This window comes from Streptomyces sp. NBC_01016, from assembly GCF_026341035.1.
Lineage (GTDB): Bacteria > Actinomycetota > Actinomycetes > Streptomycetales > Streptomycetaceae > Streptomyces.
Genome location: NZ_JAPEOQ010000001.1, coordinates 5,536,084 through 5,761,133, shown reverse-complemented (window position 1 = coordinate 5,761,133; position 225,050 = coordinate 5,536,084). Strand labels below are relative to the sequence as shown.

The 225,050-nt window shown below is 71.2% G+C and carries 215 protein-coding genes and 6 pseudogenes (2 of these 221 only partly in view); 118 read left to right on the top strand and 103 right to left on the bottom strand.

All coding sequences use genetic code 11. From position 1 onward, the window contains the following. From OG746_RS25995 to OG746_RS25975, 5 genes are all read left to right on the top strand, one after another. Positions 1-494: the 3' portion of a Dps family protein gene (locus OG746_RS25995; protein WP_266718398.1), read on the top strand. It extends 64 nt beyond the left edge of the window; the window shows 494 of its 558 coding nt (coding positions 65-558); its start codon lies beyond the left edge, outside the window; its stop codon occupies positions 492-494. Positions 495-625: 131 nt separating this feature from the next. After that, a complete protein-coding gene (locus tag OG746_RS25990; protein WP_266718396.1) occupies positions 626-805 on the top strand; it encodes a hypothetical protein in 180 nt (59 codons plus the stop codon). A gap of 124 nt (positions 806-929) precedes the next feature. Further along, positions 930-1,418, top strand: coding sequence for an HPP family protein (locus tag OG746_RS25985; protein ID WP_266718395.1), 489 nt, complete (start codon positions 930-932; stop codon positions 1,416-1,418). Positions 1,419-1,632: 214 nt separating this feature from the next. After that, complete coding sequence (gene abc-f / locus OG746_RS25980; protein ID WP_266718394.1) at positions 1,633-3,267, top strand: ribosomal protection-like ABC-F family protein; 1,635 nt, start codon at positions 1,633-1,635, stop codon at positions 3,265-3,267. Positions 3,268-3,350: 83 nt separating this feature from the next. Next, positions 3,351-4,994 carry an ABC-F family ATP-binding cassette domain-containing protein gene (locus OG746_RS25975; protein WP_266719202.1) on the top strand — a complete coding sequence of 548 codons (1,644 nt, stop codon included), beginning with the start codon at positions 3,351-3,353 and terminating at the stop codon, positions 4,992-4,994. 9 nt (positions 4,995-5,003) lie between these two features. Here the strand turns inward: OG746_RS25975 and OG746_RS25970 are convergent, their stop codons facing one another. Next, a complete protein-coding gene (locus OG746_RS25970; protein WP_266718392.1) occupies positions 5,004-5,738 on the bottom strand; it encodes a nitroreductase family protein in 735 nt (244 codons plus the stop codon). Between the two features lie 203 nt (positions 5,739-5,941). On the opposite strand from OG746_RS25970, the gene OG746_RS25965 reads away from it, so the two are divergent. From OG746_RS25965 to OG746_RS25955, 3 genes are all read left to right on the top strand, one after another. Beyond that, positions 5,942-6,271, top strand: coding sequence for a hypothetical protein (locus tag OG746_RS25965; RefSeq protein WP_266718390.1), 330 nt, complete (start codon positions 5,942-5,944; stop codon positions 6,269-6,271). A gap of 77 nt (positions 6,272-6,348) precedes the next feature. After that, positions 6,349-6,930 carry a carbonic anhydrase gene (locus OG746_RS25960; protein ID WP_266718388.1) on the top strand — a complete coding sequence of 194 codons (582 nt, stop codon included), beginning with the start codon at positions 6,349-6,351 and terminating at the stop codon, positions 6,928-6,930. An 8-nt stretch (positions 6,931-6,938) separates the two neighbouring features. Then, on the top strand, positions 6,939-8,420 hold the full coding sequence (locus OG746_RS25955; protein ID WP_266718386.1) for a SulP family inorganic anion transporter: 1,482 nt from the start codon (positions 6,939-6,941) through the stop codon (positions 8,418-8,420). Between the two features lie 64 nt (positions 8,421-8,484). Here the strand turns inward: OG746_RS25955 and OG746_RS25950 are convergent, their stop codons facing one another. The 3 genes from OG746_RS25950 to OG746_RS25940 form a co-directional block, all read right to left on the bottom strand. Beyond that, a complete protein-coding gene (locus tag OG746_RS25950) occupies positions 8,485-8,892 on the bottom strand; it encodes a RidA family protein (RefSeq protein WP_266718384.1) in 408 nt (135 codons plus the stop codon). A gap of 59 nt (positions 8,893-8,951) precedes the next feature. Further along, positions 8,952-10,289: a lipase family protein gene (locus OG746_RS25945; protein WP_266718383.1), complete on the bottom strand. Its 1,338-nt coding sequence runs from the start codon at positions 10,287-10,289 to the stop codon at positions 8,952-8,954. A gap of 178 nt (positions 10,290-10,467) precedes the next feature. Continuing rightward, positions 10,468-11,322, bottom strand: a complete 855-nt coding sequence (locus tag OG746_RS25940) for a Cof-type HAD-IIB family hydrolase (RefSeq protein WP_266718382.1) — start codon at positions 11,320-11,322, stop codon at positions 10,468-10,470. A 177-nt stretch (positions 11,323-11,499) separates the two neighbouring features. Here OG746_RS25940 and OG746_RS25935 point away from each other — a divergent pair, with 177 nt between their 5' ends. From OG746_RS25935 to OG746_RS25915, 5 genes are all read left to right on the top strand, one after another. Then, positions 11,500-12,312 carry an alpha/beta fold hydrolase gene (locus OG746_RS25935; protein WP_266718380.1) on the top strand — a complete coding sequence of 271 codons (813 nt, stop codon included), beginning with the start codon at positions 11,500-11,502 and terminating at the stop codon, positions 12,310-12,312. Positions 12,313-12,318: 6 nt separating this feature from the next. Continuing rightward, positions 12,319-13,089 carry an IclR family transcriptional regulator gene (locus tag OG746_RS25930; protein ID WP_266719200.1) on the top strand — a complete coding sequence of 257 codons (771 nt, stop codon included), beginning with the start codon at positions 12,319-12,321 and terminating at the stop codon, positions 13,087-13,089. A gap of 93 nt (positions 13,090-13,182) precedes the next feature. Next, positions 13,183-14,196: an aromatic ring-hydroxylating dioxygenase subunit alpha gene (locus OG746_RS25925; protein WP_266718378.1), complete on the top strand. Its 1,014-nt coding sequence runs from the start codon at positions 13,183-13,185 to the stop codon at positions 14,194-14,196. Continuing rightward, entirely contained in the window at positions 14,193-14,363 is a 171-nt protein-coding gene (locus OG746_RS25920) for a hypothetical protein (RefSeq protein ID WP_266718376.1), read from the top strand. The genes OG746_RS25925 and OG746_RS25920 overlap by 4 nt, the downstream gene beginning before the upstream one ends. After that, positions 14,360-15,304: a PDR/VanB family oxidoreductase gene (locus OG746_RS25915; protein WP_266718374.1), complete on the top strand. Its 945-nt coding sequence runs from the start codon at positions 14,360-14,362 to the stop codon at positions 15,302-15,304. Before OG746_RS25920 ends, OG746_RS25915 begins: the two co-directional genes overlap by 4 nt. Here OG746_RS25915 and OG746_RS25910 read toward each other — a convergent pair. The 5 genes from OG746_RS25910 to mdlC form a co-directional block, all read right to left on the bottom strand. Beyond that, positions 15,288-16,844, bottom strand: a complete 1,557-nt coding sequence (locus tag OG746_RS25910; protein WP_266718372.1) for an MFS transporter — start codon at positions 16,842-16,844, stop codon at positions 15,288-15,290. The two genes, OG746_RS25915 and OG746_RS25910, sit on opposite strands and share 17 nt — an antisense overlap. A 100-nt stretch (positions 16,845-16,944) precedes the next feature. After that, positions 16,945-17,430: a GNAT family N-acetyltransferase gene (locus tag OG746_RS25905; RefSeq protein ID WP_266718370.1), complete on the bottom strand. Its 486-nt coding sequence runs from the start codon at positions 17,428-17,430 to the stop codon at positions 16,945-16,947. A gap of 67 nt (positions 17,431-17,497) precedes the next feature. Continuing rightward, on the bottom strand, positions 17,498-18,730 hold the full coding sequence (locus OG746_RS25900) for an MFS transporter (RefSeq protein ID WP_266718369.1): 1,233 nt from the start codon (positions 18,728-18,730) through the stop codon (positions 17,498-17,500). A 160-nt stretch (positions 18,731-18,890) separates the two neighbouring features. Next, on the bottom strand, positions 18,891-20,348 hold the full coding sequence (locus OG746_RS25895; protein WP_266718368.1) for an aldehyde dehydrogenase family protein: 1,458 nt from the start codon (positions 20,346-20,348) through the stop codon (positions 18,891-18,893). Between the two features lie 2 nt (positions 20,349-20,350). Beyond that, the gene (gene mdlC, locus OG746_RS25890) at positions 20,351-21,934 is read right to left on the bottom strand and encodes a benzoylformate decarboxylase (protein ID WP_266718367.1); all 1,584 of its coding nucleotides are present in this window, start codon (positions 21,932-21,934) and stop codon (positions 20,351-20,353) included. A 103-nt stretch (positions 21,935-22,037) separates the two neighbouring features. Between mdlC and OG746_RS25885 the strand changes: the two genes are divergently transcribed. Beyond that, on the top strand, positions 22,038-22,970 hold the full coding sequence (locus OG746_RS25885) for a LysR family transcriptional regulator (RefSeq protein WP_323179658.1): 933 nt from the start codon (positions 22,038-22,040) through the stop codon (positions 22,968-22,970). Between the two features lie 40 nt (positions 22,971-23,010). On the opposite strand, the gene OG746_RS25880 is transcribed toward OG746_RS25885, so the two are convergent. The 4 genes from OG746_RS25880 to OG746_RS25865 all read right to left on the bottom strand — a co-directional run bounded on the left by OG746_RS25880 (position 23,011) and on the right by OG746_RS25865 (position 27,197). Continuing rightward, a complete protein-coding gene (locus OG746_RS25880; RefSeq protein ID WP_266718366.1) occupies positions 23,011-25,296 on the bottom strand; it encodes an FtsX-like permease family protein in 2,286 nt (761 codons plus the stop codon). After that, on the bottom strand, positions 25,293-25,988 hold the full coding sequence (locus OG746_RS25875; RefSeq protein WP_266718365.1) for an ABC transporter ATP-binding protein: 696 nt from the start codon (positions 25,986-25,988) through the stop codon (positions 25,293-25,295). Before OG746_RS25875 ends, OG746_RS25880 begins: the two co-directional genes overlap by 4 nt. Further along, on the bottom strand, positions 25,985-26,509 hold the full coding sequence (locus tag OG746_RS25870) for a PadR family transcriptional regulator (protein ID WP_266718363.1): 525 nt from the start codon (positions 26,507-26,509) through the stop codon (positions 25,985-25,987). The genes OG746_RS25875 and OG746_RS25870 overlap by 4 nt, the downstream gene beginning before the upstream one ends. 100 nt (positions 26,510-26,609) lie before the next feature. Further along, positions 26,610-27,197 carry a TetR/AcrR family transcriptional regulator gene (locus tag OG746_RS25865; RefSeq protein WP_266718361.1) on the bottom strand — a complete coding sequence of 196 codons (588 nt, stop codon included), beginning with the start codon at positions 27,195-27,197 and terminating at the stop codon, positions 26,610-26,612. Positions 27,198-27,312: 115 nt separating this feature from the next. On the opposite strand from OG746_RS25865, the gene OG746_RS25860 reads away from it, so the two are divergent. Both OG746_RS25860 and OG746_RS25855 read left to right on the top strand, forming a co-directional pair. After that, complete coding sequence (locus OG746_RS25860; RefSeq protein WP_266718359.1) at positions 27,313-28,098, top strand: SDR family oxidoreductase; 786 nt, start codon at positions 27,313-27,315, stop codon at positions 28,096-28,098. Positions 28,099-28,306: 208 nt separating this feature from the next. Beyond that, positions 28,307-28,750 (top strand): hypothetical protein, encoded by a 444-nt coding sequence (locus OG746_RS25855; protein ID WP_266718357.1) that lies wholly within the window; start codon positions 28,307-28,309, stop codon positions 28,748-28,750. Positions 28,751-28,799: 49 nt separating this feature from the next. Here the strand turns inward: OG746_RS25855 and OG746_RS25850 are convergent, their stop codons facing one another. After that, positions 28,800-31,193, bottom strand: coding sequence for an ATP-binding cassette domain-containing protein (locus OG746_RS25850; RefSeq protein WP_266718355.1), 2,394 nt, complete (start codon positions 31,191-31,193; stop codon positions 28,800-28,802). A 348-nt stretch (positions 31,194-31,541) separates the two neighbouring features. On the opposite strand from OG746_RS25850, the gene OG746_RS25845 reads away from it, so the two are divergent. Continuing rightward, the gene (locus tag OG746_RS25845) at positions 31,542-32,417 is read left to right on the top strand and encodes an SGNH/GDSL hydrolase family protein (RefSeq protein WP_266718353.1); all 876 of its coding nucleotides are present in this window, start codon (positions 31,542-31,544) and stop codon (positions 32,415-32,417) included. 37 nt (positions 32,418-32,454) lie between these two features. On the opposite strand, the gene OG746_RS25840 is transcribed toward OG746_RS25845, so the two are convergent. After that, a complete protein-coding gene (locus OG746_RS25840; protein WP_266718351.1) occupies positions 32,455-33,690 on the bottom strand; it encodes an alpha/beta hydrolase in 1,236 nt (411 codons plus the stop codon). Between the two features lie 259 nt (positions 33,691-33,949). Here OG746_RS25840 and OG746_RS25835 point away from each other — a divergent pair, with 259 nt between their 5' ends. The 5 genes from OG746_RS25835 (at position 33,950) to OG746_RS25815 (ending at position 39,666) form a co-directional block, all read left to right on the top strand. Continuing rightward, entirely contained in the window at positions 33,950-36,151 is a 2,202-nt protein-coding gene (locus OG746_RS25835; RefSeq protein WP_266719196.1) for an FUSC family protein, read from the top strand. Positions 36,152-36,247: 96 nt separating this feature from the next. Beyond that, the gene (locus OG746_RS25830) at positions 36,248-37,015 is read left to right on the top strand and encodes a nucleoside phosphorylase (protein ID WP_266718349.1); all 768 of its coding nucleotides are present in this window, start codon (positions 36,248-36,250) and stop codon (positions 37,013-37,015) included. Continuing rightward, positions 37,012-38,304, top strand: coding sequence for an amidohydrolase (locus OG746_RS25825; protein WP_266718347.1), 1,293 nt, complete (start codon positions 37,012-37,014; stop codon positions 38,302-38,304). Before OG746_RS25830 ends, OG746_RS25825 begins: the two co-directional genes overlap by 4 nt. Then, positions 38,301-38,918, top strand: coding sequence for a sulfite oxidase-like oxidoreductase (locus OG746_RS25820; RefSeq protein ID WP_266718346.1), 618 nt, complete (start codon positions 38,301-38,303; stop codon positions 38,916-38,918). Before OG746_RS25825 ends, OG746_RS25820 begins: the two co-directional genes overlap by 4 nt. Beyond that, entirely contained in the window at positions 38,911-39,666 is a 756-nt protein-coding gene (locus OG746_RS25815; protein WP_266718344.1) for a ferredoxin reductase, read from the top strand. Before OG746_RS25820 ends, OG746_RS25815 begins: the two co-directional genes overlap by 8 nt. Before the next feature lie 3 nt (positions 39,667-39,669). Here the strand turns inward: OG746_RS25815 and OG746_RS25810 are convergent, their stop codons facing one another. The 3 genes from OG746_RS25810 to OG746_RS25800 form a co-directional block, all read right to left on the bottom strand. Further along, positions 39,670-40,992: a S28 family serine protease gene (locus OG746_RS25810; RefSeq protein WP_266718342.1), complete on the bottom strand. Its 1,323-nt coding sequence runs from the start codon at positions 40,990-40,992 to the stop codon at positions 39,670-39,672. A gap of 247 nt (positions 40,993-41,239) precedes the next feature. Next, positions 41,240-41,731 carry a peptidylprolyl isomerase gene (locus tag OG746_RS25805; protein WP_266718340.1) on the bottom strand — a complete coding sequence of 164 codons (492 nt, stop codon included), beginning with the start codon at positions 41,729-41,731 and terminating at the stop codon, positions 41,240-41,242. 112 nt (positions 41,732-41,843) lie between these two features. Further along, complete coding sequence (locus OG746_RS25800; RefSeq protein ID WP_524540478.1) at positions 41,844-42,305, bottom strand: monooxygenase family protein; 462 nt, start codon at positions 42,303-42,305, stop codon at positions 41,844-41,846. Positions 42,306-42,423: 118 nt separating this feature from the next. On the opposite strand from OG746_RS25800, the gene OG746_RS25795 reads away from it, so the two are divergent. Together OG746_RS25795 and OG746_RS25790 are read left to right on the top strand one after the other, a co-directional pair. Beyond that, positions 42,424-43,065 (top strand): MerR family transcriptional regulator, encoded by a 642-nt coding sequence (locus OG746_RS25795; protein ID WP_266718336.1) that lies wholly within the window; start codon positions 42,424-42,426, stop codon positions 43,063-43,065. A gap of 76 nt (positions 43,066-43,141) precedes the next feature. Next, a complete protein-coding gene (locus OG746_RS25790; RefSeq protein WP_266718334.1) occupies positions 43,142-43,426 on the top strand; it encodes a zinc-ribbon domain-containing protein in 285 nt (94 codons plus the stop codon). A 191-nt stretch (positions 43,427-43,617) separates the two neighbouring features. On the opposite strand, the gene trpS is transcribed toward OG746_RS25790, so the two are convergent. The 4 genes from trpS to OG746_RS25770 form a co-directional block, all read right to left on the bottom strand. Next, positions 43,618-44,688 carry a tryptophan--tRNA ligase gene (gene trpS, locus OG746_RS25785; RefSeq protein WP_266718332.1) on the bottom strand — a complete coding sequence of 357 codons (1,071 nt, stop codon included), beginning with the start codon at positions 44,686-44,688 and terminating at the stop codon, positions 43,618-43,620. Positions 44,689-44,816: 128 nt separating this feature from the next. Next, positions 44,817-45,634, bottom strand: a protein-coding gene (locus OG746_RS25780; RefSeq protein WP_443059774.1) for an IS5 family transposase whose coding sequence is annotated in 2 segments (ribosomal slippage) — positions 44,817-45,302 and positions 45,305-45,634 — 816 coding nt in all. Because the reading frame shifts where the segments join, the coding sequence is not laid out codon by codon here. A gap of 134 nt (positions 45,635-45,768) precedes the next feature. Next, positions 45,769-46,992: a cytochrome P450 gene (locus OG746_RS25775; RefSeq protein WP_266718330.1), complete on the bottom strand. Its 1,224-nt coding sequence runs from the start codon at positions 46,990-46,992 to the stop codon at positions 45,769-45,771. Between the two features lie 79 nt (positions 46,993-47,071). Next, positions 47,072-48,112, bottom strand: coding sequence for an NAD(P)-dependent alcohol dehydrogenase (locus OG746_RS25770; protein ID WP_266718328.1), 1,041 nt, complete (start codon positions 48,110-48,112; stop codon positions 47,072-47,074). A gap of 327 nt (positions 48,113-48,439) precedes the next feature. Here OG746_RS25770 and OG746_RS25765 point away from each other — a divergent pair, with 327 nt between their 5' ends. Beyond that, positions 48,440-49,435, top strand: a complete 996-nt coding sequence (locus OG746_RS25765) for a Dyp-type peroxidase (RefSeq protein WP_266718326.1) — start codon at positions 48,440-48,442, stop codon at positions 49,433-49,435. Between the two features lie 5 nt (positions 49,436-49,440). After that, positions 49,441-50,265, top strand: a complete 825-nt coding sequence (locus tag OG746_RS25760) for a family 1 encapsulin nanocompartment shell protein (protein WP_266718324.1) — start codon at positions 49,441-49,443, stop codon at positions 50,263-50,265. Positions 50,266-50,287: 22 nt separating this feature from the next. On the opposite strand, the gene OG746_RS25755 is transcribed toward OG746_RS25760, so the two are convergent. The 5 genes from OG746_RS25755 to OG746_RS25735 form a co-directional block, all read right to left on the bottom strand. Continuing rightward, positions 50,288-50,791 carry an FBP domain-containing protein gene (locus tag OG746_RS25755; RefSeq protein WP_266718322.1) on the bottom strand — a complete coding sequence of 168 codons (504 nt, stop codon included), beginning with the start codon at positions 50,789-50,791 and terminating at the stop codon, positions 50,288-50,290. Positions 50,792-50,847: 56 nt separating this feature from the next. Next, entirely contained in the window at positions 50,848-51,726 is an 879-nt protein-coding gene (locus tag OG746_RS25750) for a universal stress protein (RefSeq protein WP_266718320.1), read from the bottom strand. Between the two features lie 44 nt (positions 51,727-51,770). After that, entirely contained in the window at positions 51,771-53,129 is a 1,359-nt protein-coding gene (locus OG746_RS25745; protein WP_266718318.1) for a hypothetical protein, read from the bottom strand. A 160-nt stretch (positions 53,130-53,289) separates the two neighbouring features. After that, on the bottom strand, positions 53,290-54,675 hold the full coding sequence (locus tag OG746_RS25740) for an FAD-binding oxidoreductase (RefSeq protein WP_266718316.1): 1,386 nt from the start codon (positions 54,673-54,675) through the stop codon (positions 53,290-53,292). A 143-nt stretch (positions 54,676-54,818) separates the two neighbouring features. Further along, positions 54,819-55,268 carry an ATP-binding protein gene (locus OG746_RS25735; RefSeq protein WP_266718314.1) on the bottom strand — a complete coding sequence of 150 codons (450 nt, stop codon included), beginning with the start codon at positions 55,266-55,268 and terminating at the stop codon, positions 54,819-54,821. A gap of 166 nt (positions 55,269-55,434) precedes the next feature. Between OG746_RS25735 and OG746_RS25730 the strand changes: the two genes are divergently transcribed. From OG746_RS25730 to OG746_RS25720, 3 genes are all read left to right on the top strand, one after another. Then, positions 55,435-57,396: a hypothetical protein gene (locus OG746_RS25730; protein WP_266718312.1), complete on the top strand. Its 1,962-nt coding sequence runs from the start codon at positions 55,435-55,437 to the stop codon at positions 57,394-57,396. A 92-nt stretch (positions 57,397-57,488) separates the two neighbouring features. Further along, positions 57,489-58,988: an SDR family oxidoreductase gene (locus OG746_RS25725; RefSeq protein WP_266718310.1), complete on the top strand. Its 1,500-nt coding sequence runs from the start codon at positions 57,489-57,491 to the stop codon at positions 58,986-58,988. Positions 58,989-59,064: 76 nt separating this feature from the next. Next, the gene (locus tag OG746_RS25720; RefSeq protein ID WP_266718308.1) at positions 59,065-60,426 is read left to right on the top strand and encodes a cryptochrome/photolyase family protein; all 1,362 of its coding nucleotides are present in this window, start codon (positions 59,065-59,067) and stop codon (positions 60,424-60,426) included. Here the strand turns inward: OG746_RS25720 and OG746_RS25715 are convergent. After that, a complete protein-coding gene (locus OG746_RS25715) occupies positions 60,401-61,399 on the bottom strand; it encodes a MerR family transcriptional regulator (protein ID WP_266718306.1) in 999 nt (332 codons plus the stop codon). The two genes, OG746_RS25720 and OG746_RS25715, sit on opposite strands and share 26 nt — an antisense overlap. Before the next feature lie 167 nt (positions 61,400-61,566). Between OG746_RS25715 and OG746_RS25710 the strand changes: the two genes are divergently transcribed. Further along, positions 61,567-62,154 (top strand): RNA polymerase sigma factor, encoded by a 588-nt coding sequence (locus OG746_RS25710; protein WP_266718305.1) that lies wholly within the window; start codon positions 61,567-61,569, stop codon positions 62,152-62,154. Between the two features lie 175 nt (positions 62,155-62,329). After that, positions 62,330-63,562, top strand: coding sequence for a GNAT family N-acetyltransferase (locus OG746_RS25705; RefSeq protein ID WP_266718304.1), 1,233 nt, complete (start codon positions 62,330-62,332; stop codon positions 63,560-63,562). Between the two features lie 23 nt (positions 63,563-63,585). Here the strand turns inward: OG746_RS25705 and OG746_RS25700 are convergent, their stop codons facing one another. From OG746_RS25700 to OG746_RS25685, 4 genes are all read right to left on the bottom strand, one after another. Then, the gene (locus OG746_RS25700) at positions 63,586-63,954 is read right to left on the bottom strand and encodes a peptidase inhibitor family I36 protein (RefSeq protein ID WP_266718303.1); all 369 of its coding nucleotides are present in this window, start codon (positions 63,952-63,954) and stop codon (positions 63,586-63,588) included. A 22-nt stretch (positions 63,955-63,976) separates the two neighbouring features. Continuing rightward, positions 63,977-64,498 (bottom strand): hypothetical protein, encoded by a 522-nt coding sequence (locus OG746_RS25695; protein ID WP_266718301.1) that lies wholly within the window; start codon positions 64,496-64,498, stop codon positions 63,977-63,979. Between the two features lie 7 nt (positions 64,499-64,505). Then, a complete protein-coding gene (locus tag OG746_RS25690; RefSeq protein WP_266718299.1) occupies positions 64,506-64,877 on the bottom strand; it encodes a hypothetical protein in 372 nt (123 codons plus the stop codon). Positions 64,878-64,973: 96 nt separating this feature from the next. After that, positions 64,974-65,408, bottom strand: a complete 435-nt coding sequence (locus OG746_RS25685; RefSeq protein ID WP_266718297.1) for a hypothetical protein — start codon at positions 65,406-65,408, stop codon at positions 64,974-64,976. A 245-nt stretch (positions 65,409-65,653) separates the two neighbouring features. On the opposite strand from OG746_RS25685, the gene OG746_RS25680 reads away from it, so the two are divergent. Together OG746_RS25680 and OG746_RS25675 are read left to right on the top strand one after the other, a co-directional pair. Then, positions 65,654-66,154 carry a mycothiol transferase gene (locus tag OG746_RS25680; RefSeq protein WP_266718295.1) on the top strand — a complete coding sequence of 167 codons (501 nt, stop codon included), beginning with the start codon at positions 65,654-65,656 and terminating at the stop codon, positions 66,152-66,154. A gap of 169 nt (positions 66,155-66,323) precedes the next feature. Continuing rightward, on the top strand, positions 66,324-68,021 hold the full coding sequence (locus OG746_RS25675) for a chitinase (protein WP_266718293.1): 1,698 nt from the start codon (positions 66,324-66,326) through the stop codon (positions 68,019-68,021). Between the two features lie 54 nt (positions 68,022-68,075). Here OG746_RS25675 and OG746_RS25670 read toward each other — a convergent pair whose 3' ends face one another. Both OG746_RS25670 and OG746_RS25665 read right to left on the bottom strand, forming a co-directional pair. Next, positions 68,076-68,606: an OsmC family protein gene (locus tag OG746_RS25670; protein WP_266718291.1), complete on the bottom strand. Its 531-nt coding sequence runs from the start codon at positions 68,604-68,606 to the stop codon at positions 68,076-68,078. Between the two features lie 247 nt (positions 68,607-68,853). After that, on the bottom strand, positions 68,854-69,348 hold the full coding sequence (locus OG746_RS25665) for a cupin domain-containing protein (protein ID WP_266718289.1): 495 nt from the start codon (positions 69,346-69,348) through the stop codon (positions 68,854-68,856). A gap of 181 nt (positions 69,349-69,529) precedes the next feature. Between OG746_RS25665 and OG746_RS25660 the strand changes: the two are divergent. Beyond that, positions 69,530-71,827: pseudogene (locus tag OG746_RS25660) on the top strand (discoidin domain-containing protein); the annotation flags it as partial. On the opposite strand, the gene OG746_RS25655 reads toward OG746_RS25660, so the two are convergent. After that, positions 71,825-72,771 (bottom strand): IS5 family transposase gene (locus OG746_RS25655; RefSeq protein ID WP_443063169.1). Its coding sequence is split into 2 segments (ribosomal slippage): positions 71,825-72,372 and positions 72,372-72,771, totalling 948 coding nucleotides; the frame shifts between segments, so codons are not numbered across the junction. The pseudogene OG746_RS25660 and the gene OG746_RS25655 overlap by 3 nt on opposite strands. Positions 72,772-72,827: 56 nt before the next feature. On the opposite strand from OG746_RS25655, the pseudogene OG746_RS25650 reads away from it, so the two are divergent. The 5 genes and pseudogenes from OG746_RS25650 to pgm form a co-directional block, all read left to right on the top strand. Continuing rightward, positions 72,828-74,852: pseudogene (locus OG746_RS25650) on the top strand (discoidin domain-containing protein); the annotation flags it as partial. A gap of 325 nt (positions 74,853-75,177) precedes the next feature. After that, positions 75,178-75,711 (top strand): BUD32 family EKC/KEOPS complex subunit, encoded by a 534-nt coding sequence (locus tag OG746_RS25645; RefSeq protein ID WP_323179656.1) that lies wholly within the window; start codon positions 75,178-75,180, stop codon positions 75,709-75,711. A gap of 88 nt (positions 75,712-75,799) precedes the next feature. Then, on the top strand, positions 75,800-76,834 hold the full coding sequence (locus OG746_RS25640; RefSeq protein WP_266718287.1) for an aldo/keto reductase: 1,035 nt from the start codon (positions 75,800-75,802) through the stop codon (positions 76,832-76,834). A gap of 62 nt (positions 76,835-76,896) precedes the next feature. Then, the gene (locus OG746_RS25635) at positions 76,897-77,643 is read left to right on the top strand and encodes a Clp protease N-terminal domain-containing protein (RefSeq protein WP_266718286.1); all 747 of its coding nucleotides are present in this window, start codon (positions 76,897-76,899) and stop codon (positions 77,641-77,643) included. A gap of 85 nt (positions 77,644-77,728) precedes the next feature. After that, positions 77,729-79,363 (top strand): phosphoglucomutase (alpha-D-glucose-1,6-bisphosphate-dependent), encoded by a 1,635-nt coding sequence (gene pgm, locus OG746_RS25630; RefSeq protein ID WP_266718284.1) that lies wholly within the window; start codon positions 77,729-77,731, stop codon positions 79,361-79,363. 3 nt (positions 79,364-79,366) lie between these two features. Here the strand turns inward: pgm and OG746_RS25625 are convergent, their stop codons facing one another. Both OG746_RS25625 and OG746_RS25620 read right to left on the bottom strand, forming a co-directional pair. After that, a complete protein-coding gene (locus OG746_RS25625) occupies positions 79,367-80,053 on the bottom strand; it encodes a phosphonatase-like hydrolase (protein ID WP_266718282.1) in 687 nt (228 codons plus the stop codon). Continuing rightward, positions 80,050-80,838, bottom strand: coding sequence for a GntR family transcriptional regulator (locus OG746_RS25620; protein ID WP_266718280.1), 789 nt, complete (start codon positions 80,836-80,838; stop codon positions 80,050-80,052). The genes OG746_RS25625 and OG746_RS25620 overlap by 4 nt, the downstream gene beginning before the upstream one ends. Before the next feature lie 127 nt (positions 80,839-80,965). Here OG746_RS25620 and OG746_RS25615 point away from each other — a divergent pair, with 127 nt between their 5' ends. The 3 genes from OG746_RS25615 to OG746_RS25605 all read left to right on the top strand — a co-directional run bounded on the left by OG746_RS25615 (position 80,966) and on the right by OG746_RS25605 (position 84,777). Beyond that, entirely contained in the window at positions 80,966-82,153 is a 1,188-nt protein-coding gene (locus tag OG746_RS25615) for a TIGR03364 family FAD-dependent oxidoreductase (protein ID WP_266718278.1), read from the top strand. 261 nt (positions 82,154-82,414) lie between these two features. Continuing rightward, complete coding sequence (gene asnB / locus OG746_RS25610) at positions 82,415-84,253, top strand: asparagine synthase (glutamine-hydrolyzing) (RefSeq protein ID WP_266718276.1); 1,839 nt, start codon at positions 82,415-82,417, stop codon at positions 84,251-84,253. 134 nt (positions 84,254-84,387) lie between these two features. Further along, complete coding sequence (locus OG746_RS25605; protein ID WP_266718274.1) at positions 84,388-84,777, top strand: VOC family protein; 390 nt, start codon at positions 84,388-84,390, stop codon at positions 84,775-84,777. Between the two features lie 60 nt (positions 84,778-84,837). Here OG746_RS25605 and OG746_RS25600 read toward each other — a convergent pair whose 3' ends face one another. The 3 genes from OG746_RS25600 to OG746_RS25590 all read right to left on the bottom strand — a co-directional run bounded on the left by OG746_RS25600 (position 84,838) and on the right by OG746_RS25590 (position 86,136). Next, entirely contained in the window at positions 84,838-85,182 is a 345-nt protein-coding gene (locus OG746_RS25600; protein ID WP_266718272.1) for a VOC family protein, read from the bottom strand. A 106-nt stretch (positions 85,183-85,288) separates the two neighbouring features. Beyond that, a complete protein-coding gene (locus tag OG746_RS25595) occupies positions 85,289-85,525 on the bottom strand; it encodes a hypothetical protein (protein ID WP_266718270.1) in 237 nt (78 codons plus the stop codon). Positions 85,526-85,599: 74 nt separating this feature from the next. Continuing rightward, positions 85,600-86,136 carry an SRPBCC family protein gene (locus OG746_RS25590; RefSeq protein WP_266718268.1) on the bottom strand — a complete coding sequence of 179 codons (537 nt, stop codon included), beginning with the start codon at positions 86,134-86,136 and terminating at the stop codon, positions 85,600-85,602. A 147-nt stretch (positions 86,137-86,283) separates the two neighbouring features. Here OG746_RS25590 and OG746_RS25585 point away from each other — a divergent pair. Beyond that, positions 86,284-87,254 (top strand): annotated as a pseudogene (locus OG746_RS25585) (glutathione S-transferase family protein). Between the two features lie 37 nt (positions 87,255-87,291). After that, a complete protein-coding gene (locus OG746_RS25580) occupies positions 87,292-88,440 on the top strand; it encodes a dihydrofolate reductase family protein (protein WP_266718266.1) in 1,149 nt (382 codons plus the stop codon). Here OG746_RS25580 and OG746_RS25575 read toward each other — a convergent pair. Further along, positions 88,354-89,316, bottom strand: a complete 963-nt coding sequence (locus OG746_RS25575; RefSeq protein ID WP_266718265.1) for a DMT family transporter — start codon at positions 89,314-89,316, stop codon at positions 88,354-88,356. The two genes, OG746_RS25580 and OG746_RS25575, sit on opposite strands and share 87 nt — an antisense overlap. A gap of 95 nt (positions 89,317-89,411) precedes the next feature. Here OG746_RS25575 and OG746_RS25570 point away from each other — a divergent pair, with 95 nt between their 5' ends. The 3 genes from OG746_RS25570 to OG746_RS25560 are packed head-to-tail and all read left to right on the top strand — an operon-like array spanning position 89,412 to position 91,191. Further along, on the top strand, positions 89,412-90,032 hold the full coding sequence (locus tag OG746_RS25570) for a TetR/AcrR family transcriptional regulator (RefSeq protein ID WP_266718263.1): 621 nt from the start codon (positions 89,412-89,414) through the stop codon (positions 90,030-90,032). Then, positions 90,029-90,466 carry a protein-tyrosine phosphatase family protein gene (locus tag OG746_RS25565; protein ID WP_266718262.1) on the top strand — a complete coding sequence of 146 codons (438 nt, stop codon included), beginning with the start codon at positions 90,029-90,031 and terminating at the stop codon, positions 90,464-90,466. Before OG746_RS25570 ends, OG746_RS25565 begins: the two co-directional genes overlap by 4 nt. A gap of 56 nt (positions 90,467-90,522) precedes the next feature. After that, positions 90,523-91,191, top strand: coding sequence for a DUF4230 domain-containing protein (locus tag OG746_RS25560; RefSeq protein WP_266718261.1), 669 nt, complete (start codon positions 90,523-90,525; stop codon positions 91,189-91,191). A 41-nt stretch (positions 91,192-91,232) separates the two neighbouring features. On the opposite strand, the gene OG746_RS25555 is transcribed toward OG746_RS25560, so the two are convergent. From OG746_RS25555 to OG746_RS25540, 4 genes are all read right to left on the bottom strand, one after another. Then, a complete protein-coding gene (locus tag OG746_RS25555; protein WP_266718259.1) occupies positions 91,233-91,973 on the bottom strand; it encodes a dienelactone hydrolase family protein in 741 nt (246 codons plus the stop codon). Between the two features lie 139 nt (positions 91,974-92,112). After that, on the bottom strand, positions 92,113-92,988 hold the full coding sequence (locus tag OG746_RS25550; RefSeq protein ID WP_266718258.1) for a PhzF family protein: 876 nt from the start codon (positions 92,986-92,988) through the stop codon (positions 92,113-92,115). Between the two features lie 85 nt (positions 92,989-93,073). Continuing rightward, entirely contained in the window at positions 93,074-93,445 is a 372-nt protein-coding gene (locus tag OG746_RS25545; RefSeq protein WP_266718256.1) for a hypothetical protein, read from the bottom strand. Between the two features lie 74 nt (positions 93,446-93,519). After that, positions 93,520-94,323 (bottom strand): putative protein N(5)-glutamine methyltransferase, encoded by an 804-nt coding sequence (locus tag OG746_RS25540; RefSeq protein ID WP_266718254.1) that lies wholly within the window; start codon positions 94,321-94,323, stop codon positions 93,520-93,522. A gap of 273 nt (positions 94,324-94,596) precedes the next feature. On the opposite strand from OG746_RS25540, the gene OG746_RS25535 reads away from it, so the two are divergent. Further along, positions 94,597-95,322 (top strand): 2OG-Fe(II) oxygenase, encoded by a 726-nt coding sequence (locus tag OG746_RS25535; RefSeq protein WP_266718252.1) that lies wholly within the window; start codon positions 94,597-94,599, stop codon positions 95,320-95,322. 39 nt (positions 95,323-95,361) lie between these two features. Here the strand turns inward: OG746_RS25535 and OG746_RS25530 are convergent, their stop codons facing one another. The 4 genes from OG746_RS25530 to OG746_RS25515 form a co-directional block, all read right to left on the bottom strand. Then, the gene (locus tag OG746_RS25530) at positions 95,362-95,739 is read right to left on the bottom strand and encodes a nuclear transport factor 2 family protein (protein ID WP_266718250.1); all 378 of its coding nucleotides are present in this window, start codon (positions 95,737-95,739) and stop codon (positions 95,362-95,364) included. Between the two features lie 25 nt (positions 95,740-95,764). Next, complete coding sequence (locus tag OG746_RS25525; RefSeq protein WP_266718248.1) at positions 95,765-97,162, bottom strand: MFS transporter; 1,398 nt, start codon at positions 97,160-97,162, stop codon at positions 95,765-95,767. A gap of 8 nt (positions 97,163-97,170) precedes the next feature. Next, on the bottom strand, positions 97,171-97,626 hold the full coding sequence (locus OG746_RS25520) for a MarR family winged helix-turn-helix transcriptional regulator (RefSeq protein ID WP_266718246.1): 456 nt from the start codon (positions 97,624-97,626) through the stop codon (positions 97,171-97,173). 127 nt (positions 97,627-97,753) lie between these two features. Next, on the bottom strand, positions 97,754-98,380 hold the full coding sequence (locus OG746_RS25515; RefSeq protein ID WP_266718244.1) for a TetR/AcrR family transcriptional regulator: 627 nt from the start codon (positions 98,378-98,380) through the stop codon (positions 97,754-97,756). A gap of 142 nt (positions 98,381-98,522) precedes the next feature. On the opposite strand from OG746_RS25515, the gene OG746_RS25510 reads away from it, so the two are divergent. From OG746_RS25510 to OG746_RS25500, 3 genes are read left to right on the top strand one after another with little or no spacing between them, the layout of a single operon-like run. Continuing rightward, complete coding sequence (locus OG746_RS25510; RefSeq protein WP_266718242.1) at positions 98,523-99,977, top strand: cytochrome P450; 1,455 nt, start codon at positions 98,523-98,525, stop codon at positions 99,975-99,977. Between the two features lie 54 nt (positions 99,978-100,031). Further along, entirely contained in the window at positions 100,032-101,858 is a 1,827-nt protein-coding gene (locus OG746_RS25505; protein ID WP_266718240.1) for an ABC transporter transmembrane domain-containing protein, read from the top strand. Then, positions 101,855-103,612, top strand: a complete 1,758-nt coding sequence (locus tag OG746_RS25500) for an ABC transporter ATP-binding protein (RefSeq protein WP_266718239.1) — start codon at positions 101,855-101,857, stop codon at positions 103,610-103,612. The genes OG746_RS25505 and OG746_RS25500 overlap by 4 nt, the downstream gene beginning before the upstream one ends. A gap of 82 nt (positions 103,613-103,694) precedes the next feature. Here OG746_RS25500 and OG746_RS25495 read toward each other — a convergent pair whose 3' ends face one another. Beyond that, entirely contained in the window at positions 103,695-104,462 is a 768-nt protein-coding gene (locus tag OG746_RS25495) for an MgtC/SapB family protein (protein WP_266718238.1), read from the bottom strand. Positions 104,463-104,535: 73 nt separating this feature from the next. Between OG746_RS25495 and OG746_RS25490 the strand changes: the two genes are divergently transcribed. From OG746_RS25490 to OG746_RS25450, 9 genes are all read left to right on the top strand, one after another. Then, entirely contained in the window at positions 104,536-104,784 is a 249-nt protein-coding gene (locus OG746_RS25490; protein WP_323179654.1) for a hypothetical protein, read from the top strand. A gap of 91 nt (positions 104,785-104,875) precedes the next feature. Beyond that, the gene (locus tag OG746_RS25485; RefSeq protein ID WP_266718237.1) at positions 104,876-106,129 is read left to right on the top strand and encodes a cytochrome P450 family protein; all 1,254 of its coding nucleotides are present in this window, start codon (positions 104,876-104,878) and stop codon (positions 106,127-106,129) included. Between the two features lie 93 nt (positions 106,130-106,222). Beyond that, positions 106,223-107,065 carry an arylamine N-acetyltransferase family protein gene (locus OG746_RS25480; protein WP_266718235.1) on the top strand — a complete coding sequence of 281 codons (843 nt, stop codon included), beginning with the start codon at positions 106,223-106,225 and terminating at the stop codon, positions 107,063-107,065. 95 nt (positions 107,066-107,160) lie between these two features. Beyond that, a complete protein-coding gene (locus OG746_RS25475; protein ID WP_266718234.1) occupies positions 107,161-108,327 on the top strand; it encodes a substrate-binding domain-containing protein in 1,167 nt (388 codons plus the stop codon). Positions 108,328-108,430: 103 nt separating this feature from the next. Next, complete coding sequence (locus tag OG746_RS25470; RefSeq protein ID WP_266718233.1) at positions 108,431-109,774, top strand: ABC transporter substrate-binding protein; 1,344 nt, start codon at positions 108,431-108,433, stop codon at positions 109,772-109,774. Positions 109,775-109,803: 29 nt separating this feature from the next. Continuing rightward, positions 109,804-110,787, top strand: coding sequence for a carbohydrate ABC transporter permease (locus OG746_RS25465; protein ID WP_266718231.1), 984 nt, complete (start codon positions 109,804-109,806; stop codon positions 110,785-110,787). After that, positions 110,784-111,647, top strand: a complete 864-nt coding sequence (locus tag OG746_RS25460) for a carbohydrate ABC transporter permease (RefSeq protein ID WP_266718229.1) — start codon at positions 110,784-110,786, stop codon at positions 111,645-111,647. Before OG746_RS25465 ends, OG746_RS25460 begins: the two co-directional genes overlap by 4 nt. A 23-nt stretch (positions 111,648-111,670) precedes the next feature. After that, entirely contained in the window at positions 111,671-112,651 is a 981-nt protein-coding gene (locus OG746_RS25455) for a hydroxyacid dehydrogenase (RefSeq protein WP_266719192.1), read from the top strand. Then, complete coding sequence (locus OG746_RS25450; RefSeq protein WP_266718227.1) at positions 112,648-114,525, top strand: DUF2264 domain-containing protein; 1,878 nt, start codon at positions 112,648-112,650, stop codon at positions 114,523-114,525. The genes OG746_RS25455 and OG746_RS25450 overlap by 4 nt, the downstream gene beginning before the upstream one ends. 45 nt (positions 114,526-114,570) lie before the next feature. On the opposite strand, the gene OG746_RS25445 is transcribed toward OG746_RS25450, so the two are convergent. Further along, positions 114,571-116,025 carry an MFS transporter gene (locus OG746_RS25445; protein ID WP_266718225.1) on the bottom strand — a complete coding sequence of 485 codons (1,455 nt, stop codon included), beginning with the start codon at positions 116,023-116,025 and terminating at the stop codon, positions 114,571-114,573. Positions 116,026-116,140: 115 nt separating this feature from the next. Here OG746_RS25445 and OG746_RS25440 point away from each other — a divergent pair, with 115 nt between their 5' ends. From OG746_RS25440 to OG746_RS25410, 7 genes are all read left to right on the top strand, one after another. Then, positions 116,141-117,088 (top strand): Gfo/Idh/MocA family protein, encoded by a 948-nt coding sequence (locus OG746_RS25440; RefSeq protein WP_266718224.1) that lies wholly within the window; start codon positions 116,141-116,143, stop codon positions 117,086-117,088. 60 nt (positions 117,089-117,148) lie between these two features. Next, entirely contained in the window at positions 117,149-118,342 is a 1,194-nt protein-coding gene (locus tag OG746_RS25435) for a DUF4032 domain-containing protein (protein WP_266718222.1), read from the top strand. A 430-nt stretch (positions 118,343-118,772) separates the two neighbouring features. Beyond that, positions 118,773-119,594, top strand: a complete 822-nt coding sequence (locus tag OG746_RS25430; RefSeq protein WP_266718220.1) for an MmyB family transcriptional regulator — start codon at positions 118,773-118,775, stop codon at positions 119,592-119,594. An 87-nt stretch (positions 119,595-119,681) separates the two neighbouring features. Further along, positions 119,682-120,722: a beta-ketoacyl-[acyl-carrier-protein] synthase family protein gene (locus OG746_RS25425; RefSeq protein ID WP_266718218.1), complete on the top strand. Its 1,041-nt coding sequence runs from the start codon at positions 119,682-119,684 to the stop codon at positions 120,720-120,722. Between the two features lie 82 nt (positions 120,723-120,804). Beyond that, on the top strand, positions 120,805-121,473 hold the full coding sequence (locus OG746_RS25420) for a TetR/AcrR family transcriptional regulator (protein ID WP_266718216.1): 669 nt from the start codon (positions 120,805-120,807) through the stop codon (positions 121,471-121,473). Positions 121,474-121,481: 8 nt separating this feature from the next. After that, positions 121,482-122,273 carry an SDR family NAD(P)-dependent oxidoreductase gene (locus OG746_RS25415; protein WP_266718214.1) on the top strand — a complete coding sequence of 264 codons (792 nt, stop codon included), beginning with the start codon at positions 121,482-121,484 and terminating at the stop codon, positions 122,271-122,273. Positions 122,274-122,384: 111 nt separating this feature from the next. Beyond that, entirely contained in the window at positions 122,385-123,452 is a 1,068-nt protein-coding gene (locus OG746_RS25410) for an acyltransferase family protein (RefSeq protein ID WP_266718212.1), read from the top strand. Here OG746_RS25410 and OG746_RS25405 read toward each other — a convergent pair. Further along, positions 123,433-124,128: a DUF2470 domain-containing protein gene (locus OG746_RS25405; protein ID WP_266718210.1), complete on the bottom strand. Its 696-nt coding sequence runs from the start codon at positions 124,126-124,128 to the stop codon at positions 123,433-123,435. The two genes, OG746_RS25410 and OG746_RS25405, sit on opposite strands and share 20 nt — an antisense overlap. 239 nt (positions 124,129-124,367) lie before the next feature. Between OG746_RS25405 and OG746_RS25400 the strand changes: the two genes are divergently transcribed. After that, complete coding sequence (locus tag OG746_RS25400; RefSeq protein WP_266718208.1) at positions 124,368-124,664, top strand: hypothetical protein; 297 nt, start codon at positions 124,368-124,370, stop codon at positions 124,662-124,664. Between the two features lie 130 nt (positions 124,665-124,794). Next, positions 124,795-125,196 (top strand): ATP-binding protein, encoded by a 402-nt coding sequence (locus OG746_RS25395; RefSeq protein ID WP_266718206.1) that lies wholly within the window; start codon positions 124,795-124,797, stop codon positions 125,194-125,196. Between the two features lie 80 nt (positions 125,197-125,276). Here the strand turns inward: OG746_RS25395 and OG746_RS25390 are convergent, their stop codons facing one another. After that, positions 125,277-125,924 carry an MBL fold metallo-hydrolase gene (locus OG746_RS25390; protein ID WP_266718204.1) on the bottom strand — a complete coding sequence of 216 codons (648 nt, stop codon included), beginning with the start codon at positions 125,922-125,924 and terminating at the stop codon, positions 125,277-125,279. After that, entirely contained in the window at positions 125,924-127,009 is a 1,086-nt protein-coding gene (locus OG746_RS25385; RefSeq protein ID WP_266718202.1) for an S-(hydroxymethyl)mycothiol dehydrogenase, read from the bottom strand. The genes OG746_RS25390 and OG746_RS25385 overlap by 1 nt, the downstream gene beginning before the upstream one ends. Positions 127,010-127,129: 120 nt before the next feature. On the opposite strand from OG746_RS25385, the gene OG746_RS25380 reads away from it, so the two are divergent. Continuing rightward, positions 127,130-127,909: an ABC transporter permease gene (locus OG746_RS25380; protein WP_266718200.1), complete on the top strand. Its 780-nt coding sequence runs from the start codon at positions 127,130-127,132 to the stop codon at positions 127,907-127,909. 42 nt (positions 127,910-127,951) lie between these two features. On the opposite strand, the gene OG746_RS25375 is transcribed toward OG746_RS25380, so the two are convergent. Continuing rightward, a complete protein-coding gene (locus tag OG746_RS25375) occupies positions 127,952-128,416 on the bottom strand; it encodes a MarR family winged helix-turn-helix transcriptional regulator (protein WP_266718198.1) in 465 nt (154 codons plus the stop codon). Positions 128,417-128,485: 69 nt separating this feature from the next. On the opposite strand from OG746_RS25375, the gene OG746_RS25370 reads away from it, so the two are divergent. Further along, entirely contained in the window at positions 128,486-129,262 is a 777-nt protein-coding gene (locus OG746_RS25370; RefSeq protein ID WP_266718196.1) for an alpha/beta fold hydrolase, read from the top strand. Between the two features lie 5 nt (positions 129,263-129,267). Here the strand turns inward: OG746_RS25370 and OG746_RS25365 are convergent, their stop codons facing one another. The 3 genes from OG746_RS25365 to OG746_RS25355 all read right to left on the bottom strand — a co-directional run bounded on the left by OG746_RS25365 (position 129,268) and on the right by OG746_RS25355 (position 130,548). Then, positions 129,268-129,873: a DedA family protein gene (locus OG746_RS25365; protein WP_266718194.1), complete on the bottom strand. Its 606-nt coding sequence runs from the start codon at positions 129,871-129,873 to the stop codon at positions 129,268-129,270. Between the two features lie 210 nt (positions 129,874-130,083). Continuing rightward, positions 130,084-130,305: a hypothetical protein gene (locus OG746_RS25360; protein ID WP_266718193.1), complete on the bottom strand. Its 222-nt coding sequence runs from the start codon at positions 130,303-130,305 to the stop codon at positions 130,084-130,086. Between the two features lie 48 nt (positions 130,306-130,353). Continuing rightward, complete coding sequence (locus OG746_RS25355) at positions 130,354-130,548, bottom strand: hypothetical protein (RefSeq protein ID WP_266718192.1); 195 nt, start codon at positions 130,546-130,548, stop codon at positions 130,354-130,356. A 152-nt stretch (positions 130,549-130,700) separates the two neighbouring features. Between OG746_RS25355 and OG746_RS25350 the strand changes: the two genes are divergently transcribed. After that, entirely contained in the window at positions 130,701-131,495 is a 795-nt protein-coding gene (locus tag OG746_RS25350; RefSeq protein ID WP_266718191.1) for an alpha/beta fold hydrolase, read from the top strand. A gap of 47 nt (positions 131,496-131,542) precedes the next feature. Here OG746_RS25350 and OG746_RS25345 read toward each other — a convergent pair whose 3' ends face one another. Further along, positions 131,543-131,803, bottom strand: a complete 261-nt coding sequence (locus OG746_RS25345; protein ID WP_266718189.1) for a hypothetical protein — start codon at positions 131,801-131,803, stop codon at positions 131,543-131,545. Between the two features lie 100 nt (positions 131,804-131,903). Between OG746_RS25345 and OG746_RS25340 the strand changes: the two genes are divergently transcribed. The 11 genes and pseudogenes from OG746_RS25340 to OG746_RS25290 all read left to right on the top strand — a co-directional run bounded on the left by OG746_RS25340 (position 131,904) and on the right by OG746_RS25290 (position 142,779). After that, positions 131,904-132,401, top strand: coding sequence for a glutathione peroxidase (locus tag OG746_RS25340; protein ID WP_266718188.1), 498 nt, complete (start codon positions 131,904-131,906; stop codon positions 132,399-132,401). Positions 132,402-132,494: 93 nt separating this feature from the next. Continuing rightward, positions 132,495-134,051 (top strand): ATP-dependent DNA ligase, encoded by a 1,557-nt coding sequence (locus OG746_RS25335; RefSeq protein ID WP_266718186.1) that lies wholly within the window; start codon positions 132,495-132,497, stop codon positions 134,049-134,051. A gap of 170 nt (positions 134,052-134,221) precedes the next feature. Then, entirely contained in the window at positions 134,222-134,707 is a 486-nt protein-coding gene (locus OG746_RS25330; protein WP_266718184.1) for a cation:proton antiporter regulatory subunit, read from the top strand. Positions 134,708-134,711: 4 nt separating this feature from the next. Next, positions 134,712-136,055, top strand: coding sequence for a cation:proton antiporter (locus OG746_RS25325; RefSeq protein WP_266718183.1), 1,344 nt, complete (start codon positions 134,712-134,714; stop codon positions 136,053-136,055). A 166-nt stretch (positions 136,056-136,221) separates the two neighbouring features. After that, positions 136,222-137,754, top strand: a complete 1,533-nt coding sequence (locus OG746_RS25320) for an MFS transporter (protein WP_266718182.1) — start codon at positions 136,222-136,224, stop codon at positions 137,752-137,754. A gap of 225 nt (positions 137,755-137,979) precedes the next feature. Next, positions 137,980-138,507 (top strand): hypothetical protein, encoded by a 528-nt coding sequence (locus tag OG746_RS25315; protein WP_266718180.1) that lies wholly within the window; start codon positions 137,980-137,982, stop codon positions 138,505-138,507. Positions 138,508-138,743: 236 nt separating this feature from the next. Further along, positions 138,744-139,391, top strand: a pseudogene (locus OG746_RS25310) (ABC transporter ATP-binding protein); the annotation flags it as partial. Positions 139,392-139,483: 92 nt separating this feature from the next. After that, the gene (locus tag OG746_RS25305) at positions 139,484-140,281 is read left to right on the top strand and encodes an ABC transporter permease (protein WP_266718178.1); all 798 of its coding nucleotides are present in this window, start codon (positions 139,484-139,486) and stop codon (positions 140,279-140,281) included. Further along, positions 140,274-141,575, top strand: a complete 1,302-nt coding sequence (locus OG746_RS25300; RefSeq protein WP_266718176.1) for a sensor histidine kinase — start codon at positions 140,274-140,276, stop codon at positions 141,573-141,575. Before OG746_RS25305 ends, OG746_RS25300 begins: the two co-directional genes overlap by 8 nt. Before the next feature lie 72 nt (positions 141,576-141,647). Then, on the top strand, positions 141,648-142,307 hold the full coding sequence (locus OG746_RS25295) for a response regulator transcription factor (RefSeq protein WP_266718174.1): 660 nt from the start codon (positions 141,648-141,650) through the stop codon (positions 142,305-142,307). Then, positions 142,300-142,779 (top strand): NUDIX hydrolase, encoded by a 480-nt coding sequence (locus tag OG746_RS25290; RefSeq protein ID WP_266718173.1) that lies wholly within the window; start codon positions 142,300-142,302, stop codon positions 142,777-142,779. Before OG746_RS25295 ends, OG746_RS25290 begins: the two co-directional genes overlap by 8 nt. A gap of 79 nt (positions 142,780-142,858) precedes the next feature. On the opposite strand, the gene OG746_RS25285 is transcribed toward OG746_RS25290, so the two are convergent. The 3 genes from OG746_RS25285 to OG746_RS25275 are packed head-to-tail and all read right to left on the bottom strand — an operon-like array spanning position 142,859 to position 144,778. After that, on the bottom strand, positions 142,859-143,281 hold the full coding sequence (locus OG746_RS25285; protein ID WP_266718171.1) for an arsenate reductase ArsC: 423 nt from the start codon (positions 143,279-143,281) through the stop codon (positions 142,859-142,861). Continuing rightward, positions 143,274-144,368 carry an ACR3 family arsenite efflux transporter gene (gene arsB / locus OG746_RS25280; protein ID WP_266719190.1) on the bottom strand — a complete coding sequence of 365 codons (1,095 nt, stop codon included), beginning with the start codon at positions 144,366-144,368 and terminating at the stop codon, positions 143,274-143,276. Before arsB ends, OG746_RS25285 begins: the two co-directional genes overlap by 8 nt. A 2-nt stretch (positions 144,369-144,370) precedes the next feature. After that, positions 144,371-144,778 carry an ArsR/SmtB family transcription factor gene (locus OG746_RS25275; RefSeq protein ID WP_266718169.1) on the bottom strand — a complete coding sequence of 136 codons (408 nt, stop codon included), beginning with the start codon at positions 144,776-144,778 and terminating at the stop codon, positions 144,371-144,373. A gap of 106 nt (positions 144,779-144,884) precedes the next feature. On the opposite strand from OG746_RS25275, the gene OG746_RS25270 reads away from it, so the two are divergent. Both OG746_RS25270 and OG746_RS25265 read left to right on the top strand, forming a co-directional pair. After that, positions 144,885-145,361, top strand: coding sequence for an ArsI/CadI family heavy metal resistance metalloenzyme (locus OG746_RS25270; RefSeq protein ID WP_266718167.1), 477 nt, complete (start codon positions 144,885-144,887; stop codon positions 145,359-145,361). Between the two features lie 122 nt (positions 145,362-145,483). Further along, positions 145,484-146,878 carry an NADP-dependent succinic semialdehyde dehydrogenase gene (locus OG746_RS25265; protein ID WP_266718166.1) on the top strand — a complete coding sequence of 465 codons (1,395 nt, stop codon included), beginning with the start codon at positions 145,484-145,486 and terminating at the stop codon, positions 146,876-146,878. Here the strand turns inward: OG746_RS25265 and OG746_RS25260 are convergent. The 4 genes from OG746_RS25260 to OG746_RS25245 form a co-directional block, all read right to left on the bottom strand. Beyond that, positions 146,853-147,704, bottom strand: coding sequence for an oxamate carbamoyltransferase subunit AllH family protein (locus OG746_RS25260; RefSeq protein WP_266718164.1), 852 nt, complete (start codon positions 147,702-147,704; stop codon positions 146,853-146,855). The genes OG746_RS25265 and OG746_RS25260 overlap by 26 nt on opposite strands. Further along, the gene (locus OG746_RS25255) at positions 147,701-149,161 is read right to left on the bottom strand and encodes a YlbE family protein (RefSeq protein WP_266718162.1); all 1,461 of its coding nucleotides are present in this window, start codon (positions 149,159-149,161) and stop codon (positions 147,701-147,703) included. The genes OG746_RS25260 and OG746_RS25255 overlap by 4 nt, the downstream gene beginning before the upstream one ends. 103 nt (positions 149,162-149,264) lie before the next feature. Then, positions 149,265-150,869 carry an AllF/FdrA family protein gene (locus OG746_RS25250; RefSeq protein ID WP_266718161.1) on the bottom strand — a complete coding sequence of 535 codons (1,605 nt, stop codon included), beginning with the start codon at positions 150,867-150,869 and terminating at the stop codon, positions 149,265-149,267. 199 nt (positions 150,870-151,068) lie between these two features. Continuing rightward, positions 151,069-152,637, bottom strand: coding sequence for a PucR family transcriptional regulator (locus tag OG746_RS25245; protein WP_266718160.1), 1,569 nt, complete (start codon positions 152,635-152,637; stop codon positions 151,069-151,071). 202 nt (positions 152,638-152,839) lie between these two features. Between OG746_RS25245 and OG746_RS25240 the strand changes: the two genes are divergently transcribed. The 5 genes from OG746_RS25240 to OG746_RS25220 all read left to right on the top strand — a co-directional run bounded on the left by OG746_RS25240 (position 152,840) and on the right by OG746_RS25220 (position 158,558). Further along, positions 152,840-153,928 (top strand): carbamate kinase, encoded by a 1,089-nt coding sequence (locus OG746_RS25240; RefSeq protein WP_266718158.1) that lies wholly within the window; start codon positions 152,840-152,842, stop codon positions 153,926-153,928. Between the two features lie 89 nt (positions 153,929-154,017). Next, positions 154,018-155,151, top strand: a complete 1,134-nt coding sequence (locus tag OG746_RS25235; protein WP_266718156.1) for an acetamidase/formamidase family protein — start codon at positions 154,018-154,020, stop codon at positions 155,149-155,151. 110 nt (positions 155,152-155,261) lie between these two features. Continuing rightward, a complete protein-coding gene (locus tag OG746_RS25230) occupies positions 155,262-156,545 on the top strand; it encodes an amidohydrolase family protein (protein ID WP_266718154.1) in 1,284 nt (427 codons plus the stop codon). A 1-nt stretch (position 156,546) separates the two neighbouring features. Beyond that, positions 156,547-157,116, top strand: coding sequence for a DUF1097 domain-containing protein (locus tag OG746_RS25225; protein ID WP_266718152.1), 570 nt, complete (start codon positions 156,547-156,549; stop codon positions 157,114-157,116). Between the two features lie 89 nt (positions 157,117-157,205). Further along, the gene (locus OG746_RS25220; protein ID WP_266718150.1) at positions 157,206-158,558 is read left to right on the top strand and encodes an esterase-like activity of phytase family protein; all 1,353 of its coding nucleotides are present in this window, start codon (positions 157,206-157,208) and stop codon (positions 158,556-158,558) included. A gap of 93 nt (positions 158,559-158,651) precedes the next feature. Here OG746_RS25220 and OG746_RS25215 read toward each other — a convergent pair whose 3' ends face one another. Beyond that, positions 158,652-159,041 carry a hypothetical protein gene (locus OG746_RS25215; RefSeq protein ID WP_266718148.1) on the bottom strand — a complete coding sequence of 130 codons (390 nt, stop codon included), beginning with the start codon at positions 159,039-159,041 and terminating at the stop codon, positions 158,652-158,654. 126 nt (positions 159,042-159,167) lie between these two features. After that, complete coding sequence (gene xylA, locus OG746_RS25210) at positions 159,168-160,334, bottom strand: xylose isomerase (RefSeq protein ID WP_266718146.1); 1,167 nt, start codon at positions 160,332-160,334, stop codon at positions 159,168-159,170. A 153-nt stretch (positions 160,335-160,487) separates the two neighbouring features. On the opposite strand from xylA, the gene xylB reads away from it, so the two are divergent. The 9 genes and pseudogenes from xylB to OG746_RS25165 all read left to right on the top strand — a co-directional run bounded on the left by xylB (position 160,488) and on the right by OG746_RS25165 (position 171,254). After that, positions 160,488-161,924, top strand: coding sequence for a xylulokinase (gene xylB, locus OG746_RS25205; RefSeq protein WP_266718144.1), 1,437 nt, complete (start codon positions 160,488-160,490; stop codon positions 161,922-161,924). A gap of 221 nt (positions 161,925-162,145) precedes the next feature. Next, positions 162,146-163,336 carry an ROK family transcriptional regulator gene (locus OG746_RS25200; protein WP_266718142.1) on the top strand — a complete coding sequence of 397 codons (1,191 nt, stop codon included), beginning with the start codon at positions 162,146-162,148 and terminating at the stop codon, positions 163,334-163,336. A gap of 399 nt (positions 163,337-163,735) precedes the next feature. After that, positions 163,736-164,758 (top strand): acetamidase/formamidase family protein, encoded by a 1,023-nt coding sequence (locus OG746_RS25195; RefSeq protein ID WP_266718140.1) that lies wholly within the window; start codon positions 163,736-163,738, stop codon positions 164,756-164,758. A gap of 110 nt (positions 164,759-164,868) precedes the next feature. Continuing rightward, positions 164,869-165,474 carry an N-acetylmuramoyl-L-alanine amidase gene (locus OG746_RS25190; protein WP_266718138.1) on the top strand — a complete coding sequence of 202 codons (606 nt, stop codon included), beginning with the start codon at positions 164,869-164,871 and terminating at the stop codon, positions 165,472-165,474. A gap of 146 nt (positions 165,475-165,620) precedes the next feature. Continuing rightward, the gene (locus tag OG746_RS25185; RefSeq protein WP_266718136.1) at positions 165,621-166,889 is read left to right on the top strand and encodes a GAF domain-containing protein; all 1,269 of its coding nucleotides are present in this window, start codon (positions 165,621-165,623) and stop codon (positions 166,887-166,889) included. Between the two features lie 75 nt (positions 166,890-166,964). After that, positions 166,965-168,488, top strand: coding sequence for an acetaldehyde dehydrogenase ExaC (gene exaC / locus OG746_RS25180; RefSeq protein ID WP_266718134.1), 1,524 nt, complete (start codon positions 166,965-166,967; stop codon positions 168,486-168,488). Between the two features lie 488 nt (positions 168,489-168,976). Further along, a pseudogene (locus OG746_RS25175) lies at positions 168,977-169,068 on the top strand. A 54-nt stretch (positions 169,069-169,122) separates the two neighbouring features. Beyond that, positions 169,123-170,082, top strand: a complete 960-nt coding sequence (locus tag OG746_RS25170) for a diacylglycerol/lipid kinase family protein (RefSeq protein WP_266718132.1) — start codon at positions 169,123-169,125, stop codon at positions 170,080-170,082. A gap of 53 nt (positions 170,083-170,135) precedes the next feature. After that, the gene (locus tag OG746_RS25165) at positions 170,136-171,254 is read left to right on the top strand and encodes a ferritin-like domain-containing protein (protein WP_524540450.1); all 1,119 of its coding nucleotides are present in this window, start codon (positions 170,136-170,138) and stop codon (positions 171,252-171,254) included. Between the two features lie 83 nt (positions 171,255-171,337). Here OG746_RS25165 and OG746_RS25160 read toward each other — a convergent pair whose 3' ends face one another. Genes OG746_RS25160 through OG746_RS25110 form a run of 11 tightly spaced genes read right to left on the bottom strand, consistent with a single transcriptional unit; the run spans position 171,338 to position 181,710 of the window. Beyond that, entirely contained in the window at positions 171,338-172,585 is a 1,248-nt protein-coding gene (locus OG746_RS25160; RefSeq protein WP_266718130.1) for a beta-ketoacyl-[acyl-carrier-protein] synthase family protein, read from the bottom strand. Beyond that, a complete protein-coding gene (locus tag OG746_RS25155; protein WP_266718128.1) occupies positions 172,582-172,830 on the bottom strand; it encodes an acyl carrier protein in 249 nt (82 codons plus the stop codon). The genes OG746_RS25160 and OG746_RS25155 overlap by 4 nt, the downstream gene beginning before the upstream one ends. 51 nt (positions 172,831-172,881) lie before the next feature. Then, entirely contained in the window at positions 172,882-173,910 is a 1,029-nt protein-coding gene (locus OG746_RS25150) for a beta-ketoacyl-ACP synthase III (RefSeq protein WP_266718126.1), read from the bottom strand. Continuing rightward, entirely contained in the window at positions 173,907-174,986 is a 1,080-nt protein-coding gene (locus OG746_RS25145) for a fatty acid desaturase family protein (RefSeq protein ID WP_266718124.1), read from the bottom strand. The genes OG746_RS25150 and OG746_RS25145 overlap by 4 nt, the downstream gene beginning before the upstream one ends. Continuing rightward, positions 174,983-176,023 (bottom strand): VlmB-like protein, encoded by a 1,041-nt coding sequence (locus tag OG746_RS25140; RefSeq protein ID WP_266718123.1) that lies wholly within the window; start codon positions 176,021-176,023, stop codon positions 174,983-174,985. Before OG746_RS25140 ends, OG746_RS25145 begins: the two co-directional genes overlap by 4 nt. Next, a complete protein-coding gene (locus tag OG746_RS25135) occupies positions 176,020-176,604 on the bottom strand; it encodes a flavin reductase family protein (protein ID WP_266718122.1) in 585 nt (194 codons plus the stop codon). Before OG746_RS25135 ends, OG746_RS25140 begins: the two co-directional genes overlap by 4 nt. Next, positions 176,595-177,089, bottom strand: a complete 495-nt coding sequence (locus OG746_RS25130) for a hypothetical protein (RefSeq protein WP_266718120.1) — start codon at positions 177,087-177,089, stop codon at positions 176,595-176,597. Before OG746_RS25130 ends, OG746_RS25135 begins: the two co-directional genes overlap by 10 nt. Then, positions 177,089-177,607: a type II toxin-antitoxin system RatA family toxin gene (locus OG746_RS25125; RefSeq protein WP_266718118.1), complete on the bottom strand. Its 519-nt coding sequence runs from the start codon at positions 177,605-177,607 to the stop codon at positions 177,089-177,091. Before OG746_RS25125 ends, OG746_RS25130 begins: the two co-directional genes overlap by 1 nt. Continuing rightward, positions 177,594-178,904, bottom strand: coding sequence for an aspartate aminotransferase family protein (locus OG746_RS25120; RefSeq protein WP_266718116.1), 1,311 nt, complete (start codon positions 178,902-178,904; stop codon positions 177,594-177,596). The genes OG746_RS25125 and OG746_RS25120 overlap by 14 nt, the downstream gene beginning before the upstream one ends. An 8-nt stretch (positions 178,905-178,912) precedes the next feature. Continuing rightward, a complete protein-coding gene (locus OG746_RS25115; RefSeq protein ID WP_266718114.1) occupies positions 178,913-180,049 on the bottom strand; it encodes an acyl-CoA dehydrogenase family protein in 1,137 nt (378 codons plus the stop codon). After that, positions 180,037-181,710, bottom strand: coding sequence for an aldehyde dehydrogenase family protein (locus OG746_RS25110; protein WP_266718112.1), 1,674 nt, complete (start codon positions 181,708-181,710; stop codon positions 180,037-180,039). Before OG746_RS25110 ends, OG746_RS25115 begins: the two co-directional genes overlap by 13 nt. A 130-nt stretch (positions 181,711-181,840) precedes the next feature. On the opposite strand from OG746_RS25110, the gene OG746_RS25105 reads away from it, so the two are divergent. After that, positions 181,841-182,860 carry an MprF family protein gene (locus OG746_RS25105; RefSeq protein WP_266718110.1) on the top strand — a complete coding sequence of 340 codons (1,020 nt, stop codon included), beginning with the start codon at positions 181,841-181,843 and terminating at the stop codon, positions 182,858-182,860. A gap of 26 nt (positions 182,861-182,886) precedes the next feature. Here the strand turns inward: OG746_RS25105 and OG746_RS25100 are convergent, their stop codons facing one another. From OG746_RS25100 to OG746_RS25075, 6 genes are all read right to left on the bottom strand, one after another. Beyond that, a complete protein-coding gene (locus tag OG746_RS25100) occupies positions 182,887-183,627 on the bottom strand; it encodes an AfsR/SARP family transcriptional regulator (RefSeq protein WP_266718108.1) in 741 nt (246 codons plus the stop codon). Positions 183,628-183,822: 195 nt separating this feature from the next. Continuing rightward, positions 183,823-184,449: a GDSL-type esterase/lipase family protein gene (locus OG746_RS25095; RefSeq protein ID WP_266718106.1), complete on the bottom strand. Its 627-nt coding sequence runs from the start codon at positions 184,447-184,449 to the stop codon at positions 183,823-183,825. Beyond that, positions 184,446-185,903 (bottom strand): MFS transporter, encoded by a 1,458-nt coding sequence (locus OG746_RS25090; RefSeq protein ID WP_266718104.1) that lies wholly within the window; start codon positions 185,901-185,903, stop codon positions 184,446-184,448. Before OG746_RS25090 ends, OG746_RS25095 begins: the two co-directional genes overlap by 4 nt. Further along, a complete protein-coding gene (locus OG746_RS25085) occupies positions 185,900-186,661 on the bottom strand; it encodes an HAD family hydrolase (RefSeq protein ID WP_266718102.1) in 762 nt (253 codons plus the stop codon). Before OG746_RS25085 ends, OG746_RS25090 begins: the two co-directional genes overlap by 4 nt. 67 nt (positions 186,662-186,728) lie before the next feature. After that, positions 186,729-187,874: a cytochrome P450 gene (locus OG746_RS25080; RefSeq protein ID WP_266718100.1), complete on the bottom strand. Its 1,146-nt coding sequence runs from the start codon at positions 187,872-187,874 to the stop codon at positions 186,729-186,731. A gap of 157 nt (positions 187,875-188,031) precedes the next feature. After that, complete coding sequence (locus OG746_RS25075; protein ID WP_266718098.1) at positions 188,032-189,603, bottom strand: MmgE/PrpD family protein; 1,572 nt, start codon at positions 189,601-189,603, stop codon at positions 188,032-188,034. A gap of 381 nt (positions 189,604-189,984) precedes the next feature. Between OG746_RS25075 and OG746_RS25070 the strand changes: the two genes are divergently transcribed. The 3 genes from OG746_RS25070 (at position 189,985) to OG746_RS25060 (ending at position 192,670) form a co-directional block, all read left to right on the top strand. Then, complete coding sequence (locus OG746_RS25070) at positions 189,985-190,665, top strand: SGNH/GDSL hydrolase family protein (protein ID WP_266718096.1); 681 nt, start codon at positions 189,985-189,987, stop codon at positions 190,663-190,665. A 247-nt stretch (positions 190,666-190,912) separates the two neighbouring features. After that, positions 190,913-191,197 carry a hypothetical protein gene (locus OG746_RS25065; RefSeq protein ID WP_266718094.1) on the top strand — a complete coding sequence of 95 codons (285 nt, stop codon included), beginning with the start codon at positions 190,913-190,915 and terminating at the stop codon, positions 191,195-191,197. 153 nt (positions 191,198-191,350) lie between these two features. Further along, on the top strand, positions 191,351-192,670 hold the full coding sequence (locus OG746_RS25060; RefSeq protein WP_266718092.1) for an MATE family efflux transporter: 1,320 nt from the start codon (positions 191,351-191,353) through the stop codon (positions 192,668-192,670). 23 nt (positions 192,671-192,693) lie between these two features. Here OG746_RS25060 and OG746_RS25055 read toward each other — a convergent pair whose 3' ends face one another. Beyond that, positions 192,694-193,233 (bottom strand): zinc-binding dehydrogenase, encoded by a 540-nt coding sequence (locus OG746_RS25055; RefSeq protein ID WP_266718091.1) that lies wholly within the window; start codon positions 193,231-193,233, stop codon positions 192,694-192,696. Between the two features lie 223 nt (positions 193,234-193,456). On the opposite strand from OG746_RS25055, the gene OG746_RS25050 reads away from it, so the two are divergent. The 4 genes from OG746_RS25050 to recA all read left to right on the top strand — a co-directional run bounded on the left by OG746_RS25050 (position 193,457) and on the right by recA (position 196,768). Then, entirely contained in the window at positions 193,457-193,879 is a 423-nt protein-coding gene (locus OG746_RS25050; protein WP_266719186.1) for a LysR substrate-binding domain-containing protein, read from the top strand. A gap of 216 nt (positions 193,880-194,095) precedes the next feature. Further along, positions 194,096-194,806 (top strand): hypothetical protein, encoded by a 711-nt coding sequence (locus OG746_RS25045; RefSeq protein ID WP_266718089.1) that lies wholly within the window; start codon positions 194,096-194,098, stop codon positions 194,804-194,806. An 80-nt stretch (positions 194,807-194,886) separates the two neighbouring features. Continuing rightward, entirely contained in the window at positions 194,887-195,489 is a 603-nt protein-coding gene (locus OG746_RS25040; RefSeq protein WP_266719184.1) for a hypothetical protein, read from the top strand. A 202-nt stretch (positions 195,490-195,691) separates the two neighbouring features. Then, positions 195,692-196,768: a recombinase RecA gene (gene recA / locus OG746_RS25035; RefSeq protein WP_266718087.1), complete on the top strand. Its 1,077-nt coding sequence runs from the start codon at positions 195,692-195,694 to the stop codon at positions 196,766-196,768. Between the two features lie 83 nt (positions 196,769-196,851). On the opposite strand, the gene OG746_RS25030 is transcribed toward recA, so the two are convergent. Then, a complete protein-coding gene (locus OG746_RS25030) occupies positions 196,852-197,130 on the bottom strand; it encodes a hypothetical protein (protein ID WP_266718085.1) in 279 nt (92 codons plus the stop codon). A 715-nt stretch (positions 197,131-197,845) separates the two neighbouring features. Between OG746_RS25030 and OG746_RS25025 the strand changes: the two genes are divergently transcribed. The 3 genes from OG746_RS25025 to OG746_RS25015 all read left to right on the top strand — a co-directional run bounded on the left by OG746_RS25025 (position 197,846) and on the right by OG746_RS25015 (position 199,193). Beyond that, positions 197,846-198,025, top strand: coding sequence for a hydrophobic protein (locus OG746_RS25025; protein ID WP_266718083.1), 180 nt, complete (start codon positions 197,846-197,848; stop codon positions 198,023-198,025). Positions 198,026-198,150: 125 nt separating this feature from the next. Beyond that, on the top strand, positions 198,151-198,771 hold the full coding sequence (locus OG746_RS25020) for a hypothetical protein (RefSeq protein WP_266718081.1): 621 nt from the start codon (positions 198,151-198,153) through the stop codon (positions 198,769-198,771). Further along, on the top strand, positions 198,768-199,193 hold the full coding sequence (locus OG746_RS25015) for a hypothetical protein (protein ID WP_266718079.1): 426 nt from the start codon (positions 198,768-198,770) through the stop codon (positions 199,191-199,193). The genes OG746_RS25020 and OG746_RS25015 overlap by 4 nt, the downstream gene beginning before the upstream one ends. 107 nt (positions 199,194-199,300) lie before the next feature. On the opposite strand, the gene OG746_RS25010 is transcribed toward OG746_RS25015, so the two are convergent. Next, positions 199,301-200,200, bottom strand: coding sequence for an alpha/beta fold hydrolase (locus tag OG746_RS25010; protein ID WP_266718077.1), 900 nt, complete (start codon positions 200,198-200,200; stop codon positions 199,301-199,303). Between the two features lie 57 nt (positions 200,201-200,257). Between OG746_RS25010 and OG746_RS25005 the strand changes: the two genes are divergently transcribed. Then, on the top strand, positions 200,258-200,866 hold the full coding sequence (locus tag OG746_RS25005; protein WP_266718075.1) for a TetR/AcrR family transcriptional regulator: 609 nt from the start codon (positions 200,258-200,260) through the stop codon (positions 200,864-200,866). A gap of 144 nt (positions 200,867-201,010) precedes the next feature. Here the strand turns inward: OG746_RS25005 and OG746_RS25000 are convergent, their stop codons facing one another. Beyond that, a complete protein-coding gene (locus OG746_RS25000) occupies positions 201,011-201,367 on the bottom strand; it encodes a MerR family transcriptional regulator (protein ID WP_266718074.1) in 357 nt (118 codons plus the stop codon). 219 nt (positions 201,368-201,586) lie between these two features. Between OG746_RS25000 and OG746_RS24995 the strand changes: the two genes are divergently transcribed. After that, positions 201,587-202,495, top strand: coding sequence for an NADP-dependent oxidoreductase (locus OG746_RS24995; protein ID WP_266718073.1), 909 nt, complete (start codon positions 201,587-201,589; stop codon positions 202,493-202,495). Positions 202,496-202,530: 35 nt separating this feature from the next. On the opposite strand, the gene OG746_RS24990 is transcribed toward OG746_RS24995, so the two are convergent. Together OG746_RS24990 and sigJ are read right to left on the bottom strand one after the other, a co-directional pair. After that, complete coding sequence (locus OG746_RS24990) at positions 202,531-203,322, bottom strand: class I SAM-dependent methyltransferase (RefSeq protein WP_323179652.1); 792 nt, start codon at positions 203,320-203,322, stop codon at positions 202,531-202,533. A gap of 140 nt (positions 203,323-203,462) precedes the next feature. After that, on the bottom strand, positions 203,463-204,353 hold the full coding sequence (gene sigJ / locus OG746_RS24985; RefSeq protein ID WP_266718069.1) for an RNA polymerase sigma factor SigJ: 891 nt from the start codon (positions 204,351-204,353) through the stop codon (positions 203,463-203,465). 170 nt (positions 204,354-204,523) lie between these two features. On the opposite strand from sigJ, the gene OG746_RS24980 reads away from it, so the two are divergent. The 3 genes and pseudogenes from OG746_RS24980 to OG746_RS24970 all read left to right on the top strand — a co-directional run bounded on the left by OG746_RS24980 (position 204,524) and on the right by OG746_RS24970 (position 208,220). Next, positions 204,524-205,165, top strand: a complete 642-nt coding sequence (locus OG746_RS24980; protein WP_266718067.1) for an FMN-dependent NADH-azoreductase — start codon at positions 204,524-204,526, stop codon at positions 205,163-205,165. A 97-nt stretch (positions 205,166-205,262) separates the two neighbouring features. Further along, positions 205,263-205,910 (top strand): annotated as a pseudogene (locus OG746_RS24975) (GlxA family transcriptional regulator); the annotation flags it as partial. A 198-nt stretch (positions 205,911-206,108) separates the two neighbouring features. Next, positions 206,109-208,220: an ATP-binding protein gene (locus tag OG746_RS24970; RefSeq protein WP_266718065.1), complete on the top strand. Its 2,112-nt coding sequence runs from the start codon at positions 206,109-206,111 to the stop codon at positions 208,218-208,220. Between the two features lie 41 nt (positions 208,221-208,261). On the opposite strand, the gene ccrA is transcribed toward OG746_RS24970, so the two are convergent. Beyond that, positions 208,262-209,638, bottom strand: a complete 1,377-nt coding sequence (gene ccrA, locus OG746_RS24965; protein ID WP_266718063.1) for a crotonyl-CoA carboxylase/reductase — start codon at positions 209,636-209,638, stop codon at positions 208,262-208,264. 162 nt (positions 209,639-209,800) lie between these two features. Beyond that, positions 209,801-210,982: an NAD(P)/FAD-dependent oxidoreductase gene (locus OG746_RS24960; RefSeq protein WP_266718061.1), complete on the bottom strand. Its 1,182-nt coding sequence runs from the start codon at positions 210,980-210,982 to the stop codon at positions 209,801-209,803. 152 nt (positions 210,983-211,134) lie between these two features. Between OG746_RS24960 and OG746_RS24955 the strand changes: the two genes are divergently transcribed. Further along, positions 211,135-212,040, top strand: a complete 906-nt coding sequence (locus tag OG746_RS24955; protein ID WP_266718059.1) for an alpha/beta fold hydrolase — start codon at positions 211,135-211,137, stop codon at positions 212,038-212,040. A gap of 93 nt (positions 212,041-212,133) precedes the next feature. On the opposite strand, the gene OG746_RS24950 is transcribed toward OG746_RS24955, so the two are convergent. The 4 genes from OG746_RS24950 to OG746_RS24935 all read right to left on the bottom strand — a co-directional run bounded on the left by OG746_RS24950 (position 212,134) and on the right by OG746_RS24935 (position 215,743). Further along, the gene (locus OG746_RS24950; RefSeq protein WP_266718058.1) at positions 212,134-213,159 is read right to left on the bottom strand and encodes an NAD(P)-dependent alcohol dehydrogenase; all 1,026 of its coding nucleotides are present in this window, start codon (positions 213,157-213,159) and stop codon (positions 212,134-212,136) included. Beyond that, positions 213,156-213,875: an iron-sulfur cluster assembly protein gene (locus OG746_RS24945; RefSeq protein WP_266718056.1), complete on the bottom strand. Its 720-nt coding sequence runs from the start codon at positions 213,873-213,875 to the stop codon at positions 213,156-213,158. Before OG746_RS24945 ends, OG746_RS24950 begins: the two co-directional genes overlap by 4 nt. A gap of 1 nt (position 213,876) precedes the next feature. Further along, a complete protein-coding gene (locus OG746_RS24940) occupies positions 213,877-214,878 on the bottom strand; it encodes an amidohydrolase family protein (RefSeq protein WP_266718054.1) in 1,002 nt (333 codons plus the stop codon). Positions 214,879-214,948: 70 nt separating this feature from the next. Further along, positions 214,949-215,743: an acetoin reductase gene (locus OG746_RS24935; RefSeq protein ID WP_266718052.1), complete on the bottom strand. Its 795-nt coding sequence runs from the start codon at positions 215,741-215,743 to the stop codon at positions 214,949-214,951. A gap of 219 nt (positions 215,744-215,962) precedes the next feature. Between OG746_RS24935 and OG746_RS24930 the strand changes: the two genes are divergently transcribed. Then, positions 215,963-217,765, top strand: a complete 1,803-nt coding sequence (locus tag OG746_RS24930; RefSeq protein ID WP_266718050.1) for a sigma-54-dependent Fis family transcriptional regulator — start codon at positions 215,963-215,965, stop codon at positions 217,763-217,765. A 21-nt stretch (positions 217,766-217,786) separates the two neighbouring features. Here the strand turns inward: OG746_RS24930 and OG746_RS24925 are convergent, their stop codons facing one another. Next, a complete protein-coding gene (locus OG746_RS24925) occupies positions 217,787-219,235 on the bottom strand; it encodes a DEAD/DEAH box helicase (RefSeq protein WP_266718048.1) in 1,449 nt (482 codons plus the stop codon). Between the two features lie 279 nt (positions 219,236-219,514). On the opposite strand from OG746_RS24925, the gene OG746_RS24920 reads away from it, so the two are divergent. Further along, positions 219,515-220,213: a phosphatase PAP2 family protein gene (locus tag OG746_RS24920; protein WP_266719182.1), complete on the top strand. Its 699-nt coding sequence runs from the start codon at positions 219,515-219,517 to the stop codon at positions 220,211-220,213. Between the two features lie 39 nt (positions 220,214-220,252). On the opposite strand, the gene OG746_RS24915 is transcribed toward OG746_RS24920, so the two are convergent. The 5 genes in view from OG746_RS24915 to OG746_RS24895 are tightly spaced (at most 7 nt apart) and all read right to left on the bottom strand, a layout consistent with a single transcriptional unit that may run on beyond the window. Then, positions 220,253-221,596: a glutamate-1-semialdehyde 2,1-aminomutase gene (locus OG746_RS24915; RefSeq protein WP_266718046.1), complete on the bottom strand. Its 1,344-nt coding sequence runs from the start codon at positions 221,594-221,596 to the stop codon at positions 220,253-220,255. Between the two features lie 7 nt (positions 221,597-221,603). Beyond that, positions 221,604-222,155 carry a dTDP-4-dehydrorhamnose 3,5-epimerase family protein gene (locus OG746_RS24910; RefSeq protein ID WP_266718044.1) on the bottom strand — a complete coding sequence of 184 codons (552 nt, stop codon included), beginning with the start codon at positions 222,153-222,155 and terminating at the stop codon, positions 221,604-221,606. Continuing rightward, complete coding sequence (locus tag OG746_RS24905; RefSeq protein WP_266718042.1) at positions 222,152-223,378, bottom strand: polysaccharide pyruvyl transferase family protein; 1,227 nt, start codon at positions 223,376-223,378, stop codon at positions 222,152-222,154. Before OG746_RS24905 ends, OG746_RS24910 begins: the two co-directional genes overlap by 4 nt. Further along, on the bottom strand, positions 223,378-224,325 hold the full coding sequence (locus tag OG746_RS24900; protein WP_266718040.1) for a glycosyltransferase family 2 protein: 948 nt from the start codon (positions 224,323-224,325) through the stop codon (positions 223,378-223,380). The genes OG746_RS24905 and OG746_RS24900 overlap by 1 nt, the downstream gene beginning before the upstream one ends. Continuing rightward, positions 224,322-225,050 carry the 3' portion of a hypothetical protein gene (locus OG746_RS24895; RefSeq protein ID WP_524540449.1) on the bottom strand. It continues 591 nt past the right edge of the window, so 729 of the gene's 1,320 nt are visible here — the last part of the coding sequence; the start codon falls outside the window, past its right edge; it ends in the stop codon at positions 224,322-224,324. The genes OG746_RS24900 and OG746_RS24895 overlap by 4 nt, the downstream gene beginning before the upstream one ends.

Here is a 225,050-nt window from a genome sequence, read left to right as displayed (position 1 = left end):
TCATCGACATCCTGCAGCTGCGCCTGCACGCGCTCAACGATCTGCACCTCACGCTCAAGCACATCCACTGGAACGTCGTCGGACCGCACTTCATCGCCGTGCACGAGATGGTCGACCCGCAGGTCGACAAGGTCCGCGCGATGGCGGACGAGGTGGCGGAGCGCGCCGCGACGCTCGGCGGCGTCAGCCACGGCACACCCGGCGTGCTCGTCGCCGCGCGGACCTGGGAGGACTACAGCGTCGGCCGGGCGGACGCGATCGCCCATCTCGGCGCCCTCGACATCGTCTACACCGGCCTCCTCGAGGACGTCCGCAAGGCGGTCGAGCAGACCGGCAGGATCGACCTGGCCACCCAGGACCTGCTGATCGGACAGCTGCGCGAGCTCGAGAAGTTCCAGTGGTTCGTCCGCGCCCACCTCGAGACGGCGGGCGGCGCCCTGCGCACCGGTGACGCCGACACCGAGACGGAGGCGGCACACCAGGCCGTACGGTGAGGCCCACGAGCCCGAACGTGTGACTGCGCCCCGCCGGTGCACCCCGCGCACCACCGCGTGTGCCTACCGTAGGAGTTCGTCAATTGTTGAGTCGACGCGGCACAGCGCCGCGTCGACCGTGAGGAGCTCTCATGTCCGACGATCCCATGTCCGACGAAGAGCCGCAGCGCACACGGAAGTTGGGCGTCGAGATGCGGCAGGTGTCGCTGGACGACGGCAGCGTGATGACGATCGTGTGCGACGCGGGCCTGTCCGAGGCGGATGTGCGCTCGCACGCCACACGGATCGCCGAGGACAACCGGCGGCAGTAGCGGGCCCGCCGCTTTCTTGAGCAGCGGGCCCGCCGCCTTCTTGCCTCAGAGGCAAGCAAAATGCCAGGGCTTCAACATTCTGTTTATGATCACCGGGCCCCCGCTACCCCTGCCCGGAGATCGCATGTCCACGCCCCCGTCCGCCGTCCCCCGCCCCCATCCGCTGCACGCCCTGCGGGCGACCGTCTTCGCGATCGGCGCCCTGCTGGTGCTCGTCGGCGTCGGCGTGCTGCTGCGGCAGCCGCTCCTGATACCCCCGCTCGCCGCGAGCGCCGCCCTGGTGCACGGCGCGCCCGGACTGCCGATCTCGCAGCCGCGCAATCTCGTCGGGGGCCAGCTGATCTCCGCCGCCATCGGGTTCGGGACGCTCGCGGTGACGGGGAGCAACGGATGGGGCGCGGCCGTCGCTGCCGGGCTCTCGCTGGGGGCGATGATGCTCACGCACCTCTCCCACTCCCCCGCGGCCGCCACCTCGGTGATCGTCGTGCTGCAGGCCCCGCACCCCGTCCCCTTCCTCTCCCTCCTCGCGCTCGGCACCGCGCTGCTGGTCCTGATCGGACTGCTGCCGGGCCGGATCGGCGGACACCCCGTCCGCTACCCATTGAGCTGGTGACCGGGCGTCCGTAGCTGTTAGTGTTCTTGGACCTTTCGCCTCTTGAGGGGAACGAACATGGCGGTGGACGACGACATCTCCGGGTGAATACCCGGCTCTGACAGGCCAGTGGCCGGTGCGCTGACGCACCGCCTCGGTGGCCTCACAGTCGTCCCCCTTTCCTGTTCCGGGCAGCCGTATCGGCCTGCCCGTCTCCCACGCGAGGTCTGCTTCCGTGTCCGACGCTTCCGTCGTCTGCTCGAACCTGTCCTTCTCCTGGCCCGACGACACCCCTGTGTTCGACGGCCTGTCCTTCTCCGTGCCGTCCGGCCGCACCGGGCTCGTGGCCCCGAACGGCGCGGGCAAGAGCACCCTCCTCAAGCTGATCGCCGGTGAGCTGCGGCCCACCGGCGGCTCGGTGACCGTGCACGGCGTGCTCGGTCACCTCCCTCAGAACCTGCCGCTGGCCGGCTCGCTCACCGTGGCCGAGGTGCTCGGTGTCGCCGAGATCGTCCGGGCCCTGGACGCCGTCGAGTCGGGGGATGTGAGCGAGGAGCACTTCACCGTCATCGGCGACGACTGGGACATCGAGGAGCGCACCCGCGCCGAACTCGACTCCCTCGGCCTCGGCGCCCTCGATCTCGACCGGCGCCTCGACACGCTCAGCGGCGGGCAGATCGTCTCCCTGGGCCTGGCCGCCCAACTGCTGCGCCGGCCGGATGTGCTGCTCCTCGACGAGCCGACCAACAACCTCGACCTCGACGCCCGCCGCCACCTCTACGACGTGCTGGAGCGCTGGAACGGCTGCCTGCTGCTCGTCAGCCACGACCGTGCGCTCCTGGACCGGATGGAGCGGATCGCCGAACTGCACCACGGCGAACTGCGCTGGTACGGGGGCAACTTCACCGCGTACGAGGAGGCGGTGGGCGCGGAGCAGGACGTCGCCGAGAAGAACGTCCGCAACGCCGAGCAGGAGGTGAAGCGGGAGAAGCGGGAGATGCAGCAGGCCCGCGAGCGTGCCGAGCGCCGCGCGAGCAACGCCGCGCGCAACCTGAAGAGCGCCGGACTGCCCAAGATCTTCGCCGGGACCATGAAGCGCGGCGCCCAGGAGTCCGCGGGCCGGGCCGGTCAGACGCACGCGGCCCGCGTCGGCGACGCGAAGGCACGACTCGACGAGGCGGAGCGCGCCGTGCGCGACGATCCGCGCCTCGTCCTCGATCTGCCCGACACCAAGGTGCCCGCGGGCCGCACCCTCGTCCTCGCCGAGCACGCACAGGTCCGCCGGGGCGAGCAGGACCTGTTCGTCGCCGGGGGTGTCGACTTCGCGGTGCGAGGTCCCGAGCGCATCGCGCTGACGGGTCCCAACGGAGCGGGGAAGACCACCCTGTTGCGGCTCGTGAGCGGCGACCTCCGGCCGAGCGGCGGCAGCGTGAAGCGCGCAGACGGCCGGATCGCCTATCTGTCGCAGCGTCTGGACCTGCTCGACCCCGAGCGCACCGTCGCGGAGAACTTCGCCGCGTTCGCGCCGGGGCGCCCCGAGGCGGAGCGGATGAATCTGCTGGCCCGGTTCCTGTTCCGCGGCCCGCGCGCCCAGCTGCCGGTCGGGGTGCTCTCCGGCGGGGAGCTGCTGCGGGCCACCCTGGCCTGCGTGCTGTGCGCGGAGCCGGCCCCGCAGCTGCTGCTCCTCGACGAGCCGACGAACAACCTCGACCTGGTCGGCGTCGGCCAGCTGGAGAGCGCGCTCGCCTCCTACCAGGGCGCGTTCATCGTGGTCAGCCACGACGAGCGGTTCCTTGCGCGGATCGGAGTGGAGCGCGGACTGCGGCTCGCGGGCGGCGGGCTGACCGAGGTGGGGGCGCCCGAGATGTGACCCGTCGGCGTGACGACATGGCCCGTCCCGAGGCGTACGCCCGGCGGGCCCCACGGCTGCTCACGTCGAACGGAACTCACCTCATGGCCCAGCCCGCCCTCATCGCCCACGACCTGACCCGCACCCTCGGCACCCGCCGCGTCCTCGACGGTGTGTCGCTCACCGCCGCCCCCGGTCGCCGCATCGGCCTGATCGGCGAGAACGGGGTCGGCAAGTCGACCCTGCTGCGCCTTCTCGCCGGCGACGACACCCCCGACTCGGGCAGCGTCGTCCGGCCGCCCGACCTCGGCTTCCTCGAGCAGGAGGCGCCGTACGACGCCACGACGACGATCGCGGACGTGCTGGACGACGCGCTGCGCGAGACCCGGGCCGAACTCGCCGAGCTCGACCGGCTCGGCGATCAGCTCGCCAGGACTCCGGAGGACTCCGACACCTACGCCGAACTGCTCGACACCTATGGGCAGTTGCTCGAGCGCGCCCGGGAGCACGAGGTATGGGACACGGACCGGCGCGCCGAGATCACCCTCGCCGGTCTCGGCCTCGGGACGTTCGCGCACACCCGCACCCTGGGTTCGCTCTCCGGCGGCCAACGCGGACGGCTCGCCCTGGCCGCGCTGCTCGTACGCCGTCCCACCGCACTGCTGCTCGACGAGCCGACGAACCATCTCGACGACGACGCCGCGCTGTTCGTCGAGGAACAGGTGCGGGCGCTGCCCGGCGTGGTCGTCCTCGCCAGCCACGACCGGGCGTTCCTCGACGCCGTCTGCACGGACCTCGTCGACCTCGATCCGGCGGTGGACGGCCCCGTGCGGTTCGGCGGCAACTACAGCGCCTACCGCGCGGAGAAGCGGGCCGAGCGGGAGCGGTGGGAGCGGCGATTCGCCGAGGAGCAGGAGGAGTTGGCAGCGCTGCGGCACTCGGCCGGTGTCTCGGCGCGCCGCGTCGCCCCCGACCGCGGGCCGCGCGACAACGAGAAGATGGGCTACGGCAAGCGCGCCAACCGGGTGCAGAGCCAGATCTCGCGCCGGGTCCGCAATGCCACCCGCCGCCTCGAGGACCTGGAGCGCACGCAGGTCGCCGCGCCCCCGCCGCCGCTGCGCTTCCGGCCCGACCGCCTCGCCGACATGTCCGCCGAAGACATGTCGGTCGAGGACATCGACGCACCGCTCGTGTCCCTGCGGGCGGTCGAGGTCCCCGGGCGGCTGACCCTGGACCTGCTCGACGTGACACCCGAGGACCGACTGCTGGTCACCGGCGCCAACGGCACAGGGAAGTCGACCCTGTTGGCGGTCCTCGCCGGGCAGTTGACGGCGCGGGGCGGCACACATCGACGCCCGGGCCTTTCGGTGGGGCTGCTCGCGCAGGACTCCGTGTTCGCGCGGCCCGGGCGCACCGCCCGGGACACGTACGCGCAGGAACTCGGGTTCGCGCGGGCCGAGGCGGTGCCGCTGGCCGGGCTCGGGCTGCTGCGCACGGCCGACCTCGACCAGCCCGTGGGCCAGCTGTCGGTCGGCCAGCGGCGCCGGCTCGCGCTCGCGCTGCTCGTGGCGAACCCGCCGGAGCTGCTGCTGCTCGACGAGCCGACGAACCACCTGTCCCCCACGCTGTGCGACGAGTTGGAGGACGCGCTGGGCGCGGGCCCCGGCGCCATCGTCGTCGCCTGCCACGACCGCTGGCTGCGCGAGCGCTGGAAGGGCCGCGAGATCCGGCTCTCCCGCGAGGGGTGAGCGCGCGACCTACCAGCGGTTCCGGTGCAGCACCTCCTCGACCGGCCTGCGGCGCACCGGGCCGAAGCGGCCGAGCGGCCATCCGACCGGGATGGCCGCGAACGTCCGCATGTCGTCGGGGATGCCGAGCGCGGCCTTCCACTCGTCCTCCAGCATCAGGTGCCAGATGGTGATGTTGGCGGCGAGACCGAGGCCGCGCGCGGCGAGCAGCAGGTTCTGTACGCCGGGGTAGACGCAGGAGCCCTCCGCGAGTGCGGCGAAGCGCTCCTGCGTGCTCGCCAGCGCGGCGGCCGCCGTGGGGCCGAGCGCGGTGACCGAGGCCTGCAGGCCCTCCTCGTCGACGCGGGACGGCGGGAACTGGTAGCAGGGGATGACGAGCGCCGGTGTCTCGGCGAAGTGGTCGCGCTGGTACTCGATGGCTGCGACCATGCGCCCGTACGCCGCTTCGTCCATGCCCTCGGGCGCGTACTTGCCGGTGGTCGCCAGATAGGCGTCCACACAACGTGTCCACAAAGGTGCCAGTTCCGCCATAACTGCCGGGTCGGTGACCACGACGTACTCGTAGCGCTGCATATTGCCGCCACTGGGCCCCCACACGGCTGCCTGAATCAGCCTTTCCAGCAGCTCGTCGGAAATTGGTTCCGGGCGCAGCCGGCGCATGGCGCGCATCGTGGCCATGGTGCCGAACAGGCTTGTGTCGTCGGCGATTTGGGGTGTCTCGGTGTCTGTGGTGACTTGATTCATGATCGCGAGTCTAGGGGTGTCATTCACGCCAAAACACCCCCATCTTTCGCCCATCCTTCGAGCCGAAACACTCAGTTAACCCACGAGCCACCTTTGCAGAGTTAACCTGGCTCTTGACCAGCAGTTGACCGTACGTTGGCGATCTCTTGGTGAGAGATGCGCGAGGGGGGAACATGTCCCGAGGTGGGAGGAAGCGCACGGCGATGGCCTTTGTCATCGCCCTGCTGCTGTCGCTTCCCCTGCTCGCGTCCGGACATTCGTTCGCGTCCGCACATACCTCGGTCGCGACACCCGCCGACACGAAGGCCTGTCACGGCGACGGGACGGAGCCCCAGAGGCCCGCCGAAGCGGTCCGCACCCGCGACCGCCATCGCACGGCGTCGGGCTCGAGCCAACTGCCCTGCCCCTGCGCCGAGTCACCCGTGCCGGACGTCACCTCCGCGTCGGCGACCGCGCCGCACGCCTCGTACGCCCGCCCGGACAGATCCATCGACGAGCTGACAGCGGCGTCCCTTCAGATCTTCCGCTGCTGATTCCCGACAGTTGCCGTTCCCACCTGTCCTGCCCGTCCGACGCGCCCCTGCCGGCGCGCCAGGAGGAATCACCACACATGCAGCCCCTCATCGACAACGCCCGCACGTTTGGCCAGCGCCCTGAGGAGTTCGCCAGTCACGCCGACGGCCAGTCCCCGCAGGTCCTCTTCATCACCTGCTCCGACTCTCGCGTCGTGCCGGCCCTGATCACGGGCGCGCGCCCCGGTGAGCTCTTCGAGCTCCGCACCGCGGGCAACATCGTGCCCCCGTACGCCGGCGGCACCCCCTGCGGGGAGACCGCCACCATCGAATACGCCGTGGAAGTCCTCGGCGTCCAGGACATCGTCGTGTGCGGGCACTCGCACTGCGGGGCGGTCGGCGCGCTGGTGCGCGGCGACGACCTCGAGGCCGTGCCCGCCGTCCGGGACTGGCTCGCGCACGCCGCGGACGAGCCCGGAGGCTGCGACCCGGCCGACGTCACGGTCTCCTCGGCCGTCCAACAGCACGTCCTCGCCCAGCTGCTGCGGCTGCGCTCCTACCCGTGTGTGGAGCGCCGGCTCGCCGACGGCCGCCTCACGCTGCGCGGCTGGTACTACGAGGTGCACACCGGCGGCGTCCGCGAACACCGTGTCGACACCGACACGTTCGAGACTCTGTGAGCGCCACCATGACTGAAACCACCCCCCACACCCCAACCCCGAAGTTCCCTCATCTCAAGGCGGACTTCACCGCCTCGCTCGTCGTGTTCCTCGTGGCACTTCCGCTGTGCGTCGGCGTGGCCGTCGCCTCGGGTGTGCCCGCGGAACTCGGCCTGATCACCGGCATCGTCGGCGGCATCGTCACCGGCCTGATGCGCGGCAGCAGTCTCCAAGTGTCGGGCCCGGCAGCCGGGTTGACCGTCCTCGTGTACGAAGCGGTGCAGGAGTTCGGCCTTCCGATACTCGGCGTCATCGTCCTCGCGACCGGCGTGCTGCAGATCGCCATGGGCGCTCTGAAGGTGGGCCGGTACTTCCGGGCCATCTCGGTCTCGGTCGTCGAGGGCATGCTCGCCGGCATCGGCCTGGTCCTGATCGCGGGCCAGATGTACTCGGTCCTCGACGCCAAGGCCCCGGAGTCGGGGCTCGGCAAGATAGCCGGGCTGCCGGAAGCCTTCATCGACACGCTCGGCAGCACCCGGGCGCTGGCCTCGCTCGCCCTCGGCGCCGGTACCGTCCTGATCCTGGTGTTCTGGAAGTACATGCCGCGCAAGGCGCGCGTCGTTCCGGGACCGCTCGCCGCGGTGGGCCTGGCGATGCTGGCGGCGTTCGTGTTCAACGCACCCGTCGCCATGGTCGAGGTCAACGGCCTGATCGGTTCGATCCAGCCGCCGCCCCTCGGCTCGTTCGGCGAGCTCGCCACCGTCGGTGTGCTCGGCACGATCGTGGCGTTCACCCTGATCGCGTCCGCCGAGTCACTGTTCAGCGCGGCCGCCGTGGACCGGATGCACGACGGTCCGCGCACCCAGTACGACAAGGAACTGCTCGCGCAGGGCGCGGGCAACGCGGTGTGCGGCGTGCTCGGCGCGCTGCCGATGACCGCGGTGATCGTGCGCAGCTCGGCCAATGTGCAGGCGGGCGCCAGGACGAAGGCGTCGCGGGTCATGCACGGCGTCTGGCTACTGCTGTTCGCGGCGCTGCTGCCGGCGCTGCTCGCCTACATCCCGATCCCGGCCCTCGCGGGCGTGCTGGTGCACGCCGGGGCGAAGCTGGTGCCCGTACGGGCCCTGGTGAAGCTCTGGCGCGACCATCGCGGTGAGGCGCTGATCCTGGTCGTCACCGCGGTGTCGATCGTGGCGATCAGCATGTTCGAGGGCGTGCTCATCGGCCTCGCCCTGTCGGTCATCAAGACCGCCTGGGACGCCTCGCACGTCAAGCTGGAGGTCATAGACAAGGGAGCGGGCCCGATCCAGGCACACCTGACGGGCAACGCGACCTTCCTGAAGCTGCCGAAGATCCTCGACAGCCTGGAGGCGCTCCCGCAGGACCGCCCGGTCGAACTGAACCTGAGCGGGGTCCACCACCTGGACCACGCGTGCCGCACGGCTCTGGAGAACTGGGCCGAACGGCACAGCTCCGCGGAGACGGAGCCGGTGAAGGTCACCTCGGCCTGATCCAATTCAGACGCATCGGCCCCGACTCCCGTGTTCCGCACGGGAGTCGGGGCCTTCGCGTGTCTCAGTCGACCACCGCGGCGACCGCCTCGACCTCGACGAGCTGGTCGGCGTAGCCGAGCACGGTGACACCCATCAAGGTGCTGGGTACGTCGTGGTCGCCCAAGGCGTCACGCACCACTTCCCAGGCCTTGACCAGGTCCTCCTGCCGCGTCGACGCGACGAGGACGCGGGTGCTGATGACGTCCTCGAGACCGGCGCCGGCCGCGTCGAGGGCGAGGCGCATGTTCGCGACACACTGGGCCGCCTGACCGGCGAAGTCGCCGACCGCGACGGTCGAGCCGTCCTTGTCCAACGGGCAGGAACCCGCGAGGAAGACGAGCCGCGCCTCGGCCGGCGCGGTGGCCGCGTAGGCGTACTCCGCGACATCGGAGAGGGCGTCGGAGCGGATCAGGGTGACGGCACGGGGCACGGGGTTCCCTTCGGACGGGTGCGGTGGTCGTCATCGTGCCACGGCACCCGCCCGTACGGTCAGCGCTGCGCGGGGAGTTCGCCACAGGTGGACGTGGCCGGCTCTCCCGAGAGGCGGTCGGTGAGCCAGTTGATGGCCGGTCCCTGGTCGGTGAGCAGCGGGGCGAAGTGGTTGATCAGGGCGCGGCCGACGTCCGGGATGTTCACCGCCTTGTACGTGACCTGGGCACCGCGGCCGCACCAGTCGACGGCCAACTGGCGTGCCTGGCCGTGCGGGACGAGGTTGTCGCTCACACCCGTGGCGACGCGCACCGGGCTCTGCGGCTCGATGGTGCCGATGCGCTGCTGGGCGAGGAACTCCTGGAGGCGCGGCTCGGCCTTGATGATGTCCTCGAGGCTCTCGCCGTCCTTCGTCCAGGTCGAACTCTTCTGGGACGAGTAGCCGAGGATGGCGTCGCCGACGCACGCCGTGGAGAGGTCCTTCAGGGCGGCCCGACCCTTGTCGTTCAGGTGCTTGTCGGCGATCGCCCGAAGCTCCGGGTCGGACTGCAGGAACCCGTTGAGCGACCAGCCGAGCGCCCCGACGAGGTCGGTGCCGTCGATGGCCTTGGTCGTCTCGGTCAGGTCGGCCGGCGGCGCCCCCGCGTACGTTCCGGAGAGCGTGACATCCGGTGCGTACGTCGGCTGGAGTTCGGCGGCAGCGGCGGTGGCGCCGCCGCCCTGGCTGTAGCCGAAGAGGCCGACCCGCGAACCGCTGGTGACGGTGGCGTCCTTGAGGGCGCGGGCGGCCCGCACGGCGTCGAGCACCGCGTGGGCCTCGTCCTGCCGGTTCACGTAGGTGTGCAGGCGGTCGGTGGCGCCCAGGCCGATGTAGTCGGTGACGACGACGGCGACGCCCTTGGCGAGGAGCCGGTAGATCGCCAGGTCCTCGTAACCGGCCACCAGCGTCTGCCCGTTGAACACGATCGGGTGCTCGAGCCCCATCGACGCGGCGCACTGGTCGCCCTGCCCCTGCGTGCCGGGGGCGAGCGCGACGAGCGGACGGGGCCCGGCGCCGCGCCACTTGGCGCTGGGCTCGATGTACGCGCCCGTGGACGCCGCGGGCTTCCCGTTGGAGTCGGTGGTCTTGTACATGATGCGGGTCGCCTTGCCGGGCAGCGGTCCGTGCAGGCCGGGCAGGCTGAGGGCGAGCGGGAGGCCCTCGCTGCGCATCAACGTTCCGTTGGCGGCGGGCAGTTCGGCCGGCGGGTTGTAGAAGGCGGGGATCGTGACACCGCGCGAGACGGTGTCGCCGGAGGCGTCCGATCCGGTGGCCGCCGCGGCGGGCACGGCCTGGGCGCCGACACACGCGGCGACGGTGACGGCAGCGGCCAGCAGGCGGGTGGGAGCGGTGGGCATGGCGAACCTCCGGTCTACGGGCGGGGGGTGACCCCCCGCCTGGCGGCTGTCGGCCGGAACATCGGGCAGGCCGACGGCGCGTTCGGAGCGGTCGTCCCACCGCCACCACACGCCTTGCCGGACGCTATCCAGAACACCGTTACCGCGAGTAGCACCGGGAAGGTTACGGTTCAGTAACTTACGGCTGCACCGCGAGCCCGAGCAGATCGCTGACCGTGCGGACGACGCCGTTCTCGGTGTTGGCCGGGGCGCGCAGCCGGGCGCGGTCGAGGACGTCGGGGTGGGCGTTGGCCATGGCGTAGGACCAGTCGGCGGTGTCCAGCATCTCCAGGTCGTTGCGGTAGTCGCCGAACACCACGGTCTGCGCGGGCGTGACGCCCAGGGCGTCCTGGAGCCTGCGGACGGCGGCGCCCTTGTTCGCGGCCGGGTTCATGACGTCGATCCAGTGCCGGCTGGAGACGACGACCTGGTGCGAGTCGGTGAGCGGGGCGAGGAGCGGGGCGGTGGTGTCCTGCGCGTTGCCGAAGTCGAAGAGCGCGACCTTGACGAACTCGTCCTCGACGGCGGTGGCGTCGGCGACGATCTCGTGGGCGGCGTAGTACTTGCGGACCTGCGTCATGAACGCCTCGTCGGAGCGCTCCACGTAGGCGGACCGCTTCCCGCAGACGACGACGCCCGCGTCGGCCCCGCCCTCGTCGACGAGAGCGCGCACCGCCTTGACGATCCACTCGACGACGGCCGGCTCCAGCGGATCGGAGCTGATCTCGGCGCCGCCGCGCACGACGTAGGCGCCGTTCTCCGCGACGTAGACCATGCCGCCGTCGTCCACGGCGTCGAACTGGGCGGCGAGCGTGGCGTACTGCCGGCCGCTGGCGGGGCAGAAGGCGATGCCTCGGCGGTTCATTTCGGCCAAGAGCGGCCAGAGGGAATCCGGGATCTTCCCGTCGCCGTCCAGGAGCGTGCCGTCCATGTCGGTGACGACCAGGCGGATGTCGGGCGGGGTGGCGGCGGTCGCCTGGTGCTGGGTGTTCACGGTGGTTCCTGGTTCGGTGGTGCGGGCTGCGGGCCACGGGGCGAGGACGCAGCACCACCAGTCTAGAAGGGCCGTCCCGGCCGCTCTGACCGGCCAACACTCTTGATCATGCCCACGCCCGCGCCGTACGGTTCCGGCACTCACCCCGCGCGGGTCCGACCCAACCTGGAGCACTCCATGCCCCGATTCACGCAGGACGGCACCGTTTTGCGGTACGACGACCTCGGTCCCGCGGACGGTGTCGCGATCGTGCTGATCCACGGGCATCCGTTCAACCGGACCCTGTGGGCCACTCAGGCCGACGCGCTCACGGCGGCCGGGTACCGGGTGCTCCTGCCCGATCTGCGCGGGTACGGCGAGAGCGATGTCACTCCGGGGCAGGTGCTGCTCTCGCGCTTCGCGGACGACGTCGTCGCGCTCCTGGACGAGCTGGACATCGACACCGCCGTGGTCGGTGGTGTGTCCATGGGCGGCCAGATCGCCATGGAGTTCCACCTGCGGCACCCGGACCGCACCCGCGCGCTCGTCCTGTCCGACACCTCGGCGCCGCCCGAGACCCCCGAGGGCAAGGTCCACCGCAACCGGCTCGCGGTGCGGCTGCTCGCCGAGGGCATGAGCGCGTACGCGGACGAGGTCATCGACAAGATGCTCGCGCGGTACAACGTGGCCGCGCTGCCGGAGGTCGCCGCGCATGTCCTCGGCATGATGCAGGTCACCGACCCGCGCGGGGCCGCGGCGGCGCTGCGCGGGCGGGCCGAGCGCCCCGACTACCGCGACAGCCTCGCGGCGGCCCGGGTTCCCGCGCTCGTCGTGGTCGGCGCGGACGACGCGTACACGCCGGTCCCGGACTCCGAGGAGATCGTGAAGCTGGTGCCGGACTCGCTGCTGCGGGTGATCGACGGGGCCGGGCATCTGCCGGGCGTCGAGCAGCCCGAGCTGTTCAACTCCGTACTCCTGGACTTCCTCCGCGACCGCTGTCCGACCGGGTAGGGCGGGATCGTGACCCGCTCCGCGAGCGACCGGCTGCTCGACGCGCTCGGCGCCTTCGACCAGGACCACCCGTCGCTCACACTGACCCAGCTCGCGCATCGCGCCGAGCTTCCGCTGCCCACCGCGCACCGGCTCGTCGGCGCGCTCTCCCGCTGGGGCGCCCTGGAGCGCGACGAGGCGGGGAACTACCACGTGGGCCTGCGCCTGTGGGAGATCGCGGCGCTCGCCCCGCGCGGCCTCGGCCTGCGGCAGGCGGCCCTGCCGTTCCTCGAGGACCTGTACGAGGCCACGCACGAGAACGTGCACCTCGCGGTGCGCGACGGCCTGGAGGTCGTCTACATCGAGCGCCTGTCGGGCCGTTCGGCGGTGGGCGTGCACTCACGGGTCGGCGCGCGCTGGCCGCTGCACGCGACGGGCGTGGGTCTGGTGCTGCTCGCGCACGGCGACCTCGACCTCCAGGACCGCTACCCGCAGGGCGGGCTCGACCCGTTCACCCCCTACACCGTCACCGATCCGGTCCGGCTGCGCCGGATGCTGGCCGAAGTGCGGCGCAGCGGCGTCGCGGTGAGCGACCGTCAGATCACCGACGACGCGCTGTCGGTGGCGGCTCCGGTGCGCGGGCCGCGCGGGGATGTCGTCGCCGCGGTGTCCGTCGTCGTACCGGTCGAGGGCGCGCGGACGCCTGCGCTGATTCCGGCGGTACAGCTGGCCGGGCGGGGCATTTCGCGCGCTCTGGGCTGGCAACCCGCCTCGACCGCACCCCCGGCTTCCGTCTGACGGAAGTGGCGTTGTGGGGCTGTGGTCCAGGTCACCAGGGTGGTCGGTGACGCGCGGCGACGGTGCCGCGCGGTGACTGGAGGGACACCCGTCATGACCGCCTACTCGGCCTTCGCCCGTAACCAGTGGTACGTCGCCGCGTGGTCGAAGGAGGTCGGCCGGGAGCTGCTCGGCCGCACGATCCTCGGTGAGCCGATCGCCTTCTACCGCACCGAGGCCGGGGAGCCGGTCGCGCTCGCGGACCGCTGTGTGCACCGCCGCTACCCGCTGTCGGCGAGCGGGCTCGACGGGGACCGGGTGGTGTGCGGGTACCACGGGTTCACCTACGACACGACGGGCACCTGCGTGTTCGTGCCGGGGCAGAAGCGGGTGCCGCGGACCGCGCGGGTGAGCTCGTACCCGGTCGCCGAGGTCGACGGGATGGTGTGGGTGTGGGTCGGTGACCCGGAGCAGGCCGACAAGGGTGTGATCCCGCGCGCCCCGCACCTGGTCGCGGACGGTTTCGTGACCGTGGAGGGCATGGAGCCGATCGACGCGGACTTCATGCTCCTGGTCGACAACCTCATGGACCTCTCCCACGAGACGTATCTGCACGGCGGTTACATCGGGACGCCCGAGGTCGCCGAGACACCCATCGCCACGGAGGTCGACGAGGAGTCCGGGATCGTGCGGGTGTCGCGGCACATGAAGGACGCCGAGTGCCCGCCGTTCTACGCCCGTTCCACCGGCATCGAGGGCCGCATCGACCGGCGCCAGGACATCGAGTACCACGCACCGTGCCTGTATCTGCTGCACAGCACGATCAGCCCGTCGGGGCAGGAGACCCCCGCGTTCCGCACGGAGATCACGTACGCGATCACCCCGTCCTCGCCCGGCAAGGTGTACGACTTCTGGGCGGTGTCGCGGAACTTCGCGACCGAGGACGCCGAAGTCACCACGTTCCTGCGGGACTTCAACCACAAGGTCGTCATGCAGGACGTGGACGCGCTCAATCTGCTGCAGCGCACCCTGGACACCGAACCGGAGGGCTACCAGGAGCTCAGCATCAACATCGACACGGGCGGCCTGGCCGCGCGCCGCATCCTCGGGAAGCTGGCCGCCGGATGAACCGGCCCGTGTACCGCATCGAATGGCTCCCCGGCACCGACATCCTCGACGGCCACTGCTACTGCGGTGAGCGGCACACGAGCGAGGACCCGGTCGCCATGTGGGAGTGGATGCTCGCCCACCCGGACCACCCGCAGGCCTCCGACCAGAAGGACCGCACCCCGTGAGCGACCCGCTCGTCCCCCTCGACACGTACGACCTCGTCGTCGCCGAACGCCGCCAGGAGGCCGAAGGCGTCGTCTCCCTGCTCCTGCGCCGCCCGGACGGCGCGCCGCTGCCCGCGTGGGAGGCGGGCGCCCACATCGACCTGATCCTCTCCGAGGCCGCGGGCCTCGAACGGCAGTACTCGCTGTGCGGCGGGGACGCGCACTCCTGGCGGATCGCGGTGCTGCACGAGCGGGACGGGCGGGGCGGCTCGGCGCATGTGCACGGCGAGCTTCAGGAAGGCGCGGCGGTACGTGCCCGTGGGCCGCGCAACCACTTCCGGCTCGAACCGGCGCCCGCGTACCGGTTCGTCGCGGGCGGCATCGGCATCACGCCGATCCTGCCGATGCTGGCCGCGGCGGCCGACCGGGGCGCGCAGTGGTCCCTGCATTACGGGGGCCGCTCCCGCGCGACGATGGCGTTCGCCGAGGAGTTGGCCGCCCGGCACCCCGGCGGGCGGATCGAGTTCGTCGAGGGCCTGCTGGACCTCCCCGCGGTCCTCGCGGACCGGCGACCCGGTGAACTCGTCTACGCCTGCGGCCCCGAGCCGCTGCTCGCCGCCGTCGAGGAGCTGGTGCCGGCCGAGGCGCTGCGCACGGAGCGGTTCACGCCGACGGCGACCGACACCAGCGGCGACACGGCCTTCGAGGTCGAACTCGCCTCCTGCGGCCGGACGTTGAAGGTCCCGGCGGACCGGACGATCCTCGCCACGTTGCAGGAGGCCGGGATCCAGGTGCTGTACTCCTGCACCGAGGGCACGTGCGGCACCTGCGAGACGGACGTGCTCGCCGGGGAGGTCGACCACCGCGACAGCGTGCTCACGGCCGCCGAGCGGGACGCGAACGAGACGATGATGGTGTGCGTCTCACGGGCGAAGGGCGAGCGGCTCACGCTCGATCTGTGACCGCCTCATCCGTGGCGGCCTCGGACTCGGCTCCCGGCTGCGTCGCGTGTTCCGCGCGGCGCAGCAGCGTGGCCGCCACCAGGCCGCCCGTCAACACGGCGGCCGCGCCCACGAGTTGACCGGTCTCCAGGGCGGAGCCGAACGCCCGCGTCACCGTGCGGCGTTCGGCCGCCGAGTCGGTCGCGGCGAGGGCGGCGGGCAGTGAGGCCGCGGCCACCGGTACGAGCGCGGAGAACCGGGCGCTGAGCACGGCGCCCAGGACGGCGACGCCGAGGCCGCTGCCGAACTCGGTGACCGTGCCCTGGATGCCGGCGCCCGCGCCCGCCTTCTCTCGGGGGATCGAGCCCATCACGGCGACGGCCATCGCCGGGTTGGCGAACGCGCAGCCGACACCCATGAGGACGAGCCCGACGAGCAGGCCCCCGTACCCGTCCACGACCCGCCCGGCGAGGGCGACCGCGGCGAGTCCGCTCGCGAGCAGCGTCATGCCGACGGCCACGGACCCCGGAATGCCGAGCCGCTTGCTCAACCGGGCCGACAAACCTGAGAAGTTGAGCAGCACGACGGTGAGCGCGAACGGGGCCGTGCGCAGCCCGGCCTCCAACGGGCCGTAGCCCAGCACGAATTGGAGCTGCTGCGTGAGAAGGAAGAGCGCTCCCCCGCTGCCGAAGGTGATCAGCACGGCGCCGATCACGGCACCGGTGAACGTCCGGTTGCGGAAGAAGCTCATGTCGAGCATGGGGTCGGTGACCCGCCGCTCCCACAGCACGAACCCGGTCAGCGCGCACACCCCGAGACCCGCGCCCGCGAGCACGTACGGGGAGGACCAGCCGTGGTCCGGGCCCGAAACGACGGCGTAGACGAGGGAGCCCATCGCGATCGTCGACAGGAGCGCGCCGAGCACGTCGGGGCGGTGGCTCTGCTCGGCCCTGCTCTCCGGCACGAGGACGCTGACGGCGCACAGGCCGAGCAGCACGACGGGCACGTTGACGATGAAGAGCGAGCCCCACCAGAAGTGCGCGAGGAGGACGCCACCGACCAGCGGTCCCGCCGCGAAGCCGAGGGCGTTGACGGCGGCCCAGACCCCGATGGCACGGACCCGTTCGTCGTCGTCGAAGACCTGCACGGCCACCGCGAGGGTCGTGGTCAGCAGGAGTGCGCCACCCACGCCCATGCCGGCGCGCGCGGCGATCAACTGGCCGGTGGTGTGGGAGAGCGCGGCGGCGAGCGAGCCCGCACCGAACAGCACGAGACCGGTCAGGAGCAGCTTCTTGCGGCCGTAGCGGTCCGCGGCGGCCCCGGCCGCGAGCAGCAGTCCCGCCTGCACCAGCACGTACGCGTTGATGATCCACTGGACGTCGACGGTGTCTGCGCCGAGGTCGTCGGTGAGCGTGGGGACGGCGACGTTGAGGATCGTGTTGTCGAGGATGACGACGAGTTGGGCGAGGCAGATCACGCCGAGGATGAGCCAGCGGCGCGGGTCCCTCGGCCGGGCGGGCGCGGGTGCGGTCGGCTGTTCGGCGGCGGGCGTCGCCGTCATGCGGGCTCCTTGTAGGCAGGCGGAGAACACGGGGACCACCCCGCTGGTTAGGTAACCCTAACTCAACGGATGGCCCGCGTCCGCCCCACCCCACCAGGGCCTATAGGGCGCGGTGCATGATGTGCAGTCCGACCCTGCCGTGCCGCGGGTGGTCGTACGCCTCGGGCACCGTGCCGAGGATCGTGAAGCCGAGCGAAGTCCACAGCCGTACGGCCGGGTTGGTCTCGACGACGGCGTTGAAGACCATGGCGCGGTAGCCGTCCTGCTCGGCCACGGTCAGCACGTGTTCGGCGAGGGCGCGGCCGTAGCCGTGGCCGCCGTGGTCGGGGTCGACCATGAATCCGGCGTTCGCGGTGTCCCGCGCCGGGCCGCCGTAGTTGGGCTTCACGTAGGCCGTCGCGACGAGCGTGCCCGCGTCGTCCTCCATGACGAGGACGCGCTTGCCCGCGCCCTCGGTCCACAGGGCGCGGGCCTCGGGCTCGCTGGTGTCGGGATCCCAGGCATAGGTCTCGCCCTCGCGCACGATCCGCCGCCAGAACGGCCAGATCCGCTCCCAGTCCCCGTCCCTGATGTCTCTGATCTTCATGGGGCCGAGTCTGGCACGCGGCCCGGCCGCCCTGTCGAGGACGCCCAGTTGGTGAACGCGGGGCTGGTCAGCCGGTGAACGCCGCGCTCGGTGACCTGGCCTCCCGGTCCTCGGATGCCGGCGGTGCCAGCAGCAGCATCGCGCCGAGTCCGAGGGCCGCGACACCGGCGAAGAACCAGAAGCCCCAGGGGTGGGCGATGCCCGCCGTGACCAGGGCGCCGGTCACGAACGGTCCGGTGATCGAGCCGAGCCGGCCCACCGCGGAGGCGAGGCCGAGCGCGGTGCCGCGGGTGCGGGCCGGGAAGACCTGGGCCACGTACCCGTAGATGAGGACCTGCGCGGAGAACACGAAGACGCCGGTGAGCAGCACCAGTGCGTTGAGCAGCAGGCTGCTTTCGATGCGCAGGCTCAGGACGGCGAGCAGCACGGCGCCCGCCGCGAACCAGATGCGGGCCACGCGCCGGATGCCGTACTTGTCGGCGACGATGCCCGCGACGACGAGCCCGATGACGGCGCCGACGTTGAGGACCAGCAGGAGCGCGATGGAGCGGGAGATGGGGTAGCCGGCGCTGCGCATGAGTTGGGGCAGCCAGGTGTTGAGCCCGTAGACGAGCAGCAGGCCCATGAAGGAGCCGCCCCACACGGCGAGCGTGGTGCGGCGCACGCGCGGGCCGAGCAGGTCGCGCATGCCGATGCGTTCGGTCTCGGGCTGCTGTTTGGCGGCGAGGTACGCGGCGGACTCCGGCAGCTTCCACCACATCAGCGGGACGACGAGCAACCCCGCGACTCCCCCGCCGTAGAACAGCCAGTGCCAGTCACCGGCCACGGCGAGCGCGAGCACCGAGGTGAGCACCGCGCCGACGTGGTAGCCGGTCATGGTGAACGTGCTGGCGCTCGCGCGGCGGCGTTCGGGCAGGTTCTCCGACATGACGGTCAGGGCGACCGGCATGCAGGCGCCGAGGCCGAGCCCGGCGAGGAAGCGCAAGCCGCCGAACACGGCCACGTTCGGGGCGAGCGGTGTCACCAGGGTGAACACCGAGAACAGCAGCACCGAGCCGATGAGCATGCCGCGCCGGCCGAAGCGGTCGGTGAGCGGTCCGAGCCCCGCGGCGCCGACCGCGACCCCGACGAGGGACACGGTGGCGACCGCGGTGGCATCAGCCGCGGTGAAACCGAGGTGGTGCGTCTTGAGCAGGGTGGGGATGGTGGCGCCGAGCGCCACCAGGTCGTACCCCTCGAGCAGTACGGTCAGCCAGCACAGCACCGCCGTGCCGGCTGCCCGCTTGGGAGACGTCGTCATTGGCGTGCTCCTTGCCTGATGAGCGGATGGGGACGGGGACGCGCTGCTCCTGGACGACAGGGGATTTTTACGGCGGGGGACTTTGGCGACAGGGGACTTTGACGACAGGGGACTTTGACGGTGGGGGACTTTTACGGTGGGGCCGGATCTTCTGCGGGGATCAGAAGGGGTACGGCGCGATCTGCGGGCGCACGGTCACCCACTGCGTCTCGGTGAACGCCTCGATGTTGGCCTGCGCGCCGCCGAACCGGGATCCGTTTCCGGAGTCGCCGACACCGCCGAAGGGCGCGCCGGGCTCGTCCATGACGGTCTGTTCGTTGATGTGCACCTTGCCGGAGCGGATCCGGTCGGCGAGGGTCATCGCGGTGCCGACGTCGCCGAGGATGCCGACGGACAGGCCGTACGGCGAGGCGTCGACGATGCGGGCCGCCTCGTCGAGGTCGCGGTAGGTGCGCACGGGCGCGACGGGCCCGAAGATCTCCTCGCGCCAGGCCGGGCTGTCGTCGTCGAGGCCGGTGAGCACGGTCGCCGGATAGTACGGGGCGTCGGCCTTGCCGCCCGCTGCGACCTTCGCGCCCGCGGCGACGCTGTCGGTCACCACCTTGTCGATGTGGGCGAGTTGCCGGCTGTCGATGATCGGCCCGAGCGCGACGTCGCCGGCGGCGGGGTCACCGACGGGCAGGTTCGCGGCCTTCTCCGCGAGCAGCGCCACGTACTCCTCGGCCTGCGACTCGTGGACGAGGTGACGGCCGGTCGCCATGCAGATCTGGCCCTGGTGGAGGTACGAGCCGAACGCGCCGGCCGAGGCGGCCGCCGGGAGGTCGGCGCCGGGCAGCACGACGAGCGCGTTGTTGCCGCCGAGTTCGAGGTGGACCTTCTTGAGGTTCCGGGCGGCGACCTCACCGACCTTGCGCCCGGCGGCAGTTGAGCCGGTGAAGGAGACGACGGAGACCTCGGGCGCCTCGACGACGGCGGCGCCGACACTCGCGTCGCCGGGCAGCAGGTGCAGCAGCCCCTCGGGCAGCCCGGCCTCCTCGAAGATACGGACGATGGTGACACCACCGCAGACCGCGGTGCGCGGGTCCGGCTTGAGGAGCACGGCGTTGCCGAGGGCGAGCGCGGGCGCGACGGAGCGGATGCCGAGGATCAGCGGGAAGTTGAACGGCGCGATGACCGATACGACGCCCGCGGGTACGCGGCGCGCGAACGACCAGCGGGGCTCGCCGCTGCTGAGCACGTCGCCGAGCGGGTGCGCGGGCAGGGCCGCGTCCTCGTAGCACTCGGCGGCGGCGAAGTCGGTCTCGACGCCTGCCTTGGCGCGCGTCGAGCCGGCCTCGCGGACGATCCAGTCCTTGATCTCCTCGGCGTGCTCGGCGAACAGGTCACCGGCCCGGCGCAGCACGGCGGCGCGCTCGGCGGGGGCGGTGCGGGCCCACTCCTCCTGCGCCACGGCGGCGCGGGCCGCTGCGCGGGACACGTCGTCGGCGGTGGCGTTGCCGATCACACCGAGCCGCCGCCCGGTGGCGGGTTCGACGACGGCGGACGTGCCCCCACTTCCCGCGGTCCAGCCGTCGAGGTGGATGCGCTCGTGCCATACGGGGTCTTCGAGGAGAGTCATGTTCACTCCGGTGAGGTGGGGTGGGTGTCGACCTGGATGAGCCGGGGTCCTTCGGTCGCGTTCTTCTTCAACTGCTCGCGCAGATCGGCGAGTTCGGTCACGGCGGTGGCGGGCACGCCGTACCCCGCGGCGAGCGCGGTGAAGTCGAGGCCGGGAATCGCGGTGCCCGGCACGTCGGGGGTGTCGAGCAGCGTCCCGAACCAACGCAGCGCACCGTACGTGCCGTTGCGCAGGATGAGGAAGGTGACCGGTACCCGGTAGTGGGCGGCGCTCCACAGCGCCGTGATCCCGTAGTTGGCGGAGCCGTCGCCGACGACCGCGACGACCGGGCGGTCCGGGTCGCCCATCGCCGCGCCGACGGCGGCGGGCAGGCCGAAGCCGAGCCCGCCGGAGGCCGGGAAGAAGTAGGAGCCGGGGCGCCGCAGGTCCATCTGCCGCCACCAGGCGCCGTTGGTGGAGGTCGACTCGACGACGTAGCGGGTGTCGGGCGGCTGGGTGTCGCGGAGGGCGGCGAAGACTTCCTCGGGGTGGAGGGCGCCGCCGATGGCGGTGGCGGGTTCGGGCGGGGGCGTGAACTCCCTTGGCCCGCTTGCCCGTTGTGGCAGCCGATGCAGCAGCGCCGTCAGCACAGGACCCGGATCCGCGACCAGTGCCTCCCCCATCGGCGCGCGGGCCGCGGCGCCGGCGTCGTCGGTGATCTGGATCAGCCGGGCGCCGTCGGGCAGATAGGGGCCCGGTACGTGCTGGTGGTAGCGGAAGACGGGCGCGCCGACGACGAGCACCAGGTCGTGCCCGGCCAGCGCCGACGACACGGAGCCGATTCCGGCGGGCAGCACACCGCGCAGCAGCGGATGCCGGTTGGGGAACGGGAGGCGGTGCGGCGAGGGCGCCACCCACACCGGCAGGTCGAGGTGTTCGGCGCAGGCCACGGCCCGGTCGAAGTACCCGGCCGCGTCGATGTCACCGCCGAGGACGAGCACGGGATTGCGGGCGGCGCCCACTTCCCTTACGAGGTCGTCGAGTTGCTCCTCGTCCGGGGCGAGCCCGCGGCGCACTCGCCGCTCCAGGACCTCGCAGGCCCCCGGGTCGACCTCGGCGTCCCAGTCGTCGTACGGCACGGAGAGATAGGTCGGGCGGCGCTGCAACTCGGCTTCGAAGACCGTCTGGGCCAGCGAGCGCGGGACGTCGGCGGCGCAGGCCGGTTCGGCGGAGTGGCCGACGAGCGGGCGCATCAGCTGCGGGGCGTCGACGTTGGCAAGCATCGCCTCCAGGCCGACGGCGGAGCGCACCTGCTGGCCCGCCGTGAGCACCAGTGGCGAGCGCGCGTACACCGCGTTGGTGAGCGCGCCCATCGCGTTGCCGGAACCGGCGGCGGCGTGCAGATTGACCAGCGCGGGGCGGCCGGTGGCCTGGGCGTATCCGTCGGCCATGCCGGCGACGACGCCTTCGTGCAGACCGAGGACGTAGCGGAAGGACTCGGGGAGTCCCGCCAGGAAGGGCAGTTCGTTCGAGCCGGGGTTCCCGAAGATCGTGGTCAGGCCCTGTCGCTCGAGGAACGCGTGGGCGATCCGGCGTGCGGTCGGCATGCGCAGACTCCTCCTTGACCGGCGGTGATGTGGTTGAGCCTAGAAATAAAGCCGACCGTGATCCAATCAATGTTGCCTACCCGCTTCATAGACAGCATCGATAATGGGGCAGCAGACGGGAGCGATCATGCGGGACTTCGACCTCAACCTCGTACGGACCTTCGTGCTGCTCTACGAGACCCGGAGCGTGACGGCGACCGCCGAGGCCCTGCACGTGACCCAGCCGACCGTGAGCTATGGGCTGCAGAAGCTGCGCCGCCGCTTCGACGACGAGCTCTTCCGCCGCACGGGCGCGGGGCTCGCCCCGACGACCACGGCCCGCGCCCTGTACGAGCCGCTGCACCGCGCCCTCTCGGAGATCGATACGACCGTGAGCGGCTCCCGCTCCTTCGACCCGGCGACCGCGCGCCCCGCGTTCACCGTGTGCCTGTCCGACCTGGGCGAGGTGGCCCTGCTGCCGCGCCTGATGGCCGCGCTGCCGCGGCAGGCGCCGGGCGCCACGCTCACGGTGCGGCCGCTCGACATCCGTGGCGCCGCCGACCAGTTGGGCCGCGGGGAGATCGACGCGTTCATCGCCTCGCCGCTGCTCGGCTCGGCGCGGGTGGCACGGATCCCGCTGTTCTCCGAGGGATACGTCGCCGTGGTGGCCCGCGACCACCCACGGCTGCGCGGCCGCTCCGTGGACCTGGCCGCGCTCGGCGCCGAGCAGCATGTGACGGTCTCAGGACCCGCCGGGCACGAGGGGCCGCGCCGCGCCCTGGAGGCGCACGGTCTGCTGCACCGCGTGGTGCTGGACGTGACCCGGTTCGCGGGCCTGCCGTACCTCATCCAGGACAGCGAGCTCGTCGCGGTGGCGCCCCGGCTGGTGGCCCGCATGTTCGCCGCCGACCACCGGGTGCGGCTCCTTGAGCTTCCGATCGACATCGAACCGGCGCAGGTCTCCGTCTACGCCCGCCACGCGCACGCCCGCACTCCGGCGCAGCACTGGCTGGTGGACTTCATGCGGGACACGCTGGTCGACGCGACGCAGGCGTGAAGCGCGGCGCCCGCCTCGAGGGGCGGGCGCCGTGGTGTTGTCAGTCGTTGCGCGCCGTCTCCGGTCCGGTGATCCGCCGCAGCAGCGGCAACGTGGAGGCGATGACGGCGAGCGAGACGACCATCCCGGCGAGGGTCAGGCCGTAGTAGCCCGGCCCCGGCGCTCGTATCGAGTAGTCGAACTGCGCCTGGAGGAACAGTTGGGCGGTCAGGAAGCCCAACCCGATGGCAAGCGCCGCGACGATCAGCAGCGGCGCGGCGCTCTCCAGGAGCACCACCCGGCGCAGGGTGCTCAGCGGCACTCCGCTCAGCCGCAACAGGGCGAAGGGGCGCTTGCGTTCGTTCAGTCCCCCGGCGACGGCGACCGCCAGGCTGCATCCGGCGATCGGGAAGCTGATCACGATGACGACGGTGGCCAGCTGCCGGTACGCCGCGATGTCGCCCCACCGCTGCCCATAGTCCTCCTCGACCGTGTACGGCGGCAGTTCGTCCGGGTACGCCGCGGTGAGGAGCGTGCGAACGCGCTCGACCGCCGCGGTGGAGCCGTCCGTCGTCACCATGATCTCGCTCACCGGCAGGGACTCGAGGCGCTGCGGTTCGATCTTCGCCGCGGGCCAGACTGCGGGCAAGGCCGCCTGGTCCTCGTGCATGCCGAGGCGGGAGAAGTCCGGTGGGATCGCGGCGGCCCGGGCCCCCTCCGGGCACCTGTTGTGTGCGGGCATCCGTGCCAACTCGGCGCAGGGGACCAGGCCCGCCAGGATCGGCGGCTCCCCCTTCGGCGGGTGCGGCTCGGCGGGATCCGGTATGCGGAGCGGATTCGTGCGGACCACCATGACGCCCTGCACGCCGGGCACGGACTCCAGCTCCGACCGGGTCGCGGCTGGCAGCGCTGCCGGGGGGTTCCGCGGGGACCCGGACTGCCAGTCGTAATCGCCGACCACCGAGCTGCCGAACGCCACCTTGTTCTCGGGCACTCCGCTCTCCGCGACCACCGCGGTGATGATTCCGACCGCCGTACTGGTGACACAGAGCGCGAGGACGAGGCCGCTGACCGCGCGGAACCCGGCCTTCGGGTCGTCCGCGAGGCGCCGCCCCGCGACGAGCAGCGCCGGTCGGCCGGTGAACCGGACAAGCAGCCGCGCCCCGGCCATCGTCAGCCACGGGCCCGCGAGGACGATGCCGACCAGGATCAGCAGGATGCCGGGGACGAAGGCAAGTATCTGGCCCGAACTGCCGTCGGGAACGCGCCCGATGACCCACCACAGCTGACCGAGGCCGAGCGCCGCAGGGATGAGCCGCCAGGCCCGTGGCGGCCGGGGCGTGGTCCGGCGGGTCACACCGAGCGGCGATACCCGCACGCGGCGCAGTGCCACGCGCGACGCGACCGCCGCGGCCACCGGCACACCCACGGCGACGAGCAGCACTTCGGCCGCGCCGAGCGACATGTCCCCGGTGAAGAACGGGGTACCGGTCAGGTCGGCCCGCGCCACCAGGGGACGCAGGGCGTACCAGAGGACGAAGCCCACCGCCGTACCGGCGACGGCGGCGACCGCGGACTCGACCGTGGAGATCAGCGACACCTGTCCTGGTGTCGCGCCGACCAGGCGCATCGCGGCGAAGCGCTGCTCGCGGCGGGCGGCGGCGAGGCGGCTGGCCGTACCGGTCAGGATCAGCACGGGGAAGATCAGTGCCAGGGCGACCACCGAGAGGATGAGCGCCATGCCCTCGGCGTTGATGCCGGTGGCGACGTCGCAGTTGGGGCCGCTGCAGCTGCTGGGTGAGTGGGTCTCGATGGTCGTGACGCGCCGGGCGCCCTCCTTCCCCGCAAGGTCGCCGGGGCGGTGTCCGACCACGACGACGAGCGAGTCGGGTCCGGGCAGCGCGGACTTCCCGATCGTGCCCGCCCGGCGGCCGGGATAGCGGTCCGCCAGCTCCCCGGCGGGCGTGGCGCGCAGCAGCTCGGCGAGCGCCGGGGAGACGTAGTACTCGCCGGGGCCCGGGAGGCGTGGCAGGCCCGGTGGCACCGGCGCGTTGGGCCCCGTGGCCGCCACATCGACGCGGCCGATGAGCCCGCCGTCGTAGTGGTCGGCCCGCAGCAGCCACCACAGCGGGTCGGCGCCCGCGGCCCGCGCGCTCCTGCTCTGGGTGAACTCGGCGCCGGTGTTGAGCCAGGCGTTGCGGTCGTTCTGGGTCCGGGTGGCCTGGATGGCGGCGAGTGTGGACAGCAGCAGCGCGACACCCACCGCCACCGCGGCGGCGATCACGGTCAGCCGCATCAGCGCCTCGCGGCCGCCCGCGACGGTGAGGCGGAGCGCGAGCCGGATCATGAGACCGCCCGTTCGATGGAGAGCGGTGTCACCTTGCCGTCGCGGACGATGACCTCCCGGTCGGCGAAGGCGGCGACGCGCGGCTCGTGGGTGACGAGGACGACGGTGGTGCCCTGCTCGCGGGCTGAGCCGACCAGCAGGTCCATCACCTGTTCACCGGTGAGCGAGTCGAGGGCGCCGGTGGGTTCGTCGGCGAAGAGCACTCGCGGCCGGGCGACCAATGCCCGTGCCAGCGCGACCCGTTGCGCCTGTCCGCCCGACAACTCACCGGACCTGCGTCCTTCGAGACCGGCCAGACCGAGCCGCTCGAACCAGCCGCGGGCCTCGCGCAGCGCGGTGGAACGCCGGCCGCGCGCGAGGAGCAGCGGCAGCGCCACGTTCTCCTCGGCCGTCAACTCGGGTACGAGCTGGCCGAACTGGAAGACGAAGCCGAAGCGGTCGCGGCGCAGCGCGCTGCGTTCGGTCTCCCGCATGACGTCGAGGCGCCGCCCGTCATAGAGGATCTCGCCCTCGTCGGGCACCAGGATTCCCGCGAGGCAGTGCAACAGCGTCGACTTGCCGGAGCCGCTCGGCCCCGTCACGGCGACGATCTCGCCCTGTGCCACGGCCAGTTCGGCGCCCCGCAGTGCGGGGGTGCTACCGAACGAGAGCACCACATCGCGTGCTTCGACCAGGCTCGTCACCGCACTCATGAGCGCACCTCCGCCGCGAGCGCGCCGAGCCGCGCCACGGTCATGTCGATCCAGCGCAGGTCGGCTTCGAGGTGGAAGAGACCGTGGTCGGCGAGCAGCCTGTCGACGAGTTCCCCGGTGCGGCGCATCTCGGTCAGCTCGCGCATCCGGTACATGTGGGCGGCCCGCTGGGTGTCGAGGTACGCCTGGGCGTCCCGCTCCAGGAGCAGAGCGAGGACGACCTTGGTGAACAGCACGGTCTGCAGGTGCTGTTCGGGGGCGACCGGCTCGACGAGCCAGGCCTCCACCTGCGTGACCCCGCTGTCGGTGATCACATACCGCTTGCGGTCCGGCCCCTCCCCCGGCTCGGACTCGCCGACCGCCACCTTCCCGTCCCGGGCGAGGCGGCGCAGCGTCGAGTAGACCTGGCCGTAGGGCAATGGCTTGCCCCGACCGAAGTACGTGTCGTAGTTCCGCTTGAGGTCATAGCCGTGGCTCGACTCACGTTCGAGGAGCCCGAGGAGCGCCAATGGAACGGTCATACCTTGGTGTATACGCCGGGTGTATACGCCCGGTCAATACGCCAATGAGCGTGACGCGCCTGCGTCCAACTAGCTGATCTTGATGGGAAGTTGAGCGTCCTCAGGCCTCTCGGACCGTGTACGGCAGCGCGTCCACGAGTCCGGCCAGATCCGCCTCGGTCGGCGCGCTCTCGAGAAAGACCACGCGGTACAGCGCGTAGCCGAGCCAGCTGTCGATCACCGCTCCGGTGTCGAGGCCGGCGGGCAACTCGCCCCGCGCGATACCGCGCCGCAGCAGTGCGGCCCCCGGTTCGCTCCAGGCCTTGAGGAGGTCCCGCAGCTCCGCGCGTCCCGCCTCGCCGCGCTCGACGAGCGCACCGGCCACGACGCTCGGGTCACCGAGCAGCGTCAGCGTTCGGACGAGGTCGGCGACGTGGGCCCGCGCGTCCTCGCGCACGGAGCCGGTGTCCGGCTGCGGGACCGGCGCCAGCTGATCGGTGACGGCCTCGGTGATCACCGCCGCCTTGTTCGGCCACCAGCGGTAGAGCGTCATCTTGGCGACGCCGGCGCGGGCGGCGATCCGCTCCATCGTGACCTTGTGATAGCCGAGCTCGGCGACGAGTTCCCGCGCGGCACGCAGTACCGCCGCGTGCGCCTGCGGGTCGCGGTAGCGCCCGCGCCTGGGCCGGGCAGCCGTCGACTCGTCCATGCCTCGCTCCGATCCCCGCGTACGGGAATTTCTAGACAGTACGTATCGTCTAAGAATAGTGACAGGCCCGTCGGGCGACGGCGGACCGCGACACAGTCCCCTCAGGAGGTCCGCAATGAACAACAGGTTCGACGGCAAGGTCGTCCTCATCACCGGTGGCGGCTCTGGCCTCGGCAGGTCCGCCGCGCTGCGGGTCGCGGCCGAGGGCGCGAAGCTGGCGCTCGTCGACGTGAACGCGGAAGGGCTCGCGCAGAGCGCGGCCGATATCGAGACGGCCACGCCGGGCGCCGAGGTGCTGACGCTCACCGCCGATGTCAGCGACGAGGCGGAGGTCACGCGCTACGTGGCCGAGACCACACGGGCCTACGGCCGGATCGACGCCTTCTTCAACAACGCGGGCATCGAGGGCAAGCAGAACCTCACCGAGGAGTTCGGCAGCGACGAGTTCCAGCGCGTCGTCGACATCAACCTGCGGGGCGTCTTCCTCGGCCTCAAGCACGTCCTCGCCGTCATGCGCGAGCAGGGCAGCGGCACCGTCGTGAACACCGCCTCGGTGGGCGGCATCCGCGGTGTGGGCAACCAGTCCGGTTACGCGGCCGCCAAGCACGGCGTCGTCGGCCTGACCCGCAATTCGGGAGTGGAGTACGGCCGCTTCGGCATCACGGTGAAGGCCATCGCGCCCGGCGCGATCATGACGCCCATGGTCGAGGGCTCGCTCAAGCAGCTCGACCCGGTGAACTGGGAGGAGGCCGGCCGCCAGTTCGTCAGCACCAACCCGATGAAGCGCTTCGGGCGCCCCGAGGAGGTCGCCAACCTGGTGGCCTTCCTCCTCTCCGACGAGGCGTCCTTCATCAACGCCACGGTCGTCCCGATCGACGGCGGCCAGTCCGAGCAGTACTGACGGGGCCTCCCTGCGTCACATACCGGCGGATCGGCGCCGCCGTCCACGTCGGCCGGCACCGGTCCGCGGGTACAGCGCCCGCGAGTGGCGAAAGTCTCCGGCTCCTCAACCCCACCCCGGATGTACCCACGTCACCTGATCGACGTAGGGTCCCCTTTTGTTCACCCGCAGGGTGACATCAAGACCTCGACGACCAGGAGCTCTTCCCGTGCCCGCACCGTCCACTGCCCCGGCGCCCATCTACGACCGACTCGTCGACGAGCACGGTGATGTGCTCGCCGACGCGCGTGAGGCCGCGCACAAGGCCGAGCGCACCGCGGAAGGCGTGCTCGACTTCGGGCACGCGGAGGCCCCCCAGACCCACCAGGCTCCCCAGGCTCCCCAGGCCCCGCAGTCCTTCCAGGGCTCGCAGTCCCTCCAGGGTCAGCAGGCCCCCCAGGCCTCCGCCCTCGACCAGGCGCAGGTGCCGCAGGGCCAGCAGTCCCCGCAGGGCCAGCAGGCCCAGCACGGTCAGCAGAACCCGCAGGGTCAGCAGAACCCGCAGGCCCCCCAGGGCCAGCACGCACCCCAGGGCCAGCAGGCACCCCAGGCACCGCACTTCCCCCAGGCCCCTCAGGCCCAGCAGTCCCCCGCCCCGACGCAGGAGGGCTGACCGCGACCGCGGCCGGTCAGGACCCTCCCGGTCGGTCGGCGGCGCCCGGTCAGGCCCCCACGTACTGCGCCAGGTGCTCGCCGGTGAGAGTGGAGCTGTCGGCGACGAGGTCGGCGGGGGTTCCCTCGAAGACGACCTTGCCGCCTTCGTGTCCCGCACCGGGGCCCAGGTCGATGATCCAGTCGGCGTGCGCCATCACAGCCTGGTGGTGCTCGATGACGATGACCGACTTGCCGGAGTCCACGAGCCGGTCGAGCAGCGCGAGCAGCTGCTCGACGTCCGCCAGGTGCAGACCCGTGGTCGGCTCGTCCAGGACGTAGACACCCCCCTTGTCGGCCATGTGCACGGCGAGCTTGAGCCGCTGCCGCTCGCCGCCGGAGAGCGTCGTCAGCGGCTGCCCGAGGGTGAGGTAACCGAGCCCGACGTCCTCGAGCCGCTCGAGGATCTTGTGCGCGGCCGGGGTGCGCGCCTCCCCCGCGCCGAAGAACTTGACCGCCTCGGTCACCGGCATCGCGAGCACCTCGCTGATGTCCTTGCCCCCGAAGTGGTAGTCGAGCACCGAGGCCTCGAACCGCTTGCCGTCGCACTCCTCGCAGGTCGCGGCCGCGGTCGCCATGATCCCGAGGTCGGTGTAGACGACTCCCGCGCCGTTGCAGGTCGGGCAGGCGCCCTCCGAGTTGGCGCTGAACAGCGCGGGCTTCACGCCGTTGGCCTTCGCGAACGCCTTGCGGATGGGCTCGAGGAGCCCGGTGTACGTGGCCGGGTTGCTGCGCCGTGAGCCGCGGATCGGGGTCTGGTCGACCGCCACCACGCCGTCGTCGGCGGGGATGGAGCCGTGCACGAGCGAGCTCTTGCCCGAACCAGCGACACCGGTGACCACCGTGAGCACCCCGAGTGGAATGTCGACGTCGACGTCCCTCAGGTTGTGCGCGTTCGCCCCGCGGATCGCGAGCTTGCCGGTGGGCTCGCGCACGGTGTCCTTGACCGCGGCCCGGTCGTCGAGGTGCCGCCCGGTGATGGTGTCACTGGCGCGCAGCTCCTCGACGGTGCCCTCGAAGCAGACGCTGCCGCCGCCCGTGCCTGCGCCGGGGCCGAGGTCCACGACGTGGTCGGCGATGGCGATGGCCTCCGGCTTGTGCTCCACGACCAGCACGGTGTTGCCCTTGTCCCGCAGCCGGAGCAGCAGCTTGTTCATCCGCTGGATGTCGTGCGGGTGCAGGCCGATGGTGGGCTCGTCGAAGACGTAGGTGACGTCGGTGAGCGAGGAGCCGAGGTGACGGATCATCTTGACGCGCTGCGCCTCGCCGCCGGACAGCGTGCCCGCCGCCCGGTCGAGTGAGAGATAGCCGAGGCCGATCTCCTCGAACGACTCCAGGGTGTGCCGCAGCTTGGCGAGCAGCGGGGCGACCGACGGCTCCTTGAGGCCGCGCACCCACTCCGCCAGGTCCCTGATCTCCATCGCGCACAGGTCGGCGATGCTCTTGCGCTTGATCTTCGAGGAGCGGGCCAGCTCGCTGAGCCGGGAACCCTCGCAGTCGGGGCAGGTCTGGAAGGTGACCGCCCGGTCCACGAAGGCCCGGATGTGCGGCTGCATCGACTCCCGGTCCTTGGACAGGAAGGTCTTCTGGAGCTTCGGGATCAGGCCCTCGTAGGTGAGGTTGACACCGTTGATCTTGACCTTGGTGGGTTCACGGTGAAGGAAGTCGTGCCGCTCCTTCTTGGTGTACTTGCGGATCGGCTTGTCCGGGTCGAAGAAGCCCGAGTCCCTGATGACCCGCACCACCCAGCCGTCCCCGGTGTACGTGGGGATGCTGAACGGGTCCTCGTTGAGCGACTTGGAGTCGTCGAAGAGCTGGGCCAGGTCGATGTCCGAGACCGTGCCCCGGCCCTCGCAGTGGGTGCACATGCCGCCGGTGCGGCTGAAGGACACCTTCTCCGTCTTGGTCTTGTCGGAGCCCCGGTCGACCGTGATCCCGCCCTGAGCCGAGACCGACGCGACGTTGAAGGAGTAGGCGCCGGGTCCGCCGATGTGCGGCTTCGCGAGCCGGCTGTAGAGGATGCGCAGCATCGCGCTGGCGTCGGTGGCGGTGCCGACCGTGGAGCGCGGGTCGGAGCCCATCCGCTGCTGGTCGACGGTGATCGCGGTGGTCAATCCGTCCAGCACGTCGACCTCGGGCCGCGCGAGTGTCGGCATGAAGCCCTGGAGGAACGCGCTGTACGTCTCATTGATCATCCGCTGCGACTCGGCGGCGATCGTGTCGAACACCAGCGAGCTCTTGCCCGACCCCGAGACCCCGGTGAACACCGTCAGGCGTCGCTTGGGCAGCTCGATGCTGACGTCCTTGAGGTTGTTCTCCCGCGCGCCGTGCACGCGGATCAGGTCGTGGCTGTCGGCGGGGTGCGACGTCGACGACGCTGCGCCCGTCCTCGCGACCTTGCTCATCATGTCTCCATCGTCCGGGGCCGCCATAGGGAGTGCTCGGCGTCGCCTGTTTCGCATCGGTGTGTTCGATTGTCGCCGTCCGCGCGGCCCCCGCCACCTCAATCGGTGAACACGCCGGGGGTGACCTGCCGACGGCTCCGCCATCCGTCTGTGAGGCTATCGAGCACCACTGACAACCCGGTGTTGCACGACTCTCCCCTGGTCACGACCCTGTGCACACCTATTGACTGATATTCAAACTCGTCGGTAGCTTCAACTACCGGCGCGCTGAACCCCCTTGCCTCACACGGAACTTGGCCATGCCCCGGCCCGGTTCCGCAGGTTCCGAATGCTTCGAAGGAGCATCAGATGGCGATCCGCGCGTTCAGCGGCAGACTCACGGCCCTCGCGGCCTCGACCGGCGCCGCCCTCGTCACCCTCGCCGCACCCGCACACGCGGCCCCCGAGCCCCTCTCCTACGTCGCTCTGGGCGACAGCTACAGCGCCGCTTCCGGCGTGCTTCCGCTCGACCCGAAGGCCAGCCCGCTGTGTGCCCGCTCCACGGCCAACTACCCGCACGTGATCGCGAAGCGCACCGGCGCCGCGCTCAAGGACGTGACGTGCGGCGCCGCGCAGACGAAGGACTTCGCCGGATCCCAGTACCCGGGCGTGCCGCCGCAGCTCGACGCGCTGAGCAAGGACACCGACCTGGTGACCCTCACCATCGGTGGCAACGACAACAGCACCTTCATCAACACGATCCTGTCCTGCGCCACCGCCGGGCTCGCCTCCGCGGGCCAGGGCCACCCGTGCAAGTCCCTGAACGGCGACAAGTTCAGCGACGAGATCGACGCCAAGACGTACCCGGCGGTGAAGTCCGCGCTCCAGGCGGTCAAGAGCAAGGCGCCGAACGCGAAGGTCGCCGTCCTCGGCTATCCGTGGATCATGCCGCAGGTCGCGCAGAAGGGCTGCTTCCTGAAGATGCCGATCGCGTCCGGCGATGTGCCGTACGTCCGCGACATCCAGTCCCACCTCAACCGCGCGGTGCAGCGCGCGGCGGGCGAGACCGGCTCGACCTATGTGGACTTCTCCCAGTCCTCCGAGGGCCACGACGCCTGTCAGCCGATCGGCACCCGCTGGGTCGAGCCGGCCCTCTTCGGCACCAACTTCGTCCCCGTGCACCCGAACGCGCTGGGTGAGTCGGCGATGGCCGACGCCACGATGGGCGCGCTCGGGATGCACTGACTCCCGGGCCGCGGAGTCCGCTTCAGTGGAGTCCGCTTCATATGAAGGCGATCTCCGGGTACTTCGGTGACGGCGCGTCCAGGAGCGCGCCGTCCCCACCGCGCAGCCAGCGGTCGAAGAAGGCCGCCAGATACGCCCGTTGAGCCACGACCGCCCGGTGGGTGGGCACTGTGCCCACCCATGTGGTCAGCGTCTCGCGCGGCAGGTCGAGGCGGGCCGCTATCTGTGGCAGCAGCGACGTCGCGTCCGTGTATGTGGCGTGCCGGGAGCCGCGCAGGGTCAGGTCGCGTCGCCATCCACTGCTGTGCCGCCACAGCTCCCGCCAGGAGGGGACGTTCGTCCGGTCGTTGCCCTCGCTGCCCATCAGGAGCACGGGTCGGTCCACGCCCTCGGCCGCGACGGTGGAGAGGCCGCCCTCGTCGTGGTCGTCCTGGACGTAGGCGAGCACGCCGTCGAGGTTCGCGGCCGCGGCGAGTCGCTCGTCGTCGTGCAGGGTCTGCAGCGCGGCGAAGCCTCCCGCGGACTGCCCGAACATGCCGATCGGCGCCCGGCGCAGCCGCTGCGTGTCGAAGGCCCGCCGCACCACATCGAGGACGAAGCGCGTGTCCGCGACGCGTACGGCGGTCGTCTTCTTCAACAGCGCGGTCACCCCGGCCGGGCCGGACTGCTGCGCCTTCTCGAATTCCTGCGGGAGCCGGGAGACGGCCACGCGCCCACCGGGGAACTCCACCGCCGACACGTCGTAGGGATGGTCGATGGCGATCACCACATAGCCGCGGGACGCTAGGTCGTCCGTGAGCGTCGTGCCCAAGGAGCGCGGGTCCACGACACCGGGCGAGTACAGCACCACGGGGTGCGCCGCGCTGCGGTCGAGCGGCGCCGCGGTGTGGGCGAAGGTCCGCGTCGCCGCCCAGTCGACGCGGCCCGCGGGCAGCCCCGCGAAGTTGTTGAGCCGGTCGAAGCCCGCTGCCTCCCGGGCCGTCATCTGCGGGGCCCGCCCGTGCCCGGCGACCGCGCGTGCCGGGTAGCGCACGTCCACCATCAACTCCCGTGCGGGAGCCGCCGTCCACGGGTCCGGGCGGGAGCGGTCCACCAGGCGCAGCGCCACTCTGCCCACCGGGTGCGGGCCGCTCGGAGCAGGTAACCGCAGCCGCACCCGCTGCGGCGCGGCCGCCACCGCCGGCGCCGCGCCCAGGGTCAACAGCGCCGCGCCGGCCGCGAGTACGCCCCGCCGGGCCGGCCCGCCCATCGAAATCGTGCCGAGATCGTCCATGACTCAAGATTCGTGGAACCGCCCCCGGCGCACCATCCGGCCCACCCCCACTTCTCGTTGGGGGCAATCCCCCAGAAGTCACCATGTGACCAGGTCGGGCGCCGTCCACCTGTCGATACTCGTGTCAAGAGCGTGCCCACCTCCTCGTATGCTCGGGGGCGACGCCGACGGACCGATCTTGGAGTGAGTACTGGTGGCGCGACGGCCGAGGGACACCTGGGACCGCTTCATTGCATCCGATCCGGGGCTGCTGCGCCTGATGGCCGGGCTGCGGATCGTCGCGGCGATCGGGCTGACGCTCGCCGTGCTCGCGCTCCTCGGCACGGACGTGACACACATGGTCGCGGGCGCGATGGCCGCGATGGTGAGCACGTTCGCGATCCGTGAGAAGAATCTGCGAGGGCAGGCGATCACGCTCGCCTGGGGATTCCCGGTGGCGCTCGCCGCCGTGACCCTCGGCGCACTGCTGCACAACAAGGTGATCGCGGGTGATCTCTTCTTCATCGCGCTGATCTTCGGCGCGGTCTACTTCCGCCGCTTCGGCGACCGGGGCACGGCCCTCGGCCTCATGGGTTTCCAGGTCTACTTCGTGTCGCTGTTCGTGAACGCGACCCCCGATCAACTCCCGGTCCTCGCAGGCACGTTGGCGGTGGCGTTCGGCTGCAGCGCCGTGGCCCGGTTCGCGCTGGTTCCGGAGACGCCGCAGCGCGTGCTCGGGCGGCTGCGCGGGGCGTTCCGGGCGCGGCTCGCTCAGCTGGTGACCGCGCAGACGAGGCTGCTCGACGCCGCGCCGGAGGACCTCGACGACGTACTGGACGACCTACGGCACCACACCTCGCGGCTGCACGAGACGGCGCTGATGATCCAGGGCCGGCTCGAGGACGGCGCCGGGGACGCGGCGACCGCCTCGCTGATCCAGCGCCGTATCGCCGACGCGGAGATCTCCGCTGAGCGCCTCGGCATGCTGCTGTTGAACGCGCGCAGCGCCGAACGCGCCGACACCCTCACCCTGCATCTCCCCCACGCGCCCGCGCCGGCCGCGGGCAAGCTGCTGTTCCGCGACGACGAGGACGAGTCGACGGCCACCCTCCGCCGCGATCTGGGCGCCCTGCACCTGATGGTGTCCCGCCCCGCCGATGCCAACCGGGGCACGGCCGTCGCCCAGATCCGCAACCGTCTGCTCGGCTACCGCGACGAGGAGCGGATGCCTCCGGGCGCCACGCTCGCCGTGCAGGACGTGTTCCGCGGCATCGGTGAGGCGGCCCGCGCGGTGATGGGTCTGCGGATCGCGCTCGACGGCCCGCAGGACGAGTCGGACGACTCCCCCTCCACGACGCGTTCGCGTGAGGAGCTGGAGGCGGAGGACATGTCCATCACCGGCACCGTCGCGCTGGCCGACGCGGAGAAGGAGGCCGACGAGGACGAGGACGACCGCGGGGGCCTGGACCGGCCCACCACCCGCGCCGCCTTCCAGGTCGCCGTCGGCTCCGCCCTCGCGATCGTCGGCGGCGAGTTCCTCTCCAGCCAGCGCTGGTACTGGGCCGTCCTGACCTGCTGGGTCGTCTTCCTCAACACCGCGTCCACGGGCGAGATCGTCATCAAGGGCTACCGCCGCGTCCTCGGCACGGTGCTCGGTGTGCTCGCCGGAGTGCTGCTCGCGGGGGCGGTCGGCAATCACACGTGGCTGGCGTTCGTCCTGGTGCTGCTGTGCGTGTTCGCCGCGTTCTTCACCGCCCCCTTGTCGTACGCCCTGATGTCGTTCTTCGTGACGGCGATGCTGGGCCTGCTGTACACGCTCCTGAACACCTACAGCCTCGACGTGCTGGTGCTCCGCATCGAGGAGACCGCGCTCGGTGCGGCGTGCGGCATCATCGCGGCGATGCTGGTGCTTCCGGTGCGCACCGACCGGCGCACCGACGAGTTGCTCGCCACCGTCCTCGAGCGGCTCGGCGATGTCGTGGCGGGCGCGGTGGAGCAGCTCAGCGGCGGCCCGGCCGCGGACCTGCTCGACCGGGCGCGGGACCTCGACACCGCCCTGGACGACCTGCGCGCGTCCACCAAGCCGCTGACCCACGCGATCGCCCCGCAGCGCGAGCGGCGGCAGACCGTGCGCTATCTGGTGGCGCTCCTGGAGACGTCCGCGTACCACGCGCGTTCCCTGGCGGCGACCGCCGAGCTCGTCCCGTACAGCAAGCATGTGGCCGCCGATCCTCGGCTCGGCAGGGCGGCGCGGCGTATCGCGCACAACATCGATGTGTTGGTCGCGCAGGTGACCGACGAGGACACGACGGGGATCGTCGAGTCCGGCGCGAGCATCGCGGCGATGCTGGAGACGGACGGCCTGGGGGTGCCGGCCGCGAACACGGTGACGTTCCGTGTGCTGCGTCACCTTCAGCGGCTCGACGAGGGGATCTCCGGTCTCGCCCGACCGCTCGACGTCCCTGTGGGACCGCGCACATAGCGGGGGTCTGCCTTCAAACCCGCCCCGACCTGGGGATACGATCCCCGGATCCCCTCCGAACCCGATGCCGCGCCGACGCATGACTGGAGCCACCTCGTGAGTGCCCCCGCACCCGATCACCACTCCTTGCTCCCGCTGAGCCGAATCCCGCGTACGGGGCTGCCGCCGCGCGCCGTCGTCGTGGGTGATCCGGAGCGCGCGGCGGCCGTCGCCGCGCTGCTCGACGACGCCGTGGAGGTGTCGTACAACCGCGAGTACCGCACGTTCAGCGGGACGTGGCGCGGGGTGCCGGTCGTCGTCGCCTCGCACGGCATCGGCGGGCCCGGCGCGATCCTGCTGTTCCAGGAGCTGGCCGACGCGGGCGTGCGGACGTTCGTGCGGTTCGGTACGGCGGGTGCGATGCGGCCGGGGATCGGCGACGGCGACCTGGTCGTCGCGGAGGCCGCGGTGCGCGACGACGGCGTGACCGGCCAGTTGGTGCCCGCCGAGTACCCGGCGGTGTCCGCTCCGGAGGCCGTGCTCGCCCTCACCCGCGCGGCGCGCGAGGCGGGCGCGCCGCACCATCGGGGAATCGTGTGGACGCGGGCGGCGTTCCAACCAGGGCTGATCCCGCTGAACCAGTACGACGGCGCGGGCCTCGCGGCGATCGAGATGGAGGTGTCCGCGCTGTTCGTCACGGCGTCGCTGCGCGGGCTCGTCGCGGGTGCCGTGCTCGTCGTCGACGGCGTGAACGCGGACGATCTGGTGGACGAGGAGAGCACCGGCGGCTACGACCCGCACCGCGAGGTCGTCGCTGAGGGCGTCGCGCGCGGCAGCGTCGTGGCCCTGGAGGCGCTGCGCATACTTACCGAGGAGCAACTGTGACCGAGTCCGTCGATCTGCTGGTGCACGGCGGCACCGTCCTCACCGTCGACGACGCGTCGACCGTAGTCGCCGACGGCGCGGTCGCCGTGCGCGACGGCGAGATCGTGGCGGTGGGCCCCGCCGCCGAGCTGCGCGCCCGCCACACGGCCACCGACACCATCGACGCCTCCGGCGGCCTGGTGCTGCCCGGCCTGATCAACACGCACACGCACCTCGCGATGACGCTGCTGCGCGGCACCGCCGACGATGTGACGCTGCAGGAGTTCCTGGGCCGGGTCGTCCCCGCCGAGGCGCGCCTGCTCGACCCCGGCACCGTCGCCTCCGCCGTCCGCGTGGCCGTCGCCGAGAGTGTGCGCGCAGGTGTCACCTCCGCGCTCGACATGTACTGGTTCCACGAGGCCGCCGAAGAGGCCGCGCGCACGGCGGGCTGGCGGCTGCACACCGGGCCGCTGTTCATGGACGTCCCCGAGCCGCCGGACGGGCGGCCGTACAAGGAGCGCATGGAGTGGGCGCGCCGGTACCTAGCCGGGCGCCCCGCCGGCACCCGTCCCGTCCTGTTCGCGCACTCGACGTACACGCTCTCCCCCGAGCAGCTCGCCGAGTGCTTCACGCTGGCCCGTGAGTTCGGTGCGCTGATCCACCTGCACGCGGCGGAGAACGCCGCCGAGGTCGCGGGTGTCGAGGTGGCGCACGGCAAGCGGCCGGTGGAACTCCTCGAATCCCTCGGCCTGTTGGGCCCCGACGTGGTGCTCGCGCACGCCGTCGACCTGACCGGCGGCGAGATCGCGGCGATCGCCCGTGCGGGCGCCTCGGTCGCCCACTGCCCGGTGTCGAACCTGAAGCTGGGCTGCGGCATCGCGCCGGTTCCGCGGCTGCTGAGCGCGGGTGTCACCGTCGGCCTCGGTACGGACGGCGCCGTCAGCTCGAACACCCTCGACGTGCTCGGCGCCGTGCGGCAGGCGGCTCTGGTGCACAAGGCGGACGGCGATCCGACGGCGGTCGGCGCCGAGCAGGCCGTGCGCATGGCGACCATCGAGGGCGCCCGCGCCCTGGGCCTCGGCGACGAACTCGGCTCGCTCGAGGTCGGCAAGCGCGCCGACCTGGCCGTCCTCGACCTGAACCGGCCGCACCTCACGCCGCGCCACGACCCGTACGCGATGCTCGCCTACGCCGCGCAGGCCTCCGACGTGCGGGACACCGTCGTCGATGGCAGGGTCCTCATGCGCGACCGTGCGCTCACGACTCTCGACGAGGGCGCGGTCCTCGCCGATCTGGAGGCCCTCGCATGACCGGCCACCCCACCCCCACCCGAGGCTTCGTCGGTCGCCCCCGCGTCCACAACCCCGGCCTGCCGCCGGGCCAGTACGACGCGGGCGACGACTGGCCGGTGCTCTCCGCCGAGGTGACGCCTCAACTCGACCGCAAGGACTGGACGTTCACGATCGACGGCCTGGTCGCCGAGGAGCGCACCTGGACGTGGGACGAGGCGCGGGCGCTGCCCCCGGCGACGTACAGCGGGGACATCCACTGCGTGACGACCTGGTCGAAGTTCGGGGTGCGCTTCGGTGGTGTCTCGCTCGACACGTTCCTCGACGCGGTACGCCCCTCCCCCGGGGCGACGCACATCATGGCGTACTCGCACACCGGATACTCCGCGAACCTGCCGCTCGCCGACGTGACGGGCGGCAAGGCGTGGCTCGCCTTCACCTACGAGGACGAGCCGCTGCCGACCGAACACGGCGGCCCCGCCCGCCTGTTGGTGCCGCACCTCTACTTCTGGAAGAGCGTGAAGTGGGTCGCGGGCATCAGGCTCCTCGATCACGACGAGCCCGGTTTCTGGGAGCAGAACGGGTACCACGCGCGGGGCAACCCCTGGGAAGAACAGCGATACGCAGGTGACTGAGACCGTGCCGGACACCACCACTTTCACGCCGCCGACCCGGTTCGCCGTGCCGGGCCGCATCGCCGCCGGGCAGGGCGCCGCCCTGTGGCAGCGTGCCGTACTCACGGAGATCCGCCGGGAGACGGCGAACGCGTCGACGTTCCGCTTCGCGGTGCCCGGCTGGCAGGGGCATCTGCCCGGTCAGCACCTGATGCTGCGACTGACGGCCGATGACGGTTACACGGCCCAGCGCCACTACTCGCTCGCGTCGGCTCCCGACGACTCGGGGCACATCGAGCTGACCCTCGACCACGTCGCGGACGGCGAGGTCTCCGGCTTTCTGCACACCGAGGCGCGGGTCGGCGACGAGGTGGAGATGCGCGGCCCGCTCAGCGGCTTCTTCGCGTGGCCGGGCGACCGGCCCGCACTGCTGCTCGGCGCGGGTTCGGGTGTCGTGCCCCTGATGTCGATGATCCGCCACCACAGGCAGCGCCGGCTGACCGTCCCGCTCAAGCTGATCGTGTCGGCACGCACCCGTGCGGACCTGATCTACGCCGAGGAGTACGGGGCCGAGACGACGTCGGTACTCACCCGTGAGGACGAGCGCCGACGTCTGGCCGCGGATCATCTGGCGCCGTGCTTCACCGAAGGTGCGCCACAGTGGGAGGCGTACGTGTGCGGCTCCAACTCCTTTGCCGAGCACGCCTCCCAGCTGCTGGTCGGCCTCGGTCAGCCGGTGGACCGGATCCGCATCGAGCGCTTCGGCTGACGCCTACCGGACACCCGCCCAGCGCTTGATCGTGGCCGTCGCCGCGTCCCGCTCGTTCGCGGGCAGCGCGGAGATCCGGGCGCCGTGGTTGGACTTCGGCACGACGTACTTGTACGAGTCCTTCTTGCTGGGCGTGAACTGCTCGGCGCTCCACGGGTCGTTCTGCCCGTAGACGAACAGCATCCGCTCGGACTTCGTACGCACCCATTTGTCGACGCCCTTGATGACGGTGCCGTCGTAGGTGGTGCGCATGTCGGCGGGCAGCACGGAGTTCGGCTGATAGATGTCCGGGTAGTGGCGCACACCCTTGAGGTTCTTGAACATCAGGTCGGCCCAGCCGAGTTGGGCGGCAGCCTGCCGGTAGTAGGGGCCCGAGCTGTTGGCGCCGAGCGTGGAGTCCTCGTAGATGGACAGTCCGTGGTCGAGGGACCACTTGTAGAGGTCGTCGTCGGAGACCTTCTTGGCGTCGGGCACGGTCGGGCAGTTGTCGACGGAGCCGGACTGCCAGAAGTTCCACACCTGGTCGAGGACCGCAAACTCGTAGGCCCGGTCGGTCGTTCCGAGGGTGTTGGTGAAGGTGTAGCCCTCGTCCTTCGCGGTCTTCTCGAACTTGGGGAGCAGGGTGTCGCGGCGCGCCAGCATCTCGCGCTGCACGGCGGCGAGCCCGTCGCGGCACTGCTGGGTGCCGACCCTCTTGAAGAAGTCCTCGTAGCCGCTGTCGTCGGCATTGTTGGCGTCGTTCGGGGCGACGTAGGCGACGACGCCGTCGTAGTCCTTGGGGTGGAAGCGGTAGTGGTACGTGGCCGTCATGCCGCCCTTGGAGCCGCCGGTCGCCAGCCACTTCGACGTCTTCTCGTACAGCGGCCGCACGGCCCGCACGATCCCGTGTTCGTCGGCGGCCTCCTGCTGGACGGTCATCTTGCCCCAGGGGGTGCCGCCGGCCGGTACGGACGGTCCGAAGAAGCGGTGCTCGACGCTGAGTTGGTTCGCGTCGAGGAGGGTGGTGGGCTCGCGGGTCGAGGAGGACAGCTCGTAGCCGCCTGTGTAGAAGACGACGGGCTTGGCCGTCGACTTGTGCCAGAGCGTGAAGCGCTGCTGGAACGTGCCGAGGCCGGGTCTCGCGTGGTCGACCGGCTGCGTGATCGACAAGGAGTAGAGCGGGAAGCCCTCCTTGTCGGTGACGCCGGTGACGCTCACTCCGGGCAGAGCCCGCAACTGATCCTCGAACGAGGCGGGCGCGGCGGTCGCCGGTGCCGCGGTGGCGGCGAGGGCGCCCGCCGTGAGGGCGGCGGACAGCAGCAGCGTGGGTATGGCGCGCAGGCGCACAAGGGTCTCCCTGGGTCGAGGGAACGGTGCGGCGGATCGTTGATCCACCGACCGAGACCCTAACCTGCGGCGCCCGCCCGGGAGTTGGCCTCACGTCGAAAACGCGAGGAGCCGGGACCCCGGACGGGGTCCCGGCTCCCAGGGTCCTTCTGACGGATCTTGCTGGAGTCGCGGAGCCGAACCGTGCGGCCTCCCACGTCCAGCCTGATCCGTCAGAAGGACCCTTGCACCGGATGATCGGCCTGGATCAGAGCTGGCCGGACTCGGAGATCGTGATCTTGGCGGAGGTGCCGCCGCTGCGCGAGCCGAGGGACTCGATCTTCTTCACGAGCTCCATGCCGTCCTCGACCTCGCCGAAGACGACGTGCTTGCCGTCCAGCCAGTCGGTGACGATGGTGGTGATGAAGAACTGCGAGCCGTTGGTGTTCGGGCCCGCGTTGGCCATGGAGAGCTGGCCCGGCTTGGTGTGCTTGAGCTGGAAGTTCTCGTCGGCGAACTTCTCGCCGTAGATGCTCTTGCCGCCCGTGCCGTTACCGGCGGTGAAGTCGCCGCCCTGCAGCATGAACTGCGGGATGACGCGGTGGAAGGACGAGCCGGCGTAGCCGAAGCCCTTCTCGCCCGTGCACAGGGCACGGAAGTTCTCCGCGGTCTTCGGGACGACGTCCTCGAAGAGGTTGAACGTGATCCGCCCAGCGGGCTCGCCGTTGATCTCGATGTCGAAGTAGGTCTTGATTGCCATGGACGCAATCCTTTCATCACCAACCCCGGATTGCCGATTCGGCCCGTCGGGATGGCCATTTTCGTACGCCATTCGTACGCTGCGTGATGCTCCGCTTACGGGGCGGATACATTCAGACCGCGAGCCGGTCCCGCGCCCGCACGCCCTCACCGAGCGGCCGCACGCCGTAGGCCTTGCCGAGGCCGTAGGCCGGCATGTCGCCGTAGATCGTCTCGTACGAGCCCGCGGGCACGAGGTAGGTCTCGTGCCAGACGCCCACACGCCCCTTCCCCTTGCGGAGGTAGCGGTTCGTGCGGGCCCACCAGGGCTGGTGCCGATTGTCGGAGGCGGCCGCGTAGGCGAGCAGCTTCTCCTTCGACTCCCAGTACTGGATGACGTAGAAGTTGCGCGGGTCCGAGGTGCCCAGGACGTAGTGGAGCAGACCGGCCGTGCGATCCTTGCCGAGGCCCCTGAGCATCATGAGCATCGCGCACATCACCGGGATCCAGCGGTGGACCGCCCAGAACCGGTTGATCCGCATACCGGCGACGAAGAGCACGACGTCGCCGTCGGCGGCCGCCGTCACCCGCCCCATCTCCAGTTTCGTGAACACAACTCCCCCGTTCCCGTCTGACATTGACAGGGGGTCAGGGGTCCCCCGATCCCCTGACCCGTGTTTGGATAGTGGCACTTTCCAAGGAGGGGCACAAGGGATGCGACTGGCAGAGCTGAGCGAGCGCAGCGGGGTGCCGGTCGGCACGATCAAGTACTACCTGCGCGAGGGGCTGCTGCCGCAGGGCGAGCGGATCAGCGCCACTCAGGCCGCGTACGGCGAGGCGCATCTGCGGCGGCTCGGCCTGATCCGGGCGATGATCCAGATCGGGCGGATCCCGGTGGCCACCGTGCGGGAGGTGCTCGGACATGTGGACGACGAGTCCCTGGGGACGACCTTCCGGCTGGGCGCCGCCCTGTGGGCGATGCCGCAGCCGCCGGAGGCGCCCGCGGACGACCTGCTGACGGCGGAGGTGACCGAGGCGGTCGACGGGTTCCTCGGCGACATGGGCTGGCAGAACGCGCGCGAGATCGGCGTCCTCTCCCCCTCATACCGCGCCCTGGTCACCACGATCGTCACGCTGACCCGCCTCGGCTTCTCGCGCGGGCCCGAGATCCTCGCGCAGTACGCGCACCTCATGGAGGAGGTGGCCCAACTGGACCTGGACCAACTCGACACCTACGAGGACGACTCCGAGAAGGTCGAGCTGGCGGTCGCGGCGGCGGTCCTGTACGAACCCCTGCTGCTCGCGCTGCGCCGGCTCGCCCAGGAGGAGCACTCCACGCGCCGCTACGGCTTGTGAGGCTCAGGGGAGGGCCGCATACGATGACGGCCGGACGCCGAACGCTCTGCGGCGGACACACAACGGGAGGGACCCAATGATCATCTTCGGCACGCGGGGCTACGCGTACCAGCTCGCGATCCTCACCTTCGTCTGCGGCAGCTGCGGCAATCCCGCGGCGCACACGCTGCGGAAGTTCGTCACGAAGTTCACGCTGTTCTTCATCCCGCTGTTCCCGATCTCGACGAAGTACCAGGCGCAGTGCACGTTCTGCGGCGCCGCGCACCAGGTGCCCAAGGATCACGTGGACGGGATGCTCGCGCAGGCCGCCGGGCCGGGGGCCGGGGCGCCGCAGCAGCAACAGCAGCACCACCAGGGCTAGTTGGTTCGCCGGGGGCCGATGCCATAAAAGGTGGCCCTGTCGCCTCCCAGGGGGGAGAGGGGGCGACAGGGCCACGGGCTCGAGCGCCCGGGGGGGGTGGGCTGCTTGAGCGTCTGTTCTCCTGCTGCCCGGGATCGGGCCGGGCATGCATGCCGCAGGCAGAATCGTCCCGGCGGCTTTTCACGCCCTCGTCAGTAGTCGGCGTTCATGGCCGCCCGCACCTCCCTGAGCGTCGCGTCGGCGACCGCGCCCGCCCGCTCGTTCCCGGCCCTCAGCACGTCCCTGACCAGGCCACGGTCCTGCGCGTAGCACTCGCGCCCGGCCCGGATCGGCGCGAGGTACTCGTTCACGGACTCGGTCACGCGCCGCTTGAGCGCGGCGCCGCCCCCGCCCCCGATCTCCTGCGCCACCGCGTGCGGGTCGACGCCTTCGCACAGGGCGGCGAGCAGGACGAGCGAGGAAACCTCGGGGCGGGTCCCCGGGTCGTACGTGATGTGGCGTTCGGCGTCGGTCTTGGCGCCGCGGATCAGCCGCGCGGTCTCGTCGGGTGTCGCGGACAGCGCGATGGCGTTGCCGCGGGACTTGCTCATCTTCGTGCCGTCGGTGCCGAGCAGCAGCGGCGCCGTGGACAGCAGGGCCTCGGGCTGCGGGAAGACCGGAGTGCCGTTGCCGTAGCGGTCGTTGAAGCGGCGGGCGACGGTGCGGGTGACCTCAAGGTGCGGCAGCTGGTCCTGGCCCACGGGGACCAGGTTCGCCTTGCAGAAGAGGATGTCGGCGGCCTGGTGCACGGGATAGGTGAACATCAGGCCGCTCACCGCGGACTGCCGGGAGAGCGCGATCTCGTCCTTGACGGTGGGGTTGCGGCTCAGCTCGGCGACCGAGACGAGGCTGAGGAACGGCAGCAGCAGCTGGTTCAGGGCCGGCAGGGCGCTGTGCGTGAAGATCGTGGAACGCTCGGGGTCGATGCCGATGGCCAGGTGGTCGAGGACCAGCTCCTCGACGTGTCCGGTGAGGTTCTCGGCGATGTCGCGGTCGGTGAGGACCTGGTAGTCGGCGATCAGGACGAAGGTCTCGACGCCGAGGTCCTGGAGCCGGACGCGGTTGTGCAGGGTGCCGAAGTAGTGCCCGAGGTGCAGTCGGCCGGTGGGCCGGTCCCCGGTGAGGATGCGGAACTGCCCGGGATCCTTGCGGATCAGCTGTTCCAGCTCGGCGCTGCGTTCCTGCGCGGCGGAGGTGCCGAGGGCATCGGTGCTGCTGCTCATGGTGGTCTCTCCCCTGGGTTCACGGGCGTCCTCGGGACGGCGTGACCTCCGGTGGGAGGGCATGAAGAAAGGGCCGTCCGGGGACGGCCCTTGTACGTGCTTGTCTGTGCGGCCGCCTCTAAGAGGTGCTAACAAAGGCGTTGGACGTGCCGATGAGTGATCAGGCAGGCGGCCAGCCCGAGGAAGGCTTCATGGATGTCGTCACGCCGCTCCCAGCGGATGCGGAGACGACGGAAGCCGTGCAGCCACGCGATGGTGCGCTCGACCACGTACCGGAAGGTGCCCAGTCCGGTGCCGTGCGGCTGACCGCGTTCGGCAATGACCGGGCGGATGCCGCGCTGTCGTACCTGGCGCCGGTAGATGTCGTGGTCGTAGCCGCGGTCAGCGAACAACAGGTCCGGCCGCTTGCGTGGCCGTCCGACCGTGCCTGCCACGGCGGGGACCTTGTCGAGCAGGGGCAGGAGTTGAGTGACGTCGTTGCGGTTGCCGCCGGTCAGCGATACGGCGAGCGGGATGCCCTGGCCGTCGGTGAGCACGTGGTGCTTGCTGCCCGGCCGCGCGCGGTCGACCGGGCTCGGCCCACTTTTGGGCCCCGCCGAGCGGCCCGCACGTGCGAGGAATCGATCACCGCCCGGGACCAGTCCAGCTTGCCCGCCGACCGTAGCTTCTTCAGCAGCACCAGGTGCAGTTCGTCCCACACCCCCGCCTCGTTCCAGGCGGCCAGCCGGCGCCAGCAGGTCATGCCCGAGCCGAAGCCCAACTCCTGGGGCAGGTACTCCCATTGGATGCCGGTGTGCAGCACAAAGAGGATCCCGCACAGTGCCTGCCGGTCCGGGACCCGTGGTCTGCCCTCGACCTTCTTCGGGCCCGGCTTCGGCAGCAACGGCTCGATCATCGACCACAGTTCGTCCGACACGATCCATGGCCGCGACTGACGCTCTCCCATGACCAGACCTACGGACAGACAGACCGAAACACTCATGATCAGCAGCTTTTGTTAGAGCCTTTAAGTGAGGCGCCACCAGTTCAGGCACGAAGATCGATGCATGCCGTAATCGTACACCTGACGGTCCGTGCGGGTCAGGCGCTCACGGGCGTGAACCGCACCGGCAGCGCCTTGGGCCCGCGGGTGAAGACGCCCTGCTCGACCGGGTCGAAGCCGTCGGCGAGCCGCAGGTCCGGCATGGCGTCGAGGAGCTGGTTCACCCCGGTCTCCACCTCCGCCTTGGCGAGCAGCGCGCCGACGCAGAAGTGCCGGCCGAGCGCGAAGGCGAGGTGGTCGGCGGCGGCCGAGAACGCGGTCGTGGTGGTCAGGTCCTCGCGGAACAGGTCGAAGCGGTCCGGGTCCTTGTACCGGTTCTCGTCGCGGTTGGCCGCACCGATGAGGCAGGTGACGGTGGCTCCGGCCGGGACGGTGCCGCCGGTGAGCTCCACGTCGACGGCGGACTGGCGCATGATCATGTGGACGGGCGGGGTGACGCGCAGCGTCTCGGCGAAGGCCCGCGGGATCAGGGACCGGTCGGCGCGCACGGCCGCCAACTGGTCGGGGTTCGCGAGCAGATTGGCGAAGATGCTGGCGATCGCCTTGTCGGTGGTCTCGCCGCCCGCGGCGAGCAGCAGACTGCAGAACGCCTTGATGTCCTCGTCGCTCATCCGCACCCCGTCGACCTCGGCGGCGCACAGCGCCGAGAGCAGATCGTCGCCGGGGTTCTCGCGGCGCTCCTGGATGACCGGGATCATATACTGCGCGAACTCGACGCGCGTCTGCTCCCCCGCCGCGGCGACGTCCGGGTCCCCCGCCAGATTGCCGAGGAAGTTGATGACGGCGGTGTACCAGCCGTGGAAGCGGGCGTGGTCGGCCTTGTCGAGGCCGAGCATGTCGGCGATGACGTTGACCGGCAGGCGGGTGGCGTAGTCGGCGACGAGGTCGGCCGATCCTGCGTCCCTGAACCGGTCTATGAGCTCACGGGAGTTGCGCTCGATGACGGGCAGGAACTTGTCCTGCAGTTCGCTGCCTCGGAAGGCGGGCGCGACGAGCGCGCGACGCACCGCGTGCTCACGGCCGCTCATCTGCAGGATGGTCCTGCCGTGCACGGGCTCGAGCTGCCAGTCGTAATTGTCGGTGGAGAACGTCGCCTCTTTGTCCTTGAAGACGCGCTCCACATCGGCGTACCGCGAGACGATCCAACTCTGCGTCGCCTCATGCCACATGAGCGGAGCGGACTCGCGCATCGCGCGGTAGGCGGGATACGGGTTCGCGGCGAACTCCGGCGAGAGGATGTCGGGGACCTGCGCGGTGGACATGGGGCTCCCTGTGGGGGTGTAACGGGCGGTAGCCATCAGCCTATTGACCGACCGTCAGCCCGTACACCCCCTCCCCGTGTCAGCCGTTCGGGAGGATCACCGCACGCCCGTTGATCTTGCCGTCGTGCAGCAGCTCGTACGCCTTGGGGGCGTCGTCGAGCGAGAAGGTCTCGGTGTGCACGGAGACGGCACCGGCCCGCGCCAGGTCGAGGACCTCGACGAGTTCGGCGCGGCTGCCCCAGTACGGGGCGGTGACATTGACCTCGAAGTTCATGGCGCCGAAGCCGACGGGCAGGGTGCCGCCGCCGATCCCGACGATCGTGACGTCGCCCTCGACGGCGGCGACGGCGCCCGCGGTCTCGACGGTGGGCTGGACGCCGACGAAGTCGAAGACGGCCTCGGCGCCGCGCCCGCCGGTCAGCTCCTTGACCTTGCCGGCGGCCGCCGCGTCCGACAGGACCGCCTCGTGGGCGCCGACGGCCTTGGCGAGGGCGAGCTTCTCCTCGTTCACGTCGAGCGCGATGACACGGGCGGCGGTCATGGCGCGCAGCAGCTGGATGGCGACGTGCCCGAGGCCGCCGGTGCCGATGACGACGGCGGTCGAGCCGGGCACCAGCTTGGGCAGCGAGCGCTTGATGGCGTGGTACGGGGTGAGGCCCGCGTCGGTGAGCGGCACGGCCGCGACGGGGTCGAGGCCGTCGATCGGCGTCAGGTGCCGCGCGTCGTCGACGATCATGTATTCCGCCATCGAGCCGGGGGCGCCGAGTCCGGGCGGGCGGATGCCGAGCTCCTCGGCGCGCAGGCAGTAGTTCTCCTTGCCCTCCGCACACTTGGCGCAGGCGCCGCAGCCCCACGGCCCGTACACGGCGACCGCGTCGCCCTCCACGAAGCCGGTCACCCCGGCGCCGAGCGCGGCGACGGTACCGACGCCCTCGTGCCCGAGGGTCAGCGGAAGTTCGTAGGGGAAGCTCTCGGCGGGCCAGCTCATCACGGCGATGTCGGAGTGGCACACACCGGCGGCGGTGACCTTCAGGAGGACCTGCCCGGGACCGGGCTCCGGATCGGGGACGGTGACGACCTCGGGCGGTGCCCCTACGGTCCGGTACTGAAGTGCCTTCATGGCTCGACTCCTTCGTCGCTCTCGCCGACCCCCGCACTCCCACCGTAACTCGCTCACGTCCCAACGGGACACATGTCCCAATGGGACACGTGTCACGGCACAAAAAAGGACCCCGACCGTACGGGGGAGAACGGTCGGGGCCTGGTTAAAACTTTAACAGCATGCGGCCGGTGCCCGACGCCGGTTCGACAGGGGCCGGGGGTGAGGTCGGACACATAGGTTCATCTGGTCTTTAGAAGGTTCTTTTCGGGCGCGAGTGCCACGAGCCGCCACAGCCCATATGGTGTCAACAGCCAACTGACGCCCTCCCTCGCCATCGGAGCACTAGTGGCCGACCCCCAGCCCGTCCTCCTCACCCCGCCCTCGAAGGCCGCCGTCTTCCTGGTCGTCACGGTCGCGCCGGGCGGCGAGCCCGCCGTCCGCGACACTCTCGAGGAGCTGTCGGGGCTGAGTCGCTCCGTCGGCTTCCGCGACCGCGACGCCGCCCTCGGCTGCATCGTCGGCATCGGCTCTACCGCCTGGGACCGCCTGTTCAGCGGCCCCAGGCCGCGCGAACTGCACCCGTTCCAGGCGCTCGCGGGCCCCCGGCACCTGGCCCCCGCGACCCCCGGCGACCTCCTCTTCCATCTGCGCTCGCGGCGCATGGACCTCTGCTTCGAGCTGGCCCGCGTGATCATCGGCCGGCTCGGCTCCGCCGTCACCGTCGTCGACGAGGTGCACGGCTTCAAGTACTTCGACGACCGCGATCTGCTCGGCTTCGTGGACGGCAGCGAGAACCCGACCGGGCGGGCCGCCGCGGACTCCGTCTTCGTGGGCGACGAGGACCCGGACTTCAGCGCCGGCTCCTACGTCATCGTCCAGAAGTACGTGCACGACATGGCCGCCTGGGAAGCACTGCCCTCGACGGAGCAGGAGAAGGTCATCGGCCGCACGAAGACCGCGAACATCGAGCTGGACGACGACGTGAAGCCCGCCGACTCGCACGTCGCGCTCAACACCATCGTCGACGAGGACGGCACGGAGCGGCAGATCCTGCGCGAGAACATGCCGTTCGGCAACGTCGGCCAGGGCGAGTTCGGCACGTACTTCATCGGCTACGCGCGCACCCCGGACGTCACCGAGCGGATGCTGCGCAACATGTTCCTCGGCAACCCGCCCGGCACCCACGACCGGATTCTCGACTTCTCGACCGCGGTCACCGGATGCCTGTTCCACGTGCCGAGCGCCGACTTCCTCGACGACCTGCCCGAGCCGCCGACCGGCGCCGCCACCGCGGACCCCGCGCTCGGCTCCCTCGGCATCGGCAGCCTCAAAGGAGCCTGAAGACCATGAGTAGCGCCCCGAACCCCACCCCGAGCAACAATCTGCACCGCGAGCTCGCCCCGATCACGCCCGCTGCCTGGGCCGAGATCGAGGAGGAGGCGACGCGCACCTTCCAGCGCCATGTCGCGGGCCGCCGCGTCGTGGACGTCACCGGACCGGACGGCGCCGACCTCTCGGCCGTCGGCACCGGGCACCTCTCCGAGATCGCGCCGCCCGCGCCGGGCGTGACGGCGCGGCTGCGCGGCGTGCAGCCGCTGGTCGAGCTGCGGGTGCCGTTCACAGTGAGCCGGGAGGCCGTGGACGACGTGGAGCGCGGCTCCAAGGACTCCGACTGGCAGCCGGTGAAGGACGCGGCGCGCTCCATGGCGTACGCGGAGGACCAGGCGATCTTCGACGGGTATACGGCGGCCGGTATCGAAGGGCTGCGCGAGCGCACCTCGAACCCGGTCCTGAGCCTGCCGGCCGAGGCCCGCGACTACCCGGACACGATCAGCCGGGCGCTGACGGCGCTGCGCCTCGCCGGCGTGGCGGGCCCGTACGCACTGCTGCTCGGGGCCGACGCGTACACGGCGGTCAGCGAGACCTCCGACCACGGCTATCCGATCGCCAACCACCTCGGCCGGATCCTCGACGGCGAGCTGATCTGGGCGCCGGCGCTGAACGGGGCGTTCGTCCTGTCCAAGCGCGGCGGCGACTTCGAGCTGCGGCTCGGCCAGGATCTGGCGATCGGCTACAGCGCGCACGACGCGCACAGCATCGAGCTGTACTTCCACCAGACCCTGACGTTCCTGCCCTACACGGACGAGGCCGTGGTCGCGCTCAAGGCCTGAGGCCCCCAGCTGGCTTGGGCCCTCAGCTTCCCTGGACCCTGGCGATGAACGCGTCGAGGTTGCCGAGGGCCCGGTCCACGCGCTCGTCCAGCGTGAGCGACTCCTCGTAGCGGCCCGCGCGCAGCTTCGGCTGCTTCTTGCCGCGCAGGTACAGGGAGCAAGCCAGGTCGGCGCAGACATACAGGCCGACCGTGTTGCCGTCGCGGCCGCGGGCCCCGGCGAGCGGCGCGGCGAACAGGGACACGCCCGACGAGGCGTGTCCGGTGAGGCAGATCTGGCACAGGCTCGACTTCATCGCGCTGGTGCGCCCGCTCTGCGGCACGCGCAGGCTGATGCCGACCGGCCCGTCGTCCGTGGGGCGCACGAGGTGCGCGCGCAGCGGCGCGCCCGGGTCCACCCAGCCGAGGAAGTCCAGGTCGTGCCAGGGCAGCTCGGCGAAGTCGAGGGGCAGCCGCATACGGGTCGCCTCACCCTTGGTGCAGTTCACGAAGGACGAGCGGATCTGTTTGTCGCTGAGTGGTTCCACAGCGTGGACCCTACAAAGCCGCTCACCGATCATGCATCCGGATATTCGCGCAACGGTCAGCCGGTGTGCGGGATCACCGCCACCGGGCACGGCGCGTGGTGCAGCACCGCGTGGGCGACCGAGCCGATGCGGGAGCCGATCGCGGTGCGGCGCGCGCGGCGTCCGACGACGAGCAGCTGGGCCTCGGGCGCGACCGAGAGCAGCACCTGGCCCGCGCTGCCGATCTCGACGTGCTCACGGACCGGCACATCCGGGAACCGCTCGCGCCAGGGGGCGAGCGCGGCGCCGAGGGCCTTCTTCTCGTACGGTTCCATGCCGCCCGCGTCGTCGAGCAGGGCGAACGAGCTGGGGCTGTAGGAGAACACCGGCGGCAGGCTCCACGCGCGTACCGCTCGCACGGCCACGCCGCGGGCCTGCGCGGTGGTGAAGGCGAACTCCATCGCGGCGGCGCTGTCCTCCGGTTCGCCCTCCTGGCCGACGATCACGTCGCGCCCGCTCGCCTCGGCCGGCGCCGCGTCGTCCGCGCGGACGAGGACGACGGGCCGCTCGGCCTTGGCGATCACCTGCTGGCCGACCGAGCCGACGATGAAGCCGACGATCACGCCGTGCCCGCGCGAGCCGAGCACCAGGGACTCGCCGTCGTGCGCGGCCGCCAGCAGGGACTCGGCGGCCCCGTCCCCGTCGAGAACGTCGGTGGTGACCGCGAGCCCGGGGTGGCGTTCGGCGATCTCGTGCTCGATGTCCGCGAGCAGGTCGCCCGCCCACTGCGTGAGCGAGGACTCGTCCGCGGCGAGCGCCAGGCCGTCGGGGGCGGGCTCGCCCACGTGCACCAGGCGCAGCGGCAGTCCGCGCCGCACCGCCTCACGCGCCGCCCAGGCTGCCGCCGCCGCGCTCTCGGGGGATCCGTCCACACCCGCGGTGATGGGCCGGGTCATCGCACCGCCTCCTCGTCTGTCCGGTCTCGTGTGTCCGGTCTCGTCTAGTGAGCTGTCTGTCCGGGAGCGCCCGTTTTACTCGTCGTACCGGTCCCGCTTGTCGTGCCGGAGTTCGCCGGGCTCTTCGACGGTCGCAGATACCGGTTCCAGCCGCCCGCCGGGCGCTCCCCCACCTGGAGGTCGCGCAGTTGCGCGAGGACGGCCGGGTCCTGCGCGTCGAGCCAGTCGACGAACTGCCGGAAGGACACGAGCCGGACGTCGCCGCTCCCCGCCTTGTCGGCGATCCGCTTGAGCGCCTCCTCGACAGCGTCCATGTAGATGCCGCCGTTCCACTCCTCGAAGTGGTTGCCGATGAAGAACGGCGCCCGGTTGGTCTCGTACGCGCGTTGGAAGCCGGTGAGATACGCCTGCGTGGCCTGGGTGCGCCAGCCCGGATAGTTGTACGCCGGGGCGCGGGTGGAGTTCTTCGACTGGTTGGCGAGGATGTTGTAGTCCATCGAGAGGACCTCGAAGCTGTGGCCGGGGAACGGGATGCCCTGCAGCGGCAGGTCCCAGATGCCCTGGCGCTTCTCCGGCCAGCGTTGCAGTCCACCGGGCGAGGAGGCGTCGTAGCGCCAGCCGAGTTCGCGCGCCACGGGCAGCAGGTTCTCCTGGCCGAGCAGGCAGGGCGTGCGGCCGCCGATGAGTTCCTTGTCGTAGTCGAAGGGCAGGGCCGGCTGGTCGTGCCAACCGGTGTGGGTGCGCCAGGACTTGACGAAGGTGCGGGCCTGTTCGATCTCGCTGCGCCACTGCTGGGGGCTCCAGTTGCCGACGGAGCCGGAGCCGCCGCAGAAGTGCCCGTTGAAGTGGGTGCCGATCTCGTGCCCGTCGAGCCACGCCTGGTGGACGGAGCGCAGGGTCTCCTTCAGGTGCGGGTCGCTGAGGTAGCCGATGTCGGAGGCCCCGACGGGGTTGCCCGGCGGCTGGTAGCGGCGCTTCTGCGCCTCGGGCAGCAGATAGAGCCCGGACAGGAAGAAGGTCATGCGGGCGTCGTGCTGCCGGGCCAGTTCGAGGAAGCGGGGGAACAGGCCGTTGCCGACCTCGCCCGCGCCGTCCCAGGAGAAGACGACGAACTGCGGCGGCGTCTGGCCGGGTTCCAAGGCGGTGGGCGCGGCGGGCTGCTTGGGCTGCCTGCCCGTGTACGAGGTCGAGCCGTCGCCGATCAGCCGGGGCAGGGCCTTCTTCTTGGCGGGGCGCTCGGGATGGCGGGCAGGGCCTGCCGGGGGCGGGCTCGCCTTCTCGCCGCCGCTCGTCCCGCATCCGGCGAGCGCCCCGGCCGCGGCGCCGAGGCCGACGCCGAGACCCAGGCGCGCCACGCGTCTGCGACTGATTCCGCTGGACCGACCGGATTCTTCGAACTCCATGGGCAACCCAATCCGCGCCCCGGGCGGGGGCGTTGTACGTCCCCCCACACGGACACCGACCTCCGCACCGTAGGGCGGATAAACGAACAATTGCCTCATTTGGGACGGCGTGCCGCGGAACGGGCTGCCACGCGGTGGGCTGCCAGGAGTTGTCGGAGTCTCAGTCCTCGCCGACGACCTTGCCGGGGTTGAACAGGTCCAGCGGATCCAGGGTCTCCTTCACGGCCCGCTGCAACGCGCAGACGGCGGGGCCCAGTTCGCTGCGCATGCCGTCGCGCTTGAGCAGGCCGACGCCGTGCTCGCCCGTGACCGTGCCGCCCGCGGCGATCGCGGCCTGAAGGAGTTCCTCGAAGGCGGCCTGCGCGGCGACGCGTTCCGCCTCGTCACCGGGCTCGGTGATCAGCAGCGGGTGCAGATTGCCGTCGCCCGCGTGCGCGATGGTCGCGATGCGCACGCCGTGCCTGCGCCCGATCTTCTCGATGGCGGCGAGCATCTGCGGCACGGCGGAGCGCGGCACGCACAGGTCCTCGGTGAGCACCGGGCCGAGCCGCTCGAGCGCGGGATACGCGAGGCGCCGTACGTCGAACAGGGCCTCGGCCTCGACGGCGTCGGTGGACTGCTCGGCCCACAGCGCCCCCGCCTCCCGGAAGGCGTCCGCCACCGCGCTCGCCTCGGCCTCGCCCGCGTCGCCCGGGGCGTCGATGCGGGCGAGCAGCATCGCCTCCGCGCCCGGCTCGATGCCCAGGTGCTTCCAGTTCTCCACGGCCTCCATGCAGGCGCGGTCGAGGAGTTCGAGGGCGGCGGGCGCGAGGCCCCGGCTCGTGACGAGGGCGACGGCGGCGCCCGCGGCGACGAGGCTGTCGAAGTTGCCGACCACGGTGCGCGGTTCACCGACGGGCGCGGGCCGCAGCTTGAGGGTGATCTCGGTGATGACGCCGAAGGTGCCTTCGGAGCCAACGAACAGGCTCGTCAGGTCGTAGCCCGCGACGCCCTTCGTGGTGCGCCGGCCGAGCCTGACCCGGCTGCCGTAGTCCCCCGCGGGCCCGCCCATGACGACTTCCATGCCGAGGACGTAGTCGCGGGTGACGCCGTACTTGAGGCAGCACAGGCCGCCCGCGTTCGTGGAGACGTTGCCGCCGATCGTGGACCAGGGGGCGCTGGCCGGGTCCGGCGGGTACCACAGGCCGTGCTCGGCGACGGCGGCCTTGAGGTCGTTGTTGACGACCCCGGGCTGGACGACGGCGATCAGGTTCTCGGTGTCGATCTCGAGGATGCGGTTCATCTTCGACACGTCGAGCACGAGGCAGCCGTCGACGGCGTTGGCCCCGCCGGAGAGTCCGGTGCCCGCGCCCCGCGTGACGACCGGTATCCGTCGGGCCGCGCAGGCCCGCACCACGGACTCGACCTCCTCGGCGGACGTGGCGCGCACCGCGGCGAGCGGCCGGCCCATCGGCGCCCACTCGGCGTCGTCGTGGCCGAGGGACGCGAGGACGTCCGGGTCGGTGACGAGGGTGCTGTCCGGGAGCGCGGCGGCGAGTTCGCCCACCGTGCTTCTCGTGTCTGCGGTGTCGATGTCGTCCTCCTGAACAGATGGCCCTGACCGGCGCGTTCACGGGTCGGGGACACCATCATGGAACACCGCTTCGCGCCGTCACACGGCGCGGGTCGCTCAAGAAGCTCGGGGGTCGTTCAGGAGGCGAGGGTCAGCACGGCGCGCACGCGCTTGCCGACCGGCACCTGCTCCACGGAGACGACGGCGAGCGCGTCCACGATCTCCAGGCCGTGGCCGCCCACGCGCGCCGGGTCCCGAGGGAAGCGCACCGGCACGGCGGCGCTGCTGTCGTAGACGGTGACGGCGACATGCCGCGACGTGCCCTCGAGTTCCAGGACGTACGGGCCCGCGCTGTGCCGGTCCGCGTTCGTGATCAACTCGCTGACGACGAGCAGGACGTCCCCGGCCGTGCGCGGGTCGAGCTCGACGCACCACTCCTGGCGCAGGCGCGTCAGGAACACGTCGGCGAACCTGCGCGCGTCGGCCAGGCACCCCTCGTCACCTGCGTAGTGGGTCGCCTGCATCAGTGGCCCGACTGCCTCGTCGAAACCTGTGGGGATCAATGCCCCGTCCATGTACTCGGTCATTCGTGTCTCTTTCACGCCTGCAGGACTCCGCGATGGACACCCGCAGCCTGCTGATACCCCGCATCAGGCCGCGCAGTCCTGCCGGATTCGACGGGGTGACCGACTCCCCGGCTCGTCGTTTGAAGGACGACACCGTGTCCCTACGGACTTCCGGGAGAGGCCCGCCATGCCCCAGCTTCGTCGCGAAAGCATTATCCCCCGCTCACGGATAGCCACCGACCAGGCCGAGGCAGCTCTGCTCGACGAGTACACCGGCCTCGTACGCCTGGCCTATCTGACGCTCCCCGCCGTCTTCACCCGCCATCGCCGGGTGCTGCTCGCCCACACCGCCGTCCAGCGCGCGCTGCCGGGGCGCCCGGCCTCCGTGCCCGGGCCCCGTGCCCCAGGCGACGGCTCCGACACCGCCACCGCCACCGACGCGCTGCGCGTACGCATTCTGCGGACCGCTCTGTCCTTCGCGCACCGGCCGGCCGGGTGGCCCGCGGCCCTGCCGCCGCCCCGCATCCTGCTGCCCCGGCTCCCCGTGGTCTGGGGGCTGCGGCTGTTCCCCCGCTCCGGCGGCGCCGAGGAACTCGCGCTGGTCCGTTCCCTCGCGGACGCTTCCGCCCCGGCGCGCGCCGCGTTCGTGCTCCGGCACATCGACTCCATGGACGCGGACCGGGCGACGGCGCTGTTGGCCGCGGCCGGGGTGGCGGATGCCGGGGCGGCCGTACAGGAGTCCGTCGGACTCGACGCCGAATCCGGGCCTGCCGCCGCGGCGTTGCTGCACTCCCAGGAGTTCGACGCCTGCTCCGTGCAGACACGTCCCACGGATCTGCTGCGCCGCGCGCGGCGGACCCGGGTCGCTCTCGCACTCGGGGCCGTGGCCGTCGTCGCGGCGGCCGCCGTGCTCGCCCCCGACTCCGCCCCGCAGCGGGAAGCGGCGGGCGCGGGCACCCCGGTCCGGGCGGCGCCCGCCTCCGGTGACCTCACCCGCGCCGGGCGGGACACCTGGGCCGACACCTCACGGGTCGACTTCACGGCCTGGCCCGCGCGCGGCGACCGGACCGACGACACCGCCCTGCTGGACCGGGCGCTGGCCGCGTGGGCCGAGCCCTCCGGCGCCGTACGCGTCAGCCGGACCCCGGACACCACGGCCGATCCACCGCCACGCGCACCGCAACTGCTGTTCGCGGGCGACGTCGACGGCCGTGCCGTGGTGCTCCTCAGCGACGGCGAACGGCTGGCCCGCTACACCGCGCCGGACGGCGACGGCCCGGCCGGCCTCGCCCTGGCCCGGGTCGACGACGCGGACGTGACCACGGCGGCGGCCGTCGTCCTCACCCGCGACCACGGTTCCGCCCGCTACCTGACGGCGCCGTGGATCACCGAGGCGACCACCCGGGACCTCTTGCGACCCGACACTCAGGGGCGGCCGCTGGACGTGTCGGACGACGGGGTGAGCGACGCCGTTCCGGTCGCGCCGGCGGACGGCTGCGCGCGCCGCCCCGTGCTCCAACTGCGCTCCTCGGCGCGCATCGTGGAGAACCACTCGTTCCTGCTCGCCGACCTCGGCGGTCTCTCGCCCGTGCACCTCACGTACACGCCGCTTCCCGGACACGGCACGCCTCCGCCCCGGCAGCCGCGCGAGGCCACCGGCAGCCAGGCGCTGGTCGCGTGGGCGCGCACCGCCTGCCGGCTCCAGCCGTGGCGGGGCGGCGCCGTGCGCGCCGTGAACGCGTGGGACTTCGCCGAGCAGCAGTTGCCGAAGGACGCGGGCCGGGCGGTCTGGTCCTGCGTACGCGCCTCCACCTGGCGTGGCCCGGGCGATGTCGCTCTCCTGATGCGCGCGCCCGGCGCGGCCGCCGAACCGGCGCAGCTGGTCGGCCGGGCCCGGGCCACGGCGGCCTGCAGCCGGTTCGGCCAGCACGTGGTGGCCGACACCCGGTGGAGGTCGCCGGACGACCACTGGTACCTCCTGGCTGCGGGAAGCCGCGCGGTCACCCGGATCGAGGCGAGCGGTGCGGTGACCGCGTTCCGCAAGGGCCGCACCGTGGCAATGCGCGCTCCCGAGCACGGCACGGTCCGTGTGGCGGCCCGCCTGGACACCGGGGAGCGGCTGAAGGAGGTGGCACCCGGGCGGCCCTGACCGTTCGGACCTGCTGCATCCACCCGCTCTGTTGATGCGGAAGTCGGTCTTGGGGCGGACCGTGGTGGACAGGGGGCGAGCGAGGGAGACCCATGAACGCGGAACGTGCCGGACAGCGATGCCTGGTCACCGGGGCGAGCGGCTACATCGGCGGCCGCCTGGTGCCGGAACTGCTCGCCTCGGGGCATCACGTGCGCTGCCTGGCCCGCTCCCCCGCCAAGCTCCGGGATCACCCGTGGGCCGGCGATGTCGAGGTGGCTCAGGGCGATCTCACGGATCGCGACTCGCTCGGCGCCGCGCTGAGCGGCATCGACGTCGCGTACTACCTGGTGCACGCGCTCGGCACCGGCAAGGACTTCGAGCGCACCGACCGCGAGATGGCGACGGCCTTCGCCGAAGAGGCCCGCCGGGCGGGTGTGCGGCGGATCGTCTATCTGGGCGGCCTGACGCCCGCGGGCGTGCCCGAGCGTGAGCTGTCGCCGCATCTGCGCTCGCGGGCGGAGGTCGGGCACATCCTGCTCGCCTCCGGAGTGCCGACGACGGTGCTGCGCGCGGCCGTGATCATCGGGTCCGGTTCCGCTTCGTTCGAGATGCTGCGCTATCTGACCGAACGGCTGCCGGTGATGGTGACGCCCAGCTGGGTGCACACCCGGATCCAGCCGATCGCGGTCCGCGACGTGCTGCGCTGCCTCGTGGACAGCGCGGCGATGCCGTCGGAGGTGTCCCGTTCCTTCGATGTCGGCGGGCCCGACGTGCTCACCTACCGCGACATGATGCTCCGGTACGCGGCGGTGGCGCGGTTGCCGCGGCGCGTCGTGGTCGGGGTGCCGATGCTCAGTCCCGGCCTGTCGAGCCACTGGGTCGGCCTGGTGACGCCCGTGCCCGCCTCCATCGCCCGCCCGCTCACCGAGTCGCTGCGCCACGAAGTCGTCTGCCACGAGCACGACATCCAGCAATGGGTGGCGTATCCGCCGGGTTCCCCGATCGGGTTCGACGAGGCGGTGCGGCTGGCGCTGCGCCGTGTCCAGGAGGCGCAGGTGGCCACCCGCTGGTCGTCCGCCGCGCTGCCGGGCGCCCCCAGCGATCCGCTGCCCACCGATCCGGACTGGGCGGGCGGCAGCCTCTACACGGACGACCGGGAGCGGCTGGTCGAGGCCTCGCCGGAGCGGCTGTGGGACGTGATCGAGGGCATCGGCGGGGAACACGGCTGGTACTCGTTCCCGCTGGCGTGGGCCGTGCGCGGCGGGCTCGACCGGTTCGTGGGCGGTGTGGGGCTGCGGCGTGGGCGGCGGGACGCGGCGCGGCTGCGGGTCGGCGACTCGCTGGATTTCTGGCGCGTGGAGGAGATCGAGCCGGGCCGGCTGCTGCGGCTGCGCGCCGAGATGCGGTTGCCGGGCCTGGCCTGGCTTGAGCTGTCCGTGGAGGCGGCGGACGGCGGGCGCTCCCGCTACCGGCAGCGGGCGCTGTTCCATCCGCACGGCCTGGCGGGCCAGGCGTACTGGTGGAGCGTGGCGCCGTTCCACTCCGTGGTGTTCGGCGGGATGGCGCGCAACATCGCGGCCACGGCCGAGCGGGGCGCCCCGTGCGGGTGATCGTGCATCCGTGCGCACCGTCGGCCGGGAAGGCCTGACGTAGCCCGCTTGCCACCTCTCCACCTGGAGCCTTTCCGTGCGTGTCCACGTCGTCCTGTTCACCTCCGACCTCCGAGTGCACGATCACCCGCCACTGCGGGCGGCGTTGACCGCGGGGGACGTCGTGGTGCCGCTGTTCGTCCGGGACACGGGGGTCGCCGGGTTCCTCGCCCCGAACCGGGAGGCGTTTCTCGCCGACTGCCTGCGGGATCTGGACGCGGCGCTGCGGGACCGGGGCGGGCGGCTCGTGGTGCGCTCGGGCGACGTGGTCGACGAGGTGGCGAAGGTGGTGACCGAGACGGACGCGTGCGCCGTCCACGTGGCGGGCGGCGTCTCCGCGTACGCGCACCGCAGGGAGGACCTGCTGCGGGACACGCTGCACCGGCTCGGCTGCGACCTGGTGGCGCACGACGGCGTCGTCACCTGCGTTCCGCCGGGCGCCGTCACGCCCGACGCCCGGGACCACTTCGCGGTGTTCACGCCCTACCACCGGCACTGGGCCCAGCACGGGACGCGGGCCGTCGTGCGGGCGCCGCGCGCCGTCCGGGTGCCGGACGGCGTGGGCGGCGAGGTGCTGCCCGAGCGGGCCGATGTGTCGGGGGTGTCGCCCGGGCTCGCCGAGGGCGGTGAACGGGCCGGCCGGGCGCTGCTGACGTCCTGGCTGCGTTCGGGGATCGCCGCGTACGAGGACCGGCACGACGACCTCGCGGGCGACGCCACGTCGCGGCTCTCCCCGCATCTGCACTTCGGCACGATCGGTCCCGTCGAGGCCGTGCACCGGGCGCGCGCGGCGGGCGGCCCGGGCGCGGAGGCGTTCGTGCGGCAGCTGGCCTGGCGGGACTTCCACCACCAGGTGCTGGCCGCGCGGCCCGACGCCGCGGGCGCCGACTACCGCACGCATCACGACCGTTGGCGCAGGGCGCCCCGGGAGGTCGAGGCGTGGCAGGAGGGGCGTACGGGATACCCGGTGGTGGACGCCGCGATGCGGCAGCTGCGGCACGAGGGCTGGATGCACAACCGGGGCCGGCTGCTCACCGCGTCGTTCCTCGTCAAGACGCTGTACGTGGACTGGCGGGTGGGCGCACGGCATTTCCTGAGCCTGTTGGTGGACGGGGACGTCGCGAACAACCAGATGAACTGGCAGTGGATGGCGGGCACCGGCACGGACAGCCGACCGAACCGGGTGCTCAATCCGGTGACCCAGGCCAAGCGCTACGACCCGGACGGCGCCTACGTACGGCGCTGGGTACCGGAGTTGGCCGGCATCGAGGGCTCCGCGGTGCACACGCCGTGGAAGGCGGCCGGACTCGACCGGGCCGCCCTCGGCGACTATCCGGACCCGATCGTCGAACTGCCGGACGGTCTTGCCCGGTTCAAGCGGGCCCGGGGCCTCGACTGATCTCCGGGTAGTGGCGCCCGATCTGGTCGAGGGCCTGCGGCAGCGTCGCCGGGTGCAGCGCGCCGCGCACGCCCCGGCCCGCCCAGCCTGGCCCGGCCAGCATCACGGCGGGTTTGCCGCGGGCGCCGCGCACACCCCAGCGGGTCTCGGCGAGGTGCCGGGCCAGCGGAAGGCTCGCGGTGGAGCGGGCCTGCGCCCACAGCACGACGACGCGCGGCCCGGTCCTGCGCACCGCGGCCGACACCGCATCCACCGGCACGGCCGCCCCGAACATCCGCTGCGGTACGCCCAGTTGACTCAGACCGGCACTGAGCGCCTCCAGGGCGAGCACGTGCTGTTCGGCGGGGACGCAGGCAAGGACCAGCGGCGGCAGCGCGAGGGTGGAGTCGACGGGGGCGGCCGCACGGTGCAGGGTGCGCGAGACCTGCCAGGACAGCAGGTGCTCGACCTCGACGTACCGGTCGCCCGCCTCCTCCCACTTGCGGCCCACCGCGTGCAGCACCGGCGCCATCACGTCCTGCCAGGCGGTGACCAGGCCGTGCTCCGTCACGGCCTCGGTCAGCAGGTTCTGCACGGTCGGCGCGTCCATGCGGGTCGCGGCGCGGGAGATGCCCCGGCACTGGCGCTCCAGCGTGGCCGGCGAGGCGGGCGCGGCCGACGCCGGGCGCTGGTGCGGCAGCGCGGCCGGCTCCGTCGCAAGGCGTTTACCCGCGAGGAGCGCGGCCTCGGCGGGCGGCAGGCCCGTCGTGGTCAGCCGGCACATCTCCTCGACGACCGCGACGTCGTCCGCGGTCCAGCGCCGGTGGTGTCCCGTCGAGCGCTGCGCGGGCCCGAGCCCGTAGCGGCGGTCCCAGCTGCGCAGGGTCGTCGGCGAGACCCCGAGCCGCCTTGCGAGGGCGCCGGTGGTGACGCCCGCCTCCGATGGTGCCGCCTGTGTCCCCACCGCGTCGCGTACCTGCTGCCCCTCGTCCATCGGCCCACGATACGACGCACAACCGATGCGGGTTGTCGTGCGGCGGGAATCGTTTCCAGGATGACCGGGCCGTGACTTGGCGAGCACTGCGCGCGTCCGGTCCTGGCCATCACGAGTCGAGTTCAGGATCGTTTCGAGGAGTTGACGGGGCGTTGAGGATCCCAGGGATGCTGTCGCGGAACGTCGACCCGCGCGAGGCGTCGGAGGCCGCCCTGGCGGACGGTCTCGCGGCAGGTGACGTCGCCTGCCTCGCCGAGGTGTACCGGCGGTGGTCGCCGCTCGTGCGGGGCCTGGCACAGCGGGCGCTCGGCGACCGCTCCGAGGCGGAGGACGTGATGCAGCAGGTGTTCCTCGCCGCCTGGCGCGGCCGGTCCGGATATCGGCCGGAACTGGGCCCGCCGTCCGCCTGGTTGACGGGCATCGCGCGGCACCGGGTCGCGGACGCGCTCGCCGCCCGGAGCCGTCGCGCGGCGCTGTTCGAGGCAGCGGCCGGGCGGCACGCCGTCTCGGCCGGCCGCGAACCCGCGACCGACGCCTGCATGGACGCGGTCGTCGAACGTCTTGTGCTGTCGCAGGAGTTGGCGCGCCTGCCGAGCACGCAGCGCACGGTGCTGCGTCTCACGTTCTACGAGGACCTGACGCAACCCCAGATCGCCGAGCGCACCGGCTGGCCGCTGGGCACGGTCAAGAGCCACGCCCGGCGCGGCATGAGACGCCTCGGCGACCGGTTGCGCGGCCGCAGCGATCGCGGCTGAGATTCGTCGGGCCCGGATGCATCCGTCCGGCCCCTTCGGGCGGAAGTTCCGGTGTGCGCGCGCCGGCGTCGGCCGCGCGCGCGGGCGGACGGCCCGGACCCCGCCGCCCGCCCACCTCAACGGAGTCGGCGCCGCTGAGGTGGGTACGGGCGGGGCGCCACTACAGTCGATGATCATGATCATTGGTTCCGTCCGCCTCCGCGAGGTACCCGAGTCCGACATCGAGCGGGCCCTGGCGCTCGCCCATCTCGTCTTCCACGAGTCGCCCGACGACGAACGCCGCAAGCAGCAACAGCAGATGCTGTCCGGCTGCCTGCGGATCGGCGCGTACGACGGCGAGGAACTCGTCGGCTTCGCCGCGGCGCATCCCTTCACCGTCTCCGTGCCGGGCGGTGGCGACCTCTCCTGCCCCGGCCTGTCGTACGTCTCGGTCGCGCCCACGCACCGCAGGCGCGGCGTGCTGACGGCGATGATGGCCGAGCTGTTCGCCCGTTGCGCCGAACAGGCCGCGCCGCTGGCCGCGTTGTGGGCGTCGGAGGCGTCGATCTACGGCCGGTTCGGATTCGGCCCCGGCACGTACGGGGCGACCGTGGAGATCGACTCGCGGCGCGCGCTGGGGCTGCGCATCCCGCCCGACGAGCGTCCGCTGCGGCTGCTCGACGCCGACTCGGCACCCGCCGTGCTCGCGCCGTACTTCGAGACGAGGCGCGGGCTGCGGGCGGGGCGGCACGCGCGCACGGAGACGTGGTGGCGCGAGCAGTGGCTGGCACGGAAGGACGAGGACGACGAGGATCTGTCGCCGCCGCGCGTGGTGACGCTCGGCGATCCGCTCGCCGGTTACGCGATCTACCGCACCAAGTCGGGCGACTGGTCCGGGGGCGTGCCGGGCCTGGTGAGTGTCGAAGAGCTGGAGGCCGATACGCCGGGGAGCGCGGCGGCGCTGTGGCGGTATCTCGCGGACATCGACCTGACGGGCACGGTGCGCGCGCACGGCAGGCCGCTGGACGATCCTCTGCCGCTGTTCGCGGCCGACCGCGATCAGGTGAGCGTCAAGAGCGTCGAACCGGCGCTGTGGGTGCGCCTGGTGGACGTGCGCGCGGCGCTCGCGGCCCGGGCCTGGGCGGCGCCCTTGGATGTGGTGCTCGCGGTCCGTGACGCGCGGCTCCCGGCGAACGCGGGGACGTTCCGTCTGATCGCCTCTCCGGACGGCTTCTCGTACGCGCCCACGGACGACGCGCCCGACCTGAGCCTGGAGGCCCGCGATCTGGCGACCGCGTACATGGCGGCGACGCCGGTGGCGGCGCTGGTGCGCGCGGGTCTGGTGGTGGAGCACACGCAGGGCGCGGCGTCGATGCTCGACGCCGCGCTGCGCACGGAGCTAGTGCCGCACACCGACGACACGTTCTGAACTCACGTCACTGCCAAGCGGGTTCAGCACTCCATGGTCCACGTGTGGGAGTCGCCGCTGTCGTTGGCCCAGCCGTTGGACGCGATCTCCTGGCCGGGCGCGAGACAGACGGTGCCGAAGCCGACGAGGCCCGGGTTCTCGTAGACCTGGACGTGGTCCTTGATGCCTGGCCCTGAGATTCCGTGATTGGCCCAGGAGGAGTCCTCGTCCTGGATGCCGTCCTCCCAGTCGTGGTCGTCGCCGGACCAGTTCCAGCGCATTCCGGTGTAGTTGGCGTCGGTCCAGGCGCAGAACTCGCCGCTGGGGCATTGGGCCGCGAAGGCGGTGGCGGGGAGCGCGGCGCCGCCGAGGGCGAGGACCGCGGCGGTGACCAGGGCGATCGGGTGCTTCATGAGGTCTGTTCTCCTTGCTGGGTCAGTGGCTGGTGGTGTGCAGCACGCGGGTGGACGCGTCGAGCGCGCGGGCCCGCAGGCGCTGCCAGTCGGTGAGTTCGGCGCGGTGTCGTGCGCGCACGGAGGCGAGGCTGAGGTCGCGGTGGGCGGCCTCGGGCTTGAGGTTGTTGACGACGGTCGACACCTGGAACCAGCGTTTCTGGTCGCCGTAGAGGGTGCGTTGGGCGGCGGCCAGGCAGCCGTCGGTGTGGGCGCGTACGGGGATGCCGTTCGCGAGGGTCAGGGAGAGTTCGGCGGGCGGCCGGCCGAAGAGGGCGGCCGCGACCCGCTGTTCCTCCGCCCGGTTCGCCGAGCGCTGTCCCGGCCGGGGCGGTGTGAGGCCCTGGCGGGTCAGGCAGTGGTCGGTGAGGGTCTGGGTCGCGGCCCTGATGGTGTCGTCGGGTGTGCGGGCGGGCCGGTCGGTGTGCTCTGTGGTGCAGCCCGCGAGCGGGAGGAGCAGGGCGGCGCCGGCCAGGATGCTGAGGGCGCGGGTTCGGCGGTTCATGGCGCGCTCAGCCCTGCTCGCACCCCATGGTGGTGTCGGAGACACCGTCGAGTTTTCCGGCCCAGTCCCAGTTCTCGGAGTAGTCGTCGCGCCTGATCTCCCGGTAGAGGCAGCCGGTCGAGGTGTAGCTGATGGCGTAGACGGTTCCCGAGACGCGGGACTCGAAGGAGGTGGCGTGGCGCGCCGTCCCGTTCTCCGCGTCGGCGTAGCCGGGAGGTCCGTAGCACCAGGCCTGGCCGTGCATGCCGACTTCGGTCCAGAAGCAGACCTGGCCGGGCGGTACGGCGCCGGGCGCGGCGGCGGAGGCGGGTGCGAGGGCGGTCGTGGCGCCGCCGAGCAGGGGCAGGGTGAGGGCGAGCAGCACGGATCTGTGCTTCATGAAGGGTTTCATTTCGTTGACCCCGGAGTGATCGTTCTTACTGAGCGTGATCAGACTGCCCCGGAGTCGGCGCGATCAAGCGCCGTGTCACTCTTGTCAGTGACTATTGGTAACTGTCATGCGGCGCCGTGGGCCGCGGCGGCGCGGCTGGGTGCGGGCCATGCGGACCGCGTCGACGGACTCGGCGAGGAGCTCGTACTCGGTGGTGTCGTCGTGGGTGACGATCCTGACGAGCCGCCCGGAGGCCAACTCTTCCGCGACGTTTTCCTGTTGGTCCGGGTCGCCGCACCAGGCCCGCAGCTGTTCCGGCACGTCGGGTGCGTCATCGCCCATGGGCGTCAGCGCACCCTCGGGTAAGTGGCTCAGGCCGGGGCGCGGGTCGAGGCGCTCGGCCATCCACATGGCCCGGTCGCGCAGCCACCACAGGGCCAGCGGGAGCGTGGGGGCGCGATATGTGCCGAGCGGAACACCCACGCGCCGGCCACCGCAGATTCCGTACGCGGTGACGTGGCACAGGAATTCGTCGTGCACGGTCTCCCCCATTGCCTGGCGCCCGACTGCATTGACTGTTGTGCCAAACGATCAGTGATCCACCGCAACGGCGAGAATTGCCCGGGCAATTGGCCCGCGGGACGCCGCCTACGAACAACGTTCAACCGTTCTCTGGTCAAGTATCGACACTCGGGAGGCAGCGTAACCATGGCTTTCACGCCAGTCTCCGGGCATATTCACGGCGTTCGTTGGCTGAAATCCCCCGCATCGGAGAGACTGCACGCATGCGCTCACATGACGTACTCATGGACGGTTACAGCCGTATTCAGGAAGAGGTGCACGCGGCCGTCGAGGGGCTTTCCGTCGACGCGCTGAACGAGCGGCCGGAAGACACGGCGAATTCCATTGCCTGGCTGATCTGGCATCTCACCCGGGTCCAGGACGACCACATCGCCGACGCCGCGGGAGTCGAGCAGGTGTGGCTCGCGGGCGGCTGGGCGGAGCGGTTCGATCTGCCACTCTCCGAGTCGGACACCGGGTACGGACACACGCCGAAGCAGGTCGGCCAGGTTCGGGTCGCCTCGGGCGAGCTCCTCACGGGCTATTACGACGCGGTGCACGAGCAGACACTCGGGTTCCTCGACGGCCTGAAGGACGCCGATCTCGACCGCGTCGTCGACGAGGGCTGGGATCCGCCGGTGACGCTGGGGGTCCGGCTCATCAGCGTGCTCGCGGACGACCTGCAGCACGTGGGGCAGGCCGCCTACCTGCGCGGACTGAGCTGAACCCACCGACCTTCCACCTCTCTCAGCGGCGCCGGACCTTCCGTCCGGCGCCGCTGACGTGCGTGCCAGAGGTCTTGACAACTCGATTGGTCTGAACCAACTTTGGCGCACACAGCGGTGGCCACCGTTCACATTCGCAGCTTCTCCACCTCTTCCCAGGAGGCTCCCCGTGGACCGTGCACGCCATCACAGACGCAGACCCGGCCTCGCACTCGCCGTCGTGGCGGCCGCGTCGCTGGGCGTCACCGCGCTCGCCGCACCCGCGCAGGCCGCTGATGTCAACGTGGCCAAGAACGCCGGCTTCGAGTCGGACCTGAGCAACTGGACGTGCTCCGCGGGCAGCGGTTCCGTGGTGACCTCACCCGTGCACGGCGGCACGAAGGCACTGAAGGCGACCCCTGCGGGCCAGGACAACGCCAAGTGCAGCCAGACCGTCGCGGTCAAGCCCAACTCGACGTACACACTGAGCAGTTGGGTGCAGGGCGGTTACGCGTATCTCGGCGCGAGCGGCACCGGCACCACCGACGTGTCCACGTGGACACCGGGCAGTTCCTCCTGGCAGCAGCTCACGACCAGCTTCAAGACCGGCGCGAACACGACCTCCGTGACCATCTACACGCACGGCTGGTACGGGCAGAGCGCGTACCACGTCGACGATGTGAACGTCTTCGGGCCCGACGGGGGCGGCGGCACGGATCCGGTCGTGGTCCCGGCCGCACCCACGGGGCTCGCGGCGGGCGCGGCCACCGCGTCCTCCATCGGCCTCTCCTGGTCCCCGGTCTCCAACGCCACCGGCTACAACGTCTACCGGGACGGCACGAAGGTCGCCGCCGTGACGGGAGCCTCGACGACCGTCACCGGGCTCGCGGCCGACACCTCGTACGGCTTCCAGGTCACCGCGACGAACGCGGCGGGCGAATCGGCGAAGTCGACGGCGGTGAGCGCGAGGACCGCCACGTCCGGCGGCAACCCCGGCGGCGGAACCGTGCCCAAGCACGCGCTGACCGGGTACTGGCAGAACTTCGACAACGGCGCGACCGTCCAGAAGCTGCGCGACGTCCAGTCGCAGTACGACATCATCGCCGTCTCCTTCGCCGACGCCACCACCACGCCCGGGCAGATCACCTTCAACCTCGACCCGGCCGTCGGCTACGCCTCGGCCGCCGACTTCAAGGCGGACATCACCGCCAAGCACGCGGCGGGCAAGTCCGTGATCCTGTCGGTCGGCGGGGAGAAGGGCAGCATCTCGGTCAACAGCGACGCGTCCGCGACCGCGTTCGCGGACAGCGCGTACCGGCTCATGCAGGAGTACGGCTTCGACGGTGTCGACATCGACCTGGAGAACGGGCTCAACTCGACGTACATGACGAAGGCGCTGCGCCAGCTGTCGGCGAAGGCGGGCGGCAAGCTGGTCCTGACGATGGCGCCGCAGACCATCGACATGCAGTCGACGTCCGGCGAGTACTTCAAGACGGCGCTGAACGTGAAGGACATCCTCACGGTCGTCAACATGCAGTACTACAACAGCGGTTCGATGCTGGGCTGCGACGGCAAGGTCTACAGCCAGGGCTCCGTCGACTTCCTGACGGCGCTCGCCTGCATCCAGCTGGAGGGCGGCCTCGACGCCTCGCAGGTCGGGCTCGGTGTCCCGGCGTCGACGCGCGGCGCGGGCAGCGGCTACGTGGCACCGTCCGTCGTGAACAACGCGCTCGACTGCCTGGCGCGCGGCACCGGCTGTGGCACGTTCAAGCCCGCGAAGACCTATCCGGGGCTGCGCGGCGCGATGACCTGGTCCACGAACTGGGACGCGACGGCGGGCAACGCCTGGTCGAACGCGGTCGGGCCGAAGGTGCACGCGCTGCCGTAGGCGGCGCGTGGCCGGGCGCGGTCGGCCGTCGACGGTCGACCGCGCCCGGTCGTGTCAGCCGCCCATGAAGAGCACCGTGCCGTCGGGGCCCACCGCCTCGACGCGCGCGCCGTGTTCGACGGTGCGGCTGACCGTGCAGTACTTCTCGTGGGTCAGACGGATGCCGCGTTCGAGCGCCTCCGCGGCGTGCGTGTCCCCCTCCGGCAGCTCGATCTCGTACGAGACACGGACGGCTCCGACCCGGCCGTCGTCCTCCGGCCGTGACACGGAGTCGACGGTGATGCGCAGCTCGTCGTGCGGCACGGTGCGGGCCGTGCGGTCGACGACGAGGCCGCCGCAGCCGCCGAGCGCGGCCAGGAGGAGTTCGACGGGGGTGAAGGACGGCTGGGCCCCCTCGCTGTCGGCGGGGGCGATGCGGACCTCGGCGCCGCGGTCGTTGCGGGCGGTCCAGTCGCGGTCGCCGTTGCGGACGGTCTCAATGCGGTAGTCGGCCATGCCGGAACCGTAACCAGAGGCGGGCTCCGTGCCGCGCATCGCCTGCGGGGTGTCGGGGCGGCGGCGGGTCGGGGAGTCCGCGTGCCCCACGCCCGCGGACTCCCCGATGGTGCTCCCTCCCCAGGCGGCCGGTGCCCGAGTACGCGGCCGCCGTGCTGCAGAGTGTGCCGGGGACGGCGGCGGACTTCATCCCGCACCCCCGGATTTCGGTAACTTCACGTGTTGAATCAGTGGCGAGAAGTTACGGGGTCCTGGCGCCACATCCCGTACATACGGCCGGAGTCGAGGCGCGGACCGCACCGTCTGGCGTGATCCCTTCGCCTCAAGGAAGGCCGGATCACTGTGCCTCTCCCCGCGCCTCCAGGCGCGTCCCGCACCTGGCGCAGTACAGGGCGCCGGCGTCGTCGGCGGCCCGGCCGCAGGACGCACACACCTGGGGCAGCAGGCAGGGTGCCTCGCCGCCCTCGGCCGTCACCTGCGGTACCGCGCGGCGGATCGTCATGCCCGGCCGCCTGCGGTGCGCCGTGAGGTAGACGAGCCCGTCCTCGCCGGCGCTGACCGCGCGCCGCTCGCCGCGCGGCACGAACACGAGCGTGCCGGGCTCCACCTCCTTGTCCACGCCCGCCCGGTGGAGCGTGCCGTGACCCTCCACGACGACGAGGAGCACATCGAGCTCGGTCTCCACGTACGCGTCGCCGCCTCCGCCGGGCCGCAGGCGGACGACGTTGGCGTCGAGTTGGCGGGCCGCGCCGTCGAGCCGCCAGAGGGCGCCGGTCGCCTCCGGCGCGGCGGCGTTCAGGACGTCGGAGAGGGTGACGTGGGCTGCGGGCATCGGTCTGGTTCCCCTGACGTGGTACGGCGGGTCGTGACCGTTCGATTCTCCCTCACCGCAACTCTCTCTGTTCAAACAGTGGACTCAGCAACACAGCTCTGCAATTCTCCAACAACTGAACGCAAGAACCTGATGCGCGTCCTTAATTCACCCACATCAACGGTGCAGGGACAGGAGAAGCATGTTCGGACAGTGCGTGTTCAGATCCGGTGGAAGACGAAGGTGGCGGAGCCTCTCGGTGGTCCTCCTCGCGCTCACCCTGGCGCTGCTCGGCCTGCCCGCCGTCGCGGCGCAGGCAGCGGGCGGCCCCAATCTCGCGGCGGGGGCGCAGACCAAGGCGAGCAGCGCGAGGTCGGGGTACGGGGCGGGGAACGTCTCGGACGGCAACTCCTCGACGTACTGGGAGAGTTCGGGTACCGAATGGCCGCAGTGGGCGCAGGTGGACCTGGGGTCCACGGCGCGCGTCGACGAGGTGACGCTGCGCCTGCCGGCCTCGTGGGAGAGCCGGACGCAGACGCTTTCGGTGCAGGGCAGCGCCGACGGCACGTCGTTCGACACACTCAAGTCCTCGGCGCCGTACGCCTTCTCGCCCGGGTCGGGGAACACGGTGAACGTCACCTTCCCTGCCACGCAGACGAAGTTCGTACGGATCGTCGTGACCGCCAACACCGGCTGGACGTCCGCCCAGTTGGCGGAGCTGGAGGTGCACGGGGCCGCCGACTCCTCGGTCAACCTGGCGCGCGGCAAGACGTTCACGGCCGACTCCACGACGCAGACGTACGCGGCCGCCAACGCGGGTGACGGCGACCTGTCGAGCTACTGGGAGAGCAAGAACGGCGCACTGCCCCAGTGGGTGCAGGTGGATCTCGGCGCGTCGGTGCGGGTGAACCGCGTGGTGCTGCGGCTGCCGCCCACCTGGGAGACCCGGACGCAGACACTGGCCGTGAAGGGCAGCACCAACGGCTCGGACTTCACCGATCTGGCGGCGTCGAAGGCGTACGGGTTCAGCGCGGCGGACGGGCAGCGGCAGAGCATCACGTTCGACTCGGTGACGACGCGCTACGTACGCGTGCTCGTGACAGCCAACACCCGTCAACCTGCGGGTCAGCTCGGCGAGTTGGAGGTGTATGGGCCGACGACCGGCGACACCGAGGCGCCGACGGCGCCCGGGGATCTCGCCTACACGGAGCCCGCGACAGGTCAGATCAACCTGACGTGGAAGGCGTCCACGGACAACACGAAGGTCGCCGGCTACGACGTCTACGCGGACGGGAAGCTGCGCGCATCGGTCGACGGCGACACCCTCACGTACACGGACACGCAGCCCACGTCGGCCTCGCTCACGTACTACGTGCGCGCCAAGGACGCGGCGGGCAACCAGTCGCCGAACAGCAACTCCGTGACGCGTAAGGGCGGATCGGGTGACACTCAGGCACCCACCGCACCCGGCGCCCTCTCCTTCACGGAGGAGACGAAGGGTCAGGTCAAGCTCGACTGGCGGGCATCGACCGACAACGTGAAGGTCACCGCCTACGACATCTACGCGAACGGCAAGCTTCTCAAGTCGCTTGCCGGTGACGTCACTTCGTACACCGACACCCAGCCGGCATCGGCGACGGTGACGTACCACGTGCGGGCGAAGGACGCGGCGGGCAATCAGTCCGCGAACAGCAACACGGTGACCCGCAACGGTTCCACGACCGAGGCCGCGAACCTGGCGGCCGGAAAACCGGTGTCCGCGTCGTCGACCACGCAGACGTACGTCGCGGAGAACGTCGTGGACGACGACACCAGCACGTACTGGGAGGGTGCCGCCGGCTCGTACCCGAACAGCCTGACCGTGAAGCTCGGCGCCAACGCGGACGTCTCCTCACTCGTCCTGAAGCTGAACCCGGACGCGGCGTGGGCGGCGCGCACCCAGAAGATCGAGGTGCTCGGGCGCGAGCAGAAGGCGTCGGAGTTCACGAGGCTGGCCGAGCCGAAGGAGTACGGCTTCGATCCGGCGAACGGCAACAAGGTGACGGTGCCGCTGACCGCGCGCGTCGCGGACGTGCGACTCGTCTTCACCTCCACCTCAGGTGGTGCAGCGGGTCAGTTGGCGGAGTTCCAGGTCCTCGGCGAGCCCGCCCCGAACCCGGATCTCGTGGTCACGGGCATCACGTCGAAGCCGGAGACACCGGTCGAGTCCGACAAGATCACCCTGTCGGCGACGGTGCGCAACGCGGGCACCGAGGCGGCCGACGCCACCGACATCGACTTCAAGCTCGGCTCGCAGAAGGTGGGTACGGGTTCGGTGGGCGCGCTCGCGGCCGGAGCGTCGGCCACGGTGAGCGCGGACATCGGCGCGCACGAGGCGGGCTCGTACCAGGTCGGCGCGGTGGTCGACGCGAGCAAGCTGGTCATGGAGCGCGACGAGGCGAACAACGACTACATCAGCCCGACGAATCTGGTCGTGAAGCCGGTGACGAGCTCGGACCTAGGGCGTTTCTGATGGCTCTTGGACGGTGTCGCGGAGCCAGATGACGACTGCTGCGACGGCCAGGGTGCCGTTGAAGATGTAGTCGCGCTTGTCGTAACGGCTGGCGACCGCACGGAACTGCTTCCACTTGCTGACGCACCGTTCGGCGGCACTGCGGCGGCGGTACTGGCCTGTGTCGAAGGCCGGAGGCCGGCCGCCGGCCCGGCCCCGCCGCAGACGGTTGCTGCGTTGGTCCTCGGGTTGGGCGATGGTCACCTTGATGTGCCGTCCGCGCAGGTAGGCGCGGGTGTCGCGGCTGGAGTAGGCCTTGTCTCCGCGGAGCCGGTCCGGGCGGGTGCGGGGCCGCCCCGGCCCGCGCCGGGCGATCCGCAGGCACTCCAGTACCGGGACGAGCATGGGGTTGTCGCCCCGCTGGCCGGGCGAGGTCTGCCAGACCAGCGGGCGGGCCCGGTCATCGGCCAGGAAATGGACCTTGCTGGTCAGTCCGCCCCGGGAACGTCCCAGTGCCTCGCGTCCATCGGCCTCCACACGCGCCCCGCCCCCTTTTGCGGGAAGTCACCCGGCGGCCGGTGCCGGGCCCCGGCCGCATGCTGATGAGCCCGGCAGGACGTGGAGTCGATGTTCACCGCCCACTCGGCCTCCTTCGCCGCCGTGCGGGCCAGGGCACCGTCCGGGTCGCTCGCGGCGGCCTCGATCTGCAGCTCTGTCAGGATCCGCTGCCAGGTTCCGTCGGCCGACCAGCGGCGATGGCGCTCATAGACGGTCTGCCACGGCCCGTACCGCTCGGGCAGATCCGGCCACGGCACCCCGGTACGGGCCCGGAACAGTACGCCGTTGATGACTCGGCGGTGATCCGCCCACTGCCCACCCGGGGCACCGTTTCCCGGCAACAGCGACTCGATCTTCTGCCACTGCGCGTCCGTCAGTTCATGGCGTCGCACCATACGACCCGCATGCCCAGCACCCGCACTGATCCACCCACCCAGCAAGAGCCATCAGAAACGACCTAGTGGCGTCGCTGGTGGCATGGTCGCCGAGCGCGCCCACCGAGGGCGACACGGTTACCTTCTCGGTCGCCCTCAAGAACCAGGGCAACCAGGCGAGTTCGAGCGGCGGGCACGACATCACACTCACGGTCACGGACTCCGGCGGGAGTGCGGTGAAGACACTCACCGGCTCTTACGACGGGACGATCGCGGCCGGTGACACCACACCACCCGTGAAGCTGGGCACTTGGACCGCAGGCAAGGGCAAGTTCACGGTGAAGACGGTGATCGCCGACGACGCCAACGAGCTCGCGGTCAAGCGCGCCAACAACACGTCCACGCAACCCCTGTTCGTGGGTCGCGGTGCCAGCATGCCGTACGACATGTACGAGGCGGAGGACGGCACGGTCGGCGGCGGAGCGAAGGTCGTCGGCCCGAACCGGACCGTCGGTGACATCGCCGGCGAGGCCTCGGGCCGCAAGGCGGTCACGCTCGAATCAACGGGAAACTACGTCGAGTTCACCACCAAGGCACCGACGAACACACTCGTCACCCGCTACTCGATGCCGGACTCGGCGGGCGGCGGAGGCAAGAACTCCACGCTGAACGTGTACGTCGACGGCACGCTCCTCAAGGCCGTCGACCTGACGTCGAAGTACGCGTGGCTGTACGGGTCCGAGACCGGCCCGGGCAACTCCCCCGGCACCGGCGCACCCCGCCACATCTACGACGAGGCGAACCTGCTGCTCGGCACGACGGTCCCGCAGGGCAGCAAGATCCGGCTCCAGAAGGACGCCGCGAACGACTCCACGTACGCGATCGACTTCATCAACCTGGAGGAGGCGAAGCAACTCCCCAACCCGGACCCGGCGGCGTACACCGTGCCGACCGGCTTCTCGCACCAGGCGGTGCAGGACGCACTCGACAAGGTCCGGATGGACACGAGCGGCAAGCTCGTCGGGGTGTATCTGCCGGCCGGTGACTACGAGACGTCGAACAAGTTCCAGGTGTACGGGAAGGCGGTGAAGGTGGTCGGCGCGGGGCCGTGGTTCACGCGATTCCACACCCCTTCGTCGCAGGAGAACACGGACGCGGGCTTCCGCGCGGAGGCAAGCGCGAACGGCTCGACGTTCACCCACTTCTCCTTCTTCGGGAACTACACGTCGCGGATCGACGGCCCCGGCAAGGTCTTCGACTTCTCGAACGTCGCCGACATCACCATCGACGACATCTGGAACGAACACACGGTGTGCCTGTACTGGGGCGCCAACACCGACAACATCACCATCAAGAACTCCCGGATCCGCGACACGTTCGCCGACGGCGTCAACATGACGAACGGCTCGACGGACAACCACGTCGCGAACAACGAGTCGCGGGCGACCGGCGACGACAGCTTCGCGCTGTTCTCGGCGATCGACGCGGGCGGCGCGGACGAGAAGAACAACGTGTACGAGAACCTGACCTCGCTGCTCACCTGGCGGGCGGCAGGCATCGCCGTCTACGGCGGCTACGACAACACGTTCCGCAACATCCTCATCGCGGACACCCTCGTCTACTCCGGAGTCACCATCAGCTCCCTCGACTTCGGCTACCCGATGAACGGCTTCGGCACGGAGCCGACGACGCTGGAGAACACCTCGATCGTCCGCTCCGGCGGCCACTTCTGGGGCGGTCAGACCTTCCCCGGCATCTGGATGTTCTCGGCGTCGAAGGTCTTCCAGGGGATCCGCGTGAACGACGTCGACATCGTCGATCCGACGTACAGCGGCATCATGTTCCAGACCAACTACGTGGGAGGCCAACCCCAGTACCCCATCAAGGACACGATCCTCACGGACGTGACGATCTCCGGCGCCCGCAAGAGCGGCGACGCCCACGACGCCAAGTCCGGCTTCGGCGTGTGGGCGAACGAACTCCCCGAGGCGGGCCAGGGCCCTGCCGTCGGCGAAGTCACCTTCCACAACCTGAAGTTGACCGACAACGCGGTGGACATCCGCAACACGACGTCGACGTTCAAGATTAATTCCCTGCCGTAGGCGGCCGCCGACGCACCAGGATGGGTGGCCGGGCATACACGCCCGGCCACCCTTTCCCTGCCCAGGAGCCGCCCATGCACCGCCGCACCTTGCACGCCCGCCTCTCCACCGCACTCGCGCTGCACGACGACCGCCGACTGCGCACCATGGTCGAGGGCGCGCGGTCCGGCGGTGCGGGGATCGGCGGACGCTCCGGCGTGGTCGATGTCGAGGGCTCCCCCGTGTTCATGAAGCGAGTACCGCTCACGGACCGGGAGTTGAGGCCGGAGCACCTGCGCTCGACCGGGAACCTCTCATGGACTAATTCGGCGGGATCGACGGGGCCGTGGCCCACTGGGAGGGCTCCCTCGCTGTGCGCGGGCGCCTCGAGGAGTTGGCGAGGGCGCGGCACAGTCTCGTCCTGTTCCTGGAGTACGTACCGGACACGGTCGCGGCGTGGCTCGCGGCACGGAGTGACGAGGTCGCCGCGTACCGCTGGGTGCTGCGGGAGCTGGCTCGCGGCGCCGGATTCCTGCGGGGCCAGGGCGTCGTGCACTTCGACGCGCACTTCGGCAATCTACTCACCGACGGCGAGCGGATCCTCTTCGCCGACTTCGGCCTCGCACTCAGCTCACGGTTCCAACTGGACGACGCCGAAGGTGAGTTCCTCGCGCGACACCTCCCCTCCTACGATTCCCTGCTGACGCTGAGCCATCTGCGGCGCCACCACCTGCCCCCGGGCAGCCCCGAAGCGGTGGCCGGGCTGCTCTCGCCCCACGCACCCGCGCTCGCAGTGTTCGACGCGTTCCTCGAGCGACTGCTCGGCGAGAGCAAGCGGACGCCGTACCCGGACGAAGACATCGCGAAGACCCAGACCTAAAGGCACCCTGGTTCCATTACGCGCCACTCCTTGCTACTGTTGCGGCACGCACTAACGGGATACAGAACCCATTAGCAGGGAGATCGCCATGGAGTACCGACAGTTGGGGACGTCCGGCCTCAAGGTTCCGGCGTTGAGTTTCGGGGCCGGGACCTTCGGTGGGCGTGGGCCGCTGTTTTCCGCATGGGGTAGCGCCGGCATCGACGAGGCGCGCCGCATGGTGGATCTGAGCCTGGAGCATGGCGTGACCCTGTTCGACACGGCCGACGTGTATTCGGACGGGGCGTCGGAGGAGGTGCTCGGTGCGGCACTCAAGGGGCGGCGCGATCGGGCGCTCATCTCCACCAAGGCCGCACTGCCGACCGGCGAGGGACCGTACGACGCCGGAGTGTCGCGGTCGCGGCTGATCGCGTCCGTCGACGCCGCGCTGCGGCGCCTCGACACCGACCACATTGACCTGTTCCAGCTGCACGCGTACGACGCGAGCACCCCGGTCGAGGAGGTTCTCGCCACGCTCGAGGACCTGGTGCGTGCCGGCAAGGTCCGTTACACCGGTGTCTCCAACTACGCGGGTTGGCAGTTGATGAAGGGGCTCGCCGAGGCGGAGAAGCACGGGCGGCCGCGGTTCGCCGCGCACCAGGTGTACTACTCGCTCGCCGGCCGGGACTACGAGTGGGAGTTGATGCCGCTCGCCAAGGAGGAGGGCGTGGGCGCCGTGGTGTGGAGCCCCCTCGGCTGGGGGCGGCTCACCGGGAGGATCCGGCGCGGACAGCCACTGCCCGCCGACAGCAGGCTGCACCAGACGGCGCAGTTCGGGCCGCCCATCGAGGACGAGCACCTCTACCGCGTCATGGACGCGCTCGACGAGGTCGCGGAGGAGACCGGGAAGGCGATCCCACAGATCGCCATCAACTGGCTGCTGCGCCGACCCACCGTCTCCACGGTGCTGATCGGGGCACGGAACGAGGAGCAGCTCACACAGAACCTGGGCGCCATCGGCTGGGAGCTCACCCCGGAGCAGGTGGCGAAGCTGGATGCGGCGAGCGAGACCAAGGCCCCCTATCCGTACTACCCGTACCGGACCCAGGACGGGTTCCGGCAGCTGAATCCACCGACCGTGTGAGACACGAATCCGAGTGTCAACTCGTAGTTGACAGTCCTCCACTGTCAACCTACGGTTGCATCATGACGAAGCCAACCGACGCGAACGTCCGCCTCGACGACCTGATCGCAGCCATCAAGAAGGTCCACCCCGACGCACTCGACCAACTCCAGGACGCCGTCATCGCGGCGGACCACCTCGGCGAAGTGGCCGACCACCTGATCGGCCACTTCGTCGACCAGGCTCGCCGCTCCGGCGCCTCCTGGACGGACATCGGCAAGAGCATGGGCGTCACCCGGCAGGCGGCGCAGAAGCGCTTCGTGCCCAAGGGCGACGAGAAGCCCATCGACCCGAACGAGGGCTTCAACCGGTACACGGTGCGCGCCCGCAATGTCGTGGTGGGCGCACAGAACGAGGCCCGCGCCGCGAACAACGCGAACATCACCCCGGCGCACCTCGCGCTCGGCCTGCTGAAGGAGCCGGAGGCCCTCGCCGCGAAGGCGATCCTCGCGCAGGATGTGTCGCTCGAGGCCGTGCGCCAGGCCGCGACAGAGACCCTGCCGCCCGCGTCCGACGACATGCCCGCCCTCGTGCCGTTCGACGCCGACGCCAAGAAGGCCCTGGAACTGACGTTCCGGGAGGCGTTGCGCCTGGGCCACAACTACATCGGCACCGAGCACATCCTGCTCGCACTCCTGGAGCACGAGAACGGATCCGGGCTGCTCACCGGGCTCGGCATCGACAAGCACAAGGTCGAGTCGCAGGTCCTCGCGACCCTCGCGGAGATCGTGAAGAACCAGCAGGAGTTCCAGGAGACCCTGGAGGGATGAGAGTTCCCTGGCAGGCCCCGCCCCGAACCGTCTTCCGCCTGTGCCGCCCACTTTTCTTCATAGGCGCAGGTGGGAGACTGCTTCCATGACTGCTGAGCGCTCAGGAACCCCCGCCCTGCCGGGCGATCTCATCGACGTCGACGCGCTGATCGAGGCGTACTACACGCGCGAGCCCGACGTCACGCGCCCCGAGCAGCGCGTCGTCTTCGGCACGAGTGGCCATCGCGGCTCCAGCCTCGACGGCGCCTTCAACGAGAAGCACATCGCCGCGATCACCCAGGCGATCGTCGAGCACCGCACCGCGGAGGGCATCACCGGCCCCCTCTTCATCGGCCCGGACACGCACGCCCTCTCGCAGCCCGCCCTGAAGACCGCCCTCGGTGTTCTCGCGGCGCACGGCGCCCGGGTGTTGGCCGACGCGCACGAGGACTTCGTACCGACGCCCGCGCTCAGCCACGCGATCCTGCGCTGGAACCGCGGGAAGGCCGACGACGCCGACGACCGTGCCGATGGCATCGTCATCACGCCGAGCCACAACCCGCCCCGCGACGGCGGCTTCAAGTACAACCCTCCGCACGGCGGCCCCGCCGACTCCGCCACCACCTCGTGGATCGCCGATCGCGCCAACGAGCTGCTGGAGGACGCCAGTTGGACGCCGCGCACGGTCGAGGAGCCGGCCTGGGAACCGTACGACTTCCGTGAGCGCTACGTCGAGGACCTCAAGGACATCATCGACATCGACGCCATCCGCGCCTCCGGCGTGCGGGTCGGCGCCGATCCGCTGGGCGGCGCGAGCGTGCACTACTGGGCACGCATCGCCGAGATGTACGGGCTCGACCTGACCGTGGTGAACCCGGAGACCGATCCGACGTGGCGTTTCATGACGCTCGACTGGGACGGCAAGATCCGGATGGACCCGTCGTCCGCGCCCGCGATGGCCTCGGTGCTCGCACGCCGCCACGACTACGACCTGCTGACCGGCAACGACGCGGACGCCGACCGGCACGGCATCGTCACTCCGGACGCCGGCCTGATGAACCCGAACCACTATCTGGCCGTCGCCATCCACTACTTGTTCAGCCACAGGACCCGGTGGTCGGCGTCCGCGGCCATCGGCAAGACGCTCGTGTCGTCCGCCGTCATCGACCGGATCGCCGCCACCCTCGGCCGAGAACTCGTCGAAGTCCCCGTCGGATTCAAGTGGTTCGTGCCGGGCCTGGTCGACGGCTCGGTGGCGTTCGGCGGCGAGGAGAGCGCCGGGGCGAGCTTCGTCCGCAAGGACGGCAGCGTCTGGACCACCGACAAGGACGGCATCCTGCTTGCCCTGCTGGCCGCCGAGATCACCGCCGTCACGGGCAAGACGCCTTCCGCGTACTACGCCGAACTCGCCGCCGAGCACGGCGCGTCGGGCGCCGCCTACGCCCGCATCGACGCCAAGGCGACGAAGGAGCAGAAGGCCCGCCTCGCGAAGCTGACCGGCGACGCGATCACCGCCGACACCCTCGCGGGCGAGCCGATCACGGCCCGGCTGTCCGAGGCGCCGGGCAACGGCGCGGCCATCGGCGGCGTCAAGGTCACCACCGAGAACGCATGGTTCGCGGCCCGGCCCAGCGGCACGGAGGACGTCTACAAGATCTACGCCGAGTCGTTCCACGGCGCCGAGCACCTCGCCCAGGTGCAGAGCGAGGCGCAGGCGATCGTGGACGCGGCGCTCAGCTGACGTTCACGGGCTCTGGGTCTCGGCAATGCCGGGGAGGTCGGCGACGCCGTCCAACACGTAGCTGTGCGGGTGGAGTTCGAGCTGCTCACGGGTGAGCTGTCCCGTGAGCACGCCGACCACGACAGCCGCGCCCGCATTGAACCCGGCCTCCATGTCGACGACCGTGTCGCCGACCACGAGGACCTTGCGTACGTCGACGACGCCCGTCTTCTCCATCGCGCGCTGGATCATGTACGGCGCGGGACGACCACGGGGCACCTCGTCGGAGGTGACGACCGCGTCGAGGTTGCCGCCCTCTTCGGTGGACCAGCCGAGCGAGTCGAGCAGCGGCAGCGCCACGTCCGCGCTGAAGCCGGTGGTGAGGGCGACCTTGATGCCGCGGGCGCGCAGCTCTTCAAGTGCCTTGTCCGCGTGGGCTATCGGCTCCGGCGGCTGCTTGGCGTAGCTCTCGCGCAGATAGGCTCGGAACACCTCGTACTGTCGCTCGACCAGCTCCGCGTCGGGCGTGCCGCCGCCGATGCGGATGAGCGCGGCGATGGCCTCGCGCTTGTCGGTGCCCATCCAGGTCTGCAGATCGACCGGGTCGACACGGACGCCGGTGGAATCGACGGCGTGCCGCAGCGCGTCGTATACGGCCCCGTGCTCGTCGATGGTGGTGCCTGCCATGTCGAAGACGGCGAGTTCGATCACTGGGCTTCCTCACGTGTGATGCGGGTGTCTGCGGTGCCGCCGCGGGCCGCGACGGTGCGCCCGTCCATGGTGTTCTCGATGGTGAAGGTGGCCATGGACGGCAGATAGCGGTCGTCCGCGTACTCGACGGGCCTGCCGTCGCCGGTGTAGGCCAACCTCCGTACGCGGAGCAGGGGTTGGCCGGGATCGACACCGAGGAGCTCGGCGTCCTGCGGGTCCGCCGCGACGGCGTCGATGGTGTGCCGGGCGCGGTCCAGGTCGACGCCGCACGAGGTGAGGGCGTCGTAGACCGAGCCCTCGTCCGGGTCGAACGCGAACAGATGCAGGCCGACGTCGAGGACGAACGTGGACCGCTCGACCATCGCGGGCACCCCGTCGAGGTGGCGCAGCCGGACGAGGTCGACGCCCGGCGCGCCCTCGTCGAGACCCAGGCGGGCGGCGGCCTCGGGGCTCGCGCGCCGCCGGGCCACCTCCACGGTGTGCTGTCCCGGGGTCCGTCCGATCGACTCGGCCCACTGCGTGAACGACATCAGCGAGGCGAACGGCTGCGAGGGCGTGACCCTGCGGGCGACGGGCGGCTTGCCGCGCCCGCCGACCAGATGGCCATCGGCCCGCAGCTGCGCGAGCGCCTGCCGTACCGGGCCGCGCGAGGTCCCGAACTCCTCGCACAGCTGTGCCTCGCTCGGCACGGGCGCCCCTTCGGGCCACTCCCCCGACTCGATGCGTCGCCGGAACTCGGCGCCGAGCCGCTGGTGCAGCGGCCCCTCCTCGCTACTTGTCTTCACAAGTCGAGTTTCGCAGCCCGGATACCCACCGGGCAAGAGCGCACCCGGCGCACAGCTGGTAAACAACGAGGAAACTTGTATAGACAACACTTGCGGGTGGCGGCGGGCGGTCCGCAGTCTTGGGGTCATGAACAACGCATCAGCGCCATCCACCGCACTCCCCCGCGACCGCAGCGACCTCGTCGTGGTCGGTGCCGGCATCGTCGGCCTCGCCCACGCCTTCGAGGCGGTGCGCAGGGGGCTCAGCGTCACGGTGGTCGAGCGGGACCGGCGGCCTGTGGGCGCGTCCGTGCGCAACTTCGGCCACTGCTGCGTCACGGCGCAGCGCGGTGAACTCCTCGATCTCGCGCTGCGCTCGCGCACCGGCTGGGTGGACGCCGCCAAGTCGGCCGGGCTGTGGGCGCCGGAGGCGGGCGCGCTCGTGGTGGCCCGGTCGGCGACCGAGCTGGCGGTCCTGGAGGAGCTGCGGGACGAGCGCGGCACGGACGCGGTGCGGATGCGCACGCGCGACGAGGTGGGCGAGGCGCTCGGCCGCTCCCCCGAGGGGCGCGAGGATCTGGCCGGCGGCGCGCTGCTGCCCGCGGACCTGCGGGTCGACCCGCGCGAGGCGGCGCCGCGGCTCGCGGACTGGCTGGCCGAGCAGCCCGGCGTGACGATCTCCTGGGGCACGAACGTGGTCGGCGTGGAGTCCGGCACGGTGCACACCAGCCGGGGCCCGGTGCACGGGGACCGGATCCTGCTCTGCGTCGGCCATGACCTGGACCGTCTGTACCCGGCGGAGGCCGAGACGCACGGCATCGAACGCTGCCGCCTGTCGATGGCCCGGGTCGCGGCGCCCGACGCCTTCCGCACGGACTCGGCGGTCCTGACCGCCACATCGATGCTGCGCTACGACGGCTTCACGGCCATGCCGTCCGCCGACCGGCTGCGCACCGAGGTCACCGCGCACAGCCCCGAACTGCTTGACGTGGTCGCCAACGTGATGTTCACGCGGCTGCCCGACGGCACGGTCCTGGTCGGCGACTCGCACGCGTACGACGCGACGGAGATCCCGTTCCAGGACGAGGCGACGACGGAACTGCTGCTGCGCGAGGCCTCCCGCGTCCTGGGCGTCCCCTCGGTGCGGGTCACCGAACGCTGGCAGGGCGTGTACGCGAGCAGCGCCCGCGGACCGCTGCTCGTACGCGATGTGGCACCGGGCGTACGGGCGCTCTCGGTGACGTCGGGGATCGGCATGACGCTGTCCTTCGGGCTCGCTGCGGCGACGTTCGACGGGTCACTTGCTGAGACAACGTCGAGCCCGGAGCAGGATTGATCAAGTCTTTGCCTGTGGCCGGATCGCACTGGTAGCCCAAGGCAACTTTTCTCAAGAGGCCCCCGCCACAAGGGATTTGCGAAGGGGATCATTCCGTTTGACGTCACGACCGGCGGCCGAAACCGCTCGGTCGGACGCCTTCGGCGCGTTACGGGAGCATTGACCGAACCCACCTCCATGTCACACGCTCGAAACATAGATGCCGTGTACAACTTGTTGCCCCGGTTGGCCACGGCCGTACGGCGAGCAGGAGGAAGCGTTATGTGTGGCATCACCGGCTGGGTTTCCTTCGACCGTGACCTGCGGGCCTCGGCCGAGACATTGAATGCGATGACCCAGACCATGGAGTGCCGCGGTCCTGACGATCGCGGCACCTGGATCGAGGGCCCCGCGGCCCTTGGTCACCGCAGGCTCGCCATCATCGACCTGCCGGGCGGCCGGCAGCCCATGACCGTCGAGACACCGGACGGAAACGTCGCCCTGGTCTACTCGGGCGAGACGTACAACTACACCGAACTCCGCGCCGAACTGGCGGCCCTCGGCCACGAGTTCCGCACGGACTCGGACACCGAGGTGGTGCTGCACGGCTACCTCGAGTGGGGCGAGGAACTGCCCAAGCGCCTCAACGGCATGTACGCGTTCGCCATCTGGGACGGCCGCAGCGACAAGCTCGTCATGATCCGCGACCGGATGGGCATCAAGCCCTTCTACTTCTACGAGACCCCGGACGGCGTGCTGTTCGGCTCAGAGCCCAAGGCGATCCTCGCCAACCCGCTCGCCGCGCGCCGTGTCACCCTCGACGGCCTCCGCGAGTTGTTCACGTTCGTGAAGACTCCGGGGCATGCCGTGTGGGACGGGATGAACGAGGTGGTACCGGGCACGGTCGTCACCGTCGACCGCGAGGGATTGCGGCACCGCGCGTACTGGACGCTGGAGACGAAGCCGCACACCGACGACCAGGAAACGACCATCGCCAGGGTGCGCGAGCTGCTCGACGACATCGTGCGCCGCCAGCTCGTCTCGGACGTGCCGCGCTGCACGCTCCTGTCGGGCGGCCTCGACTCCTCCGCGATGACGGCGATCGCCGCCGAGCAGCTGGCCGGTCAGGAGACGGTGCGCAGCTTCGCCGTCGACTTCCTCGGCCAGGCCGAGAACTTCGTGGCCGACGAGCTGCGAGGTACGCCCGACACCCCCTTCGTGCACGACGTGGCGCAGGCGTCGGGGACCGACCACGAGGACATCGTGCTCGACTCGAACGCGCTCGCCGACCCCGAGGTGCGCGCCCGCGTCATCCGGGCACGCGACATTCCGGCGGGGCTCGGCGACATGGACGCCTCGCTGTACCTGCTGTTCAAGGCGATCCGCGAGCACTCGACGGTCGCCCTGTCCGGCGAGTCGGCGGACGAGGTCTTCGGCGGCTACCTCCAGTTCTTCGACGAGGAGGCCCGCAATGCGGAGGCGTTTCCGTGGCTGGTGAGCATGGGCAAGCACCTCGGTGACGACTCGGACGTGATCAGGCCCGAGCTCACCAAGCGGCTCGACCTGGAGGGGTACACCGCCGACAGCTACGCCGAAGCGGTCCGCGACATCGAGCGCCTGGAGGGCGAGAGCGACTTCGAGTACCGGATGCGCCGCATCTGCTACCTGCACCTGACCCGCTTCGTGCGGGTCCTGCTCGACCGCAAGGACCGGGCGAGCATGGCGGTGGGCCTGGAGGTACGGGTCCCGTTCTGCGACCACCGGCTCGTCGAGTACGTCTACAACACGCCGTGGGCGCTGAAGTCCTTCGACGGCCGGGAGAAATCGCTGCTGCGCGAGGCGACGGCGGACGTGCTGCCGACCTCGGTGTACGACCGGGTCAAGAGCCCCTACCCGTCGACGCAGGATCCGAAGTACGCGCTCGCGCTGCAGGAGCACGCCAAGGACCTGCTCGCGAAGCCCTCGCACCGGGTCTTCGAGATCGTCGACAGGGACCGGCTCAGTGTCGCCGCCCACCGCGAGACCCCGCAGATCACGCAGGCCTCGCGGCGCGGCCTGGAGCGCACACTGGACCTGGCGCTCTGGCTCGACATGTACGACCCGGAACTGGTCCTGGACTGACGCCGGAGCCGAAGCCGGAAACGGACTGGCCACGGGCCCGGCCCCGTGTCTAAGATCCCGGGCAGCATCGCGTGCCGGTCACCGACCGGGTGAGGCATGGAGGTGCCGGAGTTGCCTTCTGGAGGCAATCCACCATGGCAGTTCAGCTCAATCACACCATCGTCCACTCCCGGGACAAGCGGGAGTCCGCCGAGTTCCTCGCGCACATCCTGGGGCTCGAAGTGGGCGATGAATGGGGCCCGTTCATCCCGCTCGACCTGAGCAACGGCGTGACCCTGGACTTCGCGACGATCCCCGCCGAGTCCATCGTCACGCAGCACTACGCCTTCCTCGTCACCGAGGAGGAGTTCGACGGGATCTTCGGGCGCATCAAGGACGCGGGGCTCACGTACTACGCCGATCCGCACCGCAAGCAGCCGGGCGAGATCAACCACAACGACGGAGGTCGTGGCGTGTACTTCATGGACCCCGCGCAGCACGGCATGGAAGTGATCACGCGCCCCTACGGGGGCGGTGACCAGTAGCACGGGATCGGGTGGGGTCGTGGCCTTCGGGCCGCGGCCCCACCGCTCGTGGTCGTCCGCTCAGCTGTCCTGCAGCACCCCGAAGACGTTTCCGTCCGCGTCCTTCAGCGACGCGATCCGGCGGCCCGGACCGACCTCCGTCACGTCCTGGATCACCTCGGCACCGGACTCGACCAGAGACTTGACCATCCCCTGGATGTCGTCGACGGTCCAGTAGCCCACGGGTCCTGTCATGCCCTGCTGGTGCCCATTCGGGTTCAGGCCGAAGTGCTGTCCCGCCACGTCGTAGCCCACGTAGTACGCCTCGTCGGAGGACGGCTCCACGCCAAGCAGCTTGGTGTAGACGGCCTTGGCGGCGGCGAGGTCCCGGACGGGGGCGATGATCGTTTGCTGACCGCTGGTCATGGAGTACTCCTTCACTCGTTACGTGACTCTCACTGCTACGACACGCACCACCACGGATGTGTGACGGCTTCCGCGAAGAAATTCCGGAAGCGTTCCCCGGCCGCGCTCAGCCGAAGTTCGTCACATCCAGGAACAGGAACACCGTCCCGACGACGAACGCCACGATGCCGAGCGCACCGAGGCCGAGCGCCGTCCGCCTGGCCGGGCGGCAGACCGCCTCGGCATCCTCCTGCCGGACCGAAGCCCCGCACGGGAGCGCCGCAAGACCGTAGGTCACCAGTCCCGCGGTACCGACCGTGAGGCCGAGTCCGAGCCACGTCACACTCGCGGACATAAAGGACATGTGTCCGATTTTGCGCCCGTTCGTGGGATCCCGCTATTCAGAGTGTGACCGTGTGCACACGCGGTGCGGGCGCCTCAGGACTCCTCGTCCAGGCCGGGCACGGGCGCGCCGGAGGGGAAGCCGGCCGCGGTGTAGGCGTCGTACAGCTCCTTCCACGGCGGCGTCGCTCCCGTGTGCCCCTCGGCCAGGGGCTCGCCGCGGTCGGCCGCGTCGAGGGCGAGCAGGCAGATCTCCCAGCCCGCCGCGTTGCGCGCCGCGGTGTCCGCGGTCACCAGCACGTTGGTGAGCGTCAGGTGCGTGCCGCCGTCGCCGCGCTCCTCCAGGTCGTACTGCAGCTCGTCGCCTCCCCACATGAAGGAGAAGTGGCGTGGGGGCTCTGCGGCGACGACCGTGCCCTCGGACTCCGGCATGTTCGGGTCGCCGAAGAAGCGGATCGTCGCGCCGGGGCTCAGCTCCCCGGCCTCGAACTTGGACGGGAACCAGTGCGCGAGGTCGACCGGGTCGGTGACATAGCGCCAGACGCGGTCGATCGGCTTCTCGTACGTGCGGGTGAACCGGACGCCGGGACGGCCGTCGTCCAGAGTGAGGTAGCTACCGGTCGTGGTCGTCATGCCTGCGCCTTCCTTGCCATCACGGTCACTGCTCACTTCGAGCCTCTCACCGGCCACCGACAGCCGCCTCCGCCACGGTGGTGCGCGGGCCGTTCCTCGGGCAGGCTCGGGGCGCACCATCGTGTCCGACCCCGGAGGGAGACCCACGTGCCCGGCAACGCCTCGTACGGCAAGAAGGCCTTCAAACGGTCCCGCAGTCATTTCACCGACCGGATCACCGCCGACGGCCAAGGCGGCTGGCCGGTGGAGGCGGGCCGCTACCGGCTCGTCGTGAGCAAGGCCTGTCCCTGGGCGAGCCGCGCCCTGGTGGTGCGCCGACTCCTGGGCCTGGAGGACGCGCTGTCGCTCGCGGTCACCGATCCGATCCAGGACGACCGCAGTTGGCGCTTCACGCTCGACCCGGACGATCGCGACCCGGTGCTCGGGATCCGCTACCTCAGCGAGGCCTACGACGCGCGGGAGACCGGGTATCCGGGCGGCGTCAGTGTGCCCGCGATCGTCGACGTACCGTCCGGGAAGCTCGTCACCAACGACTACCAGCAGCTGACGCTCGACCTGGAGACCGAGTGGACGGCGCTGCACCGGGACGGCGCCCCCGACCTGTATCCCGAGCCGCTGCGCGACGAGATCGACGAGGTGATGGAGGGCATCTACCGGGACGCCAACAACGGCGTGTACCGGGCCGGATTCGCCGGCGAGCAGGACGCGTACGAGAAGGCGTACGGGGACGTGTTCGCGCGGCTCGACACGGTGTCGCGGCGGCTCGCCGGGCAGCGGTATCTCGTCGGCGACACCATCACGGAGGCGGACGTCCGGCTGTTCACGACGCTGGTCCGCTTCGACGCCGTCTACCACGGCCACTTCAAGTGCAACCGCAACAAGCTGGCCGAGGACCCGGTCCTGTGGGCGTACGCGCGGGACCTGTTCCAGACGCCCGGCTTCGGGGACACCGTCGACTTCGACCACATCAAGCGGCACTACTACCAGGTGCACACCGGCATCAACCCCACGCGGATCGTGCCGCTCGGCCCCGACCCGCCCAGCTTCTCGCCCCGCACGGCCGCGAGAAGCTGGGCGGGCGCCCCTTCGGGGAGGGCACGCCGCCGGCGCCTCGATAGGGTCGGGGCGTACGTTCCGCCCGGTCACGGAGTCGCCATGTCCCGCCCCCACGTATTGCTGTCCGCCGCGGTGTCGCTCGACGGATGCCTCGACGACACCGGTCCTGAACGGCTCCTGCTCTCCGGCGCGGAGGACTTCGAGCGGGTGGACGCGGTGCGGGCGGCGAGCGACGCGATCCTCGTCGGGGCGGGGACGCTGCGCGCGGACCGGCCCCGGCTGCTGGTCAATTCGCCGCAGCGGCGCGCGAAACGGGTCGACGACGGGCGGCCCGCCTACCCGTTGAAGGTGGCGGTCACCGCCTCGGGGGACCTGGATCCGGGCGACCCCTTCTGGACGACGGGCGGGGAACGGCTCGTCTACACGACCGAGTCGGGCGCCACGCGCGCCCGCACGCGCGTGGGCGGGGCGGCGGACGTGGTGGCGCTCGGCCGGCACCTCGACTGGGCGGCGCTCCTCGACGACCTCGCCGCGCGCGGCGTGCGGCGGTTGCTCGTCGAGGGCGGCGCGCACGTGCACACGCAGCTGTTGCAGCTGGGGCTCGCGGACGAACTGCGGCTCGCCGTCGCCCCGTTGGTGGTCGGCGAGCCGGGCGCGCCGCGCCTGTTCGGGCCCGGTTCCTACCCGGGCGGGCCGCGCAGCCGGATGCGGGTGCTTGCCACGGAGCGGGTCGGGGACGTGATCGTCACCCGGTACGCGCCGACCGTTCCGGGCCCCGGCGCGGCGGCCACCGCGGCGGACCGGCACTGGCTGCGGCTGGCCTGCGAACTGGCCACCGAGTGCCCGCCGTCGCGGACCGCGTTCAGCGTCGGCGCCGTGGTCGTCGCCGACGACGGCACGGAGCTGGCGCGCGGCTACTCGCGCGAGGGCGAGGACCCCGTGGTGCACGCCGAGGAGTCCGCGCTCGGCAAGCTCGCCGCCGACGACCCGCGCCTCGCCACGGCCACCGTCTACAGCAGCCTGGAACCGTGCGCCCACCGCGCTTCGCGGCCGAAGCCGTGCGCCCGGCTCATCGTCGACGCGGGGGTGCGCCGCGTGGTGACGGCGTGGCGGGAGCCGGACACGTTCGTGCCCGGCGCCGACGGGATCGGGGTGCTCGGGTCAGCGGGCGTCACCGTGGTCGAGGTCCCGGAGCTGGCCGACGCGGCGGTGCTCCCCAACCGCCACCTTGTCGCGGCCGCTCCGTAGCGGGTACGCACGCGTGCCGAGCCGCACGACGACGACGGCCGCGAGGCCGAGGACGAGCCCCAGCGCGGTGCGTATCCCGAAGGGCTCGCCGAACATCAGCGCTCCCCACACGGCGGTGACGGGCGCCATCAGGAACATCAACGTGTTGACCTGGGTGAGGCCGCCCCGCCGCAGCACGATCCAGTAGAGGCCGTAGCCGCCGAACGTCGACAGGCCGACGAGCCAGGCGATCGACAGCCAGAAGGACGGCGCGGCGGGCGGCGCGGCCTTGCCGAGCGCGACGGCGAGGCCGCTGAAGACGACGGCGCTGGTGGCGCAGTGCACGGTCAGCGCGACCATCGGCTCGACCCGGGTACGCGAGCGGCTCTCCACGAAGGTGGCCGCGACCAGCGACAGCATCCCGAGGAACGGGACGCCGTACGCCCACCACGGGACGCCCGCGACGGCGCCCGCGTCGGCCGTGGTGACGACGACGACCCCGGCAAGACCCAGGCACAGGCCGAGCCACTGCCGCCCGGTGACGTACTGCCGCAGCAGCGGTCCTGCGAGGGCGCCCGCGACCAGGGGCTGCGTGCCGTCGATGAGGGCGGTCGTGCCGCTGGAGACGCCGAGCTGGATGGCGTAGTAGACGGTCAGCAGGTAGCCGCTCTGCGACAGGGCGCCGATGACGACCTGCCGTCCGATGGTGCGCCTGCCGAGCCCGCGCCATCGCTTCTTCCTGCCGGCCGCAGCCGCGACGGCGCCCAGGACCAGCGCCAGCGGCAGGAACCGCCACATCAGCGTGGTCACGGCGCTCGCGTCGCCGGCGCCGAGCTTGGCTCCGATGAAGCCGGAGCTCCAGGTCAGGACGAATCCGATGGACAAAAGAACGTTCATGGCGCGGCCACCGCCTCGCGTGATCGGGTTCAGGTGCAGAGGTATACAGATCTGTCTACCTGGCCCCACTATACAGATCGGTATACTCTGGGGGCATGCGTACGACGACGAACCCCGCCCCGCCGGCCGTCGACCCGGACCGGCCCGACCTCACACCGGCCGCGCGCAAGGTCCTGGAGACCGCCTCGCGGCTGTTCTACGAGCGCGGCATCCACGCGGTCGGCGTGGATCTGATCGCGGCGGAGTCGGGCGTCACGAAGAAGACGCTCTACGACCGCTTCGGCTCCAAGGAGCAGATCGTCGTCGACTACCTGGCGACCCGCGACGCCCGCTGGCGCGCCTACCTCGCCGGTCACCACGAGGACGCCGAACTCTCCCCCACCGAGCGGGTGCTGGCTGTCTTCGACGCCTCCCAGGAGTGGATGCGCGCCAACAGCGGCAAGGGCTGCAGCATGGTCAACGCGCACGCGGAGATCAGCGACCCCGCGCACCCCGCGTACGCGGTGATCACCGGTCAGAAGCGGTGGATGCTGGAGCTGTTCACCCGGCTCGCGGGCGACGTGGCGCCGGACTCCGCAAGGGAGTTGGGGCGTTCGCTCATGCTGTTGCACGAGGGTGCGCTGGTCGCGGACGGCCTGGATGTGTTCCCGGACGCCTTCGGCCGGGCGCGCAGGATGGCGGCGTTCCTGCTGTCGGCGGCGAAGGACGCGCGGTGACGGCGGTGCCGTGGGAGGCCGGGGCGCCGGGCGTGCTGCGGCTGCCTTCGGGTCGGCTCGTGCGCGGCAGGGGCCTGCGCGATCCGCTGCCAGCCGGTCCCCCGCCGACGTACGGCATCTACCTCCTGGGCGCCGAACCTCCGCCCACGGACTGGGAGTCGACGTGGCTGCGCTGGCCCGACTTCCGGCTGCCCGCCGACCGTGCACGCGCGCGTGCCGTGCTCGCCGAGGCGTGGCGGCGCTGCGCGGACGAGCGGATGGAAGTGGCGTGTGCGGGCGGGCGCGGCCGTACGGGGACGGCGCTCGCGTGTCTAGCGGTGCTGGACGGAGTACCGGCCGGCGGGGCCGTCACCTACGTACGCGAGCACTACGCGTGTGGGGCGGTCGAGACGCCGTGGCAGAAGCGGTACGTACGGCGGTTCGCAGCTTCTTGAAAAAGGCATGATCAGCGCTTCCCGTGGCATTTGGTAGTCATGGGAAGGAGGTCCCCATGACGCCGAGGACCGCACTGCCCCGTTGGGCGAGGGTCGCGCGAATCCCCCTGTGGACGAAGGCGGCGCTCGTGCTGTTCGTCGTGCTCGCGGTCGTGTTCACCGGAATTGGCCTGGTGCACCGCCTTGACGACATGTTCGGCTCCGAGACGCACGACCGCTCGGGGCCCGCGCTGCTCAAGTCCGTGCGGGACATGAGCCGTTACGAGGCCGCGGCCGGGAACTACCAGGTGGTGGTGGACCTGGAGAAGGACTCCAAGTATCTGCCGGACGCCATCCAGGGCACGCGCACGCTGTACATCGGCGCGGGCACCGTCAACTCGTATGTGGACCTGGGCAAGCTCGGACCGGGCGATGTGCGGGTGAACGACAAGCGCACGTCCGCGACGCTGCGCCTGCCGCACGCCCGGCTCGCCGCTCCCACTCTCGACACGGACCGCTCGTACGCCGTGGCGAAGCAGCGCGGCCTGCTCGACCGGCTCGGCGACGTCTTCTCCGACAACCCGGGCGACGAGCAGGCGGTACGCAAACTCGCCGCCCGGCACATCGGCGAGGCCGCGCGGGACAGCAAGCTCACGGGCCGCGCCGAGCGGAACACGACCGAGATGCTCAGCGGCCTGTTGCGGTCCCTGGGGTTCCACGACGTGAAGGTCACCTATGGGACGTGACGAGCCCGGTGGCGTCTAGGGCCTGCCGTTTGGATCAGGCCCTAGCGCAGGTGCCGGGCGAAGAACCCGGCCGCGTCCTCTCCGGCGGACTGCGGGACGCCCGTGTGTCCGCCCATGTTGGCGAGCAGCGTCTTCTCCTTGGAGCCGAAGGCGTCGAACAGGTCCAGGGCGGCCTGCCGGTCGTTCCCCTCGTCGTCCCACTGCAGCAGGACATGCAGCGGAATGGTGACCCGGCGGGCCTCCTCGAACATGGTGCGGGGCACGAAGCTGCCGGCGAAGAGGCCGGCGGCCACGATGCGCGGCTCGACCACCGCCAGCCGGACGCCGATGGAGATCACGCCTCCCGAGTACCCGACCGGACCGCCGATCTCGGGCAGGGCCAGCAGGGCGTCGAGGGCGGACCGCCATTCCGGGACCGCCTGCTCGACGAGCGGGAGGATCACGGCGTCGATGATCTCGTCGCCAACTGGCTCGCCGGCTTGCAAGGCCCGGCGCAGGTCGGCGCGTGCCTCATCGACGGCGGCCAGGCGGGGCCGGTCACCGCTCCCGGGGAGCTCGATGGTGGCCGCGGCGAAGCCCTCCGCCGCGGAGCGCCGGGCCCGGCCGGCAAGCCGCGGGTACATCTTCTCCAGCCCGAGCGGCGGGTGGCCGAGCAGGATGAGCGGGACCGGTGCTGAGGCCGAAGCGGATGCGGGCGTCCACAGGATGCCGGGGATGTCGCCGAGGGTGAACGCGCGCTCGACGACACCGTCGTCGAGGCGTTGTTCAGAGGTGAAATGCATGGTCGTGCCTTTCGGGAGAGCTCAGAGACGGCGCTCCCGGACGACGACCTATCGCCCGACCGTGACCCCGGAGGAGAGCACCCATGTCGATTCGTTCACGGGTACCACCTCCTCGTTCTCTCGCACGGCCTCCGAAAGGCTAGCACTGGACCCGGACAGCCGCGCCGGTCACCCGTACCCGCTGGTCCCCCGCATTCAGGTCGATCTCCAGCAGCGACGGGCGGCCCATGTCGTGGCCCTGGTGCAGCGTCAGGTGCGCGTCGTCGGGCACGAGGCCCAGTTCGCGGGCGTACGCGCCGAAGGCGGCGGCCGCCGCTCCCGTGGCGGCGTCCTCCACGACGCCGCCGACCGGGAACGGGTCGCGTACGTGGAAGGTGGTCGCGTTCTCGCGCCACACCAGTTGCACGGTCGTCAGGTCGAGCCGGCGCATGAGGGTCAGCAGGGCGTCGAAGTCGTAGTCCAGATCGGCCAGCCGGTCGCGGGTGGCGGCCGCGAGGACCAGGTGGCGCACGCCCGCGTAGGCGATCCTCGGGGGCAGGGCGGAGTCCAGTTCGCCGGCCTGCCAGCCCAGGGCGGCGAGCGCCTCCTGCACGTCCTCCTGGGCCACTTCGTGCACGCGGGGTTCCACGCTGGTGAGCGTGGCCTTGAGGACGCCGTTCTCGCGGCGGACGGCGACGGGGACGCGTCCCGCAGCGGTGTGGAAGTCGAAGTCCCCCGTGCCGTAGTGCTCGCCGAGTGCGACGGCGGCGGCGACGGTGGCGTGGCCGCAGAAGTCGACCTCCGCCTTGGGGCTGAAGTACCGAAGCGTGAAGGACCGCTTGTCCTGCGGGTCGGGTCCCGGGGTGAGGAACGCGGACTCGGAGTAGCCGAGTTCGGCGGCGATCCCGACCATCTCCTGGTCGCCGAGCGCGGCGGCGTCGAGTACGACACCGGCGCCGTTGCCGCCCTCCGGGCTCGTCGAGAACGCGGTGTAGTGCAGCACGTCGGAGGCCGGGGTCGGCGCGGTGTTCGTCATGGAGGCAGAGCCTTTCACACGGGCGGTGCTGTCCTGGGCACGGTCTCCATGACGAACACCCGCCGCACCGTGCCGAATTCCCCGGTCAGTGCCGTGTCGTCAGGAGCAGATGAAGCTCCTCCTCCTGGTCGCCGGAGGCGGCGGTCGCCTCAGTCACGGTGAACGCGGTCGCCAGTGCCCCGCGCACGCGGTCCAGGGCCTCGTGGCCGCCCTGGAGGTCCGCGGTGACCGTCCCTGTGAGGGGCTCCGCCTCGTAGGACGCCGGCTGGGACGCGGTGTCCACCGTGGTGAGCCAGACCGTCGCGTCGCCGTCGGGGCGCTCGCTCGGTGTGCGGTCCGAGCGGAAGGCCGTGGACAGCATGCGCAGGGCCGCCTCGGCGTCCTGTGGTGTGCAGTCGCTGAGTGCCACGCCCACCACTGTGGGTGCGTAGCCGTGGACGGGAGTCGTGTCGGTCATGGTGGCTGCTCCCTCTGCGTCGCCGGTGTCCGGATCTTCCGGGTACCGGCGACGCGCCAGGTCAAACCCCGAGGTCAGGAGATGCGTGTGCCGACGACGATCGTGGCGTACAGGTCCTCGTCCGACACCACGCGCGCGTGCAGGCCCGCCGAGCGCACGGCCGCCTGTGCCGCGGCGGCCTGGCGCTCGCTCGTCTCGACGAAGAGGTGTCCGCCGGGCGCGAGCCACTCCGGGGCCTCGCCCGCGACCCTGCGCAGCACGTCGAGGCCGTCGTGCCCGCCGTCGAGGGCGATGCGCCGCTCGTGGTCGCGGGCCTCGGGCGGCAGCAGCGGGACATCGCCCGTGGGGACGTAGGGCCCGTTCGCCACCAGGGTGTCGACGTGGCCCTTGAGGTCGGCGGGCAGCGGCGCGTACAAGTCGCCTTCGTGGACCTCGCCGCCGAGCGGGGCGAGGTTGCGGCGGGCGCAGAGTACGGCCGCGGGGTCCAGGTCGGCCGCGTGCAGCCGGGCCGGGCGGTGGGCGGCCAGGACGGCGGCCACGGCGCCGGTGCCGCAGCACAGGTCGACGACGACGGCGCCGGGCGGTGTGTGGTCGAGGGCCTGTCGGGCCAGGAACTCGGTGCGGCGGCGCGGCACGAAGACGTTGGGGTCGACGGTGACCCGCAGCCCGCAGAACTCGGCCCAGCCGACGACGTGTTCCAGGGGCAGCCCGCTCGCGCGGCGCTCGACCATGGCGGCCAGTTCGGCGGCGTCGCGGGCGGTGGACAGCAGGATGCGCGCCTCGTCCTCGGCGAAGACACAGCCGGCGGCGCGCAGGGACTCGACCACCGCAGTGGAATCGAGCGGAAGGGGGGAGCTGGGCGACGGGGAAAGCGTCATAAGGGGTGGCCTCTCGGGATGCCGAGGGGGCTCCCGGTCACCGGACGGCCGCGGCCTCGCTCAGCGCGAGCGGGCGGGGCGTACGGCGCGAGAAGGGAGCTCCCGACCTGACACAACGGTGATCGGACTCACCTCCTCGTTCCCTCGCGGTGCTGCACGGAGCGCACACAGTACCCCACCGAACACCGCGTCCGATTGCCGCCAGCACACCGCGCCGGGGCCGACGAGGCTGGAGTCCTCGCCGATACCGCCCACGTACGGAGATGCACAGCGATGACCTGCACCACCACCGCCCCGCACGCCCGCGTGGAGGCCCTCGACTGGGCCGCCCTGAGTGCGGAGCTCGACGCTTTCGGCCATGCCCTCACCCCTCGACCGGTACTCACCGCCGACGAGTGCCGGTCCGTCGCCGCGCTCTACGACGACGTGCACCGGTTCCGGTCGACGATCGACATGGAGCGCTACCGGTTCGGCCGCGGCCAGTACCGCTACTTCGATCACCCGCTGCCCGACCTCGTACGGGAGTTGCGCGCGGCGTTCTATCCGCGGTTGCTGCCCGTCGCCCAGGAGTGGGCACGGCGCCTGAACAGGGCCGCGCCGTGGCCCGACACCCTCGACGGCTGGCTCGACCGGTGCCATGCGGCGGGCCAGAAGCGGCCGACGCCGATCCTGCTGCGCTACGGGTCCGGCGACTGGAACGCGCTGCACCGCGACATCTACGGAGAGTTGGTGTTTCCGCTGCAGGTCGTGATCGGTCTGGACGAGCCGGGCGGCGACTTCACCGGCGGCGAGTTCCTGATGACCGAGCAGCGGGCGCGCGCCCAGTCCCGCGGTTACTCGACGACGCTGCTCCAGGGCCACGCCCTGGTGTTCACGACGCGTGACCGGCCGGTGCGCTCGGTGCGCGGCTGGTCGAACGGCCCGATGCGGCACGGCGTGAGCACGGTCCGCTCGGGCCGGCGCCACACACTGGGGCTCGTCTTCCACGACGCGGAATGAGCGGTGGCCCGGTGGACCGTGCGGTCGCCGCGGAGAAGCTCAGCGGGCCCCGGCCGGGTTGACGTCCTCGCCGAGGTACGTGCCGTACCCGTCGGTGACGAGCGGGCCGTCGAAGATGAGCACCTCGTTGACCAGACCGCCCTTCTGGTTGCGGTAGTTGATGACCAGGCTGTTCACACCGACGTAGCTGCCCACCACCTCGAACCGCAGGTCGGGGATGCGCCGCAGCCCCTCCGTCCAGTAGGCGCGCAGTGCGTCCTTGCCGCGCATGACTCCGTCACCGCCGAGCAGTTGGGCGGCCACCGGCGAGCGGAACGTCACGTCGTCCGCGAAGTGGGCCAGCAGTGCGTCCAGGTCGTGCGCGTTCCACGCCGTCACCCAGGAGTCGACGAACGTCCGCGCGGTCACATGATCCATGAGCGCATTATGGCAAGCCCGTGCCTCAACTCCTGCGCAGCGCCCGGTCCGTGACCGTCAGGACCACCAGGAGGACACCGAGGACGACGGAGACGCCGGCCATCAGGTGCAGCCCACTGTCACTGGCGCGCTGCCCGTACGCGAGGGCGATCAGGCTCGACGCGGTGATGGCGCCGATGTACTGGGCGGTGCGCTGGAGCCCTGCGGCGGAGCCGATGTCTGCGGCGGGGGCGTACTCCTGGACGGCGGCCTGGTTGCAGGTGCCGACGAACCCCTGCGGGATGCCGAAGCACGCGCCCGCGAGCAGCAGCAGCGCCAGCGGCGTGTCGCCGTCGAGGAAGACGAGCAGCCCCGCGCCCGCGGTGAGCAGCACACATGCGGTGATGAGCGGGCCGCGGATGCCCTTGGTGCGGGCGCCGAGCAGCGAGCAGACCAGCGCCGTGAGCGACATCGGCAGCATCAGAAGCCCGGTGTGCCCGGAGGAGAAGCCGCGGCCCTCCTCCAGCCACTGGGTGAAGCCGTACATCACGCAGTAGATGAGCAGATAGCTCAGCCCGTGACGGAGGTAGGTGCGGGCCAGCGGGCCGTTCCCGGCGAGCATGCGCACGTCGATGAACGGCGTCCTGCTGCGCAGCTGCCACCACACCAGCACGCCGACGAGCGCGACGAAGGGCGCGAGCAGCCACCACATGGGGTCGGACAGGTCGAGCAGGAAGAAGACGAGGACCGTCAGGGCCGTGGTGAACAGGCCGATACCGAGGGGGTCGAGGGCGGTGCGCGGTGCCGGTTCCCCGTCCTTGGAGCGCGGAGGGTCGCGCGGGATCCACAGCAGGGCGGAGGCGAACGCGATCGCCGCGACCGGCACGTTGACCGCGAAGATGCCGCGCCAGCCGACGACCATGACGAGCAGTCCGCCCAACGTCGGGCCGACCGCCGCGCTGCCGAGCGACGCGAAGGAGAGGCGGGCCATGACGGGGCGCGGCGGTCGGCGGCCCACCCGGCGGCCCTCGTCGCGCAACACGGCCATCGCGGCCGGGTAGGCGGCGGAGGTGCCGATGCCGAGGAGCAGCCGGGAGACGATGAGCCAGCCGAAGGCGGGGGCGAGGGCGCCGACGATCCCGGAGACGCACACGACGACGAGTCCCGCGAGGAACACGCGGCGCGGGCCGAGGGTGTCGGCGAGCTTGCCGAGCACGGGCTGGGCGACGGCGCTCGCCAGATAGAGGACGGAGATCAGCCAGGCCGTGTCGGCGGCGCCGATCCCGAAGTCGTGTCCGATGGCCACCAGCGCGGTGGAGATCATCGTGGTGTTGAGCGGGTTGAGCACCGAGCCGAGGAGCAGGGGCGCGGTCAGCCGGGCCCTGAACCCCTCCTGCTGTGCGGGAGCCTCGCCCTCGCCGGTGACGACGGCTTGGTCTCCCACGCCTTGTGTCACTTGCGCACCAGCCGTTCGAGGAGCGCGGTGGCCTCGGAGAGAGTGCGCCGCTCGGCGGCGTCGAGTTCCTCGGTGAGCGCCTGCGTGAGCCAGCCGTGCTTGGCGGCCCGGACGGCGTCCAGGGTGGCGCGGCCGCTGTCGGTGATGGACACGACGGACTGCCGCCCGTCGTTCGGGTCCGGTTCACGGGCCACGAAGCCCTGTTCCTCGAGGGCGCCGAGCGTGAGCCGCATGGACTGCGGCCGTACGTACTCGCCGCGGGCGAGCGCCGCGGTCGTGCCGGCGCCCTCGGACTCCAGGCGGGCGAGGACGGTGCGCTGGGTGGGCGTGAGCAGGCTGTCCGGCGACGCGGTGCGCAGCCGGCGCGAGAGCCGGCCGACGACGGTGGCGAGGTCGGCTGCGACCTGCTGGGTGGGCGGCTCGTCCCCTGCTGCTGACTGCGTTCCTGACATGCCGCCACCGTACGAGGTAGACAGGAAGCCTTGCAAGTTACCCTTATGAATCTCTGGGTTACGGGCTGCGGGCTACGGGTCCCGGGTTTTACGGGTTACGGATTACGCACCCGCGAGCCCTGAACCGTCACAGGCCGATCGCCCCCACCAGCGCCCGCGCGCACAGGTCCCGCACCTGCTCCCGCGTGAGTTCCGAGGCGTCCAGCCAGTCGAGGCAGACGGCGACGAGGAACGCGAGCCAGCCGCGTACGGCGAGCCGCAGCACGTCCGGCGCGGGGAGCCGGTCGGCGATGTGCGGGTCCGCCGCGAGGGCGGCCATGATCTGCTCCTCGTGCGCGGCGAGCCCTTCCTGGTACGCCGCACGCACGCCCGGGTCGCCCGCCGCCTCCGCGCGATGGAAGGCGCGGAAGCCGTGCGCGTGCGTGGTGACGTACTCGAGGAAGGTGTCGAGGCCCGTGCCGAGCTGGTCGTGGACGGGGATGCCGGGTTCGGCGGCCGTCAGCCGCAGCATCCGCTGGCTCTCGCGCTGCACGACGGCGGCGAAGAAGTCCCGCTTGTTCGGGAAGTAGTGGTACAGCAGCCCGCGCGAGACGCCGGCGATCTCCGCGACCTCCTCGATCCATACGTCGCCGTAGGGGGCCTGCGCGAACAGCCTGGCGCCCACGGCGAGCAGTTGCTCGCGACGCTCCTGCGTGCTGAGTCTGCGCCGGGTGCGCTCCCCCGGTGCCGACACTCCCGCTCGCTCCCTGGTCATGGGGCGCACCCTACTGGACGCCCCGCTCCTTACTTGACGTGAGTTCAATAACAGGATCAGACTGTGGCCCGTTATTGAATCCACGTCTAACAGTGTGGTCCGGGTGTCCCAACAGGGCATCGGTGCAAGGGAGATGGACACGATGACGACGACGCCGCAGGTGACACAGGCCCCGGGAACCCCACTGCCGCGAGGTTTTCGCAGTGCCGAGCAGGGGTGGCCGCGCCTGGACCGCATCCCGCGCCCGTCCCGCCGGGTCCCGTTCCTCGGCGATGTGGTCGGCGCGAACGTCCGCTCCCCGCTGCAGGATTCGATGAAGCTCGCCGCCGAACTCGGGCCGATCTTCCGGCGCAAGGGGTTCGGCAAGGAGATCGTGTTCGTCGCGGGCGCGGACCTCGCGGCGGAGCTGGCCGACGAGTCGCGGTTCGCCAAGCACGTCGGGCTCGGCGTCGCGAATCTGCGCCCGGTGGCGGGCGACGGCCTGTTCACCGCGTACAACCACGAGCCCAACTGGCAGCTGGCGCACGACATTCTGGCGCCGGGCTTCAGCCGTGACGCGATGGCGGGCTACCACCCGCTGATGCTGGACGTGGCGGGGCAGCTGATGGCCTCCTGGGACACGAGCGAGGCCGCTGGCCGGGCGGTCGACGTGCCCGCCGACATGACCAAGCTGACCCTGGAGACGATCTCCCGGACCGGGTTCGGGCACGACTTCGGGTCGTTCGAGCGCGAGCGGCCGCACCCGTTCGTCACGGCGATGGTCGGCGCCCTGACCTTCGCGCAGCGCCGCAACGTCGTACCACCACTCCTGTCGTCCGTACTGCTGCGCGGCGCCGAGAAGCGCAACGCGGCGGACCGCGCGTATCTGAACCGCACGGTCGACGAGGTGGTCGCGGCGCGCCGTGCCTCCGAAGGCGGGCCCGGAGACCTCCTCGACCGGATGCTGGAGGTGAGCCACCCGGAGACCGGTGAGCGGCTCTCGCCGGAGAACATCCGCCGCCAGGTCATCACGTTCCTGGTGGCCGGGCACGAGACGACGTCGGGCGCACTGTCCTTCGCGCTGCACTACCTCGCGCAGCACCCCGAGGTGCTCGCCAAGGCGCGCGACGAGGTCGACCGCGTCTGGGGCGACGCCGACGTCCCCGCGTACGAGCAGGTCGCCAAGTTGCGTTATCTGCGGCGGGTCCTCGACGAGTCGCTGCGGCTGTGGCCGACCGCGCCGGCGTTCGCCCGCGAAGCGCTCGCGGACACGACGCTCGGCGGCACGCACCCGATGCGGCGCGGCGCGTGGGCGCTGGTCCTGACGACGATGCTGCACCGCGACACGGCCGCGTGGGGCGAGGATCCGGAGGCCTTCGACCCGGAGCGGTTCACCCCGCAGGCGGTCCGCGCCCGACCCGCCCATGTCTTCAAGCCCTTCGGCACGGGCGCCCGCGCCTGCATCGGCCGCCAGTTCGCGCTGCACGAGGCCACGCTGGTGCTCGGCCTGCTGCTGCGCCGCTACGACCTGCGGCCCGAGCCCGACTACCGGCTCGCGATCACGGAGCGGCTTACGCTGATGCCGCGCGGCCTGCGGCTGCACCTGGCCCGTAGGTGATCCGACCCGTGGGTGATCTACCCGGGGCTCCGGCACCCCACATAGGGTGCGTCAATGAGTGCCACCACCACTGACCTGCCCCACGACAGACCTTCGGGGCGCGATCCCGGCGTCCCGGAACTGCGCGGACCGGCCCGTTACTTGGGGTGGCTCATCGCGCGCCAACGCGGCCGGGTCGCCGCCGGGGCGCTGTTCGGGAGCCTGTGGATGGTGGGGCTCGCGCTCCCGCCCTACGTCCTGTCGCGCGCCGTCGACGACGGGCTGCGGGCCGGTGACTCCGGCGCACTGTACGGATGGTGCGGCGCCCTCGTCGTCCTCGGCGCGGTCAACGCGTGGCTCGCGATCATGCGACACCGCACGATGACGCGGGTGCGCCTCGACGCCACCTTCCGTACGACGCGGCTCGTCACGCGGCACGCCACCGTGCTCGGGGCCGCGCTGCCGCGGCGCGTCGCGGCGGGCGAGGTCGTCACCATCGGCGTCGGCGACGTCCAGCGGATCAGCCAGACGCTGACGATCGCGGGTCCCGGCGTCGGCGCGGTCGTCGCGTACGCGGTGGTGGCCGGGCTGCTCCTGTCGATCTCGGGGCTGCTCGCGGCGGTGATCCTGCTGGGCGTGCCACTGCTCGCCGGCGCGCTCGGCCCGCTGCTCACGCGGCTGCAGGGCGCCGAGTCCGGCTACCGGGAACGGCAGGGAGTGCTGGCGTCGCGGCTCGCCGACCTCGTCGGCGGTCTCGGGGTGCTCGCCGGGCTCGGCGGAAAGGACGTGTACGCGGGCCGGCTGCGGCAGGACACCGCCGGGCTGCGCGCGGAGGGGTACCGGGTGGCGCGGGTGATCAGCTGGATCCAGGCGCTCGCCGTCGGCCTTCCCGCGGTCTTCCTCGCCGTTGTGACGTGGCTGGGCGCCCGCATGGCGGCCCAAGGGGAGCTGTCCATCGGCGAGTTGGTGGCCGTGTACGGGTATGTGGCGATGCTGGTCGTGCCGGTCGAGGCGTTCATCGAGGGCGGCTACGACCTGGGGCGCGGGCTCGTCGCGGCGCGGCGGGTGCTGCGGTTCCTGTCCCTCGAGCCCGAGTCGGGCGGACACCGCTCCCCCGTTCCGGGTCCACCGGAGGGCGCGGCGCTGCACGATCCGGTGTCCGGGGTGACGGTCGAATCGGGGCGGCTCACCGCGCTGGTGTCGGCGCGGCCCGGGGAGGCGGCGGCCGTGGTCGACCGGCTGGGCCGGTTCGCGCCGACGACGGCCACCTGGGGTGACGCCGCGTTGGACGCGGTGGACCTGACGGAGGTGCGGCGCCGGATCCTGCTCGCGGCGCCCGAGGCGGATCTGTTCGCGGGGACGGTGCGGGAGGCGGTCGCGGGGCGGCACATCCCGGACGGGACGACGGTGAAGGCCGCCCTGCACGCGGCCGCGGCCGACGACCTGCCGGGCGGCGCGCTCTTGGCCCAGGGGCGCAACCTCTCCGGCGGCCAGCGGCAACGCGTGCGCCTGGCCCGTGCGTTGCACGCGGACCCAGAGATCCTCCTCGCTGTCGAACCGACATCGGCCCTCGACGCCCACACGGAGGCACGCGCCGCGGACCGGCTACGGGAGGCGCGGCACGGCCGCACCACCGTGGTCACGGGCACGTCCCCGCTCCTGCTCGACCGGGCGGACGAGGTGTGCTTCCTGCACGACGGGACGGTCCGCTCCACGGGCACCCACCGCGAACTGCTGGCCCGTGATGAGGAGTACAGGCGCTTGGTGGGGCGGGGTACGGATGCCGTGGCGGGCCCGGGGGCTGTGGCGGACCCGGATGCCGCACCAGACCCGGACGCCGGACCAGACCCCGACGCCGTCCCGGACCCGGGATCCGTCCCCGCGGCAGGAGCCGAGTCATGAGCGCACCCCGTTTCTCCCTGCCCGTCGCCGACCGCGCCGCCGTGCGTCGCGCCGCGCTCGGACTCGTCCGCGCGGACCGGCGCGCCTTCGCCTCGACGCTGGTTCTCAACTGCCTCGCGGCGGGGGCCGGGATCGTCGGGCCCTGGCTGCTCGGCCGGATCATCGACGACGTGCGGGGCGGCACGAGCGTTGCGCACGTCGACCGGGCGGCTCTGGTGATCCTTTGCTGCGCCGTGGCCCAACTCCTGCTGCTGCGCTGGGCGCGCCTGGTGGGGCACCGGTTCGGGGAGCGGACCGCCGCGCGGGTGCGGGACCGGTTCGTGGACCGCGCGCTCGGGCTGCCCGCCTCCGTGGTCGACCGGGCAGGGCCCGGCGACCTCACAAACCGGGGCACGAACGACGTGGCGGCCGTCGCGAGCGCGCTGCGCGACGCGGGTCCCGACGTGTTCGTGTCGGCGGCGCAGGTGGTGTTCCTCGCGGCCGCCGTCGTCGTGGTCGAGCCGGTGCTCGGTCTGGTCGCCCTGTGCTGCCTGGCGGGCATCCCGGTGGCGGTGCGCTGGTATCTGCGCCGGGCCCGCACCGCGTATCTCGCCCAGGGCGAGGCGGACTCGCACCTCGCCGAGCAGCTCGCGGCGACGGCCTCGGGGGCCCGCACCGTCGAGGCCTTCCGTCTCCAGGAGCAGCGCATCGAGGCGTGCGAGCGGGGCATCCGGCACAGTTACCGCACCCGTATGCGCACCCTGTCCCTACGTAGCGTGCTGTTTCCCTCGGTCGACTTCTCGTACGCCCTGCCGGTCGCCGCCGTCCTCCTCGTGGGCGGCACCCTCCACGCGCACGGCGGTCCGAGCCTCGGCGCGATCGTCACGTGCGCCCTGTATCTGCGCCAGCTTTCGGGGCCGCTGGACACGATCCTGTTCTGGGTGGAGCAACTACAGAGCAGCGGCGCCTCGTTCGCCCGCGTCGAGGGCATCGGCGGGACACCGTCACGCGTACCTGCGCGCGAGGCGGCCGTTCCGTCCGGCGACGCGATCCACCTGAGCTCGGTGCACTACGCGTACGAGGGTGGCGGCGATGTCGTCCACGGCGTGGACCTGACCGTGCGGGCGGGCGAACGGCTCGCCGTGGTCGGCCCGTCCGGGGCGGGCAAGACCACCCTGAGCAAGCTCCTCGCGGCGATCGACTCACCGCGTACCGGGACGGTCAGCGTCGGCGGCGTCCCGGTCACGGAGCTCGCTCCCGAACAGCTGCGCCGTCACATCGTCCTGGTCACGCAGGAGCACCATGTGTTCCTCGGCTCGGTCCGCGACAACCTGCGGATCGCCGCGCCCGAGGCGGGGGACGCGGACCTGAGCGCAGCCCTCGCGGCGGTCGGCGCCGACGACTGGGCGGACGCGCTCCCCCAGGGCCTGGACACGGAACTCGGCGCCGGCGGCCTGCGCCTCGAAGGCCCGCAGGCGCAGCAGCTGGCGCTGGCCCGCGTGGTGCTGGCGGACCCGCACACCGTGGTCCTCGACGAGGCGACCGCCCTGCTCGACCCGACGACGGCCCGCCACACGGAACGGGCCCTCGCGGCGGTGCTGCACGGCCGCACGGTCATCGCCGTCGCCCACCGCCTCCACACGGCGCACGACGCGGACCGGGTCGCGGTCATGGAGGACGGCCGGCTGACCGAACTCGGCCCGCACACGGAACTGGTGGCGGCGGACGGCGCGTACGCGGCGCTGTGGCGGTCGTGGCACGGGACGCGGACGTAGGGCCTGGCGTGTGGATCAGGCCGGGCTCGCGGGGGCTGATCCACACCACACGCCCTGGCTCCGGCGCACCCCTCCCGCCGGGCTACTCGTCCGGCGCCGCCGCCAGCGACGCCACATCCAGCACCCCATCCAACTCCGCCAGCACGGCCACGAGTTCCGGCACGTCGGACGCCCCCTCGATCTCCATGCGTACGGCCATCGTCCCGATCCGGCCGCTGCCGGGCTCGTAGTCGGCGCTGTCGTTGCGCAGCTCGAGGACCCGGAACCCACGGCTCGTGCACTCCTCGAGGACGCGGGTGAGGACGCTGGAGCCGACCCGGTAGGCGAGGTGCAGGCCCGAGCGCCGCTCCGTGGCCAGGGCCGGTACCCGTCGCGTCAGCCAGGGGTAGCCGCGGACGACCAGGAAGTGACAGGCGGTCGCGGCGAACGCGAGCAGCGGAAGGCCGCCGCCGCAGGCCATCCCTATGGCACACGTCAGCCAGACGGTCGCCGCGGTGGTCAGTCCGCGCACCGCGTCGCGCCGCACGAAGATGAGGCCGCCACCGATGAAGCCGATGCCGGAGACGATCTGGGCGGCGACGCGTGACGGGTCGAAAGACACGCTGTCCATGCCGAGCACGGAGTTGAACCCGTGCTGCGACACCTCCATGAACAGCGCGCTTCCCACGCCGACGAGGGTGTGCGTGCGCAGCCCCGCGCTCTTCTGCTGGACGGCGCGCTCCGCCCCGATCAGCGTGGAAAGCACGAGAGCGAGACTCAACTCGGCGATCTGCCGCAGGCCTTGTCCGGCTGCCGGGTCGAACAGGGAGAACGCGAGCGAGGACGACAAGAGCGGGACCCTCCTCTCCATCGGGTTGATCTTCCCGAGGGTAGTCCCGCGTCGGCTCGGCGGGATTGTCAGACCCATGCGCAAGAGTGGAGTCATGAACGGGACCAGGAATCACGGACAGCTGACCATGAACCCCGAGTTGGCCGCGGCGCAGGCCTGCCTGCGTCTCATGCACACGGCACGCGCGGCGCTCTCCACATCCCAGCCACCGGCCACGGCCGCGGTGCTCACCGTACCGATCGCCGAGGCCGACGAGGCGCTGAGCAGGGCGGGCCTGGCGGGCAACGAGGCGTGGTTGCTCGAGCGGATCTATGGGCTGGGCCTCGAGGCCGAGGCGCCCTAGCATCGGCCCTTGATCCGTATCAGTATCCGTATCCGGTGTGTCGGTCGCGTTCCGGTGCATCGCCACTTCTCCGGCTTGCAAGGAGCTCGACGTGACCACTGTGTCCTCGGACCAGCCGCACCGCATCGACCCGACCGGCGGCTGCCCGCACGCGCGCAACGCCCGCTTGCGCGCGGAGGGCGCGGTGGCCGCCGTGGTGCTGCCCGATGACGTGCAGGGCATGCTCGTGCTGGGCCACGAGGCGCTGAAGGAGTTCCTCGGGCACAGCGATGTCGCCAAGGACGCCCGGCACTTCGCGGCGCTCGCTGAAGGCCGGATACCCGAGGGGTGGCCGCTGCGGACGTTCGCGACGGTGCGCGGGATGACGACGGCCGACGGCGAGGACCACCGGCGGCTGCGGTCCCTGGTGAGCCGGGCGTTCACGGCCCGGCGGGTCGAGGCGCTGCGGCCGCGAGTGGAGGCGATGACGGACGAACTGCTGGACGGCCTCGCCGCGGCGGCGCGGGACGGGTCCGGCGTGGCCGATCTGCGCACGCACTTCGCGCTGCCGCTGCCCATGGGGGTGATCTGCGAACTCTTCGGCGTGGACGAGGAGTTCAGGGACACGCTGCACCGTCTCTCCAGCGAGGTCGTGGCCACGAACATCGAACCGGCGAGAGCCGTGGCCGCCAACCAGGAGATGGTGTCGGTGCTTGCCCAGGTGGTCGCCGCTCGCGTCCGGGAGCCGGGCGACGATCTGACGAGCGCGCTGCTCGCGGCCCACGAGGCGGACGGCGACCGGCTCAGCCGCGAGGAGTTGATCGGCACGCTCATGCTGTTCGTCGTGGCCGGGCACGAGACGACACTGAATCTGGTCACGAACGCGGTGCGCGCGCTGTGCGCCCACCGCGAGCAGCTGGCCCTCGTGCGCGACGGCGCGGCGGGCTGGGCGGATGTCGTGGAGGAGACGCTGCGCTGGGACAGCCCGGTCAGCTACTTCCCGTTCCGCTACCCGACCCGGGACCTCACGGTCGACGGCACGCTGATACCGAAGGGCACACCCGTGCTCGCCGGTTACACGGGCGCGGGCCGTGACCCGGCGGCGCACGGCCCGGACGCCGATCGCTTCGACGTCACGCGCGCCCTGCCGGGCCGGCATCTCTCGCTCGGGCACGGGGCGCACTACTGCCTGGGCGCCCCGCTGGCCCGGCTCGAGGCGACGGTGGCCCTGGAGCGCCTCTTCACCCGGTTCCCCACGCTCGAACTGGCCAGTCCCGAAGAAGAGTTGCCCGTGAACGCAAGTTTCGTGGGCAACAGCGTGGTCGAGCTCCCGGTGCGACCGGGCCCGGACGCCCGCCACGGCTGACACCCACCACGGCCGACGCGTACGCCTCACGCCTCCTCCCGACGCCCCCGCCTGACGCCGGGTCGCCCACCGAACCACTGCGACACTGGCGTCATGGATCACCCCCGCACCGACGCCTACCTCCGCCGCATCGGCGCCGACCGCCCCTCGGCGCCGACCGCGGACGCGTTGCGCACGCTGCATCTGGCGCATCTGCTCGCCGTGCCGTTCGAGAACCTCTCCGTGCACCTGGGCGAGGAGATCGTCCTCGACGCGGACGCGCTGGTCGCGAAGCTGGTGGACCGCGGCCGCGGGGGCTTCTGCTACGAGCTCAACGGCGCGTTCGGCGCCCTGCTCGCCGCCCTCGGCTTTGAGGTGACTCCGCTACAGGCGCGGGTCGTGGGCAAGGACGGCCGGCTCGGCATCCCGTACGACCACATGGCGCTGCGCGTGCGCACGGCCGAGGGGACGACGTGGCTCACGGACGTCGGGTTCGGCACGCACACGCACTATCCGCTGGCCTTCGACGAACGGGGCGAACAGCCGGACCCGGGCGGGGTGTTCCGGATCGAGGACACCGACACCGACGGTGATGCCGACACCGACGCCGACGCGGCTTCGGTAGAGGGCGCCGCCGAGGGTGACCTCCTCGTACTGCGCGACGGCGAACCCCAGTATCTGCTCGAGCAACGCCCGCGTATGCTGCGGGACTTCGAGGCGGGCGCCTGGTACCACCGCACCTCACCCGCCTCCCACTTCACACAGTCCCTGGTCTGTTCGCGACTCACCGAGGACGGCCGGATCACCCTCAGCGGTCATACGCTCACGGCCACCGTCGACGGCCGCCGCACCGTCACCGAGCTCCCCACCGACGCCTCCGTCCTCGAGGCCTACGACCAGCACTTCGGCATCGTCCTCGATCACGTACCGCCGGAGCCGAATCCGACGGAGGGCTGACGCCCGACGCCGCCCGCTGGTTATGCTCGGCCGAAGCGTTCAGCAAAACGCTCAAACGAACAGCGGTACCAGCGGTACACGAGGGGGCCATCAGCATGCGCGAACCGGTCGATCTCAGGCGGCAGCGGATCCTTGCCGCCGTGCAGGCGCGCGGCGCGACGCGGGTCAGCGATCTGGCCACAGAACTCGCGGTGTCGGTGGTGACGCTCCGCCGCGACGTGGAGGAGCTCGCGCGCGCGGGCAAGCTGCGCCGCGGGCACGGCGTCGCCCGCCCGATCCTGCCGGAGCAGGACGAGGGACACGACCAGCGGCAGGAGCAGCGCGAAGCCCGGGCACCGGCCCCGGGCGCCGACCTGGACGGCGGCCCCATCGCCGTCGTCGTCCCCGAGCGGCACGCGTACCTGTACGAGATGCTGCACGGCGCCCGCACCGCGTTCGAGGAGGCCGGGGTCCGGATCGCCCTGCACATCGCCCCCGCCGCCCCCGGAGCCGAACAGCCCCTCGTGGAGCGGGCGTTGGCGGACGGGGCCCGCGGGCTCCTCATCGCCCCGCGCTGGCGCAGCCTCGCCACCGAGGAGGCCGACTACGCCTGGCTCGCGCGCGTGGACGTGCCCACGGTGGTGATGGAGCGCCGGCCGCGCAGGGGCAGCGCGGTGCACTCTGTGGACACCGTGTGCACCGACCACTGGTACGGCGTGCACCTCGCCGTCGAGCACCTCACGGGCCTCGGTCACCGGCGCATCGTGCTCGCGGCGCGCGACGACAGCCCGACGGCGCGCGCGGTGCGTGCCGCGTTCGCCGAGATCGCGGCGGACCATCCGCAGGTGGACAAGTGGGCGGTCGCCCTCAGCTCCCCCCGCGCGGTTCCCGAGCCGGAGGCGGAGGAATCCGAGAAGCAGCTCGAACTGCCGCCTCTGCTGGACGAGTTGGGGGCCACGGGTGTCCTGCTGCACGGCGACGTCGACGCGCTGATGCTCGTCCAGTCGCTGCGGGACGCGGGGGTGCGTGTCCCGGAGGACTGCTCCGCGATCGCGTACGACGACGTGGTCGCCGGGCTCGGCAGCACTCCGCTGACGGCCGTGTCCCCGCCGAAGGCGGAGGTCGGGCGGGCGGCGGCCGAGCTGCTGCTGCACCGCCTGGGCCGGGGCGCGGGAGCCGGTCCCGCGCACCGGGTCGAGCTGCTGCCGACGCTCAAGGTGCGCGGTTCCACCCGTTCCGCCGCGTATCGCGACCCGCTTCCCTCAACCCCCGCCACACACTGAGCGTTTGACCGTTTCATTTTCTTCTGATCGATCTATTGACCGCATCTCGTGAACCGATCAGGATTCCCGTGACTCGAACACGCAGGAGCCGCGGGAGGCGCCCATGCCTGGTCGACAGAGCCGTCGATCGGTGCTCGCCGCGATCACCGCGCTGCCCCTGACGGGCGCCCTTGGCGCCTGCAGCGGGAACGACAGCGCGGCGTCGGCAAGCTCTAGCTCAAGCAGGACAGGTAAGACCACCATCACCTTCTGGTCCGCCCTTCGCGGCAGCCAGGAGGTGGTGGACAAGTTCAATCAGACGCACGACCACATCCAGGTCGACTACCAGCAGGTCCCGTCCGGTACGCAGGGCGGCTATCTGAAGCTCAGTAACGCGGCGCGCGCGGGCAACGCCCCCGATGTCGCCACCATCGAGTACCCCCAGCTGCCGGGCTTCGCCATCGATGGCGTCACGCGCGACATCACCGAGCTGATCAGCGACAAACTGCGCCGCAAGCTGCTTCCGCAGGCGCTCGGCCTGACCACGTTCCAGGGGCACACCTTCAGCGTGCCGCTGGACATCGAGCCGATGGTGATGCACTACCGCAAGGACCTCTTCGACAAGTACGGCTTCGAAGTCCCCACCACCTGGGACGAGTTCGCGGAGCTCGCGCGGAAGGTGCGGCGTACGGGCGGCGGCCGCAAGGTCACACTGTTCCCCACCGACGGGATGACGCAGTTCGCCGCCTGGGCGTGCCAGGCGGGCGCCCAGTGGTTCGACACCTCGCACGGCGCGTGGAACGTCTCCATGGCGGACGCCCCGACCCGGAAGGTCGCCGCGTACTGGCAGCGCCTCATCGACGAGGGACTCGTCTACACCAACGCCTCCAGCGCCCGCATCGCCGATGCGCAGATCGGCACGGGCCTGGTCCTGACCCGGCTCAGCGGAGCCTGGGACGCGGGCGCGCAGATGAACGCGCACCCGGAGCAGAAGGGCCAGTGGCGCATCGCGCCGCTCCCCCAGTGGACACCGGACAAGCCGTCCCTCGGTACGCATGGCGGCTCCACGTTCGCCGTGACGAAGAACAGCAAGAAGCCCGAGGCTGCCATGGAGTTCATCGAGTGGCAGGTGTCGCACCCCGACGCCCTCAAGGCTCGGCTGTCCAGCGGCGCGAGCAGCCAGTACCCGGCCGTCAGCGATCTGATCCCGGTCGGCAGCAAGGCGTTCGACAAGGCGTACTACGGCGGGCAGGACATCTACCGGCTCTTCGAGGAAGAGGCGCACAAGATCCGCGATGGCTGGGTCTGGGGTCCGCGCATGACCGCGACCGGCTATGTCATGCAGGACGCCTTCGCCCGCGCGGGCGCCGGTTCCGGCACCCTCCTGTCCGCCGCGCGCGCAGCGCAGGACGGCACGATGCCCGATCTGAAGGCGCTCGGCCTCAAGACCACCACCCGTTCCACGTGAACGCCCGCACCCCGAAAGGCAGGTGACCCATGACCGCGACAACCCATGCCCCCACGGCCGCGCCCGCCCCACAGGAGGCGGGTGGCCACTCCGCGCGCAAGGCACAGCGGGCGGCCAAGCGCCGCCGCGGCGGTGCGGCCGGCGTCCTGATGGCGCCGTTCTTCGTCCTGCTCACGCTGGTCTTCCTGATCCCGGTCGGCACAGCGGTGTGGCTGAGCTTCTTCAGCGACGACCAGCCGGGCCTCGGCTTCGGCCCCGAACGCACCGTCTTCGTGGGCCTGCGCTCGTACGCCGCCGTGATCACCGACCCGACGTTCCTGTCCGGGCTCGGCACGGTCGCGCTGTACTGCGTGATCTACATCCCGCTGATGGTGATCGGCTCTCTCACGCTGGCGCTGCTGCTCGACTCCGGCGTCGTACGGCTGCGGTCCTGGGCCCAGTTGGGCCTGTTCCTGCCGCACGCGGTGCCCGGCATCATCGCGGCCCTGATCTGGCTGTACCTCTACACGCCGGGCATCAGCCCGGTCGTCGAGGCGCTCGGCAAGGCGGACATCCAGGTCGACTTCCTCGGTCTGCACACCACGCTGCCGTCGATCGTGAACATCGCCCTGTGGTCGAACCTCGGCTACAACATGGTCATCTTCTACGCGGCCCTGCAGGCGGTCCCCCGCGAGGTCCTGGAGGCGTCCGTCGTCGACGGCGCGGGGCCGGTGCGCACCGCGCTGCAGGTGAAGACGCCGCTTGTGCGCTCCTCTGTGGTCATGGTCGCGATGTTCACGCTGATCTGGGCGCTGCAACTGTTCACCGAGCCCATGCTGCTGCACCAGTCGTCGCAGATGGTGGACACCCGGTTCTCGCCGAGCATGTACATCTACGACGCGGCCTTCAGCCGCAACAACTACTCCCTCGCGGCCGCCGCGTCGGTGATCCTGCTGATCATCACCATCGCCGTCTCCTTCGGGGTCACCCGCTGGACCAACCGCGTCAACTCGGCCGAGGAGGAAGCCCGATGAGCGCCACCGACTCCACCCTCCTTCGCCCCCGGATGCTGGGGCGCGCGACGGTCAACGTCGTCGTCGCGATCTCCGTTCTGTACACGCTGCTTCCGGTCCTGTGGCTGGTCCTCGCCTCGACCAAGTCCCGCGACGCCCTGTTCAGCAGCAGCATCCTGTCGTTCAGCGACTTCTCCCTCGTGCAGAACCTCAAGGACCTGTTCGCGATGGACGGCGGCCTGTACAGCCGCTGGTACGGCAACAGCCTGCTGTACGCGGTCCTGGGCGCGGCCATCGGCGCGCTGATCAGCGTCGCCTGCGGCTACGCCTTCGACAAGTACCACTTCCGGCACAAGGAGAAGCTGTTCGGCCTGGTGCTCGCGGCGGTCATGGTGCCGCAGACGGTGCTCGCGCTGCCGCTGTATCTGATCGCGTCGGCGACCGGCATCGTGAACACCTTCTGGTCCGTGTTCATCCCGGTCCTGTTCAACCCGTTCGGCGTGTACCTCGGCCGCATCTTCGCCCAGGGGTACGTGCCGAACGAGGTCCTGGAGGCCGCGCGCGTCGACGGCGCGAGCGAACTCGCGACGTACTTCAAGGTCGCGCTGCGGATGCTGGGCCCCGGCCTGGTCACGGTCTTCCTCTTCCAGCTCACCACGATCTGGAACAACTTCTTCCTGCCGATGGTGATGCTGTCGAACCAGGATCTGTATCCCGTCAGCCTCGGCCTGTTCCAATGGAACAGCCAGGCGACCGTCTCGCCCGAGTACTACCCGGTGGTGATCATGGGCTCGCTCCTCGCGGTCCTCCCTCTCGTCCTCGCGTTCGTCTTCCTTCAGCGCTTCTGGCGCTCCGGCCTCACGGCGGGGGCGGTCAAGTGAGCAAGCCCCGCGTGGCGCTGGCCATGTCCCCCCAGGCCGCGGCGGCCGTCTTCACGCCGCGGTCCATGGCCGCGCTCACGGAGGTCTGCGACCTCGCACCGCTCCCCGTACTCGACGACCTCACGTCCGCCCGGGCGAAGGAGGTGCTCGCCGACGTCGAGGTGCTCGTCACCGGCTGGGGCTGCCCGCCGCTCGACGCCGACGTACTGGCGGCGGCGCCCGCCCTCAAGGCCGTGGTGCACTCGGCCGGTTCGGTGCGCGGGCACGTCACCGAGGCCTGCTGGGAGCGCGGCATCGCGGTGTCCTCTGCGGCCGCGGCCAACGCGCTGCCGGTCGCCGAGTACACCCTCGCGATGATCCTTCTGCACGGCAAGCACGTCCTGGAACGGGCCCGCGACTTCCACCGTGAGCGCGAGCGCGGCGACTGGCTGCTCACCTCCCACGAAGTGGGCAACTACCGCCGCACGGTGGGCATCCTGTCCGCCTCGCTCATCGGCCGCCGGGTGATCGAACTGCTGCGCCCCTTCGAATTCGAGGTGCTGCTGCACGACCCGTACGTCTCCGAGGAGGACGCGGCCGAGCTCGGCGTGGAGCACGTTGGTCTGCCCGAACTGTTCACGCGCAGCGACCTGTTGAGCGTCCACACGCCGCTGCTGCCCACCACGACTGGCCTGGTCAGCAGGGAGCTGCTGAGTTCGATGCGGCCGGACGCCACGCTCATCAACACCGCGCGCGGCGCCGTCGTCGACCAGGACGCCCTCACCGACGTGGTCCGCGCGGGCCGCATCCGGGCGGTCCTCGACGTCACGGACCCGGAGGTGCTGCCCGCGGACCACCCGCTGTGGGACTGCCCGAACGCACTGATCACCCCCCATCTGGCCGGCTCCCAGGGCAACGAGTGGCAGCGCCTCGCCGACACCGCGGTCGGCGAACTGACCCGCTGGTCCACGGGCGACGGCTTCGCCCATCCCGTACGACGCGAAAGGCTGGCATACCTCGCATGAACTGCACCCCGTTCGATCTCCCCGCCGAGGACCGGGAGTTGAGCCCGCACACCGGCTTCACCCGGGCGCACTGGGAAGCCGTCGCCGACGGGCTGCTCGGGGCGGCCTGGCGGTGGGCGACGCCCGAGGGCGCACTGCTCGATCTGCCGGGCCGGCCCTCCGGGTCCGGCGTCCGCTCGGACGGGCTCGAGGGCTATGCCCGTACGTTCCTGGCGGCCGGCTTCCGGGTCGCGGGCGCGCAGGGCAAGGACCCGCACGGCTGGCTCGACCGGTACGCGAGCGGCCTCGCGGCGGGCACCCGGACGCCGGGGCGCGACGACGCCGAGTCCTGGCCGCTGATCCTCGACCACCACGTCCAGGGCCAGCCGATGGTGGAGTCCGCCTCGGTGGCGCTCGGCCTGTCGCTGACCCGGCCGTGGCTGTGGGACCGGCTCGACAGTGACGTGCAGGACCGTGCGGAGAAGTGGCTGCGCGGCGCCATCACGCACACGCCCGCGCCGAACAACTGGTACCTCTTCCCGTTCATGGTGGCCTCGTTCCTGGAGTCCGTCGGCCGCTCCGACGCGGCGACGACGCGCGCCATCCAGCGGGCGCTCGACCTGCTGGAGACCTGGTACGAGGGCGACGGCTGGTACCGCGACGGCGACGGGCGGGCCTTCGACCACTACAACGGGTGGGCGCTGCACCTGTACCCGATGCTGCACGCGCATCTGACGGGCGACTCCGCCCTGTCGGAGCGGGTGGGTCCGCGCCTGCGCGAGCACCTCGAGGGCTTCTCGCTGCTCTTCGGCGGCGACGGGGCGCCGATCCACTTCGGGCGTTCGCTCACCTACCGGTTCGCGGCGTCGGCGGCCGTCAGTATCGGCGCGGTCACCGGGCACACGCCGCTGTCCCCGGGCGCGTCACGCCGTCTGATCAGCGCGAACCTGCGCTACTTCCTGGACCGTGGCGGCGTTACGGACGAGGGTCTGCTCAGCCTCGGCTGGCACGGCCCGCACGACGCGACGCTGCAGCACTACTCGGGCCCCGCGTCCCCGTACTGGGCGTCGAAGGGCTTCGTCGCGCTGCTGGCGGGCGAGGACGATCCGTTGTGGACGGCGCCCGAGGAGGCGGCGCCGAGCGAAGGCCCCGACCGGGTGCTCTCGCTGCCCGCGCCGGGCCTCCTGGTGCAGTCCACGCAGGCGGACGGGATCGTACGCCTTCACAACCACGGCAGTGACCACGTCCGCCCGTTCGAGGGCGAGAACGCTGCCGATGCCGACGCCCTCTACAGCCACCAGGCCTACTCCACGCACACCGGGCCCACGTCCCCGGCCAACCCGGCGGACAACCATCTGTCGGTCGAGTGCGACGGCATCGGAAGCGCCCGGCGCCGCATCCATCCGCTGGGGGCGGGCCAGGGCGACGGCTGGGGCTGGGCGGCGTCCTGGCACCGGCCGGTGTTCACGTCGGGTCCGCCGATGGTGCCGGGGCTGCGCGTGGAGAGCGTGACCGTGGCGCGCGGCGCGTACGAGTTGCGGGTGCACCGGGTGATCGGTGCCCCGCACGGGGCGCGGGTGACGCTCACCGGCTGGGCCACGGACGCGTTGCACTCGGAGCTGGTCGGCCTGCGCGGCTGGGAGCTGCGGGACGAGGTGCGCGCGCCGCAGGGCACGGCGTACGAGCCGTGGGTGCGGGTGCCTCGCCTCGCGGCGGATGTAGAAGGGACGGCGGTGTTCGTGGCGCTGGCCTCACTCGGCGCGCGGTCGCCGCAGCAGCCGCTCGCGGACGCCGTGTCCGATGTCGCGCTCCTGGACGGGGAGTTGAGGGTGCGCTGGAGCGACGGCGCGCGCACCGTCGTCGGGTTCGAGCCGCTGCACGTTCAGCACGGCTGAGCGGGGTCGTTCGGCGGCCCGCACGGGCGGGCCGCCGTCATCGCCTCACGTCCCCTTCGCGGTGGGCACCGGGGCGGGAGCGCCTGTGACGGCACGGCCCGGCGCTCCGTCGGAGGGGACGACCAGGGCGACCGCTGTAGCCACCAAGGCAACCGCACCCGCCATGGCGAAGGCCATCTGGTAACCATGCAGGGACGGGACGTCGGCGCCGCCAAGACGGGTCGTGTGGTGGACGAGCACGGCGGCGACGGCGGCGCTGGAGACGGCCTGCCCGATGGTGCGCATGAGGACGTTGACGCCGTTCGCGGAGGCCGTCGCGGCGGCCGGGACCGCGCGCAGGATCAGGGTGGGCAGCGCCGAGTACGCGAGGGTGGTGCCGGTGGAGACGACGGCGGCGCCGACCAGGATCACCCACAGGTCGGTGCTGTCGACGATGCGGATCGCGTAGCCGAGGGCGAGCACCACGCCGCCGATGGCGAGCGTGATCCGGGCGCCGCGCGCGGCGGAGATACGGGCCGAGACCGGCGAGAACAGCAGCATGATGACGCCGCTGGGCAGCATGCACAGGCCGGTGGCGACGATGGACAGGCCGAGCCCGTAGCCGGTGGCGACGGGGGCCTGCACGAGCTGTGCGGTGACGAGCGAGTTGGCGTAGAAGGCGAAGCCGGTGAGCAGCGCCGCGAGGTGCGGAAGGCCGACCCGGCGGCCGACGGCCAGACGCAGGTCCACCAGGGGCCCCTCGGTGCGCAGTTGCTGCCATGCCCACAGGCCGAGGATCACGACGGCGCCCGCGAACAGACCGAGCACCACGGGGCTCCCCCAGCCCCACTGGCCGCCCTGCGAGACGCCGAGCAGCAGGCAGACGAGGCCCGCGGCGAGCCCCAGCGTGCCGAGCGCGTCGAAGCGGCCCGGGGAGCGGACCGGTGACTCGCGCACCGCCCACCAGGCGAGGCCGAGGCCGAGCGCGCCGAGGGCGCTGGTCGCCCAGAACATCACGTGCCAGTTGGCGTACTGCACGATGAGCGCGGCCAGCGGCAGGCCCAGCCCCGCGCCGATTCCGACCGTCGAGCTCATCAGGGCGACGGCGGATCCGGTGCGGTGCGGCGGGAGTTCGTCACGCAGGATGCTGATGGACAGCGGCACGACGGCGGCCGCGGCGCCCTGCAACGCGCGGGCGGCGATGAGCAGATGGATGTCGGAGGTCAGGGCGCACAGCACCGACCCGGCGGTCATCAGGGCGAGCGCGCCGAGCAGCACGCGTCGCTTGCCGTACATGTCGCCGGCCCGACCGAGGACCGGGGTGAGGACGGCCCCGGCGAGCAGGGTCGCGGTGACCATCCAGGACACGGCGGCGGGCGAGGCGCCGGTCAGCCGTGGCAGGTCGGGCAGGAGCGGGACGACAACGGTCTGCATGACCGCCATGAGGATGCCGCCGAAGGCGAGCACGGGCACGGCGAGCCGCTCGCGCAGGGGCGTCGCCGATATCGGGGCAGGACTCATGTGTCTCCGGTTCACCAGTTCGGTGAATCATTATTTACCGAACCCCACGCCCTGTCTGCACCCCTCGACGCGACCCTCTGTGCAGAGGCCATCGAACCGGTCGATACTGCCACTCATGACCTCTTCCACCCCGGCCGCCGATTCCGGCCCTGCGCGTTTCGGTCTCGTCGGCACCGGCTCCTGGGCCGGGCGGACGTACGCCCCCACACTCGAGGCCCACAAGGCCGTCGACCTCGTCGGGATCTGGGGGCGCAGGACACAGGCGGCGGCCGAGCTCGCGGCAGGGCACGGCACGACGGCGTACGACGACGTGGACGCCCTGTTCGCGGCGAGCGACGTCGTGGCGTTCGCGGTGCCGCCGGACGTCCAGGCCCCGCTCGCCGCGCGGGCCGCCGCGGCGGGCTGCCACCTGCTCCTCGACAAGCCGCTTGCCACCCGGCCCGACGCGGCCCGCGCGGTCGTCGAGGCGGCCGACACCGCGGGCGTCGCGACGACCGTCTTCTGCACGCTGCGGCACTCTCCGCTCACGGCGGCCTGGGTCGCCGAACAGGGCGGGGTGGAGGACTGGTTCACGGGCCGCGCCGACTGGTACGGCGCGCTGTACACGCCCGGCGACGATGCGCACGTGCGGGCCACGACGCCGTGGCGGGCGGACAAGGGTGCCCTGTGGGACGTCGGTCCGCACGCCCTGTCGATGCTGCTGCCGGTCCTGGGCGACGTGCGGACGGTGGCGGCGCACGGCGGCCCCGGCGACACCGTGCATCTCGTGCTCCGGCACGCGGGCGGCGCCACCAGCACGGCGACGCTCACCCTGACCGCTCCCCCGGCGGCGACCGGCATCGCGGTCGAACTGCGCGGCACTCAGGGCGTGTCGGCGATGCCGACGGGCACCGGCACGGCCCAGGAGGCGCTGGCCGCCGCCGTCGACGCACTGCTGGAGGCGGCGCACGGCGGCACGGCCCACCCGTGCGACGCCCGGTTCGGCCTGCGGCTCACGGAGACCCTCGCGGCGGCCGAACGCTCCCTGGCGTCGGGCCGGGCGGAACCGGTCCCCGACCACTAGGGTCTGTCGTTTGGATCAGGCCGACGAGGCAGCGCCCGGGCCCCCTTTACGCTGGTGGTCATGCCGCTCGAGATCAGCGCCACCAACCCCGAGCACCCGGTGCTCCTGCTCGCCCTGCCCTGGCACATCCCGCTGGAGGATTGGCCCGAGGAGTACCTGGTACCGCTTCCGCGCGGCATCTCGCGGCACGTGGTGCGTTACGCGCGCGCCGGGGACGAGGTCGTCGCCGTGAAGGAGCTGGCCCGGCGCCCGGCGCTGAACGAGTACGAACTGCTGCGCACGCTCGACCGGTTGGCGATCCCCGCGGTGGATCCGCTCGCCGTGGTCACGGGCCGCGAGCAGCCCGACGGTTCCCCGCTGGAGCCCGTGCTCATCACGCGGCACCTGGGCGGTTCACTGCCGTACCGCTCGATGTTCGAGACGACGCTGCGGCCGACGACCGTGCACCGGCTGATGGACGCGCTCGCCGTGCTCCTGGTGCGTCTGCATCTCAGCGGCTTCGCCTGGGGCGACTGCTCGTTGTCCAACACCCTCTTCCGCCGGGACGCGGGCGCGTACGCCGCCTACCTGGTGGACGCCGAGACCGGCGAGCTGCACCCGCAGTTGAGCGACGGGCAGCGGGAGTACGACATCGATCTGGCACGGGTGAACATCGCGGGCGAGATGCTCGACCTGGAGGCGTCGGGCGCGCTGCACCCGTCGATCGACCCGATCGCGTTCGGTACGGAGATCGTGCAGCGGTACACGGACCTGTGGTCCGAGCTGACCCGTACGTCGGTGTATCCGGCCGGCAAGCACCACTACATGGAGCGCCGCATCCGCCGCCTCAACGATCTGGGCTTCGACGTGGCCGAGATGCAGATCTCCCGCTCGCCGCACGGCGACACCGTCACGTTCGTGCCGAAGGTCGTCGACGCGGGCCACCATCAGCGTCAACTCCTGCGCCTGACCGGCATGGACGCCGAGGAGAACCAGGCGCGTCGGCTCCTTGGCGACCTGGAGAGCTGGATGGCGACGCAGGAGGACGCGGCGGACGCCCGCCCCGAGGTTCTCGCCCACCGCTGGGTCCGTGACGTGTTCCGCCCCACGGTCCGCGCCGTCCGCGACCGGGTGTCCACGCCGATGGACCCGGCCGAGCTGTACCACCAAGTCCTGGAGCACCGCTGGTACTTGTCCGAGCGCGCCCAGCACGACATCGGCCTCGACGCGGCGGCCGACGACTACGTACGGAATGTGCACAAGTCCGGGCGATGACGGGGTCCGGGACCGGGCGCGGCCGGTGCCGTGGCCGCTACGTGATGGCGAGTGACGGCACCGACCGCAGCCAGTGACCTCCACCGACCGCCCGGACGAGTGTGGGCGTTCGCGTCTCGCAACGCATTTTCCGGCCACATGGATCGCAATTGGTGGCCCGGCCCCACTCGCACTTGCCTGAACGGTCGCAGAGGCTTGTGGGTTACCCGCAGCGGGAAATTTCAGCCATTTTCGAGTGGCCCGGCACAGGTGCCGCAACGCCGCGCCCACATGCGCACGAGCGAGGAAACCAGCAGGTGGGAAACCCAACTCAACCCATCATGACGCACCGTCTGATCGTTTTCTTCGGGCAATGTTTATTACCAAAGACCATGGGACTATTTAGACTGCTCACGCTCAACTCGGCGTGAACAACGAGGGATTACCCACCATGAACAAGACGGCGCTTCGCGCCCTGCTCCGTGAACGGCGCGCCCTCATAGCCCCGGAATCCCATGGCTTCGCCCGGCCCACTGGCCAGGGCCGCCGCGCTCCCGGCCTCTCTCAGCACCAGGTCGACCAGTTGCTGCACCGGACAATCGGTACGTACCACCGACTGGAGTCGGGGACATACCCCAACGCCCCCGCGGAACTACTGCGCGATGTGGCGCGGCTGTTCGGGCTCAACGAGCAGGAGTGGATCCTGCTGTGCCGGTACGCACTGCTACAGGATCCACCAGGGCCGTTGAACCTCACCGCAGGCAAGGAAGTTCCCGGTGTCTGGCAGGAAGCGGTCGACAGCATCTCGCACATGGCCTACGTGACGGACGCGTCGTGGGATCTCCTGGCGTGCAACAGATCGTTCAGCGAACTGTTCCCCGACGCGCAGGTACCGGCGAACACCATGCGATGGATGCTGCTGGATCCGACGGCACGGACAGCCCTGACGGACTGGGCCACGGCATGGGCGCCGCTCGTCATGCCTCAATTGCGTGCAGCACTCGCCTCCCGGCCCGACGACGACACGCTGCTCCAGATCGAGAAGGAGATCCTCGCGGACCCCGAGGCAGCACCCATCTACGAGGCGGGCGGCGCGTCCGTCCACCCCGACGGCGACGAACGCCCCCTCCTCCACGCGAAATACGGGCCGGGGTGGGTCACCACCTGCGCCGCCCAACCACTTACCGCGCCGGGCACCCGCCTCATCATCCTCGTCTTCCACCCCGGCTCACGTCGGGCCCATCTACGCGCTCCGTACCTGCGCGCCGGCTGAAAGAGGTGGCGGGGACCGTATTCACGGTGTGAAGTACGTTGAGCGGCACCCCCCACGCCCGACCTCAGCCAAGTGGGAGTCACCCTCGTGCCCGCCTACATCTCACGCCCCCGGACCTCCTTCGGTGCCCACAAGATCAGCACCGACGAGATCGCCGACGACATACGCTCCCACCACCACGATCACCCACGGCTCAACGCCATCCTGCGCGTCATCGGCAACTGCGGGGTCCGCACACGCTACTTCGCCCGACCACTCGACTCACCGACGGTGTCGGGCGTCTCGGACGTCGGCGAGCGGGCACGCACCACCTTCGACGACGCGCTCGATCTGGCCGAACAAGCGGCGGGGGCCGCGCTCGCAGAGGGGGGCCTCGGCCCAGGGGACATCGACGCCATCATCACCACCCATTCGACCGGGTGGGCCGTTCCCAATCTGGACATCCAGCTGATGAACCGGCTGCGGCTCCGTCCGACGACCCGTCGCACCGCCCTCACCACCCTGGCGTGTGCCGGCGGGACCCAGGCCCTGATCCGCGCCACCGACCACGTGGCAGCACGCCCCTCCGACACCGTGCTCGTCGTCGCCGCGGAAGCCATATCCGGCGTCTACCAGCACAGCGACACGACCATCCAGTCAATGATCTATAAGGCGCTCTTCGGGGATTCGGCCGCCGCGGCGATCGTCACGGCACAACCGCTGGGGCCCGGCATGGCCATCGAGGACAGCTTCGAGTACGTACTCCCGGACAGTGTCGACCGATACAGCGGCCGAGTCGCCCCGGACGGATTCCACTTCGACTCCACCAGAGAGGCACTGACGGCTGCCGACGACGTGCTGCCGGCGCTCGTGGCCTGGCTGGACACCCGCCGCACCGACTTCCCAGTGGTCCACCCCGGCAGCACGCGCATCATCACCGATACAGCAGCGGCGCTGGGCCTCTCCGCCGACGCGGCGCGGCATTCCACGGACACACTGGCCGACGAAGGAAACCTTGGCGCGCCCAGCGTCCTCCGCGTCCTCGAGCGCACCCACCAGGAACCGCCAGCCGCCGGCACCCGCGGAACGATGGTCGCGTACGGGCCCGGCTTCACGACCGCCGCGCTGCACGGGCACTGGCACGCCTGACGCGGCGGGCCGCGGCCTCCCCGCACAAATGTCCCACCGGGACATCTGTCCCATTGGGACATCAAGGTGTACCGTCGAAGACATGAACGCGAACGAGGCCACCAGCTCCGGGCCCGCCGGCGACCGCCGGCAGGCCAAGGCCCGCCGGACGCGCGAGGCGCTCGCGGAGGCCGCGGTCGAGCTGGTGCTCGAGCGCGGGCTCGGCGACGTGACCGTCGAGGCGATAGCCGACCGCGCTGACGTCACCCGCCGCACCTTCAGCCGGCACTTCGCCGGCAAGGAGGACGCGGCCCTCGACTTCACCCGCGCCGACGGCGCGGGGATCAACGCGGCGCTGCGCGCCCGCCCCGCCGGCGAGCCACCACTGCTCGCCTACCGGGGCGCGGTCGCGGACTATCTCACCGACCGGCAGACACCCGGCTGGCACCACCGTCCGCGGCTGCGCGAGCTGTACGCCGTCGTGGACGCGGAGCCCGCCCTGTTCGCCGCGTACGAGCGCATCCGGGTCGACGCCCAGGACGAGTCCGTACGCATCATCGCCGACCGGCTCGGCACCGACCCGGCCCGGGACCCGCGTCCCGAGGTCGTCGTCGGGGCCGCCGCCGGAGTGCTGACCGCCGCGCTGCGCACCTGGGCGCGCGGCGCGGGCACGGACGCCGAAGACCTCGCCGATCTGGTGGCGCGGGCCTACGACGCCCTCATCGAGGAGGCCGCCGAAGCGGCGGCCCCCGACGTCGCTACCAGAAAGTGAATCGCACCATGAGCACCACCCCCACCACCGGCAACGTGACCGAGTACGCCGCCGAGTTCGCCGGGAAGACCGCCCTCGTCACCGGCTCCGCCTCCGGCATCGGCCTGGCCACCGCCCGCCGCCTGGGCCGCGGCGGCGCCAATGTCGTCATCGCGGACTACAACGAGAAGGGCGCACAGGAGGCCGCCGAGACGCTGAAGGCGGAGGGCCTGAAGGCCGCCGCGGTCGCCCTCGACGTGACCGACCCGGCCTCCGTCGAGGCGGCCGTGCAGTTCTCCGTCGACACGTTCGGCGGGCTCGACCTGGCCGTGAACAACGCCGGCATCGGCGGCGCGAGCGCGCCCACGGGCGAGTACGACATCGACGTGTACAACCGCGTGGTGCGCACGAACCTCGACGGCGTCTTCTACTCGATGCGTTACGAACTCCCCGCCATGCAGGCCGCGGGCAACGGCGGCGCCATCGTGAACGTCGCCTCGATCCTCGGCTCGGTCGGCTTCGCCGGCTCCCCCGCGTACGTCGCCGCGAAGCACGGCGTGGTCGGCCTGACGAAGACGGCCGCGGCCGAGTACGCCGCGCAGGGCATCCGCGTCAACGCGGTAGGCCCGGGCTTCATCGAGACCCCGCTCCTCAAGGAGATGAACAAGGCCGCCTACGACGGTCTGGTCTCACTGCACCCTGCGGGCCGCCTGGGCACGTCCGAGGAGGTCGCCGAGCTGATCGTGTTCCTGCTCTCGGACCGCGCCTCGTTCATCGCGGGCAGCTACCACCTCGTGGATGGCGCATACACGGCGGTCTGACCCGCCACGCCGCATACGCCACTTGTGTCACACCTTCACTCATGGAACGGTCTGCGAGGGGTACGGGCAGGAGACCCGGACCGTCCCGAGGTGGAGGGTGCAGCGAACGCGATGGCAGGGCAGGCACGCGAGTCGTACTTCGACAACGTCAAATTTCTGACGATCGTCCTCGTGGCCTGCGGGCACGCGTGGGAGCCGCTGACCTACGGCTCCCGCGCGGTGACGGCGATATACCTCGCGGTCTACGCCTTCCACATGCCGGCGTTCGCACTGGTGTCGGGCTACTTTTCGCGCAGTTTCGACATGGCGCCGCACCGCCTGCGGCGCCTGGTGACCGGGGTCGTCGTGCCGTACCTCGTCTTCGAGGTGGCGTACACGCTGTTCTACCGGTGGGCGCAGGACGATCCGGGATATCCGATCAGCCTGCTGGACCCCTGGTATCTGATGTGGTTCCTGGTGGCCCTGTTCGTCTGGCGGCTGTCGACGCCTCTGTGGCTGCAGTTGCGTCACCCCGTGGCCGTGTCGCTGGCCGTGGGCACGGCCGTGTCGATGTGGCCGGGCGCGGGCGGCGACCTGGCGCTCCAACGGGTGCTGCAGTTCCTGCCGTTCTTCGTGGCGGGCCTGGTGCTGCGGCCCGAGCACTTCGCGCGGCTGCGGACGTGGGGCGTGCGATGGGTGGCACTGGGGGTCTCGGGCGCGGCCCTGGTCGCCGCGTACTGGGTGGCGCCATGGTTCGACGCGGGCTGGTTCTTCCACCGGGGCGCCGTCCAGGGGCGGGGCGTGCCCGGGTGGGCGGGCCTGTTCGCGACGCCCGCCCTGTTCGTGCTCGCACTTGCGCTGACCGCGTGCTTCCTGGCGTGGGTGCCGGGCCGCAGGCTGTGGTTCACGGCCCTGGGCACGGGGACGATCTACGCGTATCTGCTGCACGGCTTCGTCATCAAGTCCTCCCGGTTCTGGGACTGGTACGACCACCCGTGGCTGCACAGCCCGCTCGGCGAGCTGGCCGTGACGGCGGCGGCGGTCGCACTCATCACCGTGCTGTGCACGGAACCGGTGCGGCGGGTGTTCCGTTACGTCGTCGAGCCCCGGATGGACTGGGCGTTCCGGCGGCCGACAGAGCAACGGTCCCTGCCCGAACAGGTGAGGGCCCGCGAGAAGGTCACCTCCGGCGGCGGCTGACGGTCTGGGCAGAGGCGAGCAGGTGATGCATGCGCTCGGTGAGCGAACCCAGGTCGTCGGCGGGCCGGTGGAAGGCGAGCCGCACGTCGGCCTGGCCGCGCAACCGCTCCAGACGCAGCGTCAGGCCGTGCCGGTCGACGGCGAGCGGCTGTACCCGGACGACGCCGTGCAGGCTGTCGGGGGCGATGAGCCGGGTGAGCTGTTCGACGGCCTCGGGGTGGGCGTCGGCGAGATGGGTGAGCAGGCGGGGCTCGGCGAGCGCGAGCGGGTCGGGCGCGGCGGCGGCGAGTTCGTCGAGGTCGATGCCGGTGCGCCCCGCGCGGGTCTGCAGGACCGCCCGTTCGGGCCGCAGCACCAACTCCTCACCGTCCGGGATCAGCTCGCCCGACAGCCACACTCGCGCGCGCACCCGGTCGCGTACGGGGACGGGCGCCGCGTCGGCGAACTCCATGAGCGTGGTGGGCCGTCCGTGCGGTGAGCAGAGCACGGCGGCGGCCAGCACGCTGTCGGGCGGCGGCGTGATGCGCACCGTGCCGTCGTCGTCGACGCGGTGCGCGCCGACGAGGTCGTCCTGCCCCACATCGGTGGTGACGCCGCAGGTCCATGCGGCGGTGAGCACGGAGCGTGCGTGGGCCGCCGTGCTGGGCACGGCGGCAGCGATCTGTCGGACACCCATCCCGAACCTCCATTAGGTAAGCCTTGCCTAACTTAACCGAGATGATCGACGGCGGTCCACCCCACCCTCCTTCCGTCTTCCTGTGTCGCCCGCCGTCCGTATCGGCGGCCGCGGACCCCGACCGCTTCTGAGTACGGCCCTCCCCCGCGGGCGCCATCGAACAACGCCAACTCCACGCGAACGGGGGGTGAATATGCCAACCGCCCACGCGGCGCGACGCAGGGCGGCATCATGCCGACATGGACGGTAGTACTGCGCTCCTACGGGAGCTCTTCACGCCGGATGAGTACGCCGCGGTACGCAGTCATGCGGACCATCTGGGCGTGACCCTGGTCGAGTACGTACGCTCCTCAGCCGCCGAACGGGCCCTGGAGCGGCTCCAATTGACGCGGGCCCTGGAATCCCGTGCACCGCATCTGGGCAAGTTGCCGATACCGCAGGTGGAGCGCTCCCACTGCGCCGATGGGGCCTCCTCGCCCGCCATCGACCGGTTCCTCGACACGCTGGCCCACCCGCACCCCACGGAAAGCGGCTGACACGGCCTGAACCGGCCGGTGCGGGGCACTCGGTGCACAGGAGCAAGGGTGACGCCGCGGTACGGCGGGAAGGGGGACCGTCACCGAGGCACGACCCGTGCACAATCCAGCACGAGAGGAAGTGGTCGTCATGCGTGCGTCGAGGGACGCCGACCGGCGTGCCGCGCGCGTGGAATTCCTGATGCCGCAGGGATCCGGCGCCGCCCGTTGGGCCCGGCGGATGACCCGGAGGTTTCTCGCCGGGCGTACGGGCGAGGGGGTGACGGACGCCGAGCTGGTGGTCTCGGAGCTGGTCGCCAACGCCACCGAGGCACAGGGCAGCAGCTGCCGGATGAGCCTGCGTCTGCAGGCGGGCGAGCTGACCGTGGCCGTGCACGACGACGCGCCCGGGGTCCCCCGCGTGGCGCCCGAGTCGCGGACCGCCGAGTCGGGCCGGGGCATCGCCCTGGTCCAGGCGCTCGCCCGCCGCTGGAGCGTGCGGACCGATCCGAGGGGCGGCAAGACGGTGCGGGCGGTGCTGACACCCTGCTGACCGGCGGTGCCGACACCCTGCCGAACTGAACCACGTCCCGGCCGGGGCGACGGTCACGCCGCCCCGGCCGGGACCTGGGATCAGTGCCCGCGCGCGATCCACTCGTCGAGGTTCGGCGCCTCCGCGCCGATCGTCGTGCCGTCACCGTGTCCGGTACGTACGACGGTCTCGGCCGGCAGCGTGAGCAGCCGGTCCTTGATCGACTCCACGATGGTCGGGAAGTCGCTGAAGGTCCGCCCGGTGGCGCCGGGACCGCCCTGGAAGAGGGTGTCCCCGGTGAACACGGTGCCGAGCGCGGGAGCGTACAGGCTGACCGCGCCGTGGCAGTGCCCCGGCGTGTGCAGCACGGTCAACTCCACGCCCGCGACGGCGATCCGCTGCCCGTCGGCCAGCTCCCCGTCCGGCGCGCGGTCCGGGTGCGTGCGCTTCCACAGTTCGGTGTCGGCCGGGTGCAGCAGGATCGGCGCGCCGGTACGCGCGGCGAGCGCGGGCGCGGCGTCGATGTGGTCGTCGTGGGCGTGCGTGCACACGATCGCGACGAGCCGCCGCTCGCCGACGGCCTCGGCGATCGCGTCGGCGTCGTGGGCGGCGTCGATGACGATCGCCTCACGGTCGTCCCCGACGATCCACACATTGTTGTCGACGTCCCACGTGCCCCCGTCGAGGGAGAACGTGCCGGAGGTGACGAGGTGGTCGATTCGCGCGGCGGTGGGGGTGGAGTCGGTCATCAGAACACCACCACCGAACGCAGCACGTCACCGTGGTGCATCCGCTCGAACGCCTTCTCCACATCGTCCAGCGCGATCGTCTCGGTGACGAACGCGTCGAGGTCGAGGCGTCCCTGCAGATACAGGTCGATGAGCATCGGGAAGTCCCGCGAGGGCAGGCAGTCCCCGTACCAGGACGACTTGAGCGCGCCGCCGCGCCCGAACACGTCGAGCAGCGGCAGCTCCAGCTTCATCTCCGGCGTCGGCACGCCGACGAGGACGACCGTGCCCGCCAGGTCGCGCGCGTAGAAGGCCTGCTCGTACGTCTCCGGGCGGCCGACCGCCTCGATGACGACGTCGGCTCCGAACCCGCCGGTCAGCTGGCGCACGGCCTCGATCGGGTCCGTGGAGCGGGAGTTGACGGTGTGGGTGGCGCCCAGCTCACGCGCGGTGGCAAGCTTCGCGTCGTCGATGTCGACGGCGATGATCTTCGCGGCGCCGGCGAGCCGGGCGCCGACGACGGAGGCATTGCCCACGCCACCGCAGCCGATCACGGCGACGGAGTCGCCGCGGCCCACGTTGCCCGTGTTGATCGCGGCACCGAGCCCCGCCATCACGCCGCAGCCCAGCAGGCCCGCGGCTGCCGGGGAGGCGGCCGGGTCCACCTTGGTGCACTGACCGGCGGCCACGAGGGTCTTCTCGGCGAAGGCCCCGATGCCCAGCGCGGGCGACAGCTCGGTGCCGTCCGCCAGGGTCATCTTCTGCTTCGCGTTGTGGGTGTTGAAGCAGTACTGGGCGCGCCCACGCCGACAGGCACGACACTGCCCGCACACCGCACGCCAGTTGAGAATCACGAAGTCACCGGGGGCGACCTCGCTCACCCCGTCACCCACTGACTCGACGACACCCGCCGCCTCGTGACCGAGCAGGAACGGGAATTCGTCGTTGATCCCGCCCTCCCGGTAGTGCAGATCGGTGTGGCAGACCCCGCACGCCTGGATCTTCACGACGGCCTCGCCCGGACCCGGGTCCGGCACCGTGATCGTCGCGATCTCCACGGGGGCACCCTTGGCCCGCGCGATCACGCCCTGCACCTGCTGTGCCATGACGGTCAGCCCTCTTTCTGAATCGCGGTAACTTCACGCTTTGTTACCCGCCCATCCTCGCTCACCGGTCAAGCGGAGAACAGCACCGGTGCCCAGGTCGGGGCGCTCTACTGTGTTCCCGTGCGCGTTCGAACCCAGGCAGCGGCCACTCTCCTCCCCGTCAACGGAACTCTCGCGGCGGTGCTCGTCGTTCTCCTCGTGATCGCGGCAGCGGTCGCGGCGGTGTACCGCCTCTCCCCGGACGGGTCGCGCCGCCGGGCCCGCGACATCGCGATCGCCGGGGTCCGGGCGACGGTCCAACTGGCCGTGGTGTCGCTCCTGATCGGCTGGGTGGTGCGCCACGGAGCGGCGCTGCTGGCCTTCCTGCTGCTCATGCTGGCGGTGGCCACGCGCACGGCGGGCCGCCGCCTCACCTCGAACCGGACCTGGATCTGGGCGGCCCTGCCGATCGTGGCACCGGTGACCCCGCTCGTGGCGGCGCTCATCGTCTGCGGCCTCCTCCCGCTCCGCGGCATCGCCGTGATCCCGGTGACCGGCATCCTCATCGGCGGCGCGCTCACGGCGACCGTGCTGGCGGGGCGCCGCGCCCTCGACGAGCTGACGGCGCGCAACGGCGAGGTGGAGGCGTGCCTGGCCCTCGGCCTGCTCCCCCACGAGGCCCGCCTCGAAATCGTCCGCCCGACCGCCTCCGACGCCCTCCTCCCCGGCCTCGACCAGACCCGGACGGTGGGCCTGGTCACGCTCCCCGGCGCGTTCGTCGGCATGCTCCTGGGCGGGGCGTCACCGGTGACCGCCGGGGCGGTGCAACTCTTCGTCCTGGTGGCGCTGATGGCCGTCCAGGCGATCGCGGTGGCCACGACGGTGGAGCTGGTGGCACGGGGGCGGCTCAGTCGCCCGTGACAGCAGGGGGCCCGCTCAGCCGTCCATGACAGCGTGGACGGCTCAGTCGTCCATGACGGCGAGGAGGCCGGAGAGGACGCGCAGGCAGGTGTCGATGTCGTCCTCCGTGAGATCGCCGTCGACCCCGCGCAGGGTTTCGCGCTCGCGGTCGAGCACGGCGCCGATGACGGTGCGCCCCTCCTCGGTCAGCCGGATCAGGGAGGATCTCTTGTGGGCGGGGTTGGGTGCGGTCTCGACGAGTCCCCGCCCGGCGGCGTCGTTCACCATGCGTTGCACGAACTGACGGCTGAGCGCCTGGAACCGCCCCATCTGAGGGACCGTCATGGGGCCTCGCCCGTGCAGCATGCTGAGCACGGCCCGCACGCCCACGGACAGCCCTTCGGCGGCGACGTCCCGCTCGACCCTCACGTACGTGCGCCGGTACAGCGGCCCGACGAGGTCGAACACCTCGGAGAGCCGGTCTGCCACATCTGCGGACACGGAACCGCGCCCCGTCTTCTCACTCACCCCACCATCATGACACCTGGGTTGTCATTTGACTTGTCAGTGAACGGTGAAGATGACAACCTGATTGTCATGTCCGACCTCTTCTGGATCGACAAAGGCGCCGGCCGCCCCTTGGTTCTGCTGCACGGCGGATTCCTCGACCACCACATGTGGGACGACCAGATCCCGCAGCTGGCATCGGACCACCGTGTCATCGCACCCGACTCCCGCGGTCACGGCCGCTCCCCCAACGCCACGGGGCCGTTCCGGCACACGGACGATCTCGCCGCGCTGCTGCGCCACTTGGACACCGGCCCTGCCGTCCTGGTGGGCGTCTCGATGGGCGCCAGCATTGCGATCGACACCGCGCTGGAGCACCCGGAACTGGTCAGCGGCGTGGTGACCAGCGGCGCCGGCACCAGCGAGCCGTACTTCACGGACCCCTGGACGACCGGGATCTGGACCACCTGGCAGTCGGCGATGACCGCGGGCGACGCGACCGCGGCGGTGGAGGCGTTCACCACTTTCGCGTCGGGCCCGCACCGCACCCTGGACGACCTGGACCCCCAAGTCGTCGACCGACTGCGGGCGATGACGTGGGGCACGATGTCGAAACACACCGCGGAAGAACCCGACTGGAGCGTCCCGCTCAAGGACACCTGGCCCCGCGCCGCCGAGATCACGGTGCCGGTCCGCGCCATCAACGGCGCGCTCGACTCCCCCGACCACATCGGCATGGCGGAGCGCCTGACGAGCAGCGTCGTCGACGGCCGGGCGGTCTCGATCCCCGACGCCGCCCACTACCCGAACATGGAACACCCGGAGGCCTTCAACCAGGCGCTCGCGGAGCTCTTGCGCGACATGTGACGGCGTCACACCGTCGGCTCGGGGCGGCACGCCCAGGCGTCCGCACGGGCGGCCGCCGCCCGCCGCCTCCGCCGCACCGCGAGCCACTGCGCGCCTCCGGTCAGGGCCGCGACGGCGCCCGAGATGGCCATCCCGAGCAGCGCGCCGGTGAACGGACCGCCGGCGGCGATCCCGCCCAGCAGGCCCACACCTATCGAGTACGAGGCCCAGACCGCCTCGGCGACGCCCGAGGCCACAAGGAACCGGCCCAACCGAAAGTCGACGAGCCCGGCCGCCACCGCGCCGACGAACCGCCCGGTGGGCAGGAACCGGATGCCGATGATGAACGGGATCCCGTGCCGACGCACCCGCACAGAAGCCCAATCGAGCAGTGCAGCACGTCGCCGCTTACGTCGAAGTCGCCGCAGCACCGGCCCACCGAACCGCCGCGTCGACCGATACACCAGCAGGTCCCCGATGATGGCGGCGCCCGACACCACCAGCAGCACAAGGGCGAGCGGGAGACGACCGTCGGCCGCCATGGCCCCCGCGCTGACGAGCAGCCATGAATTGGGCACCAGCGGCGGCATGACGCACAAAACAAGCAGGCCGTAAAACAAGTAGTCGGGCATATCTACAGGTAACGGAACAAAGGTTAAGAAAACGAGAGGAGTTGACGTATCTCGGGGAAACCTCTGGGAGCTACCCCTAAGGGGCGCGAAGTGCGGTTTCACAGCCGACTGGACCGACGCCCAAGAGGCAAGAGGCGACCGGTCAAGTTCACCACGATGCCCGCGCAGGACGCGCCGCGCACTGGGGCGGCCATCCGGATCGGGGTGGGGTTATCCCCCGGCTGCCTCGTACTCGTGCGCGCGTCCTCCGCGCCACTGGATGATCGGCGAGTCCCCGGACACCAGCCGATCGGCTTCATCGAGCCCGGCCCGGCGCAGGAATTCGACCAGGTCGTGGTCGTCACGGGCCAGACCGAAGTCCACACCGCCGACCGTGACCCGCCGCCCTCTGCCCGACGGCGACGGACGGTGCACGACTATCTCAGTCGCCATACGCCCACCGATCCGCCACAGCCTTCGCACCGCCGGTCGGGCGCGGCATCACGCCCGACCCCGCGCCCGCCGGCGCAGCTCCGCCTTCTGCGCCGGAGTGAGTTTCTCGCCCGCCAGCACCCGGGACAGATACAGCAGACGCCGCCGCAGAGCGGTTCGACCGGGCCGATCGGCAAGCTGCCGGTAGGTCGCGTCCCACTCCCGCTGTGTCTGCACGAGGTCCTCAGTGATCGTGTTCCGCATGAGACAGATTAGATCGCGTGTTCGATTTTCAGCGCAAGCTGACACACGAGACGCGCGGTGCGCGTGCGCGGCCGGCCGGCCGGCCGAGATTTATACGCGCGTCTTAAACAAACGTCTTGTACGCACGTATAGATCTGCTCTACGGTGACGTCATGAACACCGACATCACCAAGCGCTCCGCGCTCACCGTCGACGGCCGCACCCTTTCCTACGTGGACTTCGGCGGCCCCGGCCGCCCTCTGCTCGCTCTGCACGGGCACATGTCCGAGGGCCTGTCGTACGCCGGGCTCGCCGCTCATCTCGCCCCGGAGTGGCGGGTCATAGCCCCCGATCAGCGCGGCCACGGCGAGTCCGACCGGGCGGCCGACTACAGCCGCGAGGGCTACCTCGCCGACCTGAAAGCCCTCATGGATCACCTGGGTCTGGACCGGGCTGCCCTCCTCGGCCACTCGCTCGGCGCGATCAACGCCTACCAGTTCGCAGCCCGCCACCCCGAGCGCGTCACCGCGCTGATCAATGTGGAGGGGTGCGCCGAACTCGGCCTGGACGGCAGCAATCCGCTGGCGTTCGTCCTGAACCTGCCGGAGGGCAGCGCCCCCGACCGGGAGGCGTTCGTCGCGCAACTCGGCCCGTTCGCGCCGCACTTCGAGTCGGCCGTCCGCGAGCGGCCGGACGGCACCTGGGGCCTGCACTTCCACCCTCAGGACATCTACGACTCCGAGGACCAGGTGCACGGCGACCACTGGGCCGACTGGACCGGCTCCACCTGCCCGGCGCTGCTGGTGCGTGGCGCCAAGGGCGGTGTGCTGCCGGCGGAGCAGGCAGAGCAGATGGTCGCCCGACGCCCCGGCACCCACCTCGTCGAGCTGGAGACCGACCACTTCGTATACGCCAACGACCCGGCCGGCTTCGCGGCCGCGGTCCGCGGCTTCCTCGCCGCCGCCTGAAGCGCTCGGTCACAGCATGTCGCCCTCTGGGCCTCAGGCTGTGGACCTCAGGGCATGCCCGGGAGCGGCCAGGGGTTCGGGGCGTTGCGTCGGACCGCCGCGCGGATGTGGACCATGGCCAGGATGGCGCTCAAGTGGGTCTTGCCCTCGGTGTGCCGGACGTGGTCCTTGCAGAACCACAGGGCGTTCTCGGGATGCCCCTCGTGTTCGAGCGGTGGCGCTATCGCGCGGAAGTACACGAGCGTAAATGTCTCGTACTCGTAGTCCTTGGCGGTCGCGTGGCAGATCTCGCAGAACGGGGGCATCACGGCCGGTCAACTCCACTCCGCCGAACGAATCCTGAGCGCGATCCTACGTCCGTGGGGCGCGGTCACGTTGTTGTCACAGCCCCGGCGTAGGCTCCGCAGCATGACCATTTACGACGCAGTACAGATCGACAACCTTCAGGGCGGCGCCGCCGACCTGCCCCAGTACCAGGGCAAGGCCGTCCTGATCGTCAACGTTGCCTCGAAGTGCGGGCTCACGCCGCAGTACACCGCCCTGGAGGAGCTCCAGAAGCAGTATGCGGACCGTGGGTTCACGGTTCTCGGCGTGCCCTGCAACCAGTTCATGGGGCAGGAGCCCGGTACCGCCGACGAGATCTCCGAGTTCTGCTCGGCCACGTATGGCGTCACGTTCCCCATGACCGAGAAGGTCGACGTCAACGGCGAGGAGCGACACGCGCTGTACGCGAACCTCGTCGACACGGCGGACGCGGAGGGGCACACCGGCGACATCCGTTGGAACTTCGAGAAGTTCCTCGTGGGGCGCTCCGGCGACGTCGTCGCGCGCTTCTCGCCCCAGACGACGCCGGACGCGCCGGAGGTCGTGGCGGCCATCGAGCGGGAGCTCTCGGCGCAGAGCTGAGGTCCGGGGCAGGGGGGGGTGAGTGCTGGGTGCGTCCCTGCGCCCCGCGCCCGCCCCGCTGCGCCTCCACTCCCCCCGTAGCACCATGGCTACATGCTGTTCGCCCGGCTCTCTCAGGTGTCCCAGGACGTCGCCGCCGCCTCCGCGCGGTCGCGGAAAATCGCGTTGCTCGCCGAGTTGTTCCGGGATGCCGATCCGGACGACGTGCCGATCGTCATCCCGTATCTGGCGGGGCGGCTGCCCCAGGGGCGGCTCGGGGTCGGGTGGCGGGTGCTGAGCGAGCGGGTCGAGGCGGCGCCGGAGCCGCGGCTGAGCGTGCAGGACGTCGACGCGCTGATGACCGAGCTCGGGGATGTGTCCGGCGCCGGGTCCCAGGCCGAGCGGAAGCGTCTTGTCGGGGAGCTGATGGGGGCCGCCACCGAGGGCGAGCAGCGGTTTCTGTTCGGGCTCGTGACCGGTGAGGTGCGGCAGGGCGCCCTGGACGCCGTCGCGACCGAGGGGCTTGCGCAGGCGACGGGCGCCGCCCCCGCCGACGTACGACGTGCCGTGATGCTGGCGGGTGGGCTGCAGGACGTCGCGCAGGCGCTCCTCGCGCGCGGCACCGAGGCGCTCGACGAGTTCCGGCTCACCGTCGGCCGGCCCGTCCTGCCGATGCTCGCGCACAGCGCGGGTGGCGTCGGCGAGGCTCTCGACAAGTTGGGCACCTGCGCCGTCGAGGAGAAGCTCGACGGCATCCGCGTGCAGGTTCACCGGGACGGCGATGCCGTGCACATCTACACGCGGACGCTCGACGACATCACCGACCGGCTCCCCGAAGTGACCGACGCCGTACGGGAGTTCGCCGGTGAGCGGTTCATTCTCGACGGGGAGGTCATCGCGCTCGGTGCGGACGGGCGGCCGCGGGCGTTCCAGGATGTCGCGGGGCGGGTCGGGTCGCGGGTCGACGTCGCGCGGGCCGCGGAGGCACTGCCGGTCTCCCCCGTGTTCTTCGATGTGCTGTACGTCGACGGGCGGGATCTGCTGGATCTGCCGTTCGCCGGGCGGCACGAACAGCTGGCACGGCTCGTGCCGGAGCCGATGCGGGTACGGCGCGTCGTGGTCGAAGAGGGAGAGGGCGCGGACAACGCCGTACAGCGGGGCGTCGCCGAGGCGTTCTTCGCCGACACCCTCGCGCGTGGCCATGAAGGTGTCGTGCTCAAGGGGCTCGAGGCCCCGTACAGCGCGGGCCGCCGCGGCGCGTCCTGGGTGAAGGTCAAGCCCGTGCACACGCTGGACCTGGTCGTGCTCGCCGCCGAGTGGGGGCACGGGCGGCGCACCGGCAAGCTGTCCAATCTGCACCTGGGCGCGCGCCGCCCCGACGGTACGTACGCGATGCTCGGCAAGACGTTCAAGGGGCTCACCGACGCATTGCTGACCTGGCAGACGGAGCGGCTGCTCGCGTCGGCCGTCAGTGACGACGGTCATGTCGTGACCGTGCGGCCCGAGTTGGTCGTCGAGATCGCCTACGACGGGTTGCAGCGTTCGACGCGCTACCCGGCGGGCGTGACGCTCCGCTTCGCGCGCGTGGTGCGGTATCGGGAGGACAAGTCGGCCGGAGAGGCGGACACGGTGGGGGCGGTGCTCGCCGCTCATCCGTCGCTCGACGCCTGAGCGTGTCGACAGAAGACCGCTTCGAGGTACGGCCTCGTATGGCCTTTTCCATGCCTGACCGTTTTTTTGCCAAAGCTTGGCGCGTATAGGGTGACGGACATCCATCTAAAGTTGCATCTGCCACCTATTGGCCGCCGGGACAGCGGCCACGCACGGACAAGGGGAGAGACGTGCCCGCTTCACGCCTGAGCAGGACACCATTGCCGGGGATCGGCTACCGCTATGACCTCACGACCCGCGAGCAGCGTCAGCTCTCGGTAGTCGCCCATCGGGACGGGGGGCGCACCCTCAGCGCGTACCGGGCGGACGACCCGGACGCCTGCGACCTGTCGCTGAAGCTGACGTCGGGGGAAGCGGCGTATCTCATCGACGCGTTGACGCCTTCGCACCACAGCCCGAACCTGTTGCACACCACCGACCTGGGTCTTGTCGCCGAACGCATCGAGGTGCCCGGCACCTCGATCTGGAACGGGCGGCTGCTGGGCGAGACGAAGATGCGCACCGATACCGGCGCGTCGATCGTGGCCGTACTGCGCCGCGCCGACGCGATTCCGTCGCCGACGCCGGACTTCCGGCTCGCGGGCGGCGACACGGTCATCGTCATCGGTACCCGCGAGGGCGTCGACGCGGCGGCCGCGATTCTGGGGCGGGAGTGACCGTATGCACAGTGCTCTCTTTCTGATCGAATTCGGTGCCATCACGCTGGCGCTCGGGCTGCTCGGGCGGCTCGCGGGACGCCTGCGGTTCTCACCGATCCCGCTGTATCTGCTGGCAGGGCTCGCGTTCGGCGAGGGCGGTCTGCTGCCGCTCGGCGCCAGCGAGGAATTCGTGGCCATCGGCTCCGAAATAGGCGTGATCCTGCTGCTGTTGATGCTGGGCCTCGAGTACACGGCCAGCGATCTCGTCACCAATCTCAAGACGCAATATCCGGCCGGCCTTGTCGACATGACGTTCAACGCGCTGCCCGGTGCCGCCGCCGCGCTGCTCATGGGGTGGGGCCCGGTGGCCGCCGTGGTGCTCGCCGGTGTCACCTGGATCTCGTCCTCGGGCGTGATCGCCAAGGTGCTCGGGGACCTGGGCCGGCTCGGCAACCGCGAGACGCCGGTGATCCTCAGCATCCTGGTGCTCGAGGACCTGGCGATGGCCGTGTATCTGCCCATCATCACGGCGCTGCTCGCCGGGGTCGGCTGGGCGGCCGGCGGGCTCACGCTCGCCATCGCGCTCGGCGCCGCGGGTCTGGTGCTGTTCATCGCCGTGCGGTTCGGGCGGCACATCTCGAAGTTCGTGTCGAGCGACGACCCGGAGAAGCTGCTCCTCGTGGTGCTCGGCCTGACCATCCTGGTCGCCGGCCTCGCGCAGCAGCTCCAGGTGTCTGCGGCCGTGGGCGCGTTCCTCGTGGGTATCGCGCTGTCCGGTGAGGTCGCCGAGAACACGCACACGCTGCTGTCCCCGCTGCGGGACCTGTTCGCGGCCGTGTTCTTCGTCTTCTTCGGTCTGCACACCGACCCGGCGAGCATTCCGCCGGTGCTGCTGCCCGCGCTGCTGCTCGCCGTGGTCACGGCCTGCACGAAGATCGCTACGGGGTACTGGGCGGCGCGCCGCGCCGGGATCTCCGTCAAGGGACGCTGGCGGGCCGGTGGCGCGCTGGTGGCGCGCGGCGAGTTCTCCATCGTGATCGCGGGCCTCGCCGTGACGTCCGGCATCGAGCCGCGGCTCGGCCCGCTGGCCACCGCGTACGTGCTGATCCTGGTGATCGTGGGCCCGCTGACCGCGCGGTTCGTCCAGCCCCTCGCGCAGCGGCTGTTCCCGCAGCGCCCGGCGGTGCCCGTGGGCGTGGTTCCCGAGCCGCGTGCGGCCGAGCAGGGCGCGGAGGCCGCACGGGTCGCGGAGGTCGCCCAGGCCGGACAGGTCGCGCAGGCCGCGCCGGTCGCGCAGGCGGACGAGAAGAAGCCGGACGAGAAGCCCGACGAACGACCGGCCGCCGTGGACGAGCACAGCCGCTGACGATCCACCGCCGATCCTCGGCGCACGCCGCCGAACCCGGCACCCGACGGGGCCGTTCTCCAGGCATGGAGAACGGCCCCGTTCTCTCTCCAGTCGCCCGCCATGACCAGGGCGCTTAGCGTGGTGGGCGAAGTCGATCGGGGGGTCTGGTGGTTTGGAGGCCACGATGGATCGCTCGCCCGACACCTCCCCTGCAGGCGCCGAACCCGGCATAGAGAGCTCCCCTCCCGGCGGCGGCTCCGTGCCGTACGCGGGCGGGGGCAAGCACGAGCACCGCTGGCTGATCCTCGCCGTGATCGGCCTGGCCCAGCTGATGGTCGTCCTCGACGCCACCATCGTGAACATCGCGCTGCCGTCGGCCCAGAAGGACCTCGGGTTCTCCGACGGCAACCGGCAGTGGATCGTCACCGCCTACTCCCTGGCGTTCGGCAGCCTGCTGCTGCTCGGCGGGCGGATCGCCGACCTCGTCGGCCGCAAGGCCGTCTTCCTCACGGGCCTGGTCGGCTTCGCGGTGGCCTCCGCGCTGGGTGGTGCGGCGAGCAGCTTCGAGATGCTGGTCGCGGCGCGCGCCCTGCAGGGCGCGTTCGGCGCGCTGCTCGCGCCGGCCGCGCTCTCCCTGCTGACGACGACGTTCACCGACCCCAAGGAGCGGGCCAAGGCCTTCGGCATCTACGGCGCCATCGCCGGTGCGGGTGGCGCGGTCGGGCTGTTGCTCGGCGGTGTGCTGACCGAGTACCTGGACTGGCGCTGGTGCCTGTTCGTGAACCTGGCCTTCGCCGCCTTCGCGTTCCTGGGCGGCCTGCGCCTGCTGCACGGCGGGCGCCCCGCAGACCGGCCGAAGCTGGACGTGCCCGGCACGATCCTGGTTTCGGCGGGCCTGTTCTGCATCGTGTACGGGTTCTCCAACGCCGAGACGCACGACTGGAGCGAGTTCGCGACCTGGGGCTTCCTGGTGATCGGCGTGATCCTGCTCGCCGCGTTCGCCTGGTTCGAGACGCGGGCCGCGCATCCGCTGCTGCCGCTGCGCGTGCCCCTCGACCGGGACCGCGGCGCGTCGTACCTGGCGATGTTCATCGCCGGTGCGGGCATGTTCGGCGTGTTCCTCTTCCTGACGTACTACCTGCAGCAGATCCTGGAGTTCTCGCCGGTGTCGACCGGTGTGGCGTTCCTGCCGATGGTCGCCTGCATGATCTTCTCGTCGATCGTCACGCAGAACGTGCTCGCGCCGAAGTTCGGGCCGAAGCCGATCGTCCCGCTGGGCATGGCCCTGTCCGTGGTGGCGATGATCTGGCTGACCTTCCTCGACCTCGGCAGTAGTTACGCCGCCCATGTGCTGCCACCCACGCTGGTGATGGGCCTCGGCATGGGCATGATCTTCGCCACGGCCATGAACCTCGCCACGTCCGGTATCGCGGCGCACGACGCGGGCGTGGCCTCCGCGATGGTCAACACCAGTCAGCAGGTGGGCGGTTCGATCGGCACGGCGCTGCTGAACACCCTGGCCACGACCGCGGCGACCAGCTACCTCGTCGGCAAGCGGCCCACGCCGCTGGTGCGGGCGCAGGCCGCGATCGAGAGCTATTCGACCGCCTACTGGTGGTCGGCCACGTTCTTCGGCGTCGGTTTCGTCGTGACGCTGCTGCTGTACCGGCCGGGGGCGCCGAAGGTGATGTCCGGCGAGGGGGCCGCGCACATGTGAGCCGGTACGCGCGACTTCGGTTGGCGCGGCTGTGGTTGGCGCGGTTTCTGTCGGCTCGGGTTGGGTCGGCGTGAGTTTGGTCGACATGGGGTTGGTCGGCGTGGGTTTGGTTCGTGCGGCCCATTCAGGGGGCATACCCCCTGAGCACAGTCCGCCCGACGGGCAAGTGGCAGGGCGGATGGCTGCGCCGTGCGGGGCGGACCAGACAGGGGCGAGGGGGCCGTCATGCGTGGCGTGCCGTACGAGCCGTACCAGGTGGACAGCGAACGGCTGGCGACGGCGTTCGTCGAAGTGGCCGACGCCGCCGTACGGGGCGGTGCTCAGGCCCTCGGCGTGCTCGTCGGCAGTTGCGTGTCGCTGCTCGGAGTGGCGTCGGCGGTGGCGGTGCTGAATCCACCCGCGACCCGGGTCGAGGTCGCGGCGTCCGATCCACGCGGTCTGCGCCTGGAGCGGGCCGCGTTGACGTGGGGCGAGGGTCCCGGCCTGGACTGCCGCAGCTCCGCGACGGCCATCAGCGGCGTCCCGCTCGCGCATCCGTACGCGCGCGCCAACTGGCCGTCGTACACGGCGATGGCGCGCAGCATGGGCTTCGCGTGTGTGGTGGCGGTGCCGCTGCGGGCCTCGGACGGGGCGGTGGGCTCGCTGAGTCTGCTGTCGGAGCTGTCGGGGCCGATCGGGCCGGAGCGGTTGCGCCTGGGACAGCATCTCGCGGACGCGACGGCGTTGGGGGTCTTGCCGCGGAGGCGGGCCTGAAGGAACACCCGCCTCGACCCGACTCCGACCCTGACCCCAGCCCCGACCTCGGCCCCAGCCCCAGCCCCAGCCCCAGCCCCAGCCCCAGCGCGGAACTCCTCCCCCGCGTCCGCGGCCTGGGGGATTTCCCCCAGCAGGGTCGGAGGACAACCTCGTTCCGGCGGATCGTCCCGGTTCATAGCGTGGATGTCACACGAAGGACGTGACGCCAGAGCGCGCGGGCAGAGGGAGTCGTGATGATCGAGGCCAGGGGTCTCACCAAGCGGTACGGCGAGACGGTCGCCGTGGAGGATCTGAGCTTTCGGGTGCGCCCCGGGAGCGTCACAGGGTTCCTCGGGCCGAACGGGTCGGGGAAGTCCACGACCATGCGCATGATCATGGGTCTCGACCGGCCGGACGCAGGGCACGTCACGATCGACGGCCGCCCGTACGCCGAGCTGGACTGGCCGCTGCGCCGCGTCGGCGCGCTCCTTGAGGCCCGCACGTTCCATCCGGGCCGCAGCGCGCGCAGCCATCTCGCGGCGCTCGCCGCGGGCGGCGGCATCGATCCGGCGCGGGTGGACGCGGTCCTTGAGACCGTCGGTCTGGCGTCGGTCGCGCACAAGCGGGCGGGTTCGTTCTCGCTCGGCATGGCGCAGCGCCTCGGGATCGCGTCGGCGCTCCTGGGCGACCCGGCGGTGCTGCTGTTCGACGAGCCGGTGAACGGCCTGGACCCCGAAGGCGTGCGCTGGATAAGGGAGTTGCTGCGCTCACTGGCCGCCGAGGGACGTACGGTCCTGCTGTCGAGCCATTTGATCAGCGAGATGGCCCTGACAGCCGACCATCTCCTGGTGATCGGCCAGGGCAGGCTGCTCGCGGACACCTCGGTCGCCGAACTCACGGCGGGCGGACGCTCGTTGGAGGAGTCGTTCTTCGCGCTCACCGGGAGCGCGGCCGTGTACCAGGCAGGACCCGTGTACCAGGCAGGAGGAGCCCGATGAGCACCGTGACGTACGCGCCCGCCCTGGCGGGGCACCATGGCTTCCGGCAGGCCGCCCGGATGGAGTGGATCAAGCTGCGGAGCCTGCGGTCGACAATGTACGCGCTGCTCCTCACCGTGGTCGGCATGATCGCCATGGGGGTCGTGACGATGGCCAACACCAAGGCGCCGCAGGGTGCTTCGAAGGTGGCGTCCTTCGACCCGACGAACAATGTCCTGGCGGGTGTGGCCCTCGGGCAGCTCATCATCGGCGTGCTGGGTGTCCTCGTGATATCCGGCGAGTACGCGTCGGGGACGATCCGCTCGACGCTGGCCGCGGTGCCGGACCGGCGGCTCGCGCTGGCGGCGAAGGCCGCGGTGTTCGGCGGTCTCGCGCTGGCCATCGGCGAGGTGGTCACGTTCGTGTCGTTCCTCGCGGGGACCGCGGCACTCTCCCCCGGTGTCCCGCATCCTTCGCTCGGTGACCCCGCTGTGCTGCGCGCCGTGCTCATGTCGGGCGCGTATCTGGCGATGGTCGGCCTGATGGGGCTCGGGATCGGCACGATCACCCGGCACACGGCGAGCGCGATAGGTGTCCTGGTCGGCATCACATATGTGCTGCCCGCGCTGCTGGCCGGGACCACGGGGACGACGGTCGCGAAGTTCTTCCCGACGATGATCGCGGGCAATTCGCTGGCGGTGACGGTGCCGGTCGACGGGATGCTGTCGCCCTGGGCCGGGTTCGGGGTGCTGTGCCTGTACACGGCGGCGTTCCTCGCCGTGGGCGACCGGCTGCTGGCGCGTCGCGATGCCTGACTTCCCCCTCATCGGCCTGCCGACCGTACGGGCCGCGTTGACGGCCTGCGTGACGCGGCGGGCGTGGGCGGAGGCGGCGTACTGCCTGCTGTCCTACGTCCCCGCGCTCGCGGGCTTCCTCTTGGTCGTGGTCGCGCTGGCCCTGGGGTCGGCGCTGACCCTGACGGTGGTCGGGGCGGTTCTCGGCGCGGTGTTCCTGCTGGCCGGGCTCGGCCTGGCCCGTGGACTCGGCGCGCTGCACCGACGTCTTGCGGGCGCGCTGCTGGGCGAGCGGGTAGCTGCGCCGGGCCCGCCGTCGGCCGAGGGCGGGACGTTCGCGCGCGTGGAGGCGCGGCTGCGGGACGGGGCGGCGTGGCGGGCGGTCGCGTACGTGCTGGTGAAGCTGCCGCTGGCGACGGTGGGCCTGTACGGGCTGACGTGGTGGGTGATCGGCGCGGTGAACATCGCGGCGCCGGTGCGGTGGTTGTTCACGCCCGAGGATCTGACGCTGGTGACGCCGTTGCCGTGGGGCGGTGAGCCGCAAGTGCACTCGCCGGCTGAAGCGTTCGGTGTCGCGCTGCGGGGGCTGCTGATCGTCGTGGTGGCGCCGTGGCTGGTCCGGATCGCCGTCAAGGCGGATCGCACGTTGATGCCGGCGCTGCTCGGCCCCGGTGAGCTGGCCGACCGGGTCCGCGACCTGGAGGAGAAGCGGGCGCTGGCGGTGGAGGACGCCAATGAGCGGCTGCGCCGGCTCGAGCGGGATCTGCACGACGGGGCGCAGGTCCGCCTGGTGGCGCTCGCGATGAGCCTGGACATGGTGCGCGAGCAATTGGACGACCGGGACCGGCCGGAGCTGCACCGCATGGTGGAGACGGCGCGGGACAACGCGACGGAGGTTCTCACGGAGCTGCGCGACCTCTCGCGAGGCCTGCATCCGCCCGCGCTCGACGGCGGGCTCGGCGACGCGTTGAGCACGCTCGCGGCGCGCAGCACGCTGCCCGTGGACGTCAGCGTGGATCTGCCGGAGCGGCCGGCGCCGGCGATGGAGAGCCTGGCCTACTTCTGCGTGGCGGAGCTGCTGGCCAACGCGATAAAGCACAGCGGGGCGCAGCGCTGCGGGGTGGAACTGGCCGCGGGGGACGGCACGTTGCGGCTTCGGGTGACGGACGACGGGAAGGGTGGCGCGCGCAGGGAGCCGGGCGGCGGGCTGGCGGGGCTGGTGCAGCGGGCACGGACGGTGGACGGGTCGCTGGAGGTGACGAGCCCGCCGGGCGGGCCGACGGTGGTGACGGTGTCGCTGCCGCTGCACACGTAGGCGCAGGTGGAAGCGGGCGGAAGGCGAGGGAGCGAAGTGAACGCGGAGAGGGCCCATGAGACGATCCCGGCCATGCGTGTAGTCATCGCCGAGGACGCCGCCGTGCTGCGGGAGTTGCTGGCCCAGATGCTGTCCATGCGGGGGCACGAGGTGGTGGCTGCGGTGAGCGATGCGGATGCGCTGCGGGCGGCCGTGGCGGAGCACAGGCCCGATGTGACGGTCGTCGACATCCGGATGCCTCCGACACACACCGACGACGGGCTGCGTGCGGCGATCGACATCCGGCGCGAGCACCCGGGGACCGGTGTGCTGCTGTTCTCGCAGTACGTGGAGACGAAGTACGCCACGCGGCTGCTGGCCGAGGGCTCGGCGGGCGTCGGGTATCTGCTCAAGGAACGGGTGGCGAACGTCGCGGAGTTCACGGACGCGCTCACCCGGGTCGCGGCGGGCGGCACCGCGCTGGACCCGGAGGTGGTGACCCAGCTCGCCGGTGGGGGCCGGGCGACCGAGGAGCTGAGCTCGCTCACGGAGCGGGAGCGGGACGTGCTGGAGCTGATGGCGGAGGGCCGGTCGAACGCGGCGATCGCCGAGTCGCTGCACGTGTCGGCGGGCACGGTGGAGAAGCATGTCGCGGCGGTCTTCGGGAAGCTGGGGCTGCCGGTGTCGGAGGATCACAATCGCCGTGTACTCGCGGTCATCCGCTTCCTGCACCGAGACTTGACGCATGGCTGACGGGACGAGGCGAACGAAGCGCAGCGCGGGCCTGCTTCTCTTCCGGCGCGCGTCGGGCGGGGTCGAGGTGCTGCTCGGGCACATGGGCGGCCCGTTCTGGGCGCGCAAGGACGCGGGCGCGTGGGGCGTGCCGAAGGGCGAGTACGAGCAGGGCGAGACGCCGTGGGACGCGGCGCGGCGCGAGTTCCAGGAGGAGCTGGGACTGCCACCGCCGGAGGGGACCGCGCTGCCGCTGGGCGAGACGGTGCAGTCCGGCGGAAAACACGTGACCGTGTGGGCGGTGGAGGCGGATCTGGATCCGGCGGACATGGTGCCGGGGACGTTCACGATGGAGTGGCCCCGGGGTTCCGGTCGCACGCAGGAGTTTCCCGAGCTGGACCGGGTGGCCTGGTTCGGCCTGGACCCGGCGCGGGATCGGATCGTGAAGGCGCAGGCGGTCTTCCTCGACCGGCTCGCGACTCAGCTGTCCTGAGCCGCGAGCCGACGGCCTTCCTTGGTCGGCGCCGAGTCGCCGAGCCGCTGGGTCGCTGGGTCGCCGAGCCGCTGGATCCTCAGGCGTCCGCCGCCGTTGCGATGTCGTCGATCAGCGCGCGGACGCGTTGTTCGATCTCGTCGCGGATGGGGCGCACGGCGTCGACGCCCTGGCCCGCCGGGTCCGGGAGTTGCCAGTCCAGGTAGCGCTTGCCGGGGAAGACGGGGCAGGTGTCGCCGCAGCCCATGGTGATGACGACGTCGGAGGCCTGGACCGCGTCCACGGTGAGGACCTTGGGGACCTCGGCGGAGATGTCGATGCCGACCTCGGCGAGTGCTTCGGCCACGGCCGCATTGACCGTCTCCGCCGGGGCCGAGCCCGCCGAGCGTACGTGGACGCGGTCGCCCGCAAGATGGGTGAGGAAGGCGGCCGCCATCTGTGAACGTCCGGCGTTGTGGACGCAGACGAACAGCACCGACGGCTGCTGCGGGGTGTCAGACACGGGTCGTCTCTTCCTGCGGTACGGCGGTGGCAGCGGGGGCGGGGAAGTAGCGGCGCGCGTACAACGCGACGTAGACCAGGCCGATCAGCACGGGCACCTCGATGAGCGGGCCGACGACGCCGGCGAGTGCCTGTCCGGAGGAGGCGCCGAAGGTCGCGATGGACACGGCGATCGCCAGCTCGAAGTTGTTGCCCGCGGCGGTGAAGGCGAGCGTGGTGGCACGCGGGTAGTCGAGCCCGACCGCCCTGCCCAGCAGCATCGATCCGGCCCACATGAGCGCGAAGTAGACGAGCAGCGGCAGTGCGATACGGAGCACGTCCACGGGGCGGCTGGTGATGGCGTCGCCCTGGAGCGCGAAGAGGATGACGATGGTGAACAGCAGCCCGTACAGGGCGAACGGGCCGATGCGCGGGATCAGCTTCGCCTCGTACCAGGTGCGGCCCTTGACCTTCTCGCCGATGCGGCGGGTCAGATACCCGGCCGCGAGCGGGATGCCCAGGAAGATGAGCACGCTGCGGGCGATCTCCCACACCGACACGTCCAGGCTCGTCTGTTCCAGGCCGAGCCAGCCGGGCAGCACCTGGAGGTAGAACCAGCCGAGCGCGGAGAACGCGATCACCTGGAAGACCGAGTTGAGGGCGACGAGCACGGCGGCGGCCTCGCGGTGCCCACAGGCCAGGTCGTTCCAGATGATGACCATGGCGATGCAGCGCGCGAGCCCGACGATGATCAGACCCGTGCGGTACTCGGGCAGGTCAGGCAGGAACAGCCAGGCCAGGGCGAACATGAGCGCCGGGCCGACGATCCAGTTCAGCAGCAGCGAGGGCAGCAGCATGCGCCGGTCGCGGGTCACGGTGTCGAGACGGTCGTACCGGACCTTGGCCAGCACCGGGTACATCATCACGAGCAGGCCCAGCGCGATCGGCAGGGACACCCCGCTGACGGTCACCGTGGCCAGCGCGTCCCCGAGGCCCGGGATCAGGCGCCCGAGGCCCAGGCCGACCGCCATCGCGGCGAGGATCCACAGGGCGAGATAGCGGTCCAGGAACGACAGGCGTCCGGCCACGCCCTGTTCGGGTGCGTCCATGCTCACGAGGCGGCTCCGGCCGTCTCGTCGCGGTCGCGCAGCGGCGTGCCCGCCGGGCGGGTCAGGATGCCGGCCAGACGGTCGGTCATCTCCGGCAGCAGCCAGTAGTAGACCCAGGTGCCGCGCCGCTCGCAGTCGATCAGTCCGGCCTGCCGCAGCAGCTTGAGGTGGTGGGAGATGGTCGGCTGCGACAGGTCGAAGGCAGGCGTCAGATCGCAGACGCAGATGTCCCCGCCGTCCCGCGAAGCGATCATCGACAGCAGCCTCAGACGCACCGGGTCGCCCAGCGCCTTGAAGACTTTCGCCAGGTCAACGGCTTGTTCCTCGTCCAATGGGGCGGTCAGCAACCCGGGGCAGCACGCGTCGGCCGCGCCGTTCTGCCCCAACACCACAAGTTCTTGCTTCGACATACTTCTATGTTGACAGTCTTCGATCCAAGGCGCAATGCTGCATCGACAGGCATCAATACAAGACGTCGATTCAAGCGAGTCGATTCAAGCGAATGGGGAGACCGCCATGTCCCGTGCTCAGCTCGCCCTGCGGGTCAGTGACCTGGAAGCGTCGATCACCTTCTACTCGAAGCTGTTCGGCACCGAACCGGCCAAGCGCCGCGAGGGCTACGCCAACTTCGCCATCACCGAGCCCCCGTTGAAGCTCGTCCTCATCGAGGGCGAGCCCGGACAGGAGACCCGCCTCGACCACCTCGGCGTCGAGGTCGAGTCCACCGACCAGGTCGGTGCGGCCACCGGCCGGCTCAAGGACGCGGGCCTCGCGACCTTCGAGGAGAACGACACCTCCTGCTGCTACGCCCTCCAGGACAAGGTGTGGGTCCACGGCCCCGGCCAGGAGCCCTGGGAGGTGTACGTGGTCAAGGCCGACGCCGCAACGCTCGGCAAGAGCGCGCAGGCCGGGGCCGACGGCGGGGACGGCTGCTGCACGAGCCAGGCCGTCACCGCCGACACGGCCGCAGCGGAGTGCGCCTGCGGACAGTGATCCGACGGGCCGACGTCTGACGGACCTCCCCGCGGGTACCCGGCGATCGCCCCGCAGCCCGCGTTGCGCACGCCCGTGGCGCGCGGGAAGGTCGAAGGAACCGCGCAGAGGAGGTCGGCAGCATGCCCATCGCGACGGTCAACCCGGCGAACGGCGAGACCCTCAAGACGTACGAGGCCCTGTCCCCGGAGGAGATCGAACGCAGGCTCGCCCTCGCGGCGAGCGCCTTCGACTCGTACCGGACGACAACGTTCTTCGACCGGGCGAGGCTGCTGCAGCGGGCTGCCGACCTGTTGGAGGCGGACGCGCCGGACATCGCACGCGTGATGACGACCGAGATGGGCAAGCCGGTCGCGGCGGCCCGTGCCGAGGCGTTGAAGTGCGTGAAGACGATGCGCTGGTATGCGGAGCACGCGGCTGATCTGCTCGCGGACGAGCATCCCGCGGAGTCGGACGTGAAGGACTCGGGCGCGGTGCGGGCGCATGTGCGCTATCGGCCGCTCGGCCCGGTGCTCGCGGTGATGCCGTGGAACTTCCCGCTGTGGCAGGTCGTACGGTTCGCGGCGCCCGCCCTCATGGCCGGGAACGTGGGTCTGCTCAAGCACGCGTCGAACGTGCCGCAGACGGCCCTCTACCTGGAGGACCTCTTCCGCCGGGCCGGTTTCCCCGAGGGCTGCTTCCAGACGCTGCTCATCGGGTCGGGCGCGGTCGAGGGCATCCTGCGCGACGAGCGGGTGGAGGCGGCGACACTCACCGGCAGCGAACCGGCCGGACGTTCCGTGGCAGCGATCGCGGGCGACGAGGTGAAGAAGACGGTCCTGGAGCTGGGCGGCAGCGACCCGTATGTGGTGCTGCCGTCGGCGGACGTGGCGAAGGCGGCGAAGACGGCCGTCACGGCGCGCGTGCAGAACAACGGGCAGTCGTGCATCGCGGCCAAGCGGTTCATCGTGCACGAGTCGGTGTTCGAGGAGTTCCGGGACGCGTTCGTGGCCGGCATGCGGGAGCTGCGGGTGGGCGATCCGCTCGACGAGGACACGGACGTCGGACCGCTCTCCAGCGAGCAGGGGCGCAGCGACCTGGAGGAGCTGGTCGACGACGCCGTCGAGAGCGGCGCGAGTGTGCTGTGCGGTGGGCAGCGGCCCAAGGACTTCGCCGACCGCGGCTGGTTCTACGAGCCGACCGTCATCGCCGATGTGACCCCCGAGATGCGCATCCACAAGGAAGAGACGTTCGGACCGGTGGCGACCCTGTACCGGGTCGCGGACCTGGACGAGGCGGTCGCCGTCGCCAATGACACGCCCTTCGGCCTGAGTTCCAATCTGTGGACCCGCGACGAGGACGAGATCGAGCGCTTCGTGCGCGACAGTCAGGCGGGCGGCGTCTTCGTCAACGGCATGACGGCCTCGCACCCGGCCCTCCCCTTCGGCGGCGCGAAGCGTTCCGGCTACGGACGTGAGCTGTCGGACCACGGCATCAAGGAGTTCTGCAACATCACCACGGTGTGGTTCGGGGCCTGACAGCAGCCGCGAGAGCTTGGCGATGCGAGGGCCGGTCGATCCGCGCCCCCGCGCACAGCCCGTGCAGCAGGTCGCTCCCGGAGCTGTGACCGACGGCCAACAGGTCGGCGACCGGTGCGGCGAGATCCGCGCCGGTCGCCGCCGCGTGCAGTACCGCCGCCACCTGTGGGATGCAGTGCCCGTCGGCGGCGTGCCGCAGGAGCGCGGCCGAGACCGGGGGCGTACGTGTCCCGGCCTGCTCTGCGGTGACTACGAGAGCGGGCAGCCAGGTGGGTGGCAGCGGGGACAGGCGGGCGGCGAGCAGCAGGCCGCACAGGAAGTCGTCCCCTGACGGGGTGGCTCCGGGGCCGAGCCCCAACAGTCCCTCAGCGGCGCGACGCCCCGCGCTCGGGGTTCCGTGCGCGAGGGCGCGGACGAGGGCGGTCGCGGCGGGGCGGGCCTCGGCCGCCAGTGGGCGGGGCGGACGCAGGCGCGCGAGCCGGTCGAGGACCGGGCCGCGCGGGATGTCCTGGACGCGGGGCGGCGCCCAGAACTCCCCCACGGCCAGGCGCAGGGGACCGACCGCGACGCACCCGCCCCCGACCCGTCCCGCGCCCCCGACCGCCACGCCGTCGAACGGCCGCTCCCCCGCAGCATGCGGCAGAACCACGGCGGTCGGCACGCGCACGGCCTGCGGCACGACCACGGCGAGCGGGGTGCCACCGTCGCCCGGCAGCAGATACAGCGCCTGCCGCGCGACGGCCACGATCCGGGCGGGACGTGGGGGCCCGGCCAGTAGCGCTCGGGCCAAGGTGCTGACGGTGCACGGCAGTTGGGCGGGGCTCATGCCCTGAGGGCAGCAACGTCGTCGGACGTCTCCGGAACCGCGAACGCCTCCAGCGCCTTCCGGAAGCACTCCAGCGGCGCGTGGGCCAGGCCCGCTCCGATCTGTCCGATGCCGGGTTCGCGGTGGGCGATGCCCGTGGTGACGACGGGTTCGATGCCGGTGTCGAGGACGGCGCGCACGTCGATGCCGACCGGGGAGCCGATGCCGCCGAGGGCCGGCAGCCGGTAGGCCTCGTGCCGGGCCAGCGTGATGCGGGCCATGTCGCGGCTGGTGCGCAGCGCCTCCTGCACGGTGCCGCCGACGAAGCCGGTGATGGCGGGCGCGGCGGCGAGGGCGAAGCCGCCGAGGCCGTTGGTCTCGGTGATGGCGCTGTCACCGATGTCGGGGTTGGCGTCCTCGGGCCCGTATCCGGCGAAGTACAGTCCCCGCACCTCGGCGGCGGGGGCCGTGAACCAGGAGTCGCCGAGGCCGCTGACGCGGATGCCGACCTCGACGCCGTTGCGGGCGAACGCCGTGACGAGCGTGGAGTGGGCGACTCCGTGCGCGGCGGAGGTGGCGAGTTTGGCGGCCGCCATCGAGAAGTTGAGGAACCAGTAGTGGTTCTCGGCGAGGAACTCCAGGACTTCCGGGCCGTGTTGGACGCGGGCGAGCGGCGCGGCAAGTTCCCGCAGCAGCAGCGCGGAGGCGGCGGTGTTGCGGCTGTGGCACTCGTCGCCCATCTGGAGCGCCTGGGCGACGACGGATCGCAGGTCCACGCCGTCGGGCCGGTCGGCTAGGACCGCGCGCAGGGCGGGTGCCAGTACGTCCGCCATCCAGCGGAGCCGGTCCATCACATCGTCACCCAGGGCCCCGTAGCGCAGACAACGTCCCGCGCCCTCGTTGAGGTTGGCGTAGGCGCGGCGCCCGGTGGCCGGGTCCTCGACGACGAGCACGGGCATGGACGGGGAGGTGATGCCGCCCATGGGGCCGACGGCCTCGTGGTGGTGACACGGCTCGAAGCGCAACACGCCCGATTCCGCCAGGTGTTGGGCCTGTTCCGGGGTGTCGGCCCAGCCCTCGAGCAGCGCGGCACCGATGACACCCGCACGCATCGGGCCGCACATGTCGGCCCAGTCGACGGGCGGTCCGGCGTGCAGCAGGACGCGTTCGCCGGTGGCCCGGTCGTCGAGCACCGGCAGGACGTCGCGGGCGGTGCGTACGTCGCGCCACACGGGTCGCACGGCGAGCAGCCGCTCGACGGCCGTGCGGTTCGCGGCCTCGACGGCTTCATGGCCGGTGAGTTCGGCCAGCTTCCAGCCGAGGTCGGGGTCGCCGCCCGCGGGCGGCCGCCAGTCGAGAGTGGTGACGTGGGCGCCTGCGGTGCGGGGCACATCGGCGAAGTCGGCCACGCCGACGGCGGCGATCCGCGGTGCGGCGTCGCCCGCGCCGAGCAGGTCGGGCACGAGGTGAGGGGTCATGTGCGGTCTCCTGAGCGGTGGTTGGGGTGGGCGGGTTCGACGTGTGCGTCGCGCCGGGCGGTGCGTGCCGATGCCTCCGTGCGCCACGGATGCGGCATCACGGTCACCGCCCCGCCCTCCCCGTTGGCGTCAACTCACCGACGTCGTAGCGGAGTTCACCACCCCCGGTCACCAACGACACTGCCCACTCGGCCGCATCAGTACTGGTCGGTGCCAGCACGGCGCCCGCCTTCTCCAGGCGCGCCCGCACCGCGTCGACGTCCTGCGGGTCGCCGGCCGTGCCGACGACGAAGGCGATGACGGGCGCCCGCCCCCGCTCCCCCGCCCGTTCCAACTCGGTCGCGAGCGCCGCGGCCGGGGCGGCGCCCGCGCCGTGTCCAAGAACGACGTCCAGGACCACGGCTGCGGTGCCCGGGTCGGACAGTGCGGCACGCAGATGGGCGGCGCGCACGGTGGGGTCGATCATCGGGTGGGGGCGGCCCGCGGTGTAGGCGTCGTCGCCGAGGTCGAGCACCAAATGGCGCTCTGGCAGGCCGATTTCACGTCCGGGAACGTAGGGGTCGACTGCCGTGACCGCCGTCGGCAGCAGTTGCCGTGCCTCGTACGCGAAGGTTCCGCCCGCGTACAGGGCGCGGAGGTACCGGCCCGGTACCGCGTCCACCGCGGGCGGCGCCCAGGGGGGTGCAGGTACGCCACCGAGGGTGCGCACGACCGCGCGGGCCGCGTCGCGCAGCGTGCCGACGACAGTGACGGCGCCCGCCCCATCCGGCCGCTCGGCGCCCGCGAGGTCGCCGAGCGCGGCAGGCCTTTCGGTGCTGAGGAACGCGACGACTACCGGCTTGCCCACACGCCCCGCCCGGGCGATGACACGTTCGGCCACCTCGGGCGCGGGCGGCTTCGACACCAGCACGATCAACTCGCAGCCGGGGTCGGCGGCGAGCAGGTCGAGCGCGTCGAGCGTGGTGCGCGCGCCGACCTCCGCGCTGAGGTCACGGCCGCCGGTCCCGATCATCTGCCGGACTCCTTCGCCGGCCGCGTCCAACAGGCACGACACCTGCTGAAGTCCCGTTCCGGAGGCGCCGATCAGGCCGATGCGGCCGGAGCGGAGCACATTGGCGAAGCCGAGCGGTACGCCGTCCAGGACGCCGGTTCCGCAGTCGGGTCCCATGGCGAGCAGGCCCCGGCGGTGGGCCTCCTCCTTGATGCGGATCTCCTGCTCGATGGAGACGTTGTCACTGAAGACGAAGGCGTGCATGCCGCGGCGCAGCGCCTTGAGCGCTTCGGCCGCCGCGTACGGGCCGGGGGTGGAGATCAGCGCGAGGGCGGTCGCCGGGTCCGCCTCGCCGAGGGCGCGCGGCACCCATTCATCGCGCTCGGAGCTCTCCGAGGCGGCAGGCTGTTCGAGCAGCGCGGGCACCTCGGCCAGGGCGTGCTCGATGGCGTCGGCGGTCCCGCGCAGCGCGACGATCATGTCGGCGGGGCGTGCGGCACGGCCCTCGTCGGTGAGGAGTCGGGCGCCGGCGAGCAGCCGCAGATTGGGTTCGGTCGCCATGACGAGGCTGGCGGCCGTGATGCCGGGCAGTTTGGTGAGGTGCTGGGCCGCGCGCATCAGGGCGACCGAGTCGGCGTAGGCGTCGCACCGCACGGAGTTCGACGTCAGGGTGTCCGGGGCGGGGTGGCCGTCGGTGGCGGGCGGGGTGGGCTCCATGGCATCGACGCTACGGCCGCACCCCGGGCGCGGTCTTCGGCGAGCGGTGCCAGCGCGCGGGTGTGGATCACCGGCAACGGCTGACAGTGACCGGGCCGCCGGGCGCACACCAGCATGATCGGGGACACCCGCGACCGTGCGCCGTCGGACCGCTCACCGACGCCGCCACCAATGCCGACGCCGACACCGACGGCCACCGTCAGTGAGCGCGCGCGCTGAGCAACCGGTGGGCGTGGACGGCCAGTTCCGTCTGTAGCCGGCGCATCGGATCCTTGTCGGGTGCGCCGGTGAGCCGTTCGATCTGCTTGAGGCGGTAGCGCAGCGTGTTGTAGTGCACGTGGAGTTCCTCGGCCGCCTCGACGCCGTTGCGGTCGTGCCGCAGATACACGGTGAGGCTGTGCACGAGACTGCCGTCGTGCCCGGCGTCGTACGTCAGCAGCGGGCCGAGGGCGTCGTCGACCAGTGCCTGGAGTTCACCCGCGGGCAGCTGGTCGAGGAGCCGGTACACCCCGCTCTCCTCGTGGAGCCGGACGAACGAGCGTGCGGGGCCCTCCAGTTCACGGCCCAGGGCGAGCGCGCTGAGCGCCTCGCTGTGACTGAGGTGCAGTTCGGTGAAGTCGGCGCGGATCGTGCCCGCCGCGACGGCCACGGCGCGCCCCGGGCAGGCGGCGGCGACCGCGCGGCGCAACTCCTCGCAGCGGCTGCGCAGTTCGGAGCCGCCCGGCGCCACCAGCGCGGTGAGGCCACCGGGGGTGCCCCAGGCGGGTGTGTCGGCACCCAGTGCGGTGCGGGCGGCGGAGAGCAGGCGTTCCTCCGTGAGGCGGACGCCCGCACCCTCCGGGGTTGCCGCGGCCTCGACGACCACGGCGGCGTGCGGCCGCTCCAGGTCCCAGCCGAGGGCCGCGGCCCGGCGCGCCGACTCCGCACGGTCGCGCGGGGGGTGGGAGACGAGTTCGGTCAACAGCAGGGTGCGGTACCGGCGTTCGCGCTCGGCCAGTACGCGTTCCTGTACGGCGAGCATCCCGGCCAGGCTGGCCACGTGGTCGGCGGCGGTTCCCCACTCCTCGTCGGGTACGCAGCCGCGCCCCGCCCACAGGACGACCTCGCCGCCGCTGCGATGCCCGACGGTGATCGGCCGGGACACGGACGCGGGAACGCCGTCGGGCACGTCTCCCGCTGCCGCGAGCAGCCCCCCGTCCGGACCACGGATCGCGGCGGCGCAGCCGGTCTCCCCCGCCAGCAGGACGACGAGTTCGCCGTAGGAGCCGCCCCCGAGGACGGCCTGTGAGAGCCGGTCGCGCAGCGCCTGCGAGCGCTCCAGACTGAGCGCCTGCCGGTTGAGTACGGTGCCGATGACCTCGGAGAGGATGTCGTTGAGCATGACGTCGCCGGGCAACTCGACGATGGGGAAGCCCAGTTCGTCGGCGCGGCGCAGCATCGGGTCGGGCAGCCTCGGCAGATAGGGGCCGACCTTCACGCCGAGGGCCGCGAGGCCGCGGGCGGCGAGTTCGGGCACCAGGCCGGTGAGCGCCTCCTCGTCGTCGCGGACGGCGTAGGCGGTGGTGAGCAGGAACTCGCCGCCGCGCATCCAGCGGATGATGTCCGGCACTTCCATGATGTTGGCGACCCTGATGCCGCGACGCGCGCCCGCCTCCCCGGCCGCCAGGCGGGCGCCCGCGAGCGCGGGCAGCTCCAGCGCCTGGGCCACGGTCAGGCCCACGGCGCCGGCGGGACGGGGTGCCGTCGCAGCGTGCGGAACAAGGGTCACGCCGCTCACTATGGGCGCCCTCGCGGGGGCTGTAAACGCTCGTGACACGAGGTTGTATACGATTCCTCGATACCGTGGCGGTGCCGTCGTCCGCCCCCACCCGGTCGCCCCCGAAGCACTGTCAGCGAGCGTCAACGCCCCCGCGCACACGCTGGCACCGGCTGCCCATGACCGCCGCGCCGGGCGTTCCTATCGTCCTGACATGCCTCCAGGAACCGCGCCCCCACCAGCCGCTTCCCCCGTGCGGCCACCGGCCGTGACGCGCCCCGTCGCCCCTGTCACCGTCCTCGCCATCGGTGGCAACGCACTCCTCAACGGCGGTCCGCGCGCCACCATCGCGGAACAGTTCGCCGCCGCCCGGCAGTTGGCGCGCCCGGTGGCGGAGCTGGTCCGTGCGGGACACCGCGTGGTCGTCACGCACGGCAACGGTCCACAGGTCGGTTTCATCAAGCGGCGTTCCGACCTCGCGGCCGAGCTCGCCCCCGAACTCCCGCTCCTCGACCTCGACATGTGCGTCGCCGACTCGCAGGGCAGCATCGGCTACATCCTCGTACGCGGCCTGTCGGACGCCCTGCCGGCCGGGTCCCGGCCGGTCGCCCTGCTCACACACACCGTCGTCGACCCGGCCGACCCGGCGTTCGCCCGGCCCACCAAGCCCATCGGCACGCACTACGAGCGCGCGGAGGCGGAGCGGCTCGCCGCCCGGCACGGGTGGACCGTCGCCGACGACGCGGGGCGCGGCTGGCGCCGCGTCGTCCCCTCACCGGCGCCGCACGCCATCGTCGAACTCGACGCCGTCGCCGCCCTGTTGGACGCCGGGCATGTCGTGGTGGCGGGCGGGGGCGGCGGCATCCCCGTCACCCGCGGGCCCGACGGGGCGCTGTGCGGCGTGGAGGCGGTCGTCGACAAGGACGCGACCTCCGCGCTGCTCGCCTCCGCGCTCGGCGCGGACGAGCTGATCGTGACGACCGGAGTCGAGCGGATCGCCCTCGACTGGGGCACCCCGCGCCACCGGGACCTCGACCGCATGGACGCGGCGCAGGCCCACCGGTATCTGGCGGAGGGGCAGTTCCCCGAGGGCAGCATGGGGCCGAAGGTGCGCTCGGCCCTGGACTTCCTCGCGTCAGGCGGCCACCGTGTGCTGATCACGTCACCGGGCGCGTTGAGCGAGGCGCTGCGCGGCGCGACGGGCACGCGCATCGTCCCGACCGCCCGAACTGTCCGGTCGGTCAACGGCGAGGGCAGTGGCAGTGACTTTGGTAATGGCAACACGACCGCTTCGGGGCCGTAACACGACGACATCAAGATCGTCCCTGCCGCCGACCCCCTCCTTGCCCCTCCCCGTCGCCTCCCCGCCCCCTCACGGCCGAAGGACCCCCTATGACGCTGACCTCCGCCGCCCCCTCCCCCGACGCCATGCCCGTCGACGGCCGCCACCACCTCGCCACCACGCCCGACACCGCCCGCTGGGGCGTACTCCCCCGCGCGGACAGCGCCCCGGTACTGAAGGTCGACGACGGTGACACGGTCACGTTCGATCTCGTCTCCCACGAGGGGATCCTGCCCGACCAGGGCCGCGACCCGGTGGAGTTCTTCGGCGGCTACGGAGTGCCCGCACACCAAGTGCCGCGCGACGCCCAGGAGATCGCGGCGTCCGACCTCGGGCGCGAACCTGAGGGCCCGATCGGCCCGCACATCGTCACGGGCCCCGTCGCGGTGCGCGGCGCACGCCCCGGTGACCTGCTGTGCGTACGCACCCTGAGCCTGCACCGGCGCACGCACTACGGCATCGTCTCCAACCGGCACACCCGCGGCTCCCTGCCCGATGAACTCCCGGACCCGGCAGCCGAGTTCACGAGCCCGGACACCAAGCGCGCCTCGGAGGGCACGGTCTCCTCCTTCTGCACGGTCGAACGCGATGGCGACGGCGCCGAGTTCGGCGTGCTGCGCTGCACGCCGACGCTGAGCGCGCGCTTCCCGCTCGGCCCGTTCGTCGGGATCATGGGTGTGACGGACGACGGCGCGGACACGCGCAGTTCGGTGCCGCCGGGCCCCTTCGGCGGCAACCTCGACATCAAGCACCTGACCTGCGGATCGAACCTGTACCTGCCGATACGTACCGACGGCGCGGGCTTCTACGCGGGTGACCCGCACTTCGCGCAGGGCAACGGGGAGGTGGCGCTCACCGCGCTGGAGGCGCCCCTGCGGGCGACGGTGCAGCTGTCGGTGGTGCGCGGTGCGGCGGCACGCCGGGTGACCGGGCTGCTCGCGGAGCCGTTCGCCGAGACACGTACGCACTGGATCGCGCTCGGACTCGACGCCGACCTCGACGAGGCGATGCGCCAGTGCGTGCGCTCCGCGCTCGGCTTCCTCACGGCGCGCACCGGCATGGACCGGGCCACCGCGTACGCGTATCTCAGCGCGGCGGCCGACTTCGAGGTCTCACAGGTGGTCGACCAGATCAAGGGCGTCCACTGCCTGATCCGCAAGGCGGACTTCCCCGCCGAGACGTAACCCACCGATCCACCCCAGACGTAACCTCCCCCCCCCAGGTCGCGCCCGCACGCACCGCACCCGCACCCGCACTTGCCCGTCACGCATCTCTCGACCGAAGGAGAACCACCGTGACCGCTCTGCTGCTGCGCCACGCGCGTGTGGAGGACTCGCCCGACCCGACCGACATCCGCGTCCGCGGCGGACGGATCGAGGCCATCGGCCCCGGTCTCGCCGCGCCGGACGACATCGGCGCCGAGGTCCTCGACTGCGCGGGCCGCGTCGTCGTGCCCGGTCTGATCGAGGCCCATCTGCACCCGGACAAGGCACTGCTCGACGGGTTGACCCCGGAGGGCACCGGCTCACTCGCGGACGCCATCAGGATCACCGCGCTACTTAAGGCGGGATTCACGTACGACGAGGTACGCGCGCGTGCCGAACAGGTGCTCCGGATGTGCGTCCTGAACGGCACCACCGCGATCCGCGCCCATCCCGACGTCGACCCGGTGGCGGGCCTGACCGGGCTCAACGTCCTATTGGAACTGCGCGAGAGGTGGGCGGAGCTGGTCACCCTCCAGGTCGTCGCGTTCCCCCAGGAGGGCATCTTCAAGGCGCCCGGCACGGAGAAGCTGCTCCGTGAGGCGCTCGACTCGGGCGCCGATGTCGTCGGGGGGTGCACCTACAACGAGGCCTCTCTCGCCGACTGCCACCGGCACGTGGAGCTGGTCCTCGATCTCGCCACCGAGTACGGCGTCCCTGCCGATCTGCACGCGGACTTCGGCGACGACCACGGCGACAGCCGCTTCGCCCTCGCCGAGTTCATCGCCGCCCGCACCGCCGAGCGCGGCCTCCAGGGGCGGGTGACCCTCGGCCACGCCACCTCGCTCGCCGGGCGCCCGCCTGCCGAGCGGCGTACGGTCCTCGCCGAACTCGCGGCCGCCGGGGTCGCGGTCGTGCCGCTGCCCGCCACGGATCTCTTCCTGGGCGGTCGCGGCGACGACACGGCGCCGCGCCGGGGCCTGGCCCCCGTGCGTGAACTCTGGGACGCGGACGTCCTCACCGCCTGCGCCACCAACAACATCCGCAACGCGTTCACCCCGTACGGCACCGGCGACGTCCTGGAGACCGCGCTGCTGCTCGCCCGGATCGCGCACCTGTCGGGCCCCGCCGATCTGCGACGGGTGCTGCGCATGGTGACGTACGACGCCGCGCGCGTGATCGGCATTCCGGAAGCGGACTACGGGGTGCGCGAGGGCGCGGTGGCGGACCTGGTCGTCCTGGACACCCGCGATTACGCCACGCTGCTCCTGGACCGGCCCGTGCGCACCGCGGTGGTCAAGTCGGGGCGGGTGGTGGCCCGTTCGACGGTCTCCGCGGAACTCGACGGTTCCCTCGTCGCGGGCGGGGTGGTCTGACATGGCCGAGGCGACGACAGGGACGAGCACGGCCGCTGCGGTGACACCCGTGCTCCGGGAGCGGATTCCGCACGAGATCGTGGCGTCGGTGCTCGCCGCGACGACCGCCTTCGTGGGCGGGACCGCGCTGCATCTGCCACCTTGGGCGATCTTCATCTCGTGGGCGGGCATGTTCCTGATGGGCGGCCCGAGCCTGGCCGGCGCGCGACGGCTGTGGTGCGCGATGCCGGTGGGTTCCACGTACGCGCTGCTCATCGTGCTGTTGGAGACTCATGCGGGCACGGCGTTCGGCGAGAGCCAGTTGGCCCGGAACGCGTTCGGGGCGCTGTGCATCCTCGTCCTGAACAGCGCTCTGATGTACACGGGCCGGGTCCGATTCTTCTCGCTCATTCCTGGCATGTTCTTCGGTTTCGCCAGCTACTTCGCGACGTTCTTCGGCGGGTTCGGCTTCGAGGCGGGCAACCCGTGGGCGGCCTGGGTGTGCGTGGTCGCCATGAACGCGCTCGGCCCGGTGTACGCCTGGCTGTCGATGCGGCTGACCTTCCCGGTGGAGATCAAGTCGCCTTCCTGAGCGGCCCTGTTCACCCTGGCGTCACTCCGTGTTCGGGGCGGGGGCCGAGCGTGTGCGCTGTACACCTCGTCCGCGCCCCAGGAGGCCCCATGTCCCCGCTCGTCCCCGGCAAGCGCCGCACCCTCGGCCGTTCCGTCGCCGCGGGTGTGCCGCTCGCCGCCCTCGTGGCGCTCGGTGTGGCGCCGGCCGCGACGGGCGCACCCACCGGGTCTGCGGCGGCCGAGGTCACCGGGAGTGCGAGGCTCGGCGACGTACCCCTGGGCGAGTTCAGCAACGCCCTGCTGCCGGGCACGGTCGACGACGACCGGGGCGTGGACCTCGGCGGCATCGGCTCGGACCTCTACCCGGCGGGCCGCAAAGGCGAGTTCTGGACCGTGACCGACCGCGGCCCGAACGGCCAGATCAAGGTCGACGGCACGAAGCGCCGCACGTTCCCCGTGCCCGGCTTCGACCCGGCGATCGTGAAGATCCGCGTCACCGGCGATCAGGTGAAGGTGCTCGACGCGATCCCGCTCACCACGAAGTCCGGCAAGCCCGTCACCGGGCTGTCGAACCAGGAGGGCCGGGACGAGAAGCCGTACTCGTACGACGCCGAGTCCCCGCTCTCGTACAACCCGAACGGTCTCGACACCGAGGGCATCGTGCGCGCGGCGGACGGCAGCTTCTGGCTCGTCGACGAGTACGGCCCCTCGCTCGTGCACGTCTCCGCGGACGGCCGGGTCCTCGCCCGGCACGTGCCGAAGGGGCTGGACCTGAAGGGCGCCGACTACCCGGTCGTCGAGTCGCTGCCGTCCGTGCTGCTGCACCGCAAGGTCAACCGGGGCTTCGAGGGGCTCGCCCAACTGCCGGGCGGGGACCTGGTACTGGCGGTGCAGAGCCCGCTGTCGCTGCCGGACGAGGACGCGGGTGACGCCTCGCGGACGACGCGCCTGCTGCGGTTCTCGCCGAAGAGCCAGGCGGTCACGGCGGAGTACGCGTACCGCTTCGACCCGGTGGACGTGGTGGACCCCGGCGAGGACGACCCCTCCGAGCTGAAGATCTCCTCCGTCGTCGCCGTCGGCGGCGACCGGCTGCTCGTCGAGGAGCGCACGGACAAGGCGGCCCGCCTTCAGGAGGTGCGGCTCACTCGCGGCGCCGACATCCTGGGCGGGCGCTGGGACGACGACGCCACCTCCCCGTCACTGGAGCAACTCGACGACCCGACGGCGAAGGGCGTGCCGGTCCTCGCCAAGCGCCTCGTGGTGGACCTCGACAAGGTCGACGGCGTCCCCGACAAGATCGAGGGCATCGCCCTCGCGGGACGCGACACCCTCGCCCTGATCAACGACAACGACTTCGGGATGACCGACGGCGACGGGGCGTTCGACGCGGACGGACGGCTCGTGGACAGCGGCGTCGAGACGAAGGTGACGCACGTGAAGCTGCCGAAGGGCGCCCTGTAGGCGCAACTGGCGGCCATCGTGCGCCCTGTAGGAGCACCTCGCGGCCGTCGGCGCGCCCTGTAGAAGCACCCCGCGGCCGTCGAGTCCGCGAATTCAGCCGCCCAGTTCGCTGGGCAACTCGCTCGGCAGCTCGCTGGGGATGTCCGAGGGCAGTTCGCTCGGCAGCCCACTGGGGAGCTCGCTCGGCAGGTTGCTGGGCAGCGAGGACGGCAGCTTGCTCGGGATGCGGGGCGACGAGGAGCGCGTGGCCTGTTCGCTGCTCTCGTCGGGCGACTTCTTGTCGCCGTCCGAGGAGCCGCCGCGGGTCGTCAGGAGGACGACGGCGCCCACGATCACCACGAGGGCGACAAGCGTCGCGATCACCAGGGTCTTGCGCCGGTCGGGGCGGCGCGGCCCGTCGGGCGGCGGCGCACCGAAGCCACCGGGCGGCGGCGCATTGTTCGGCGGCGGGGGCGGCTGCGGCGGCATCGGGGGTAAGGACACCCCTCCAGAATTGCCGCATCGGGCCCAACGCGCGAGCCCCTGAGGGAAGTTGACCGACCGGACGGCGTACGTCCGGTCGGTCGCGGTACTTCCGTACTTCCGTACGGGGCTTCCGTACGGGCTACGTCAGGCGCGCACGCCCAGCAGGTGGTCCATCGCCAGCTGGTCGAGGTGCTCGAACGCCATGCCGCGCTCGGCGGCCGCGTTCACGTCGAACTCCTCGAAGGCGCTCTTGTCGGCGAGCAGCGCGGCCAGGCCGTCGGCGGCGGTCGGCTTGGCGAGCTCGTCCAGGCGGGAGGCGGTCAGGGCCGCCTGGACCTCGGGGTCGTCGCGGAAGGCGGCGGCCCGGTCCTTGAGGATCAGGTAGTTGCGCATGCAGCCGGCGGCCGAGGCCCACACGCCGTCGAAGTCCTCGGTCCGCGGCGGCTTGAAGTCGAAGTGCCGCGGGCCCTCGTAGCCGGCCTGCTCCAGCAGGTCGACGAGCCAGAACGCGGCGCGCAGGTCGCCGGCGCCGAAGCGCAGGTCCTGGTCGTACTTGATGCCGGACTGGCCGTTGAGGTCGATGTGGAAGAGCTTGCCGGCCCACAGGGCCTGGGCGATGCCGTGCGGGAAGTTGAGGCCCGCCATCTGCTCGTGGCCGACCTCGGGGTTCACGCCGTACATCTCGGGCCGCTCCAGGCGCTCGATGAACGCGAGGGCGTGGCCGACGGTGGGCAGCAGGATGTCGCCGCGCGGCTCGTTCGGCTTGGGCTCGATGGCGAACTTGAGGTCGTAGCCCTGCTCGACGACGTACTCGCCGAGGAGGTCGAAGGCCTCCTTCATGCGGTCGAGCGCGTCACGGACGTCCTTGGCGCCGCCGGACTCGGAGCCCTCGCGGCCGCCCCACGCGACATAGGTCTTGGCGCCGAGCTCGGCGGCGAGGTCGATGTTGCGGATGACCTTGCGCAGGGCGTAGCGGCGCACGTCGCGGTCGTTGGCGGTGAAGCCGCCGTCCTTGAAGACCGGGTGCGTGAACAGGTTCGTGGTGGCCATCGGGACGACCATGCCGGTGGCGTCGAGGGCCTGCCGGAAGCGCTTGATGTGCGACTCGCGCTCGGCCTCGGAGGCCCCGAAGGGGATCAGGTCGTCGTCGTGGAAGGTCACACCGTGGGCGCCGAGCTCGGAGAGGCGCTGCACGGACTCGACCGGGTCGAGTGCCGGACGGGTGGCGTCGCCGAACGGGTCGCGGCCCTGCCAGCCGACGGTCCACAGACCGAAGGTGAACTTGTCGTCAGGGGTGGGCTGGTACGTCATCTCGCGGCTCCCTAGCCGTTGCCCGGCGGCCGCGCACATGGAGTGCGGCCGCCTATTTCGTCATGGCGCTTTACAAATTAGTATGCGGGAACGCCGCTGGGAAGAGCCGACCGTCCTACAGACACAGATTTCCCGAGATTTCAGGAGAGCCGCATGTCAGCTGCCGATGGACCCCTCGTCGTAGGGGTCGACAGTTCCACGCAGTCCACGAAGGTGTTGGTCGTCGATGTCGCGACGGGCGCGACCGTGGCGCGCGGGCAGGCACCGCACACCGTGACCTCGGGCGCGGGCCGCGAGAGCGACCCCGAGGAGTGGTACCGGGCGTTGCGCGAGGCGCTGGCACAGTGCGGCGACGCGGCTCGGCGCGCCTCGGCGGTGTCGGTCGGCGGGCAGCAGCACGGTCTGGTGACGCTGGACGCGCAGGGGCGTCCGGTGCGGCCCGCGCTGCTGTGGAACGACGTGCGCTCCGCGCCGCAGGCCCGCCGCCTCGTGGACGAACTGGGCGGGGCGAAGGCGTGGGCGGAGCGGTTCGGCATCGTGCCGGCGGCCTCCTTCACCGTGTCGAAGTGGGCGTGGCTGGCCGAGCACGAGCCGGAGTCGGCGCGCGCCACGGCCGCGGTTCGGCTGCCGCACGACTACCTCACGGGCCGTCTCACCGGTGACGGCACGACGGACCGGGGCGACGCGTCCGGTACGGGGTGGTGGGCATCGTCGACCGAGGCGTACGACGAGGACGTGCTCGCGCGCGTGGGGCTCGACCCGTCGCTGCTGCCGCGGGTGGTGGCACCCGGCGAGGTCGCGGGCACAGTACGCGCGGGAGCCGATCTGCCCTTCGCGGAGGGCACGTTGGTGGCGGGCGGCACCGGTGACAACGCGGCCGCCGCGCTCGGCCTCGGCCTGCTGCCGGGAACTCCCGTACTGAGCCTCGGCACATCGGGCACGGTGTACGCGGTGTCGCGGAACCGGCCGGCCGACCCCTCCGGTACCGTCGCCGGTTTCGCGGACGCGCGCGGCGACTGGCTGCCGCTGGCCTGCACGCTGAACTGCACACTCGCGGTGGACCGGATCGCGGCGCTGCTCGGCCTGGACCGGGAGGCGGTCGAGGCGGGCGGCACGGCGACGATCCTGCCGTACCTGGACGGCGAGCGGACGCCCAACCTGCCGGACGCCTCCGGCCTGTTGACCGGTCTGCGCCACGACACGACCGGCGGCCAGTTGCTGCAGGCTGCGTACGACGGGGCGGTGCACGCGCTGCTCGGGGCGCTCGACCGGGTGCTCGACGCGGACGCCGACCCCGCGGCTCCCCTGCTGCTCATCGGCGGCGGGGCGCGCGGGACGGCCTGGCAGGAGACGGTGCGACGGCTATCGGGGCGGGCGGTGCAGGTGCCCGAGGCCGGCGAACTGGTGGCGCTGGGAGCGGCGGCGCAGGCCGCGGGCGTGCTGACCGGCGAGGACGCGGGGGCGGTGGCCCGGCGCTGGGACACGGCGCGCGGCCCGCTGCTCGAACCGGTCGAGCGGCGGGACGAGGCGGCGCTGGAGCGGATTTCGGGGGTGCTCGGGGAGGCGGGGGCGCTTCTCGGGAACGAGTGAGGCCTGAGGCCCACCCGACAGGTGAGTCCCACCCGATGAGTGGGTCCGCCCGACGAGTGGGTCCGCCGACCGGCGAGTGGGCCCATCCGATAAGTGGGTCCGCCCACCGGCGAGTGGGCCCATCCCGACGCGTGGACCCACCCACCGACAGGTGAGGCCCACCCGACGCGCGGACCCACCTCCCGCATATCCCACCTCACCGCCCCTGGGAGCATGAGCGCATGACCGCACCACTGCACCGGCCGCGACCGGGCACGTCCGACACCCAGCAGGCCATGCGCCGCCGCAACCTGTCCCGCGCCATGCACGCCGTCGCCGCCGAGGGTCCGCTCTCGCGGGCCGCGGTGGCGCAGCACATCGGCCTGACCCGGGCAGCCGTGTCCACGCTGGTCGACGAGTTGATCCGGGCGGGGCTGCTGGAGGAGCTGGGGCCGCAGCGTCCGGGCGGCGTCGGGCGGCCGGGCTCGGCGCTCGCCGTGAGCGGTCGGGGTCCTGCCGGTCTCGGCGCCGAAGTGGGCGTCGACCATCTCGCGGTGTGCGCGGTGGACCTGCGGGGCGAGGTGCGGGCGCGGGCACGGCGCCGGGTGAGCAATCGGGAGCGCGCGCCGAAGCCCGTACTGGACGAACTCGCGGAACTGGTACGGGAGGTGACCGACAAGGCGCAGGCGGCCGGGCTGCGGCCCGCCGGGCTCGCGATCGCCGTGCCGGGCCTGGTCGCACGCGGCACCACGACCGTCGTGCGCGCACCCAACCTCGACTGGCACGACACGGATGTCGCGTCCCTGCTCCCGGTCGATGTGCCGGTCACCGTCGAGAACGAGGCGAACTTCGGCGCCCTCGCCGAACTGTGGCTCGCCGAGGACTCCCCCGCCGACTTCCTCCATGTGTCGGCGGAGATCGGCATCGGCGCGGCGCTCGTCGTGGACGGTCACCTCCTGCGCGGGACACGGGGGTTCGCGGGGGAGCTGGGCCACGTGCCGGTGCGCCCGGAGGGACCCGCGTGCCCGTGCGGCGGGCGTGGGTGCCTCGAGCAGTACGCGGGTGAGGAGGCGGTGCTGCGCGCGGCGGACATCGAGCCCGGCCCCGACCGGGTGTCGCTGCTCGCCGAGCGGGCCGCCGACGGTGACGTCCCGACGCGCCGGGCGCTGCGCTCGGCGGGCACCGCGCTCGGCATCGCGCTGACCGGCGCGGTCAACCTCGTGGACCCGCGTGCGGTGGTCCTCGGTGGCGCGCTGTCCCGACTTGCACCGTGGCTTCTGCCGTCGCTGGAGCGGGAGTTGACCCGCCGCACGGCGTCCCCGGAGGACGGCGTCATCACCTCCGGCCTGGGTTCGGACGGGCCGCTGCTGGGGGCGGCGCACTCGGTGGTGCGGGCGGTGCTCGACGATCCGATGGGGGCGGTCGCCGCCTGAGGACGGGGCGGGTCCCACCATTGGCTGCCGCGTTGACGCCACCTGCCCCCACGCACCGTGGCACCGCTCCCCCCACACGCCACTGGTTCGGACCTCTGACATGCGGTTGTTCACATTGCGTGGGTTGTCCACAGATCTTCCGCGCCCCCTTCCGCCCCAACCTGCGGGCCCCGTACCGTAATTCACGCGAGGCGCCGCACCCCCGTCCGTCCGACGGGTGGTGGCGCGCGCACGGGAAAGGGGGATTCCTGTGTCGGGGGATGTCACGGAGAGCGTCGAGCGGCCATCGGGGCGGGGCCAGGTCTACGCGTGTTCCGTCGTGGGCATATCGCTGGTGCTCGGCGTCGTCGGCGTCCCTACGCCCGTCACCCACTGCCCACAGAGCGGAGCGCAGTCCTCATGAGCGATCTCCGGATGCTGACCGTCCGGCCGGGGCCCGGCGAGTACGCCTGGACGTTCGGCGGTGCGCCGCCCGTCGCGCGCATCGCTCCGGGCACGGCGCTCGACCTGTTCACGGAGGACTGCTTCGGCGGCCGGGTCCGCTCCGAGAAGGACCTGGTCTCGGAAGTCTGCGAGTTCCCTTTCCTCAACCCGCAGACCGGCCCGTTCCACATCGAGGGCGCCGAGCCGGGCGACACCGTGGCGGTGCACTTCGTGTCGGTGGAGCCCGCGCGCGACTGGGCGGCGTCCACGACGGTGCCGCTGTTCGGGGCGCTGACATCGACGCACGCGACCGCGACGCTCCAGCCGCCACTCCCCGAGACCGTCTGGATATGGCAGCTCGACCGGGCGCGCCGCACCGCCCTGTTCGCGGCGCGGGACAGCGAGTTCACCGCCGAGCTGCCGATGGACCCGATGCACGGCACGGTCGGTGTCGCGCCCGCGAATCTGGAGGTCCGTTCGGCGCTCGTGCCGGACGCGCACGGCGGGAACATGGACACGCCGGAGATGCGGGCGGGCGTCACCTGCTACCTCGGCGTGAACGTGGAGGGCGCGCTCCTGAGCCTCGGCGACGGGCACGCGAGGCAGGGCGAGGGCGAGACCTGCGGTGTGGCCGTGGAGTGTGCCATGCGGACCGTCGTCATCGTGGAGCTCCTCAAGGGCGTGGCTACGCCGTGGCCGCGCATCGAGTCGGACACGCACATCGTCTCGACGGGTTCGGCCCGCCCGCTGGAGGACGCCTTCCGGATATCCCAGCTCGACCTGGTGCAGTGGCTCGTACGGGACTACGGCTTCAGCGAGTTGGACGCGTACCAGTTCGTGACGCAGACCGTGGAGTCACCGCTGGCGAACGTCTGCGACACCAATTACACGTGCGTCGCCAAGCTCCGCAAGGAATGGCTGCCTGCACGCGAGACGCACCGCGGGCTGCACACACGGCTCCGCGAAAGCGCGGCGACCCTGCCGCGCCCCGAACTCTGAACCCCCGCCCCAACCGATCCCCCACCCCTCCACTCACCCACTCACCCCCACAGCACCGCACCCGCCCCACTGAGTTCCGCCCCACCGGTGACCCGAGAGGCAGGATTGACATGGACCGAGCAAAACAATCATTCCCGAGCCGCCGCCGACTGCTCCAACTCGGCGCGCTCGCCGCGGCGCCCACCGCACTGCTGGCCACGGGCCGGGCCGACGCCCTGCCGCTGGCGACGGTGGACTACCCGAAGGCCCAGTCCGTTCCGGCGAGCAAGTCCAACTACACGGAGTCCGGGCGCCCGTTGTCGTACCCGGTCGAGTTCGTGATCGTCCACGTGACGCAGGAGTCGTACGCGACGACGCTCGACATCTTCAAGAACCCGGCCAAGCAGGTCTCCGCGCATTACGTCGTCCGCTCTTCCGACGGGCACATCGCCCAGATGGTGCGGGAGAAGAACGTCGCCTGGCACGCGGGGAACTGGGACTACAACACGCGCAGCATCGGCATCGAACACGAAGGGTGGGTCGACAAACCGGAGTACTTCACCGCCGCGATGTACCGGGAGTCGGCGGCGCTCACCGCGTCGATCTGCACGCGCTACGGCATCCCGAAGACCCGCGAGCGGATCATCGGCCACGTGGAGGTGCCCGGCGCGGATCACACGGACCCGGGCCCGAACTGGGACTGGGACCGGTACATGCGGCTGGTCGCCGCCTCCTGATCCCGGCGGGCGCGGCCGTCTCCACACCCGTGAGTGGCATGTGCCGAATCGCCCGATCCGTGTTCCGCTTCTTGTCGGCCCGCGTCCCCGGGGTGACGATGGTCGCGCCACCGCACCGTCGCGAAGGATCCCGCCTGGAGGCCGCGTTGACCGAACAGTGGGTCGCCCTGGAGCCGGGCACCGATCCGTCCGAGCGGGTCCGGGCGCTGCGCCGCGCGCACGACCGGTTCACCGCGGCCGGCACCGTGGCCCGCCCCGTGCGCCCCGTCGTCGCCGCGTCCTGGCGCCGCTCGGCGGGCGCGCACGTCAGCCCGGACGCCTCGGCGTCGGTGGAGATGCCGGAGGGTGATCTCGACAGCTACCGGGCGGAGCATCCGCTGGCCCGTGTGATGCCGCTGTTCCGCGAGTTGATGGGCACGTTCGCCGCGGACGGCGAGCATCTGCTCGCGGTGTGCGACGCGCACGGCAGGCTGCTGTGGGTGGAGGGGCACGCGCGTACGCGGCAGGCGGCGGACCGGATGAACTTCGTGCCGGGTGCCCGCTGGTCGGAGTCGGCGATGGGGACGAACGCGCCGGGCACGGCCGTCGCCGTCGACCGCCCGGTACAGGTGTTCGCGGCCGAGCACTTCATCCGCAAGGTGCAGCCGTGGACCTGTGCGGCGGCCCCCGTGCACGACCCGCACACCGGACGGCTGCTCGGCGCCATCGACATCACGGGCGGCGACCGCCTCGCACATCCGCACAGCCTGGCGTTCGTGCAGGCGGTGGCGCGCGCGGCGGAGTCCCAACTCGCCCTCCTGGCAACGCCGCCGGCGGCCGAGCCGGCCCTGCGCCTGACGGTGCTCGGCCGCGACGAGGCCCTCCTCCTCACGCCGGACGGCCACAAGCTCCGCCTCAGCCGCCGCCACAGCGAGCTCCTCGTCCTGCTCTCCCGCCACCCGGAGGGCCTGACGGGCGACGAACTCCTCTGCTTCCTGTACGAGGACGAGTCCGTGACGCCGGTGACGCTGCGCGCCGAACTGGCCCGGCTGCGCCGGGTACTGGGGCCCGACGTGCTGCGCTCGCGCCCCTACCGGCTGTCGAGACCGGTCGACTCGGACCTCACCACGGTCGAGCGCCGCCTCGCCTCGGGAGCGGTCACGGCGGCGGCCTCGGCGTACACCGGCCCGCTCCTCCCCTTGTCGCAGGCGCCCGCCGTGGCCCGGATCCGGCACCGCCTCGTCGACGAACTCCGGGCCGCGCTCATCGCCCGCGCCGACCCCGACCTGCTGGCCGACTGGGTACACGCACCGTGGGGCGAGGACGACCTGGACGTCTGGCGCGCGCTCGCGGCGATCCGCCCGACGCCGCCGGTGCTTGCCCGCCTCGCCGCGCTCGACGACGAACTGCGCTCCCCGGCCCCGTACGCAACGTAACTGCAACGTCCGGACTCCTAGCCTCCCGAGCGAACGCTGCCCAAAGGCGGGCAGCCGCACAGGAGGCCACTCACCATGACCCGCTACGCAGCGCCCGGCACACAGGGCTCCGTCGTCTCCTACGAGGCCCGCTACGACCACTTCATCGGCGGCGAGTACGCGCCGCCCGCCCGCGGCCAGTACTTCGAGAACCCGAGCCCCGTCAACGGACAGCCGTTCACCGAGATCGCCCGCGGCACGGCCGAGGACGTCGAGCGCGCCCTCGACGCCGCGCACGCCGCGGCGCCCTCCTGGGGTCGCACGGCGCCCGGGGCCCGCGCGGACATCCTCCTCAAGATCGCCGACCGCATGGAGCAGAACCTCGAACTCCTCGCCGTCGCCGAAAGCTGGGAGAACGGCAAACCGATCCGCGAGACCCTCGCGGCCGACATCCCCCTCGCGATCGACCACTTCCGCTACTTCGCGGGCGCGGTCCGCGCGCAGGAGGGCTCCCTCTCCGAGATCGACGACGACACGGTCGCGTACCACTTCCACGAGCCGCTCGGCGTCGTCGCGCAGATCATCCCGTGGAACTTCCCGATCCTGATGGCGACGTGGAAGCTGGCTCCGGCGCTCGCGGCCGGCAACGCGGTGGTCATCAAGCCGGCCGAGCAGACCCCGGCGTCGATCCACGTCTGGCTGGACCTGGTCAAGGACCTGATTCCGCCGGGCGTGGTCAACGTCGTCAACGGCTTCGGCGTGGAGGCGGGCAAACCCCTGGCCTCGTCGTCCCGCGTGGCGAAGGTCGCGTTCACCGGCGAGACCACGACGGGCCGCCTGATCATGCAGTACGCCTCGGAGAACATCAAGCCAGTCACGCTCGAACTCGGCGGCAAGTCCCCGAACATCTTCTTCGACGACGTCTGGGCGAAGGACGACGACTTCCGCGACAAGGCCCTCGAGGGCTTCACGATGTTCGCCCTGAACCAGGGCGAGGTCTGCACCTGCCCGTCCCGCGCGCTCATCCAGCAGGGCCACTACAGCGAGTTCATCGAGGCGGCCATCGCCCGCACCGAGGCCATCAAGCCCGGCCACCCCCTGGACACCGACACGATGATCGGCGCCCAGGCCTCCAACGACCAGCTCCAGAAGATCCTTTCCTACCTGGACATCGGCCAGCAGGAGGGCGCGAAGGTCCTCACGGGCGGCCAACGCATCGAGTACGACGGCGAGTTGGCGGGAGGCTATTACGTCCAGCCCACCATCTTCGAGGGCCAGAACCGCATGCGGATCTTCCAGGAGGAGATCTTCGGCCCGGTCGTCTCGGTGGCCTCCTTCGCCGACTACGACGACGCCATCAAGATCGCCAACGACACGCTGTACGGCCTCGGGGCCGGGGTGTGGACCCGCGACATCAACACGGCGTACCGGGCGGGCCGTTCGATCCAGGCGGGCCGCGTCTGGACCAACTGCTACCACGCATACCCGGCACACGCAGCGTTCGGCGGCTACAAGCAGTCCGGCATCGGCCGCGAGAACCACAAGATGATGCTGGACCACTACCAGCAGACGAAGAACCTCTTGGTGTCGTACTCGGCACAGAAGCTGGGGTTCTTCTAGAGGGCACAAGAAGGGCGCCTGACCTGGGCTTGTCCATGTCAGGCGCCTACCATGGGCGCCCTTCGCTTAAGCGGCGCGCTGCTTACACGGCCCTGCCTGTGCCCATCCCGCCAACCCGCTGCAAATGTGGGCGCGTGGCGGAACCCGGCAGCGGACTCTCACCGCTCTGCTCGCGGCCGACGCCGCCGGCGATCTGGACTGGGGCGTCGCCGTCGACGCCACGATCGTGCGCGCTCATCAACACGCCGCCGGGGCCCGGCAAAAGGGGTCCCGGCCCGCGAGCCGGACCATCCTGCGCTCGGACGGTCCCGCTGTCGCCCCGGTCATGGGCCGTCTGCGAGTACCCAGGCCAACCGGCTGTCCCAGAACCACCCCCGTTTGTTCGCACCGCACAGACCAGAGCGGAGCGCAGCGGACTGAGACGAGCGTTTCAGCCGTCTGCAAGTCCGGCGTGGCATCGTCCTTACGTCGGCCGCGGAGGCCGGCGAGGAGAGATACCCATAGCGGCCCAATGGGGGCCGGAACCCGTTTCCGGTCAGGGGTGCCAAGCCCCGCGCAGGTTCGAATCCTGCTCTCTCCGCTCAGCGCGGCGGCGGCCGATCCGATGCAGACGATGCGGACAAGGAAGCAGCGCATGAGCCACTGGGCACGCAATGCGGTGATCGTGGCGAACGAACGGGCGGGGGGCGCCGTTTCGGTCCCGGTCGCGGATGTCGCTGAGGCGTGTCAGAGGCTCGTCGGAGAGGTCGGCGTGGTGCGGACCGCGTACCCCGGGCACGCCCGGACACTGGCCGCGAAGGCCGTACGGGACGGCGTGGACGCCGTGGTCGCGGTCGGCGGCGACGGCACCGTCGGCGAAGTGGCGGGCGGCATCGTGGCGGCCGGGGAGGGCGCGGAGGTCGTGGCGGCCCGGCCGGGGCTCGTCGGCCCGGCCCTGTTCTGCGTTCCGGCCGGCACCGGCAACTCTTTCTACAAAGAGGTCTGGCACGACCGGCCGTGGCGCGAGGCGCTCGCCGCCGCCTTCACGGGAGCGCGTCCGCGGCTTCGGCGGCTGGACCTGGCGCGCGTGGCGCAGACGCGGGACATCGTGCTGCTGGGCGCCTGCTCCGGTCTCGTCGCCGAGGCGCTGGAGACGGCGGCCGGGCTCACCAGGATCAGCGGTCGGGCCCGCTACCAGCAAGCGGTGGCCGCGACCTTGCGCGACTTCGCGCCGCACCCGGCCAGGGTCGTGGTGGACGGCGAGGTGGTCCATGACGGCAGCGTGGTCCTCGCGGCCGTCGGTGGCGGCCGCTACCGGGGCGGCGGGTTCCTCCTGCTGCCCCACTCCGTTCTGGACGACGCTCTGCTCGACGTCTGTGTGGTGACCGGCGATCTCGATCCTCTGGAGCTTCCCGGTCTCACTCGGGAGGGACGGCATCTCGAACGGCCCGAGGTGCTGTACCGGCGCGGTCGCCGCGTCGAGATCGAACGCACCGACGGTGCACCCCTCACCTTCGAGTGGGACGGCGAGGTCAAGCGCGGGCGCACGCGCTACGCACTCGACATCCTTCCCGCGGCGCTGCCGGTGCTGGCCCCGGCCGCCGAGTCCGTATGACCGCAGGCCGGCCGCGGGTCGACCACCATCCGTACCACGCAAGGGACTTGCTCATGAGTGATAGCGCCCATATCCCGAACACCGACACCAGCGCCGCCTGGTCGTTTCCGATGCAGGGGCGAAACACCTTCACCTGGGAGTACGACACGGATCGAGAGCGGCTGCTGAGCCTCTATCAGAAGGGCAAGGACAAGCAGTGGGACAGTACGAAGCGGATCGACTGGTCCCTGGACGTGGACCCCTGTGATGTCCTCGGCACTCCGGAGAACGCCCTCGCGCTGTACGGCTCCCGGCAGTACTCCCGCCTGAACGGGCGGGAGAAGCAGGAGCTGCGACGGCACATGGCGGCCTGGGAGTTCAGTCAGTTCCTGCACGGCGAGCAGGGCGCCATGATCTGCTCCGCCCGGATCGTCGAGTCGGTGCCGGACATCGACTCCAAGTTCTATGCCGCGACCCAGGTCATGGACGAGGCGCGGCACGCGGAGCTGTTCACGCGCTTTGTGCGCGACAAGATCGGCATGAGCTATCCGATCAGCCCGCATCTGAAGTCCCTGCTGGGCGAGGCTTTGAACGACTCCCGCTGGGACATGCCGTATCTGGGAATGCAGGTGCTCATCGAGGGCCTGGCCCTCGCGGCCTTCGGCATCCTGCGCGACCGTACGGACAAGCCGCTGCCCAAGCAGATTCTCTCCTACATCATGCAGGACGAGGCCCGGCACGTGGCCTTCGGGCGCATCGCGCTGCGGGACTACTACAAGGAGCTGACCAGCAAGGAGATCGCGGAACGCGAGGACTTCATCGTCGAGGGCTGCTACCTGATGCGCGACCGGCTGCGGATGCAGGAGGTGTGGGAGACGCTCGGCTTCGACATGAAGGAATGCATGGAGTACATGAACCGGGGCCCGCGCATGCGTGCCTTCCGGTCACGGCTCTTCACCCGGATCGTGCCCTGCGTCAAGGACATCGGGCTGTGGGGGCCAAGGGTCCAGCAGGCATACGCGGACATGGGCGTGCTGGACATGGCGGACCGCGACCTGCTGAAGCTCATGGCGGCGGACGAGGCCCAGGCGGAGGCGCTGGACGCGGAGCGGCACGAGCTCAAGTCGCGGCAGAACGAGGTCCACCACGCGATTGCGGAGGGGCGGCTCAACGCCGCCGGCGACGACGGCTGAACGGCCCCGCTGTCGGCCCAGCAGGCTGCGCCGGACCCGGTCAAGGGGTCCGGCGCAGCCTGCTGGGTCGGCAGCGGCATTCATCAGGGGCGGGTCAGCAGCACCACGGCGTTCTGGCCGCCGAAGCCGAAGGAATTGCTGACGGCGACCTCCACGTCGGCAGGGCGGGCCTCCTTGACGACGACGTCCAGGTCGATCCGAGGGTCCTGGCTGTCCAGGTTCGCGGTCGGCGGGATCAGCTGCTGCTCCATGGTGAGGGCGGCGACGGCCACTTCGACGGCTCCGGAAGCCCCCAGCGAGTGGCCCGTCACGCCCTTGACCGAGGTCACCGCGGGCCGGCCCCCGAGGACCCGGCGGATCAGCCGGGCCTCCATCAGGTCGTTCAGGGGCGTCGCGGTGCCATGAGCGTTGACATGGTCCACCGCGTGCGCAGCCACTCCCGCGTCCTTCAGGGCCGCGCGCAGAGCCAACTCCGCGCCGGCGCCCCGGGGTTCCGGCGCGGTGGCATTGTAGGCATCCGCCGAGGCCCCGTATCCGCTGATGTGGGCGCGGATGCGCGCTCCGCGGGCCCGGGCGCTCTCCGGACGCTCGAGGACCAGGACGGCGGCGCCCTCGGCCGGCACGAAGCCGTCGCGGTCGACGTCGAACGGGCGGGAGGCCGCCGTGGGGTCGTCGCGACGCCCGGACAGCGCGCCCATCTGCTGAAAGCCCGAGATGATGGAGGGCACGAGACACGCCTCGGTGCCGCCCGTGAGCACCACGTCGCAGTGCCCGCCACGCAGCAGTTCGCGCGCCGCACCCACGGCGGTGGCGCCCGACGCGCAGGCGGTGGCCGTCACGAAGTTGGGCCCGCGGGCACCGATCTCCATGGCGATATGGCCCGCCGGCATGTTGATCGCGAGCATGGGGATCAGCATGGCGGACACCTTCCCCGGCCCCTGATCCAGCAGCACGCCGTGCTGCTTCTCCCAGGTCCCGGCGCCGCCGATGCCGCTGCCCAGCACCACGCCCACCCGCGCGCCCGCGTCGCCCTCCCAGTCCGCCGGACGGAGGCCCGCGTCCGCGAGAGCTTCGGCCGCGGCGGCGACCGCGAACTGGCTGCTGCGGTCCAGGCGCCACGCCTTGCGTGCGCCGATCACGGCGGCCGGATCGAAGTCGGGTATCCAACAGCCGATGTCGGCGGGGATTCCCGCGAGCGCGGGCACCCGCCGTGCGGCGGTGCCGGACGCGGCCTTGATGCGGTCCCAGGAAGCGGCGGTGTCGAGGCCGGCGGCGGTCACCATGCCGATGCCCGTGACCGCCGCGTCGTACCCGCCGGCGGCCGCGGTCATCGGACTGTCACCAGCTTGGAGTCGAGAGTCCCCGCCGCCTCCGTCATGGTGCTCGTCGCGTGCAGCTCGTCTTCGGTGAGGGTGATGCCGAATTCCTCCTGCGCGGCGAGGGTCAGCTCCACGAGGGCCAGTGAGTCCAGTTCCAGCTCCGCGAAGGTGCTCTCCGGTGAGACCTCGTCGGCCTCGACGCCGAAGCCCTTGGCCAGCAGGCCCACGAAGCGGTCGTAAGTGGTGGTGGCGGTCATGTCGTTCTCCTTGATGAGCTTGATGAGCTTGATGAGTGGGTGCGGATGTGCTCAAGCGGGGGTGAGGGCCGGCCAGCGGAGGGTGCAGGAGCCCCAGGTGAGGCCGCCGCCGAAGGCCGTGAGTACGGTGCGGTGACCGGGGGCCAGCGTGCCGGTGGCCACGGCGTGCGCGAGGGCCAGTGGGATGGAGGCGGCCGCGGTGTTGCCGACCTGGTCGAGATGGACCGGGCAGCGGTGCCGCGGGAGCCGCATCCGGTCCGCCACCGCGTGCAGGATCCGTAGGTTGGCCTGGTGCGCGACGAGCCGGTCGATGTCGTCCGTGGTCCAGCCGGCGCGACGCGCCGCGGTCAGCGCGGCATCGGCCATGCGCTCCACGGCGCTGCGGAAGACGGCCTTGCCCGCCATCCGGAAGTACGGGTCCGCGGGACCACCCGTGCCGGTGCCCATACCGGACGTACCGGACATTTGCAGCGGCTCGCGGGAGCCGCCCGAGCGGACGGTGATGAGCTCGCTGCCCGTACCGTCGCTTCCGAGCACCGCCGAGCCGAGCGCGCCGGGCTCCGTCGCACCACCGGACCGCAGCACCACCGCTCCGGCGCCGTCGCCGAAGATGGCGCGCGTGGAGCGGTCGGCGGGGTCGAGGATGCGGGAGTACGTATCCGCGCCGATGACCAGCACGCTGCCCACCGTTCCCGCGGCGATCAACCCGGCACCGGTGGCCAGGGCGTACAGGAATCCGGTGCAGACCGCGCCCACGTCGAAGGCGGCCACGGTGCCGAGGCCCAGCCGGGCCGCCACCAGCGGGGCGGTGGCCGGGCAGGGGCGGTCCGGGGTGGTGGTGGCAAGCACCACCCCGTCCACGGCATCGCGGCCCGCGGATTTCAGCGCCCGCCGGCCCGCCTCCACCGCGAGATCGGAGGTGGCGACGGTCGGGGCGGCGACGAAGCGGGTCCCGATCCCGGTACGGCTGCGGATCCAGTCGTCGGACGTGTCCAGTTCCCGGGCCAGGTCGTCATTGGTGACCGCCTGGGGCGGAAGCCAGGTGCCGAGGCCGCACAGCACCGCCGCCGCGGCGTTCACCGGGCTTCCCGGGGCGACGGGGCGCGGTCGGGATCGGCCGCGGCCCGGCTGACCGTACCGAGGTGGTCGGCGACCATGAGGTAGGAGCGCAGCAGCCGCTCCTCGGCGTACGGCAGGCCGCTGCGCACCAGGTAGTCCTTCACCAGCGGCTGGGCGCGGCGCAGATTCCTGCGGGGCATGGACGGGAACAGGTGGTGCTCGATCTGGTAGTTGAGCCCGCCGTAGAAGAAGTCCGTGATCCGGTGGGGTGCCAGATTGCGTGAGGTGATCACCTGCCGGGTGAGCCAGTCGAGTTCCTCCTCCGTGCCGTCGCGTACGGGCTGGCCCTTGTGGTTGGGGGCGAACAGCAGGCCCATGTAGAAGCCGAAGAGCGCCTGGTGGACGACGATGAAGGCCACGGCGAGGGCCGCCGGGAGGACCATGAGGACCGCGGTCAGATAGGCCGCCAGATGGAGTGTCAGCAGGGCCAGGTCGAGGGCGACGTGACGCTTCAGTGCGCCCTTGCGTGCCGCCACGTATCCGGAGGCGTGCAGGCGCAGTCCTTCCATGAGGATGAGCACGTAGAACATCCACGCCTGGTGCCGCACGATGTACCGGCCGACGGCTCCGGTGCGTTTTGCGCTGTCCTTGGCGTCGAAGATCACCTGTCGGCGGAGGATGTCCGGGTCCAGCGAGAGGTGGTTGGGGTAGTTGTGGTGCTTGGTGTGGTGGGCGACCCACCAGCCGAAGCTCACGCCGGTGAGCAGATTGCCGTGGGTGTACCCGATCACCTCGCCGGCCCGCCGGGTCCGGAAGATCTGGCGGTGTCCCGCGTCGTGCCCGATGAGGTCGGTCTGGCCCCAGCACACCGCGAGGAAGGCCGCCACGGCCAGTTGCCACCAGCTGTCGCCGAGCAACGCGAAGCAGGTCCAGCCGGCGGCGAGGAGCAACAGGTTCGCGGTGATCTTTAAGGCGTAGTAGCCGGGTTGGGAGTCCAGGAGGCCGGCTTCCCGCACCAGGCGGGTGATCTCCGGCATGTTCGGGGTGTCTTCCGGCGTCGCGGCCAGGGGGTGGGGGGTGCCGTCCAGGGAGCTCATATCGCCTCCTGGAGACCCATGTGGGCCAGCCGGGTCCGCTGCAGGTGCGCGGCCCATGCGTGGGCGGTTTCGAGGCGTTCGCGCGCGGTGGTGTCCGCCAGGCGGCGGCCGGGCCAGATCTCGTAGTCGCCCAGGAGGTCGGCGTGCCGCTCGATGCCCTGCTGGAAGAGCTCCTCGCGGCGTGCAAGCACCTCGGTGGTCGGCAGCTTGTCCCACAGGGCGTAGCCCTCCTGGATCAGCTCCAGGAGTCGTGCCTTGTCGTGCGGGTGTGCGCGGAGGTGGTCGCGGACGATGGCGCTGCCGACCGTGAGGTGCCGGATCTCGTCGATGCCGGCGCCCCGCTCGATGTCGGCTGCCGCCGGGTCGAAGATCCGCCACTTGCGCTCGCTGAGCTCGGCGGCCGGCGCCAGCACGCCCTCGACCAGGACCGTCAGGACCAGTACGCCGCCGATGAAGTCGCGCTCGTCGCGCAGTACGCGCAGCCCGAAGTCCTCCAGGGGGGCGAGGATCTGCTCCTCGTCGGCGGCCGCGAGGCGGGCCACGGTGGCCCGCAGCTCCGCACGGGACACGCCGAGGTCGAGCAGGTGGCTGCGGAAGACCATGGCGTGCCGGGCCTCGTCGAGCAGCTGGGTGGCGTAGAACTCCATGCTGTCGGTGTCGGGCGCGAGCGCCGTCAGATAGCCGATGGCCCGGGTGGCCTTCTCCTCCGCGAGGGAGCGGTAGGCGAGCTCCTGGGTGAGTGCGCTGTTGAGCGGTCCTGCCGCACTGACCGCGGCCAGTGGCCGTACGTTCGCGTCGTGGCCCGAGACGTTGCCGCGCAAGGTGCCGTGCGGCACGACGCTGAGCCAGTACCGCAAGTTGCAGACGGCCGGGGTGAGTTCGAGGCGTTCCGCGCCGTCCAGGAGCGAGGGAGCCGTGTTCCAGTCGGCCTCGGAGGGGATGGCCGCCGGTACGGTCCCCGGTGCCGGTGCCGTGGTCGGTGGCGTGGTCGGTGTCGTGGTCGGTGTCGTGGTCGGTGGCGTGGTCGGTGGCGTCATGAGGGATCCCTTTCGGTCTGTCGCGGGACAGGGGTGGAGGTTCCGGGGGCGGAGGGGGCTACAGGGCCGGGGTGCAGGTCGTAGGCGAAGTTGACGAGCGGGGCGGCTCCGGTGTGGACCGCCGATACGACCTGGGCGACCACCAGTTCGTGGTCGCTGAGCGGGATGGTGAGCTCAGGCCGGCACTCCAGCCACGCCACCGCTCCGCTGAGCCGGGGCACGTCGTCGCCCGGGTCGCCGAGCCAGCCGTCCGGCGGCAGTTGTCCCAGGCCGCGGGGCCGGCCGCGGCGGGCGAAGTGCCGGGCGAGGGGCTCCTGCGTCGCCGCCAGCGCATTGGCGACGAATACCGGGCTGTTGGCCAGGGCGCGCAGTCCCCGGCTGCCGCGGCGCAGCGCCACACAGGCCATCGGGGGGTCGCCGGGGACGGTGCTGAACGTGCTGACCGTGACCCCCTCGGCCGCCTCCCCCACCCCGCAGATGAGGACCGTCACGCCGGTGACGAAGTGGCGCATCGCGGTGAGGACGGCGGTGTCGCCGGCCGCACGGGCCGTCGCGGAGGAGCGTCGGGTGGCTACGGCCATGGCAGCGGGCCCTGGCTCGTGGCGTCGCTGCCGGTGGCCACCGCGTCCGCCGCCGCGAACTCGCTGCGGAAGCGGCGGTACGCCTGGTGCGTGACGGGCTCGAAGCGCAGAGCGAACGGCTTGAGGTAGTTGCCGAACAGCGCCCTGTCGCCGCACAAGTGGATGGGCAGCGCGAGCAGCGCCCACTCGAAGCCCCACAGCCAGATCCACCCCAGCGCCAGCAGCCCCTGCGTGACCATGGAGTGCATGAGGTTGTAGGCGACGTAATAGCCCTTGCCGACCCGGCCCTCGCGGCGCCGGTACTGGATGGCTCCTGGGAGGTATCCGATCAGGTCGATATAGGCGAAGAGCACCAGGGCGGGCAGCCATCGCACCTGATCGAGGTGGACGAAGAACAAGACCGTGGCGACGACAAGGCCGAGCCCGTACTCCGCCCGTATCAGCCGCGCGGTCACCGGCGTCATGAACAGGTTCTTGGTGTCCATCAGCCGGCCTGCCACGACTGGGCGGGAGCAAGCGACGCGGCCGGAGCGCCGCCCACGGTGCGGGCCAGCGCCCGGTCGCCGAGCACCGCGCCCGAGGGGAACAGGCCGAGCACCACCTGGGCGATGGTCTCCTTGAAGACCCGCTCGGCCACCGGCTCCAGGATGCCCGCCAGGCTGGGGATGCCGAAGTCGAAGGCCGCGCGGAAGGCGACCCGTACTTCGCTGCCCTCGGCGGCGATCCGCCACGTGCCTTCGAACACCTCGAAGTCACCGTCGAGTTGGGTGAAGGTGATGGTGAGCGTCGGCCGGTCGAAGTGGTCGGACTCGGTCCAGCGCAGGATGCCGTTGCGGAAGTACACCTCCCAGGCGCTGGTCTCCTCCGTCTCGCTGAGGTCGTGGACGGTGACCGACAGGACCACCGGGGTGAGTTCGGGATAGCGGGCGAATTCCGCGACCCGGTCGTACACCGCTTCCGCGGCGATACCGGGGACGCCGATGGTCACATCAACGCTGCGCATGGGCGACGCCACCTTCGTGAGTCTGGATGTCGGGGACATAGCGGGCTGCCTGCACGCGGCAGGCACGTTCGAACGCCGCGAGGAGGAACTGCACCTCCGACGGGCCGAGGACGGCGGGCGGGGTGAAGCGCAGCACCAGGTGGGAGTTGAGCGAATGGTTCGCCACCACGCCCTGCCGGATCAGCTCGACCAGCAGGTCGCCGGCCGGACCCGGCCCGGCGAACTCGACGCCGATGAGCAGCCCCCGGCCGCGCACCTCCCGTACGAGATCGCCGAAGCACTCCCGCGCGATCCGGTCGATCCCGGCCAGGAGTACGCGGCCCAGCTCGCGGGCGCGGGTCACCAGGTCCTCCTCCTCGATGGCCCGCAGCGCGCCGCGCACGGCGGCCATCGCCAGCGGCATGCCGGAGAAGGTGGAGGTGTGCAGATACGGGTCCCGGTCGAAGGCGCCGAACACGTCCGCCGCCGCGATGACCGCCGAGACGGGCATGATGCCGCCGCCAAGGCCCTTGCCTGCCAGCAGCAGGTCCGGGGTGAGCCCTTCCTCGTCCGCTCCCCACCAGGAGCCGAGACGGCCGAGTCCGGTCTGGATCTCGTCCAGGACGAAGAGCGCGTCATGGGCGCGGCACAGCTCCTGGACCGTGCGCAGATAGCCGGGTGGCGGCAGCACCACGCCCGCCTCGCCCTGGACCGGCTCGATCACCACGCAGGCGCGGCCGGATGCCGCGTCGAGCCGCTCGGCCAGCGCTTCGGCGTCGCCGTACGGTACATGGCAGGTGCCGGGGAGCAGGGGGCGGAACGGGTCCTTGAACAGGTCCTTGCCGGTGAGGCTGAGCGCGCCCATGGTCTTGCCGTGGTAGCCGCCGTGCGTGGCGATGAGCCGGTCCTTGCCCCGGGTGCGGGCGATCTTGATGGCGGTCTCCACGGCCTCCGCGCCGGAGCAGGCGAAGTGCACCCGGTCGAGACCCGTCGGCGCCTTGGCCACCAGCGCGTCGGCGGCCAGCGCCGCCTGGGGTTCGAGAAGGACGCGGGTGGCCACCGGGTTGCGGTGCAGCTGCTCGGTGACGTGGGCTACGACGACGGGGTGCCGGGCGCCCATCAGGAGGACGCCGTAGCCGCCGCAGTTGAGCAGCCGCCGTCCGGTCGCGGTGGTCACCCAGGCGCCCTGCGACTCCATCTCCAGCTCGCCGCCGAGGAGTTCGCCGAGGGTGGCGCGGCCCTTGCTCAGGCGGGTCCGGTACAGCCGGCCGATCTCTTCGCGGCCCGGCGGCTGCGCGGGCGTGATGGTCGTGGTCATGGCGCTCCTCATGCCAGTCGCAGTGGATGGCCGGCGGCGTGCTCGAGCCAGGGGTCGGCGAAGCTGGAGCGGGACGGCGGGTGGAAGGACAGGCCGTGCGAGGCGGCCGCCAGGGTGGCGATGTCGGGCGAGCCGATGAAGGCCATCCCGCCGAGCAGCTCCACGGCGCGGGCCACGACCTCACGGATCAGGTCCTGCGCGGCGTAGCGCGCGACCAGGGCCCGGGCGAGTCCCTCGTCGCCCACCGCCTTGTCCTCGATCATGCGGGCGGTGCCCTCGGTGAGCAGCGTCGCCGTCTCGCAGCGGGTGAGCAGCTCGGCCCGTTCGGTGTTCGTGCCGCGGCCGCTGGTCAGGACGCGTTCGACCAGGGCGCCGGCCATTCCGGCGTAAGAGGCGGTGATGAGCAGTTCGAACCAGATGAGGCCGATGGTCTGGAGCTCGTCCAGCTCGCCCGCCTCGCCGGTCTCGGTGCGCATCAACTGCTGCTCGTCGACGAAGACTTCGTGCAACCGCACCTCGTCGCTCTCCGCGCCGGCCAGTGCCCAGCTCGACCAGAACGGCTCCACGGTCAGCCCCTCCGCCTGCCGCGGTACGAGCACCACCGCCAAGTCGCTGGTGCCGTCCGCGTTCGGCAGCGCGGCGCTCGCGGTGAGCAGGTCCATGGAGCGGGAGAGGCTGCAGGGCTTCTTCGACCCGCTGATGCGGTAGCCCTTTCCGTCCGGCCGTGCCAGGACCGTGGGGCTGAGGATGCCTTGGCCGGGGCGTCCCTCGGCGAATCCCGAGGCGACCAGGAGCCTTTGTTCGACGATCCCTTCCAGCAGCGCCCACTCGACGCCGTCGCTCTGCGGGCTGTCGGCGAGCGCGAACAGGGTGGCCACGGAGAAGTGGTGCATGGTGGTGGCCACCGCGAGGGACGGGGCGACGGCGGCCAGCGCCCTGGTGACGTCCACGGCCTGCAGCGGCGTGGCGCCGCTTCCCGAGTAGGTCCGGGGAATGACGAGACCTGGACCGCCGTGCGCGCGAAAGAGGCCGATGGCCGGGCTTCCCGGCCGCTCCAGATCGGCCAGCGGAATTTCGTCGAGTGCGGCCAGCAGGCCGGGCAGGAACTCCTCGCAGGTGCGGCGAGCGGTGTTCATCGAGCGCATGGCGTCGTCTCCTTGTGGGCATCCGGCTGCGAGCGGCTGCCGTTGCCGAGGCGCTCGTCGATCAGGTTCTGCCAGGCGCCGAAGACCGCGTCCCGGGGCCGGGAGCCCGGGCTGATGCTCACGCCCTGGAGGTGCGAGGTCCGCAGGATCGGGTAGTTGGCCTCGCCGAAGACGCCTCCGGTCAGCCCGGTGCCGCCGTGTGTGGGCATATACGGCAGGAAGCCGATGTGCGAGTCGTTCACCTTGAACAGGCCGCCGGTGTGGACGCGGGCGATGAACTCGTCGATGACGGCCGGGTCCTTGGCCCACAGCGAGTTGCGCAGGCCGTAGCGATTGGAGTTCACGAAGCCGATGAAGGTGGCCATCAACTCGGTGTCCGGCGCGGAGTCGGCGACGATCACGGGAAGCAGCGGAAAGAACGTCTCGTGCCGCACGGCGTGGAGCTCGCGTGCACCTTCGACGCCGCGCACCAGAATCACGGTCGGCTCCAGGAAGATGCCGCCCGGGTCGCGGACTTCGTCGAGCTGCATCGGGTGGCCGCCGCAGACCACCTTGGCGCCCTTGTCGCGGGCGTCCTTCAAGCAGCTGAAGAATTTCTCGTTGCGCAGCACCGGCGTCAGCAGCACGTCGGGTTCCCATGGGTAGCCCGGCCGGATGTGGCCGATCTGCCGTACCAGGGACGCGACGAGCGCGTCCGCGACATCGGGGTGCACGAGCACCTGGTTGGGAATCATGCACAGCTGCCCGGAGCCGTAGAAGCTCTCGGTGAGGGCCTCGGCCGCGAGGTCGATGTCGGCGTCTTTCCATACGGTGACGACGTCGTTGCCCGCAAGTTCCAGGATCGGCTTCTTACCCGCGGCGATGCAGCGTGCCTCGAACTTCAACCCCGCGTCGCTGCTGCCGAAATAGATGATGTCGTTCACCGCGGGATGCCCCAGCCAGCAGCTCAGCATCGGCGCCGGATCGCCGCAGACGACGTTCAGCGTGCCCGGCGGAGCGCCGCACTCCGCGAGGACGGGGGCCACGATCTCCTGCATGACGTACATGACGCCCAGCGGCGCGCTGCGCGGGGCCCGCACCACCAGCGCATTGCCGGCCATCAGCGCCGTCACGCCGAGAAGGGCGCTGGACAGGGGCGCGTTCTGCGGGGGGTTGAGACAGACCACTCCGTCGGGCTGCCGACGCACCTGGAGGCGGCGCTCGCCTCGATGGAACTCCTGCAGCATCTGGGACCGGTAGAAACTCACCGACTCCGGGCCGAAGCACTCCAGCATGCCGGAGACCTGCCACCGTGCCAGTGCCAGGGGGTGCCCTTCCTCGACCAGGACGGCGGCGATGTCCTCGGCGTGGTCGGCGAGGCGGGCGTGCAGCATGCGGCCCACGGTCTCCATGCGGATGTGCGACGGAACGGCACTCCAGGCGGGGGCTGCCGCGGCCGCGGCTTCGACGGCGCGCTGGATGGTGGCACGATCGGCCTTCGCGACGCGTCCGACGACGGTCGACGGGAGGTCGTGCGGTGGAATGCGGCCCTGTTCCAGTTTCCTTTTGAGTGCCAGGCTCGCGAAGACGTCGTCCAGCAAGGAATCGGCGCTGAGTACGTAGACCCATTCCTCGCTGGGCAGGTGTTGCCCGTTTACGTAGGACGAATAGTTTCGGTACATGCCGGTGAGCATGGCAAGGGTCACTGAAATACAGCTGAGAATCCACTGAGACCGCAACGTCAGCCAACTCCGCTGACTTTCAGATACGTTGGCCAAAAATAGCGTCCGCCTGATGGAGGGTGTGCGACAAATGAGCCGACTGCCGAACATATTGCAAGAGCGCGCGGAGGGCCCCGAGACGACGGAGCTGGCGCTGACTGCCATTCAGAAGTACGCGGACAACCCCAGCGCTTTTCTGGCACTGAACGCCGGCAACAAGATATTCATCGGCGACGGAGGCGCACTCGTCGCCTATCGGGAGGCGGGGCGCTTCTTCGTTCAGTTCGGCGGCGTATTCGGGTCTCCGGGGCAACAGGCGGCGGCACTCCAGGATTTCAAGGAGTATGCGCGTGCGCGAAAACGCCTGATCGTCAGTATTCAACTGCAGCGCGCCGACGCTGAATTATATGCGGCTGCGGGGTTCGTCCTCAATCAGGTGGGGGCCTCCTATGCGGTCCGGCTGCCCGAATTCACGCTGCGCGGCACACGGTTCATGAAGCTGCGTAACAAGATCTCGCGGGCCAGGCGTGACGGACTTGACGTCCAGGAGGTCTCGTTCGCGGAACACCAGGACGGTGTCGAGCGGATCGACGAGGCGTGGCTGCGCGGGATGGGCAGGCACGTCAAGGAGATCGAGTTCCTGGTCGGGGAGACCGGCGGGCGGGTGCAGCGGCACCGGCGGCTGTTCCTGGGGACGCTCGACGGCAGGCCGCTGGCCTATATTTCCTACGCTCCCGCGTTCGGATCCCGCCCCGGCTGGCTGCACGATCTCAGCCGGCGTCTGCCGGAATCCGGGCCCGGGGTGATGGAGGCCATCAACGCCACCGCCCTGGAGACGTTCACGCGTGAGCACGCCGAGTGGCTGCACTTCGGGTTCACGCCCTTCACCGGCCTGGACGCGGCGCATGAACTGACGCCGAGCAGCGCCCTGACGGGAAAGCTCCTGCGATTCCTCGCGGAAAAGGGGGAGCACGTCTACCCGGCTGCCAGTCAGCTCGCGTACAAGAGCAAGTGGGGTCCGCAGTTGGTACTGCCCGAGTATCTGGCCTTCGAGGGTGGCGCCAGTCTGCGCGCCGTTTGGTGCATCCTCCGGCTGACCAAGTCCATCTGAGTCACTGTCACATCCGAGCTCGCCCCTCAGGCACCGCGCAGCAGAGCCCCCTCCTGATGAAGGATCTGCCTGAACCTCCGCCGCATTCCCGGGCCCGGCTCGATCCCCAGTTCCGCGTCCAGGTTGTGCTGGACCCTGCGGTAGGCACTGAGGGCGTCCGCCTGCCTGCCGGAGTGGTACAGGGCAGTCATGAGCTGTTCGCAGAAGCGCTCGCGCAAGGGGTGCTGGGTCAGCAGCTGCTCGAGTTCCGGGATCACCTGCCAGTACCTGCCGAGCCTCAAGTGTGCCTCGACGAACAACTCCCGGCCCATCAACCTGGTTTCCTCGAGCCGGGTATACGCGATACGGCAGATCAAGCCGTCCCCCGTGTCGATAAGGGCCGGCCCCCGCCATTCGGAGAACGCATCGGAGAGCAGCTTGATGGCGAGTTCGCAATCTGCGTTCAGGCGTCGGCCGGCCGCCTCCACGGCATTCGAGAAGCGCAACGCGTCGACGTCCGCCGGGTCGACATCGAGTAGATATCCGGAGCGGGTCGTACGGATGACATGGCGGGCTTTTTGCTTGCCGGTCTGTTCGGTGAGGACACGGCGCAACCGTGCTACATGTGATTGCAGGGAGTTGTCCGCGGTTTTCGGAGGTTGATCTCCCCAGAGCTCGTCAAGCAGATCAAGTGCCGGTACCGGCGTGCCAGGTGTGAGAGCCAGTGCCGCCATAATCGTTCTGAGCTTCTCTCCCGGCAGCTGGATGGGAATGTCTTCCTCGATCACATGGAGCGGCCCAAGTAGCCTTACCTGCATGCGAACCCCCGGTTTTTTGCCACGTGAGAAGTGACTGACGTGTGTTCTCGACCATACTTCGTAGTGCGGGCGCACCCGGATTGGTATGGGACACACTTCGGTTCGGTCCGATAGGGCTGCGGTCGGGCCGGTGGGTTCGAATACTGGGCTTGAACTCATGAAGCCTCAGTAACGGGCGTTTCGGGTCGCGTCGAGGTGGTCCGCCAGGCGGTGGATGACCGCGGCGGCCACACTCCGGCCGCCGGCCGTGGCGGCCCGCGTCGGTACGTCGACGTACAGCGCGCCGTGCCGCAGAGCGAGGTCGCGGGTGCGCTCCGCCAGGATCCGCCGCCGTCGCCGCGGTCCGCTCCGCTGCTCCTCGGCCGACGTGGCGGACAGGCCCGGTCCGTACGGTCCGAGGGTGAGCACATCGGCCCCGGAGCTCCGGAGCGGGCCCACGATCCTGCTCAACTCCGCCTCGACGGCGTCGATGTCGAAGGGCTCGCGCGCTGCCTCCCGGCCGCTGGCGACGACCGCGGCCAGGTCTCCTCGGAACGCCAGCGCACGGGCCAGTTGGCCGGCCCGGACCTGGGCCGTCGAGGGTTCGTGCCGACCCAGGTTGAGATAGGCGAGGTCCGGCCGGACCGACCTCAGCGCCTCGGCCACATGGTCCGCCCAGTGCGGGTCGCCGCAACCGCGGGCGGGCCCGGGGCCCTCGGCGCCGCCGTCGCCCAGCACGATGAAGCGCCGCCAGGTCATGCGGGCGAGGGAGGCCGACTTGCAGTACTGCGGGTCGTGGTCGGAGACCGTCACGGCTGTGGTTCCTTGCCACCGACGGCATCAACTTCGAGCGCGGACGCGGCAGTTCGCACGGCATGCGGCGCGGGGCGGCCGCGGCGCCGGGCGAGGCCAAGGCCCAGCAGACCCGCGACGGCAGCCGCGGCACAGCAGAAGAGCACCACATGTCGGTACGGGGCAGGGTCGGACGAGGTCGCCACGGGCAGGATGGCGGCCACCGCCGCGATGCCCAGGGCGCCACCGATCTGCCGTACCGCCAGGTTGAGTCCGGTGGCACCGGCGAAGTCCGCCGGCTCCACGGACAGTGCCGCCACGCTGGACACCCCGGTGCTGACGGCGCCGATGCCGGCTCCGGCCAGCAGGCCGACCGGGATCCACATGCTCCACAGGGCGGGCTGCGAGGAGAGCGTCAGGCCCAGCCACAGTCCGGCCGCCACCAGCGTCAGCGCGCCGCAGAACACCACCAGGTGCGGGCGGCTTCGGCTCAGGGAGCGTCCCACCATCGCCGCGACCCCCGCGGACAGCAGCGCCCCCGGCGTCATCGACAGACCGGCCGAGATCCACGGGTAGTGCCAGACGTTCACCAACAAGAGCGCCCCGACCAGGAGCCAGGCGTACAGCGCCGCGCCGAAGAACAGAGAGACGAGGTTGGCCAGCGCGAACGGCCTGCTGCGCCACAGCCTGGTCTGCAGGGCGGGCCGCGGGTGTCGCCTGGCGCGCAGCAGGGCCCATGCCGACAGGACGAGGCCCCCGACGAGGGAGCCCAGCGTGCGCGGGTCGTCCCAGTGCCACTCCCGCCCCTGGGTGACACCGAGCACGAGGAGCCCGGTGCCGGCCGTGAGAAACAGCGTGCCGAACAGGTCGGGAAGCCGCTGCCCGCTGCGTGCCGGTGCGCGAACCGCCCTGATCCCCGCGAGCAGGGCGAGGCCCAGGGGGACGTTGACGAGGAACACCGAGCGCCAGCCGGCCGTGTCGATGAGGATGCCGCCGAGGCTGGGCCCCGCCGCGGCCGCGGCGGAGGCCGCGGCGCTCCACAGCCCGATCGCCGCCCCTCGGCGCCACGGGGCCACATCGGCGAGGAGCACGGCGAGGGAGGCCGGGATCATGGCCGCCGCCCCCAGTCCCTGCAGCCCCCGTGCGACAAGGAGCGCCGGCAGAGCGGGGGCCGCGGCACACAGCAGCGAGGCGAAGGTGAACAGGCCCATGCCGCAGACGTACAGACGGCGCCGCCCCAGCACGTCGGCGAGGCGTCCCGCGGGGGCGAGGCACGCGGCGAACACGATGGCGTACAACGAGATGACCCAGGTCAGGTCGGTCACCGAGGCGCCGGGAAAGCTGCTGTGCAGGTCCGTCATCGCGAGGTTGACCACGGTGGCGTCCAGGATCGACAGGAAGATCGCGCCCGCCGCGAGCGTCACCACGACCGGGTAACTCGGCTGCCGGGCAGCCGAATCCGGGTTCCGGCTCATGCGTCTCCACTCCTTCGTCGTACGTCCCTCGATGTACGTCCCTCGATCGACGGCCGCTGTTCGCCCCAATCTCGCAAGCTCCGGGGGCCGGCGCTGGCAGGAATTCGCCGCCACCCGTACTCCTTGGCACACCGGGCCAGAAGCGGATCCGCGCCCACCACCACCGGATGGCCCACGGCACGCAGCATCGCCAGGTCGGAGGCATGGTCGCCGTAGGCATGACAGCGGTCCGCACGGACCCCGCGCGCACGGAGCAGGGCGCGCACCGCGGCGGCCTTCTCCTCGCCGAGCATCGCGAGGTCAAGACCCCCGGTCAGGACGCCCCCGATCGACTCGGGTCGGGCGCAGAACACCTCGTCGGCGCCGAGCCACTCCGCGAGGGGATCCAGGCAGGGCGCGAAGGACCCCGAGACGAGGACGACCGTCTCACCGCGGCGCCGGTGCTCCCGCAACGCCGCCACGGTGGCGGTCAGGAACAGGCCGCCGGCGCGGGTTTCCTCGGCGAACCAGGCACGGCCCTGGGCGGCGAGCTCCCGGGCATCGCAGCCCGCGTAGAGGCGGTAGTACGCGCGCGTCAGCTCGGGCCGGGACGCACCGCGCGCCGCGAGGGTCCGCAAGCCGCGCACCGCCTCGTCGAGGGCGGGGCGCGACCGTCCGGCGACCCGCAAGTGGTGGCGCAGGAAGCGGGACATGCTGTTGACCGAGATCAGCGTCTCGTCGACGTCGAAGAACGCGACGGCGGGCGGAGCCGAGGACATGGACGGGGACGAGGATGGGGACGGGGACGGGGACGGGTGCGCGTCCGGGGGCGCGGTCATCGCGTGATCAATCCCAGGCCACGGGCATTTCTTCCACACCCCCGAGGAGCGCGAAGTCCTTCCAGCGCAGCTGCTGGGCCGGCACCGCCAGCCGCAGCCGCGGGAACCGCTCGAACAGGGCGCGCAGGCCGACGGAGAGTTCGAGGCGGGCGAGACCTGCGCCGATGCAGAAGTGCGGGCCCTGCCCGAAGGCCATCTGGGTGCGCTTCTCGCGCTCGATGATGCAGCGGTCGGGCTCCGGGTAGACCTCGGGGTCCCGGCTGGCGACGCCGACCGAGGCGAGCACCGCCGAGCCCTCGGGGATGACCGTGCCGCCCAGCTTCACGTCGCTCGTCGTGATCCGGATGGCGGTCCCGCCGCCGGGGACGTTGAGCCGCGCCAGCTCTTCCACGGCGTGCGGGTAGAGCGCGGGATCCGCGCGCAGCAGCGCGAGTTGGTCGGGATTGCCGAGCAGGGTCGCCGTCCCGGCGCAGAACACGGTCACCGTGGTGTCATGCCCCGCGAGCAGCAGCAGCGCGCCAAGGCTGACGATCTCTTGCTCGGACGGCTCGCCCTCCTCGTCGAGGATGTGCACCAGGGCGCTGATCAGATCGTCGCCGGGTTCCTCGCGCCGGTGGCCGATCAGCCGGGCGAAGTAGGCCCGCATGTCGTCGTTGGCCCGCTGGATCTCCTCGGGCGGGTACTTGGTGAGCGACATGAACCGGTCGCACCAGGCCCCGAACTTGTCGTAGTCCTCGAACGGGACGCCGAGGATGCGGCAGATGACGCGCAGCGCGAGCGGGCGGGCGTACAACTCGAGGAGGTCGCCCGCGGGCGGGCCGGCCTCCATGGCGTCGAGCAGCTCCGCGGTGACCTCCTCCACGTACGGCCGCATCCGCCGCACGCGCTGCGGGCTGAAGGCCCGGTTGGCGAGTTTGCGGATCCGGGTGTGCCGCGGGGGATCCATGGTGATCATGCTGTCCGGGTCGGGCTCGACCACCTGCGCGCGGGCGGCGCCGGGGCGGAACAGCGCCTCCCTGCTGAACCGAGGGTCCGACAGCGCGGTCCGTACGTCCTGATGGCGGGCCACGAACCAGGCGGGGTCGCCGGTCGCAAGGGTGATCGGGCACACCGGCTCCTCGCGCAGCGCCTGTAAGTATGCGTCGGGCGGCACGAGGGGGTCGGTCCGCTTCGTGGGATAGGCGAACCTGGGTATGGGGCGGGAAGTTGTGTGGTCGTCAGGTACGTAATCGTCGTTAGGCGCGTGGTCGCACATCGTGCGATTCCCCCTTCTGGCGTTCTGGAGCTCTGGCGCTCTGGCGCTCTGGCGCTCAGCGGATCGAGGCCGGATTGGCTTCGGCTGTGGGCAGCGGTTCGGACAGTGTTCTGGTCACTAGCGCGTCGACCTGGCGTGCGGTCAGCGAGGCGAGCCGGTCCAGGCCATTGATCACCTCGGTGGAGGTTCCGGACGACGCGAGCTTGGACCGGACCAGTTCACGGTGGACGTGCCTCGTCTCGGGGCCGGCCGCCCCTTTCGGCCGCCCGCACGAGGCGGTGAGCACCCGGCCGTCGCGCAGGGTGATCCGCAGCCGGGCGCCCACCGCCTTGTCGGCCTTCTGGAAGGTGGTGCTCGGCGGTCCCGCGATGTCGGCGGTGGCCGTGATGCCCTCCCCCATGACCGCCACGAGCCACCGTCTGCCGTTCTCTCCCGCCTGCCGCAGCGCCTCGCCCAACGGGGCGGTCCCGCGGAGCACTTCGCGGCTCAGCCCGGGGTCGTACTCCAGCCGCACCCGGTCCGCGAGGGACCAGCGCAGACGGTCCGCGGTCGCCGGCTCCGCGAGGTCCGCCGGTACGACGGCGCCGGTGGTGAGGGCGGTTGCCACGTTGTAGGCGACGGAGACGTTGAGCGCCATGATCGCCGACCGGTCGCGGTCCACATACGGGGCTCCGTCCTGGTCCATGGCGATGGTCAGCCGGGCCGCCGAGACCACGATCTCCTCGATGTCGTGGAGGTCTTCCCGGGAGAGCCGGGCGTGCAGCTGGGAGGCGCAGTCGACGGCCGCGTCCACGTACGCCCCCGCCGGATTGAGCTTGAAGGTGAGCGTCTCGGTGTGCCAGCGCGTGCCGAGTCCGGCCGTGACCGCCTCCGGCGACGGCACGTCCGAGAACTTGGCGAGCAGGCCGCCAGGGTGCTCCAGGATGTCCTCCGCGCCCCGCAGCCCCGCGGCCGCCGCGTCGCAGGCATCCAGCGCGGTCCGCACCGGCGTCGCCGCCGAGAGAACCTTCGCCTCACTGCCGAGCAGCGCTCTGCGCAGCGGCCATGGCGGCATCGCGAGGGCCAGGCCCCAGGCGTTGGTCCACATCCCGGCCGGGGCCCGGGCGCCGTGCAGGCGGGCCGCCACGGCACCTACGAGCTGGGTGTACGAGGTCCCCTGCCCCCGCAGCGGACCCAACGCGCAGGCGGCGGTGACCCGGGCGGCGCACTCGTTCGCGGCGACGACCGCCGTGAGCAGGGTCCGCCCGTTGAGCCGTTGCACCCGCCGGAAGGCCAGCGGGACGCCGACGGAGGCGTGGGTGACATGGCCCGCGTACATGCTGTCCTCGTAGTAGAGGCACGAGGACAGCGCGGCCATGACCTGCGCCGCCTGGCAGGGGTCGGCCATGAGCGGGGTACCGAAGGCCCGTACCAGCTTGTGCCCCAGGGGGTGCGCCAGGCTTGCCCGCAGCACCGCGAGATGCGACATGACCTGGCTGGTGGCGTACTCCTCGATCCGCCCGGGCAGATCCGCGTGGCGCAGGCCGGCGGACCACTCGGCGAGCTGCCGGGTGAGGGAGGGTACGCCGGGCGCCTGGCCGGGGCCCTGGCCGAGGTCGGTTGTGCCCGGCGTGCCCGTCGCGGTCACGACCGGCTCCAGGACAGGCCGCGCCGCGGATGTGTCGTGCGGGTGAGGTAGCAGGCGACCGTGTCGACGTCGTCGTGACTCAGGAAGCTGTGTCGGTCTGTCCCGGCCGTTTTGTACACACCTCGCTCCTTCCGAGAGCTGGGAACGCACCGGCGGTGCGACGGAGTGCTGTCTCATCGTTCAGGCCCCGGGTGGTAGCGCCCTGAAATTCCGCTGACACGGACAGCTCAGGCCCACTCCTGCCGGCGAGACCGACACTGCCTGGGACACGGCACCGCGTGATGGCGCTTTTCCGCCAGCGGACACGGACACCGGATGCCACCGTCGATGACGTCGTCGTCGACGACGACCAGGGCACCGGGCTCAGGAGGGGATGGGGACGTGGAAACGATCCAGGTGACGGAGAGGAACGACCCGCATGTGGTGTCATCGGCCGAGGGAGCGGCACTGCTCCGGGGCGCCCCGTGGTCCCGGCTGGTGATCGTCGGAGACAGCGTCGCCCGGGGCGTCAGCGAGTCGCGCCCCGGCTACCGCACCGGCCCCTGGTCGAGCCTGGTGATCGCCGCTCTCCGCGAAGTGCGGCCGGAACTGGAACACCTCAACCTGGGTCGGCGTGAACTGGTGACCGCGCAGGTACGCGAGACTCAGCTGAAGTCCGCGCTGGCTTTCGGACCCGACCTGGTGATCGCGCTGTGCGGGGGGAACGACGGCCTGCGCAAAACCTTCGACCCTGATGCCGCGGAGGGCGAACTCGAAGCCCTCTTCACCCCGTTGCGTACCGCCGGCACGCTGGTGACCGCCGGCTTCTTCGACATCATCGGCAACCCGCACTTCGACGAGCGATACCGGGACGTGGCCCGTGAGCGCCTGGCCGTCCTGTCGCGGAGGATCCGATCGGTGTCGCAGCGCCTGGACGCCGTCCACGTCGACCTGCACAGCCACCCGACCGAGCGCGACGAGTCGATCTGGAGCACCGACGGCATCCACCTCAACGCCCGAGGCCAGGCCGTCCTCGGCACCGAGATCATCCGCGCCCTGGGCACCCGCCTGGGCAACGCCTGAGCCCTGTTGCCGGGCGGCGGAGTCCTGCTGGACGACGACCCGCCCATTGGGCTGCTTGACCACCGCCGCCCACAGCGTGTTCGCCGCCGGCCCGGATGAGCGCGGCGACGAGCGCGGCTGCGGTGCTGAAGGTACAGCCGGAGACATTGATGCCGTCGCGGACGCTTCGAAACAGTCGGAGCGCACACCCCGACGGCACGAACGTTTTCGGTGTGCGGCTCCCCCCAGGATCCGTCAGCACCCCGGGGTGTCGACGTCCGACATCGTCAACCTGCTGCGGGCCGAGGCGGAGGAGGCGGGGGACGTCACCGCGATCTGCCGGCCGGCCTTCGCCCCGTACTGGGCGAAGGCCGGTGTCGGCGCGGAGGTCCTGCCCGTCCCCGCCGGACTGCCGTGCACCGGGCTGTGGGCCACGCTGTCGGAGCACTGCGCGAGAACCCCGCGGACGTCGGACCGGAAGGTCGTCCTCGCCGACTACGACCCTCGCCTGGGGTATCTGAGCGTGTGCCGGCTCGACACGGCAGCGGCCTGAACCGGGCGCTACCTATGGTCATTCATCGGTGAATGTCGATAGCGTCCCGCGACTTCTCCCCCTCCCTTCTCGCTCCTTCCCGCTCCTTCACGCCCAGCCGTCGCACCCCCGGAGGTCCGTATGTTTTCCCTGGCCACGCAGGAAAGAAGGGGCGTGTGGCGCACCATCTCGGGCCTCGCCGTCCCGCTGTTCGTGGCCGAGTCCCTCAATTTCGCCGTCCAGCTCGGCATCGTCGCCATCCTGGGGCGTATGGGGGGCGACGCCGTTTACGTTCGCTCCCTGTATCAGCCTGTCAGCCTCGTCGTCCTCGCCGTGACCGTGGGCTTCGCGGTCTCCAACCAGGTCGCCGCCGCGATCGGCAAGGGGGCGGGGCGTCCCCGGGACGTCATGGCGAACGCCGCCAGCCTGGCCAGGGTCTGGCTCGGGCTCGGCGCGGTCCTGTACCTGGCTCTCACGATCGCGGCTCCCCTACTGACCGGGCTCTTCCATGTCGACGCCGAGCAGCGGGACACGTTCGTCTCCTTCCTGCGCTGGACCAGTGCCGCCAGTCTGCTGACCATCGGGGCGGAGCTCTGCGCGTCCAGCCTGCGCGGCTACGGGTACATGCGGCACGCCACCCTGCTGGTCGTCTGGACGGCGGGCGTACGGATCGGCCTCGTGGCCGGCCTCGGGCTCGGCACCGACATCGGGATCGCGGCGGTGCCCATCGCCGAGGCGACAGCGGGTCTGACCGGTCTGGCCATGGGCCTGGTGCTGCTGCGCCGCACCGAGCTGTGGCATCCGCAGGCCGCCCTGGTGTGGCGGCGCGAAGTCTTCACCGACCTGCGCCGCATCGGCGTGCCCATCGCGATGTCGCTCCTGGTGATCTCCGCGTACAACCTCGCGGTCATCGGTGTCCTCGGGAACTACGGCCCGGACGCCGTGGCCGGGTTCACGGTCGCGTCCACCGTGCAGAACGTCGTACTGCTGCCGGGAATAGTCCTGGGCACGGCCACGGCGATCACCATCAACCAGCAGCGCGGGTCGGGCGATTGGCAGCGCATGCGTGCGTCGATGCGCGGCGGCATCGAGGTCACCGTCATGGTCTACGTGGCGATCGCGTTGCTGGTGTGGTCGGTGCACGACCCCCTGGCGCGGCTGATCGGCGGCGACGCCGGGGTGGCCGCGGCCGCCGGCAGCTACCTGGGCGCCGTGGCGCTCACCTACGCCGTCCAGGGCCCCGTCCTCACTTCACTGACCGTCATGGAGGAGACCGGCGGCGGCTTCCGGGCCATCGTGCTCAACACCATCTACTTCGGCCTGATCGTCGCGGTCAGCAGCGCGGCGGCACACGCCACCGGCAGCGCGGACGGCTTCTACGCCGCGGTGGCGTACTGCAATCTGATCGGGGTGAGCGTGCCGTTCATCGCTGTACGGCACATTCGAAAACTGTCGGCCGAGGGCAACGCCCGGGCCGCTGCCACGACGGACTGAGTCGCGGCGGGGCCCCGCCGGGGTCAGAGTTCGGACGGAGCGAGGACGATCTTGAAGGCCTCGCGGCGGTCGAACAGGTCGTAGGCGTCGGCGGCCGCGGACAGCGGCAGCCGGTGGCTGATCAACTCGGCCGGGTCCAGCCACTTGTGACGCAGCAGCGCGAGCACCGGCTCGCGGACGTCGATCGGGTCGCCCACGACGAAGCGCACCGTCAGCTCCCGGGCGAAGGCCGTGCCCGCGGGGAAGGCGGCTTCGGCATGGTGCACGCCAACCGCAGCGACGGTGGCCCGGGGAGCCGCGGCCCCGACAGCGGTGGACAGGGCAGTGGGCGACCCCACAGCCTCGATCACGGAATGCGCTCCCCACCCTCGCGTCAACTCGGCCACAGTGTCGGCGAGTTGTTCCGGGGCGACGATCCGTCCGGCACCGGTGAAGCCTTCGCGCCGCGCGACGTCGCTGTCGGCGAGGACGACTTCGGCGGCCCCCGCGAGCCGGGCGCAGGCGGCCGCGAGCACGCCGACCGGGCCCGCCCCGACCACCGCGACGACGTCGCCGGGCCGCACCCGCGCGCCAGGACGAGGAGGCGATCCACCGCAAGGGCTCGGAGAACGGCTGGATCACCGTGGCCACTGCCGCTCCTCCCACGACAGCGGTCACCGCGTAGAGCGCATCCGCCGTCGTGGCTCCGATCGCTGCCGCGGCTCCGACCCGGAAGGAGGTCCGGGCCGTCAGATTGATCATCAGTACGGCCACGGCTCCCACCGGGATCGCCAGGCCACATGATCGATCCCCGGCTGCAGGCGTTGCGCGTTCTGCGGGCAGCCCGACCACCATGCACTGGCCGACCGTGAAACCGTACGTCTGCCGGATACCGCCCAGGAGACCTGGATCCAGGCCGGGGACCCCAGGGACCAACACCCGGTCCTCCTGCATGCCGCAGCCGCCGCGGGGTTCACCCCGCGAGTGACACACAGCGCCATCGACTGGACTGCTGTGGCCGCCCTTGTTGCCCACGGCCACGGAATTTGTCTCGTCCCCCGACAGGCACCGCTCCCTCAGGGACTGCCCCTCCGACGCGTGCCCTTGGCAGGCCCGACGGCCCCCGTCCGTCGGCTCCTGGCCTGCGTCCGGCCCGGAAGCAGGAAACAGATCGCCATCGCGCGCGGCCTGGACGCGCTCCAGGACGCCGCCCTGAGGGCTGCCCCGTAGCGGGTGCGGTGCCGTCTCAAGACCACTGATGAACTGACCCTCGTGGAGCCGTGGTCGGCGCCGAGAACGATTCTCGACGGCGCCTGAACCCGAGGCATTACATAGAGTTCGCAAAGAAGCGACTCAGCTGCGGAATCCGACCCCTGCCGACTGGCACAAGTCCAGTAGCGTCACCTCCGCATTCGACCATGCATGCGGACATCGGGGGAGACAGTCATGGGTAATCTGCTGTTCAACGTGACCACGGCAGCGCTCATGGTGCTGATGTTCAAGGCGGGCCTGGCACTGCTCGGCCCGGATTCGATCCCGCAGCGGCGCCTGCCCTGGGCCGCCATCGCGGTGTTCGCGGTGGCGCTCGCCGGTGTGGTGACCCAGCTCTGCTGGGCGGGGGCCATGGACGCCTTCGACGCGGATCCGGGCAAGTCCGGCTGGTGGCGCGTGGTCACGTCTGTCTTCATGCAGAACGGCGGCTTCCTGGGCGGGGCTTGGAACATCGCGACCCTCGCCGTGATCGCTGCCCTCGCACAGTGGTTCTGGGGCGGGCCCTTGATGATCGGCCTGTTCGTGGCCGGGATCCTCCTTCCGCAGCACATCGACTCGCTGTTCATGGAAGCGAGCCGCAGCACCGATCCCCGTAACTTCGCGGGCAGTTCGGGAGCCACCTACTTCCTCGCGGCGACCCTGGCCGCCGGTCTACTGCTGCGCGCCAAGGACCGCAAGGACCGGCTGCTCGCTGTTGCGGCACCCGTGCTCGGGCTGGTGATGTGGTTCGCCCAGGAGAACGGACACGGACTGGTCGTCGTGTACGGGTTCGCACTGGGCGCCCTGGTGTGGGGAGTTGGGCACCGGATGATCCAACCCGACCTCGATTCGCGGAAGACGCCGCGCCTCACCATGGGTTCCCTGGCGGCGACGATACGACGCTAGCCCGACGGGACGCCGGCCGGGTGCTACCTGTGCCCGCCGCCACGAACCGCTTCCTGTTGCCCGATGAACGAAGGACTCAAGTGAATCCGCCCCTTGCCCGGACGGGCCCCGGCACGTCCACGAGCAGCGTTGCCCGCGCAGTGACCGACATCCTGCAGCCGCGCAACGTACTCGTGGCCGGCATGCTCGGGATCGGAGCCGTCGCGGGTGGCCTCGCCGGCATGGCATGGGGACTTCTCGGCGCGCTCTGTGCGGGAGTGGTGCCCGCCGCCTATATCGAGTTCGAACGGAAACGCGGAACATGGGGCGACCGCCATGTGGTGGACCGCACGAAGCGGGCGCCCATTTTCCTCGTGATTCTGGCGTCCGTCGGGACCGGCGCGCTCCTGATGACTCTGGGACATGCGCCGTCGGACGTCATCAGGGCCATGGTCGGGTTGTGGCTGATGACCGTTGTCCTGTTGAGCGTCAACACCGTCTGGAAGATCTCCGTCGACTCGGCGGTCGCATCGGCCGTGGTCGCCCTGCTCGCCGTCGTGCACAGCCCTTGGTGGCTGGCGGGGTACGCCGTGACGGTGTTGGTGTGCTGGTCCCGAGTGGCTCTGCGCTATCACACGGCGTTGCAGACTGTGGCAGGTGCGGCCCTGGGTGCGCTGACCACGGCCGCGTGGATCGGAGCCTGACCCGCTTCCGGGGGCACGGCCTGCGTCCGGAGCGGTCCGGCGCGCGTCCCGTCCCGCTCCCCCACAGTTTGGTACCTTTCACTGGACACACAAATCGATCGGATGTTCGTTTACTGGGATCTCCGAGACGTCCGGTGTCGGCAGTAGGCGCTCACGTCCTCCGACGTGCGGCGTGCCACACAATCGGACCGGGTGAAAGCTCATGGCGGGAACCGACCACGAAAAGGCGCTGGACACCGCGCTCGCACAGATCGAGCGGAAATACGGCAGGGGTGCGGTCATGCGCCTCGGCGAGCGGCCCAATGAGCCCATCGAGGTGATCCCTACCGGATCGACCGCGCTGGACGTGGCGCTCGGTGTGGGCGGTCTGCCGCGTGGCCGTGTGGTGGAGGTGTACGGGCCGGAGTCCTCCGGTAAGACGACGCTGACGTTGCACGCAGTGGCCAACGCTCAGAAGGCCGGCGGCCAGGTGGCGTTCATCGACGCCGAGCACGCTCTGGACCCGGAGTACGCCAAGAAGCTCGGCGTCGACACCGACAACCTCATCCTGTCCCAGCCGGACAACGGTGAACAGGCGCTGGAGATCACCGACATCCTGATCCGCTCCGGCGCGATCGACCTGATCGTGATCGACTCCGTCGCGGCCCTGGTGCCACGCGCCGAGATCGAGGGCGAGATGGGCGACTCCCACATGGGCCTGCAGGCCCGTCTGATGAGCCAGGCACTCCGAAAGATCACCAGCGCGCTCAGCCAGACGAGGACGACGGTCATCTTCATCAACCAGCTGCGCGAGAAGATCGGCGTGATGTTCGGCTCGCCCGAGACCACGACCGGTGGCCGCGCCCTGAAGTTCTACGCCTCGGTGCGGCTCGACATCCGTCGTATCGAGACCCTGAAGGACGGCACGGACGCGGTCGGCAACCGCACCCGCGTCAAGGTCGTCAAGAACAAGGTCGCGCCGCCCTTCAAGCAGGCCGAGTTCGACATCCTCTACGGGCAGGGCATCTCCCGCGAGGGCGGCCTGATCGACATGGGTGTGGATCACGGCTTCGTCCGCAAGGCCGGCGCCTGGTACACGTACGAGGGCGACCAGCTCGGCCAGGGCAAGGAGAACGCGCGCAACTTCCTGAAGGACAACCCCGATCTCGCCGGCGAGATCGAGAGGAAGATCCTCGAGAAGCTCGGAATCGGGGTACCGGCGAAGGCCGCAGTCGCCGAGGGCACGGGCGCCGTCCCGGTCCCTGATGCCGCACGGACCTCGGCGGGAAACCCCGCCTGACAGGCAAGGGCGCGGCCCGGCCGGGGCCTCGACGACCGCGTCAGGATCCGATATCCGGTGTGTCCGGGCAGGCAGGCCTCAGGTCACCTGCGGCGTTCGCGGTCCCGTCGGTCCTGGCGCAGTTTGCGGCCTCGGCGCTGGCGCCGGTATCGGCGGTCCCAGCGGTCCTCGCGGTCCCGGTGGTCCCGGTACTCCCCGTAGCCCTCGTACCGGGAATCGTTCCGACGGCCCCAACTCACGTCGCTGTCCCGGCCGTAGTGGACGTACGCGATGACCAGAACGACCGCGGCCACCCACCACAGAGAGTTGAGGAAGCCGAGCCCGAACAGGACCACGAGGAGGACGAGCAGCAGGACCAACATGGTGGGCCTCCCGGGCGTGGAAATTCGGGTCATCGCTGCCGGGGACCGGGGCCTCACTCAACAGCGTAGCCCTGCCCGCGGGTTGCGGATACGGCGTGCCGTCACCACGTATCCGTACGACGTAGATGGCCACTTGACACCTGGTCAGGGAATGTGGAGCGGGCTAGCGTACGTCGTGCCGCCCCAGCCCCCGGCAGCACCGAACAGCCCTCGCGCCCTCGCTCTGGGGGCGCACCGTGCGCATCGCTGCCGGAACCCGCCGCGTCACGAGCGTGGCCGTTCCCGTTGCCCGCACTCACCGGGTGATCCCGGCACGGCCTCGATGCGCTCCAAGCGGGCGCCGTTGCGCTGCCCGCCGCATGCACGCATCTGACCAGGCGGTACGCATGATGTACACGCTGATCGTTCCAGCCGTGACTCCCTTTGTCCTGCTCGCCACCGTCATGGGCCTGTCCTGGTGGGAGGACCGCGTCCTGCCGTCGGCCGAACCTGCGGAACCTCCCGTTGAGCCTCCGATTGCCCCTGCGGCCCCGGCTTCACTCCCCCGGCCCGCCGGCCTCAACAAGCCGTTGACAGGGGAAGTTGCCAGGCGTTGACTGACAGCACGGCGTAGGGCCATGCCACTCCGGATCCACCGGGCGACGCATTCCACCTCCCCCGCTTCGCCCGGACCCCGCGGAAACACGGACCACTCCCGCGATCTGGAGGCCCGGCGATGTTATGGATCCTTCTCCTTCTGCTGATCCTGGTGGTCTTTGGGTTCGGCTTCATGATGCAGATCCTGTGGTACGTCGCGGTGGTACTTCTGGTCGTCTGGCTCGTCGGCCTCCTGATGCGCGGGCGTGGGCGCAGCGGTGACCGACGCCGGTTCGGCCGCGGCCGCAGCCGCGTCTGATCCGTCCCAACACCCCGCCCTGCCCGCCGAATCGGCGGACGGGAGACGCCTTCCGACGCTGACCGGCAGGGATTGATGGGCATGCAGCAGAGCGGTCAACGGATCAAGAGCCAAAGAAGGCAGCCATGTCCACCTTCGTAGTCATCGCCGTGCTCGTCATCGCGGCGGCAGCCCTGGTCTTCATCGGGCACGGCCGAGCCCGCGGCGGCGGACGCGGCCTGAAGCATCGTTTCGGACCCGAGTACGACCGCTCCGTCGCCCTCCACGACGGCTACGTCCCCGCGGCCGAGCGGGAGCTCGCCGAGCGGGTGAAGCAATACGGCCCCCTCAAGGCGAAGCCGCTGGCACCTGAGGCACGTGAGCGCTACCAAGCTCAATGGGCGGAAATTCAGTCACAGTTCGTCGAGTCGCCGCAGACGGCTGCCACCAAGGCCGACGCGCTGCTGTCGCACCTGGCCGAGGAGCGGGGCCTCCCTGGCGGTGAGCAGTTCGAGGAGCAGATGGCTGCGCTCTCCGTCCATCACGCCCACTGTGCCCATGGCTACCGCAGCATGCACACAGCAGCCCGCAGCCGGGCCGGCACCGAGGAAATACGCGAAGCCATGCTCGAAGCCCGCAGCCTCTTCGAGGCCCTGGTCTCCGAACAGCCGACGGACCCGCCCCGGAGCCGTCCGCAATCTCCCGACCGCGGCCACGCGCCGTGGGCACAGGGCCGGCGCCAGGCGAAGGGAAGTGGCACAGGATGATGTACGACCAGGAACGCGCACGACAGCCCCAGAGCAAGAGCCCGGATCCCGCGAAGCGATACGCCCCGCAACCGCCCCGAACCGAACCGGCTCACGCACCCCATGAGCCGCCCACCAGCGCCGACGACCTCACCACGCCCGGCACCCCCGACCCCGCACTGCTTCCTCGGGACCAACGGGACGAGCTCGCCATGCGGCTCCGGCAGGGCCTCAACACCTTCGTGGACAGCCCGCACCGGGCGGTGGAAGAGGCCGACAGCGTCTTCGCCGAAGCCATCACGCACCTGACCGAAACCCTCGCGGAGCGGCGCCGCGTCCTACGCGCAGGCTGGCAGGGCCAGGACACCGAGGCGCAGACAGAGGAACTACGGCTCGCACTACGGCAGTACAGGAAGATCACCGAGCTATTGCTGCGCATGTAGCGCCCGCCGGCCAGAGCGCTGAACCCGTTCGTCTGCGCTGCCGTCTCCCTGCGCCGCGGCGTAAGCCCCGCCTGTCGTTCGCGAAGTTCAGCCGTGTGGCGTGCCTGCTACCGGTTGGCCGCGAGGAAGTCCTCCAAGATCTCGACGAACCGCGCCGGCTGCTCCTCGGCCGGGTAATGGCCGCAGTCGTCGAGAACGACCTCCGTGACGTCGCCGGCCGCCAGCCGCATCGTCTGGGCGGCATTCGCACCGCTCCACAGCGCGCCGCCGAGAGCGAGCACCGGCAGCGTCAGCCGGGTCTTGCTGCGTTGCTCGTTCTGCGCGATCGTCTCGTCCAGCGCTCGGTAGTACGCGAAGCTCGCCCGCAGCGCGCGAGGATCCGCGGCGATCGCGTCGACGTAGACATCGACGGCGTACGCGGGGATCGCGGTCGGCGTGGCGGCCTTGGTGGCGAACTGCCAGCCGAAGAAGAGCCGCTCCCGCCCCCGGACCAGTTCCTCGTTGAGGCCGGTGAGCCGGTTGAAGCCGAACTGCCAGAGCCTCAGGTTGGCCGCGTCCGGGCCGAAGAACGGCGGGGACGGCGTGAGGCCGGGGATCACTGCTTCGAGGATGGCGAGCCGGCCCACCCGCTCGGGGTGATCGGCGGCGAGGGCGTATCCGGTCCACGTACCGATGTCGTGGCCGACCACGTCGAACCGGTCGTGCCCGAGCGCGGCCATCAACGCGACCAGATCGGCGGCCAGCGTGCCGGCGTCGTACCCGTCGTCGGGCTTGTCGGACAGCCCGGCCCCGCGCGAGTCGACAGCGACGACGGTGTGCCGGCGGGCGAGCGCGGGCATCACCTCCCGCCAGGCGTACCAGGTCTGGGGCCACCCGCCGACCAGCAGCAGCGCCGGGCCGTCCCCACCGGTGACCGCGTGCAGCCGCAGCCCGTTCACCTCCACGAGCCGGCTGGTGAAGACGTCGAGGAATCCGTCAGGCAGTTGCAGCGAACCTAAGGTCGTCATGCCGGCGACCCTACCCATTTTTGAACGATCGGTACAAGATGTGTAGGCTGACGAACCATGGCAGGCCGCAAACAATTCGACGTGGACGAGGCGCTACGACGTGCGATGCACGTCTTCTGGCGCTGGGGTTATTCGGAGGCCTCGATCGATCGCCTGACCGAGGGCACGGGCCTGGGCCGGGGCTCGCTCTACGGCACCTTCGGCGACAAGAGCGCCCTCTTCCGGAAAAGCCTTCAACGGTACGGGCAGACGTACCACCCGCTGTACGAGCAGGCGCTGTCCGGCCCCCACCCGAGCCCGAGCGCCGTTGTGGCCGCCTACCTGCGGGTCACCCTGAACCGCATCGCCGACCAGGCGGTCCCTGACGGCTGCCTGCTCACGGTGTCGGCAACGCAGCTCCCGGCCCTCGACGCGGAGGGCCGGGCGATGGTCCGCGCCATGATCGACGGTTTGCGGGCGATGCTGGAGCAGGCGTTGCTGGCGGCGGGGGCCGACGAGCAGGAGGCGGCAGAGCTGGCGTTGTGCACGCTGGCGACGAACAAATCCCTGGCGGTGCTGAGCCGCGCCGGTTTCTCGGGCGAAGACCTGGCAACCGTCGCGGCGGCCGCGGCCAAGAATGCCAAGGCTCTGCCGAATCGACCGGCCGATCCGTCGGGGCCGCGATAGGCGGGAACGGCTCCGTCGCCGATGGACCTGCAGAGACTTGGGGGCAGCCGGCGGCTCGGCAGGAAGTGACTCGGCACAGCCTTCATGGGGGCCGCAGGAAGTCGCATGTCCACGTCTCCGGTATCACCCCTCGCGACGGGGCGATCAGTCCTGCGCCACGTTCGCCGCGGCCACATTCTCGATCACGCGGCCGAGTTTGGTCTGGGCCCGGGTCAGGTCCTGGATGCGTGCGGCGATGCGGTCGCGTTCGACGATGAGCTGGTCGAGCATGGCGGGGGTCGCGACGCCGGTGCTCACGCACGGCAGGAGTTCGACGACGGTACGGCTGGAGAGGCCGGCCGCGAAGAGGTCCTGGATGAGCTGGACCCGCTCCAGGGCTTCGTCGGGAAAGTCACGCTGTCCACCAGCCGTCCGCGCCGATTCCAGAAGCCGCTGCTCCTCGTAGTAGCGCAGGGCCCGCACGCTGACCCCCGACCGCCTGGCGAGCTGTCCGATGCGCATGACGCAGGTCGCCCCCTTCCCGCTCGTACCTCACGTTGACGTCAGGTCAAGGCTAGCAATACCGGCTCCGGGGGCACTGGCGCAGGCACTGCGCCCGCGCCTGCCCCCTCTGCAGCCGGGCGGCAGTTTCGGCTTGCACCTCACGTCGACGTCAGGTTCTAGAGTGGCGAACGCCGGACGAACACGTCGTTCCGGCCCGTCAAAGTGAGGCAGACCATCATGCGCGCAGCCCGGTTCCACGCATACGGCGGAGCGGAGATCCTGGTGATCGAGCAGGCCCCCGATCCCCACCCCGGACCCGGTGAGATTCGTGTCCGCGTCGCGGCGGCCGGCGTCAATCCCATCGACTGGAAGCTGCGCTCCGGCGCCCTGCACCAGATCTTCCCCCTGGATCTGCCCGGCATTCCCGGGCGCGACGGCGCCGGTGTGGTCGACGAAATCGGTGACGGGGTGCAGGGGGTGAGCATCGGCGACCGGGTCTTCGGGCTGGGCGGTGTCACCGGCGCGACCGCGGAGCTGCTCATCCTTTCGGCCTGGGCACACACCCCCGCCACGTGGAACGACGAGCAGGCCGCCGGCGCCGGTCTCGCGTCCGTGACCGCGATGGGTGGCTTGAACGCGCTCGGCTCCCTCGCGGGGCGCACCCTCCTCGTCGAGGGCGCCGCCGGAGGCGTGGGCAGCGCGGCGGTCGAGATCGCGGTAGCGCAGGGTGCTGCCACTGTGATCGGGACAGCCAGCGAACGCAACCACGAGTTCCTCACCTCTCTCGGCGCCGTTCCCACCACCTACGGCCCCGGCCTCGCACAGCGCCTCACCACCCTCGCTCCTCACGGTGTCGACCTCGTGCTCGACACCGCGGCCTCCGGCTCCCTGGACGACCTCGTCTCGATCGCGGGCGACCCGAAGCGCGTCGCGACGGTCGCCGACCACGCGGGCGCACAGCGCCTGGGCACGCATGTGGCCCACGCGGTGAACGACTCCACTCTTCTGTCCGCGGCGGCGGAACTGGGCGGGCAGGGCCGCTACACACCCCGTATCGAACAGGCCTACCCCCTGGAGCGGATCGCCGACGCCCACGCGCACGCCGAGCGCGGACGCACCCGAGGAAAGATCGTTATCCGCATCTGAACAGGGCCGTCAGCATCTGCATCCGAACAGGGCCGTCAGCCCGGCTTGACCGCCAGCGTCGCGAAATAGTTCGACATGTATTGAGCCGATGCGTTGGATTGGTGCGGCGCTTCCGCGAAGCCGGTGAGGACGAACCCCGCGGCGAGTTGCCCGCCGATCTGGCCGCTGAGGGTGTGGCTGTACTCAAGAGGGGCGTCCGCGCCGAACTTCGTGGCGCGTTCCTCGGCGGAGTACTGCGTGACGTCGCTGTAGGGCAGCTTGTGCACGACGACCAGCTCGCCGCGCTCGTCGAGCGCCTCGTGGTCGAACAAGTACGCATCAGGGTTGAGGAAGCCCACGAGCAGGGTTCCGCCCGGCCGCAGGACGCGGAAGCACTCACGCCACACCGGCGCCACGTCCGGTACGAACAGGTTGGAGACCGGATGGAACACGACGTCGAATGTCGCGTCGCCGAAGGCGCTGAGGTCGCACATGTCGCCCAGGACGGTGCGCAGTTCGAGTCCGTCGCGCGCCGCCACCATCCGGTCCTGGCCGAGCTGGCGGGGCGAGTTGTCGAATACGGTGACCCGCGCTCCTGCGGCGGCGAGGATCGGACCCTGCTGACCGCCGCCGGAGGCCAGGCACAACACGTCCTTGCCGGTCAGGTCCGTCGGCAGCCAGGAGCGGTCCACCGGCTCGCGCCCGATGAGCACAATCGACCAGTCGCCCGTGCGGGCACGCTCGACATCCTCGGCACTCACCGGCCTCGACCACTCGTTGCCCTCTTCGACACACTTGTCCCATGCTGCCCGATTGTGGGCAACGGGGTCGACATCCATGTCCTGCACGTTCAACTCCCCCTACAGCCAAGCGAACACCTGCGGCACTGACAGTTCGGTGCCGCCGGCCAACACGATCGCAGGGTGCGGGCTCAACGCGCCGGTGTCGCCGAGCATCTGCTGGAGCGACGAGGTGCGCAGCGGCAACCTCAGCCCGTCGTCCAGTGACGGAGCTTCTCGGGGTTGCGCACGACCCAGATGCGCTTGATCTTCTCGTCTGTGATCTCGAACGCGAACACCGTCACGATGACGCCGTTCTGTTCGGCCACCACACCGGGCGTGCCACTGACCGTGCGTTCCAGGAACGTCATGTCGTCGGACCTGCGGCGGGCGATTTCGATCCAGGCGTGCGCGATCTGCTCGCCGCCTTCGATGGGGTCCAGGAAGGTGGTGGCGAGGCCGCCGCCGTCGCCGACCGCCACGGCGTCGGGGTCGAGGAGGCCGATCAGGGTGTCGATGTCCTTGGCCTCCCACGCCTGCTTGAAGTCCCGGATGATGCCGGCCTGTTGGGTCGCCGTGGTCGCGGAAGGCTGTGCGGCCCTGATCCGGCGGCGGGCGGAGGAGGCCAGCTGTCGGCAGGCCGCCGGGGTGCGGCCGACGATCTCGGCCACTTCCGCGAAGGAGTAGCGGAAGACGTCGTGCAGGATGAACGCGACGCGTTCGGCCGGGGTCATCGCTTCAAGTACGACCAGGAAGGCCAGGTTGACCGACTCGTCCAGGGTGATCCGGTCGGCCGGGTCGGCGGCCGCGCCGCTGTCGGTGTGCCCGGGGAGCGGCTCGGGGAGCCATTCGCCCACGTAGGTCTCGCGCCTGGCTCGGGCGGAGCCGAGCATGTTGAGGCAGATGCGACTGGCGACGGTCGTCAGCCAGGCGCCGGGCGACTCGATGGCGGCCTGCTGCTGCGGCGACATGGCGTACCAGCGGGTGCAGGTCTCTTGCACGGCGTCCTCGGCCTCGGCGAGGGAGCCAAGGAGACGGTAGGCAAGATTGAGCAACTGGCGCCGCTCGCTCAAGATCGCGTCGAGTCCTGGGGTGGTCATCGTGACGGCTCCCTCGGTCGTGTCTGCCTTCACCTGAACGACAAGACAGCGCGCCGGAATGTGAGGCCGCGGTGTCACCTCACATTCCGCGGGGCTGTGCTGTCGAACTGTCCGGACGAACTCGCGAGCCAGACGGCCGCGTTGTCGCGGCAGCACCCCAGGGAGACACTATGAGCCTGTTCCGGCTTGACGCCAGCATCCTTCCCGGCACCTCGGCCGGCGCCGAACTGGCCGACATCGTGGAAGCGGAGTGGACCGCAGTCCACCCGGACGAGCCGGTGGTGCGCCGCCACCTGGGCACCGATCCGCTGCCCGCCGGCGCCTGGGTGCAGGCCCACACCGGCGCTCTGACACCTGAGCCCGACCGCACGCCCGCCCAACGTGACGCCCGCCTGCTCGCCGAGTCGCTCGTCGCGGAACTGGAGGCCGCCGAGGCGGTGGTGCTGGCCGTTCCGCTGTACAACTTCGGCGTCTCGCAGCACTTCAAGACCTGGGTCGACCTGGTCATCTCCGGGGCGCCCCTGGCCTGCCCGGTACTCAAGGACAAGCCGACCGTCCTGGCCACAGTGCGCGGTGGCGGCTACGCGCCCGGCACTCCGCGCGAGGGCTGGGACCACTCCACCCCGTACCTCAGGCGCATCCTCGCCGACGTGTGGCAGGCCGACCTCACCGTCGTGGAACGTGAGCTCACCCTCGCCGCCTCCCCCGGTATGGAACCCCTCGGAGACCTCGCCGCGGACCTCCACGCCAAAGCCCTGACCGCCGCTGGAGAAGCCGGCCGCGACATCGCCACCACGAGCACCTTCCGGTGAGCTGCTCGGCGCAGAAGCCGGGCTTCTTCCAGGGGACTTGGAAGGGCGCCTGACCCGCTGCCTCTACGTCGTGAAGAAGCCGGTCAGCGCGCGGCCGATCCGGTCGATCTGCACGGGGGCCTTCGTCCTCGCCCGGGCCGGACTGCTCGACGGCCGCCGCGCCGCCACCCACTGGCGCGAATCCGCCCGGCTCGCCGCCGCCTTCCCCGAGGTGCAGGTGGACCACGACGTGCTCTTCGTGGACCACGGCGACGTAGCGACCAGCGCGGGGACCGACGCGGGAATCGACCTGTGCCTGCACCTCGTGCGGTCCGATCACGGCGCGGCCTACGCCACCGAGGTCGCCCGGAACATGGTCCTGCCGCCGCACCGGGAGGGCAGCCAACTCCAGTACGCAGCAGGGCCCGCACCGGCCAAGGCGGACGAGTCACTGGCGCCACTGTTGGAGTGGGCCGCCTCCCGGCTCGACACCCGACTCACCCTCGACCGCCTCGCCGAACACGCCGGGCTGTCCAGCCGGACCCTCGCCCGACGGTTCACGGAACAGCTCGGCACCAGCCCCGGACACTGGCTGCTCGGCCAACGCATCGACGGGGCACGGACGTTGCTTGAGCAGACCGACCTGCCCGTCGAAGCCGTCGCCACCCGTGTCGGACTCACCTCGGCGGTCAACCTGCGCCGCCACTTCCGAGCGCAACTGGGCACCACGCCCGGCGCCTACCGACGCACCTTCAGGCAGACCTGACGGTGGGGCACCCCTGCCACAACCTCTGGGAGGCGCATCCATGCACGCCCTGATCAGAGGAGAGCCGTCGGCCGCCGTCCTTCTGTGAGTTGCGGCCATTTCCGATCGCTTTCCCCTTCGTCGTCACGCCGTGTGGCACGAGCCGTCAGACTGTCCGCCATTTCCTGGTGACGGGTGGGCAAGGGCCGAGGGGACGATGTGACCACGCGGAAGCAGCACACGGGGAATCTGCCCGCGGCGACGCCGGAGCTGATCGGGCGGCGGCCCGAACTGACGGAGATCCGACGGCTGTTCACGGATGCGCGCCTGGTGACCCTGACGGGGGTCGGTGGGGTGGGCAAGACGCGGCTGGCGCTGCAGTCCGCGCACGAGGCGCAGCCGGCCTACCGGGACGGCGCGTGGTGGGTGGAGCTGTCCCCCGTGCGATACGGATCCGTGCTGGCGCTCGCCATCGCCGAGGAGTTGCCGCTGGCGGATCAGACGACGCGACCGATGATCGATGTGCTGGTCGACTATCTGGCCGAACGCGAGATGCTGCTGGTACTGGACACTTGCGAGCATCTGGTGGGTCCCTGCGCGCTTGCGGTCGAGGCATTGCTACGCGGGGCGCCTGCGCTGCGGGTTCTGGTCACGAGCCGCCGCCCGCTGGGCATGGTCCAGGAGCAGACGTTGACCGTCGCGCCGCTGGCCGTGCCGGAGAGCGACAAGGACGTAGCCGGGGCGGCGACGGACGCGGCCGTCCTGCTGGCTGCCCGCGCGGCCGAAGTGGCGCCCGGTTTCGCCGTCACCGATGCCAACCGGCCGGACCTGGTACGGCTGTGCCGGCGCCTGGACGGGCTGCCGCTCGCCATCGAGCTGGCGGCCGCACGACTGCGCGAACTGTCCCTGGCGGAACTGACCGAACGCCTGGAGGACCGTTACGCGGTGCTGAGCAGCGCCGAGAAGGTGGTGCGCGACGCCGCCCCGCCGTGGCACCAGGCGCTGCGCACCGCGATCGGCTGGAGTCACGAACTGTGCACCCCGGCGGAGCGACTGCTGTGGGCGCGCCTTTCCGTCTTCGCGGGCGGCTTCGACGCCGAGTCGGCCCGGCAGGTGTGTGCCGACGCGCATCTGCCGGGCACCAAGATCCAGGTCGTCCTGGATGCGCTCATCGACAAGTCCATCCTGAATTGGCAGCCGTCCGGGAGCACCGAGCGATACCGGATGCTCGACACCATCCGTGAGTACGGTGCCTGGTGGCTGGAGGCCATCGGCGAGCGCGACGACGGTCGCCGCCGCCACGTCGGCCACTACACGTCGCTGATCCGCCACTTCGCCGACCGCTTTCTCACCTCCCAACAGGTGCCGTTGTACTGGGGACTTGTCCCCGATCGGGAGAATCTCCGCACCGCCCTCGGCCATGCCCTCGACGACGGCGGCAACGAGGCCGTGGCGGTGACAGCGGCGATGTGGGCGTACTGGGTGTGTGCCGGGCAGCCCCGCGAGGCGGGCCACTGGATGGACCTGGCACTCGAGCACGCGTCCGGCCCTTCGGTCGACCGGTTCACGACACTGGTGTGGAGCTGCACCTTCGCGACGTACCGGGGCGAGCACACGGCGGCACTACGGTTCGCGGATGCGGCGCAAGAGGACGCCGACCGGCTCGCCGACCGGCGACTTGCCGGATACGCCGCCATGAGCCGCGGGATTGCGCTGGCCTACTCCGGCGAACCCGGCTCGGGCCTGGATCTGCTGCATCGGGCGACGGAGATCTTCCGCGAGGTCGACGACGCCTCCGGCACATGTCTGGCTGCCATCCGCCGTGGGATCGCCCATACGATGGGCGGCAACCCCGGCGCCGCGCTCGCCGACTTCGACGAAGCGCTCGACCTGTTCGGCGAAGGCAGTGAGGAGAGCTACTTCACGGCGTTCATCCTCACCGCCAGCGGCATCGCCCACATTCTCTTCGGGGACACCACCGCTGCCGACCGGGCGGGGCGCCGCGCCCTTGAACTTCAGTACGCGCGCGACGACTTGCTCGGTCAGGCGGCCTCGCTCAGCGTGTTGGCATGGGTCGCCGCCCAGGACGGACGACACCCCCGCTCGGCCTGGCTGTTCGGCGCGGTGTGCGCGGTGGAGGAGCTGGCGGGCTCGGCCCCGTTCGTCGGCAACCCGAAACTGGGAGCATTGCACGCCCAGTTCCATGCCGCCGCGCGGCAGGCACTCGGCGACCAGCGCTACGAGGCGCTGCACCGCCAGGGCGCTGAGCAACCGCGTCCGGCCGCGGTGCACTTCGCTCTGAGCAACCACGACGCGCCTCCCGCACCCTGACGGCTAGTCAACCAGCGAAGGAACTGCTCGACGGGGCCCACCTACCGGGATCCGGCCTTCGTTTCGTGCTGCGTCATGAGGGGGCGTGGGGTGCGGAACGGGGACAGTCGTTCTTCGCCGACGGTGTGGCGCAGCGCGGTGTCGGTGACGCCGAGCCCCGGGCGTGGGGCCTGGCAGAGCACCGCCACCTTCCCGGTGTGCTGGTTCGTCTGTACGAGCCGGGTCGCCTCGGGTGACCGGGACAGCGGGTAGACCGCGGACATGGTCGGCACGATGTGGCCCAGTCCGATGAGTCTGTTGCAGTCCCAGGTCTCCTGCAGGCTCGCGATGTGGCTGCCGATGATGCGTTTGAGCCGCATCCACAAGTAGCGGTTGTCGTAGCTGTGTTGGTGGCCGCTGCTGGAGCCGCAGGTGACGACGGTGCCGCCGCGGCGGACCACGAAGACGGAGATGCCGAAGGTGGCACGGCCGGTGTGTTCGAACACGATGTCCGGGTCGCGGCCGATCCTGGCTCGGATGATCGAGCCGAGTTTCTTGCCGATCTCCAGCACATGGTCGGGGTCATCGGCCGCGTCGTCGGTGAGGCCGATCTCTGCGCGGTCGATGACGATGTCGCATCCGAGCCGGTGCAGCACGTCGGCGCTGTGCTGTGAGGTGACGACGCCGATGGGGAGCGCTCCGCCGTTCTTGGCGAACTGGACGGCGTAGGCGCCGAGTCCGCCGGCGGCGCCCCAGATCAGCACGACGTCCCCCTGTTTGAGGCGGGCACCGTGCTCGCCGACCAGCATCCGGTAGGCGGTGCCCGCGCACAGGGTGTTCACCGCGGCCTCTTCCCACGTCAGGAGGGCGGGTTTGGGGACGAGTTGGCTCGCCCGGACGATGGCGTACTCGGCCAGTCCGCCGAAGTTGGTCTCGAAGCCCCAGGCGCGCTGCTGAGCGCCGAGCATGCCGTCGGCGTGCGTGCCGGGTTCCTGGTCGTCGACGTAGGCGGGGCTCACCACGACGTGGTCCCCGGGCTTCCAGTGGCGGACACCGGAGCCGACGCGTTGAACGACACCGGCGGCGTCGGAACCGACGACGTGGTACGGCTGGTCGTGCCGGGCGGCCCACCCGCCCTGGCGGCCGAACTGCTGCAGGAACCGGAACGTGGGCACCGGTGCGAACGTGGCGGTCAGCACGGTGTTGTAGTTCACCGAGCTGGCCATGACGGCCACCAGCGCCTCATCGGGGGCGAGTTCGGGCATGGGGACCGGACCGACGCGCAGCGAGCGGCGCACGTCCTTGTCCGTCGCGTCGCCGAACATGGCGATGTCCTCCACGCGTACATGTGCGGCGAGATATTCGTCCGGGACCGGCATCCGCTCGACCTCGTCCTGCGTGGCCTGTCCGTTCACCAGGGCTTGCGACGGTGTAGCCATCCACACATGTCCTCTCGGTAGCTCCGGGTCTCCCGTCCACGGGCTCCCCTGTACCTCCTGCACCATCGCGAAGGAACCAAAACCCGGCAACGCGCCAGGAAACACGCATACTGCCACTCGATGTGCGGGCCTCTCACGGACGAACTGCCTTGCCGCAGCTGCCTAGAGCTGAACGTCGGGCTTTGCGGATCCCTGCGGAACGTGGCACCCCAGGGCACGCATGTTCTCCGCATACACGTCGCCGGACATCGCCCGGTCGGGGCGGTACGCGGCGAGCTCCGGAGACGGCCGCCCGGTCGTGATCTCGTCGGCGGCCAGCCGGCCGAGCACCGGGGCAAGGGTGACCCCACTGTGCGCGACGAGGTGGTAGAGGCCGGGCGCCCCGGGCACGGCCCCCACCAGGGGGAGTTCGTCCAGCGGCACGGGGCAGAAACCGACACGGGAGGCGGCGGAGCCGGTCCGCCGCAGCTCTGGCACGACGTCGCCCGCGCGCCGGAACAGCTCCTGCGAAAGACCGTCGAGCGGCCCACCGAGGCGTGCGTCGAGGCGTGCGTCGATGTCCCGGGACAGGGCCAGGACCCCGCCGTCCGGCGTGGGCCGCAGGTTGATCCCCGGGGCGGCGAGGATCGCCCCCAACGGAACGTCAGGGAGTCGGCCGCTCTCGACGAGGAGCCCGGGCACCGCCCTCATCGGCAGCCGCACACCCGCGAGCGCGGCGAGCGCCTCCGCCATGGATCCCGCGCAGTTGACGACGGTACTGGCTGTGAAGCGCCGCTCCCCTGCCACCACTCCCGTGACGCGGGAGTCCTCCCGCAGCAGCCCGGTGACAGGAGTGCGGGAGTGCAGTTCGGCTCCGTGGCGCGCGGCCGCCTCCAACAGGGCCTGCACGAAACGGGGCGCGTCGAACCAGGCCGCGCCGGTGTGCACGACGACTTCCTCGGCGGAACAGGCGGCAGGGTCGACCTCGGGAGCGGCCTCACGCAGTGCGGCCGCAGGGGCGAGGTCGCATGCGTGCCCCCACGACCGGACCTGCAGCGCGCGCTCACGCAGCGCCTGTTGCGCCGCTTCGCCGTCCGCCCACTGGATCAGGGGCGCCGGGTGCCGCCACGAGGGACCGCCGATTTCCTCGGCGAGGCGGAGGTGCCCCTCGGAGCCCGCACGGTTCAACCGGTAGTAGGCGTACGGGGTCTGCAGATGCGTCACGTCGAGGGACAAGGTGGCGCCCGACGCGCCGGACGCGGACCGCTCCGCCTCCAGGACGACGACGTCGGCTCCAGAACGTGCGAGGTGGTAGGCGACGCTTGCGCCCAGGACGCCCGCCCCGACAACGACGACTCGATCCATGGCCCTGTGCCTTTCTGTCGAGATCTGGGGAGACGAGTGAATCCCGGTGTCTTATGTGGGTCTTCTGTGGGTCTTCTGTTGATCCATTACCCCGTCAGCCGATGTTCGTTGGGCTTGGTGACCGTTGCCCTACTACGAGGAGTCACCTGCTCATGCCTGAGGAATTCGTACGTCGGATGCACTTCAAAGGGTTCGACTATGACTGCCGCATCGTCGAGAACCCCGCTCCTCGGACAGAGCCCATCGTGCTGCTGGGCGGTTCCTTCCAGGACATGTACGCCTTCCGGCGGTTGGAGAAGCCCTGGACGGAGGTCGCGACGGTCATCACCGTCGACCTCCCGGGGTCGGGCAAGGCCGACGACCTGCCGGCGGAGTACGGCTTCGACTTCCTCGCCGAGGTGCTGGGCGATCTGCTCGGGCAGCTGGAGTTGGACGCCGTGAATCTGTTCGCCGCTTCGTACGGCGTTCCCATCGCGTACCGGCTGGTCCAACGGCGGCCCGAGCGCGTCAAGCGCCTGATGCTCGCCGGGGCTTCCATGGAGTACCCGGCGGAGTGCCGGACCGCGCTTCGCGCCATGGTCGACAGCCTCGCCTCCGGAGACATTTCGAGCGCCTATGGCCGGGTGACGGTCGAGGCGCTCATGGCGCACCCGGACCGTCCCGTCCGCAAGCGTGCCGTGACGGCCCGGCTGCTGGCATGCACGATGAGCGCCATCACCGAGGCCGATGTGCCCCGGCACGTCGCCATCCTGGAGCGCGTCCTGGCCACTCCCGGCCTTCCGCCCGGTGGCATCCCCGACGTACCGGCCCTGTGCTTCACCGGTGAGTACGACGAGTTCTCCACCCCGGACCGCGTACGCGAAGTAGCCGCAACGATTCAGCAGGGGCAGTTCGCCCTGATCCGCGAGTCCGACCATCTGCCCAATCTCGAACGGGGCAAGGAGTTCTCGCGGCTCATCGCGGACTACTTCACCGACCAGCCGATCGACACGCTCGACTTTCTGACGTCGATCGAGCGTCCGGCTCTGGAAAGGGTGCCTGTCGGCGCCGCGTCGTAGCGTGGGGCTTCGTACGGCGGCGCGGCGAGACGGGAAAGGCTTGCTGCGCCATCTCCCTTTGTTCTCAGTGCAGTTCGGGGACGTCCGAGACGCTCAAGGCGTGAGGATCGCCCGGCCTCGGATGCGGCCGGCTTCCAGGTCGTCCAGCGCGTCCTGGAAGCGGTCCAGGGGGTACTTGGCGGTGTGCAGGCGGACGCGGTCCTGTGCGGCCAGGACCATCAGTTCGCACAGGTCGTTGTACGAGCCGACCAGGTTGCCGATGAAGTTGATCTCGGCGGAGATGATGTCGATCGTCGGGACGTCGATGTTCTCGCCGTAGCCGACCACGTGGTAGTCGCCGGCCGGGCGCAGCATGCCGACGCCGTCCTTGGTGGAGCCGCCCTCGCCGACGAAGTCGATGACCGCCTCCGCCCCTTGCCCGCCGGTCAGTTCGCGCACCCGGTCGACGTGGCCGCCGTCGGCGACGATGCCGTGGTCGGCCCCGATGGACGTGGCCAGGGCCACCGCGTCGGGATTGCGGTCGACGACGAGGAGCTCGGCGGCGGTGAGGGCCTTGAGCACCTGTACGCCGATGTGCCCGAGCCCGCCCGCGCCGATCACCACGCAGCGGTCCCCCGGCCGCAGCCTGCGGGCCGCCTTGGCCGCCGCGTGGTACGCCGTGAGTCCCGCGTCGGCGAGCGCCGCGACGTCGGCCGGTTCGAGGGAGTCGTCGATCCGCACCACGCTGCGCGCGGAGGTCTTCAGGTACTCGGCGTAGCCACCGGCCGTATCGATGCCGGGGAATTGGTTGTTCTCGCAGTGCACGTCGTCGCCGGCCCGGCAGGCGCGGCAAAGACCGCAGGTGATCAGCGGGTGCACGATGACCTTGTCGCCCTCGGCGACGTTGGTGACGGCGCTGCCGACGGCGTGCACCCAGCCGGCGTTCTCATGGCCGATCGTGTACGGCAGTGTCACGCCGGACTTCTGCGCCCACTGCCCCTCCAGAATGTGGATGTCGGTGCGGCACACGCCGGCGCCGCCGATCCTGACGATCACATCGAACGGGCCGGTCACCTCGGGGGCCGGGACCTCGGCCATCTCGAGGTTCTTGCCGTAGCCCACGACCTGGACTGCCTTCACGAGACGCTCTCCTTCGATTGGTCGTCCGCGGCTTGCGGATAGCGGGTGCGCAGCAGCCCCCGGCAGAAGTGCGCGTTGCCGTCGATCGACACCCGGACCGCACGGGCGAAGCGCAGCCGGAGCGGGATCTCGCCCGGCGGGACGCGTCGCCCCTCCTCGTCCACCAGTACCGGGTCGGACGGTGCCACGCCAAGGCCGAGCGCCTCCCGACGCCGCAGCAGCGCACCGGATGTCGGCGCCTCGGGGAGGTCGCCGAGGACCACGTCGTGGAGGTCCTCCTCGGTGAGGTCGGGGTGCTCGCGGAGCAGGCGCGTCAACGCCCGCTCCATCGCGGCGACATGGGCCTTGCGGCGGAATGTCAGCCGGAGCGCTTCGAGATCCTTCTCCGCCTCGGCGCCGAAAGTGCCGCGGTAGCCCGCGTCCTCGGCGAGCCCGCCGTTGATCAGGTCCGAGTCGTGGTGGTCGTCGAGCAGCACGACGACGTCCCGCGTCCAGGGCAGTGCCGTCAGCGCGTCCTTGGAGTCCGAGGCCATCAGGTACGCGAAGTTGGGCGAGCAGAACGAGGTGGGGAGCCTGAGGCGGACGGTGAGCGCCCCGTCGGGGGTCAGTGTCACGGAGCGTACGAAGCCCAGGTCGGTGATCGGCTCGTCCAGCTCCGGGTCGAGGACCGTGTCCAGCGCGGCGCGGGCGGAGCGTTCCCGTGCGTCGACGGTCATGTCAGGCCACCGCCGGTTCGCCGACACCGAGTCCGGCCGGGACCTCGATGTCGTACATGGCCGCCGCGTTCAGCCCGAGGATCTTCTTTTTCTGCGCCAGGGTGATCGGGGCGTACTCGGGCGTCATGTCCTCGGGGATCTGGAAGTCGACGAACCGCTCGATCAGCCAACGGGGCGTCCAGAGCGCGTAGTCGCTGGAGAACTGGATGCGGTCCTCGTCCAGCCAGTAGAGCAGTTCGCCGATGATCTGCGCGAAGTACCGGGGCCTGGTGTGGATGAAGGGGATCGCAACAGCGAGGCCGGCGTGCACATTGGGCTCCTGCGTGGCGATCCAGCAGAAGTCCTCGAGGCGGGGCAGTCCGCAGTGCTCGACGACGAAGTTCATCTCGGGGAACTGCGTGGCCACCTTGTCGACGTCCGCCACGTCGAAGGCGTCCCGGTCGAGCGGACGGATCGTCGGCCCCTTGTGGACGTGCACGTTGTTGATGCCGAGTTCCTGGCACACCTCGAGATAGCGGTACGTCCACGGGTCGTCGAGCTTGTATCCGCGGCTGTCCCCCTTCCACTCGGCGGTGTACAGCTTCACGCCCTTGAGCCGGAACCGCTCGGCGTCGCCCCGCAGTTGGTCGAGCCCCTTCTGCTCGTACCGGGGGTCCCAGGAGTGGTTGTACGTCAGCTTGTCGGGGTGCTTCTGGGTGAGCGCGAAGGCTTCCTCCGTCTGCCCGAAGCCGCATCGGTAGAACGCTCCCAGGCGCGCGGGCTGGAAGATGGCGTGGTCGACGTACCCGTCGACGAAGAGGTCCTTCATCAGGCGCTCGCCGCCGTAGTAGAGGTACTCCTCGTACGTCCAGAGTTCCGATTCCGGGCTCAGGTTGCGGTGGTAGTCGTAGAAGCAGTCGATGAACTGCTTGCCGTGGATGTTGAGTTGGTTCTCGGGGCGGGCGTCCCAGAGTGCGATGTGCGCGTCGACGATGAAGTAGTTCTCGCCGTCCTTGGAATACATCTGTCCTCCTCGGGTCCTCGGGTCGGGTTCCTCGGGTCGGGCCCCCGGTTCCTTGGTTCCTTGGTGCGCGTCAGGAGAACTGGATGCCGCCGTCGATCATGACGGACTGTCCTGTCATGTAGTCCGAGTCCCGCGAGGCCAGGTACGAGACGAAGGACGCGACGTCCGAGGGCTCCTCGACGCGGCCGAGCGCGATCGCCTCCGCGTACTTCTTGATGGCCCGGCCCTTCTGCAGGCCCTCCTCCTGCGCGAGACGCTCGTCGATCAGGTCCCACATGTCGGTGCCGACGATTCCCGGGCAGTACGCGTTGACGGTGATGCCGTGCTGCGCCCACTCCATGGCGGCGGCCTGGGTCAGTCCGCGTACGCCCCACTTCGACGCCGAGTAGGTGCCGAGCAGCGCGAACGGGCGGTACGCGACGATCGAGGCCGCGCCGATGATCTTTCCGCCGCCGCCCTGGGCGATCATCTGCCGCGCGGCGGCCTGGTAGGAGAGGAAGACGCCGCGCAGGTTCACGGCCATGATCTGCTCGAACTCGTCGAGCCCGGTGTCGAGGAGCGGAGTGACCCTGGCGATACCGGCGTTGGCGACGTAGACGTCGACCCTGCCGAAGCGGCCGGCGACCTCCTCGACGAGCGCGTCGGTCTGCTCCTTGCTGGACACGTCGGCGTGCACGGCGAGGGAACGACGGCCGGTCTTCTCGATGCCGGCCGCCACCTCGCCGAGTTCCTCGCTCATGCCGGGGAGGTCGGCGACGGCGACATCGAGTCCGTCCGCGGCCAGCCGCTCCGCGATGCTGCGGCCGATGCCGCGGGCGGCGCCGGTGACGATCGCGGTACGGGGCGCGTTGTCGGCGGAAGTCATAGCGGGCTCCTGTGCTCGACGGCGGGCGACCGCACCGGTTGTGCGGCGCCGACCATCAGCGTGGGGGCCGGGGGCTCCGTCGAGTTTTTCAATGTGGAACACAACGGGCCCGGCTCCTGTAGCAGTGCACGGAAAACGCACAGGGAGTCTTGGCGAACAGCTGGTTGTCGGGTACAAACACGTTCGTAATATGGCGGAAACACGCCCATCGGAGACGCCATGCTCAGTGACAGCACGGAGCGGGACCGGACCATCGCGCGAGCGCGCCTGCAATTCCTCACGCATGCGGAACCGCCTGCGCAGATCGTGCCCGAGGGCATCCGCAACTCCTGGCAGCGTTCCAAGTACCTGGGGGTCGGCACGGACGAGGTGGTCGCCCCCTACCAGCCGGACTACGACCGGGAGAGCCGCCTGGTCCGCGCCGCCGCGCCCGTCCTCGACCGGTTGGAACGGACGTTGGCGGGTTCGGACGCCTCGGTGATCGTGACGGACCGCAAGGGCTGGGTGCGCGACCGCCGCGTCGGGGAGAAGCGACTCTCGACGCACCTGGACCGGGTGCACCTGGCCCCCGGCTTCAACTACGCCGAACAGTTCGTCGGCACGAACGGCATCGGGGTCGCCCTGGAGGAGCGCCGGCCCAACGTGGTCCTCGGCACCGAGCACTTCAACGAACGCCTGCAGAGCGTCTCTTGCGCGGCTGCCCCGATCCGCAACTCGGTCACCGGGCGAGTAGAGGGGGCCATGAACCTGACGTGCTGGAACGGCCCGGCGCGCACGCTCATGGCGGCCCTGGTGCAGGAGGCCGCGGGCGACATCGCGCGCGTGATGTACGAGTTCAGCAGCTCGCACCAGCGTGCGCTCCTGGAGGCGTTCCAGCAGGTGAGCCACTACGGTGACCGGCCGGTGCTCTGTCTCGGCCACGATCTCGTACTCGCCAACTCCGCCGCCTCCGCGCGGCTCACGGGCGACGACCACCGGCTGCTGCACGAGGCCGCCGCCGAACTGGGGCACGCGCCGCGCACCCGCCAGGAGGTGCAACTGACCGGCGGGGAGACCGTGTTGATGCGCTGCCGCCAGGTCGACAGCTCGGCGGGCGCGGCCGGGTACCTGCTGGAGCTGGCCTTCGCCGACCTCCCGTCCGGCGGCCGGCCCCGTTCCGGCTCCCGTACGCGGACGGAGCAGGACGCGACCCGGCCGTGGCCACTACCGGGCCTGGCCGGGACGGACCCGGCATGGAACACGGTCTCCCGTACGACGTCCCGCTGCGCCCGCGAACGGACGCCGCTCCTCCTCCACGGCGAGGCAGGAACGGGCAAGTCCGCGCTGGCCGGCGCCGCGCACGCACTGACCGGCGCGACGTCGACCCCCGCCATCGTGGACACCACGGCCCCTCGGGCGACCGACACCGGAACCGACCTGCCGACCGCCCTGCGAGAGGCGCCCACGGGTCCGGGCCGCGCCCTGGTCCTCCGAAACGTCGACGCCGTGTCCCCCGAACAGGGACCCGCCGTCGCCCAGGCCCTGGAGGCCGCGGCGGCACAGGGCACGTGGATCGTGGGCACGCTCCACCGGGCACAAGGCGTACCCGAGCCCCTGAGGCGCTGCTTCGTCGAAGCGGCGGCCGTTCCCGCCCTGCGACACCGCCTCGCGGACCTCCCCGCCCTGGTCGACCGTCTGCTGCTGCGCATCGGCGCGGACGTCGAGTGCGCACCGGAGGTGCTGCCGCTGCTGCGTCGCCACGACTGGCCCGGCAACATCCGGCAACTGGACGCCGCCCTGCGCGAGGCCGCGGCGGGCCGCCGCACCTACCGGATCGAACTCCGCGACCTGCCGCCGTCCCTGCACAGCGCGGGCGGCCGCTCGCTCAGCGCCTGGGAGGCGTCCGAACGCGACACCCTGGTCCAGGCCCTGCTGGCGGCGGACGGCAACAAACTGCTGGCGGCGCAGCGGCTCGGCATCTCGCGCACAACGATCTACCGGAAGATGCGGGCCTACGGGATCACGCTTCCGGCAGGCCGCTGAATCGGGCGACCTGGTCGCGGATCAGCCCCCGCGGCGCACCCGCGCCGCCTTCCGTGCCTCCGCGAGCTTGCGGGCCTCGTTGGTCTTGCGGGAGCCACGGGTGCCGGAGCCGGTGGTGGAGCCTGCCCCGGATCCGGTCCCGGAGCCGGAGGTGCTCTTCGGGTTCTTGGTGCTGCCCAGGCCGCGGAACGGGGTGTTCTGGTTCTTGGGGCGCTGGGCGGGGCCGCCGTCGAGGGGCTTGCCGGAGGGGGCCCTGGCGCCGGTGATGCGGCTCAGCTCGGCCTCGCCGGACCGTACCTTGGTGACCTTCGCGGTGACGTCGGCGTCCGCCATGACCTGGCTCGTCTCGCGGCGCTGGCCCGACAGGACCAGGGACACGACGGTGCCGGAGCGGCCGGCGCGGGCCGTGCGTCCCGCGCGGTGGAGGTAGTCCTTGGGGTCGGTCGCCGGGTCCACGTTGACGATGAGGTCGAGGTCGTCGATGTGCAGGCCGCGCGCGGCGACGTTCGTCGCCACCAGGGCGGTGACCTCGCCGTTCTTGAACTGGGCCAGGGTCCGGGTGCGCTGCGGCTGCGCCTTGCCGCTGTGCAGCGCGGCCGCGGCCACTCCGCTGCCCCGCAGGTGCTTGGTGAGCTGGTCGACGCCGTGCTTGGTGTCGAGGAAGAGCAGGACGCGGCCGTCCCGTGCGGCGATCTCCGTGGCGACGGACCACCGGTCCGGGCCGTGCACCACGAGGACGTGGTGCTCGATCGTGGAGACGGAGCTCGACGAGGGGTCCACGGAGTGCTCGGCCGGGTCGCGCAGGTAACGCTGCACCAGCTGGTCGACGTCGGCGTCGAGGGTGGCGGAGAACAGCATCCGCTGCCCGTCGGTCCGCACCTGGTCCAGGATCTCGGTGACCTGCGGCAGGAATCCCATGTCGCACATCTGGTCGGCCTCGTCCAGCACCGTGATGCCCACCCGGCCGAGGCGGCAGCCCTTGCGCTCGATCAGGTCGTGCAGCCGGCCGGGCGTCGCGACGACGACCTCGGCGCCGTCCCGCAGCGCGGCGGACTGCCGACCGATGGACACGCCGCCCACCACGGTCGCCATCCGCAGCCGCAGCGCCTCGGCGTACGGGGTGAGCGCCTCGGTGACCTGCTGCGCCAGCTCACGCGTGGGCACCAGCACGAGGGCGAGGGGCTCCTTGGACTGCGCGCGCCGCCCGGCGATGCGGGCGAGCAGCCCCAGGCCGAAGGCGAGCGTCTTGCCCGAGCCGGTGCGGCCCCGGCCGAGGACGTCCCGTCCCGCGAGCGCGTTCGGCAGCGCCGCCGCCTGGATGGGGAAGGGCTTCGTCACACCCTGCTCGTCGAGCGTGCGCAGCACCGCGGCCGGAAGACCGAGCTCCGCGAAGGACGTCACGGGAACGGGAGCGGTACCCGGCGCCTCGTCCTGCCGCCGGTCGTCGTCGGCACGTGCTGATTCGCTCACAGAGAGCCTTCCTCCGAAGATGGGACCGTACCGAGGAAGGCGCGGCGGGGACGCGGCGGCCGGCCGGCGGCACCCGACGGGACACCGGCACAGCTGCGCTGCAAACGCTCAACGCTAGCACGGGCAACCGGGCGACCTTCACCCGTCGCCCTGGCACCCCTTCGCTGCCCCGTTTCAACTCCGGTACCTACTTGGCGAGTTGAAGCGGTGCCACGTACACGGGCCGGATAGGGTCACCAAAGGTGGGTGGGACACGACGGGGGGCTCGCGTTGGATCGCCTGACAGAAGCAGGTCCGGGCCGTGGTGGCCGCGACGGGACCGTCGCCGAGCCGGCCCGGGTACTGCCCACGGCGCTGCGCGTCTGGCTCTGGCCGATCGCGTCCCTCGCCGCGCTGGTGGTCGTCGCGCTCGGAGTCCTGTACGCCGGGGACAGCGCGCCCGGCAGGGTGGACAGCTGGGTCGTCGACCCGACGGCGGACAGCGTGGGGCAGCCGTGGCGGGGCATCGCGCTGGTCATCGACTTCCTGGGGGGATTCGTGGGCTCGGCGGTGCTGGTCGCGGCCGCGGTGACGGGTTGCCTGCTGCTGCGGCGTCCTCGCGCGGCGGTGCTGGTCGTCGCGGGCGTCGCGCTGACCGTGGGGACCGGGACACTGATCAAGCCCCTTGTGGGGCGCACCATCCACGGCCCGGAGAACCTGTCCTATCCGAGCGGCCACACCGCGTTCCTCACCGCGCTCGCCCTCGTGCTCGCCCTGCTCGCGGTCGGCCGACTCGGTCTCGGCGGAGCGGCGGGCACGGGGCTGATGCTGGCGGCGGCACTGGTCGCGGGCGCCGTCATGGGCTGGGCGCAGGTCGCCCTGAGCGCGCACTACGCGACGGATGTCCTCGGCGGCTGGTGCACCGCGCTCGCGGTGGTACCGGTGACCGCGTGGCTGGTCGACCGGGCGGCGGACGCGGCCCGGCGCGACCGCCGCTGAGACATCACGCCAGATCACGCCAGATCACGTCACATCACTTCACACCAGGGGCCGGAACACCGGCTTCACCGGCCGCCCGCCCAGCCACGGTGTGGGGTCACCCGCATCAAGTGCCTTGCGGTACACCGCACATGCCTGCGCCACCACGTCGACCGTGCGGTCGATGTCGGCGTCGTCGAGTGCGCTGCTCACCACGAACGACGGCGCCAGCACCCCGCCCGCGAGGAGTTGGCGCAGGAACAGGGTGCGGTACTCCTGCGAGGGCTGCCCGTACTCGTCGAGGGTGGCGAAGACGAGGTTGCTGGCCCGGCCCCGGACGACGACGTGCTCACCGACGCCCGCGCCCGACGCGGCCCCGCGCACACCGGCGGCCAGCCGCTCGCCGAGGGCGTGCAGCCGCGCGGTGATGCCCTCCTCGACGTAGGTGCTCTGCACGGCCATCGCGGCGGCCAGGGAGTGCGTTTCCGCGCCGTGCGTGGTGGACAGCAGGAACACCCGCTCGTGCGGATGACGCAGCCCGCCCCGCTCCATGAGCGCCCGGCGCCCGCCGAGCGCCGAGACGGCGAACCCGTTGCCCAGCGCCTTGCCGAACGTGGAGAGGTCGGGGACCACCCCGTACAGACCCTGGGCGCCCGCCTCGGACCAGCGGAAGCCGGAGATCATCTCGTCGAAGACGAGTACGCAGCCGTGCCGGTCGGCCAATTCGCGCAGGCCAGCGAGGTAACCGGGCGGGGGCTCGATGTGGCCGGCGGGTTCGAGGATCAGGCAGGCGATCTCGTCCTGGTACCGCGTCAGCAGCTCCTCCGTGGCGGCCAGGTCCCCGTAGGGGAACGACACGGTGAGCTCGGTGGTCGCCGCCGGAATGCCGGCGGGCATCGGTGTGGTGCCGATGAACCAGTCGTCGACGGAGAAGAACGGCTGGTCACCACAGATCGCCACCCGCGGGCGCCCGGTGACGGCGCGGGCGAGCCGCACCGCCGCCGTGGTGACATCTGAGCCGTTCTTCGCGAACTTCACCATCTCGGCGGTCGGCACGGTGGCGAGGAAGCGCTCCGCGGCCTCGGCCTCCACCATGGACGGCCGGACGAAGTTGCCGCCGCGGTCGATCTCCCGCCGCGCCGCCTCGTTCACGCGGGGGTGGGCGTGGCCGAGGCTGACCGACCGCAGCCCGGAGCCGTACTCGATGTAGCGGTTGCCGTCGATGTCCCACACATGGGCGCCCCGGCCGTGGCTGATGACCGGGGCCAGGTGTTCGGGGTACTGGTCGTCGCCCTTGGCGTAGGTGTGCGCGCCGCCGGGGATGAGGGCGTGCAGCCGCTCGTTGGCCACCCGCGAGCGGGGCAGCTGGAACTCTTTCGTGTCTGCCGTCTCTTCGGTGGTCACGTCGGTCTCACCTCCCTTTGTGCTCGAGGATTTCGGCGAGGCGCGGCGCCTCACGGTCCCGCTGGGACATCGATGTGACCGGCAGCGGCCAGGGGATGGCGAACTCCGGGTCGTCGAAGGCGATCGTCACGTCCTCCGAGGGATCGTGCGGACGGTCGATCCGGTACGAGGTGTCGGCGGTCTCGGTCAGCGCCTGGAACCCGTGTGCACACCCCGACGGGATGTACAGGGTCACCTGCGTGTCGCCGGACAGCTCGAAGAAGGCCCGATTTCGGTACGTCGGCGAATCGGGCCGCAGGTCCACGACGACGTCGAAGATCTTCCCGTACGAGCAGCGCACCAGCTTGGCCTCGCCGGCGCCGGAGCGCAGGTGCAGCCCGCGCAGCACGCCCCGGACCGAGCGGGACACGCTGTCCTGGACGAAGGCGTGCGGGTCGAGGCCCACGGAGCGGAGCACGTCGACGTCGAAGGTGCGGCAGAAGAAGCCGCGCTCGTCGGCGTACGGCGTCGGCTCGAACAGGCACGCGCCGGCAATCTCCGGGACTGGGCTCACCTTCATGACGTCTCCCGTGTGGTGTGGGTACGGCCCGTCGGCCGGAACAGGGCCGCGGTCAAGGCGGCGAACTGGCCCTCGACGCGGCGGGCGGCGTCCTGGTTCCGCTCGGCGAGCGTCTTCCGCACCTCCGTCGATCGCCGCTCCAGCTCCCGGAACTGCTTGAGCAGCCGGTCGGCGTCGATGCTGCGAGCCGGGTGGCAGTACGCGCCGACTCCCATCAGCTCCATGAGATCGTCGCTCTTCGTCGAATAGCTGACGGCGAGCGTCGGTGTGCCGACCTTCAGCGCGCTGACCAGGTTGTGGTAGCGGGCGGCCACCACCGTGTCGGCAGCCGCCACCTCTTTCATCAGCTCGCCCAGCGAGGCCGCCTCGGCGACGGTGACCAGCGGTGAGTCCACGGCGTCGAGGATCGCGAAGGCCACCGGCCGGTCGAGTTCGTCCCCGGTGAGCAGCCGGACCGGCCTGCCGTCCTCGACCAGGGCGCGGACGAACCGGGTCGTCCCGTCGAGGTAGCGGCGGTGGATCTCCTCGGCCCGGTCGCGCTCGTCGTTGCTGCCGTGGAAGGCCATGACGCCGACGCAGACCGTGCCCGGGGAGTCCGAAGGCGTGCTCGGCGGCGTCGGCAGCGCGAAGGTGAGGTCCGGGTAGACCCCGTCGCGCTTGGTGTCCACGCCCATCGCCTGCATGGCGTCGCGGGACACGGTGCCCCGGAACGACCGGTATCCGGCCAGCCGGGCCGACCAGCGCACCAGGGTCCGGGTCGCCCGGTGGCCGATCTCGGAGGAGCCGACGCTGACCAGCGCGACCCGGGTGCGGAACAGCCGGCCGCCGGCGCAGAGCAGGAACAGCGAGTACGGGAGGCCCCACGGTCGCAGCGGCAGCGTGGTCTCCAGGACGCCCGTGCCCGGGACGATCACCACGTCGTGCCGGCGCACCCAGGCAGCGGTGCGGACGACGTCGACGAGTTTGCCGAGACCCTTCCCCGCGATCGCGCCCGCGCTCGACGCGGTCCGGTACTCGCCGCGGTACCAGTTCAGCCGCGTCGCCGGGATCCCGTACCGGCTCGCGACGACATCGGGGACACCGCACATCGCGTCCACGGTCGCGTCCGGATGCTCGGTGCGCAGAAACCCGAGGATGGCTTCGAGCGACGCGTCGTTGCCGTGGTTGCCGGAGCCGAAGAGGCCGAACAGCCCTACGCGCACCGGGGTTTTGGCTACGGACATCAGGACTGCCTCTCTTCACGACCGGCGACGACTGCGTCCACGGAGACCTCGGACTGGTCCGGGTCGACCGGAGTACGGTCCTCGACGCGCTCACCGGTGCCCGGCCGGGTCCGGTTGGACATCCACGCGGCCAAGTGGCCGTAGCACGCGCGCCGGTCGGCCGCGGACAGCGGCGCCCGCCGGATCGCCGATACGAAGCCCAGGACGTACTCGGCGAGCAGCCGTGGTGTCGGGTGCAGCGGGCCTGCCCTGCGCGGGTCCAGGTTGACGCACCGGGAGCGCTTGGAAGGGTTCGCCCGCTCGGCACGGGTGGGGTGGTCGCGGCGGAAGTACAGCAGCTCCGGCACCTGGTGGAAGGGCCCGTTCAGGGCGATCTCGGCGACGAAGGTGCGGTCCGCGTGGTGGTAGCTGTCGAGCGGCTTCACCCGGCGCAGCGCGTCGGCCCGCAGCACCCCGTAGAAGTCGTCGCCGCCGGGCTCGAACAGCAGGCTGCGGAAGCGCTCCGGCGGGCGCGGTGAGTCGGTGGCGAGCGTGTACTCGTAGGGGACCTTGATCTTGCCGTCGCCGTCGATGACCGCCTGGTCGGCGTGCGCGAGAATCATTTCGGGATGCTCGTCCAGCGCCTCCACACAGCGCCGCAGCAGGTCACGGGCGTAGAGGTCGTCGTGCGAGGCCCACTTGAACAGCTCGCCGCGGGACTCGGTGAACACATAGTTGTGGTTCGGCGTGGCACCGACGTTCCGCGGCAGCCGGATGTAGCGGATCCGGGAGTCCTGAGCGGCGTACTTGCGGCAGATGTCCTGCGTCGCGTCCGTCGAGGCGTTGTCGGAGATGACCAGCTCGAAGTCCTCGTAGGTCTGGCCGAGCAGCGCGTCCAGCGACTCGGCGAGGTACTCCTCGCCGTTGTACACGGGCAGGCCGATGCTCAATCGGGGATGGGCGGTCATGTGGTCCTCACTTCACTGATGGTGTTCTGGTGGCGCTCGCGCAGGGCTGACCGCAGTTGCAGCCACCACACGGCCGAGGCGACGAGGTTCGCGGCGGCGACGCCCCAGGCCGAGCCGGTCGTGCCGCCCAGCGCGGCTCCGCCGAGACCGCCACCGACATAGCAGGCGGAGGCGAAGATTTGGCAGCGCAGGCTGCGCCGGGCCGCGGCGAGCGCGCGCAACCCGGCTGCCGCGCCGACGCCGAGGCCCGCGCCCGCGACGCCGAGCGAGATCGGCATGATGAGCTCGGAGGACCCGTACCAGACGGCCCCGAGCACGTGTTCGCCGAGATGGTCGGGCACCAGCAGCAGCGCCCCGCCCCACAGCAGCGCGGCGGCGGCCAGCCCGCCGCCGAGCAGGAAACAGAACCTGGCCAGCCGGTCCGGCGCCTGTCGCAGCACCCGTGCCGCCTCGGGGACGGTGACCAGCGACAGGCCCATCAGCACGGCGAGGAACGGGCCCATCAGAAGCTCCGCGCCCCTGACCACGCCCACCGCGCTGACCGCGACGATCAGGCCGAGTCCGTACGCCCGCAGCAGGCTCGCGCCGCTGACGCCGACATTCTCGAGCAGGTACCGGTAACCGAGGTCGCGCTGCTCGCGAAGCCACGCGCGCGCCCGGGCGGGCCGGGGCAGGATGCCGGCCTGGACGCAGCCGTACGCCCCGGCGACCACGGCCGCCCCGCC

What these genes read in the sequence shown, in the direction of transcription:
- OG746_RS25355 (WP_266718192.1), bottom strand. Translation starts at nt 130,548, where the DNA reads ATGCGGAACACGATCACTGAGGACCTCGTGCAGACACAGCGGGAGTGG.
- OG746_RS25555 (WP_266718259.1), bottom strand. Translation starts at nt 91,973, where the DNA reads ATGCATTTCACCTCTGAACAACGCCTCGACGACGGTGTCGTCGAGCGC.
- OG746_RS25505 (WP_266718240.1), top strand. Translation starts at nt 100,032, where the DNA reads ATGAGTGCCACCACCACTGACCTGCCCCACGACAGACCTTCGGGGCGC.
- OG746_RS25350 (WP_266718191.1), top strand. Translation starts at nt 130,701, where the DNA reads ATGAACACCGACATCACCAAGCGCTCCGCGCTCACCGTCGACGGCCGC.
- sigJ (WP_266718069.1), bottom strand. Translation starts at nt 204,353, where the DNA reads ATGACCACCCCAGGACTCGACGCGATCTTGAGCGAGCGGCGCCAGTTG.
- mdlC (WP_266718367.1), bottom strand. Translation starts at nt 21,934, where the DNA reads ATGCCGACCGCACGCCGGATCGCCCACGCGTTCCTCGAGCGACAGGGC.
- OG746_RS25265 (WP_266718166.1), top strand. Translation starts at nt 145,484, where the DNA reads ATGCCCATCGCGACGGTCAACCCGGCGAACGGCGAGACCCTCAAGACG.
- OG746_RS24935 (WP_266718052.1), bottom strand. Translation starts at nt 215,743, where the DNA reads ATGACTTCCGCCGACAACGCGCCCCGTACCGCGATCGTCACCGGCGCC.
- OG746_RS25605 (WP_266718274.1), top strand. Translation starts at nt 84,388, where the DNA reads ATGGCAGTTCAGCTCAATCACACCATCGTCCACTCCCGGGACAAGCGG.
- OG746_RS25220 (WP_266718150.1), top strand. Translation starts at nt 157,206, where the DNA reads ATGTCCCCGCTCGTCCCCGGCAAGCGCCGCACCCTCGGCCGTTCCGTC.
- OG746_RS25545 (WP_266718256.1), bottom strand. Translation starts at nt 93,445, where the DNA reads ATGACCGACACGACTCCCGTCCACGGCTACGCACCCACAGTGGTGGGC.
- OG746_RS25030 (WP_266718085.1), bottom strand. Translation starts at nt 197,130, where the DNA reads ATGTTGGTCCTGCTGCTCGTCCTCCTCGTGGTCCTGTTCGGGCTCGGC.
- OG746_RS25300 (WP_266718176.1), top strand. Translation starts at nt 140,274, where the DNA reads ATGCCTGACTTCCCCCTCATCGGCCTGCCGACCGTACGGGCCGCGTTG.
- OG746_RS25985 (WP_266718395.1), top strand. Translation starts at nt 930, where the DNA reads ATGTCCACGCCCCCGTCCGCCGTCCCCCGCCCCCATCCGCTGCACGCC.
- OG746_RS25715 (WP_266718306.1), bottom strand. Translation starts at nt 61,399, where the DNA reads ATGGACGAGGGGCAGCAGGTACGCGACGCGGTGGGGACACAGGCGGCA.
- OG746_RS25465 (WP_266718231.1), top strand. Translation starts at nt 109,804, where the DNA reads ATGACCGCGACAACCCATGCCCCCACGGCCGCGCCCGCCCCACAGGAG.
- arsB (WP_266719190.1), bottom strand. Translation starts at nt 144,368, where the DNA reads ATGGACGCACCCGAACAGGGCGTGGCCGGACGCCTGTCGTTCCTGGAC.
- OG746_RS25575 (WP_266718265.1), bottom strand. Translation starts at nt 89,316, where the DNA reads ATGAACGTTCTTTTGTCCATCGGATTCGTCCTGACCTGGAGCTCCGGC.
- exaC (WP_266718134.1), top strand. Translation starts at nt 166,965, where the DNA reads ATGACCCGCTACGCAGCGCCCGGCACACAGGGCTCCGTCGTCTCCTAC.
- OG746_RS25640 (WP_266718287.1), top strand. Translation starts at nt 75,800, where the DNA reads ATGGAGTACCGACAGTTGGGGACGTCCGGCCTCAAGGTTCCGGCGTTG.
- OG746_RS25590 (WP_266718268.1), bottom strand. Translation starts at nt 86,136, where the DNA reads ATGACGACCACGACCGGTAGCTACCTCACTCTGGACGACGGCCGTCCC.
- OG746_RS25895 (WP_266718368.1), bottom strand. Translation starts at nt 20,348, where the DNA reads ATGACTCTCCTCGAAGACCCCGTATGGCACGAGCGCATCCACCTCGAC.
- OG746_RS25615 (WP_266718278.1), top strand. Translation starts at nt 80,966, where the DNA reads ATGAACAACGCATCAGCGCCATCCACCGCACTCCCCCGCGACCGCAGC.
- OG746_RS25415 (WP_266718214.1), top strand. Translation starts at nt 121,482, where the DNA reads ATGAGCACCACCCCCACCACCGGCAACGTGACCGAGTACGCCGCCGAG.
- OG746_RS24940 (WP_266718054.1), bottom strand. Translation starts at nt 214,878, where the DNA reads ATGTATTCCAAGGACGGCGAGAACTACTTCATCGTCGACGCGCACATC.
- OG746_RS25010 (WP_266718077.1), bottom strand. Translation starts at nt 200,200, where the DNA reads ATGACGACCTTAGGTTCGCTGCAACTGCCTGACGGATTCCTCGACGTC.
- ccrA (WP_266718063.1), bottom strand. Translation starts at nt 209,638, where the DNA reads ATGGCTACACCGTCGCAAGCCCTGGTGAACGGACAGGCCACGCAGGAC.
- OG746_RS24930 (WP_266718050.1), top strand. Translation starts at nt 215,963, where the DNA reads ATGCTCAGTGACAGCACGGAGCGGGACCGGACCATCGCGCGAGCGCGC.
- OG746_RS25390 (WP_266718204.1), bottom strand. Translation starts at nt 125,924, where the DNA reads ATGACCGACTCCACCCCCACCGCCGCGCGAATCGACCACCTCGTCACC.
- OG746_RS25910 (WP_266718372.1), bottom strand. Translation starts at nt 16,844, where the DNA reads ATGACGGCGACGCCCGCCGCCGAACAGCCGACCGCACCCGCGCCCGCC.
- OG746_RS25130 (WP_266718120.1), bottom strand. Translation starts at nt 177,089, where the DNA reads ATGGACACCAAGAACCTGTTCATGACGCCGGTGACCGCGCGGCTGATA.
- OG746_RS25015 (WP_266718079.1), top strand. Translation starts at nt 198,768, where the DNA reads ATGATGTACGACCAGGAACGCGCACGACAGCCCCAGAGCAAGAGCCCG.
- OG746_RS25200 (WP_266718142.1), top strand. Translation starts at nt 162,146, where the DNA reads ATGACCGCACCACTGCACCGGCCGCGACCGGGCACGTCCGACACCCAG.
- OG746_RS25730 (WP_266718312.1), top strand. Translation starts at nt 55,435, where the DNA reads ATGCCCCAGCTTCGTCGCGAAAGCATTATCCCCCGCTCACGGATAGCC.
- OG746_RS25925 (WP_266718378.1), top strand. Translation starts at nt 13,183, where the DNA reads ATGACCGCCTACTCGGCCTTCGCCCGTAACCAGTGGTACGTCGCCGCG.
- OG746_RS25865 (WP_266718361.1), bottom strand. Translation starts at nt 27,197, where the DNA reads ATGGACGAGTCGACGGCTGCCCGGCCCAGGCGCGGGCGCTACCGCGAC.
- OG746_RS25960 (WP_266718388.1), top strand. Translation starts at nt 6,349, where the DNA reads ATGCAGCCCCTCATCGACAACGCCCGCACGTTTGGCCAGCGCCCTGAG.
- OG746_RS24910 (WP_266718044.1), bottom strand. Translation starts at nt 222,155, where the DNA reads ATGAAGGTGAGCCCAGTCCCGGAGATTGCCGGCGCGTGCCTGTTCGAG.
- OG746_RS25885 (WP_323179658.1), top strand. Translation starts at nt 22,038, where the DNA reads ATGGGGCAGCAGACGGGAGCGATCATGCGGGACTTCGACCTCAACCTC.
- OG746_RS25635 (WP_266718286.1), top strand. Translation starts at nt 76,897, where the DNA reads ATGACGAAGCCAACCGACGCGAACGTCCGCCTCGACGACCTGATCGCA.
- OG746_RS25325 (WP_266718183.1), top strand. Translation starts at nt 134,712, where the DNA reads ATGCACAGTGCTCTCTTTCTGATCGAATTCGGTGCCATCACGCTGGCG.
- OG746_RS25535 (WP_266718252.1), top strand. Translation starts at nt 94,597, where the DNA reads ATGACCTGCACCACCACCGCCCCGCACGCCCGCGTGGAGGCCCTCGAC.
- OG746_RS25570 (WP_266718263.1), top strand. Translation starts at nt 89,412, where the DNA reads ATGCGTACGACGACGAACCCCGCCCCGCCGGCCGTCGACCCGGACCGG.
- OG746_RS25320 (WP_266718182.1), top strand. Translation starts at nt 136,222, where the DNA reads ATGGATCGCTCGCCCGACACCTCCCCTGCAGGCGCCGAACCCGGCATA.
- OG746_RS25490 (WP_323179654.1), top strand. Translation starts at nt 104,536, where the DNA reads ATGAACGGGACCAGGAATCACGGACAGCTGACCATGAACCCCGAGTTG.
- OG746_RS24960 (WP_266718061.1), bottom strand. Translation starts at nt 210,982, where the DNA reads ATGGATCGAGTCGTCGTTGTCGGGGCGGGCGTCCTGGGCGCAAGCGTC.
- OG746_RS25020 (WP_266718081.1), top strand. Translation starts at nt 198,151, where the DNA reads ATGTCCACCTTCGTAGTCATCGCCGTGCTCGTCATCGCGGCGGCAGCC.
- OG746_RS25970 (WP_266718392.1), bottom strand. Translation starts at nt 5,738, where the DNA reads ATGAATCAAGTCACCACAGACACCGAGACACCCCAAATCGCCGACGAC.
- OG746_RS25875 (WP_266718365.1), bottom strand. Translation starts at nt 25,988, where the DNA reads ATGAGTGCGGTGACGAGCCTGGTCGAAGCACGCGATGTGGTGCTCTCG.
- OG746_RS25600 (WP_266718272.1), bottom strand. Translation starts at nt 85,182, where the DNA reads ATGACCAGCGGTCAGCAAACGATCATCGCCCCCGTCCGGGACCTCGCC.
- OG746_RS25735 (WP_266718314.1), bottom strand. Translation starts at nt 55,268, where the DNA reads ATGACCGAGTACATGGACGGGGCATTGATCCCCACAGGTTTCGACGAG.
- OG746_RS25135 (WP_266718122.1), bottom strand. Translation starts at nt 176,604, where the DNA reads ATGGCCGTAGCCACCCGACGCTCCTCCGCGACGGCCCGTGCGGCCGGC.
- OG746_RS25900 (WP_266718369.1), bottom strand. Translation starts at nt 18,730, where the DNA reads ATGACGACGTCTCCCAAGCGGGCAGCCGGCACGGCGGTGCTGTGCTGG.
- OG746_RS25750 (WP_266718320.1), bottom strand. Translation starts at nt 51,726, where the DNA reads ATGACCCGGCCCATCACCGCGGGTGTGGACGGATCCCCCGAGAGCGCG.
- OG746_RS24905 (WP_266718042.1), bottom strand. Translation starts at nt 223,378, where the DNA reads ATGTCCGTAGCCAAAACCCCGGTGCGCGTAGGGCTGTTCGGCCTCTTC.
- OG746_RS25515 (WP_266718244.1), bottom strand. Translation starts at nt 98,380, where the DNA reads ATGACCAGGGAGCGAGCGGGAGTGTCGGCACCGGGGGAGCGCACCCGG.
- OG746_RS25440 (WP_266718224.1), top strand. Translation starts at nt 116,141, where the DNA reads ATGACCTCTTCCACCCCGGCCGCCGATTCCGGCCCTGCGCGTTTCGGT.
- OG746_RS25445 (WP_266718225.1), bottom strand. Translation starts at nt 116,025, where the DNA reads ATGAGTCCTGCCCCGATATCGGCGACGCCCCTGCGCGAGCGGCTCGCC.
- OG746_RS25090 (WP_266718104.1), bottom strand. Translation starts at nt 185,903, where the DNA reads ATGAGCCGGAACCCGGATTCGGCTGCCCGGCAGCCGAGTTACCCGGTC.
- xylB (WP_266718144.1), top strand. Translation starts at nt 160,488, where the DNA reads ATGTCAGCTGCCGATGGACCCCTCGTCGTAGGGGTCGACAGTTCCACG.
- OG746_RS25270 (WP_266718167.1), top strand. Translation starts at nt 144,885, where the DNA reads ATGTCCCGTGCTCAGCTCGCCCTGCGGGTCAGTGACCTGGAAGCGTCG.
- OG746_RS25225 (WP_266718152.1), top strand. Translation starts at nt 156,547, where the DNA reads ATGGCCGAGGCGACGACAGGGACGAGCACGGCCGCTGCGGTGACACCC.
- OG746_RS25405 (WP_266718210.1), bottom strand. Translation starts at nt 124,128, where the DNA reads ATGGGTGTCCGACAGATCGCTGCCGCCGTGCCCAGCACGGCGGCCCAC.
- OG746_RS25420 (WP_266718216.1), top strand. Translation starts at nt 120,805, where the DNA reads ATGAACGCGAACGAGGCCACCAGCTCCGGGCCCGCCGGCGACCGCCGG.
- OG746_RS25990 (WP_266718396.1), top strand. Translation starts at nt 626, where the DNA reads ATGTCCGACGATCCCATGTCCGACGAAGAGCCGCAGCGCACACGGAAG.
- OG746_RS25595 (WP_266718270.1), bottom strand. Translation starts at nt 85,525, where the DNA reads ATGTCCTTTATGTCCGCGAGTGTGACGTGGCTCGGACTCGGCCTCACG.
- OG746_RS25550 (WP_266718258.1), bottom strand. Translation starts at nt 92,988, where the DNA reads ATGACGAACACCGCGCCGACCCCGGCCTCCGACGTGCTGCACTACACC.
- OG746_RS25110 (WP_266718112.1), bottom strand. Translation starts at nt 181,710, where the DNA reads ATGTACCGAAACTATTCGTCCTACGTAAACGGGCAACACCTGCCCAGC.
- OG746_RS25385 (WP_266718202.1), bottom strand. Translation starts at nt 127,009, where the DNA reads ATGGCACAGCAGGTGCAGGGCGTGATCGCGCGGGCCAAGGGTGCCCCC.
- OG746_RS25435 (WP_266718222.1), top strand. Translation starts at nt 117,149, where the DNA reads ATGCCGCTCGAGATCAGCGCCACCAACCCCGAGCACCCGGTGCTCCTG.
- OG746_RS25510 (WP_266718242.1), top strand. Translation starts at nt 98,523, where the DNA reads ATGACGACGACGCCGCAGGTGACACAGGCCCCGGGAACCCCACTGCCG.
- OG746_RS25000 (WP_266718074.1), bottom strand. Translation starts at nt 201,367, where the DNA reads ATGCGCATCGGACAGCTCGCCAGGCGGTCGGGGGTCAGCGTGCGGGCC.
- OG746_RS25305 (WP_266718178.1), top strand. Translation starts at nt 139,484, where the DNA reads ATGAGCACCGTGACGTACGCGCCCGCCCTGGCGGGGCACCATGGCTTC.
- OG746_RS25260 (WP_266718164.1), bottom strand. Translation starts at nt 147,704, where the DNA reads ATGAGCCCCGCCCAACTGCCGTGCACCGTCAGCACCTTGGCCCGAGCG.
- OG746_RS25400 (WP_266718208.1), top strand. Translation starts at nt 124,368, where the DNA reads ATGGACGGTAGTACTGCGCTCCTACGGGAGCTCTTCACGCCGGATGAG.
- OG746_RS25115 (WP_266718114.1), bottom strand. Translation starts at nt 180,049, where the DNA reads ATGCGCTCGATGAACACCGCTCGCCGCACCTGCGAGGAGTTCCTGCCC.
- OG746_RS25805 (WP_266718340.1), bottom strand. Translation starts at nt 41,731, where the DNA reads ATGGCAATCAAGACCTACTTCGACATCGAGATCAACGGCGAGCCCGCT.
- OG746_RS25760 (WP_266718324.1), top strand. Translation starts at nt 49,441, where the DNA reads ATGAGTAGCGCCCCGAACCCCACCCCGAGCAACAATCTGCACCGCGAG.
- OG746_RS25165 (WP_524540450.1), top strand. Translation starts at nt 170,136, where the DNA reads ATGAGTGATAGCGCCCATATCCCGAACACCGACACCAGCGCCGCCTGG.
- OG746_RS25905 (WP_266718370.1), bottom strand. Translation starts at nt 17,430, where the DNA reads ATGAAGATCAGAGACATCAGGGACGGGGACTGGGAGCGGATCTGGCCG.
- OG746_RS25365 (WP_266718194.1), bottom strand. Translation starts at nt 129,873, where the DNA reads ATGCCCGACTACTTGTTTTACGGCCTGCTTGTTTTGTGCGTCATGCCG.
- recA (WP_266718087.1), top strand. Translation starts at nt 195,692, where the DNA reads ATGGCGGGAACCGACCACGAAAAGGCGCTGGACACCGCGCTCGCACAG.
- OG746_RS25965 (WP_266718390.1), top strand. Translation starts at nt 5,942, where the DNA reads ATGGCCTTTGTCATCGCCCTGCTGCTGTCGCTTCCCCTGCTCGCGTCC.
- OG746_RS25360 (WP_266718193.1), bottom strand. Translation starts at nt 130,305, where the DNA reads ATGGCGACTGAGATAGTCGTGCACCGTCCGTCGCCGTCGGGCAGAGGG.
- asnB (WP_266718276.1), top strand. Translation starts at nt 82,415, where the DNA reads ATGTGTGGCATCACCGGCTGGGTTTCCTTCGACCGTGACCTGCGGGCC.
- OG746_RS25240 (WP_266718158.1), top strand. Translation starts at nt 152,840, where the DNA reads ATGCCTCCAGGAACCGCGCCCCCACCAGCCGCTTCCCCCGTGCGGCCA.
- OG746_RS25005 (WP_266718075.1), top strand. Translation starts at nt 200,258, where the DNA reads ATGGCAGGCCGCAAACAATTCGACGTGGACGAGGCGCTACGACGTGCG.
- OG746_RS25540 (WP_266718254.1), bottom strand. Translation starts at nt 94,323, where the DNA reads ATGACGCTTTCCCCGTCGCCCAGCTCCCCCCTTCCGCTCGATTCCACT.
- OG746_RS25475 (WP_266718234.1), top strand. Translation starts at nt 107,161, where the DNA reads ATGCGCGAACCGGTCGATCTCAGGCGGCAGCGGATCCTTGCCGCCGTG.
- OG746_RS25725 (WP_266718310.1), top strand. Translation starts at nt 57,489, where the DNA reads ATGAACGCGGAACGTGCCGGACAGCGATGCCTGGTCACCGGGGCGAGC.
- OG746_RS25160 (WP_266718130.1), bottom strand. Translation starts at nt 172,585, where the DNA reads ATGACCGCGGCCGCCGGCGGGTACGACGCGGCGGTCACGGGCATCGGC.
- OG746_RS24955 (WP_266718059.1), top strand. Translation starts at nt 211,135, where the DNA reads ATGCCTGAGGAATTCGTACGTCGGATGCACTTCAAAGGGTTCGACTAT.
- OG746_RS25820 (WP_266718346.1), top strand. Translation starts at nt 38,301, where the DNA reads ATGACCGGCCACCCCACCCCCACCCGAGGCTTCGTCGGTCGCCCCCGC.
- OG746_RS25295 (WP_266718174.1), top strand. Translation starts at nt 141,648, where the DNA reads ATGCGTGTAGTCATCGCCGAGGACGCCGCCGTGCTGCGGGAGTTGCTG.
- OG746_RS25495 (WP_266718238.1), bottom strand. Translation starts at nt 104,462, where the DNA reads ATGGAGAGGAGGGTCCCGCTCTTGTCGTCCTCGCTCGCGTTCTCCCTG.
- OG746_RS25450 (WP_266718227.1), top strand. Translation starts at nt 112,648, where the DNA reads ATGAACTGCACCCCGTTCGATCTCCCCGCCGAGGACCGGGAGTTGAGC.
- OG746_RS25275 (WP_266718169.1), bottom strand. Translation starts at nt 144,778, where the DNA reads ATGTCGAAGCAAGAACTTGTGGTGTTGGGGCAGAACGGCGCGGCCGAC.
- OG746_RS25935 (WP_266718380.1), top strand. Translation starts at nt 11,500, where the DNA reads ATGCCCCGATTCACGCAGGACGGCACCGTTTTGCGGTACGACGACCTC.
- OG746_RS25700 (WP_266718303.1), bottom strand. Translation starts at nt 63,954, where the DNA reads ATGAAGCACCCGATCGCCCTGGTCACCGCCGCGGTCCTCGCCCTCGGC.
- OG746_RS25335 (WP_266718186.1), top strand. Translation starts at nt 132,495, where the DNA reads ATGCTGTTCGCCCGGCTCTCTCAGGTGTCCCAGGACGTCGCCGCCGCC.
- OG746_RS25880 (WP_266718366.1), bottom strand. Translation starts at nt 25,296, where the DNA reads ATGATCCGGCTCGCGCTCCGCCTCACCGTCGCGGGCGGCCGCGAGGCG.
- OG746_RS25085 (WP_266718102.1), bottom strand. Translation starts at nt 186,661, where the DNA reads ATGTCCTCGGCTCCGCCCGCCGTCGCGTTCTTCGACGTCGACGAGACG.
- OG746_RS25710 (WP_266718305.1), top strand. Translation starts at nt 61,567, where the DNA reads ATGCTGTCGCGGAACGTCGACCCGCGCGAGGCGTCGGAGGCCGCCCTG.
- OG746_RS25795 (WP_266718336.1), top strand. Translation starts at nt 42,424, where the DNA reads ATGCGACTGGCAGAGCTGAGCGAGCGCAGCGGGGTGCCGGTCGGCACG.
- OG746_RS25870 (WP_266718363.1), bottom strand. Translation starts at nt 26,509, where the DNA reads ATGACCGTTCCATTGGCGCTCCTCGGGCTCCTCGAACGTGAGTCGAGC.
- OG746_RS25500 (WP_266718239.1), top strand. Translation starts at nt 101,855, where the DNA reads ATGAGCGCACCCCGTTTCTCCCTGCCCGTCGCCGACCGCGCCGCCGTG.
- OG746_RS25705 (WP_266718304.1), top strand. Translation starts at nt 62,330, where the DNA reads ATGATCATTGGTTCCGTCCGCCTCCGCGAGGTACCCGAGTCCGACATC.
- OG746_RS25745 (WP_266718318.1), bottom strand. Translation starts at nt 53,129, where the DNA reads ATGGAGTTCGAAGAATCCGGTCGGTCCAGCGGAATCAGTCGCAGACGC.
- OG746_RS25140 (WP_266718123.1), bottom strand. Translation starts at nt 176,023, where the DNA reads ATGACGCCACCGACCACGCCACCGACCACGACACCGACCACGACACCG.
- OG746_RS25430 (WP_266718220.1), top strand. Translation starts at nt 118,773, where the DNA reads ATGAACAAGACGGCGCTTCGCGCCCTGCTCCGTGAACGGCGCGCCCTC.
- OG746_RS25045 (WP_266718089.1), top strand. Translation starts at nt 194,096, where the DNA reads ATGGGTAATCTGCTGTTCAACGTGACCACGGCAGCGCTCATGGTGCTG.
- OG746_RS25845 (WP_266718353.1), top strand. Translation starts at nt 31,542, where the DNA reads ATGGCGATCCGCGCGTTCAGCGGCAGACTCACGGCCCTCGCGGCCTCG.
- OG746_RS24980 (WP_266718067.1), top strand. Translation starts at nt 204,524, where the DNA reads ATGAGCCTGTTCCGGCTTGACGCCAGCATCCTTCCCGGCACCTCGGCC.
- OG746_RS25860 (WP_266718359.1), top strand. Translation starts at nt 27,313, where the DNA reads ATGAACAACAGGTTCGACGGCAAGGTCGTCCTCATCACCGGTGGCGGC.
- OG746_RS25800 (WP_524540478.1), bottom strand. Translation starts at nt 42,305, where the DNA reads ATGGGGCGGGTGACGGCGGCCGCCGACGGCGACGTCGTGCTCTTCGTC.
- OG746_RS25835 (WP_266719196.1), top strand. Translation starts at nt 33,950, where the DNA reads ATGGCCGGGCTGCGGATCGTCGCGGCGATCGGGCTGACGCTCGCCGTG.
- OG746_RS25775 (WP_266718330.1), bottom strand. Translation starts at nt 46,992, where the DNA reads ATGTCCACCGCGCAGGTCCCCGACATCCTCTCGCCGGAGTTCGCCGCG.
- OG746_RS25195 (WP_266718140.1), top strand. Translation starts at nt 163,736, where the DNA reads ATGAGCGATCTCCGGATGCTGACCGTCCGGCCGGGGCCCGGCGAGTAC.
- OG746_RS25840 (WP_266718351.1), bottom strand. Translation starts at nt 33,690, where the DNA reads ATGGACGATCTCGGCACGATTTCGATGGGCGGGCCGGCCCGGCGGGGC.
- OG746_RS25955 (WP_266718386.1), top strand. Translation starts at nt 6,939, where the DNA reads ATGACTGAAACCACCCCCCACACCCCAACCCCGAAGTTCCCTCATCTC.
- trpS (WP_266718332.1), bottom strand. Translation starts at nt 44,688, where the DNA reads ATGAGCAGCAGCACCGATGCCCTCGGCACCTCCGCCGCGCAGGAACGC.
- OG746_RS25190 (WP_266718138.1), top strand. Translation starts at nt 164,869, where the DNA reads ATGGACCGAGCAAAACAATCATTCCCGAGCCGCCGCCGACTGCTCCAA.
- OG746_RS25920 (WP_266718376.1), top strand. Translation starts at nt 14,193, where the DNA reads ATGAACCGGCCCGTGTACCGCATCGAATGGCTCCCCGGCACCGACATC.
- OG746_RS25975 (WP_266719202.1), top strand. Translation starts at nt 3,351, where the DNA reads ATGGCCCAGCCCGCCCTCATCGCCCACGACCTGACCCGCACCCTCGGC.
- OG746_RS25530 (WP_266718250.1), bottom strand. Translation starts at nt 95,739, where the DNA reads ATGGATCATGTGACCGCGCGGACGTTCGTCGACTCCTGGGTGACGGCG.
- pgm (WP_266718284.1), top strand. Translation starts at nt 77,729, where the DNA reads ATGACTGCTGAGCGCTCAGGAACCCCCGCCCTGCCGGGCGATCTCATC.
- OG746_RS25455 (WP_266719192.1), top strand. Translation starts at nt 111,671, where the DNA reads ATGTCCCCCCAGGCCGCGGCGGCCGTCTTCACGCCGCGGTCCATGGCC.
- OG746_RS25145 (WP_266718124.1), bottom strand. Translation starts at nt 174,986, where the DNA reads ATGAGCTCCCTGGACGGCACCCCCCACCCCCTGGCCGCGACGCCGGAA.
- OG746_RS24900 (WP_266718040.1), bottom strand. Translation starts at nt 224,325, where the DNA reads ATGACCGCCCATCCCCGATTGAGCATCGGCCTGCCCGTGTACAACGGC.
- OG746_RS25370 (WP_266718196.1), top strand. Translation starts at nt 128,486, where the DNA reads ATGTCCGACCTCTTCTGGATCGACAAAGGCGCCGGCCGCCCCTTGGTT.
- OG746_RS25460 (WP_266718229.1), top strand. Translation starts at nt 110,784, where the DNA reads ATGAGCGCCACCGACTCCACCCTCCTTCGCCCCCGGATGCTGGGGCGC.
- OG746_RS25690 (WP_266718299.1), bottom strand. Translation starts at nt 64,877, where the DNA reads ATGAAGCACAGATCCGTGCTGCTCGCCCTCACCCTGCCCCTGCTCGGC.
- OG746_RS25680 (WP_266718295.1), top strand. Translation starts at nt 65,654, where the DNA reads ATGCGCTCACATGACGTACTCATGGACGGTTACAGCCGTATTCAGGAA.
- OG746_RS25125 (WP_266718118.1), bottom strand. Translation starts at nt 177,607, where the DNA reads ATGCGCAGCGTTGATGTGACCATCGGCGTCCCCGGTATCGCCGCGGAA.
- OG746_RS25520 (WP_266718246.1), bottom strand. Translation starts at nt 97,626, where the DNA reads ATGTCAGGAACGCAGTCAGCAGCAGGGGACGAGCCGCCCACCCAGCAG.
- OG746_RS24995 (WP_266718073.1), top strand. Translation starts at nt 201,587, where the DNA reads ATGCGCGCAGCCCGGTTCCACGCATACGGCGGAGCGGAGATCCTGGTG.
- OG746_RS25170 (WP_266718132.1), top strand. Translation starts at nt 169,123, where the DNA reads ATGAGCCACTGGGCACGCAATGCGGTGATCGTGGCGAACGAACGGGCG.
- OG746_RS25340 (WP_266718188.1), top strand. Translation starts at nt 131,904, where the DNA reads ATGACCATTTACGACGCAGTACAGATCGACAACCTTCAGGGCGGCGCC.
- OG746_RS25395 (WP_266718206.1), top strand. Translation starts at nt 124,795, where the DNA reads ATGCGTGCGTCGAGGGACGCCGACCGGCGTGCCGCGCGCGTGGAATTC.
- OG746_RS25315 (WP_266718180.1), top strand. Translation starts at nt 137,980, where the DNA reads ATGCGTGGCGTGCCGTACGAGCCGTACCAGGTGGACAGCGAACGGCTG.
- OG746_RS25255 (WP_266718162.1), bottom strand. Translation starts at nt 149,161, where the DNA reads ATGACCCCTCACCTCGTGCCCGACCTGCTCGGCGCGGGCGACGCCGCA.
- OG746_RS25290 (WP_266718173.1), top strand. Translation starts at nt 142,300, where the DNA reads ATGGCTGACGGGACGAGGCGAACGAAGCGCAGCGCGGGCCTGCTTCTC.
- OG746_RS25580 (WP_266718266.1), top strand. Translation starts at nt 87,292, where the DNA reads ATGTCCCGCCCCCACGTATTGCTGTCCGCCGCGGTGTCGCTCGACGGA.
- OG746_RS25120 (WP_266718116.1), bottom strand. Translation starts at nt 178,904, where the DNA reads ATGACCACGACCATCACGCCCGCGCAGCCGCCGGGCCGCGAAGAGATC.
- OG746_RS25470 (WP_266718233.1), top strand. Translation starts at nt 108,431, where the DNA reads ATGCCTGGTCGACAGAGCCGTCGATCGGTGCTCGCCGCGATCACCGCG.
- OG746_RS25235 (WP_266718156.1), top strand. Translation starts at nt 154,018, where the DNA reads ATGACGCTGACCTCCGCCGCCCCCTCCCCCGACGCCATGCCCGTCGAC.
- OG746_RS25665 (WP_266718289.1), bottom strand. Translation starts at nt 69,348, where the DNA reads ATGCCCGCAGCCCACGTCACCCTCTCCGACGTCCTGAACGCCGCCGCG.
- OG746_RS25025 (WP_266718083.1), top strand. Translation starts at nt 197,846, where the DNA reads ATGTTATGGATCCTTCTCCTTCTGCTGATCCTGGTGGTCTTTGGGTTC.
- OG746_RS25770 (WP_266718328.1), bottom strand. Translation starts at nt 48,112, where the DNA reads ATGAAGGCACTTCAGTACCGGACCGTAGGGGCACCGCCCGAGGTCGTC.
- OG746_RS25105 (WP_266718110.1), top strand. Translation starts at nt 181,841, where the DNA reads ATGAGCCGACTGCCGAACATATTGCAAGAGCGCGCGGAGGGCCCCGAG.
- OG746_RS25155 (WP_266718128.1), bottom strand. Translation starts at nt 172,830, where the DNA reads ATGACCGCCACCACCACTTACGACCGCTTCGTGGGCCTGCTGGCCAAG.
- OG746_RS25790 (WP_266718334.1), top strand. Translation starts at nt 43,142, where the DNA reads ATGATCATCTTCGGCACGCGGGGCTACGCGTACCAGCTCGCGATCCTC.
- OG746_RS25695 (WP_266718301.1), bottom strand. Translation starts at nt 64,498, where the DNA reads ATGAACCGCCGAACCCGCGCCCTCAGCATCCTGGCCGGCGCCGCCCTG.
- OG746_RS25410 (WP_266718212.1), top strand. Translation starts at nt 122,385, where the DNA reads ATGGCAGGGCAGGCACGCGAGTCGTACTTCGACAACGTCAAATTTCTG.
- OG746_RS25480 (WP_266718235.1), top strand. Translation starts at nt 106,223, where the DNA reads ATGGATCACCCCCGCACCGACGCCTACCTCCGCCGCATCGGCGCCGAC.
- OG746_RS25945 (WP_266718383.1), bottom strand. Translation starts at nt 10,289, where the DNA reads ATGCCCACCGCTCCCACCCGCCTGCTGGCCGCTGCCGTCACCGTCGCC.
- OG746_RS25560 (WP_266718261.1), top strand. Translation starts at nt 90,523, where the DNA reads ATGACGCCGAGGACCGCACTGCCCCGTTGGGCGAGGGTCGCGCGAATC.
- OG746_RS25250 (WP_266718161.1), bottom strand. Translation starts at nt 150,869, where the DNA reads ATGGAGCCCACCCCGCCCGCCACCGACGGCCACCCCGCCCCGGACACC.
- OG746_RS24945 (WP_266718056.1), bottom strand. Translation starts at nt 213,875, where the DNA reads ATGACCGTCGACGCACGGGAACGCTCCGCCCGCGCCGCGCTGGACACG.
- OG746_RS25850 (WP_266718355.1), bottom strand. Translation starts at nt 31,193, where the DNA reads ATGAGCAAGGTCGCGAGGACGGGCGCAGCGTCGTCGACGTCGCACCCC.
- xylA (WP_266718146.1), bottom strand. Translation starts at nt 160,334, where the DNA reads ATGACGTACCAGCCCACCCCTGACGACAAGTTCACCTTCGGTCTGTGG.